At 59.1% G+C, this 219,143-nt stretch carries 234 protein-coding genes, 1 tRNA gene, 1 pseudogene and 1 riboswitch (2 of these 237 running past the window's edge); of the genes and pseudogenes, 121 read left to right on the top strand and 115 right to left on the bottom strand.

Features of this window, described 5'->3' with window-relative positions; translation table 11 throughout:
• On the top strand, positions 1 to 207 hold the final stretch of the coding sequence (gene upp / locus ACR0J4_RS09405) for a uracil phosphoribosyltransferase (RefSeq protein WP_170374268.1). Its footprint begins 426 nt before the window's first position; the window shows 207 of its 633 coding nt (coding positions 427–633); its start codon lies beyond the left edge, outside the window; the stop codon is at positions 205 to 207.
• 6 nt (positions 208 to 213) lie between these two features.
• On the opposite strand, the gene ACR0J4_RS09400 is transcribed toward upp, so the two are convergent.
• Positions 214 to 1,227, bottom strand: a complete 1,014-nt coding sequence (locus ACR0J4_RS09400) for a hypothetical protein (protein WP_170641050.1) — start codon at positions 1,225 to 1,227, stop codon at positions 214 to 216.
• A 138-nt stretch (positions 1,228 to 1,365) separates the two neighbouring features.
• Between ACR0J4_RS09400 and ACR0J4_RS09395 the strand changes: the two genes are divergently transcribed.
• From ACR0J4_RS09395 to ACR0J4_RS09385, 3 genes are all read left to right on the top strand, one after another.
• Entirely contained in the window at positions 1,366 to 2,301 is a 936-nt protein-coding gene (locus ACR0J4_RS09395; RefSeq protein WP_170641391.1) for a DMT family transporter, read from the top strand.
• On the top strand, positions 2,298 to 2,960 hold the full coding sequence (locus ACR0J4_RS09390; RefSeq protein ID WP_170641048.1) for a sulfotransferase family 2 domain-containing protein: 663 nt from the start codon (positions 2,298 to 2,300) through the stop codon (positions 2,958 to 2,960). Before ACR0J4_RS09395 ends, ACR0J4_RS09390 begins: the two co-directional genes overlap by 4 nt.
• Positions 2,961 to 3,122: 162 nt before the next feature.
• Positions 3,123 to 3,908 carry a Hint domain-containing protein gene (locus ACR0J4_RS09385; protein WP_480668418.1) on the top strand — a complete coding sequence of 262 codons (786 nt, stop codon included), beginning with the start codon at positions 3,123 to 3,125 and terminating at the stop codon, positions 3,906 to 3,908.
• Between the two features lie 42 nt (positions 3,909 to 3,950).
• On the opposite strand, the gene ACR0J4_RS09380 is transcribed toward ACR0J4_RS09385, so the two are convergent.
• The 8 genes from ACR0J4_RS09380 to ACR0J4_RS09345 form a co-directional block, all read right to left on the bottom strand.
• Positions 3,951 to 6,152: a 3-hydroxyacyl-CoA dehydrogenase NAD-binding domain-containing protein gene (locus ACR0J4_RS09380; RefSeq protein ID WP_170641046.1), complete on the bottom strand. Its 2,202-nt coding sequence runs from the start codon at positions 6,150 to 6,152 to the stop codon at positions 3,951 to 3,953.
• On the bottom strand, positions 6,145 to 6,627 hold the full coding sequence (locus ACR0J4_RS09375; protein WP_170641044.1) for a cupin domain-containing protein: 483 nt from the start codon (positions 6,625 to 6,627) through the stop codon (positions 6,145 to 6,147). Before ACR0J4_RS09375 ends, ACR0J4_RS09380 begins: the two co-directional genes overlap by 8 nt.
• Positions 6,627 to 7,838, bottom strand: a complete 1,212-nt coding sequence (locus tag ACR0J4_RS09370) for an acetyl-CoA C-acetyltransferase (RefSeq protein WP_170465656.1) — start codon at positions 7,836 to 7,838, stop codon at positions 6,627 to 6,629. The genes ACR0J4_RS09375 and ACR0J4_RS09370 overlap by 1 nt, the downstream gene beginning before the upstream one ends.
• An 11-nt stretch (positions 7,839 to 7,849) precedes the next feature.
• Entirely contained in the window at positions 7,850 to 8,488 is a 639-nt protein-coding gene (locus tag ACR0J4_RS09365) for a glutathione S-transferase family protein (protein ID WP_170641042.1), read from the bottom strand.
• Positions 8,489 to 8,549: 61 nt separating this feature from the next.
• Positions 8,550 to 8,762: a hypothetical protein gene (locus tag ACR0J4_RS09360; RefSeq protein ID WP_170374251.1), complete on the bottom strand. Its 213-nt coding sequence runs from the start codon at positions 8,760 to 8,762 to the stop codon at positions 8,550 to 8,552.
• A 55-nt stretch (positions 8,763 to 8,817) separates the two neighbouring features.
• Entirely contained in the window at positions 8,818 to 10,599 is a 1,782-nt protein-coding gene (locus ACR0J4_RS09355; protein WP_170641040.1) for an acyl-CoA dehydrogenase C-terminal domain-containing protein, read from the bottom strand.
• A gap of 45 nt (positions 10,600 to 10,644) precedes the next feature.
• Positions 10,645 to 11,046: a MerR family transcriptional regulator gene (locus ACR0J4_RS09350; protein WP_170465668.1), complete on the bottom strand. Its 402-nt coding sequence runs from the start codon at positions 11,044 to 11,046 to the stop codon at positions 10,645 to 10,647.
• Between the two features lie 255 nt (positions 11,047 to 11,301).
• Positions 11,302 to 11,670 carry a MerR family transcriptional regulator gene (locus ACR0J4_RS09345; RefSeq protein ID WP_170374244.1) on the bottom strand — a complete coding sequence of 123 codons (369 nt, stop codon included), beginning with the start codon at positions 11,668 to 11,670 and terminating at the stop codon, positions 11,302 to 11,304.
• A gap of 111 nt (positions 11,671 to 11,781) precedes the next feature.
• On the opposite strand from ACR0J4_RS09345, the gene ACR0J4_RS09340 reads away from it, so the two are divergent.
• From ACR0J4_RS09340 to ACR0J4_RS09330, 3 genes are read left to right on the top strand one after another with little or no spacing between them, the layout of a single operon-like run.
• Positions 11,782 to 12,201, top strand: coding sequence for a PaaI family thioesterase (locus ACR0J4_RS09340; protein ID WP_170465671.1), 420 nt, complete (start codon positions 11,782 to 11,784; stop codon positions 12,199 to 12,201).
• 1 nt (position 12,202) lies between these two features.
• Positions 12,203 to 12,715: a PaaI family thioesterase gene (locus ACR0J4_RS09335; protein ID WP_170641038.1), complete on the top strand. Its 513-nt coding sequence runs from the start codon at positions 12,203 to 12,205 to the stop codon at positions 12,713 to 12,715.
• 8 nt (positions 12,716 to 12,723) lie between these two features.
• Positions 12,724 to 14,040, top strand: coding sequence for an MATE family efflux transporter (locus tag ACR0J4_RS09330; protein WP_170641036.1), 1,317 nt, complete (start codon positions 12,724 to 12,726; stop codon positions 14,038 to 14,040).
• On the opposite strand, the gene arsC is transcribed toward ACR0J4_RS09330, so the two are convergent.
• Genes arsC through ACR0J4_RS09310 form a run of 4 tightly spaced genes read right to left on the bottom strand, consistent with a single transcriptional unit; the run spans position 14,037 to position 16,196 of the window.
• Positions 14,037 to 14,378 carry an arsenate reductase (glutaredoxin) gene (arsC, locus tag ACR0J4_RS09325; protein ID WP_170552708.1) on the bottom strand — a complete coding sequence of 114 codons (342 nt, stop codon included), beginning with the start codon at positions 14,376 to 14,378 and terminating at the stop codon, positions 14,037 to 14,039. The two genes, ACR0J4_RS09330 and arsC, sit on opposite strands and share 4 nt — an antisense overlap.
• The gene (locus ACR0J4_RS09320) at positions 14,375 to 15,433 is read right to left on the bottom strand and encodes a quinone-dependent dihydroorotate dehydrogenase (RefSeq protein WP_170641034.1); all 1,059 of its coding nucleotides are present in this window, start codon (positions 15,431 to 15,433) and stop codon (positions 14,375 to 14,377) included. The genes arsC and ACR0J4_RS09320 overlap by 4 nt, the downstream gene beginning before the upstream one ends.
• Positions 15,430 to 15,861, bottom strand: coding sequence for a DUF1330 domain-containing protein (locus ACR0J4_RS09315; protein WP_170641032.1), 432 nt, complete (start codon positions 15,859 to 15,861; stop codon positions 15,430 to 15,432). The genes ACR0J4_RS09320 and ACR0J4_RS09315 overlap by 4 nt, the downstream gene beginning before the upstream one ends.
• Complete coding sequence (locus tag ACR0J4_RS09310) at positions 15,858 to 16,196, bottom strand: DUF952 domain-containing protein (protein WP_170641030.1); 339 nt, start codon at positions 16,194 to 16,196, stop codon at positions 15,858 to 15,860. Before ACR0J4_RS09310 ends, ACR0J4_RS09315 begins: the two co-directional genes overlap by 4 nt.
• A 108-nt stretch (positions 16,197 to 16,304) precedes the next feature.
• Between ACR0J4_RS09310 and ACR0J4_RS09305 the strand changes: the two genes are divergently transcribed.
• The 3 genes from ACR0J4_RS09305 (at position 16,305) to mnmH (ending at position 19,742) form a co-directional block, all read left to right on the top strand.
• The gene (locus ACR0J4_RS09305; RefSeq protein WP_170641028.1) at positions 16,305 to 17,888 is read left to right on the top strand and encodes a bifunctional metallophosphatase/5'-nucleotidase; all 1,584 of its coding nucleotides are present in this window, start codon (positions 16,305 to 16,307) and stop codon (positions 17,886 to 17,888) included.
• 88 nt (positions 17,889 to 17,976) lie between these two features.
• Positions 17,977 to 18,642, top strand: a complete 666-nt coding sequence (locus ACR0J4_RS09300) for an SOS response-associated peptidase (RefSeq protein ID WP_170747380.1) — start codon at positions 17,977 to 17,979, stop codon at positions 18,640 to 18,642.
• Positions 18,643 to 18,689: 47 nt separating this feature from the next.
• The gene (gene mnmH / locus ACR0J4_RS09295) at positions 18,690 to 19,742 is read left to right on the top strand and encodes a tRNA 2-selenouridine(34) synthase MnmH (protein ID WP_170641026.1); all 1,053 of its coding nucleotides are present in this window, start codon (positions 18,690 to 18,692) and stop codon (positions 19,740 to 19,742) included.
• Here the strand turns inward: mnmH and selD are convergent.
• Genes selD through ACR0J4_RS09260 form a run of 7 tightly spaced genes read right to left on the bottom strand, consistent with a single transcriptional unit; the run spans position 19,733 to position 27,816 of the window.
• Positions 19,733 to 21,892 (bottom strand): selenide, water dikinase SelD, encoded by a 2,160-nt coding sequence (selD, locus tag ACR0J4_RS09290; protein WP_170641024.1) that lies wholly within the window; start codon positions 21,890 to 21,892, stop codon positions 19,733 to 19,735. The genes mnmH and selD overlap by 10 nt on opposite strands.
• 5 nt (positions 21,893 to 21,897) lie before the next feature.
• Complete coding sequence (locus ACR0J4_RS09285) at positions 21,898 to 22,284, bottom strand: Na+/H+ antiporter subunit G (RefSeq protein WP_170374220.1); 387 nt, start codon at positions 22,282 to 22,284, stop codon at positions 21,898 to 21,900.
• A gap of 7 nt (positions 22,285 to 22,291) precedes the next feature.
• The gene (locus ACR0J4_RS09280; RefSeq protein WP_152457439.1) at positions 22,292 to 22,561 is read right to left on the bottom strand and encodes a K+/H+ antiporter subunit F; all 270 of its coding nucleotides are present in this window, start codon (positions 22,559 to 22,561) and stop codon (positions 22,292 to 22,294) included.
• Positions 22,558 to 23,055, bottom strand: a complete 498-nt coding sequence (locus ACR0J4_RS09275) for a Na+/H+ antiporter subunit E (RefSeq protein ID WP_170374373.1) — start codon at positions 23,053 to 23,055, stop codon at positions 22,558 to 22,560. Before ACR0J4_RS09275 ends, ACR0J4_RS09280 begins: the two co-directional genes overlap by 4 nt.
• Positions 23,055 to 24,590, bottom strand: coding sequence for a monovalent cation/H+ antiporter subunit D (locus tag ACR0J4_RS09270; protein WP_170641022.1), 1,536 nt, complete (start codon positions 24,588 to 24,590; stop codon positions 23,055 to 23,057). The genes ACR0J4_RS09275 and ACR0J4_RS09270 overlap by 1 nt, the downstream gene beginning before the upstream one ends.
• A complete protein-coding gene (locus tag ACR0J4_RS09265) occupies positions 24,587 to 24,946 on the bottom strand; it encodes a Na+/H+ antiporter subunit C (protein WP_170374216.1) in 360 nt (119 codons plus the stop codon). The genes ACR0J4_RS09270 and ACR0J4_RS09265 overlap by 4 nt, the downstream gene beginning before the upstream one ends.
• The gene (locus ACR0J4_RS09260) at positions 24,946 to 27,816 is read right to left on the bottom strand and encodes a monovalent cation/H+ antiporter subunit A (RefSeq protein WP_170641020.1); all 2,871 of its coding nucleotides are present in this window, start codon (positions 27,814 to 27,816) and stop codon (positions 24,946 to 24,948) included. The genes ACR0J4_RS09265 and ACR0J4_RS09260 overlap by 1 nt, the downstream gene beginning before the upstream one ends.
• A gap of 218 nt (positions 27,817 to 28,034) precedes the next feature.
• On the opposite strand from ACR0J4_RS09260, the gene ACR0J4_RS09255 reads away from it, so the two are divergent.
• Positions 28,035 to 28,505 carry a rhodanese-like domain-containing protein gene (locus ACR0J4_RS09255; protein ID WP_170641018.1) on the top strand — a complete coding sequence of 157 codons (471 nt, stop codon included), beginning with the start codon at positions 28,035 to 28,037 and terminating at the stop codon, positions 28,503 to 28,505.
• A complete protein-coding gene (locus tag ACR0J4_RS09250) occupies positions 28,505 to 29,329 on the top strand; it encodes an alpha/beta fold hydrolase (protein ID WP_170641016.1) in 825 nt (274 codons plus the stop codon). Before ACR0J4_RS09255 ends, ACR0J4_RS09250 begins: the two co-directional genes overlap by 1 nt.
• Here ACR0J4_RS09250 and mdoH read toward each other — a convergent pair whose 3' ends face one another.
• The 13 genes from mdoH to cbiE form a co-directional block, all read right to left on the bottom strand.
• Positions 29,330 to 31,198 carry a glucans biosynthesis glucosyltransferase MdoH gene (gene mdoH / locus ACR0J4_RS09245; protein WP_170641014.1) on the bottom strand — a complete coding sequence of 623 codons (1,869 nt, stop codon included), beginning with the start codon at positions 31,196 to 31,198 and terminating at the stop codon, positions 29,330 to 29,332. It lies immediately after the preceding gene.
• Complete coding sequence (locus tag ACR0J4_RS09240) at positions 31,195 to 32,694, bottom strand: glucan biosynthesis protein G (RefSeq protein ID WP_170641387.1); 1,500 nt, start codon at positions 32,692 to 32,694, stop codon at positions 31,195 to 31,197. Before ACR0J4_RS09240 ends, mdoH begins: the two co-directional genes overlap by 4 nt.
• Entirely contained in the window at positions 32,691 to 33,911 is a 1,221-nt protein-coding gene (locus ACR0J4_RS09235; protein WP_170641012.1) for an OpgC domain-containing protein, read from the bottom strand. Before ACR0J4_RS09235 ends, ACR0J4_RS09240 begins: the two co-directional genes overlap by 4 nt.
• Positions 33,912 to 33,939: 28 nt before the next feature.
• Positions 33,940 to 35,310 carry a tetratricopeptide repeat protein gene (locus ACR0J4_RS09230; protein ID WP_170641010.1) on the bottom strand — a complete coding sequence of 457 codons (1,371 nt, stop codon included), beginning with the start codon at positions 35,308 to 35,310 and terminating at the stop codon, positions 33,940 to 33,942.
• 179 nt (positions 35,311 to 35,489) lie between these two features.
• On the bottom strand, positions 35,490 to 36,674 hold the full coding sequence (locus ACR0J4_RS09225; RefSeq protein WP_170641008.1) for a CoA transferase: 1,185 nt from the start codon (positions 36,672 to 36,674) through the stop codon (positions 35,490 to 35,492).
• Entirely contained in the window at positions 36,661 to 38,280 is a 1,620-nt protein-coding gene (locus ACR0J4_RS09220) for a thiamine pyrophosphate-binding protein (RefSeq protein WP_170641006.1), read from the bottom strand. The genes ACR0J4_RS09225 and ACR0J4_RS09220 overlap by 14 nt, the downstream gene beginning before the upstream one ends.
• Positions 38,281 to 38,361: 81 nt before the next feature.
• The gene (locus ACR0J4_RS09215; protein ID WP_170641004.1) at positions 38,362 to 38,820 is read right to left on the bottom strand and encodes a DUF302 domain-containing protein; all 459 of its coding nucleotides are present in this window, start codon (positions 38,818 to 38,820) and stop codon (positions 38,362 to 38,364) included.
• Between the two features lie 77 nt (positions 38,821 to 38,897).
• A complete protein-coding gene (gene cobF, locus ACR0J4_RS09210) occupies positions 38,898 to 39,641 on the bottom strand; it encodes a precorrin-6A synthase (deacetylating) (RefSeq protein ID WP_170641002.1) in 744 nt (247 codons plus the stop codon).
• Positions 39,634 to 40,362: a uroporphyrinogen-III C-methyltransferase gene (gene cobA / locus ACR0J4_RS09205; RefSeq protein WP_170641000.1), complete on the bottom strand. Its 729-nt coding sequence runs from the start codon at positions 40,360 to 40,362 to the stop codon at positions 39,634 to 39,636. Before cobA ends, cobF begins: the two co-directional genes overlap by 8 nt.
• Positions 40,359 to 41,681 (bottom strand): cobyrinic acid a,c-diamide synthase CobB, encoded by a 1,323-nt coding sequence (locus ACR0J4_RS09200; protein ID WP_170641385.1) that lies wholly within the window; start codon positions 41,679 to 41,681, stop codon positions 40,359 to 40,361. The genes cobA and ACR0J4_RS09200 overlap by 4 nt, the downstream gene beginning before the upstream one ends.
• On the bottom strand, positions 41,668 to 42,462 hold the full coding sequence (gene cobM, locus ACR0J4_RS09195; RefSeq protein ID WP_170640998.1) for a precorrin-4 C(11)-methyltransferase: 795 nt from the start codon (positions 42,460 to 42,462) through the stop codon (positions 41,668 to 41,670). Before cobM ends, ACR0J4_RS09200 begins: the two co-directional genes overlap by 14 nt.
• Positions 42,459 to 42,827 carry a cobalamin biosynthesis protein gene (locus ACR0J4_RS09190; RefSeq protein WP_170640996.1) on the bottom strand — a complete coding sequence of 123 codons (369 nt, stop codon included), beginning with the start codon at positions 42,825 to 42,827 and terminating at the stop codon, positions 42,459 to 42,461. The genes cobM and ACR0J4_RS09190 overlap by 4 nt, the downstream gene beginning before the upstream one ends.
• On the bottom strand, positions 42,824 to 44,023 hold the full coding sequence (gene cbiE, locus ACR0J4_RS09185; RefSeq protein WP_170640994.1) for a precorrin-6y C5,15-methyltransferase (decarboxylating) subunit CbiE: 1,200 nt from the start codon (positions 44,021 to 44,023) through the stop codon (positions 42,824 to 42,826). The genes ACR0J4_RS09190 and cbiE overlap by 4 nt, the downstream gene beginning before the upstream one ends.
• Between cbiE and ACR0J4_RS09180 the strand changes: the two genes are divergently transcribed.
• On the top strand, positions 44,022 to 44,786 hold the full coding sequence (locus tag ACR0J4_RS09180; RefSeq protein WP_170640992.1) for a cobalt-precorrin-6A reductase: 765 nt from the start codon (positions 44,022 to 44,024) through the stop codon (positions 44,784 to 44,786). The genes cbiE and ACR0J4_RS09180 overlap by 2 nt on opposite strands.
• Here ACR0J4_RS09180 and cobJ read toward each other — a convergent pair.
• The 7 genes from cobJ to ACR0J4_RS09145 are packed head-to-tail and all read right to left on the bottom strand — an operon-like array spanning position 44,759 to position 52,729.
• The gene (gene cobJ / locus ACR0J4_RS09175; protein WP_170747378.1) at positions 44,759 to 45,511 is read right to left on the bottom strand and encodes a precorrin-3B C(17)-methyltransferase; all 753 of its coding nucleotides are present in this window, start codon (positions 45,509 to 45,511) and stop codon (positions 44,759 to 44,761) included. The genes ACR0J4_RS09180 and cobJ overlap by 28 nt on opposite strands.
• Complete coding sequence (locus ACR0J4_RS09170; protein ID WP_170640988.1) at positions 45,508 to 46,236, bottom strand: precorrin-2 C(20)-methyltransferase; 729 nt, start codon at positions 46,234 to 46,236, stop codon at positions 45,508 to 45,510. Before ACR0J4_RS09170 ends, cobJ begins: the two co-directional genes overlap by 4 nt.
• On the bottom strand, positions 46,233 to 46,862 hold the full coding sequence (locus tag ACR0J4_RS09165; RefSeq protein ID WP_170640986.1) for a precorrin-8X methylmutase: 630 nt from the start codon (positions 46,860 to 46,862) through the stop codon (positions 46,233 to 46,235). Before ACR0J4_RS09165 ends, ACR0J4_RS09170 begins: the two co-directional genes overlap by 4 nt.
• Positions 46,862 to 48,001, bottom strand: coding sequence for a precorrin-3B synthase (gene cobG / locus ACR0J4_RS09160; protein WP_170640984.1), 1,140 nt, complete (start codon positions 47,999 to 48,001; stop codon positions 46,862 to 46,864). The genes ACR0J4_RS09165 and cobG overlap by 1 nt, the downstream gene beginning before the upstream one ends.
• Positions 47,998 to 51,291, bottom strand: a complete 3,294-nt coding sequence (gene cobN / locus ACR0J4_RS09155; RefSeq protein WP_170640982.1) for a cobaltochelatase subunit CobN — start codon at positions 51,289 to 51,291, stop codon at positions 47,998 to 48,000. The genes cobG and cobN overlap by 4 nt, the downstream gene beginning before the upstream one ends.
• Positions 51,292 to 51,296: 5 nt before the next feature.
• Positions 51,297 to 52,352, bottom strand: a complete 1,056-nt coding sequence (gene cobW / locus ACR0J4_RS09150) for a cobalamin biosynthesis protein CobW (RefSeq protein WP_170640980.1) — start codon at positions 52,350 to 52,352, stop codon at positions 51,297 to 51,299.
• Positions 52,349 to 52,729 (bottom strand): DUF1636 domain-containing protein, encoded by a 381-nt coding sequence (locus tag ACR0J4_RS09145; protein WP_170552796.1) that lies wholly within the window; start codon positions 52,727 to 52,729, stop codon positions 52,349 to 52,351. Before ACR0J4_RS09145 ends, cobW begins: the two co-directional genes overlap by 4 nt.
• An 83-nt stretch (positions 52,730 to 52,812) precedes the next feature.
• A riboswitch (cobalamin riboswitch) is annotated at positions 52,813 to 53,016 on the bottom strand.
• 26 nt (positions 53,017 to 53,042) lie between these two features.
• On the opposite strand from ACR0J4_RS09145, the gene ACR0J4_RS09140 reads away from it, so the two are divergent.
• The 6 genes from ACR0J4_RS09140 (at position 53,043) to ACR0J4_RS09115 (ending at position 58,995) form a co-directional block, all read left to right on the top strand.
• The gene (locus ACR0J4_RS09140; protein WP_480668405.1) at positions 53,043 to 54,113 is read left to right on the top strand and encodes an NAD(P)-dependent oxidoreductase; all 1,071 of its coding nucleotides are present in this window, start codon (positions 53,043 to 53,045) and stop codon (positions 54,111 to 54,113) included.
• Between the two features lie 231 nt (positions 54,114 to 54,344).
• Complete coding sequence (locus ACR0J4_RS09135; RefSeq protein WP_170640978.1) at positions 54,345 to 54,524, top strand: hypothetical protein; 180 nt, start codon at positions 54,345 to 54,347, stop codon at positions 54,522 to 54,524.
• 160 nt (positions 54,525 to 54,684) lie between these two features.
• A complete protein-coding gene (locus ACR0J4_RS09130; protein ID WP_170747377.1) occupies positions 54,685 to 57,078 on the top strand; it encodes a VapE domain-containing protein in 2,394 nt (797 codons plus the stop codon).
• Between the two features lie 926 nt (positions 57,079 to 58,004).
• The gene (locus ACR0J4_RS09125; RefSeq protein ID WP_170640974.1) at positions 58,005 to 58,199 is read left to right on the top strand and encodes a hypothetical protein; all 195 of its coding nucleotides are present in this window, start codon (positions 58,005 to 58,007) and stop codon (positions 58,197 to 58,199) included.
• Positions 58,200 to 58,304: 105 nt separating this feature from the next.
• Complete coding sequence (locus ACR0J4_RS09120; protein ID WP_170640972.1) at positions 58,305 to 58,667, top strand: hypothetical protein; 363 nt, start codon at positions 58,305 to 58,307, stop codon at positions 58,665 to 58,667.
• A 28-nt stretch (positions 58,668 to 58,695) separates the two neighbouring features.
• Positions 58,696 to 58,995: a hypothetical protein gene (locus ACR0J4_RS09115; RefSeq protein ID WP_170640970.1), complete on the top strand. Its 300-nt coding sequence runs from the start codon at positions 58,696 to 58,698 to the stop codon at positions 58,993 to 58,995.
• Positions 58,996 to 59,302: 307 nt separating this feature from the next.
• Here the strand turns inward: ACR0J4_RS09115 and ACR0J4_RS09110 are convergent, their stop codons facing one another.
• Positions 59,303 to 59,698: a thermonuclease family protein gene (locus ACR0J4_RS09110; protein ID WP_170640968.1), complete on the bottom strand. Its 396-nt coding sequence runs from the start codon at positions 59,696 to 59,698 to the stop codon at positions 59,303 to 59,305.
• Between the two features lie 57 nt (positions 59,699 to 59,755).
• Positions 59,756 to 60,673 (bottom strand): RadC family protein, encoded by a 918-nt coding sequence (gene radC, locus ACR0J4_RS09105; RefSeq protein WP_480668401.1) that lies wholly within the window; start codon positions 60,671 to 60,673, stop codon positions 59,756 to 59,758.
• 503 nt (positions 60,674 to 61,176) lie between these two features.
• Between radC and ACR0J4_RS09100 the strand changes: the two genes are divergently transcribed.
• From ACR0J4_RS09100 to ACR0J4_RS09085, 4 genes are all read left to right on the top strand, one after another.
• Positions 61,177 to 61,449, top strand: a complete 273-nt coding sequence (locus tag ACR0J4_RS09100) for a hypothetical protein (RefSeq protein WP_170640963.1) — start codon at positions 61,177 to 61,179, stop codon at positions 61,447 to 61,449.
• Between the two features lie 91 nt (positions 61,450 to 61,540).
• Positions 61,541 to 61,669: a hypothetical protein gene (locus tag ACR0J4_RS09095; protein WP_480668399.1), complete on the top strand. Its 129-nt coding sequence runs from the start codon at positions 61,541 to 61,543 to the stop codon at positions 61,667 to 61,669.
• Entirely contained in the window at positions 61,669 to 62,052 is a 384-nt protein-coding gene (locus tag ACR0J4_RS09090) for a Fic family protein (protein ID WP_170640961.1), read from the top strand. Before ACR0J4_RS09095 ends, ACR0J4_RS09090 begins: the two co-directional genes overlap by 1 nt.
• Before the next feature lie 19 nt (positions 62,053 to 62,071).
• A complete protein-coding gene (locus ACR0J4_RS09085) occupies positions 62,072 to 62,272 on the top strand; it encodes a hypothetical protein (protein ID WP_170640959.1) in 201 nt (66 codons plus the stop codon).
• 91 nt (positions 62,273 to 62,363) lie between these two features.
• Here ACR0J4_RS09085 and ACR0J4_RS09080 read toward each other — a convergent pair whose 3' ends face one another.
• Complete coding sequence (locus ACR0J4_RS09080; protein WP_170640957.1) at positions 62,364 to 63,152, bottom strand: HNH endonuclease signature motif containing protein; 789 nt, start codon at positions 63,150 to 63,152, stop codon at positions 62,364 to 62,366.
• A 322-nt stretch (positions 63,153 to 63,474) separates the two neighbouring features.
• Here ACR0J4_RS09080 and ACR0J4_RS09075 point away from each other — a divergent pair, with 322 nt between their 5' ends.
• Entirely contained in the window at positions 63,475 to 64,392 is a 918-nt protein-coding gene (locus ACR0J4_RS09075) for an HNH endonuclease (RefSeq protein WP_170640955.1), read from the top strand.
• A gap of 354 nt (positions 64,393 to 64,746) precedes the next feature.
• On the opposite strand, the gene ACR0J4_RS09070 is transcribed toward ACR0J4_RS09075, so the two are convergent.
• The 3 genes from ACR0J4_RS09070 to ACR0J4_RS09060 are packed head-to-tail and all read right to left on the bottom strand — an operon-like array spanning position 64,747 to position 65,417.
• Entirely contained in the window at positions 64,747 to 65,085 is a 339-nt protein-coding gene (locus ACR0J4_RS09070) for a hypothetical protein (protein ID WP_170640953.1), read from the bottom strand.
• Positions 65,082 to 65,222, bottom strand: a complete 141-nt coding sequence (locus ACR0J4_RS09065; RefSeq protein WP_170640951.1) for a hypothetical protein — start codon at positions 65,220 to 65,222, stop codon at positions 65,082 to 65,084. The genes ACR0J4_RS09070 and ACR0J4_RS09065 overlap by 4 nt, the downstream gene beginning before the upstream one ends.
• A 57-nt stretch (positions 65,223 to 65,279) precedes the next feature.
• Complete coding sequence (locus tag ACR0J4_RS09060; RefSeq protein ID WP_170640949.1) at positions 65,280 to 65,417, bottom strand: hypothetical protein; 138 nt, start codon at positions 65,415 to 65,417, stop codon at positions 65,280 to 65,282.
• 688 nt (positions 65,418 to 66,105) lie between these two features.
• Between ACR0J4_RS09060 and ACR0J4_RS09055 the strand changes: the two genes are divergently transcribed.
• Genes ACR0J4_RS09055 through ACR0J4_RS09030 form a run of 6 tightly spaced genes read left to right on the top strand, consistent with a single transcriptional unit; the run spans position 66,106 to position 68,454 of the window.
• Positions 66,106 to 66,720 (top strand): hypothetical protein, encoded by a 615-nt coding sequence (locus ACR0J4_RS09055; protein WP_170526807.1) that lies wholly within the window; start codon positions 66,106 to 66,108, stop codon positions 66,718 to 66,720.
• 35 nt (positions 66,721 to 66,755) lie between these two features.
• Positions 66,756 to 66,968: a hypothetical protein gene (locus tag ACR0J4_RS09050; protein WP_170640947.1), complete on the top strand. Its 213-nt coding sequence runs from the start codon at positions 66,756 to 66,758 to the stop codon at positions 66,966 to 66,968.
• Positions 66,965 to 67,306, top strand: coding sequence for a hypothetical protein (locus ACR0J4_RS09045; protein ID WP_170640944.1), 342 nt, complete (start codon positions 66,965 to 66,967; stop codon positions 67,304 to 67,306). The genes ACR0J4_RS09050 and ACR0J4_RS09045 overlap by 4 nt, the downstream gene beginning before the upstream one ends.
• The gene (locus tag ACR0J4_RS09040) at positions 67,303 to 67,668 is read left to right on the top strand and encodes a hypothetical protein (RefSeq protein WP_170640943.1); all 366 of its coding nucleotides are present in this window, start codon (positions 67,303 to 67,305) and stop codon (positions 67,666 to 67,668) included. Before ACR0J4_RS09045 ends, ACR0J4_RS09040 begins: the two co-directional genes overlap by 4 nt.
• Entirely contained in the window at positions 67,665 to 67,916 is a 252-nt protein-coding gene (locus ACR0J4_RS09035; RefSeq protein ID WP_170640941.1) for a hypothetical protein, read from the top strand. The genes ACR0J4_RS09040 and ACR0J4_RS09035 overlap by 4 nt, the downstream gene beginning before the upstream one ends.
• Positions 67,917 to 67,959: 43 nt before the next feature.
• Complete coding sequence (locus ACR0J4_RS09030; protein ID WP_170640939.1) at positions 67,960 to 68,454, top strand: GIY-YIG nuclease family protein; 495 nt, start codon at positions 67,960 to 67,962, stop codon at positions 68,452 to 68,454.
• Positions 68,455 to 68,587: 133 nt separating this feature from the next.
• On the opposite strand, the gene ACR0J4_RS09025 is transcribed toward ACR0J4_RS09030, so the two are convergent.
• Both ACR0J4_RS09025 and ACR0J4_RS09020 read right to left on the bottom strand, forming a co-directional pair.
• Positions 68,588 to 69,382, bottom strand: a complete 795-nt coding sequence (locus ACR0J4_RS09025; protein ID WP_170640937.1) for a site-specific integrase — start codon at positions 69,380 to 69,382, stop codon at positions 68,588 to 68,590.
• 107 nt (positions 69,383 to 69,489) lie between these two features.
• Positions 69,490 to 69,563, bottom strand: a tRNA-Cys gene (locus ACR0J4_RS09020).
• A 221-nt stretch (positions 69,564 to 69,784) separates the two neighbouring features.
• On the opposite strand from ACR0J4_RS09020, the gene ACR0J4_RS09015 reads away from it, so the two are divergent.
• The 3 genes from ACR0J4_RS09015 (at position 69,785) to ACR0J4_RS09005 (ending at position 72,793) form a co-directional block, all read left to right on the top strand.
• Entirely contained in the window at positions 69,785 to 70,438 is a 654-nt protein-coding gene (locus ACR0J4_RS09015; protein WP_170640935.1) for a protein-L-isoaspartate O-methyltransferase family protein, read from the top strand.
• Between the two features lie 94 nt (positions 70,439 to 70,532).
• A complete protein-coding gene (locus ACR0J4_RS09010) occupies positions 70,533 to 71,951 on the top strand; it encodes a TolC family outer membrane protein (protein WP_170465821.1) in 1,419 nt (472 codons plus the stop codon).
• Positions 71,952 to 72,037: 86 nt separating this feature from the next.
• Positions 72,038 to 72,793 carry a hypothetical protein gene (locus tag ACR0J4_RS09005; protein ID WP_480668394.1) on the top strand — a complete coding sequence of 252 codons (756 nt, stop codon included), beginning with the start codon at positions 72,038 to 72,040 and terminating at the stop codon, positions 72,791 to 72,793.
• A gap of 4 nt (positions 72,794 to 72,797) precedes the next feature.
• Here ACR0J4_RS09005 and ACR0J4_RS09000 read toward each other — a convergent pair whose 3' ends face one another.
• Positions 72,798 to 74,255: a cobyric acid synthase gene (locus ACR0J4_RS09000; RefSeq protein ID WP_170552805.1), complete on the bottom strand. Its 1,458-nt coding sequence runs from the start codon at positions 74,253 to 74,255 to the stop codon at positions 72,798 to 72,800.
• Positions 74,256 to 74,315: 60 nt separating this feature from the next.
• Between ACR0J4_RS09000 and ACR0J4_RS08995 the strand changes: the two genes are divergently transcribed.
• A complete protein-coding gene (locus tag ACR0J4_RS08995; RefSeq protein WP_170640931.1) occupies positions 74,316 to 74,885 on the top strand; it encodes a cobalamin biosynthesis protein CobQ in 570 nt (189 codons plus the stop codon).
• Positions 74,886 to 74,952: 67 nt separating this feature from the next.
• On the opposite strand, the gene ACR0J4_RS08990 is transcribed toward ACR0J4_RS08995, so the two are convergent.
• Complete coding sequence (locus ACR0J4_RS08990) at positions 74,953 to 75,273, bottom strand: DUF6280 family protein (RefSeq protein ID WP_108785849.1); 321 nt, start codon at positions 75,271 to 75,273, stop codon at positions 74,953 to 74,955.
• A gap of 218 nt (positions 75,274 to 75,491) precedes the next feature.
• On the opposite strand from ACR0J4_RS08990, the gene efp reads away from it, so the two are divergent.
• Complete coding sequence (efp, locus tag ACR0J4_RS08985; protein WP_170459112.1) at positions 75,492 to 76,055, top strand: elongation factor P; 564 nt, start codon at positions 75,492 to 75,494, stop codon at positions 76,053 to 76,055.
• A 56-nt stretch (positions 76,056 to 76,111) separates the two neighbouring features.
• On the opposite strand, the gene ACR0J4_RS08980 is transcribed toward efp, so the two are convergent.
• From ACR0J4_RS08980 to ACR0J4_RS08970, 3 genes are all read right to left on the bottom strand, one after another.
• Positions 76,112 to 77,047, bottom strand: coding sequence for an ABC transporter transmembrane domain-containing protein (locus tag ACR0J4_RS08980; protein WP_170465832.1), 936 nt, complete (start codon positions 77,045 to 77,047; stop codon positions 76,112 to 76,114).
• A 108-nt stretch (positions 77,048 to 77,155) separates the two neighbouring features.
• Entirely contained in the window at positions 77,156 to 77,893 is a 738-nt protein-coding gene (gene ygfZ, locus ACR0J4_RS08975) for a CAF17-like 4Fe-4S cluster assembly/insertion protein YgfZ (RefSeq protein ID WP_170640928.1), read from the bottom strand.
• Positions 77,894 to 77,982: 89 nt separating this feature from the next.
• Positions 77,983 to 78,810, bottom strand: a complete 828-nt coding sequence (locus ACR0J4_RS08970) for a hypothetical protein (RefSeq protein ID WP_480668391.1) — start codon at positions 78,808 to 78,810, stop codon at positions 77,983 to 77,985.
• 104 nt (positions 78,811 to 78,914) lie between these two features.
• Here ACR0J4_RS08970 and ACR0J4_RS08965 point away from each other — a divergent pair, with 104 nt between their 5' ends.
• The gene (locus tag ACR0J4_RS08965; protein ID WP_170639493.1) at positions 78,915 to 79,685 is read left to right on the top strand and encodes an alpha/beta fold hydrolase; all 771 of its coding nucleotides are present in this window, start codon (positions 78,915 to 78,917) and stop codon (positions 79,683 to 79,685) included.
• Positions 79,686 to 79,698: 13 nt separating this feature from the next.
• On the opposite strand, the gene ACR0J4_RS08960 is transcribed toward ACR0J4_RS08965, so the two are convergent.
• The 5 genes and pseudogenes from ACR0J4_RS08960 to ACR0J4_RS08940 form a co-directional block, all read right to left on the bottom strand.
• Entirely contained in the window at positions 79,699 to 79,980 is a 282-nt protein-coding gene (locus tag ACR0J4_RS08960) for a DUF1496 domain-containing protein (RefSeq protein ID WP_170639494.1), read from the bottom strand.
• Between the two features lie 285 nt (positions 79,981 to 80,265).
• Positions 80,266 to 80,595 (bottom strand): annotated as a pseudogene (locus ACR0J4_RS08955) (DUF7014 domain-containing protein); the annotation flags it as partial.
• Between the two features lie 68 nt (positions 80,596 to 80,663).
• Entirely contained in the window at positions 80,664 to 81,191 is a 528-nt protein-coding gene (locus ACR0J4_RS08950) for an AbiJ-NTD4 domain-containing protein (protein WP_170552821.1), read from the bottom strand.
• Positions 81,192 to 81,203: 12 nt separating this feature from the next.
• Positions 81,204 to 83,162 carry a DNA topoisomerase IV subunit B gene (parE, locus tag ACR0J4_RS08945; protein ID WP_170640924.1) on the bottom strand — a complete coding sequence of 653 codons (1,959 nt, stop codon included), beginning with the start codon at positions 83,160 to 83,162 and terminating at the stop codon, positions 81,204 to 81,206.
• Between the two features lie 111 nt (positions 83,163 to 83,273).
• Positions 83,274 to 83,717 carry an NYN domain-containing protein gene (locus ACR0J4_RS08940; RefSeq protein WP_480668388.1) on the bottom strand — a complete coding sequence of 148 codons (444 nt, stop codon included), beginning with the start codon at positions 83,715 to 83,717 and terminating at the stop codon, positions 83,274 to 83,276.
• 259 nt (positions 83,718 to 83,976) lie between these two features.
• Between ACR0J4_RS08940 and ACR0J4_RS08935 the strand changes: the two genes are divergently transcribed.
• From ACR0J4_RS08935 to ACR0J4_RS08925, 3 genes are all read left to right on the top strand, one after another.
• The gene (locus ACR0J4_RS08935; RefSeq protein WP_170640922.1) at positions 83,977 to 84,585 is read left to right on the top strand and encodes a peroxidase-related enzyme; all 609 of its coding nucleotides are present in this window, start codon (positions 83,977 to 83,979) and stop codon (positions 84,583 to 84,585) included.
• Between the two features lie 123 nt (positions 84,586 to 84,708).
• Positions 84,709 to 85,638, top strand: coding sequence for a polyphosphate kinase 2 (gene ppk2 / locus ACR0J4_RS08930; protein ID WP_170640920.1), 930 nt, complete (start codon positions 84,709 to 84,711; stop codon positions 85,636 to 85,638).
• 137 nt (positions 85,639 to 85,775) lie between these two features.
• Positions 85,776 to 87,140, top strand: a complete 1,365-nt coding sequence (locus ACR0J4_RS08925; protein WP_170641381.1) for an MATE family efflux transporter — start codon at positions 85,776 to 85,778, stop codon at positions 87,138 to 87,140.
• Positions 87,141 to 87,143: 3 nt separating this feature from the next.
• Here the strand turns inward: ACR0J4_RS08925 and ACR0J4_RS08920 are convergent, their stop codons facing one another.
• Together ACR0J4_RS08920 and ACR0J4_RS08915 are read right to left on the bottom strand one after the other, a co-directional pair.
• On the bottom strand, positions 87,144 to 87,545 hold the full coding sequence (locus ACR0J4_RS08920) for a hypothetical protein (RefSeq protein WP_170640918.1): 402 nt from the start codon (positions 87,543 to 87,545) through the stop codon (positions 87,144 to 87,146).
• A 13-nt stretch (positions 87,546 to 87,558) separates the two neighbouring features.
• Positions 87,559 to 88,761: a pyridoxal phosphate-dependent aminotransferase gene (locus ACR0J4_RS08915; protein ID WP_170640916.1), complete on the bottom strand. Its 1,203-nt coding sequence runs from the start codon at positions 88,759 to 88,761 to the stop codon at positions 87,559 to 87,561.
• A gap of 92 nt (positions 88,762 to 88,853) precedes the next feature.
• On the opposite strand from ACR0J4_RS08915, the gene ACR0J4_RS08910 reads away from it, so the two are divergent.
• The 3 genes from ACR0J4_RS08910 to ACR0J4_RS08900 all read left to right on the top strand — a co-directional run bounded on the left by ACR0J4_RS08910 (position 88,854) and on the right by ACR0J4_RS08900 (position 90,077).
• A complete protein-coding gene (locus tag ACR0J4_RS08910; RefSeq protein WP_170459087.1) occupies positions 88,854 to 89,252 on the top strand; it encodes a helix-turn-helix transcriptional regulator in 399 nt (132 codons plus the stop codon).
• On the top strand, positions 89,245 to 89,502 hold the full coding sequence (locus ACR0J4_RS08905; protein WP_170640914.1) for a succinate dehydrogenase assembly factor 2: 258 nt from the start codon (positions 89,245 to 89,247) through the stop codon (positions 89,500 to 89,502). The genes ACR0J4_RS08910 and ACR0J4_RS08905 overlap by 8 nt, the downstream gene beginning before the upstream one ends.
• A 77-nt stretch (positions 89,503 to 89,579) precedes the next feature.
• Entirely contained in the window at positions 89,580 to 90,077 is a 498-nt protein-coding gene (locus tag ACR0J4_RS08900) for a winged helix DNA-binding protein (protein WP_170640912.1), read from the top strand.
• Here ACR0J4_RS08900 and ACR0J4_RS08895 read toward each other — a convergent pair.
• Genes ACR0J4_RS08895 through ACR0J4_RS08885 form a run of 3 tightly spaced genes read right to left on the bottom strand, consistent with a single transcriptional unit; the run spans position 90,071 to position 91,910 of the window.
• Positions 90,071 to 90,784, bottom strand: coding sequence for a DUF1194 domain-containing protein (locus tag ACR0J4_RS08895; RefSeq protein ID WP_170640910.1), 714 nt, complete (start codon positions 90,782 to 90,784; stop codon positions 90,071 to 90,073). The two genes, ACR0J4_RS08900 and ACR0J4_RS08895, sit on opposite strands and share 7 nt — an antisense overlap.
• Positions 90,781 to 91,515 carry a DUF1194 domain-containing protein gene (locus tag ACR0J4_RS08890; protein WP_170640908.1) on the bottom strand — a complete coding sequence of 245 codons (735 nt, stop codon included), beginning with the start codon at positions 91,513 to 91,515 and terminating at the stop codon, positions 90,781 to 90,783. Before ACR0J4_RS08890 ends, ACR0J4_RS08895 begins: the two co-directional genes overlap by 4 nt.
• The gene (locus ACR0J4_RS08885) at positions 91,482 to 91,910 is read right to left on the bottom strand and encodes a VOC family protein (protein WP_170374130.1); all 429 of its coding nucleotides are present in this window, start codon (positions 91,908 to 91,910) and stop codon (positions 91,482 to 91,484) included. Before ACR0J4_RS08885 ends, ACR0J4_RS08890 begins: the two co-directional genes overlap by 34 nt.
• A 177-nt stretch (positions 91,911 to 92,087) precedes the next feature.
• Between ACR0J4_RS08885 and thyX the strand changes: the two genes are divergently transcribed.
• Positions 92,088 to 92,999 (top strand): FAD-dependent thymidylate synthase, encoded by a 912-nt coding sequence (gene thyX, locus ACR0J4_RS08880; RefSeq protein WP_170639505.1) that lies wholly within the window; start codon positions 92,088 to 92,090, stop codon positions 92,997 to 92,999.
• A gap of 58 nt (positions 93,000 to 93,057) precedes the next feature.
• Entirely contained in the window at positions 93,058 to 93,360 is a 303-nt protein-coding gene (locus ACR0J4_RS08875) for a hypothetical protein (RefSeq protein WP_170747374.1), read from the top strand.
• Between the two features lie 87 nt (positions 93,361 to 93,447).
• On the opposite strand, the gene ACR0J4_RS08870 is transcribed toward ACR0J4_RS08875, so the two are convergent.
• The gene (locus tag ACR0J4_RS08870) at positions 93,448 to 93,654 is read right to left on the bottom strand and encodes a cold-shock protein (protein WP_008758035.1); all 207 of its coding nucleotides are present in this window, start codon (positions 93,652 to 93,654) and stop codon (positions 93,448 to 93,450) included.
• A 214-nt stretch (positions 93,655 to 93,868) separates the two neighbouring features.
• Between ACR0J4_RS08870 and ACR0J4_RS08865 the strand changes: the two genes are divergently transcribed.
• Positions 93,869 to 94,186, top strand: coding sequence for an ArsC/Spx/MgsR family protein (locus tag ACR0J4_RS08865; RefSeq protein WP_170552844.1), 318 nt, complete (start codon positions 93,869 to 93,871; stop codon positions 94,184 to 94,186).
• Positions 94,187 to 94,227: 41 nt separating this feature from the next.
• Positions 94,228 to 94,596 carry a hypothetical protein gene (locus tag ACR0J4_RS08860; RefSeq protein ID WP_170459066.1) on the top strand — a complete coding sequence of 123 codons (369 nt, stop codon included), beginning with the start codon at positions 94,228 to 94,230 and terminating at the stop codon, positions 94,594 to 94,596.
• A gap of 1 nt (position 94,597) precedes the next feature.
• Here ACR0J4_RS08860 and ACR0J4_RS08855 read toward each other — a convergent pair whose 3' ends face one another.
• The 5 genes from ACR0J4_RS08855 to thrS all read right to left on the bottom strand — a co-directional run bounded on the left by ACR0J4_RS08855 (position 94,598) and on the right by thrS (position 99,284).
• A complete protein-coding gene (locus tag ACR0J4_RS08855) occupies positions 94,598 to 95,116 on the bottom strand; it encodes a DoxX family protein (RefSeq protein ID WP_170459064.1) in 519 nt (172 codons plus the stop codon).
• Positions 95,113 to 95,874 carry an HvfC/BufC family peptide modification chaperone gene (locus tag ACR0J4_RS08850; RefSeq protein ID WP_170640904.1) on the bottom strand — a complete coding sequence of 254 codons (762 nt, stop codon included), beginning with the start codon at positions 95,872 to 95,874 and terminating at the stop codon, positions 95,113 to 95,115. The genes ACR0J4_RS08855 and ACR0J4_RS08850 overlap by 4 nt, the downstream gene beginning before the upstream one ends.
• Positions 95,871 to 96,728, bottom strand: a complete 858-nt coding sequence (gene bufB / locus ACR0J4_RS08845; RefSeq protein ID WP_170640902.1) for an MNIO family bufferin maturase — start codon at positions 96,726 to 96,728, stop codon at positions 95,871 to 95,873. The genes ACR0J4_RS08850 and bufB overlap by 4 nt, the downstream gene beginning before the upstream one ends.
• A 73-nt stretch (positions 96,729 to 96,801) precedes the next feature.
• Positions 96,802 to 97,104, bottom strand: coding sequence for a BufA1 family periplasmic bufferin-type metallophore (locus ACR0J4_RS08840; protein ID WP_170374122.1), 303 nt, complete (start codon positions 97,102 to 97,104; stop codon positions 96,802 to 96,804).
• A 221-nt stretch (positions 97,105 to 97,325) separates the two neighbouring features.
• Positions 97,326 to 99,284 (bottom strand): threonine--tRNA ligase, encoded by a 1,959-nt coding sequence (gene thrS / locus ACR0J4_RS08835; protein WP_170552862.1) that lies wholly within the window; start codon positions 99,282 to 99,284, stop codon positions 97,326 to 97,328.
• 215 nt (positions 99,285 to 99,499) lie between these two features.
• Between thrS and ACR0J4_RS08830 the strand changes: the two genes are divergently transcribed.
• The 4 genes from ACR0J4_RS08830 (at position 99,500) to ACR0J4_RS08815 (ending at position 102,689) form a co-directional block, all read left to right on the top strand.
• A complete protein-coding gene (locus ACR0J4_RS08830; RefSeq protein ID WP_170374120.1) occupies positions 99,500 to 100,249 on the top strand; it encodes an alpha/beta fold hydrolase in 750 nt (249 codons plus the stop codon).
• Positions 100,249 to 101,241: an alpha/beta fold hydrolase gene (locus ACR0J4_RS08825; RefSeq protein WP_170640900.1), complete on the top strand. Its 993-nt coding sequence runs from the start codon at positions 100,249 to 100,251 to the stop codon at positions 101,239 to 101,241. The genes ACR0J4_RS08830 and ACR0J4_RS08825 overlap by 1 nt, the downstream gene beginning before the upstream one ends.
• Positions 101,242 to 101,281: 40 nt before the next feature.
• On the top strand, positions 101,282 to 101,896 hold the full coding sequence (locus ACR0J4_RS08820; RefSeq protein WP_170641379.1) for a hypothetical protein: 615 nt from the start codon (positions 101,282 to 101,284) through the stop codon (positions 101,894 to 101,896).
• 82 nt (positions 101,897 to 101,978) lie between these two features.
• A complete protein-coding gene (locus tag ACR0J4_RS08815) occupies positions 101,979 to 102,689 on the top strand; it encodes an alpha/beta fold hydrolase (RefSeq protein WP_170640898.1) in 711 nt (236 codons plus the stop codon).
• Here the strand turns inward: ACR0J4_RS08815 and ACR0J4_RS08810 are convergent.
• Together ACR0J4_RS08810 and phaZ are read right to left on the bottom strand one after the other, a co-directional pair.
• Positions 102,686 to 103,240, bottom strand: a complete 555-nt coding sequence (locus ACR0J4_RS08810; RefSeq protein ID WP_480668381.1) for a DUF6151 family protein — start codon at positions 103,238 to 103,240, stop codon at positions 102,686 to 102,688. The two genes, ACR0J4_RS08815 and ACR0J4_RS08810, sit on opposite strands and share 4 nt — an antisense overlap.
• Before the next feature lie 30 nt (positions 103,241 to 103,270).
• On the bottom strand, positions 103,271 to 104,542 hold the full coding sequence (phaZ, locus tag ACR0J4_RS08805) for a polyhydroxyalkanoate depolymerase (protein WP_170640897.1): 1,272 nt from the start codon (positions 104,540 to 104,542) through the stop codon (positions 103,271 to 103,273).
• 111 nt (positions 104,543 to 104,653) lie between these two features.
• On the opposite strand from phaZ, the gene ACR0J4_RS08800 reads away from it, so the two are divergent.
• From ACR0J4_RS08800 to ACR0J4_RS08785, 4 genes are all read left to right on the top strand, one after another.
• A complete protein-coding gene (locus ACR0J4_RS08800; RefSeq protein WP_170640895.1) occupies positions 104,654 to 106,456 on the top strand; it encodes a class I poly(R)-hydroxyalkanoic acid synthase in 1,803 nt (600 codons plus the stop codon).
• Positions 106,457 to 106,587: 131 nt separating this feature from the next.
• Complete coding sequence (locus tag ACR0J4_RS08795; RefSeq protein ID WP_170374114.1) at positions 106,588 to 107,034, top strand: phasin family protein; 447 nt, start codon at positions 106,588 to 106,590, stop codon at positions 107,032 to 107,034.
• Positions 107,035 to 107,168: 134 nt separating this feature from the next.
• Positions 107,169 to 107,717: a polyhydroxyalkanoate synthesis repressor PhaR gene (phaR, locus tag ACR0J4_RS08790; RefSeq protein ID WP_170552879.1), complete on the top strand. Its 549-nt coding sequence runs from the start codon at positions 107,169 to 107,171 to the stop codon at positions 107,715 to 107,717.
• An 11-nt stretch (positions 107,718 to 107,728) separates the two neighbouring features.
• Positions 107,729 to 108,484 (top strand): trypsin-like serine protease, encoded by a 756-nt coding sequence (locus tag ACR0J4_RS08785; protein ID WP_170640892.1) that lies wholly within the window; start codon positions 107,729 to 107,731, stop codon positions 108,482 to 108,484.
• Here the strand turns inward: ACR0J4_RS08785 and ACR0J4_RS08780 are convergent.
• The 7 genes from ACR0J4_RS08780 to ACR0J4_RS08750 all read right to left on the bottom strand — a co-directional run bounded on the left by ACR0J4_RS08780 (position 108,472) and on the right by ACR0J4_RS08750 (position 117,328).
• Positions 108,472 to 109,686: an aminotransferase class I/II-fold pyridoxal phosphate-dependent enzyme gene (locus ACR0J4_RS08780; protein WP_170640890.1), complete on the bottom strand. Its 1,215-nt coding sequence runs from the start codon at positions 109,684 to 109,686 to the stop codon at positions 108,472 to 108,474. The genes ACR0J4_RS08785 and ACR0J4_RS08780 overlap by 13 nt on opposite strands.
• A 116-nt stretch (positions 109,687 to 109,802) precedes the next feature.
• Positions 109,803 to 111,107, bottom strand: a complete 1,305-nt coding sequence (locus ACR0J4_RS08775) for an NAD(P)/FAD-dependent oxidoreductase (protein ID WP_170640888.1) — start codon at positions 111,105 to 111,107, stop codon at positions 109,803 to 109,805.
• A 20-nt stretch (positions 111,108 to 111,127) separates the two neighbouring features.
• Positions 111,128 to 112,486 (bottom strand): glutamine synthetase family protein, encoded by a 1,359-nt coding sequence (locus ACR0J4_RS08770; protein WP_170374109.1) that lies wholly within the window; start codon positions 112,484 to 112,486, stop codon positions 111,128 to 111,130.
• Positions 112,486 to 113,166, bottom strand: coding sequence for a type 1 glutamine amidotransferase (locus ACR0J4_RS08765; protein ID WP_170640886.1), 681 nt, complete (start codon positions 113,164 to 113,166; stop codon positions 112,486 to 112,488). The genes ACR0J4_RS08770 and ACR0J4_RS08765 overlap by 1 nt, the downstream gene beginning before the upstream one ends.
• A 58-nt stretch (positions 113,167 to 113,224) precedes the next feature.
• Positions 113,225 to 114,544 carry a glutamine synthetase family protein gene (locus ACR0J4_RS08760; RefSeq protein WP_170640884.1) on the bottom strand — a complete coding sequence of 440 codons (1,320 nt, stop codon included), beginning with the start codon at positions 114,542 to 114,544 and terminating at the stop codon, positions 113,225 to 113,227.
• A gap of 129 nt (positions 114,545 to 114,673) precedes the next feature.
• Positions 114,674 to 116,860, bottom strand: coding sequence for a xanthine dehydrogenase family protein molybdopterin-binding subunit (locus tag ACR0J4_RS08755; protein WP_170640882.1), 2,187 nt, complete (start codon positions 116,858 to 116,860; stop codon positions 114,674 to 114,676).
• Between the two features lie 3 nt (positions 116,861 to 116,863).
• Entirely contained in the window at positions 116,864 to 117,328 is a 465-nt protein-coding gene (locus tag ACR0J4_RS08750) for a (2Fe-2S)-binding protein (protein WP_170374105.1), read from the bottom strand.
• Between the two features lie 138 nt (positions 117,329 to 117,466).
• Between ACR0J4_RS08750 and ACR0J4_RS08745 the strand changes: the two genes are divergently transcribed.
• The gene (locus ACR0J4_RS08745) at positions 117,467 to 118,078 is read left to right on the top strand and encodes a TetR/AcrR family transcriptional regulator (protein WP_170552903.1); all 612 of its coding nucleotides are present in this window, start codon (positions 117,467 to 117,469) and stop codon (positions 118,076 to 118,078) included.
• Positions 118,079 to 118,110: 32 nt separating this feature from the next.
• Here the strand turns inward: ACR0J4_RS08745 and ACR0J4_RS08740 are convergent, their stop codons facing one another.
• Complete coding sequence (locus tag ACR0J4_RS08740; protein ID WP_170747373.1) at positions 118,111 to 120,123, bottom strand: CocE/NonD family hydrolase; 2,013 nt, start codon at positions 120,121 to 120,123, stop codon at positions 118,111 to 118,113.
• 206 nt (positions 120,124 to 120,329) lie between these two features.
• On the opposite strand from ACR0J4_RS08740, the gene dusA reads away from it, so the two are divergent.
• Genes dusA through ACR0J4_RS08725 form a run of 3 tightly spaced genes read left to right on the top strand, consistent with a single transcriptional unit; the run spans position 120,330 to position 122,964 of the window.
• The gene (gene dusA, locus ACR0J4_RS08735; RefSeq protein WP_480668375.1) at positions 120,330 to 121,322 is read left to right on the top strand and encodes a tRNA dihydrouridine(20/20a) synthase DusA; all 993 of its coding nucleotides are present in this window, start codon (positions 120,330 to 120,332) and stop codon (positions 121,320 to 121,322) included.
• A 38-nt stretch (positions 121,323 to 121,360) separates the two neighbouring features.
• Positions 121,361 to 122,185 carry a sulfite exporter TauE/SafE family protein gene (locus ACR0J4_RS08730; protein WP_170640876.1) on the top strand — a complete coding sequence of 275 codons (825 nt, stop codon included), beginning with the start codon at positions 121,361 to 121,363 and terminating at the stop codon, positions 122,183 to 122,185.
• Positions 122,179 to 122,964 carry a hypothetical protein gene (locus ACR0J4_RS08725; protein WP_170640874.1) on the top strand — a complete coding sequence of 262 codons (786 nt, stop codon included), beginning with the start codon at positions 122,179 to 122,181 and terminating at the stop codon, positions 122,962 to 122,964. Before ACR0J4_RS08730 ends, ACR0J4_RS08725 begins: the two co-directional genes overlap by 7 nt.
• Before the next feature lie 521 nt (positions 122,965 to 123,485).
• Here ACR0J4_RS08725 and ACR0J4_RS08720 read toward each other — a convergent pair.
• Genes ACR0J4_RS08720 through ccmI form a run of 3 tightly spaced genes read right to left on the bottom strand, consistent with a single transcriptional unit; the run spans position 123,486 to position 125,421 of the window.
• Positions 123,486 to 123,716 carry a DUF1289 domain-containing protein gene (locus tag ACR0J4_RS08720; RefSeq protein ID WP_170374099.1) on the bottom strand — a complete coding sequence of 77 codons (231 nt, stop codon included), beginning with the start codon at positions 123,714 to 123,716 and terminating at the stop codon, positions 123,486 to 123,488.
• A 17-nt stretch (positions 123,717 to 123,733) separates the two neighbouring features.
• A complete protein-coding gene (ruvX, locus tag ACR0J4_RS08715) occupies positions 123,734 to 124,198 on the bottom strand; it encodes a Holliday junction resolvase RuvX (protein WP_170374098.1) in 465 nt (154 codons plus the stop codon).
• The gene (gene ccmI, locus ACR0J4_RS08710) at positions 124,195 to 125,421 is read right to left on the bottom strand and encodes a c-type cytochrome biogenesis protein CcmI (RefSeq protein ID WP_170640872.1); all 1,227 of its coding nucleotides are present in this window, start codon (positions 125,419 to 125,421) and stop codon (positions 124,195 to 124,197) included. Before ccmI ends, ruvX begins: the two co-directional genes overlap by 4 nt.
• A 175-nt stretch (positions 125,422 to 125,596) precedes the next feature.
• On the opposite strand from ccmI, the gene ACR0J4_RS08705 reads away from it, so the two are divergent.
• The 4 genes from ACR0J4_RS08705 to ACR0J4_RS08690 all read left to right on the top strand — a co-directional run bounded on the left by ACR0J4_RS08705 (position 125,597) and on the right by ACR0J4_RS08690 (position 130,879).
• Entirely contained in the window at positions 125,597 to 126,841 is a 1,245-nt protein-coding gene (locus ACR0J4_RS08705) for a sarcosine oxidase subunit beta family protein (protein ID WP_170640870.1), read from the top strand.
• A 76-nt stretch (positions 126,842 to 126,917) separates the two neighbouring features.
• The gene (locus tag ACR0J4_RS08700) at positions 126,918 to 127,247 is read left to right on the top strand and encodes a sarcosine oxidase subunit delta (RefSeq protein WP_170374095.1); all 330 of its coding nucleotides are present in this window, start codon (positions 126,918 to 126,920) and stop codon (positions 127,245 to 127,247) included.
• 43 nt (positions 127,248 to 127,290) lie between these two features.
• Positions 127,291 to 130,320, top strand: coding sequence for a sarcosine oxidase subunit alpha family protein (locus ACR0J4_RS08695; RefSeq protein WP_170640868.1), 3,030 nt, complete (start codon positions 127,291 to 127,293; stop codon positions 130,318 to 130,320).
• The gene (locus ACR0J4_RS08690) at positions 130,313 to 130,879 is read left to right on the top strand and encodes a sarcosine oxidase subunit gamma family protein (protein ID WP_170640866.1); all 567 of its coding nucleotides are present in this window, start codon (positions 130,313 to 130,315) and stop codon (positions 130,877 to 130,879) included. The genes ACR0J4_RS08695 and ACR0J4_RS08690 overlap by 8 nt, the downstream gene beginning before the upstream one ends.
• 109 nt (positions 130,880 to 130,988) lie before the next feature.
• Here the strand turns inward: ACR0J4_RS08690 and ACR0J4_RS08685 are convergent, their stop codons facing one another.
• A complete protein-coding gene (locus tag ACR0J4_RS08685; RefSeq protein ID WP_170640864.1) occupies positions 130,989 to 131,750 on the bottom strand; it encodes an FkbM family methyltransferase in 762 nt (253 codons plus the stop codon).
• A 100-nt stretch (positions 131,751 to 131,850) separates the two neighbouring features.
• On the opposite strand from ACR0J4_RS08685, the gene ACR0J4_RS08680 reads away from it, so the two are divergent.
• From ACR0J4_RS08680 to ACR0J4_RS08670, 3 genes are all read left to right on the top strand, one after another.
• The gene (locus ACR0J4_RS08680) at positions 131,851 to 132,450 is read left to right on the top strand and encodes a superoxide dismutase (protein WP_170640862.1); all 600 of its coding nucleotides are present in this window, start codon (positions 131,851 to 131,853) and stop codon (positions 132,448 to 132,450) included.
• Positions 132,451 to 132,635: 185 nt separating this feature from the next.
• Positions 132,636 to 133,421, top strand: a complete 786-nt coding sequence (locus tag ACR0J4_RS08675; protein WP_480563971.1) for an ABC transporter permease subunit — start codon at positions 132,636 to 132,638, stop codon at positions 133,419 to 133,421.
• A gap of 234 nt (positions 133,422 to 133,655) precedes the next feature.
• Entirely contained in the window at positions 133,656 to 134,114 is a 459-nt protein-coding gene (locus tag ACR0J4_RS08670) for a host attachment family protein (RefSeq protein ID WP_170640860.1), read from the top strand.
• Between the two features lie 36 nt (positions 134,115 to 134,150).
• Here ACR0J4_RS08670 and ACR0J4_RS08665 read toward each other — a convergent pair whose 3' ends face one another.
• Positions 134,151 to 134,690: a TIGR00730 family Rossman fold protein gene (locus ACR0J4_RS08665; protein ID WP_170552942.1), complete on the bottom strand. Its 540-nt coding sequence runs from the start codon at positions 134,688 to 134,690 to the stop codon at positions 134,151 to 134,153.
• 126 nt (positions 134,691 to 134,816) lie between these two features.
• Between ACR0J4_RS08665 and ACR0J4_RS08660 the strand changes: the two genes are divergently transcribed.
• From ACR0J4_RS08660 to ACR0J4_RS08650, 3 genes are all read left to right on the top strand, one after another.
• Complete coding sequence (locus tag ACR0J4_RS08660; RefSeq protein ID WP_170640858.1) at positions 134,817 to 136,253, top strand: LysM peptidoglycan-binding domain-containing protein; 1,437 nt, start codon at positions 134,817 to 134,819, stop codon at positions 136,251 to 136,253.
• A gap of 77 nt (positions 136,254 to 136,330) precedes the next feature.
• Positions 136,331 to 138,136, top strand: a complete 1,806-nt coding sequence (locus ACR0J4_RS08655; protein WP_170640856.1) for an ABCB family ABC transporter ATP-binding protein/permease — start codon at positions 136,331 to 136,333, stop codon at positions 138,134 to 138,136.
• 98 nt (positions 138,137 to 138,234) lie between these two features.
• Entirely contained in the window at positions 138,235 to 138,570 is a 336-nt protein-coding gene (locus ACR0J4_RS08650; RefSeq protein WP_170640854.1) for a hypothetical protein, read from the top strand.
• A gap of 43 nt (positions 138,571 to 138,613) precedes the next feature.
• Here ACR0J4_RS08650 and ACR0J4_RS08645 read toward each other — a convergent pair whose 3' ends face one another.
• Together ACR0J4_RS08645 and ACR0J4_RS08640 are read right to left on the bottom strand one after the other, a co-directional pair.
• Positions 138,614 to 142,405 carry an efflux RND transporter permease subunit gene (locus tag ACR0J4_RS08645; protein WP_170640852.1) on the bottom strand — a complete coding sequence of 1,264 codons (3,792 nt, stop codon included), beginning with the start codon at positions 142,403 to 142,405 and terminating at the stop codon, positions 138,614 to 138,616.
• Entirely contained in the window at positions 142,402 to 143,634 is a 1,233-nt protein-coding gene (locus tag ACR0J4_RS08640; RefSeq protein ID WP_170552955.1) for an efflux RND transporter periplasmic adaptor subunit, read from the bottom strand. Before ACR0J4_RS08640 ends, ACR0J4_RS08645 begins: the two co-directional genes overlap by 4 nt.
• A gap of 224 nt (positions 143,635 to 143,858) precedes the next feature.
• On the opposite strand from ACR0J4_RS08640, the gene ACR0J4_RS08635 reads away from it, so the two are divergent.
• The 5 genes from ACR0J4_RS08635 (at position 143,859) to ACR0J4_RS08615 (ending at position 149,258) form a co-directional block, all read left to right on the top strand.
• Positions 143,859 to 144,530 (top strand): hypothetical protein, encoded by a 672-nt coding sequence (locus ACR0J4_RS08635; protein ID WP_170640850.1) that lies wholly within the window; start codon positions 143,859 to 143,861, stop codon positions 144,528 to 144,530.
• Positions 144,531 to 144,572: 42 nt separating this feature from the next.
• A complete protein-coding gene (locus ACR0J4_RS08630; protein WP_170640848.1) occupies positions 144,573 to 145,895 on the top strand; it encodes a PQQ-like beta-propeller repeat protein in 1,323 nt (440 codons plus the stop codon).
• Positions 145,896 to 145,943: 48 nt separating this feature from the next.
• Positions 145,944 to 147,407 (top strand): ribosome biogenesis GTPase Der, encoded by a 1,464-nt coding sequence (der, locus tag ACR0J4_RS08625; RefSeq protein WP_170640846.1) that lies wholly within the window; start codon positions 145,944 to 145,946, stop codon positions 147,405 to 147,407.
• Between the two features lie 162 nt (positions 147,408 to 147,569).
• Positions 147,570 to 148,559, top strand: a complete 990-nt coding sequence (locus tag ACR0J4_RS08620; protein ID WP_170640844.1) for a fatty acid desaturase — start codon at positions 147,570 to 147,572, stop codon at positions 148,557 to 148,559.
• Positions 148,560 to 148,631: 72 nt separating this feature from the next.
• Positions 148,632 to 149,258 (top strand): helix-hairpin-helix domain-containing protein, encoded by a 627-nt coding sequence (locus ACR0J4_RS08615; protein ID WP_170640842.1) that lies wholly within the window; start codon positions 148,632 to 148,634, stop codon positions 149,256 to 149,258.
• A 60-nt stretch (positions 149,259 to 149,318) separates the two neighbouring features.
• Here ACR0J4_RS08615 and serS read toward each other — a convergent pair whose 3' ends face one another.
• Positions 149,319 to 150,611: a serine--tRNA ligase gene (gene serS, locus ACR0J4_RS08610; protein ID WP_170640840.1), complete on the bottom strand. Its 1,293-nt coding sequence runs from the start codon at positions 150,609 to 150,611 to the stop codon at positions 149,319 to 149,321.
• An 88-nt stretch (positions 150,612 to 150,699) separates the two neighbouring features.
• Positions 150,700 to 152,214 carry a mechanosensitive ion channel family protein gene (locus ACR0J4_RS08605; protein WP_480668369.1) on the bottom strand — a complete coding sequence of 505 codons (1,515 nt, stop codon included), beginning with the start codon at positions 152,212 to 152,214 and terminating at the stop codon, positions 150,700 to 150,702.
• Positions 152,215 to 152,559: 345 nt separating this feature from the next.
• Here ACR0J4_RS08605 and yajC point away from each other — a divergent pair, with 345 nt between their 5' ends.
• From yajC to ACR0J4_RS08555, 10 genes are all read left to right on the top strand, one after another.
• Positions 152,560 to 152,847, top strand: coding sequence for a preprotein translocase subunit YajC (gene yajC / locus ACR0J4_RS08600; RefSeq protein WP_155151194.1), 288 nt, complete (start codon positions 152,560 to 152,562; stop codon positions 152,845 to 152,847).
• A gap of 33 nt (positions 152,848 to 152,880) precedes the next feature.
• Positions 152,881 to 154,542, top strand: a complete 1,662-nt coding sequence (gene secD, locus ACR0J4_RS08595; protein ID WP_170552979.1) for a protein translocase subunit SecD — start codon at positions 152,881 to 152,883, stop codon at positions 154,540 to 154,542.
• A gap of 2 nt (positions 154,543 to 154,544) precedes the next feature.
• Positions 154,545 to 155,513 carry a protein translocase subunit SecF gene (gene secF, locus ACR0J4_RS08590; RefSeq protein WP_170552982.1) on the top strand — a complete coding sequence of 323 codons (969 nt, stop codon included), beginning with the start codon at positions 154,545 to 154,547 and terminating at the stop codon, positions 155,511 to 155,513.
• Positions 155,506 to 156,252, top strand: coding sequence for a TSUP family transporter (locus ACR0J4_RS08585; RefSeq protein ID WP_170640836.1), 747 nt, complete (start codon positions 155,506 to 155,508; stop codon positions 156,250 to 156,252). The genes secF and ACR0J4_RS08585 overlap by 8 nt, the downstream gene beginning before the upstream one ends.
• 9 nt (positions 156,253 to 156,261) lie before the next feature.
• Positions 156,262 to 156,615, top strand: coding sequence for an Mth938-like domain-containing protein (locus ACR0J4_RS08580; protein ID WP_170552987.1), 354 nt, complete (start codon positions 156,262 to 156,264; stop codon positions 156,613 to 156,615).
• Positions 156,616 to 156,760: 145 nt separating this feature from the next.
• Complete coding sequence (gene ccmA, locus ACR0J4_RS08575) at positions 156,761 to 157,375, top strand: heme ABC exporter ATP-binding protein CcmA (protein ID WP_170640834.1); 615 nt, start codon at positions 156,761 to 156,763, stop codon at positions 157,373 to 157,375.
• Complete coding sequence (ccmB, locus tag ACR0J4_RS08570; RefSeq protein ID WP_170640832.1) at positions 157,372 to 158,028, top strand: heme exporter protein CcmB; 657 nt, start codon at positions 157,372 to 157,374, stop codon at positions 158,026 to 158,028. The genes ccmA and ccmB overlap by 4 nt, the downstream gene beginning before the upstream one ends.
• Before the next feature lie 61 nt (positions 158,029 to 158,089).
• Entirely contained in the window at positions 158,090 to 158,863 is a 774-nt protein-coding gene (locus ACR0J4_RS08565; protein WP_170640830.1) for a heme ABC transporter permease, read from the top strand.
• Positions 158,860 to 159,018, top strand: coding sequence for a heme exporter protein CcmD (gene ccmD, locus ACR0J4_RS08560; protein ID WP_170374069.1), 159 nt, complete (start codon positions 158,860 to 158,862; stop codon positions 159,016 to 159,018). The genes ACR0J4_RS08565 and ccmD overlap by 4 nt, the downstream gene beginning before the upstream one ends.
• Complete coding sequence (locus ACR0J4_RS08555; RefSeq protein WP_170640828.1) at positions 159,011 to 159,550, top strand: DsbE family thiol:disulfide interchange protein; 540 nt, start codon at positions 159,011 to 159,013, stop codon at positions 159,548 to 159,550. The genes ccmD and ACR0J4_RS08555 overlap by 8 nt, the downstream gene beginning before the upstream one ends.
• Here ACR0J4_RS08555 and ACR0J4_RS08550 read toward each other — a convergent pair.
• Both ACR0J4_RS08550 and acnA read right to left on the bottom strand, forming a co-directional pair.
• Positions 159,547 to 160,248, bottom strand: coding sequence for an SDR family oxidoreductase (locus ACR0J4_RS08550; RefSeq protein WP_170553005.1), 702 nt, complete (start codon positions 160,246 to 160,248; stop codon positions 159,547 to 159,549). The genes ACR0J4_RS08555 and ACR0J4_RS08550 overlap by 4 nt on opposite strands.
• Positions 160,249 to 160,391: 143 nt before the next feature.
• Positions 160,392 to 163,082 (bottom strand): aconitate hydratase AcnA, encoded by a 2,691-nt coding sequence (gene acnA, locus ACR0J4_RS08545; RefSeq protein ID WP_170640826.1) that lies wholly within the window; start codon positions 163,080 to 163,082, stop codon positions 160,392 to 160,394.
• Between the two features lie 222 nt (positions 163,083 to 163,304).
• Between acnA and ACR0J4_RS08540 the strand changes: the two genes are divergently transcribed.
• Entirely contained in the window at positions 163,305 to 164,006 is a 702-nt protein-coding gene (locus ACR0J4_RS08540) for a DUF1223 domain-containing protein (protein WP_170640824.1), read from the top strand.
• On the opposite strand, the gene ACR0J4_RS08535 is transcribed toward ACR0J4_RS08540, so the two are convergent.
• The 4 genes from ACR0J4_RS08535 to purB all read right to left on the bottom strand — a co-directional run bounded on the left by ACR0J4_RS08535 (position 164,007) and on the right by purB (position 168,205).
• On the bottom strand, positions 164,007 to 164,930 hold the full coding sequence (locus ACR0J4_RS08535; protein ID WP_170640822.1) for a lysophospholipid acyltransferase family protein: 924 nt from the start codon (positions 164,928 to 164,930) through the stop codon (positions 164,007 to 164,009).
• Between the two features lie 84 nt (positions 164,931 to 165,014).
• The gene (locus ACR0J4_RS08530) at positions 165,015 to 166,100 is read right to left on the bottom strand and encodes a flagellar motor switch protein FliG (protein ID WP_480668365.1); all 1,086 of its coding nucleotides are present in this window, start codon (positions 166,098 to 166,100) and stop codon (positions 165,015 to 165,017) included.
• 77 nt (positions 166,101 to 166,177) lie between these two features.
• Entirely contained in the window at positions 166,178 to 166,726 is a 549-nt protein-coding gene (locus ACR0J4_RS08525) for a tetratricopeptide repeat protein (protein ID WP_170641373.1), read from the bottom strand.
• Between the two features lie 174 nt (positions 166,727 to 166,900).
• On the bottom strand, positions 166,901 to 168,205 hold the full coding sequence (gene purB / locus ACR0J4_RS08520; protein ID WP_170458892.1) for an adenylosuccinate lyase: 1,305 nt from the start codon (positions 168,203 to 168,205) through the stop codon (positions 166,901 to 166,903).
• A 117-nt stretch (positions 168,206 to 168,322) separates the two neighbouring features.
• Here purB and ACR0J4_RS08515 point away from each other — a divergent pair, with 117 nt between their 5' ends.
• The 4 genes from ACR0J4_RS08515 (at position 168,323) to ACR0J4_RS08500 (ending at position 170,454) form a co-directional block, all read left to right on the top strand.
• Entirely contained in the window at positions 168,323 to 168,751 is a 429-nt protein-coding gene (locus ACR0J4_RS08515; protein ID WP_170640818.1) for a DUF6314 family protein, read from the top strand.
• 72 nt (positions 168,752 to 168,823) lie between these two features.
• On the top strand, positions 168,824 to 169,411 hold the full coding sequence (locus tag ACR0J4_RS08510) for a biotin transporter BioY (RefSeq protein WP_170553029.1): 588 nt from the start codon (positions 168,824 to 168,826) through the stop codon (positions 169,409 to 169,411).
• A 140-nt stretch (positions 169,412 to 169,551) separates the two neighbouring features.
• On the top strand, positions 169,552 to 170,109 hold the full coding sequence (locus ACR0J4_RS08505; RefSeq protein ID WP_170640816.1) for a hypothetical protein: 558 nt from the start codon (positions 169,552 to 169,554) through the stop codon (positions 170,107 to 170,109).
• Positions 170,110 to 170,118: 9 nt separating this feature from the next.
• Positions 170,119 to 170,454 carry a hypothetical protein gene (locus ACR0J4_RS08500; RefSeq protein WP_170553034.1) on the top strand — a complete coding sequence of 112 codons (336 nt, stop codon included), beginning with the start codon at positions 170,119 to 170,121 and terminating at the stop codon, positions 170,452 to 170,454.
• Positions 170,455 to 170,466: 12 nt separating this feature from the next.
• Here the strand turns inward: ACR0J4_RS08500 and ACR0J4_RS08495 are convergent, their stop codons facing one another.
• Complete coding sequence (locus ACR0J4_RS08495) at positions 170,467 to 171,681, bottom strand: bifunctional alpha/beta hydrolase/OsmC family protein (protein ID WP_170553038.1); 1,215 nt, start codon at positions 171,679 to 171,681, stop codon at positions 170,467 to 170,469.
• Between the two features lie 216 nt (positions 171,682 to 171,897).
• Here ACR0J4_RS08495 and ACR0J4_RS08490 point away from each other — a divergent pair, with 216 nt between their 5' ends.
• Positions 171,898 to 172,089, top strand: a complete 192-nt coding sequence (locus ACR0J4_RS08490) for a hypothetical protein (protein ID WP_170553041.1) — start codon at positions 171,898 to 171,900, stop codon at positions 172,087 to 172,089.
• A gap of 4 nt (positions 172,090 to 172,093) precedes the next feature.
• Here the strand turns inward: ACR0J4_RS08490 and dddP are convergent, their stop codons facing one another.
• Entirely contained in the window at positions 172,094 to 173,437 is a 1,344-nt protein-coding gene (gene dddP, locus ACR0J4_RS08485; RefSeq protein ID WP_170553043.1) for a dimethylsulfonioproprionate lyase DddP, read from the bottom strand.
• Positions 173,438 to 173,561: 124 nt separating this feature from the next.
• Between dddP and ACR0J4_RS08480 the strand changes: the two genes are divergently transcribed.
• Positions 173,562 to 174,305, top strand: a complete 744-nt coding sequence (locus tag ACR0J4_RS08480; RefSeq protein WP_170640814.1) for a heme-dependent oxidative N-demethylase family protein — start codon at positions 173,562 to 173,564, stop codon at positions 174,303 to 174,305.
• Between the two features lie 36 nt (positions 174,306 to 174,341).
• Here the strand turns inward: ACR0J4_RS08480 and ACR0J4_RS08475 are convergent, their stop codons facing one another.
• The 5 genes from ACR0J4_RS08475 to ACR0J4_RS08455 all read right to left on the bottom strand — a co-directional run bounded on the left by ACR0J4_RS08475 (position 174,342) and on the right by ACR0J4_RS08455 (position 178,819).
• Positions 174,342 to 175,238, bottom strand: coding sequence for a hypothetical protein (locus ACR0J4_RS08475; protein WP_170640812.1), 897 nt, complete (start codon positions 175,236 to 175,238; stop codon positions 174,342 to 174,344).
• A 199-nt stretch (positions 175,239 to 175,437) separates the two neighbouring features.
• Entirely contained in the window at positions 175,438 to 176,229 is a 792-nt protein-coding gene (locus ACR0J4_RS08470) for a lytic murein transglycosylase (protein WP_170553052.1), read from the bottom strand.
• Positions 176,230 to 176,292: 63 nt separating this feature from the next.
• Complete coding sequence (locus tag ACR0J4_RS08465) at positions 176,293 to 176,937, bottom strand: MSMEG_1061 family FMN-dependent PPOX-type flavoprotein (RefSeq protein WP_170640810.1); 645 nt, start codon at positions 176,935 to 176,937, stop codon at positions 176,293 to 176,295.
• A gap of 103 nt (positions 176,938 to 177,040) precedes the next feature.
• Positions 177,041 to 178,447 carry a type I glutamate--ammonia ligase gene (glnA, locus tag ACR0J4_RS08460; protein ID WP_170747372.1) on the bottom strand — a complete coding sequence of 469 codons (1,407 nt, stop codon included), beginning with the start codon at positions 178,445 to 178,447 and terminating at the stop codon, positions 177,041 to 177,043.
• Between the two features lie 33 nt (positions 178,448 to 178,480).
• Positions 178,481 to 178,819: a P-II family nitrogen regulator gene (locus tag ACR0J4_RS08455; RefSeq protein WP_170325301.1), complete on the bottom strand. Its 339-nt coding sequence runs from the start codon at positions 178,817 to 178,819 to the stop codon at positions 178,481 to 178,483.
• Between the two features lie 169 nt (positions 178,820 to 178,988).
• Here ACR0J4_RS08455 and ACR0J4_RS08450 point away from each other — a divergent pair, with 169 nt between their 5' ends.
• The 3 genes from ACR0J4_RS08450 (at position 178,989) to tig (ending at position 183,581) form a co-directional block, all read left to right on the top strand.
• Positions 178,989 to 180,632 carry an NAD(P)H-hydrate dehydratase gene (locus ACR0J4_RS08450; protein WP_170640808.1) on the top strand — a complete coding sequence of 548 codons (1,644 nt, stop codon included), beginning with the start codon at positions 178,989 to 178,991 and terminating at the stop codon, positions 180,630 to 180,632.
• Positions 180,633 to 180,940: 308 nt separating this feature from the next.
• Positions 180,941 to 182,065, top strand: coding sequence for a porin (locus ACR0J4_RS08445; protein WP_170640806.1), 1,125 nt, complete (start codon positions 180,941 to 180,943; stop codon positions 182,063 to 182,065).
• A gap of 184 nt (positions 182,066 to 182,249) precedes the next feature.
• Positions 182,250 to 183,581, top strand: a complete 1,332-nt coding sequence (tig, locus tag ACR0J4_RS08440; RefSeq protein WP_170641371.1) for a trigger factor — start codon at positions 182,250 to 182,252, stop codon at positions 183,579 to 183,581.
• A 94-nt stretch (positions 183,582 to 183,675) separates the two neighbouring features.
• On the opposite strand, the gene ACR0J4_RS08435 is transcribed toward tig, so the two are convergent.
• The 6 genes from ACR0J4_RS08435 to rpsF form a co-directional block, all read right to left on the bottom strand.
• Entirely contained in the window at positions 183,676 to 184,530 is an 855-nt protein-coding gene (locus tag ACR0J4_RS08435; RefSeq protein ID WP_170553067.1) for an acyl-homoserine-lactone synthase, read from the bottom strand.
• Positions 184,531 to 184,637: 107 nt separating this feature from the next.
• Positions 184,638 to 185,339: an autoinducer binding domain-containing protein gene (locus ACR0J4_RS08430; protein ID WP_170374044.1), complete on the bottom strand. Its 702-nt coding sequence runs from the start codon at positions 185,337 to 185,339 to the stop codon at positions 184,638 to 184,640.
• Between the two features lie 220 nt (positions 185,340 to 185,559).
• Positions 185,560 to 186,045, bottom strand: coding sequence for a transglycosylase SLT domain-containing protein (locus ACR0J4_RS08425; protein WP_170466117.1), 486 nt, complete (start codon positions 186,043 to 186,045; stop codon positions 185,560 to 185,562).
• A gap of 149 nt (positions 186,046 to 186,194) precedes the next feature.
• The gene (gene rplI / locus ACR0J4_RS08420) at positions 186,195 to 186,815 is read right to left on the bottom strand and encodes a 50S ribosomal protein L9 (RefSeq protein WP_170640804.1); all 621 of its coding nucleotides are present in this window, start codon (positions 186,813 to 186,815) and stop codon (positions 186,195 to 186,197) included.
• 12 nt (positions 186,816 to 186,827) lie between these two features.
• Complete coding sequence (rpsR, locus tag ACR0J4_RS08415; RefSeq protein ID WP_005608650.1) at positions 186,828 to 187,055, bottom strand: 30S ribosomal protein S18; 228 nt, start codon at positions 187,053 to 187,055, stop codon at positions 186,828 to 186,830.
• A gap of 27 nt (positions 187,056 to 187,082) precedes the next feature.
• Positions 187,083 to 187,436 (bottom strand): 30S ribosomal protein S6, encoded by a 354-nt coding sequence (rpsF, locus tag ACR0J4_RS08410; RefSeq protein ID WP_068332653.1) that lies wholly within the window; start codon positions 187,434 to 187,436, stop codon positions 187,083 to 187,085.
• Here rpsF and ACR0J4_RS08405 point away from each other — a divergent pair.
• From ACR0J4_RS08405 to ACR0J4_RS08395, 3 genes are all read left to right on the top strand, one after another.
• Entirely contained in the window at positions 187,435 to 187,596 is a 162-nt protein-coding gene (locus tag ACR0J4_RS08405; RefSeq protein ID WP_480668363.1) for a hypothetical protein, read from the top strand. The two genes, rpsF and ACR0J4_RS08405, sit on opposite strands and share 2 nt — an antisense overlap.
• 124 nt (positions 187,597 to 187,720) lie before the next feature.
• A complete protein-coding gene (locus ACR0J4_RS08400) occupies positions 187,721 to 188,239 on the top strand; it encodes a hypothetical protein (protein ID WP_170553073.1) in 519 nt (172 codons plus the stop codon).
• Between the two features lie 130 nt (positions 188,240 to 188,369).
• Positions 188,370 to 188,942 carry a YceI family protein gene (locus ACR0J4_RS08395; protein WP_170374040.1) on the top strand — a complete coding sequence of 191 codons (573 nt, stop codon included), beginning with the start codon at positions 188,370 to 188,372 and terminating at the stop codon, positions 188,940 to 188,942.
• Between the two features lie 60 nt (positions 188,943 to 189,002).
• Here the strand turns inward: ACR0J4_RS08395 and ACR0J4_RS08390 are convergent, their stop codons facing one another.
• The gene (locus ACR0J4_RS08390; protein ID WP_170640802.1) at positions 189,003 to 190,229 is read right to left on the bottom strand and encodes a cytochrome b/b6 domain-containing protein; all 1,227 of its coding nucleotides are present in this window, start codon (positions 190,227 to 190,229) and stop codon (positions 189,003 to 189,005) included.
• A 174-nt stretch (positions 190,230 to 190,403) separates the two neighbouring features.
• On the opposite strand from ACR0J4_RS08390, the gene fabD reads away from it, so the two are divergent.
• From fabD to mltG, 7 genes are all read left to right on the top strand, one after another.
• Positions 190,404 to 191,342: an ACP S-malonyltransferase gene (gene fabD / locus ACR0J4_RS08385; RefSeq protein WP_170640800.1), complete on the top strand. Its 939-nt coding sequence runs from the start codon at positions 190,404 to 190,406 to the stop codon at positions 191,340 to 191,342.
• 42 nt (positions 191,343 to 191,384) lie between these two features.
• Positions 191,385 to 192,122, top strand: a complete 738-nt coding sequence (gene fabG, locus ACR0J4_RS08380; RefSeq protein ID WP_170374037.1) for a 3-oxoacyl-[acyl-carrier-protein] reductase — start codon at positions 191,385 to 191,387, stop codon at positions 192,120 to 192,122.
• Positions 192,123 to 192,331: 209 nt separating this feature from the next.
• The gene (locus ACR0J4_RS08375) at positions 192,332 to 192,565 is read left to right on the top strand and encodes an acyl carrier protein (protein ID WP_008756330.1); all 234 of its coding nucleotides are present in this window, start codon (positions 192,332 to 192,334) and stop codon (positions 192,563 to 192,565) included.
• Between the two features lie 139 nt (positions 192,566 to 192,704).
• Positions 192,705 to 193,244 carry a GNAT family N-acetyltransferase gene (locus ACR0J4_RS08370; protein WP_170374036.1) on the top strand — a complete coding sequence of 180 codons (540 nt, stop codon included), beginning with the start codon at positions 192,705 to 192,707 and terminating at the stop codon, positions 193,242 to 193,244.
• 124 nt (positions 193,245 to 193,368) lie between these two features.
• On the top strand, positions 193,369 to 194,112 hold the full coding sequence (locus tag ACR0J4_RS08365; protein ID WP_170553082.1) for a 1-(5-phosphoribosyl)-5-[(5-phosphoribosylamino)methylideneamino] imidazole-4-carboxamide isomerase: 744 nt from the start codon (positions 193,369 to 193,371) through the stop codon (positions 194,110 to 194,112).
• Positions 194,113 to 194,301: 189 nt separating this feature from the next.
• The gene (fabF, locus tag ACR0J4_RS08360; protein ID WP_170458843.1) at positions 194,302 to 195,567 is read left to right on the top strand and encodes a beta-ketoacyl-ACP synthase II; all 1,266 of its coding nucleotides are present in this window, start codon (positions 194,302 to 194,304) and stop codon (positions 195,565 to 195,567) included.
• Positions 195,568 to 196,725 carry an endolytic transglycosylase MltG gene (mltG, locus tag ACR0J4_RS08355; RefSeq protein WP_170640798.1) on the top strand — a complete coding sequence of 386 codons (1,158 nt, stop codon included), beginning with the start codon at positions 195,568 to 195,570 and terminating at the stop codon, positions 196,723 to 196,725.
• 44 nt (positions 196,726 to 196,769) lie between these two features.
• On the opposite strand, the gene ACR0J4_RS08350 is transcribed toward mltG, so the two are convergent.
• Together ACR0J4_RS08350 and ACR0J4_RS08345 are read right to left on the bottom strand one after the other, a co-directional pair.
• A complete protein-coding gene (locus ACR0J4_RS08350) occupies positions 196,770 to 198,026 on the bottom strand; it encodes a DEAD/DEAH box helicase (RefSeq protein ID WP_170466142.1) in 1,257 nt (418 codons plus the stop codon).
• Between the two features lie 319 nt (positions 198,027 to 198,345).
• Positions 198,346 to 199,851 (bottom strand): peroxidase family protein, encoded by a 1,506-nt coding sequence (locus ACR0J4_RS08345; protein ID WP_170640796.1) that lies wholly within the window; start codon positions 199,849 to 199,851, stop codon positions 198,346 to 198,348.
• A gap of 736 nt (positions 199,852 to 200,587) precedes the next feature.
• Between ACR0J4_RS08345 and ACR0J4_RS08340 the strand changes: the two genes are divergently transcribed.
• Positions 200,588 to 201,889 carry a terminase large subunit domain-containing protein gene (locus ACR0J4_RS08340; RefSeq protein WP_170641369.1) on the top strand — a complete coding sequence of 434 codons (1,302 nt, stop codon included), beginning with the start codon at positions 200,588 to 200,590 and terminating at the stop codon, positions 201,887 to 201,889.
• A gap of 72 nt (positions 201,890 to 201,961) precedes the next feature.
• Here ACR0J4_RS08340 and ACR0J4_RS08335 read toward each other — a convergent pair whose 3' ends face one another.
• Positions 201,962 to 202,216 carry a hypothetical protein gene (locus tag ACR0J4_RS08335; protein WP_170640794.1) on the bottom strand — a complete coding sequence of 85 codons (255 nt, stop codon included), beginning with the start codon at positions 202,214 to 202,216 and terminating at the stop codon, positions 201,962 to 201,964.
• 261 nt (positions 202,217 to 202,477) lie between these two features.
• Entirely contained in the window at positions 202,478 to 203,326 is an 849-nt protein-coding gene (locus ACR0J4_RS08330) for an SDR family NAD(P)-dependent oxidoreductase (RefSeq protein ID WP_170640791.1), read from the bottom strand.
• Between the two features lie 239 nt (positions 203,327 to 203,565).
• On the opposite strand from ACR0J4_RS08330, the gene ACR0J4_RS08325 reads away from it, so the two are divergent.
• From ACR0J4_RS08325 to cysE, 17 genes are all read left to right on the top strand, one after another.
• A complete protein-coding gene (locus ACR0J4_RS08325; RefSeq protein WP_170640789.1) occupies positions 203,566 to 204,714 on the top strand; it encodes a phage portal protein in 1,149 nt (382 codons plus the stop codon).
• On the top strand, positions 204,707 to 204,925 hold the full coding sequence (locus ACR0J4_RS08320; protein ID WP_170458832.1) for a GTA head formation protein, RCAP_rcc01685 family: 219 nt from the start codon (positions 204,707 to 204,709) through the stop codon (positions 204,923 to 204,925). Before ACR0J4_RS08325 ends, ACR0J4_RS08320 begins: the two co-directional genes overlap by 8 nt.
• Positions 204,922 to 205,497, top strand: coding sequence for an HK97 family phage prohead protease (locus tag ACR0J4_RS08315; RefSeq protein ID WP_480668362.1), 576 nt, complete (start codon positions 204,922 to 204,924; stop codon positions 205,495 to 205,497). Before ACR0J4_RS08320 ends, ACR0J4_RS08315 begins: the two co-directional genes overlap by 4 nt.
• A 33-nt stretch (positions 205,498 to 205,530) precedes the next feature.
• Positions 205,531 to 206,709, top strand: a complete 1,179-nt coding sequence (locus ACR0J4_RS08310) for a phage major capsid protein (RefSeq protein WP_170640787.1) — start codon at positions 205,531 to 205,533, stop codon at positions 206,707 to 206,709.
• Between the two features lie 171 nt (positions 206,710 to 206,880).
• The gene (locus tag ACR0J4_RS08305; RefSeq protein WP_170640785.1) at positions 206,881 to 207,480 is read left to right on the top strand and encodes a head-tail connector protein; all 600 of its coding nucleotides are present in this window, start codon (positions 206,881 to 206,883) and stop codon (positions 207,478 to 207,480) included.
• Complete coding sequence (locus tag ACR0J4_RS08300) at positions 207,477 to 207,815, top strand: phage head closure protein (RefSeq protein WP_170640783.1); 339 nt, start codon at positions 207,477 to 207,479, stop codon at positions 207,813 to 207,815. The genes ACR0J4_RS08305 and ACR0J4_RS08300 overlap by 4 nt, the downstream gene beginning before the upstream one ends.
• Positions 207,812 to 208,225, top strand: a complete 414-nt coding sequence (locus ACR0J4_RS08295; RefSeq protein WP_170640781.1) for a DUF3168 domain-containing protein — start codon at positions 207,812 to 207,814, stop codon at positions 208,223 to 208,225. The genes ACR0J4_RS08300 and ACR0J4_RS08295 overlap by 4 nt, the downstream gene beginning before the upstream one ends.
• Positions 208,226 to 208,245: 20 nt before the next feature.
• Positions 208,246 to 208,659, top strand: coding sequence for a phage major tail protein, TP901-1 family (locus tag ACR0J4_RS08290; RefSeq protein ID WP_170640779.1), 414 nt, complete (start codon positions 208,246 to 208,248; stop codon positions 208,657 to 208,659).
• Positions 208,659 to 208,976, top strand: coding sequence for a gene transfer agent family protein (locus tag ACR0J4_RS08285; protein WP_170640777.1), 318 nt, complete (start codon positions 208,659 to 208,661; stop codon positions 208,974 to 208,976). Before ACR0J4_RS08290 ends, ACR0J4_RS08285 begins: the two co-directional genes overlap by 1 nt.
• Positions 208,973 to 209,182 carry a rcc01693 family protein gene (locus tag ACR0J4_RS08280; RefSeq protein ID WP_170458818.1) on the top strand — a complete coding sequence of 70 codons (210 nt, stop codon included), beginning with the start codon at positions 208,973 to 208,975 and terminating at the stop codon, positions 209,180 to 209,182. The genes ACR0J4_RS08285 and ACR0J4_RS08280 overlap by 4 nt, the downstream gene beginning before the upstream one ends.
• Positions 209,169 to 209,831, top strand: coding sequence for a phage tail tape measure protein (locus ACR0J4_RS08275; RefSeq protein ID WP_170640775.1), 663 nt, complete (start codon positions 209,169 to 209,171; stop codon positions 209,829 to 209,831). Before ACR0J4_RS08280 ends, ACR0J4_RS08275 begins: the two co-directional genes overlap by 14 nt.
• Positions 209,832 to 209,843: 12 nt before the next feature.
• Positions 209,844 to 210,476: a DUF2460 domain-containing protein gene (locus ACR0J4_RS08270; RefSeq protein WP_170640772.1), complete on the top strand. Its 633-nt coding sequence runs from the start codon at positions 209,844 to 209,846 to the stop codon at positions 210,474 to 210,476.
• Positions 210,476 to 211,363, top strand: coding sequence for a baseplate hub domain-containing protein (locus tag ACR0J4_RS08265; protein WP_170640770.1), 888 nt, complete (start codon positions 210,476 to 210,478; stop codon positions 211,361 to 211,363). The genes ACR0J4_RS08270 and ACR0J4_RS08265 overlap by 1 nt, the downstream gene beginning before the upstream one ends.
• A complete protein-coding gene (locus tag ACR0J4_RS08260; RefSeq protein ID WP_170640768.1) occupies positions 211,360 to 211,806 on the top strand; it encodes an NlpC/P60 family protein in 447 nt (148 codons plus the stop codon). Before ACR0J4_RS08265 ends, ACR0J4_RS08260 begins: the two co-directional genes overlap by 4 nt.
• The gene (locus tag ACR0J4_RS08255) at positions 211,806 to 215,747 is read left to right on the top strand and encodes a baseplate multidomain protein megatron (RefSeq protein WP_170640766.1); all 3,942 of its coding nucleotides are present in this window, start codon (positions 211,806 to 211,808) and stop codon (positions 215,745 to 215,747) included. Before ACR0J4_RS08260 ends, ACR0J4_RS08255 begins: the two co-directional genes overlap by 1 nt.
• 5 nt (positions 215,748 to 215,752) lie before the next feature.
• Positions 215,753 to 216,049: a DUF7742 family protein gene (locus ACR0J4_RS08250; protein WP_170553133.1), complete on the top strand. Its 297-nt coding sequence runs from the start codon at positions 215,753 to 215,755 to the stop codon at positions 216,047 to 216,049.
• A 131-nt stretch (positions 216,050 to 216,180) separates the two neighbouring features.
• Positions 216,181 to 216,990 (top strand): serine O-acetyltransferase, encoded by an 810-nt coding sequence (cysE, locus tag ACR0J4_RS08245; RefSeq protein ID WP_170640764.1) that lies wholly within the window; start codon positions 216,181 to 216,183, stop codon positions 216,988 to 216,990.
• Positions 216,991 to 217,381: 391 nt separating this feature from the next.
• Here cysE and ACR0J4_RS08240 read toward each other — a convergent pair whose 3' ends face one another.
• The 3 genes in view from ACR0J4_RS08240 to ACR0J4_RS08230 are tightly spaced (at most 1 nt apart) and all read right to left on the bottom strand, a layout consistent with a single transcriptional unit that may run on beyond the window.
• Positions 217,382 to 218,683 carry a pyruvate dehydrogenase complex dihydrolipoamide acetyltransferase gene (locus ACR0J4_RS08240; RefSeq protein ID WP_170640759.1) on the bottom strand — a complete coding sequence of 434 codons (1,302 nt, stop codon included), beginning with the start codon at positions 218,681 to 218,683 and terminating at the stop codon, positions 217,382 to 217,384.
• Position 218,684: 1 nt separating this feature from the next.
• Entirely contained in the window at positions 218,685 to 218,945 is a 261-nt protein-coding gene (locus tag ACR0J4_RS08235; protein WP_170374009.1) for a hypothetical protein, read from the bottom strand.
• Positions 218,945 to 219,143: the 3' portion of a pyruvate dehydrogenase complex E1 component subunit beta gene (locus ACR0J4_RS08230; protein WP_170640758.1), read on the bottom strand. The gene runs 1,175 nt beyond the window's last position; 199 of the gene's 1,374 nt are visible here — the last part of the coding sequence; the start codon falls outside the window, past its right edge; its stop codon occupies positions 218,945 to 218,947. Before ACR0J4_RS08230 ends, ACR0J4_RS08235 begins: the two co-directional genes overlap by 1 nt.

Genomic DNA, 219,143 nt, shown 5'->3' with positions numbered 1-219,143 from the left:
GCAGCGATCGATCTGCTGAAAGAGGCGGGCGCGACCGAGATCCTGTTCCTCTGCCTGTTGGCGGCACCAGAAGGGGTTGCCCGCATGAAAGAGGCCCATCCGGACGTGCATATCGTCACTGCCGCGCTGGATCGTGAGCTGAACTCGAAAGGCTATATAATGCCCGGCCTCGGCGATGCCGGAGACCGTATGTTCGGCACCAAATAAGCCCGATTACTCGCTGCAGATGTTTTGAAGCTGGACCCAATCGCGGTCCGGCAGCACCTGTTCCAGTGTGCGTCCTGCCATCGGGTCGGCCTCGATCAGGCCAAGAACCGTTTCCCCGGTCACATCCCGCGCGTAGGCATATGGGGTCGAGGGCAGGGCGGTCTGTGCAAAAACTGCCAGCAGTGCCTCATCTGTCAGAGACGGACGGGGTTCCGAAAGGACTTGCTCGGTATAGCTGTCGACGATCTCGGGCGTCAGGCCTCCGGTCGTCAGCAGACGAAAGGCCGAGGAGGCGCCGGTTCGGTCCAGAACATCATCCAACGGGTCTTGTGCCGCGATACGGGCGCGCTCGGCGATGACATAGCCAGCGGCCACGGCGGGGTCTTCGTGATCTTCGACCAACGCCCGGTTCAACAAGACCGTCCCGCCCGGCAGGCTGAGGCTGTCCTGCACCCCGGCGGGCAGGATGATGATCTGCCGCACGCCCGTGCGCTTGGCCAGACGATCCAAGGAGGCCTGCGCATCGCGTGAGGCACAGGCCCGCCCCGAAACCCGCTCGATTCGTTTCAGAATCTCGTCGCCGATGTCCTGCCGTTTGACCTCGGGCACGACCGAGACCACGTGGTTTTGCAGGGCCCCGGGCAACCAAAGCAGCAACACCGCCAGCACAGCGGCGACGACGCCTGCGACGCTAAACCAGCGCAACCGACCGGGATGCGGGCGCGCGCGGTCGATGGCGCGTTGCAGCCGGTCGATGGCCTCAAGCATGGTCTTTTCGCTTTCGGCCAGTTCCAGCGTTTCGTCCGGGTCGCCATCAGGGTTGAAAATCGCAGGGAAACTACCCGGATTCTGCCGCTCCAACGCGGCCAGAGACCAGTGCGTCAGCGCCCGGTCATTAAAATCCGAGATCGTCAGGGTCGCCTCACCGATTGAGACCACAACCTCGCGCCGCTGTTCATCGGGCGAGGAGCGCCACAGACCGGTGGCTTCGATCCGCTGATACTGTTTCAGGGCCGTCATCTGGATTGGGCTGCTCGTGTTTTTCTTTTGCCAAAGCATAGCATGTGGAAATCGCGGGGCGCAAACCTGTTGCGCAGGCTTTCAGAAATATGCTGGATGGCACAAGCGCTGTTGCGCGCATCTAACCCGAGGCAGGACATGCAGCCAGGCAAAGAAACGCTCCCCTTTTTGGCCTCAGTGCTGATGGTCTCGGCAATGGCCATTCTTGGTGTGATCGACAACGTGGTGATCCTGCTGGCCGAAACCATCGGGCTGTGGCAGTTCCACCTCAGCCGTGCCGTTTTGATGTTGCCTCTGATCATCGGGCTGTCCCTATTGGGTTTGGGAAGTCTGCGGCCAAAACGGCTGCGATTTGTCTTGCTGCGCAGCGTTCTGATCGCGACGGGCATGCTGTTCTATTTCGCCTCGCTGGCGTTGATGCCGATTGCTCAGGCCCTGGCGGGCTTGTTCACCTCGCCGATGTTCGTGCTGTTGATATCGGCGCTGGGCTTAAAACAGGTCATCGGACCATGGCGCATCGGCGCGGTTCTACTGGGGTTCGTGGGCATCCTGTGTGTGTTGCAACCCAACCCAACTGAGTTCGACGTAAGGACCTTTTTGCCGGTTGTCGGAGGGTTCTTCTACGCGCTCAGCGTGATCGTAACGCGGACTTATTGCTCGGATGAAAGCACAGTCGCCCTTCTGGCCAACAACATGCTTGTTCTGGGCGTTGCCGGGGCCATCGGCTTGATCGTTTTTACCGCCTTTCCCGCGTTCGGACCCGACGGTCCCGAAGGTTTTGTGACCCGTGGTCTGGTCCTCGATATGCGCGCTGCCTTGCCATGGGTCGCAATACAGGCCGTCGGATCAACCGTGGCTGTTTTCATGATGATCAAAGCCTATCAGGTCGGAGAGCCCTCATTCGTTGCCGTGTTCGAATATTCGATCATGATCTTCGGCCCTCTGTTCGCATGGGTTGCCCTTGGACAGACGATAGGAGTGATGCAGATCTTTGGCATCGGCCTGATCGCAACAGCCGGCGCACTTCTGGGCTGGAGAGCTAGGCGCGCGACCCCTGAGCAGGAGGTGGCATGATCATCTCTCACGGCCGCCGTTATGTGTTTGTGCACATGCCCAAGACGGGGGGAACTTCACTGGCCTTGGCGTTGGAGCAGCGGGCCAAGAGGGATGACATCCTGATCGGAGACACGCCCAAGGCCCTGAAACGGCGGCGCCGCGCCAAGGAACTGACCGCGCGGGGGAGGCTGCACAAACACGCGACGCTTGCGGATATCGACGGGGTGTTGCCAGAGGGTGAACTTGAGGCAATGTTTGCCTTCACGCTGGTCCGCAACCCGTGGGATCGCATGGTCAGCTATTACCACTGGCTGCGCTCTCAGAGCTTCGCGCATGAGGCTGTCACCCTGTCGCAGCAATTGGCATTCGAGCCCTTTGTCCTGCATCCAACCATTCGTCGCTCATTTCAGGATCATCCCGCGCGGCGCTACATGACCCGCGCGGATGGGGTTGAACAGTGCCAGTTGTTCATACGGTTGGAGCAGTTCGAGCAGGACGCGCAGCCCCTGTTTCGCCATCTGGGGTTTGAGGTGGAATTGCCCCATCTCAATCCCTCGGACCGGCAGTCGGACTATCGGGCATACTATTCCGACAGGTCCGCCCAATCCGTGGCAGAAGCCTGCGCAGAAGACATCGAGAGATTCGGCTACGCCTTTGACGCAACGTCCGGCTCATAGTTTCCGATTAGTCGATAAACCCACTCCTGCAATGCTTTCTGTCGCGAAAAACCCCTCGTTTTAACCCAAATTAGGCGTAAATACGGCCAAACTAAGACGGAAAACCGCTGCGTCTGCTATCTCTTGAGATGTGAGTATTTGTGCCAAAAGGGGGTTCGGCACGTGTTGGAAGTAGTGAGTTTTTCGGATGTTTCCGAGTATCATGACGATGCGGATCTGCCAGTTGCGCTGGACGCAGTGTCATCGCGCAGAGGGGGGTTCCTGCACGGAACCAAAATCGCGACCACCAGTGGATGGAAGCTGATTGAACGTATCGCCGCTGGTGATCTGGTTCGAACGTTGGATCACGGTTTCAAAGAGGTCCGCAGGGTCTCGACCAGTTGGGTCAATATCCCGGCAGGTGAGAGACGATCAGCCCATCTACCCATCTTTGTGCCTGCGCGGGCGGCCTATAATGGGCGCGCGGTTTGGTTGATGCCGGAACAGGGCGTCGCTCTGGATCGCGGCAAACTGGACCTGACGGATCAAGGTGTAACAGTGTTGCCTGCGCGGGTATTGGACGGGGCCTGTCGGTTGTCCTCGCAATCTCCGGGATCGTCGTTCGAGGTCACGACACTGTTTTTCGATCAGGACGAGGTGATCTATATCGAGGGTGGTTTGCAGGCCTATTGCCCTTCGGGGCGCTTCAGTCGCACGTCTGGTCAGGCAAAAGAGTATGCGGTGGCTGACGAAGACGCTGCCGCTGCGTTGGTCGGAGCGCTTGCTGCAAGTGGTGAGATTTCGGCACTGGCGAACCCATTGGGCGCTTTGCCTGCTCCGATCCCGACGGATCCGATTTTCCCTATCCGCCCTGCGGCGGGTATTCGCAGGCCCGGGCGGCCGGGTCGACCGAATGCACCGGTTCTGTTTCTCCGGCCTGAATGGCAAACCGCTCCGGCTGTTCAGTAAGGAAGACGCAGGCGCAAGGGGAGTTGCGCCTGCGTCGTTGTTTTAGGCGGCTTTGGCGTCCGGGTTGAACCGGCCATAGAAGCTCTGATCTTTTTCAGCCATTTCACGCAGCAGGGGCGGGCAGGCAAAACGCTCTCCGTAAGCCTCGGCCAGTTGATCGCAACGCTCGGCTGCGTAGGGCGTGCCGATAATGTCCAGCCAGCTGAGCGGACCACCGGACCAAGGCGCAAAGCCCCAACCCAGGATCGCGCCCACGTCGCCTTCACGGATGTCTTCCAGAACACCTTCTTCCAGCGCACGGACCGCTTCCAGAACCTGTGCGAACATCAGACGTTCCTGCACTTCGATCAGATCAGGCTGCTCAGCGGCCAGGGGGTACTTGTCCTGCAGGCCCTTCCAATATTCGACGCGCTTGCCCTTTTCGTCATAGTCGAAGAAGCCTGCATTGGCCTTGCGACCCAGACGGCCCTGTTCCTCCATCCAGAAGATCAGATCGTCCGAGGGGCTTTCGGGATAGGCATTGCCCATCGCCGCCTTGGTCGCGCGCGCAATCTTGGCACCCAGATCAATCGAAGTTTCGTCGGTCAGCTGGATCGGTCCCACCGGGAAGCCTAGTTGACGCGCCGCGTTGTCGATTAGGATCGGGCTGACGCCCTCGGTGATCATGCGCGCACCTTCGTTGATATAGGGGATGATGCAGCGGTTGGCGTAGAAGAAGCGCGCATCGTTGACCACGATCGGCGTCTTCCGGATCTGGCGCACATAGTCCAGAGCCTTGGCGACGGCGCGATCACCAGTTTCCTTGCCCTTGATGATCTCGACCAGGAACATCTTCTCAACCGGCGAGAAGAAGTGGATGCCAATGAACTGCTCGGGCCGGACCGAGGCCTTCGCCAGATCGGTGATCGGCAGGGTCGAAGTGTTCGAGGCAAAGATGCAATCCTCGGGGATGATCGCCTCGACCTTTTTGGTCATATCGGCCTTGACGCCGGGGTCTTCGAACACGGCCTCGATGATCAGATCGCAGCCTTTCAGATGCTCCAGATCAGGGGTGGCGGTGATCTGCGCCAGCAGGGCCTCTTTCTTCTCAGCCGTGGCTTTGCCGCGCTTGATGCCCTTGTCCATATAGCTTTCGGAATAGGCCTTGCCCTTGTCGGCGGCAGCCTGATCACGGTCGACCAGAACAACCTCCATCCCGGCCTGCGCCGAGACCAGAGCGATACCCGCACCCATCATGCCAGCGCCCAGAACACCGACCTTTTTCACGCGCTGATCAGCCACATCTTTGGGGCGGACCGCGCCTTTCTCCAACGCTTCCTTGTTCAGGAACAGCGACCGGATCATGGCCGACGAGGAGGGGTTCATCAGAACGTTGGTGAACCAACGGGCCTCGATCTTCAGGGCAGTGTCGAAGTCGACCAGCGCCCCTTCGTAGATTGAGCTCAGCAGAGCCTTGGCCGCCGGGAAGGCGCCTTGGGTCTTGCCATTCACCATCGCGTTGGCGCCGACGAAGGTCATGAAGCCAGCAGGGTGGTAGGGCGCGCCGCCGGGCATTTTGTAACCCTTCGCGTCCCAAGGCTTGACCAGATCGGCGTCCTTGGCGTTCAGAACCCATTCCTTGGCGGCTGCGACCGGATCGTCCGAAACATCGTCGATCAGCTGGGCGCCCTTGGCTTTCTTCGGGTCCATCATCTTGCCTTCCAACAGAACCGGAGCGGCCGCCATCGCACCAACCATACGGCTATAGCGCATGGTGCCGCCGCCGCCGGGGAAGATGCCCAGCAGAATCTCGGGCAGGCCGATCTTTGCCTTGGCATTCGAGGTCATGACACGGTGATGACAGGCCAGCGCGATCTCGGTCCCGATCCCGGCGCATGTGCCGTTGATGGCGCAGGCGATCGGCTTGCCGCCCTTCTTGGTCTTGGGGTCCATACCCGCAAGCTCCATCTTGCGCAGGATGTGGTGGCCGCCCATTACAAAATCGAACAGCGCCTGCGCCGGTTCATCACCGGCCTCCTGACGGATGGTCGCTAACGTGTTCAGGTCCATGCCGCCAGCAAACGAGCCTTCTTTGCCCGAGGTGATAACGATCCCCTTGATCTCATCATCGTTCAGGGCCTGATCGATCAGCTGGCTGACCTCCTGAAAGGCCTCGCGGGTCAGAACGTTCATGGATTTGCCCTGGGCGTCCCAGGTGACAAAAGCGACGCCGTCTGCGTCTTTGGTCAGAGTGAAATCAGTCATTGTCATCTCCAATCTGGTCAGCCGTCAGCGGGCTGCCGTCTTTCCGGGTGAAGGTGTTCCCGTCGTCCTTCACCATCATGTCTAAGTCGCTGTAAATACAGGTCTCTGTCGGGGTCCGTGTGCCCACCACCAGAAAACTCGCGGGCGCGTCGGTTCGATTCACAAGGTGATGGCCGTTGGCCTCACCTGCAGGCCAAGCGGCGCAGTCACCGGGCAGCATCTCATGCTCACCATCGTCATCGATCAGCACGCATTTGCCGCTGAGCATAATGGCAAACTCGTCCTGCTCCATGTGGTAATGGCGCAGCGAGGACAAAGCCTGCGGTTCCAGCCGTACGATGTTAACCCCGAACTGGGTCAGCCCGCCCGCATCTCCGACGCCCTGATTGAAGCGGCCTCCGACCGCCTCGGCCAGTTTGCCGGGATAAGACGAGCCACCCTTGAACGGGATCTGAGAGAGATCCAGCTTGGGCATCAGACCCGCTCGATAATGGTTGCCGCACCCATGCCGGACGCGATGCAGAGCGTGGCCAAACCGGTTTCCTTGTCCTGACGCTCCAGCTCATCCAGCAGCGTGCCGATGATCATCGCACCGGTAGCACCCAGCGGGTGACCCATCGCGATCGAGCCGCCATTGACGTTTACCAGCGCCGGATCGACGTCGAACGCCTGCTGGAAGCGCAGCACGACCGAGGCGAAAGCTTCGTTCACTTCGAACAGATCCAGATCGCTGATCTTCATGCCGTTGTCAGCAAGGATCTTCTCGGTCACCGGAACCGGGCCGGTCAGCATGATGGTCGGGTCGGTGCCGATCTTCGCAGTTGCTTTGATGCGGGCACGTGGCTTGAGGCCGTATTTCTCACCAAATTCCTTGTTGCCGATCAAAACAGCGGCCGAGCCGTCCACAATGCCCGAGCTGTTGCCCGCGTGGTGGATGTGGTTGATCCGCTCCAGATGCGGGTATTTCAGCATCGCTACTTTGTCGAAGCCTGGCATTTGCTCACCCATCATCTGGAAGGACGGGTTCAACGCGCCGAGGCTCTGCATGTCAGTGCCGGGGCGCATATATTCGTCGCGATCCAGAATGGTCAGGCCGTTCTGGTCTTTGATGGTTATGACCGACTTCTCGAACCGGTTGTCTTCCCAAGCCTCTGCCGCGCGTTTCTGAGACTCAACGGCCAGTGCATCGGCATCGTCGCGGCTGAACCCATACTCGGTCGCGATGATGTCGGCTGAGATGCCCTGCGGAACGAAATAGGTGTCCATTGCCAGCGTCGGGTCTACAGCAATCGCGGCACCGTCGCTGCCCATGGCCACGCGGCCCATCATCTCAACACCGCCAGCGATATAAGCTTCGCCTGCGCCGCCTTTGACCTGGTTCGCGGCCAGGTTCACGGCTTCCATGCCCGAGGCGCAGAAGCGGTTGATCGCAAGACCGGGGATCGACTGGTCGAGGTCAGAGGCCAGAACCGCCGAGCGCGCCAGACAGCCGCCTTGCTCCATGACTTGGGTGACGTTGCCCCAAATCACATCCTCAACGGCGTGGCCTTCGAGGTTGTTGCGTTCCTTGATCGCGTTCAGGGTCAAGGCGGACAGGCGCACCGAGGTTACCTCGTGCAGGCTGCCATCCTTACGGCCCTTGCCGCGCGGAGTGCGCAGGGCGTCATAAATGTAAGCTTCGGTCATGGGTCTTCTCCTTAAGCTCGATCCGACGGGTTGTCGGGCATCAGGTCATAGGGGTGTTTCCAGCCGGGCTGCTCGGACAGGCGAGTCAGCCAGGCGTCGATGTTGGGCCAGTCGGCACGGTCAAAGCCGAATGGTTCGGGATAGTAGAGGTATCCGCAGCAGCTGAGATCAGCGTTGGTCACGCCATCACCAACAATCCAGTCGCGGCCCTCAAGGTGGTTGTCCAGAACATCGTAGGCCGCTTTCAGACGGCCTTGGTTGAAGGCAATCACATCGGCATTGCGGTGTTCTTCTGGCAGGAAGTTCATCAGAAACCGCGTCATGCCGGCCATCGAGCTGAGTTTGTGGTTATCCCACAGCACCCAGCGAAGGATCTCGTAATTCTCTTCCCGCGTCTTGCCGCCGAACTTGCCGGATTTTTCGGTTATATAAGCCTGAATCGCACCAGATTGGGAGGTTTTGAAATCACCGTCGATCAGGAAGGGCGCTTCGCCCATTACGTTGACGTCCGAGCGGAACTCGGGGCTGCGGGTGACACCTTTGAAGAAATCGACAAAAACCGGCTCCCACTCGAGGCCGGACATTTCCAGCGCCAGAGCGGCTTTGTATGAATTTCCGCTTTCACCGAAGCAGTGCAGTTTTATGGTCATGCGGTCGCCCCTCCCGTGGCGTTTTTTTGCATTGCCCGCCCAAGCTTTTCGGCCTTGGTGCCTAGCGCTTGCGTGCCTCCAATTCGGAATTGAAGAGACGCAACCGATGGGTCAGGTTGTCTTCGTCGATGACGCTGTTGAAGTTCTCGAACAGAAAAGACAGCGCTTCGCCTTCATCCAACCCGGCCTCGCGGGCGAAGCCGCGGAGTTTGCGATAGCCGTCCTCGGTCATGGCGACGGGGAAGCGGCGGGTCAGGCGAAAGCGTTTGGGCATTCTGTCTCCTCCGAATAGTAGAGCCCGGGCGGTGTCGCCCGAGCCCAGAGTTTGATCAGAAGTTCGCTGCGTCCAGAACCATCACCGTGTCTGCACCGGTCTGAATGCGGGAAAGATGCATCGCTGTCGCGGGCAACCGGCGGGCCATGTAGAACCGGCCGGTGTTGATCTTGGTCTCGTAGAACTCTTTGTCCGAGGCGCCACCGTCCAGCGCGTCTTGCGCGGCCTTGGCCATTTGCGCCCACATCAGGCCCAGGCAGACATGACCGAACATGTGCATGAAGTCGTAAGAACCAGAAAGAGCGTTGTTCGGGTTCTTCATGCCTTCCTGCATGAAGTACATGCCAGCGGCCTGCAGATCCTTGGATGCGGCCTTCAGCGGTTCGATGAAGGCTTTGTCATAAGCTTCGTTCTGGCCCGCGTTTTCCTTGCAGAAGGTTTTGACCATTTCGAAGAACGCCATGACGTGCTTGCCGCCATCCTGCGCCAGCTTACGGCCCACAAGGTCTAGGGCCTGAACGCCGTTTGCACCTTCGTAGATCATGGCGATACGAGCATCGCGGGTGTATTGCGACATACCCCATTCTTCGATGTAGCCATGGCCGCCATAGACCTGCTGGGCCTGAACGGTCATGTCATAGCCTTCGTCGGTCAGGAAACCCTTGATGACCGGTGTCAGCAGCGAAATCAGCCCGTCCGCGTCTTTGTCTTCGGAACGGTGCGCCTTGTCGATCATGGTCGCGCCCCACAGAAGGAACGCTCTTGCGCCTTCGGTAAAGCTTTTCTGATCCATAAGGTTACGACGGATGTCGGGGTGGACGATCAACGGATCGGCGGGGCCGTCCGGGTTCTTTACTCCAGTCACATCGCGGCCCTGTAGGCGATCTTTGGCATATTCCAGGGCGTTTTGATAAGCAGCTTCGGCCTGTGAGACCCCCTGCATACCCACACCCAGACGCGCTTCGTTCATCATGGTGAACATGGCGCGCATGCCTTTATGCTCTTCGCCCAGCAGCCAACCGGTGGCCTCGTCATAGTTCATGACGCAGGTCGAGTTGCCATGGATGCCCATCTTCTCTTCGATCTTGCCGACCGAAACGCCGTTGCGCTCACCCACAGATCCGTCTTCGTTCACGATGAACTTGGGCACGATGAACAGCGACACGCCCTTGATGCCCTCGGGGCCACCTGGGATTTTGGCCAAAACCAAATGGATGATGTTGTCGGCCATGTCGTGATCACCGGCCGAGATAAAGATCTTCTGGCCCGAGATTTTATAGCTGCCGTCGCCCTGAGGTTCCGCTTTGGTGCGCATCAGACCCAGATCGGTACCGCAATGCGGCTCGGTCAGGTTCATGGTGCCGGTCCATTCGCAGCTGATCATGTTCGGCAGGTATTTGTTCTTTTGCTCGTCCGAGCCGTGCGCCAGAATGGCCGAGGCCGCGCCGTGGGTCAGGCCCTGATACATGGTGAACGCCTGGTTCGCGCCCGAGAACATCTCTCCCACGGCCGTTCCAATAACGTAGGGCATGTTCTGGCCGCCATACTCTTCCGGCATGTCGAGGCCAGTCCAGCCGCCTTCTTTCATCTGCTCGAAAGCATCTTTGAAGCCTGTGGGTGTGTAAACGATACCGTTTTCCAAACGGCATCCTTCGGTGTCGCCGACAACATTCAGCGGGTGAAGAACATTGGTGGCGACCTTGCCAGCTTCTTCCAGAACGGCGCCGGTGAACTCGGCCTCTAGTTCGTTGTAACCCGGAATGTCAGATTCCGAGATTTTCAGGACATCATGCAGGATGAACTGAGTGTCTTTTGTTGGCGCGTTGTAGACGGGCATGTGAAGCTCCCTTAATTCATATGTCCGGGTGACTGGCTGGCGAGGTTACTCGGCGGCCTTCTTTTCGGTCTTCATCGAGGCGATGACTTTCTCGCCCCAGCGCAACTGCTCTTTCAGATCGTCGATGGCCTGCGTCAGCTCTTCACGGCGCGATTCCATATCGGCCAGACGTTCGCACGCGATTTCATAGGTGCGCGACATCTGGGTCACCTGCTGGTCGCCCACGTGATACAGGTCCAGAAGCTGGCGAATTTCCTCAAGGCTGAAACCAAACCGCTTGCCGCGCAGAATCAGCTTTAGCCGCGCGCGGTCGCGTTTGGTGAACAGACGCTTCTGACCCTCGCGGATCGGAAAAAGAAGTTCCTTCGCCTCGTAGAACCGCAAGGTGCGGGGCGTGACATCATAGGTCTCGCACATTTCACGGATGGTCATCAGATCTTCGGTCATTCGTTATACTCTCGTCACTGGCGTCGTCCGAATAGAGTTGCGCAGTTGCTGGACGCTTTACAACATGTAGGTGACGTTTACGTAATCCAGACGCTGCGTCATTTCTAAGTTGACGTAACTTCCAGTCGCGTAATGACGGGTTTTGCGAAATTTTCTTTCCCTAGGGGCAAGGGAAATTCGCCCTCAGATTGGTCCGAGGACGCGATTCCAAGATCCATTGCTTGGTCTCACCAGAACCCAGACGGGCAGGGTGTTCTACTTGATGGACTTAGCCGTCTGGTCCCGAAGCTGTTTGAGGGCATCCATCGCCTCGTCAAGCTGGGCGCGCTGCTGGCGCAGCTCTTCCATCTGACGATCTGCCATTTCCACGAAGGTCGCCATCTGAGCTTCGTTGCCTTGATCTTCGTAGATCAACAGCCATTGGCGAATTTCTTCCAATGGAAACCCGAATTTCCGGCCGCGCATGATCAGGGTCATGCGGGCGCATTCTCTGGGGCCATAGTACCGGGATCGCCCTTCACGATCGGGCTGCAAAAGCTCGATATATTCGTAGTAGCGCAGAGTGCGCGGAGTCACGTCGAACTCGGCACACATCTCTTTGAATGACAAACGGTTGTCGGACATTCGGGGTCTCCTCGGCAGCAACCTAGGACGTCATGCGAACAAGCGCAACAGGTGGGCTTGCCCTTTGATCGGATGGCGGCTCATAAAGGGGCAAGACAACAGGATATCACCATGGTCGACAAAGCAAAGCTAGCCCGCCAGTTTATCGAAGCCATTCCGCATGCGCGTGCGATGGGCCTTCATCTTAGCCAGATCGGGGAAGGTGAAGCCGAGATAACAATGCCTTACAACGAAGATCTGATCGGAGATCCGCGCACGGGCGTGATCCACGGTGGCGCGATTTCGACCATCCTGGATACCTGCTGCGGGGCCGCAGTCATGAGCCACCCGTCTTCACCGGGCGGAACAGCGACGATTGATTTGCGCATCGACTATATGCGCGCCGCCACGCCAGGGCAGAGCATCACCGCGCGGGCCAATTGCTATCACATCACCCGAAATGTGGCCTTCGTGCGTGCAACGGCGATGGATGATGATCTTGACCTGCCAGTGGCGACCGCTTCGGGGTCTTTCACGGTTGAGGGGAAGTAACATGGCTCGTTCCCGTCCCGAACCCATGCAAGTGGTCAAACAACGGCGCGACGCCGCCTTGCGCGCTTTGGTCGATGGCGTGCCCTATATCCGGTTCCTCAATATCAGTTTCGACCGGCGCGGGGATGAGCTGACCGGCGTGCTGAACTTTGACGAGAAACTGATCGGCAACCCGTTTCTTCCAGCCCTTCATGGCGGCGTTACCGCGGCGTTTCTTGAGGTCACTGCCGTGATTACGCTGAGCTGGGAGCACATGTTCTCGGACATCGAAAGTGGTGAAATTGATGCCGAGGCGATTGTCACGGATGAATCGATCCGCTTTCCCAAAACCATCGACTTTACGGTAGACTACCTGCGCTCGGGCCTGCCGCGCGACGCCTATGCGCGCGCCTTTGTGAACCGGGCCGGACGGCGTTACGCCTCGGTTCGGGTTGAGGCGTGGCAAGACAACCATGCCAAGCTGTTTGCACAGGCGACGGGGCATTTCCTGATGCCGCAACAGCCACGCGACTAGGGCTGAGCATGCAGGATGCCTCGGCACCCATAACTCACAAAAGGGTGCTGAAGATCGCGGTTCCCATTGTGTTGTCTAACGCGACTGTGCCGATCCTTGGCGCCGTGGATACGGGCGTTGTGGGGCAGATGGGGGCGGCTGCTCCGATTGGCGCGGTGGGCATGGGCGCGGTGATCTTGTCCGCGATCTACTGGATTTTCGGCTTTCTTCGAATGGGCACAACGGGCCTTGCGGCGCAGGCACGCGGGGCCGGAGAGACCGCCGAGATGCGCGCCTTGCTCATTCGCGGGTTGATGCTCGGCGGGGCGGCCGGCCTCGTGTTTATCTTTGCCCAGGTCGCAATCTTCAGTGGCGCATTCTGGCTATCCCCGGCCAGCCCCGAGGTTGAAACACTCGCGCGGTCGTACCTTGAGATTCGGATCTGGGGCGCACCCGCAACCATTGCCCTCTATGCGATCACAGGCTGGCTGATCGCGGTCGAACGGACACGGGGTGTGTTCCTGCTGCAGGTTTGGATGAATGGTCTGAACATCGTGCTGGACCTGTGGTTCGTTCTGGGGCTGGGCTGGGGTGTAGAGGGCGTGGCGATTGCGACCCTGATCGCAGAGTGGACCGGTTTGGCATTGGGTCTGTGGCTTTGCCGGGACGGGTTTGCCGGGAAAATCTGGCGCGACTGGCCACGCATATTCGATGCCACGCGGCTGCGTCGGATGGTGCAGGTGAACGGAGACATCATGATCCGCTCGGTTCTGCTGACTGGCTCTTTCACCACCTTCCTGTTCGTCGGGTCCGATTTGGGAGACGTCAATCTGGCGGCCAATCAAGTGCTGCTACAATTCCTTGAAATAACCGCTTTTGCACTAGACGGATTCGCCTTTTCCGCCGAGGCGCTGGTCGGAGGCGCGGTTGGCGCAAGGGACCGATACCAAGTACGGCGCGCCTCGGTCATGGCGTCTCAATGGGGTGTCGGAGGCGCGGTGCTTCTCAGCGCCGTTTTCTTCTTTGCAGGTCCCGCGCTGATTGATCTGATGTCCACCTCTCCCGAAGTACGCGAGGCGGGACGCACGTTCCTGTTCTGGGCGGCTTTGGCTCCGATCATCGGGGTCGCAAGCTGGATGTTCGACGGTATCTACATCGGAGCGACATGGACCCGCGACATGCGCAATGCGATGCTGCAATCAGTGGCAATCTATGTGGTCGCTTTGTTCATTCTGGTGCCCGCGTTCGGCAACCATGGCCTGTGGGCCGCGCTGATGGTTCTGAACCTTGCGCGCGGCGTGACGATGGGTTGGCGTTATCTGAAGCTTGAAGCTCAGGTGGCCTAGAGCAGGGTGAGCAGATTTTCGGGCGGGCGGCCAATTGCGGCCTTACCGCCCGATATGGCCAGAGGGCGTTCGATCAGGATCGGGTTGTCTGCCATGGCTTGGATCAGCTCCGCATCCGGCGCTTCCTTTGAAAGGCCCAGCTCTTTGAATCGTTTCTCGCCCGTGCGCATCATCTTGATGGCTGGCACGTCCAGCAGGGATTGCACAGCCCGCAATTCGTCGACCGAGGGTGTGTTTTCTAGGTATTTGCGAACCTCGATCTCTGCACCCCGCTCCTCCAGCAAGGCCAATCCCATTCGGGATTTTGAACAACGCGGGTTGTGCCAATATTCGATCACAGCCAATCCTCTCGTTTGCTGCCCACAGCCTGTGCAACGGTGTCAAACCCATCGCGGGTCAATAAGTCATCAAGACCCTGTGCGATATCGGCAGCCAAGGACAGGCCGCCATAAACCATTGCGGTATAAAACTGCACTGCCGACGCGCCTGCGCAGATCTTGGCGTAGGCCTGCTCCGCCGAGCTGACACCGCCCACACCGATCAGAGGGATTCTGCCATCGGTCAGCTGGCTCAACCGGGCCAGAACGCGGGTAGACTTCTCAAACAGAGGGGCACCGGACAGGCCGCCTTTTTCGTCCTTGTGCGGGCTGCGCAGCCCGTCGCGCGACAGGGTTGTGTTGGTTGCTATGACCGCATCCACACCCGTTTCCGAGGCCACTTCGGCGATGTCCTGCAATTCATCCTCGGTCAGGTCAGGTGCAATTTTCAGGAAAATGGGCAGAGGGCGCGGCAGAGCGTCCCGTGTTTCGATCACACCACTCAACAAAGCGCCAAGGGCCGCCTTGCCCTGAAGATCGCGCAGTTTTTCGGTGTTTGGGGAGGAGACATTGACCGTCGCGAAATCCAGATGCGCGGCGCAATGGGCCAGCACTTTGGCAAAGTCGCCGGGCCTGTCATCGCTATCCTTGTTGGCACCGAGGTTCAGGCCGATCACCGCATCCTTAGGACGGTTGGCCAACCGTTCGGCCATAACTTCCATACCCTCATTGTTGAAGCCAAAGCGGTTGATGGCGGCTTTGTCCTCGGTCAGGCGGAACAGGCGGGGTTTCGGGTTGCCGGGTTGCGGGCGCGGGGTCACCGCTCCGACCTCGATGAACCCAAACCCTGCGCGGGAAAGAGGGTCCAGAACTTCTCCGTTCTTGTCGAACCCGGCGGCGAGGCCTACAGGGTTGGGCAGGCGCAGCCCTGCGAGTTCGGTCTGTAGACGCGATGACGTCACCGGCCCCGGCGTTGGGGCCAGACCGGCCTGCAAGGCCTTGATCGACAGACCATGAGCCGCTTCAGGGTCCATACGGTGCAGGGCGGCGAGGCCCAGTTTCTCGGTCAGTTTCATCCGAAAGACGCGCCTCCTTGCGCGGTGCCACAGCGGATCAGGCGGGAGGTTGCGACGGCGGCCTGACGGTGGACCACCGCAGACCGGTAGGTTGGATCTGTTACCATCTCAAGAAACGCGTGAGCGGTAGGATAGCGGGCAATGAACACTTCATCCCAAACCTCGTCCTGCGGTCCGATCAATGTGGTCTGAAACGCCCCACGCCACAGGATCGACGCGCCGATCCTGGCGATGATCGGGGCGGTTTCAGCCCCATAATGGCGATAGGCTTCAGCGCCCGTCAGATCTTTATCTGCCAAAGCATGGCCCACCGGGTAGTCGGCCTTGGCGCGAAACCTGACAAGGTTCAGCATCTCGATAGGTTGATCCCGATCCAATGCCTTGAAGGCTTCGAACTGTTCACGATCGGGATCAATATAGGCGGTCATACCATCTCGCTCGGGAATTGGTGGGTTTGGCCATCGAAGGGCAGGGGGCGGGACCAAAGCACATCGCTGAGCCGGATTTGGCGGTGGAGATGCGGAAACAAGGCCCCACCGCGTGACACTTCCCATTTCAAGTCGTCGCCCATGGCGTCAGCGTTACAGCCAAGCAGTGTCAGACCTTCAACCCCAGCAAAGTGTTTGGCAGCGGTTTCCGCCGCCTGTTCGGCTGTCGAAAAGTGGACGAACCCGTCAGCGATATCAATTGGCGCGCCATCAGTTGCGCCATTTGCCTGCAACGCGGCCCATTCCTCGGCCCGGAATATCTTGTAGATCAGCATGAAGGTCTGATGCCCCGCATAGCCCGTGGAATCAAGCCGGATTTCCCCCTTTGACTCTTCCGCCGCATCAGCGCACGATCCCGAAAAACAATGACAGGGAGTTTCAACATGGTAAGCCGCCTTTTGACGTCGGTCGCGATCCTCGGCCTGAGTGCAGGCATCGCTGCTGCCGACTACAAGCTGACCATTCTGCACACCAACGACATTCACAGCCGGATCGAGTCGATCAACAAATACGATTCCACTTGCGATGCTGAAGATGAAGCCGAAGGGAAGTGTTTTGGCGGTGTGGCGCGTCTGAAAACAGCCGTTGACGCCAAGCGCGCCGAACTGGCGGATGAGAATGTACTTTTGCTGGATGCGGGCGATCCGTTTCAGGGCTCGTTGTTCTACACGACCTACAAAGGTGCCGCCGAGGCCGAGTTCATGGAAGCGATCGGTTATGACGTGATGGCCGTCGGCAACCACGAATTCGATGACGGGCCTGAAGGTCTCGCGGCCTTTATCGATGCGGTCAGCTTTCCGGTGATCTCGGGCAATCTGGACCTGTCGTCTTCGGCTGAGCTGAAGGACAAGGTGCAAAACCACGTGGTGCTTGAGGTGGGTGGCCAGAAGATCGGCATCATCTCGGCCCTGGCCACGGATACTGTGGACACGTCCAGCCCGGGTAAGGACGTCGTTTTTCAGGATGAGGTCGAAAGCCTGAAGGCGGATGTGGCCGCTTTGGAAGCCGAAGGTGTGGACATCATCATCGCGCTGAACCACGTGGGTCTGGCTCAGGATATCAAGATCGCCGAACAGGTGCCCGGCCTTGATCTGGTTGTCGGTGGGCATTCGCACACCTTGCTGTCCAACACGGATGAGGATGCGGCAGGCGCGTACCCGGTGATGGTGGGCGAAGTTCCAGTTGTTCAGGCCTATGCCTATTCGAAATATCTGGGCGAAATCACACTGACATTTGATGACGACGGCAATCTGATTTCGGCAGAAGGTGAGCCGATTCTGTTGGATGCGTCCGTCACACCGGACGAGGGCATCGCGGTCCGAGTTGCGGAAATGGGCGCCCCGATTGAAGAGATGAAGGGCCGCGTTGTCGCCAGCTCAGCTGCAACCATCGAAGGCTCGCGCGATGTCTGCCGTGTGCAAGAATGCGAGATGGGCAATCTGGTTGCAGATGCCATGCTGGCCCGCGTTGCGGATCAGGGCGCTCAGATCGCGATTGCGAATGCGGGTGGTCTGCGTGCCTCGATCGACGAAGGCGAGGTCACCATGGGCGAAGTTCTGACGGTCCTGCCGTTCCAGAACACCCTGTCGACTTTTGAGATCACCGGGCAGGGCGTGATCGACGCGCTGGAAAATGGCGTAAGCCAAGTCGAAGAGGTCAAGGGCCGCTTCCCACAGGTCGCAGGCCTGACCTTCACTTGGGACCCCTCAGCCGCTCCGAACGAGGGACGCATCACCGAGGTGATGGTCGCGGATGGTGACGGTTTTGTTCCGATTGATCCCTCGGCTACATATCTGGTTGTGACCAATAACTACGTGCGCAACGGTGGTGACGGCTACAGCGTCTTCGAAGGTGACGACAAGAATGCCTATGACTTCGGCCCGGATCTCGCGGATGTAACGGCGGAATATTTGGCCGAAAACGCGCCCTACCAGCCTTATCTGGATGGTCGCATCAAGCAGAAATAAGACCTGAAAAGCCGTGCCCGTTTGGGTGCGGCTTTTTCTTTTGGCTGAAATCGCATCCCGCAACGATCCGGGATTGGACGACGGACTGATGTGCGGACGGTTTGCAATCACTTTGCCCAATGACGCGATGGCGCAGCTGTTTGCCGCGCGCCCTGCCAATGCCTTGCCCGAGGTGCCCAACTATAACGTCTGCCCGACCAATCAGGTGCATGTCGTTCGTGCAGGAGACTCTGGTCGTAGGTTGGATGCGCTTCGCTGGGGTTTTCTGCCCCATTGGTACAAGGCCGAAAATGCAGGCCCCTTGTTGATCAACGCACGGGCAGAGACACTGGCCGAAAAACCCGCTTTTCGCGACGCTTGTCGATCGCGGCGCTGCCTGATCGTGGCGACGGGGTTCTATGAATGGACCAAGTCCCAGCAGGGCACGCGCCTGCCGTGGTACATCCACCGCAAGGATGGTGCGCCCATCGCCTTTGCGGGCGTCTGGCAGGATTGGGGGCCGGAAGAGGCGCGGCAATCCACCTGTGCCATCGTGACGACTCAGGCGAACCAGAACCTATCGGCCATTCACCACCGAATGCCTTTGATCTTAGAGCCCGACGATTGGTCGCTTTGGTTAGGAGAGGCGGGCAAAGGTGCCGCGCGGTTGATGCAACCAGGTGCCGAAGAAATGTTGGAGTTTCATCGTGTCGACCCCGCCGTGAACTCCAATCGGGCGTCTGGCCCAGACCTGATCGAAGTCATCGAGGACTAGCTGCGGATGCGTTCCCCTTGCTTGCGACTAAAAGACGGGTGCTTGGTATGGCACTGAAATTCACAGATTTACCGCAGCTCTACGCGCACGGGTTCGATACGGTCATCGACGTCCGCAGCCCGGCAGAATTTGCTGAAGACCACCTGCCGGGGGCGATCAATCTGCCGGTTCTGGACAATGAAGAACGCGCGCGGGTCGGGACGATCTACAAACAGCAGAGCCCTTTTTTGGCGCGAAAACTCGGGGCGGCGCTGGTGTTCCGTAATGCAGCAAACCATATCGAGCATCGCCTCAGCCATCATGAGGGGAACTGGCGGCCCTTGGTCTATTGCTGGCGCGGAGGGCAACGTTCGGGCTCGTTTACATGGATGTTGCAACAGATCGGCTGGCAGGCGGATGTCGTCGATGGAGGTTATCGGACCTATCGTCGGCTGGTGAAGGCCTACCTGTACGACCAGCCGCTACACTTCCAACTGATCGCGCTGGATGGCTACACTGGCACCGCCAAGACCGAGTTGTTGCACCATCTGGATCGCCGCGGCGTGCAAGTGGTTGATCTGGAGGGGCTTGCCAACCATCGTGGCTCACTGCTAGGGGAAAGGCCAGGTGGGCAGCCCAGTCAGAAGGCTTTTGAGTCCGCCCTGTCAGCCGCATTTTGCGCCCTGGACCCATCTCGCCCTGTGGTGGTTGAGGCGGAGTCGTCGAAAGTAGGCGATCGCATCCTGCCACCCAGCGTCTGGACCGCGATGTGCGCCGCGCCGCGTATTCATATAGACGCGCCTTTGTCTGCCCGGTCGGCTTACTTGACTAAGGCGTATGACGACATCTTGTCGGATACCGAGCGCCTTCGGGATCGCTTGTCTCCACTGCGATCTCATCGCGGGCATGAGGTCGTGGACGGGTGGTTGAGCCTTATGTCGTCCGGCGACAAACAGGCTTTGACGCGTGCGCTGATGGAGCAGCACTATGATCCGGCCTACGCCAAATCCCAGCGTCAACATCCGGCAAAGACTTTGGCGCGGATTGAGATCGCGAAGTTGGACGACAAAAGCCTAAAGGGCGCGGCGGATCGCATCAAAAACACGCTGGATCAGCTTTGAAGCTTCAACCCCGGAGTGTCGGTCAAATGCCCGATCCGCGCAGCCGGGTAAACCGCCGCTCGCAGATCCTCTAGCAGTTTGTCGGCGATCTCGGGTGCTACCGCAGCCAGCAGCCCGCCCGCTGTTTGTGGGTCGAACAACAGCGCAGCTTTGCCGCCCATTGGGAGCTCAGGCGCAATAGAACGGTTGTCTGCAAAAAGCGTCGATTGGATTCCGGCGTCGCTCAGTTCGATAACTCCGGGCATCACGGGGACGGCCTCAAGATCAAGCACAGCGCCGCAATTTGATGCCTCACACAGCCCGTTCAAGTGTCCGGCCAAGCCAAACCCGGTGACGTCGGTCATCGCATGGGCCTCTGCCAGAATGCAGGACGCTGCGCCTTGCGGTTGGGTCATCATCTCATAGGCTTGCGCGACCGTTGCGCCCTCGGCCTTTCCGGCCATTTCAGCAGCCATCACAACGCCGCTGCCGATGGGTTTGGTTAGGATCAACACATCGCCGGGCCTGCCGCCTGCCAAGGTGATCGGGTCCTTGGCGCAATGCCCTATCACCGTGAAGCCAATCGTCATCTCATCGCCCATCGAGCTGTGGCCACCGACGATTTCGGCCCCGGCGTCTCGCATAATGTCGCTCGCGGTTTGCATGATCTCAGAAAGTGTCCGTTCCTGCAGGTCAGAGGAAAGGCGTGGCAGGATCAGAGTGGCCGTTGCAGCCTGAGGCGCGGCCCCCATTGCCCAAATGTCCCCCAGTGCGTGGACCGCAGAGATACGGGTCATCAGGACGGGGTCATCGGTGACACTGCGCAGGTGATCCGTGGTCAAGACCTGCCGCGCATTCCCGGTTGTCAGCAAAGCGGCGTCGTCTCCGGGCAGCGCTGTCACGTCTTGACGCAATGGTTCAGGCAGTTCGGCCAGAGCGCTGCGCAACGCGCCGCGCCCGAGTTTCGCCCCACAGCCGCCGCACATTGGTTTGTTTCCAAGCGCTTCGGTCATACCGGCGGCATGGGCGCGCGGGAGGGCGGGGGTCGCCATGGTAGGCAGATTGCGGAACTTATTCATAAAGCCTTGGTCGATATGGTCCTTCCAACGCCACATCAGGGCGCCGCTGAACGACGTGCCCAGACGCTCGGCCAACGCGGACTTGCCGCCCAATGAGATAAGCTTCAGATAGTCCTTCTGCGGCACATAGCGCTGCATGGTCCCAGCCCCCAGCGCCGCGCGCAGGTTGTTGAACAATACTGGCGCCTCGCGCACCGCGTAGACGCCTGCTTTGGGGCGCGGGTTCTCGGTCAGGTGGGCGCAGTCTCCGGCGGCGAAGATGACGGGTTCGCTGGATTGCAGGTGGCCGTTCACGCGGATGAAACCTTCTTGCAGGTCCAGCCCGGTGTGCTGGATCCAGCTATAGGGTCTCGCCCCCGCAGCGCCGGTCACAAACTCGGCAGGGATCTGGCGGCCATCGTCCAGTGCGACATGATCTGCGGCGATCTCTTTTATTGAAACTCCCTCGAGCACGTCGATGCCAAGACCGGCCATAGCCTCGCGGATCGTCGCTGCGGCCTTGGGGCCGGTCGCTGTCAGGGCCGAGGCATTGTCGATCAGCGTGATCCGCGCGGGTCTGCCCTTGGTTTCCAGCGCGTGGGCCATGGCCATCGCCAGCTCGACCCCAGCGACGCCTCCGCCTATCACGGCCACCGAGGCAGGGCCGGTGCTGTCTAGATATGCAGACCAACGCGCGGCAAAGACGCCCAAGGGTTTGGCCGGAACGGCATGGTCTGCAAAACCTGGCAGGGCGGGCATGTCCGAGGTGATCCCGACGTTGACCGAGGCGACATCGAATGCCACCGGAGGCCGTCCCGGCACATGCAAATGGCGCTGGTCAATGTCGAGCCCCTCAACCGCGCCCAGAATGACCCGTGCGCCCGCGAAACGGGCCAGACGGACCAAATCAATGTCCAGATCAGAGCGGGAGTAGTGACCAGCGACAAAGCCGGGCAGCATCCCAGAATAGGGCGCAGTCGGGCCGGGGTTGATCACCGTTACGCGCGCGCCGTGCAGAGGGTTCATCCCCCATTTACGCAGCAGCAAAGCATGGGTGTGACCTCCGCCAATCAAAACCAGATCACGGGTCAGGGGCAGCGGAGGGTTATGCATCAGGCTCAGTTCGTGCTGTGATCAGGGACGTCTTCAACCTGCTCGACCGCGTGGGTGGCCCAAAGCTCGTCCTCGCCCGCATCCGGCAGATCCTGCGGCTTTTCATGACGATGAATGTGCCATTTGGCAATGAACAGGGCCGTGATCGGGGCCGTCAGGAACAAAAACAGCGTGATCAGCAGCTCATGCATCGACAGTTTGCCCTCAAGCAACACGGAATGTGCAATCGAGGCCAGTAGCACGCCGCCCACACCCAGCGTTGTCGCTTTGGTCGGCGCGTGCAGGCGCGACATCGGGTCTTTCAGTTTGATCATCCCAAACGATCCAACGAAGCCGAAGATACCCGACATGATCAGGAAGGCGGCAATCAGCAATTCGACGAGAAATGTCATGTCGCCCTCACTCGATAATGTTGCCGCGCAGCATGAAGCGCGCATAGGCCACGGTTGAAACGAAACCCAGCATGGCGATGATCATGGCAGCCTCGAAAAAGATCTCGGTGCCTTGATCCAAACCGTACAGGATCATCAGCGCGATGGTGTTGATCACCATCGTGTCCAGCGCCAGAACGCGGGTGCCGACACCATCGGCGGTGATGATCCGCCACAGGCACATCATGATGGCGGCTCCGAAGCAGGCGAAGGCGAAGTAGATCGCATAATCAATCATTCGAAAATCTCCTTCAGGCGGCGTTCGTAGCGCTGTTTGATCTGATCGCGCACGGCCTCAGGGTCCGGAGCATCAAGGCAATGGACCAGAAGGTTATGCCCCTGCGCCGACAAATCGCAGCTGACGGTACCCGGCGTCATCGTGATTGTCCCGGCCAGTACGGTGATTGCCTCGGGCGTACGCAGTTCAAGCGGGACGCAGATCCAGTTTGGTTGGCGAGCGTCGTCGCGTTTGAACAGGATGATCCGGGCGACGGTGATATTGGCGATAACGATATCCCACAGGACCACCAGGATGTACTCGGCCACCATGGGCCAGTTGCGCAGTTTGGGGCGGTCGGGCCAGTAAGGTTGGGTGACAAAGGGAATGATGATCCCGAGGATCAAACCAAAAACGAGCGAGTTTAACGACCCGTTATTGGCAAGCAGAACCCAAACCAGTGTCAGCAGAAAGCTCAGGTGCGGGTGCGGGAATATGCGGTGTAGCAGCTTGATCATTCTGCCTCTCCCAATACGGCCGAGATGTAGTCTTCGGGTGTGAACAGTTGCTCGGCGGTTTTGCTGGTGTATTCGAGAGCGGGGCCGGCAAACAAGGTCAGCAGGATCAGACCGCCGACCAGGCCGAAGACCGACGTAAATGCCAGACCTGGGTGTGGTTCCGGGGTGGGTTGCGGCTCGGCGTCTTCCCCCTCGGGCTGAGGGTTATGGTCCGCGTCGTGGCTCTTCCAGAAGATCAAAGTGCCGGCCCGTGCGAGACCCACGATGGTTACAAAGGATCCGATCAGGATGACCGCCCAGACAGAGGTTGCGTCCGGTGCATCCCGGGCCGCATCCAGAACCAGCAGCTTGCCGATAAAGCCGGACAGCGGAGGCATCCCCGCCATTGCAATAGCTCCGACGAAAAACAGCGCTGAAATCAATCCGGTCTGCGCCATTGGCTTCTTGGGCGCGATGGCACCACCGCGGCGTTCCATCACCAGATCAGCGACGAGGAACAACAGGGCCGTCGCAAGCGTCGAGTGGAACACATAGTAGAGCGCGGCTGCACTGGCATCCGGCGTGAACAGCGAAATCGCAATCAGCAGCGTCCCCATCGAGGCGATAGCACAGAAGGCCACCATCCGCGCGATATGTTGCGAGCCGAGGATGCCGATGGCCCCGACGGCAAGGGTAACCAGCGCAGCAGGTTGCAGCCAATTGCCAACCAGCCCTTGCGTTGCTTCAACCTCGGGGCCGAAGGCCAGAGTGTACATCCGGATGATCGAATACGCCCCAACCTTGGTCATGATCGCGAACAAAGCCGCCACGGGTAGGGGCGCGTTGGCGTAGCTGGCCGGTAGCCAGAAATGCAACGGCAGAACGGCGGCCTTGATACAGAACACCAACAACAGCAACACAGCGCCAACCCGCAGCAGCGCGGTATCCTCGGGCGGTATCTCGGCCACCCGGAGCGCAATGTCGGCCATGTTGAGCGTGCCAGTCACACCATAGAGCGTGCCCAGGGCGAACAGGAACAAGGTCGATCCCAGCAGGTTATAGGCCACGTATTGCACACCAGCCTTCAGCCTGACCGCTCCGCCGCCATGGGTCATCAGACCGTAGGAGGCGATCAGCAGGACTTCGAAGAACACAAACAGGTTGAAGGCGTCGCCGGTCAGGAAGGCCCCGCAAACGCCCATAAGCTGGAAGTGGAACAGGGCGTGAAAATGCTTGCCACGCTCGTCCCAACCCGAAGCGATGGCGTAGAGCACAATGGGGAGGGCCAGAAGGGCGGTCAGCAGAACCATCATGGCTGAAAGCCGGTCCAGCACCATGACAATCCCGAAGGGGGCGGGCCAGTTGCCCAGCTCATAGACCTGAATGTCGCCTCCCGCGGCCTGCGTGGTGATGGTCAGGGCGATGCCCAGAAGGGCAACAACCCCCGCGACCGAGAAAATGCGCTGTAGGTCGAGGTGATAGCGCAGGACCATGATGATGAACGGGGCCAGGATCGCAGGAAGAACGATCGGCGCAACGATCCAATGGTTCATGCGTCTTCTCCCGGCGCGTCCACGCTGTCATGCGGGCTCATGTCGATATGGTCATCCTTCGAGGACAGATAGGCCGAGAGCGAGATCATCACGATCACCGCCGTCATCCCAAACGAGATCACGATGGCCGTCAGCACCAGCGCTTGCGGCAGTGGATCGGTATAGGGGACGTCTTCGTATTTGTTCAAAACGGCAGGCGAATTCAGCGCCAGACGTCCGGTTGCGAACAGGAACACGTTCACCGCATAGGTGATCAGCGACAGGCCAAGAATGACCGGGAATGTTCGACGACGCAGGATCAGGAAAATCCCGGCGGCGGTCAGAATACCTACGGCAGAGGCAACGAGCGCTTCCATCAGGCCTGCTCCTTCTCTTGTTCTTCTTCCGGCGGAGAGTCCCGCAACGGGTTGATATCCATCGGGAACTCCTGCGCCATGCCCGGCTGCCATGCAAAGCGGGACAGGCTATCCAGCGCCAGCATCACCGCGCCCAAAACAGCGAGGAAGACACCGGTGTCGAACAACATTGCGGTGGCCCATTCGAATTCTTCCAGCGGTGGCCAGTTGATGTAGCCGAAGTCGCTGGTGAGGAAGGGGCGTTCATTGAACCAGGCGCCGAGACCGGTAGCGGCGGCGATCAGCACGCCCCAGCCGATGGTGCCGTGATAGTAGAACCTTTGCCGTTCGATCGCCCAAGTGTAGCCGCTGGCCATGTATTGCATCAAATAGGCGATGGCGACGATCAGGCCGGCGATAAAGCCGCCTCCGGGCTGGTTATGGCCACGGAAGAAGATGTAGGCACCCACCATCAGGGCAATTGGCATCATCACGCGGGTCACGACCACCATCATCAACGGATGGGAGTCGCCCGATTGCGGCCAATGCGGCTTGCGATTCAGCAGGTAGCCCCGGACATTGCTGCTCAGGACCGCTTCGGTCAGGGCAAAGATGATCAGCGCCGCGATGCCCAGAACGATGATCTCGCCAAAGGTATCAAAGCCCCTGAAGTCCACGAGGATGACGTTCACCACGTTGGTGCCGCCACCACCTTTGTACGAGTTGGCAAGGTGGAATTCGGAAATCGTCGGGAAGGCGAAATCACGCAGCATGATCGCATAGACCAGAGCACCTGTCCCAATCCCGGCCACGACCGAGATCGCGGCATCCCGCCAACGCCGCGCGGCGGTACTGTCCCATGGGGTTTCGGTCGGCAGGAAGTTCAGCGACAGCAGCAACAGGATCATCGTCACCACCTCGACTGAGATCTGCGTCAGTGCCAGATCCGGAGCCGAGAGGTAGTTGAACGCAACCGAAACGATCAGCCCGACAACACCAATCAGAACCAGCGACAACAGGCGGTTACGGTGGAACCACATGATGCCCAGCGTTGCGCCCACCAGACAGATCCAGCCAACGATCGGAATGATCTGCGCAGGCAGCGGCACGCGGGTTTCAACTCCGATCGTCCCGGTGGAATAGGCGTAGTAGCCAAGGCCGACGGTAAAGGCGACAAAGATGATCGCATAGCGGCTGAGGACACCATTGTGCAGCTCATCTGTGATCCATTGGCTGAGCCGCGTAAACGCATTGATAATGGCCTCAAAGATCACTTTGGCCTCAGGCCGGGGCAGGGTGTTCCAAAGCTGCTGCGCGCGTTTGTGTTGCGACATTAGGAACAGACCGCCCAGCGTGGCGACAACGGACATATACAGCGCAGGCGTAAAGCCGTGCCACAGTTTCAGTGAGTAATAGGGCAGCTTCTCGCCACCGATCACGGCGCTGGATACGACGGCCACCAGCGGGCCGACGATGGCCGACGAATAAAGGCCGATCAGTACGACCAGAACGACCATAAAAGCGGGTGCCAGCCACAGCCCGACCGGAGGGTCATGCGGATGGGCCGGGTAATCCTCGCGCTTTGGTCCAAGGAAGACATGGCTGACAAAGCGGAAGGAGTAGGCCGCCGAGAACAGCGCTGCCAGCAGGGCCAGACCCGGCACCAGATAGTGAGAGTTCAGCCATGTGGTGTGGACGGTTTCCTCCAGCATCATCTCTTTTGACAAAAAACCGTTCAGCGGAGGCAGACCAGCCATGGACAAAGCTGCGATGGTGCCAATGGTGAAGGAGATCGGCATCAGATGACGCAAGCCGCCCAGCCGTTTGACATCGCGCGTTCCGGTTTCGTGATCCACGATCCCGGCGGTCATGAACAGCGCGGCTTTGAACGTCGCATGGTTGATGATGTGGAACACCGCGGCCACGGCTGCAAACTTGGTGCCAAAGCCCAGCAGCATGGTGATCAGGCCCAGATGTGACACGGTTGAGAACGCCAGCAGCGCCTTCAGATCGTCCTTAAACAGCGCGATCACCGCGCCCAGCAGCATGGTCACCAAACCGGTTGTTGCGACGATATAGAACCACGCATCGGTGCCGGCCAGAACCGGCCACATCCGTGCCATCAGGAACAGCCCGGCCTTCACCATGGTGGCCGAGTGTAGATAGGCCGAAACCGGCGTCGGGGCGGCCATGGCGTGAGGCAGCCAGAAATGGAACGGGAACTGCGCCGATTTGGTGAAACAGCCCAGCAGGATCAGGATCAGCGCAGGCAGATAGTAGGGCGAGGCCTGGATCAGCTCTTTGTTCTGCAAAATCACGCTGAGGTCATAGGACCCGACGATATTTCCCAAAATCAGCATCCCGGCAATCATCGCCAAGCCACCGCCTCCGGTAACGGCCAGTGCCATGCGGGCGCCTTGTCGGCCTTCGGGCAGGTGTTTCCAATAGCCGATCAGCAGGAATGAGCTTAGTGAGGTCAGCTCCCAGAAAATAAGCAAAAGCAGGATGTTATCGGATAGAACAATCCCAACCATCGCGCCCTGGAACAGCAACAAATAGGTGTAGAACTGCCCCATCGGGTCCTCTCGCGACAGGTAGAACCGCGCATAAAGGATGATCAGTAGACCGATGCCGAGGATTAGCAGGGCAAATAGAAAACCCAGCCCGTCCAGCATGAAATTCGCGTTCAGCCCCAGCCCCGGTATCCAGTCGAACCGCGCTGTCACGACATCGCCGCGCATCACACTGGGGATATGAATCAGCAACCCCATCAGGGCCAGGAAAGTGGTCAACCCTGCGGCCGAGGCGGCTGCATTTCGTCCCGCCCGTATCAGGAGGGCTGGGAAAACAGCTCCGAGGAAGGGAAGGGCCGCGATGAGGAATAGGGACAAGTGCGATACTCCGGTCTGGGCGGTCAATATGACAGATTTTGTAGGATAATTTAATGATTGTCCAAAAATTGCAAGGTTTTGACAGATGTTAAAAGGTGTATATCGAACCTATCTTTATGCGTGATAATGACGCGAACTTGATCCAGCTGCCGGAATTCCCCGGCGCGCGGTTGCAACCCTTGTGATAGAACCAAGCCATGAGTGCAGGAGAACGCCATATGGCAGACGGGAAAAGCCGAACGCGACGGTGGGTATTGATGGGTGGGGCAGGCGCAATTGCCGCAGGATTTGCCATTCGTGAGTACCGTTTGATCCCGCAGGACTACGCAGGCGGCCAGCTGGAAGTGACGCAGGCGCATCAGAAGGCTGTCGCCGGAGATGTGTTGCTGGTGGACATCCGCACACCTCGGGAATGGAGGGCCACAGGCGTCGGACAGGGGGCGCAGCCGCTGGATATGCGTCGCGAGGATTTCATTCCGGCCCTTGTGCAAATGGCGGGCGGCGACATGTCCGCCCCTGTGGCGCTGATCTGCGCGCGTGGGGTCCGTTCGGCACGGTTGAGCAATCAACTGACCGCAGCCGGGTTTACCAATATAATTGACGTGCCTGAGGGTATGTTGGGCTCAGCCGCCGGGCCGGGCTGGGTGCGGGCCGGTCTGCCGGTTGAGACCTTTGTTGAGGGAGCGTGATGAAATACAAATACTGGCTATCTTTCTGTCTGGCCGCAGCGGCGCAACCGGCCTTGGCCGATTGTGGCCCGGATGAAGGCACCTGCGAGATCGCCTCGGGCGCGTATCACATCGAGCTGCCCGAAGCTGACAACCCGCCTCTGGTCGTGTTTCTACATGGTTACGGAGGCAGCGGCTCAGGAACCATGAACAATCGCAGCATGGTCGAGCCTCTGCTGGCGCGCGGCTATGCGGTGATGGCACCGGAGGGGTTGCAGCGGCCGGACCGGGGTGGCATTCAAAGCTGGAACTTCTATCCAGGCTTTGGTGAGCGTGACGAAACGGCCTTTCTTAGCGAAGCGGTGGATGACGCTGCTGAGCGGTTTGGCATTGACGGCGAACGCGTTGTTCTAGGAGGGTTTTCCGCCGGCGGCTTCATGGTGAACTACCTCGCCTGCGACGCGCCTGAGACTTTCTCGGCCTTTGTCCCCGTCTCAGGTGGTTTCTGGCGTCCGCATCCCGAATCCTGCGCTGGGCCGATCCGCATGTTTCACACCCATGGCTGGATCGACAATGTCGTCCCGCTCGAAGGGCGTCTGCTGGGCGGTGGCCGTTTCCATCAAGGCGATATCTTTGCCGGGCTTGAGATCTGGCGCGAAGCAAATGGCTGTGTTGATACTAAGCCCAGCGGGTTCTCGACCACGGGCCAGTTCATGCGGCGCAGCTGGATGGGATGTGCAGAAGGCAGCGCGCTGGAATTCGCGCTGTTCCCTGGCGGTCATACGGTGCCCAGCGGGTGGGCGGATATGATGCTGGATTGGTACGAAGGCTTGCCCGGCGGTTGATTATTCCGCTGGGGTCATGCTGCCCTTGCCCTCGATCAGGCGCTTCAATTCATTGCGATGACGCCGGGCCGAGCGGGTGATGGCGGGCTCAGCAAAATCCTCACGCATGCCGACCAAACGGCGGGCGGTTCCGGCGGATACACCGCTGAGCGCCGACAACGGGATCGCCAGCGCAAGGCTGATTGCTATCGGGGCCAGCCAGACCGAGACCAACCCGGCCAGAATACCAACGCTCAGCGCGACGCCACTGACGGTTTCCAGCGCGTGGCACAGGACTAGCGTACGCAACGAATAGCTACCCCCGTCACGCGCCTGAGGGGACCAGCCCTTCTGGATGCCCAAAGCGGTACGGAACACGGCGATCATTTGCTGCACCATCAGGATCGGCGCGTAGAGGATCGACAGGATGACCTCGAACAGGAACGAGGTGAAGAACCGCCGCCAGCCGCCGAAATCCGAATAACGCACACCGCTGAGGGGTAGGGCGGCAACACCCAGAACCTTGGGCGCCAACAGCATGGCGTACATGACCAGAATGATCAGCACATGGCGTGTCTCAGACATCTCCGGCCATTGTGGGAACAGAGGGTTGTCGGGGCTGAAATAATGCAGGACCGAGGCGTCCTCGCCCTGACCGATCAGCGCCCACATCAGCAACAGCGCAAACCACAGCGGCGACATCAGGTATCCGACCGCTCCATGGAACATGTGAAACCGCGAGACGGACCGGAAACCGCGCGAGCCCAGCAGTTTCAGATGTTGCAGGTTCCCCTGACACCAGCGGCGGTCCCGCATGGCGTGGTCGATAAGGGTGGGTGGTGTTTCTTCGTAAGAGCCGCGAATGCGCGGCAGGAACCGCACGGCCCAACCCGCTCGGCGCAGCAGACCGGCCTCGACAAAGTCGTGGCTCATGATTAGCTTTTCCTGCCCGTTTGACGCTCGGAGCTTGGGCAGTCCGGCACAGGTGGCAAAGGCCTTGGTGCGGATGATGGCATTGTGGCCCCAATAGTTGCCCTCTTGCCCACACCAGCGGGCCAGACCTTCGGCAAAGGCGATACCGTAGACGCCATTGGCGAATTGCTGCATCCGGGCAAAAACCGACTGTGCGCCAATGAGTTGCGGGTAGCTTTGAATCAAGCCCGCACCGGGATCACGCGCCAAAGAATCCGTCAGCCGAGCAATCGCGCGGCCCGTCATCAAACTGTCGGCATCCAGCACCAGCATCGCGTCCCAATCTGCACCCCAGCGGCTGACCCAATCGGCGATATTGCCAACTTTGCGGTCGGTATTCTGTTCGCGACGGCGGTAGTAGAGCTTCAGGTCGGGGGCTAGCGTGGTGCGCAGTGCCTCAATACTGGCTTGCTCTTGCGCGGCGATGTCCGGATCGCGGGTGTCCGAGAGGATGAACATCGCGTATTCATGCTGCCCGCCTCGGGCGCGCAGTTCTTCCAGCATGGTGCGGGCATTGCCCAGCACGAACCACGGCACCTCGTTGTAGGTTGGCATCAGCAGGGCAACGCGCAGTGGTTGCGCGCGGTCTTGTCGGATCGGGCGCTCCTGCCGGGACAGCGAGATCATGCCCAGCAGCACGGTGCAGACCGTGAACGAGATCCAGAAGAAGTTGAACGAGATCAACGTTAGAAGGATGGCTTCGACAAGGTTGATGCCTTCAGATCCGAACCAGTCGCTCATGACCCATAGCAAACCCAGCGTGGCTGCCATTGCTGGCGAAAACGCCAGCGCGCGCCAGAACCCGGCCGATGGGCGGGCACCCGCAGGTACCTGCGCATCACGGAAACCATTGCGGAAATCCTGCGCGGGCATTGTCAGCGGTGCCTCGGGTGGCATGATATGCAGGTCGCGGCTCATGCGGTCCAACGGTACAGCCAGACTTCGGAGGCGGGTTGCTTGCCGACCAGCAATTGCGCGCGAAGCTCCACATGGTCTCGTTCGCCCGGCTGGAACGAGAACGCCAGACGCACACCGCCGGTATCGGGGTTGCGCTGCAACACACCGTCCGAGGTTTCCGCATGAGGCGAATTCGCGAAAATGCTGACTGCCTCCAGATCGTCGAACAGAGGGCTGGGCTCAAAGTCGATCACGGCCAGACGGCCTTCGCCAAAGGTGTTCTCACCCATTGCCGTGTTGATGACCCGTGGCATCGGCGTGCGCTGAGGTTCCTCGCCCCAGATCAGGCGATAGCTCAGGTCAACCTGGCTGCCAGCGGCATAGGGCTCGGCGGGGCGCCAGTAGGCGACGATATTGTCATAGATCTCCTGATCGGCGGGGATCTCGACTAGCGTCACCGTGCCCTTGCCCCAATCGGAGCCGGGCTCGACCCACAGGCTGGGACGCTTATGATAGTTCGCCTCAAGATCCGCGTAGTCCGAGAATTCGCGCTTGCGCTGCATCAGGCCAAAGCCCTGAGGGTTCATGTCCACGAATGATGAGATTTGCAAACGGGTCGGGTTCGCCAAGGGACGCCAGATCACCTCACCTGCGCCGTTGCGGATCAACAGCCCGTCGCTGTCATGAACAGCGGGGCGGAAATCGTCGAAGCGGCTGTGGTTGGTCTGATCGAACAAGAACATCGAGGTGCCGGGCGCGATACCCACATGCGGCAGCTCTTCGCGGGGGAAGAGGGTGGCCTCGATATCCATGATGCAATCGGCACCGGCGGTGACGTTAAAGCGGTATGCACCTGTCACGCTGGGGCTGTCCATCAGCGCGTGGACAACCATGTTGCGCTGACCGGGTTCGGGACGTTCCAGCCAAAAGCGGATGAATTCGGGGAATTCCTCGCCATCCGGGTCGCCGGTTTTCAGGGCCAAACCGCGCGCGGACAGGCCGTAGACCTCATGCAGACCAATGGCGCGGAAATAGCTGGCGCCTTGCCAGACGCAGAACTCATCGGTCTTGCCGGGGCGGTGCATTTCCGTGCGCAGGCGCAGGCCCGAGAACCCAAGCGTTTCGTCGATTGGAAGGGTCGGGACCTCTTCTGCCTTGTCGAACATCTCAAGGTCGAAAGCGACCGGCTTGGCCATCCCCTTCTCGACAGTCGTGACCTTGACCGTGCGCGGGAAATACAGGCCGGGGGTGAAGAAATCGACGTTGAAGGGGGTCTCGGTCTCGTACCACAGGGCGCGGTCCAGCCGGAACCGGATCGAGCGGTATTGCGTATAGGTCAGGTCCTGCCATTCCTGCGGCACCATCTCGCGCTCGGCAAAGGGGCGGCTGGCCAGTTCTCGGGCCAGTTCAACCACGTCGTTGCGGTCGAACGGAACCTCTGACCCCGAGGCAAAGGTGGTCGGCGCCAGAAACAGCGCAGAGGTCGAGGCCAGAAATGCGCGGCGATTCAGATTCATTTCTTTGATTTCCATGGCTGAGATTTGAACCAGGCGGCCAGATAGGCCACCCCGATGATCATGGCAAAGCCAATCATGTTGGCGACAAAGACACTGGCAACATCCCGCTCGGTCTGATCCAGCGCGACCCCGATCAGGCGGGCTGCGGCCATCGAGAACACAAAGACCGCCAGGGATTGCTGCCCCACTTTGGTGATCAGTTTCAGAACCACCTGCCAGATGCGCGCGCCCAGAGAGTGCCCGGTGGCGATCAGACGGTGACCATGCTCACCTGCAACGACCCAGCCCAGATAGGCCAGCGACAGGAAGTGGATGTAGCGGAACAGGCCGAACTCGGTTTTTCCACGCAGTTCTTTCGTCAAAGGCCAAATCTCGCGGATTTGTTCGGCCAGACCAGGGGCTGCTGATTGAACCCACAGGAAAACCTTCCACGACCCGAAGGGCGCGGACACAACCAGAAATGCAATGGCCGCCCAGATCAGTGCTTTTGATACCGGAGGCGCCGGAAGCCAGCCGCGCATAAAGGCGAACCCAGTGAAGAACAGCAGTTGCCAACCGAATGGGTTGAAGAACCATTGACGGTCCGACCACGGCTCAGCCGGAAGGGCCAGCACTCCAGTCTGGGCGACAAGCCAGATCGCGACCGACACAGCCGCCATCAGCCAAAAGCTGACGCGGTAAAGGGCCATGTAGAGCGGCATCATCGCCAGAACGACCAGATACATCGGCAGGATGTCGAAGTAGTTCGGCACATAGGTCAGGGTGAAAATCCCGACCATTTGCGGCAGCGGGTCATTGAAGAAATGCTGCAGGTTCAGCGACGATACGTAGCTTTTTTCAAACAGGCCGGAATTGTCCAGAGCGGCCATGCTCATGGCCACAAAGAAGAACAGACAGATATGCGCCCAGTAGACCTGCCAGATGCGGAACGCCACGCGGGCCGTCCCCATCCACCAGCCTTTGCGCAGGAAGGCGCCGCCAAAGGCGATGGCCGAGGCCATGCCCGAGCAGAACACAAAGATCTCGGTCGCGTCCGAAAACCCGAAACGGGCCGGGATCCATTTGGCCCAAGGATCGTTCGGGATATGGGCGATCAGGATGATGAACATCGCGATGCCGCGATAGAAATCCAGTCGCGGATCGCGCACACGGGCAGTGGGCGCTGCGGCCGAGGCCGCAACAGGCGCAAAATCAGAAGCGGGCGAAACAGTCGCCATACGTTTTCTGTCCTTCTTGGTCTTTTTGTTATTCAGCCGGAACGCTTTGTGCGTCGCCGTTGTCGCGGGCCGCGCTGATCAGGGCGCGGCGCGCGAGTGCGTAATTGTCCTCGCCTCCAGCGCGTTTGGCCCGGCGATCATCCAGAATACGCTCGACAGCATCCAGTCGCCCGGCGCGCAGGCCGGAATCAATTGTGATGCGCTCGAATACATCACGTTGGGCGTGACTGCCACCGGCCAACTGCATGCCCGAGCGGGCGGTCGACAGGAAATCAAACGCCGCGCCGTACAGACCGTCCCCAAATGCCTCAAGCCCTTTGGCGGCGGCTATGCCGGGGTCAGACATGCGGATCGGTGTGTCGCCTTGATTGCGCTGCGCGTCTTTCTGGATGCGCTGCAGCATCTTGCCCGTCGCGTCCGAGCGGTTGTCGCCGGTCAGCGCCAGCAGATAATGCAGGTCGGCGAAAATCAGGCAGCCATCTTCGGTCCGGGCAGCGCTGAGATCAGCCAACTCCTCCCAGCGGTCGCCGACATCAATGCCTTCAAGCTCCATCCGGGACAGTAGCGAGGTTGCGTTCGAGATATCGCGATAATCGTCAGTCTTGTCCTTGCGGATATGCTGGTCATAGAGGTCGATGACCTGATCAACCTGACCCAAATCCAGATGCATCAGCGCCTTGTGCCACCAAACGTGATAGCGGAAGTTGTTGCAATGGGCCCAGGCGTCCTCACGCCCCGCCAGCCAATCCAGGCCGAGCTGAGCATTGCCCGTCATCTCGTGAACATGTGCGACCGCGTGCAGACCCCAGGCATCGTCGGACACCATCCACAGTGCCTGACGACCGGCAATCTCGGCCTTTTCGTAGGATCCGGTCTCTTCCAACGCGAAGGAATGACAGCCCAGTAGATAGCCACGGCCCGCATGATCCGGCTCATAGGCAGGCATGACGCGTTCGATCGAACGCCGCATGCCCTCTGCATCGCCAAGCACAAACCGGGTGGCATGGCTGAGCTTCATTGCCAGCGAGTCGGTCGGATGGGTGCGCAGCACCTCTTCGAATTTCTGCACTGCTTGTGAAGGCAGGTCCGCCAGATAGAGGGACAGGGCCTCAACAAATAGCTGCTCTCGCTTCGAGATGGGCTGGCGTTTCATCGCTTCATTGGCGGCGCTCAGCGCGTCGACGGCTACGGGTAGCATCTCGCGTCGGCCCAGAAGAACCATGAACAGGCCCTTGACCGCGTGGCCCAAAGCGAAGTCGGGCTCAAGCTCCAACACTTTTCCCAGATGCTGAGGGGTAATCGCCGCATGCGCCATGAACCCAAGCAGAACACCGTCCCATGCCTCGACGGCCGCCGGGTGGGTCAGAGTGTTCATCTGTCCAAAAACGTCTTGTTTCATACTTGGGTCCAATCTGGTTGCGGTATTTGACACTGTTCGATTTACCAGAGTCTGCGACGGCCTCGTAACAGTATCGACCCTGCTCTCGAATTGGTGAAATCGCGTGTGTGAAAAAAGTGAAAAAAACCGCCGATTCAAGGGCATGTTTCAGCAAGTTGCTGCCGAAACATGCAAGTGTTTCAATCTTCGAACGGGTTTTCAGCGCTTAAAATATCATCAGTATCGGCCCCAAAGACCGGCGGCGCATGCCGATATGTTACAGGTGTGAGCGACAGGTTGAGTGGATTGCCGATCAGATTCACCTCTCCCGGTTGGGCCTGCATGGCGATCTTCATCTGCCGCGCGGCGACCTGATCGGTGTCAAACACCTGATCCACCGTTTGCACCGGGCCGACGGGTACCTTGCGGGCCTCAAGCTCGGAAATCACGGTCGTCGTCGGATGCTGTTTCATCGCCGGGCGCAGGATCGCGTTCAGCGCGTCACGGTGCTCCAGTCGCGCCGGATTGGTGGCAAAGCGTGCGTCGTTGGCAAGATCCGCGTGGCCGATGAACGCGCAGAATCTACGGAACTGGCTGTCATTTCCAACGGCCAAAATCACGTGACCATCTGCTGTCTCATATACCTCATACGGGACTATATTCGGATGTCCGTTGCCACGCCGTTGAGGCACCTGGCCCGAGGTCAGGTAGTTTGTGCCCTCATTGATCAACCATGAGATCTGGGCATCCACCAAGGCAAGGTCGATCTGTTGCCCTTCACCGGTCTGATCGCGGTGGCGCAAAGCTGCCAGAATGCCAACGGTTGCGTACATGCCGCACATCACATCGGCGATGCCCACGCCCACTTTCATCGGCGCGCCCTCGGGGTCGCCGGTCAGGGACATGATCCCGCCATAGCCCTGCGCCATCAGGTCATAGCCGGGCTTGCTGGAGTTGGGTCCCGTCTGCCCGTAGCCGGAAATCGAGCAATAGACGAGGCCGGGAAGATCCTGCGACAAGCTGTTGTAGTCCAGCCGGTATTTCGCCAGTCCGCCGGGTTTGAAATTCTCGATCAGGATATCAGCATGCGAGGCCAGCCGCTTGATCTCGGCTTGCCCTTCAGGCGTTGCAATGTCGATGGCAACGGATTTCTTGTTCCGGTTGGCCGACATGAAATACGCGCTCAGGTCGGAACGGTTGCCCGCTTCATCCTCAACATACGGCGGGCCCCATTGCCGCGTATCATCCCCACCGGTCGAGGGGTTTTCGATCTTGATGACGCTTGCGCCCAGATCGCCCAGAAGTTGGGTGCAGGTCGGTCCGGCCAGAATGCGCGACAGGTCCAGTACCTTTACGCCTTTGAGCGGCCCACTAGATTCGGCCATCATATCCTCCACGCTCGATCTCGGCAGCGATGACGGTGAAGCGGTCGGCTTTGACCGCCTCATCAAGTGCTGCACGCAGTTCTGCGCGGTTGCGGACCGTGTGTCCATAGCCTCCGAACGCGCGGCCCAGAGCGGCAAAGTCATGGCGGTCAAAATCGACCCCGTTGTTACCCATCTGCCGTTGGCGTTGTTTCAACTCGATCAGGGCGAGGGAGGCGTCGACAAAGACGAGAAAGATCGGGTTGCCGCCCATTTCGGCGGCAGTCGAAAGCTCTCCGGCGACCATCAGGAATCCGGCATCGCCCGAAAAGCTGATCACCGGACGGTTCGGTTCCACCAGTTTCAGCCCGATCGCCATCGGAACAGCGCAGCCCATGGTGCAAAGGGCCGAGGACTGGATCAGCCCGCGTGGCTCCGAACACGCCCACATCTGGCTGAGGAGAATGCGGTGCGCGCCGCTATCCGCCGTTGCCAGAGTATTCGCGGGCAGGGCAGCGCGGGTTTCGGCGATCACGCCAGCCGGGCCCCAGTCGTCATCCTTTGGGAAGGCTTCCGCCAAAGCTGCTTTGACCTTCGCGGGTTCTCCGGCAGGCCATGTGGCGCGGGCGGGGTTGCCTTTGGCGATGGCCTCGAGGGTCTCGCCAGTATCGGCGACAAGGTTTAGCCCGGCCTGATGCATGTAGTGATCATTGACCACGGCCGAGATGTCGATCACGCGCGTTTCCTCGGGGTCCCAGATCTCACGCCAGCCGGGGCGCATTTCGATAGGGTCATAACCCAGGCAGAGAACCAGATCGGCCTGTTCCACCAGCGGGACAAGGTGTTTGTCGGCCAGAGGGGACAAACCGGCACCGCCGAGACACAAGGGATGATCTTCGGGCACTACGCCTTTTGCTTTGTAGGTCGTGACGAAGGGGATGCTGAAATGCTCCAGAAACGCCTGAACCACGCTGCGAGAGTCGTCATAGAGGACGTCCAGCCCGATGATCGCAATCGGACGCTCGGCCTCGGCCACCCAGCGTCGGGCTTTGGATAGGCAATCGCCTTCGGGGGCCACTGCGGCCACTTTGGCCAGACGGCGGCGTTTCGTCGATAAGACGCGGGTATCCGCGACCGAGATCGGGACGTCGATATGCACCGGGCCGGGGCGGGGCTGGTTGGCAAGCGACACCGCCTTGTCGGCGATGATATCCGCGCCCTCAGCGGTGAGGGTAAAGGTCCCTTTGGTGATAGAGCGATAGACTTGGCTGTGATCCATGACCTGATGCGTGTAGGTCAGCGCCTCATCCGCGTCGACGCAGCCGGTCAGAACGATCATCGGGACCCGGTCTTGCAGCGCGTTGGCAACCACGTTGATCCCGTTCATCGCGCCGGGGCCAAGGGTTGCAACCAGTATCGCGGGCGCGCCATCGCGGTGATGGACGGCTTCGGCCATGAACCCGGCAGCGTTCTCGTGTTTGGTCAGATGAAAGGTGATGCCGGCCCGTTCTAGCGCGTCCATCAGCGTCAGAACCTCGCCGCCCGGCATGCCAAACGCATGGCGGCACCCTGCCTCATACAATCGTTGAGCCAGTAGATCCGCCGCGCGGGGAGAGAGGTCCTGCATCAGTCATGCTCCGAGAAAAAGATATGTGACAGCAAATGTCTGACACACCGGCAAGAGGCAAGCGGGTTCACATCAGTGTGACTATTTGACGGCTGTTTCCGCGATGGATTGAAACTTTTGGTCCAGTTCTGCGGCAATATCGGACAGGGCCTGCCCACCTTGATCCGCGTAATGCTCGAACACAAAGCTGGGGGTTTTGTATGACAAACTCGCAGTGCCGTCGTCATTTTCGGTTACATACAGGCGAATCGGCGCCTCGATCATCGCCGCGGTCGAGGTTTCCAACACCCGCACCGCGTAGTCGTTGTTGAACACGCCGATCACACGATTGCCCGGAATGGTGATCCCACGGGCCGCCGCCGCTTTGGTCGGCCCGGCCTGAGTGACAACGATCAGCCCGTGTTCTTTGACGGCGGCCTTGGTGTCGGCCACCAGCGCGTCATAGGATTTCCCCGTGTCATGAACGGCCCATCCCGGCAGGGCCTGATCCGCCAGAGCAGGCGAGGCCAGCAAGTAGACAGCAGCGCAGATTGCTCTCATCAAAGGGTCTCCGTCTTGTTGGTACCCAACTAGAGCAGGTTTCGCCCATCGCTGCATTCACATTTTCGTATGAGTCTTCAGGGTGACCGCTTTTGCAGCAGGTAGATATCCATGATCCAACCATGATCGGCGCGTGCCTGCGCACGGGTGGTCAAAATGGTCTCGGCTACCTCATCCAGCGGGCCGTGGATCAGGATCTCTTCCTTCATGCCGACATAGGCGCCCCACCAGATATCGAACGCCTGCATGTCCAGAGCCTGGAACGAACACTCTCCGTCCAGCATCACGGCAACCTTGGTGGCGTCCGAGGGCCAGCCTTCGTCGCGAATACGACGACCAGTGGTAACAACATAAGGCGCGCCGATATCGTTGATGGGAATGGCATGGGCTGCCGTCAGTGCCTGTAGCGCGGTAATCCCAGGAATCACCCGTTTGCGCGGTTGTGGGTCCAGTCGAGAGGCAATCCGCAGGGAGCTGTCGTAAAGCGAAGGATCACCCCAGATCAACAGGGCGATCTTCGAGGCCTCAGGATGCGCCGCCATCGCTTCTTGCCAGCGCAGTGCAATGGCATCGTGCCACTCATCCACACCTTGCAGATACCCGTTGTCCGAGCGGCGCTTGGGGATATCGAAATACGCGATCTGCGGAGGGGTCTCAGTGACCTTGGCGATGATCTCCTCCCGCAGCCCGGCCAGATCGGCTTTGTTCTCACCCTTGCGCGGGATCAAGATCAGATCCGCCTCGCGGACTGCCTGCGCGCCTTGCAGGGTCACGTGATCGGGATTGCCGGTGCCGATGCCGATCAGGGACAGTTCATACATCCTCGTACTCCGCCAATGGACCATAGAGGATCAGGGCAGGGGCCGTTCCGATCTCGGATTTCAGCGTTTCGGCCAGCGCGCCAATGGTCGAGCAGTGCAGCTTCTGATCCGGTGTGGAAACGGATTCCGCCATCAGTGCGGGCGTGTCCAGCGGCAGGCCGTTTTCATGCAGCGCCTCGACCAGCAGCGGAAAGGTCCGTTTGCCCATAAACACAACGGTGGTCGCCGCAGCATCCGCCAAAGCGGCTAGATTCAGATCGGGGGGCAGCTGCCCGCTGACATCGTGGCCGGTGACAAACTGTACTCGCCGGGCCGTCAACCTGCGGGTCAACGGAATACCGGCAGCGGCAGCGGCAGCGATGGCTGAGGGGATGCCGGGAATGATCTCATAATCGATCCCGGCTTCGCGCAAGGCGACGATCTCTTCCTCAAGCCGCCCAAACATGCCACCATCACCCGATTTCAGCCGAACGACACGCTGTCCGGTCTGCGCGTATTCCACGAGCAGGCGGCTGACATGATCCTGTTTGGGCGAGGGCCGTCCGGCCCGTTTGCCGACGCCCACAAGATCAGCATCCGGTTGCGCGTGGCTCAGAATGGGCCCGCTGCTCAGATCGTCGAACAGAACGGCGTCGGCCTTCTGCATCCGGTCCACGGCCTTCAGGGTCAGCAATTCCGGGTCTCCCGGACCGGACCCGATGAATGACACAAACCCACTCATGCCGAGGCCTCGGCGATGAGGTGAAAGAACGTACCGGTGACATTGCCACGGCGCGATCCGGTCTGCGGGCCTTCATCCCCTTCGGCATCGAACACGCGCGCCAGCGGTGCATCAGGCTGTTCGATGATCGAGGAATAGTGGAACTCATGCCCGCGCAGCGATGCGCCTTGCGCAAACCCTGGCATCGGAGACAGCAGTTCAGCCCGGCGATACCCCAAGTTGAACTTGCGCTTCTGGTACGAGGTCTGCAGCCCCAGCAATCCAGCCATCTGGTGCGGCACGCCCTCTTTGTCGATCAGAACCTCACCAAGGGCCATGTAGCCACCGCATTCCCCATGCACCGGCTTGGTTTCCGCGTGTTTCCGCAAACCGGTCAGGAACGTGTCCGCCGCGGCCAGAGTGCCTGCGTGCAGCTCCGGATACCCACCCGGCAACCAAACCAGATCGGCATCATCTGCGGGGGCTTCATTGGCCAATGGCGAAAACGGCTGGATCTCGGCCCCCGCCGCGCGCCATCCCTCCAACAGATGCGGATAGGTGAACGAAAACGCTGCATCCCGGGCCAGCGCGATTCGTTGCGCCGGAGGCCGCGGCAGCGCGGCTGACGATGGCCCTTTGGGGCCTGAGGAAGCCGCCAGTTTGATTGCCTCAAGGTCCACATGCTCCCGCAGGAACGCAGCATAACCCGCAATGGCACTTTCCAGATCGGGATGCTCAACCGCTTGAATAAGCCCCAGATGGCGTTCCGGCAGAGTCAGGTCTCCGCGACGGGGCAATACGCCCAGAACCGGCAGGCCTGCACGCTCCATACCCAACCGCGTTAACCGCTCATGCCGAGGGCTGGCGCAGCGGTTCAGGATCACTCCGGCAAAAGGCAGGTCGGGTTTGTACATTTTGAACCCAAGCGCGGTGGCCGCTGCTGATTGGGCCTGACCGCCCACGTCCAACACCAGCACAACAGGCCAGCCCATCCGCTGTGCTGTCTCGGCGCTGGATCCATGCCCCAGCTCTCCGGGTTTGGCGACGCCGTCAAACAAGCCCATCGAGCCTTCGGCCACGACGATATCCGCCCCTTCGGCCTGATCCGAGATCGCCCCAAGCAGCCCGTCGCCCATCGCCCAGCTGTCCAGATTGAACGAGGCACGCCCCGCAGCTGCGCGGTGGAAGGCCGGGTCGATATAGTCGGGGCCGCTCTTGAACGGCTGCACGGTGAGGCCATCCTCGGCCAGCGCCCGCAACAGGCCCAGCATCACGGTGGTTTTGCCCGTCCCCGAAGAGGGGGCGGAGATTAGAATGCCCGGAGGGTTAGTCATCACCATGACTCCAGCTCGACCACGGGCTGTCCGCGCTCTGAGGGCGGTAGCGGCGGTCATAGTCTTTTGAATACAGGCAGCTCTCGTCGAACCCTTCACCCGCCAGCGCAGGCCCGACCATGATCAGCGCGGTGCGCGAGATGCTCTCATCCAGCGCGTCTTTGAGGGTGGCCAACGTTGCACGGATGATCCGCTCATCTGGCCAACTGGCCCTGTAGACGACCGCCACGGGACAGTCAGCGCCATAGGCAGGGCTCAGATCGGCAATCACTTTGTCCAAATTGCCGATCGACAAATGAATGGCCAGTGTCGCGCCGGTGCGTGCGAAGTTTTCCAGCGTTTCGCCTTCGGGCATCGAGGACGCACGGCCCGGGGTCCGCGTCAGGACCACCGATTGCGCCAGGCCAGGCAAGGTCAACTCTGTGCCCAAAGACGCCGCAGCCGCCGCGAATGAAGGCACCCCCGGGGTCACGCTGACGGGGATGCCCATCTTCTTCAGACGGCGGACTTGTTCACCCATCGCTGACCAGACCGACAGATCGCCCGAATGCAGGCGTGCTACATCCTGGCCGGCCTTATGCGCCGCATCGATCTCGGCCATGATCTGATCCAGATCCATGGGCGCGGTGTTGATGATCTTCGCGCCTGCGGGACAGTGGCTCAGAATTTCTTCGGGCACCAGAGATCCCGCATAAAGGCAAACGGGGCAGGAGGCGATGATATCGCGCCCACGCAGGGTGAGCAGATCGGCGGCGCCCGGTCCGGCGCCAATGAAATGAACGGTCATGAGTGTCCTCCGATGGCAATGGCGCATGTCGCCAGCCGGTCGTCCGAGATATGTCTGGGTGAAAGAAGCCGCGCGCCATTCCCGGCGGCGGCCAATGCGGATGCTTCGGCCACGCTGCCGGTGCCATAGGTGGCTCGGCTGCGGTTCGAATATGTCAGGGTGCGCTGCCCGGCCAGATCGGCTGCGGCAACGAAATGCAAGGGCAAGGCAAGGCCTTCTGCGAAACTGGCAAGTGCCAGATGACCCTCTTTTCCGGCAACGGTTGCCAAAGCTTGAACTTCATGCGCAGCGGCGACAGCGTTAAAGGCTGCGCGCAGGCTGTCCACTGTTGCGCTCGATGAAAAACCAAGGCCTGCGACGATCATAGCGTCACACTCCACTGCACGACCGGATAGGCCGATTTCCAACCACGACGGGGGCCGAGTGGAGCCGATTGCGCGAGTTCAATCCGCAAAAGGTCTCCGCCCAATTCTTCGTGCCAGCGGGCCAGCAGCGCTTCACTCTCCAACGTGACGGCATTGGCGACCAACCGGGTGCCCGTGCGAAGGGCATCGCGCAGCCAGGCCAGGAGGTCGGCGCTGAGGCCACCGCCGATGAAAACAACATCAGGCAGGGGCAGACCCGGCAGCACATCCGGCGCCGTGCCATGAATGACGTTTAACCGATCTTGCCCCAAAGCGTCGGCATTGCGCCGAATGCGTTCGGCACGATCGGCACGCGGTTCGATGGTTGTGGCCGTCAAGGTCGGATCACACATCAGCCATTCAATGCTGATCGAGCCTGTGCCACCACCGATATCCCACAGATGCTCACCGCGTTGCGGGGCCAACGCCGACAGGGTCAGCGCACGGATGGGGCGTTTGGTAATCTGGCCGTCGGTCTCGAAAATCTCGTCGGGTTTTCCCGAGGCCTTAGGGAAAACGCGCCCCTCGCCCGCAACCTCTAGCCCGACGCAAACTGGGTGATCGAACGTGCCCAGAAGCGCTTCGGTCAACGAGACCGAGCGCGCGCGTTCACGCGGGCCTCCCAGGGCTTCCATCACGTGCAACTGGGTATCGGCGAACTCGGTCTCGGTCAGATAGGTCGCAAGCTCTGCAACGGCCGCACCATTGCGCAACAGGATGATCGCGCGAAGCCCCGGAGACAGGTGGGGTCGCAAACGCGTCAGAGGGGCGGCGTGCAGGCCAAAGGTCTGGGTACTCTCCAACGGCCACCCCAAACGCGCGGCGGCCAGCGAAAAGGTGGATTGGCCAGGTCGGGAGGTCCACTCGGCGGCTTCGAAATTGCGTGCAATCACCGAACCCGCGCCGAACCAGAACGGATCGCCCGAGGCGAGAACCACGGTCGCACGACCCCGAAGCCCGGTCAGGATAGGCAGCCCGTCGGAGAAAGGCACCGGCCATTCGATCCGCTCAGCCCCTGTTTCGGGCACCAGTGACAGGTGCCGAGGCGGGCCCATGATGACCTCGGCCCGATCCAGCACTTGACGGTTTGCAGGCGACAGGCCATCAAGCCCATCTTCACCCAGGCCCAGAACGGTTAGCCACGGAGTATCAGACATGACCAACCCCCTGATCCCCAATGTGCTTATTCTGGGCGGCACGACCGAGGCGAACGCTTTGGCCAAAGCCGTTTCCGAACAGGGGCTTGCGGCGATATACTCCTACGCGGGACGAGTCGAGAATCCGCGCCCGCAACCCTTGCCGGTTCGGGTCGGCGGGTTTGGCGGCGTGCAGGGTCTGGTTGCTTATATCCGCGACAACGGGATCAGCCATGTGATTGACGCGACTCATCCATTCGCCTCGCAAATGAGCCGAAACGCGATTGAGGCCTGCCGTGAGGCGCAAACGCCACTGGCCGCGCTGACGCGACCCGCTTGGCGCGCGCAGCCCGGCGATGACTGGCGACACGTTCCTGATATCCCCGCCGCAGTTGATGCGTTGAACGTCGAGGCGCAGCGCGTGTTCCTTGCAGTTGGTCGGGTGCATCTTGAGGAGTTCTCTGCCCAGCCCCAGCATCACTATTTGCTGCGACTGGTCGATGCGCCCGATGAGTTGCCCTTGCCGAATGCCGACGTGGTTGTCGCCCGCGGCCCTTTTGCCGAGGCTGACGACCGCGCGCTGATGCAAAGTCACGGCACGCAGTTGGTTGTGTCCAAGAACGCAGGCGGCACCGGCGCGCGGGCCAAGCTGGACGCGGCGCGCACGCTGGGCCTGCCAGTGCTGATGATCGACCGTCCGGTCCTGCCGGAGCGGACCGAGCTGTCGACGATTGCACAGGTTCTGGACTGGCTGGCTCATTCCGGGGTGAACCTCGGGGTGTAGACGATCGGCGCGCCGTCGCGCTCAATCACGCGGGTGCGAGATGATCCGACGATGACCACGGTCTGCATATCTGCCATGTCAGGAGTGGCCTCGGCCAGAGTGGAAATCCGGATCGCCTCGTCCTCGCGCGACACTGCACGCGCGAACAGGATCAGGCGTTCCGGCTCACATTCCTCACGCAGGATTTCCAGCGTCTTTACAAAGCCTTCCGGCCGCGATTTCGAGCGCGGATTGTAAAAGGCCATTGAAAAATCCGCCTGCGCCGCCAGACGCAACCGCTTTTCGATCAGGGACCAGGGCTTGAGGTTGTCACTAAGGTTAATGGCGCAGAAATCATGCCCCATCGGTGCACCGGCGCGGGCAGACGCAGCCAGCATCGCAGTGATACCCGGCAGCACGTCAATCTGAATGTTGCGCCATTCTTCCGGGCCGTTCTCCAGCGCCTCGAACACCGCAGCGGCCATCGCAAAGACACCCGGATCACCCGAGGACACGACGACCACGCGTTTCCCCTCGGCCGCCATCTGCAGCGCGTGTTGCGAGCGATCGATCTCAACCCGGTTGTCACTGGCGTGCAGCGTCAGGCCGGGGCGTTCGGCCACGCGCGCGACGTAGGGGATGTAGCCGACCACATCGGTCGCCTCGGCCAGTGCAGCGGAGACTTGGGGCGTGACCAAATCCTCATTGCCCGGCCCGAGGCCCGTGATCTTGACCCAGCCGCTCATGGCCGTCGTCCCTGACCGTGTACCAGGATGATCGAGAAATAGGGGGTGATCCCGTCGCAATTTTCGGACAGTTTGCAGACGCGTTGGTTCGGCATTTGCGCGTATTCCACGATCCACGCGCGGTCATACATCCCAGCGGTCTTGAGCGCGCGCTTCACCTTGTCGATATTGCGCCCGATCTTCATCACGACCAGTGCGTCGGTCTGCGCCATACGCTCGGCCAGAACCTCTTCGGGCAGGGTGGCGGCCAGAACAGTCAGGATATCGTCGCCCCATGTGATCGGATCGCCGGTTGCTGTCCAAGCGCCGGACATGCCGGTAATGGCCGGTACGACCTCGACGGGGGCGATGTCGCGCAAGCGGGTATATAGATGCATGAACGAGCCGTAGAAAAACGGGTCGCCCTCGCAGAGAACAACGACGTCTTCGCCCTTCTCAGCAAGGGTTTTCAGATGCTGCGCGCAGTCCTCGTAGAACGCCGCCAACAACTCATTGTAGCGCGGATCGTTCAGAGGGATCTCGGTTGTGACGGGGTATTCCATCGGGAACTCCACCGCGCCTTCCGGGATCATACCGTTGACGATCTGGCGGGCCTGACCACTGCGGCCCGGCTTTCGGAAAAACGCCACGTGGCGGGCATTGCGCAGCAGGCGGTCGGCCCGCACGCTCATCAGGTCGGGGTCACCGGGGCCGAGGCCAACGCCATATATCTTGCCGGCGCTCATTCGGCGCGGCTCGCGATGGCGTTGATGGCGGCGACGGTGATGGCGCTGCCGCCCAGACGGCCTTTGACGATGCAGGACGGCACCGGTTGCGCCTCCCACAGGGCGTCCTTGGATTCGACCGCGCCGACAAAGCCCACAGGGCAACCGATGATTGCAGCGGGGCGTGGGCAGTCGGAGTCTTCCAGCATGTTCAGCAGGTGAAACAGAGCCGTCGGCGCATTGCCGATAGCGACCACAGCGCCTTCAAGATGCGGGCGCCACAACTCTAGCGCCGCAGCAGAGCGTGTGTTGCTCATCTCTTCAGCCAGAGGGCGCACGCGCTCGTCATGCAGCGTGCAGATCACCTCATTTTCGGCGGGCAGGCGGAATCGGGTCACGCCCTCGCTGACCATGCGCGCGTCACACAGAATTGGCGCGCCGTTTTCCAGCGCGGTACGCGCGGAGGATACAAAACCGGGTGAGAAATGGACGAATTCTTCCAGCCCGACCATGCCAGCCGCGTGGATCATCCGAACGGCGACCTGCTCTTCATCGGCGTCGAATCGGGCCAGATCGGCCTCGGACCGGATGGTTGCAAAGCTCTCCTTGTAGATCGCCGCGCCGTCGGTTTCGTAAGTGTAGGGCATCAGGTGAAGTCCATCGTCATCAGTGTTTCGGGGTCCAGCCCGCGCAGGATTGGCTCATCCCCCGCACGGCCCTGTTTGACAAGATCAAATCGTTCGTTCTGGCCGACTAAAGTCACATCCGCGGGGCCCATACGGGCGCACCCTTTGGAACACCCCGAAACATGAAGTGTGCCGGGTACAAGCGGGGCCAATTCGCGCGCGATATCGCGGGTTTCCGCTTGCGCCTGCGGGCATAACGGAGCACCGGGGCAGGCGTCGGTGGTCATAAGCGGGTCGGTGCCGTCCATGACAAAACCCGGTGCGGGTATCGCCGCCCCGCCTTCCAGCAGGATCAGGCGCCAGGGGGTGACACGCAGGGCAGAGGCGCCACTGTCGCGGATCAGCACGTGCAGTTCATTTGCAGGGAGTTGACCGAAGGTCGCGCCATAGAGGCTGCCCAGATCGCAAGCGCCCGGTTGTAAAGATGAACCGATGGGGCCGGGGTCGCTCCCCTGCCATTCCGCAGGTAGACCAAACGCCGCCACGGCCCGCGCCATGCGTCGGGTGTCTGGCGTGAAGACCTCGGCAAACCAAGTGGCCAGAGCAATCAGGTGATCAATGGCCTCGGCTTCGGAGACGACACGTCCTGTCTGAGCCCCATCTGCGCGCAGGATCAGGTCATCAGCGGAGCGCTCCATCCGTATATCGGCCGAGTCCGCCGCCAGCAAGCGCTCCGGTCCCGTGTCGATGGCAAAGCCGAATTTGGCCGGTAGAGCAGGCAACTCGCTCAGGCGGTCGATCAATTCCTGCGCTAGCCGCGCGGTCAGGTCGCCCGGCTGGTAAAGCGGTGAGACCAGAATGTTGCGCCGAACTTCGATACCTGGCTCCGCGTCCAGCAGCCCAAGCGCGGACAATTCGGACAGCAAAGCCTGGTGTTCCCCTTCCTGCACGCCGCGCAACTGCAGGTTCGCACGGTTGGTCAGGTCGATTGTGCCGTTGCCGAATTGCTGGGCCAGTTCACACAGGCCAAGCGCTTGTGGCGCGGTCAGCCGAGCCAGCCGAGGGCGCACGCGCACCACCAGCCCATCCCCAGACATCATCGGTCGGTGGGCGCCGGGGCACCAACCTTGGACGACTGGTTTTGGGGCGGGGGCGCTCATCCCAACCCCTCCAGATCCGCCCGGATCGAGTTGCGCCGGGTATTCCACAAGCCGGCATCCAGCAGCGCGCGGAACCGGTCCTGCATGGCCTGATGGGCTTGCGGATTGGCTCGCAGCAGGAAGGCATCCACATCTTCATCGCCCAGCGTGGCATCGTGGTAGAGGTCGAACAGATGCGGCGCAACAGTACCCGAAAGATGCGCAAACGAGGCCATATGATCCAGTGTCGCCGCGATCTCGGCCGCGCCCCGGAAGCCGTGCCGCTGCATCCCGGCGATCCAGTCCGGATTGGCAGCGCGGGCGTGGACGACGCGGCTGATCTCTTCCGGCAGGGTGCGGGCGCGCGGGTTCTCGGGGTTGGTGTTGTCCAGATGATACAGCTGCGCGGTGCCACCCGTGGCCTTCTTGGCGGCGGCAAAACCGGCCTCATGCGTGGCGTAGTCGTTGGCTAGCAACAAGTCTGTTTCGGTCAGGTCCTGCAGGTGAACAAAACTGTCGGCATGCGCCACGCGTTGGGTAATGCCCGCCTCATCCTGAACGATGTTCTCGCCCTCCAGCGCGAAGGAGCTGGCCTCAAGCCATGCCTCACCGGCCTGCGCGCGCGCCTCGTCGGTATAGACCTCGGACAGTTGGGTCATGTTGACGCCATAGCTGCCAGGAGCAGGACCAAAGACGCGGGCCGACGGGGCCTGACCGGCATAGGGGTTCCAGTCGGTCGCCTCATCCCGCGCCGCCAACGCGCGGATCGCCTGACCGTAAAGCGCCGAGAGGGTTGGGAAGACGTCCCGAAACAGGCCCGACACACGCAGCGTCACGTCCAAGCGCGGGCGGCTGAGGTCAGTGATCGGCAGCACCTCGATCCCTGAGACCCGCTCGGAGCCTTTATCCCAGACCGGTTTGACGCCCAGAAGGTGCAGCGCCATGGCGAATTCCTCGCCCGCCGTTCGCATGGTGGCCGAGCCCCACAGATCGACGATCAGCCCCTTGGGATAGTCGCCTTCTTCCTGAAGGTGACGGCGGACCAGTTCCTCAGCCAGTTTGACGCCTTGGGTGTAAGCCGCCCGCGTCGGCACTGAGCGGGGGTCGGTAGTGAAAAGGTTACGCCCGGTCGGCAGAACGTCTGAGCGTCCGCGATAGGGGGACCCGGACGGCCCGGCCTCGATCCGCTTCCCGGCCAGCGCGTCGATCAGAGCGCTGCGTTCTGCATGGGCCGAGGGCGCAGGGTCGAAAGTGCCTGACACCTCAGGCGCGCGGCCATAGATATGCAGCCCATCGCCAAACTGGCTTTCTTTGATATCGCAGACAAAGCGGTCGATGCGGGTGATCGCCTCGGCGGTGCAGGTGGCCTGATCGAGGCCCAGATCGCTTTCCAACCCGATGGCCTGTGCCTCGTCGCGGATATCTTCCTGAAGGCGGTCGCGGCGTTTGGGATCCAGCCCGTCGGCATTCGAGAACTCATCGAGTAGAGATTCCAGCCGCACCATGCGATCCGGGGTGCCGCTTTCCTTCATCGGGGGCGGGATATGGCCCAGCGTGACAGCCCCGATCCGACGCTTGGCCTGCGCGGCCTCGCCTGGGTCATTGACGATGAAGGGGTAGATCACTGGCAGGTCGCGGATCAGCGCCTCGGGCCAGCAATTCGCCGACAGAGCTACGGACTTGCCCGGAAGCCACTCCAGAGTGCCATGTGCGCCGATATGGACCAGCGCATCTGCGCCCAGCCCCTTGCGGAGCCACAGATAGAAGGCGACATAGCTGTGGCGAGGGGTGCGAGACAGGTCGTGGTAGTCGTCATCGCGCAGCTCGGGCGTGCCGCGTTCGGGTTGTAGTGCAACCAGCGCGTTGCCGCGACGCAAGGCGGTGAAGTGGAACGCGCCTTCAGTAAAAACCGGGTCGTCTTCGGGCGTACCCCAAACGGTTTGGAGATCGGCGCGCAGTTGCTCGGGCAGGTCAGCTAGGGCTGCCTGGTAATCTTCCAGAGACCATGAAATGCGCGCGTCCAGTAGGGTTTCCGCAATCGGCTCAGCCGGTGCGGTGCTGTAGCCCTCAGCCTGAAGATCGGTCAGGATCGCCTCGGCCGAGGCCAGCGCGTCGAGGCCCACCGCATGCGCCATTTGCCAGTCTTTGCCGGGATAGGTCGACAGCACCAGCGCGGGCACCTGATCCGCCTTGGGCTTGTCATGCAGGGTCAGCCAGCCGGTGACGCGGTCGATAATCGCTTCGATCCGCTCTTGCTCAGCCCGGTGGGCAAAGCGGGAATATTCCAGATGCGGATCGCGCTTGCCAGGTTCCTTGAACGAGGCGATGCCCGCCGAAATGCGCCCGTCCACTTCGGGCAGCACCACATGCATGGCGAGATCGGCGGGGGAGAGGCCTCGTTCCGCCTCGGCCCAAGCCTTGCGGCGGGACGTGGCGAGGGCCATCTGAAATACCGGCACGCCCGCCGCGTCCAAAGGGGATGTACCCGACGAGCCTTTGCCCGAGAAGGAGGTGGCGTTGATGATCGCCGAAGGCTTCAGAGCGACGATGTTGTCACGCAACCATTCAGCGGCAGCAGGAGCCTTGAGCGAGGGGGCGAATAGGCCCACCGCCTCGAACCCGCGACCCCGCAAGCTGCGGATCACGGCGGCAACAGGGGCCGTATCCGCCGAGGTCAGGTAGGCGCGATAGAAGGTGACGACGATACGTTTTGTGTCGCCCGCAAAGGCCGTCTCAACCGGGATCACGCCGCGATCAGGACACCACGCGCCAGATTCGGGCAGGGTCTTGGCCCCCATCACCGGGCCAGCGTAAAGCCCCGCCGCGAGCGCCATCTGCGCCAAGGCGGCCTGTGCCGCGACTTCACCGCCGGTGTCTGAAAGATGGGCCAGACGGCGCAGCGTCGAGACGGGTAAGGTGGAATATTCATCCAGCCGCGTATCCTCACGCCCGTCGGCGGGCAGGACGGCCAGCGCGATCCCCTTGGCCTGCGCAAGTGACAGAACTTGCTGCAGCCCGTAGGCCCAGTAAGGCACGCCGCCAATCAGACGGATCAGAATGCCCTTGGCGCCCTCCAGCGTCTGTTCCACATAGGTGTCGACTGACAAAGGGTGCTTCAACGCCGTCAGGTTCGCCAACCGCATCGTGGGCATACGCCCATCCGGCCCGCCACCGCGATGCCAGCCCGCCGCGAAAGCGCCAAGGTCGCTGTCCGAGAAGGACAGCACCACCAAATCCGCCGGGCTCTGGCCCAGATCGGTTGGGGTTTCTGTTTCTTCTAACCCGTGGCTTTCGCGGAAGACGACGTGCATTGGTCTTACTCAGCGGCCTCGGTGACACCAGCGAGGATATCGCGGATTTCTGCTTCTCTGATGTCGTCATGTTCGGCGATCACCACCATACGCGAGCGGCGGTCTTCACCGGGCTCCCACGGACGGTCATACTGGTGACGCACACGAGCACCCACGGCCTGAACCAGCAGGCGCATAGGCTTGCCTTGAACGGCGGCGTAGCCTTTGACGCGCAGGATGTTCAGCTCAGTCGCCAGACGTTCGATCTTGGCGACCAGTTCGGCAGGATCGGACTGTTCCGGCAGATCAACGATGATACTTTCGAAATCGTCATGCTCGTGATCGTGGTGACCGTCGTGATGCGATGGACGAGCCTCCATGTCATCCTCGGCTGCAGCCTCAAGACCCAGAACGACGCGGACATCCACAGCACCTTCGGCAACCTCAACCACGGGCAGCGGGCGAGGGGCCTCGGCGGCGATGATCTCTTTCGCTTTGGCCACGCCTTCGGGACCGGCCAGATCGGGCTTGGTCAGCAGGATGATGTCGGCGCAAGAAATCTGATCCTCAAACACCTCGGACAAGGGCGTTTCATGGTCGATCGAGTCATCAGCCAGGCGCTGAGCGTCCACGGCGTCGACATTCGGAGCAAAGCGACCGGCCGCGACGGCCTCAGCATCGGCCAACGCGATTACGCCATCGACGGTGATTTTTGAGCGGATATCGGGCCAGTCGAACGCTTTTAGCAGCGGCTTGGGCAGGGCGAGGCCGGAAGTTTCGATCAGTATATGATCGGGACGCGGCTCCAGCGCCATCAGGGCTTCGATAGTCGGGATGAAGTCGTCAGCCACAGTGCAGCAAATGCAGCCATTCGCCAGTTCCATGATGTTTTCCGCTGGGCAATCGGGGATGGCGCAGGATTTCAGAATATCGCCGTCGACGCCAACATCTCCAAATTCGTTGACCACAACGGCCAGACGCTTGCCCTGCGGGTTCTGCATCAGGTGCTTGACGAGAGTTGTTTTGCCCGAGCCCAAGAAGCCAGTGATCACGGTGACGGGGAGTTTTTCCAAGTTGCTCATTTCAGGGCTCCAATCGGTGGAATGCGGGCTGCGCAGTTTTTGCGGAAATGTTCGGGGCGTTCGCGCCATTTGACCAAGCCGTCCTCGGTCGCGAGGTACTTGGTGGCGCCGTCAACGATCACGTCGACATGGTCTGTTTCGTTAAGATGTTCATAAACGAAGGTCCAGCGATCCGGGCCGCCACGCAGCACGATGGAACAGCCTTCGTTGCAGTTCGACAAGCATTCCACGGCTTTCAGGGTAATCCCTTCCGGCAGGTCCGCCTGTTCAAGCGCCTTATGCAACAGGGTGCCGGGGCGTTTCGCATCGTCTTCAACGGGCAGCCCGCGACGACAGGTGGTGCAAACCAGCAATTCGACCGGAGCGGTCTCGGTCATGTCTCTCATCCCCCCAAATCCTCATCGTGGGGGACGGGGTTTCATGCGGGTCCCTTGACCCGACACCGGAACACCCCGTCCGGTTTCATCTTCGGGCGCTGGCAGGTCTCCCGGCTTGCGGATGTCAGAGGCGTCCTCTGTCGGATGTCCCGCCTTCCCGGCTTTGCGCCAGTGGCTTGGGCACCCTCTCCGGTCACGGTCGCGGGGGCGGCTGCGTTTGGCGGAAAACCCGTTGACGCATTCCCTTTTCATCTGTTCTCACAGACACCAACACGAGGCTCATGCGGCACGCACCCGCAGCTTGTCAAGCGCGATGCAGCCCAGACCGCTGCGGCACGTTGAAAAGCGACCTGCCAGCGTCGCTAGGCGGCATGAACATGGCGCTGATGCATGGTCGCATGGCCTCAAATCGCAAACGGAGGCGAAATCCATGAAAGTAGGTTTTATCGGGCTTGGGAATGTGGGTGGCAAGCTGTCGGGGTCATTGCTGCGCAATGGAATCGATCTGACAGTTCATGACCTGAGTTCCGATCTGGTCGAGGCCTTTGTCGCGCAAGGCGCCAAAGCGGCTGAAAACCCGGCCCAGATGATGCGCGATTGCGATGCCGTGATCACCTGCCTACCGTCGCCTGCGGCCTCGGACGCGGTGATGCAAGAGATGCTGCCTGAGGTTGGCCCCGGTAAGATCTGGATGGAGATGTCCACCACCGATGAGGCTGAGGTCAAGCGGTTGGGGGCATTGGTTCTGGAGCGCGGAGGGGCCGCCGTCGATTGCCCTGTTTCGGGTGGCTGTCACCGCGCAGCGACGGGCAATATCTCTATCTTCGCAGGCTGCGATCGCGACACCTTCGAACGCATTCTGCCCTTCCTGACGACCATGGGGCGGCGCGTTCTGCACACCGGAGAGCTCGGCTCAGCCTCGGTTCTGAAGGTGTTGACCAACTATCTGGCAACGGCCAACCTGATCACCTGTGCTGAAGCGTTGGTCACCGCCAAGGCCGCCGGGATGGATTTGAACACCACCTATGAGGCCATTAAGATTTCGTCAGGAACCTCGTTCGTGCACGAAACCGAAAGCCAGGTGATCCTGAACGGCTCGCGCGATATTTCGTTTACGATGGATTTGGTGAAAAAGGACATCGGCCTGTTTCAGGATGTCGCCGACCGCGCCGGTGTTCCGCTGGAAATCAATCCAGTGATGATCAAGATCTTTGAAGACGGCATCGCCCGGTTTGGCGAGCGTGAGCTGTCGCCAAACATCATCAAACGCCTTGAAGAAGCCACCGGCTTGGACATCCGCGCACCGGGTTTTCCTACGGAAATGCAGGACGATGAGCCGGAAGAACCAGGGTACGAGGTTGTGCCTCAGGGCCGTTCCTCGTGAAAACTGATTTCCGGAGCCGGTATTTAGAGGAGGGGATGTGGAGGCGAGTACCGGAATCGAACCGGTGTACACGGATTTGCAATCGACACTTTGCAGGTGTTTGCGGATTTCTTCTCGGTAGAGTTGTTCGATGTCTAGCATGTGGCTAAGTCCTTGTTACCTCTATGACAATTCATATAATTTCACAGAAAGTCATGAGTGTTGAATCAAACGTTTTGATACGTTGATGGCATGAAGCACACACCGATCCGCACCACATCGTGCATACAGAACCAGCGCAAATATGACGTTAAAACTGACCGTCTGACGCGGACTGTGATGGACCGTCGCAAGGCGTTGCATCACGCCGAACAGGCGCTTGCCGATCATCTGCTGAAAGAGAAAAACGCCCGACTGTATAGGGCGGGTTGACCCGCACGGGTCGAACGATCCAGCATACCGAGGCACCACAAGCCATCTCAGGGTGCCTCAAATGAAGTGACCCGGTGCGATCTGCACCGGGCCGCTAACATATCCCCCTGACCTCTCACAGCAGGGACCAAGCAACGATGGACCATGAAAGGACCACGCAATGGATGGCACAAAAGTAACACCCTTTAACACTGGCGATCAAGGTATTCTGGTACCCCAGATAGGGGGCACGCACATTCAGTGGTTACAGGCGGGGTTTTTAGACACCATCCCTGTGATCCCGGCTGGTGCCGCACTGCACGAGACGTCGAAGGTCGACCCGGATGCCCGAGGCAAATGCCCCGGCGACTACTTTGGAGGTGCTTGGGACGGGCTTGGATCGTGGCCCAGCTATGAGATGAACGGTGTAAAGGCCGCGCGGTTAGACGAACTCGGTGCGAACACAGGCTTAAAAATGGGGGGGCGGTGGACCGGCTTGGATGTCGACCTTACCGACCAAGATACCGCACAGGCCATGCTCAATCGTATCCATGAACTCGGTGGTGGTGAATACTTTGTTCGGTGGGGCCAAGTGCCGAAATTCATGGTCCTGTTCCAGATCGCACCCGGCGAAACGATCCGCAGGCGTCAGTACCCGATCCGACGTAATGGCGAGACCCAGCGTATTGAAATCATGGGTGTAACAGCCAAGGGGCGACCTTCTCAGGCCGTTGTAGCAGGTATTCACCCCAAGGGTGCCACATACCAATGGAACCGACCTCTACGTGCCGATTTGATCCATCAGGCGACGGCTGCCCAAATGGACTATCTGGTCAGTGAACTCATGACGATTGCCGAGGGGCACGGCTGGACCAAAGGTCGGGCTTCCAATGTGAACACCAGCAATGACGGCCTGTCGGGTCTGGGTAGCGAGCCGCACGACCCGCGCCTGATCGGGCCTGTGGTCGATCTGATCAGGAACGATGACTTGGAATATGACGACTGGATCGGAATCGCATACGCCATCAAGAACTCCTGCGGTGGTGGCGGCTGGGAAATGTTTGAGCGGTTCAGTGCGCAGGCACCAAAGAACGATCCGGCGTACACCAAGCGGATATGGGACGGTTTCGACGCGGACGGGTATTCCGGGTTCGGCAAACTGGTCTATTGGGCGCGTCAATCAAATGGCGGCGTGCTACCTGGTGATCTGGAATTGCGCGTTAAGCAGGGAATGGTACTCAAGCAGGCCATGCAGGCCGGGATGCCTGAGATTGCCCCACAGGTGCCCGTCCCGCTCGGTACGGTACCGGGGGCGGCTGTTACGGGTGAGGTGTTACCAGCAGACGGTCAGCCCGTGTTGGCCCATCACGGCGATGGGCAATTTCAATTCACTTCGGTCGACGGCAAGCTGGTTGCGAACTACGCGAACGTGCTGGCCACCCTGACCAACAATGACATTTGGCGCGGCGTCTTTGCGTTCGATACGTTCAACAACAAGCGCGTCATTATGCGAGACATGCCGTGGCTCAACGCGACAGCCGGTCAATTCGTGGCAGACGCCCACTATCGCGGCGTCCATGCTTGGATGCAGGCGCATCTGTTCAACAAGATCGGATACGGCGATGTGCTGCGTGCCGTTCAATACGCAGCCGACCGCAACACCTTTGACCCGCTCGCAACCTACCTGAACGGCCTGCAATGGGACGGTGTGCCCCGGATCGGTGCGTGGCTCTGGACTTACTGCGGTGTCGATGCGACGGCGTGCGATCCGGCATATATGCACTACCTTGCCGCAGTGGGCCGCAAATGGCTGATTGCTGCTGTGGCCCGCGCGCTGGAACCCGGCTGTCAGGCTGATAACGCCCTGATCTTTGAAGGTCCGCAGGGTGTGGGTAAATCCAGCGCTCTGGCGGCGTTGTGTCCAAACCGGGATTGGTTCGGGGATTCTTTGCCGGACTTCCATCACAAAGACGCCAAATCCTACTTACAGGGTCGCTGGATCATAGAGATGGCGGAACTGACGCAGGTCCATCGTGGCGAGTTGGAAAACATGCGGTCGTTTCTGACAACCCCGGTCGACATCTTTCGCCCGTCCTACGGCGTTGAGGAAATCATAGTTCCAAGACGGAACGTGTTTGCCGGATCGACCAACCGCGACGACTACCTGCGCGACCCGGCTGGTGAACGTCGTATGTGGATCGTGCAGACAGACGGCAAGTTTGATGTCGAAGGTCTGCGCGGTGTGCGTGATCAGTTATGGGCCGAGGCGGTGCGCGCGTACGGTAACGGTGAACAGTGGCACCTGACATCCGGTGAGGAAACATCTGCACGGCAGATACAGATGGACCGTGTACAGGTCGATCCGTGGCAGGACACGTTGGCGTCGTTACTCGCAAACAGACCTGAGACCAGCTTGCCCGAGTGTTTCGCGCTGATGGGTATTGCCGATAAGGAACGCACGACGGCACAACGCAACCGCATTAAGACAGCGTTAGCGGGTCTCGGTTACGTACGCAAAGGTCGCATCAAAGCGCGTGGAACGTATCGTGACGCCATCAAATACACGCTAAAATAAGTGGGGCACAAACGTGGGGCACGTTTTTGGAAAACCCCGCATATATGTGCAATGATATAAAATTCACTTTTGGGGCATCCACTTCTTACTTAAACGGACGTCCACTTGTACTATTCGGTAGTATCAATAAGTTAACCCTATATTTTTGTGCATAAAGGTGGGTCAAAAACAGGTCGTGCCCCACAGTTGTGCCCCAGCCTGTAGAGGTTAGGCGGAAATTAAATGCCCCATGCCCCAGCAACCAACGAAAGTATGAATACAGCATAGATGATCGGTCTATTATGGGGGCACATATAGGCGGGCTATGACGGACCACTGCGCACCGTGAACGCAACCCACCAGCAACCAACGATCAACGCAGACGCAGCGGTACAATGACCGGCAGGGGCGACGGGCATAGTGTAGCGGCATGGGTCGTGCGGTCCGTAACGGTATCTATGTTTCGCAATAGATGAACGTATGATCACTGCACGCTACGCACCACCCCACCAGCATGACCACCCCACACCTCGGTCACCCTCAGCACGTCTCGACACGTGACGTTGCACGTTGAGCGTTGCGGTTGCTGCGGCTGTGGTGGCTGGGCAGAGCGTAAGCCGGGGGGGATTGTGTGAAACCGTTCAAGGGGGTGCCGTCACCGCACCGGGGTGTTGATTTCTACAGTAACGCCTCAAAATGACCTTGGTAAAAATCAATTCATTGTTCTCGACCTAGATGGGCGTCTTGCAGCTTGCGGATACCCTCAGACAAGGAGCCAATTACACTGGTTAGCTACTCACTAGGCAAATTCGAACGTTAAACCTTCTAGTTGATGTAATCTTTGATATACTGCCGCTGCGCGCGCGCGCGCGCGCGCGCGCGATCGTTGGTCCTGAGCAACGCGCTAAAACTTGGCCCTAGTCGCTCAAGACTCGCAGGTGTCCAGCATGACCCATCTTGCACAGCTCAGTACCCCCCGCCACACCCGCCAACCGACCATTCACAACCGATCCGACAAACGCTACGAAATCACCGGCGGTTTAGTTTACATTTTTTGGTCGCGCCTGACAGAAAATCCATCAACGACATCTCACAGCGATAGATGGAAGTCATTGGCTCGCGAAACCTTCTTGTCTTTTTGAGGTTATGCCAAAAAACCGCTAACTCGCGGTTTTTTTGGCAGAATTTCGAATGCGAATTTTGGGTTTCTTTCCTAGATAACTCTTGAAGGAAAGGAGAACTTAGCAATGAAGATCAAGAAGACAATTCCAGTTTTGAGCGCATGCGGAACACTGTTCATATCCGCTTGTGCGCAACAACCGGGGGCAATAGCGCCGGTTTCAATGGGTGATACCTATGGCGATGTAGCGTGTTCCCGCGCCGCAAGTCTATACAAACAAGAGTCGGCAAAAGTTCCGACACTGGTGGCGGCGCAAAAGAATGCCGTAACGGGTGATGCGTTAGGCGTTTTCTTGATTGGCGTACCTGTCTCAAGCCTTTCAGGTGCCGACCTTGAAGGAGAGATTGCCGCTACAAAAGGGAAGCTAATCGCTTTGGCTGGCCGCCTAGAAGCATGCGGTTCGTCTCCAGCCGCTGTTGCCTGGGGTTGAGTTTCTAAAAGCGATGCGGACCAGATGCATGAAACGAACGATAGCAATCTTTGCACTAACGGCAGTTACGGCATGCGCCGTCGATGAAACAGAGCATTCTCCGACCTATACACCTGTGCCCGCGGCCGCTCCGACGGCTTCCGGCGCAGCATCCCCAGTTCATACCCAAGCGGTTTGGGTGAACCCCATTGATGGGCAGACATATATGCGTACGGGCAGCGAAGATATGTTCATGCACCTTGATACCAACGACATGTATATGCGGGTTGGCTCAACTCATGCGATGAACCTCGAAACCGGCGAAATTAAGTACATGGGCGGCTGGTGATGGAATAACTATTTGTAGTAATCGCGGGAGCGTTGGCGCTCTTTTTCTTGATCTGGCTGTATATCCTGCTGCCCGTAGGCATGGCGGCACGGAGAAATCGTAGACAACTGATTAGGGTTTTTGTCAGTTTTTTGGGGTCACCTATTCTAGCCTGTCTTCTTCTGCTGGCTTTGGGAGATGCAGAATGAGGTACACATTTACTGCCGCTATTCTCGCAGTGGGCTGCATTGCAGCATTGATTGGTCATGTAACGACGCTTAAAAGCAAAGTCGTACATGTCCGCGAAGCCGACACTCGCTCCAGTTCATCACCTACAATATCTAGCTCGCTTTAGTCTTGATTTAGCTGCTGGCGTCTCTAGGTGCCTGTATCGCCCCCCCGAGTACCGGCGACAATCCAGCGCATGTCCTGCAGCAATAACAGCGGCGCTAACGTTTTCTCCATCGGCGTAACATGTCCCGATATAGCGGTCTCCGTTCTTCTCGCCGGTCAGCTCGCATCGTATGGATTTCCCGCGAAGGTAGTTCACCATCCAACGCCTTCCGTCTTGACCGGCCAGTGTGTCCAGCTCAGGGGCATCAACGCCCTGAAACCTAACCGGGGTGCCGTCTACAACGATTGTGTCAGCGTCACGGACGTGTAGGGAACCCGCGTGGGCGGCGGCGGAAACTAAGACCAGCGCAAGAGAAAGAACGCACTTCATCAATCGGACTCTCTGTCAAACATCACAGTTCGCCAGATGCCTAAAGACTTACACGTCTTATAGCAATTCATTCGACCGAAATGAGTATTCTTCTTTTTTTCCAATGATGACATGGTCATGGATCAAAATGCCCATCGTGTCACAAGCGTCCTGAATGCGTTCTGTCATGGTGACATCCGACTTGCTGGGTGTGGGGTCGCCAGATGGGTGGTTGTGGACCAAAATGAGCGAACTTGCGTTGAGTTCCAAAGCACGTTTGACAACCTCGCGCGGATAAACCGGTACATGGTCAACAGTACCTCTTGACTGTTCTTCGTCAGCAATGAGAACGTTCTTGCGATCCAGATACAGGACACGGAACTGCTCAACTTCGCGATGCGCCATAGCAGTGCGGCAGTAAGTGACCAGTGCTTCCCATGATGACACGACGTCCCTTTTCATAACCTGGGCCTGAGCCATCCTGTGCCCGAACGCCTCGACCACGCGGAGATGGTAGTAGACCCAATCGGTTGCACCTTCGACCTGAAGAACACGATGCTTTGACGCAGCAATGACGCCGTTCAAATCACCGAACTCAGCCAAGAGGCGCTTTGCGAGTGGCTTTACGTCGATCCGTTGAATCGCGTTGAACAGTAGTAGCTCCAGCAGTTCGTATTCAGGCATTGGTTCGTGGCCGCCCTTAAGAAAGCGAGTTCTCAATCGCTCTCGGTGCCCCCAATAATGGGGCCGCTTGGCTCCGTCATCTCCCTTTACCAAACCGCCGCCAGCGGCATTTTTTGGCGATAGCCGGTCGCGGTTGACATAGGCTGGCGCATAAGCCGGTTCTAGTGCCGCGTCAGGCGGCGGTGTGCGTGCTTCGAGGTCCTTCAAACCTTGCAACGCATCTTCTGAAAAACCGCCTTGCCCATCGTATTTGACCAACTTTCCGAACTTCTTCTTGTCTCCGGTTAAGACCTTTTTGAGATTTTCAAGCATTTGGCTCTTCATCACTGTATCCGCTTTGGACGCCTACCAGGTGAACTTGCTCAAAGGTTGGTTAAAGGGTGGTAAACGCACGAAAGCAATCTATGTGGGCGCTCGATTTCAAAGCCTGCGCGACTCGCACCACTTGTTGCACGCGATGGTCGAAAACTAGAGTCAGGGCCGTTCCTCAGACCTGGGTTCTTGGTACTGCCTTCGCCAGCTAAAAAAGCGCGTTTACTCGACAGAGCGGTATGACACAGTCACTGCCACTTGCTGCTAGCGAATGTTGACAATCTCTTGTTTGAGGAACTGGCGAGCGGAAACCGCAGGCTCAAGAAACGAGACAATCGTTTGAGCAGCAAAGGCTTTGCCAAAATCGACTGCACAATATTAGTTGTCAACGCAACGGCTTTGTTTGATCAACACGGCCACCGCGCGTTTGATGCTGAACGATTACTAGGGTGGCTAGTGAATAAAACTACACGCGGTCAGAGACTGTGTTAAGGTTGTTGGCGATGTTAGAAACCATCTTCTTTATCTTAGGAGGTGCTTTGGTTCTTGTGATCTTAGCGCCTATTGTACTCGGTCTGATTTGGACTGTAATCGCCGCTTCGTTTTGGCTTTTACATAACCTGTACCTCATTGATGGTGGGGACTCAGATTTAGTACAGGGGCGTTTTCATAATGGGAAATGGGACTCCGATCAGCGTTCGCCGAGGAAGGCGGTGTGTTTGGTTGCGCTTATTGGATTTTTGGCGTTTCTAATTGCTTCGGGCAACCTCTTCTAAAATAGATCAAAATTTTGGTGTCATACCAATCATCGATGCTACCAGTTAAACACAGTTGACGATCCGGTGCGCAACGGATCATCCTAGGCGCATGACCAACGATCAGAAAACACAACCCGAACGCGTGACGAAAAAACCGTCTCGTGAAGAGGTTAAAGCGACGATCAAACGTACGGCCAAAGACATGAAAGACGTGTTGGATCGGCTGGCCGACAAGTAATGATTTACCAGGTCACTTATGACGACATCCTGCTGGCTTATTGTGAAGCGATGCGGGTGCCTGATGCCAAGCCGTACATAAAAAGTGAACACAGCATTCGAAGCGCTATTGCCAGACCGTATGCGTCTTTTGGTGGCAAGAATGTGTATCCAACATTGCATCATAAAGCCGCCGCGCTTTTGCATGGTGTCGCAAAAGCACATGGCTTTCACGACGGCAACAAACGTGCGGCTGTGCTTATCACCATGATTATGATTCGACTGTCGGGATACGATCTGCCGCCTGTTTCAATTGATTTTCTGGACAAGATCGTCGTGCGTCTGGTTGAGGGCAGCATGTCACAGGAAGCTGCCGCGACTTGGTTTCATATTGTTACTGAATAAACGAAAGGTAGGTTGAGTCATGGAAGGTTTAATTGGTGGACTATCCTTCATCCTCTTAGGTGTCTTTATCATCTGGCTCTACATTTTACCGATCACCATGGCAGGACGGCGCAACCGGTCTGGTTTGATTTGGTTTTTAATCGGTCTGGTTGGATCGCCACTGCTGGCAATTCTTTTGCTGTTGGCGTTGGGTAACGCACCTGAACAACCGACGAGTTAGCTTCATTAAACCACTCAAAAAGTTGACATTAATCCGCCCTAGATGTTGCTTATTGTCCGCAATATGGCAGTTGGATGTTACTATTATCGCTTCAATAAGGACGATAGCGTTTCTTTTCGAGAAAGCGCCTGCGGCTTTCAATCAATTCGACTTCGTCCTGAGTCCACTCGGGAAGGTGTGGGGCAATGTCTCTGCGATTGAGTATGCCGTTCAATTCCTCAATAGTGATCACGGTGCGCAATTTTGCCTCAAGATCATTACCGCTAGGGAGCGTCTCTCGACTAGCCGCAGTCGATCTGGGACGGGGTACCGGCACCACTCGACTAGCCGAAGTCGGCGTGGAGCGAGGGGTGAATGCTGGCCCCACTCGCTTCTGCCTTTGAGGGTCGAATGACCGATTCGACACCTCGAATTGCCTATTCTTCGTGGACAAATAAATATCGATTGCTGCCTGCGTTTTAGCCTGTTGGTTTTCGAATTTAGCTTTTCTTCGACTGACCCGCTTTCGTACTTTGTCTGGATTTGCAGCTTTCGAGGTATCCAGCCGCTGACGACGCCTTTCCCGGTTTACGGAAGGTGTAACAATCTCAAGATTTTCGGCTCGGTTATCGCTGGGGTCATGGTTGATATGATCGACTTCGGCTCTTCGATCCACCCAGTGACCTAACGCGCTGGCCGCAATAATCCTGTGAAGTCCCGTCATCGTCGGGCCATCCGGCCCCTCCAGCGGGACAATCATATACGGTTTGCCATCGCGGTTTTCTTGACTAAGGAAATACTCTAACTGACCAGCGTCAAGTTGTTCTAAGACCTCTTCAAGAGGTGGCAGACGCATTTCATGTTCATATCTTTCAATGTAATCACTCTTGTCCACTGTCATACCATTCCAGACTACGCACCGCCATTTGAGGCCACACTATCAATGGTCTCACAACCTACCTAGTTACTCTTGGCGACTCTCTAAATAGTATAAGCCCGTCGATCTGTCGCTTCATGACGGCCGGGAAATGGTCGAAGGGTTCATGCGTTACACTCAACAACCCACGTTGAATCAAGATCAACAAAGGTACTGTCAGACGAATTCGAAACGGTCTCAGCTAGGCCAGTAGAACTGCCCTTTTTGCCCGCGTTGGGCCGAGCACTACCACTGACTAGCTGAAAATCATTGGCTATAACGCGACGCATGCATCTATGTTGACTATATGAAAACACCTGATTTGCTTGAGTTCTTGCGCAGCCGGATGTCTATGGCGGACGTTTATCAGCCGGTCATCATCAAGCAGTTGCTGCTAAAGGATGGCGCTTGCACGAAAGCGGAACTGGCAACGGCTCTCGCTGGGCATGACTTTAGCGTGCAGGAATATTACGAGCGGATAGTTATGCGCTGGCCCAAGATCACTCTGACCAAGCACGGAGTAATCGATTACGAACGCAAGGGTTCGGTTTTTAGGCTGCTGGCTTACCCCGAGCATGCGGGGGATCGAGATCAAGCGATTGCCATTTGCGAAGAGAAGATCACCGGTTGGCTTGAACGAAAGAGACTACGTGAACGTGCTCCGGAAGCTGGAGCGTCAGTACGCTACGAAGTCCTAAAGTCCGCCAATGGTAGATGCCAGCTCTGCGGTATAGCTTCCGAAATCCGACCTATCGATATTGACCACATTGTTCCGCGCTCTAAGGCCAACAAGAATGGCAAAATACGACTCCACGGCAAGTTGATTGATGTGAACGATCCCGAGAATCTCCAGGCGCTTTGCTTTGCCTGCAATCGCGCGAAAAGAGATACTGACGAGACAGATTTTCGTCGTCGCGACAAACTTGTTCGTGACCGAATTCCAAACCTGATCAGAGCAGAAGGGCGAGAGCCGGTTGTAAAGGAACTGACAGGAAATGCGTTGACGAACGCACTATACGACAAACTGATAGAAGAGCATGCTGAGCTGATTTCTGCAAAAGATACTGGCCAAAAACGCGAAGAATTGGTCGATTTGATTGAGGTGATCTTGGCTCTTGGGGACCAGTACGGGTTGAGCAACGGAGAACTCATGCGACTTGTGCAGGACAAACGTGAAAAGAGGGGCGCCTTCAAAAAGGGATACTTCTACCAGCGTGATAGGTAGGTATCCGTATTAGTCTTCCAGCTTCCTCAACACTTGGTCGAAAGTATCTCGTAATGTCAAAATAGAAGTCTGTGGTTGCAAGGTTTACCTCGAGTCGTTTTGCGAACATTGAGAACGTGTAAGTCGCTTCCTCAGCTTGTTGATCATGTTTAAACTGCATGTGTTGAAGCCAGAACAGTGCGAACGTAAAACCTGCCACCCTAAGTGCCGCTGAGGACAGTGTTTCGCTGCTGAAAGTGACATAGGTAAATGCCTGACGTGCTGGTATCCTTGCAGACCGGGATACCCCCTATGCATTGGTTCTAAGCGCCTAATCTCGCCCGGTTTCTAGAATACCAAAGGGGAAATTTAGGCTCAAAGCGGCCAGCATACGGAGCCGCCATCAAGGTGATACTTGACCAGACACAAGCGGCCATCATTCAGCAGTATTGTTGTCCCGACGGTCAATTTGGTGGCGGTCCAAAGGCTGGCACCGAACGGTTTGAATTCAACACCACCTGATCTGATTGAACGCTGTGGCTGCCGCTGTTGTTGGTAGCGCTGCTGTTGTTGCTGGCGCTGTTGCTGACGCCGTTGCTGTCGCAGGTATTCACGTCGCCGTTCAATTCGGCGCTTGCGCCCCCGGCTCTTGGCCTCGGCTGCCACTGGTAGAGCAAAACTAGTAGCTCCAACTAGAAAGGCACGTCTGTTCATTCATCGTCTCCTTTAGCGCTGTCCACCAAGATGAACGCAGCGATACCGATGGCGGCCAACGCGGCCCAGAACATTGGCAGTCCCAAAGCGACGCCAAAGATGAGCAAAGGCACGACGAGTAGCATAGCTTTCAACATCTCACTTTCCTTTGCATCCAGACGCACTGCGGTTTCTGTCGCAACCACTAGGGTTTCTTATGTCCAAGGCCCTGCTGAATTAATCTTCATGTCGCGCCATTTTTCGAGCAACGCGATCTTGTCTTTTAGTTGTTTGATCTGTGTGTGCTGGTTCCACGCGACCACTGCGAGGATGACGATTGCTGCCCAAATCATTTTGTGGCTTCCTTTGTGTCGTCTTTGGTCAAGCCATTGACGTGAACTTCGCTCTGACTTGAAGTACTCAGGGTCGTAAGCAACGTCTCGTTTTCAGTCAATTTGACGAGAGCGCATTCCGCGACATCCATATAGCCTCGACCGAGACTCGAGTTTGTAGCGACAAACACAACGTGCTTTTGTGTGGTTGCAAGCCCGCCTTATAGGCGTTCTTCTTTGCGTCTTCGCGGCATCTTAGGCACTCCAATATCATTGATTGTGCTTTAAATGGGTTTGCCGCGCAGGCTCCACAAACGAATACCTGCCATTTAATTGCGATTTTTTGCCTTCTAACTGTGCCCCACTGGCCCTCTGAGTTCAGGTTCAGCCGGCAAGTTGTGATCAGGCGGCGTCACATCGTGACATTCTAGCCATTCGATAATCGTCAACCATTGGCTCTGAATGCTGGGAGCGTCCCGGTACTCATACAGTTGTTCTAACTTGCATCGCAGGTCGTACGGTATCTGTCTTGGCCATTTTTCCATGCCGTATGTTCTATCTTTGTTTACATGCGGGTCAAGCCTTGCGGTTGGCTACCTGGTACCGTCTGACCCTACGTCACGTTGAATTAGTTTGAATTAGTATTTGACGAATCTCCTATTAGTTGTCAATTAGTTTGCATCACTAATTGGCAATAAGGGGATTAGCCATGACTAAAGCGAGAGAAATTACAAACGCGCTGCGGGCCGCAGCGGTTCAGGCCGCTGAGGCTGCCGGTTATTCGGTTGAGCGCCAGACCGGCGTTGGTCGAGGCCCGAACCAGCGTCTGCTGCTTACCAAAGACGGTCAGACACGGACCGCAGCCCTGCGCACCAGCCGTGACATGTGGGTTGCGTTCGCACCGGATGGCGATGGTGGCTGGAATACACTAGGCGATGTCGATCTGGTCCTGCTGGCCATGGTCGATAACGTCGACACTCAGACAACCGGCACTGTCTGGTTGCTGGATGCGGCGGACCTGTTGCCTCGTTTTAACCTGATGGCTGAGACCATGACGGATCGCGGGCAGGAATTGCAGCCCGGTATGGGCGTCTGGATTCACGCGAACAAATTACCAAAAAGCAATCGCTACGCAGCCGGGTCCGGCATGGTCGAAGGCGTCAAGCCGCTGGTATCCGGTGTTGAACTGATACCCGGATCGACACCGGAATTGAGCCACGCCAGCCCAAATGATGTGTCGCCGCTGGATCAGGCCATTGCGGCTCTGGCGGATGAATTGGGCGTTGAACCGTCTCGGATCAGCATCAGCATCAGTGGGTCGTAAGCCCACCACCTCACACGAAACGAAAGGAACAAGCCTTGTTTACAACAATCGGAAAAGTATTGGCCGTGATCGGTTTCACGGCTGCCCTGCTGCTGACCGGGCTGGGTGTCATCATCTACGTTGACGTGATGGCCCCGCCCGAACTCGCATATGCCGCCATCGGCACGGGCGTGTCGCTGCTGATCGGCTCGACCGTCATCGGTATTCTGGCCGAGATTAGCCAGCGCGTGGAAGGCGGTGCGACATGAAATCCAGATCACACAGATTCACCCGCAAACCGTACGCTTGGATCGTAGACGTTGAGAACATCGGTATCGTGCCGGTGTTCCACAACACCAATTACAAAAAGCAGCGTTACATGCACGTGTCGGATACCAACCGGCACTTTGCGGCTCAGATGGACGCGTTGGAACAGTCCAAGATGGTCGTGTTCCAGATCGACAAGTCGGACACCGATTACACCTGTGTCGGATATGTGGGTGACACAAGCAGCACCGCAAACCTCGCTTACGTGTTCACCGTCGATAACATCCAGATCGACCGGGACACCCTGACCGTTTCTTTTGACGTGGTGGGGAAGGTATGACCGAGCATGGATTCACACGCGCCGGTCGGATGTACAAAAACACTGACGGTAAGGTGGTGGTCGAAGTGAACGCGTCGACCGCACCCGGCATTTACGCATTTGTCACCCACGACGGTACACCCGGCAAAGTCGGTCTAGGTACTGGCGGTGGTGGCGTCGTGGGTCGTCTGGCCACGTATGCGGCGTTTCTCAATCGGCAGCCGAAACCAGATCGACCGAATGAGGTCAAACTTCACCCGTTGATTCACGCCGCGCTGGATACTGGTGAGGTCGCGATATGGGTACAGTACACCGACGACGCGCGCGGGCTGGAAAAGTCCACCACAGCCGCTATCGGCCCCATGCCGTGGGTGCTGCGGTGACCCAGCACCCCGTCACCATCACGCGCCGCATAGGCAGCAACAGAGGCCGTACGCGGCTCTGGATCGAAGGTCAGCACCTTGACGCTGCTGGCCTCAGCCACGGCACCCTGTGGACGCTCACAGCGACCGAGACGGGTCTTGTGATCCAAGCGGACCCGAATGGTAAGCGTCGGATCGCAGGTGGCCAGATCGGCCCATTGTGGACATCGTGGGCCGGTTTGTGCCGTGGCCGTCCGGATCGACCGTAACGGTCACTTACGCACCCGACAGCGGTCGGATAGAGGTAGAACTATGGCACGACTGATCGACAGCATCACTTACAGGGCAGACGGCACGCCGCTGCTGCCGCTCTCCAAAGGCCGCGCGGCGGCTGTGCGCGATGCGTTACGGGCCGCGATGGATGCCGGATTGGTGGACAAACGCCACGGCGGTGTGATCACCAGCCTAGCGGACCTGTGTGCCGATGTGGCAGACGGTGCGGCACTGGATCACGACCAGCACCGCTGGGTCTATCTGCACGCCAGCCAAGACCACCCGGACCTGTGCAAGATCGGATATACCCGCGATCTGTCAAAGCGGCTGAGTCGGTCCACAGACAGCCCGTCCGGCCTGCATCGTGTCGCAGCTTGGCAAGTGGCCAATCTGGACGCAGCGCGCGCCTATGAGGCCGAGGCCGAACGGTTGCTACCTAAGCACACCGGCACGGGTGGCAGCGAATGGTTTGCCGTGTCACCTGCTGACGCGCTGGCCGTGTTGCAGGCCGCGTGGGGCAATCCCGATCAGTAAACAGCCCGTGCGGTCCGGATCGGCTAGGGTATCCGGCAACTTGTCGGAGACCACACGGACCGGGTGTCTTGCAAGTTGCAAGAGACCAAATGCACTGGGTGTCTAACAAGTTGTTAGACACGGCCTGTACCCCTCAGCCGAATAGCATCGCTTCCCATTGCTGGACTATCTCTCGACGCTGTGACAGCCGCTGTGCGCGGTTGTAGGTGCGCGCAACACCACGGGCCGTGGCAGATGCTACATGGTTCAGCAGGCGATCCACATCGGCTTCATTCTCACCCGCTTCGCACAGATGCGTGGCCATGGATCGTCGGATGTCCTGCAGCCGGAACGACAGGGGAATGAAAGCCGACCGAAACCAGCGGCGTTTGAAATGGGCCGTTGTCGCCTTGGTGGCGAACTGATTGGGCATGAGACCACCCAGCACGAACCCCTTTGGACCCAGCGGCACGATGTGGGGCATTCCGTTCTTAGAGGTCGGCAGGTGCATATCCTGACCCCGCAGTCGCGACGGACAGAACCGCATCAGGTCGCTATGTCTCTGGCCCGTCAGGATCAGCAACCGACCGTATTGTGCCCATGCCTGCCCTTGGTACGGCGCGGCCTCATACAAGGCGCGTAGCTGCGCTATGGTCAGCACGTTGTCGCGCGGCTGTTCCTTGCCGCCCATCAGCGTCGGGTGCAGATCGGTCCAACCCAGCGACCGCCCGTATTTCCAAAAGTGGGTCAGGGCGCTGCGATAGCGATTCCTTGTGGCACCGGACCAGCGACTGAGCATGGCCGACATATCAGCAGTCGTGATGGATGACATGTGGTCAGACATGCGCCCAGACAGTACCCGACTCAGTTGGGTGAAGCGTTCCGCACCCGTTTTGATTGTGTCGAGATGTTCGGTCTTATATTGAGTTAGAGCATTGTTGATAAGCATAGGCTTCACCTCAGAATCCGTGTACATGGTCTGATGTGTTGCCCACTGCTCTGTTGCCTCACGCGATTTGCCTTTGTTATCAAGGCTTTCTGTCGCGTCCGCACCTTTGGAGGCGAGTACCGGAATCGAACCGGTGTACACGGATTTGCAATCCGCTGCGTCACCACTCCGCCAACTCGCCTTTTCAAGTAAAATCAAATACTTGCCGTGGTGTGATGGGCGTTTTAGCAGCTTTCATCGGGGGCGTCCAGAGTATTGCCGTCGATTTTGGGCCGCAAATCAATATTTGTGGGCGGCCGGTCTAAACGGATCGTGAACCAGGCTTGCGGCATCTGGGCCGTTGTCGAGACAGGTCGAGTGTGGCACAAGCCATTTATCCAAGGGATTGAAAAGAGAGATCAGATGTCAGATTTCGCAGCCCGGCGCCGCACGATGGTTGATACGCAGGTACGACCCTCGGATGTGACCAAGTTTCCAATCATCGACGCGATGCTTTCCGTTCCGCGTGAGAGCTTTGTGCCAACGGCACAGCGCGAAGCGGCCTATGTCGAAGAGCTGATAGATCTGGGTAACAACCGCTGTATTCTTGAGCCGCGCACTCTGGCTAAGATGTTGGATGCGCTGAATATCTCGAATGACGAAATGGTCCTCGATATCGCGTCGGCCTACGGGTATTCGACCGCAATCGCCGCTCGAATGGCGCAGCTGGTGGTTGGAGTCGAATCCGACGAACATCTTGCCTCTGAGGCGCAAAGCGTGCTGACGGAAGAAAACGTCGATAATGCCGTCATCCATGTAGGTCCTCTTGAAGAAGGGGCTGCCGAGCATGGCCCTTATGACGTGATTATGATACAAGGTGGTGTCGAACATGTGCCCGACGCGGTGCTGGACCAATTGAAGGATCAGGGCCGGATCGCCTGTCTATTTGTGGATGGGCAACTGGGTACGGTCCGTATCGGTCGCAAGGCCGGTGGCGTGGTCAGTTGGCGGGATGCCTTCAACGCCAGTGCGCTGGTTTTGGACGGTTTTTCCCAAGAGTGTGCATTTTCGCTATAGTCCGCTGACTGTTGTTTCCACCACCTTGATTAGTTGAACATAAAGACGCAAACTGCCGGAGAGGCAGCGTAATTTCGATTTGAGAGGATTTGGTATGCGTGGAAAGACAGCGGGAAAGCTGGTCAAAGCGCTTGCAGTGACTGCGGCCATTGCCCTGAGTACTGTTCCTGGACGGGCCGTCTGGGCTGACAATCTGACAGATGCGTTCATCGGAGCGTATAACACCAGCGGTCTGCTGGAACAGAACCGAGCCCTGTTGCGGGCGGCGGATGAAGACGTGGCAATTGCGCTTTCCGCGCTGCGCCCGATCATCAACTGGACGGTTCAGGTCAGTCAAGATTACACCAGAACAAGAACTGACTCCGTTAGAACAAGCACCGACCCGTCGCGCTTTTTCTCGGGCCTGACGCTCAGCCAGCTTCTGTATGATGGCGGGGCTTCGGTGCTGGGCAAGCAGTCCGCACAAGAAACGGTTCTGTCTACGCGCCAGTCGTTGATTGATATCGAACAGCAAGTTCTTTTCCGGGCCGCAACCGCGTATCTGAGCGTCCTGCTGCAAGAGGAAACGGTTCAGATTCGGCAAAACAACGTCGATCTGTCGAGCGAGGAACTTCGGGCCTCGAACGACCGCTTCGAAGTGGGTGAAGTCACGCGTACCGACGTGGCCCTTTCCGAGGCGCAGCTGGCCAGTTCGCGCGCGGATCTTGCGGATGCCAGAGGGGATCTCAGCACCGCTCAGGCCGAGTATGTTAATGCGGTCGGCAAACTGCCGGGGCGTACGGCTGGGCAGCCGGGGCTTCCGAACCTCCCACGCTCGCAATCCGAGGCAATCAGCCTCGCGCAACGCAATCACCCGGCGATTCTATCGGCTCAGCACCAGGTGCGGGCGCTGGATTTGATCGTGCAGCAGCAACGTGCCAACCTTGGGCCCAATGTCAGCCTGAACGCAGATGCGGGTGTGACGCAGCGATATGACAATGATGACTACATCAACGACGCCACGGTTTCGCTGAACTTCAACCAGCCGATCTACGCAGGCGGTCGTCTTGCGGCCAACGTACGTCGCGCGATGGCAACTCGGGATTCGTCGCGGGCCAATCTGCTGAATGTGCAGAAGAACATCACTCAGGGTGTGACAGATGCCTTTGTCCGGTTCCAAACGGCAACGGCCAGCCTGACGGCCTCAACCGAGCGGGTTCGCGCCTCGCAGGTGGCGTTCGACGGGATTCGCGAAGAGGCAACGCTAGGCGCGCGGACCACGCTGGACGTGCTGACCGCTCAGCAAGATCTTCTGGATGCGCAATTGGCCGAGGTCGCCTCGCGCACCGAGCGGTCTTTGGCGGCATACCAGCTGCTGCAGGCGCAAGGTCTTCTGACGGCTGAACGTCTGGGGCTTGCGGTGCAGATCTACGACCCGACGCTGTACTACAATCTGGTCAAAAAGGCTCCGGCGCAGGTTAGCAAGCAAAGCAAAGATCTGGATCGAGTTCTCAAAGCGTTGCGGCGGGACTGATCTATACTACTGGTTGTGACGCCCGACGTGTTTGGCTACACTTGGTCTCAAGAATAGAGCGGTAGAGAACAATGTCGGATAGCGTCATGACCTCAGGTATCGAGGATGTACTGTCGTCGGTAAAACGACTGGTGAGCGAAGACGGTCGCAAAGTGTCGGATGCCGATACTGCGACCGCTCCACGCAAGCCGGGCCGATTGGTCTTGACGGACGCGCTGCGCGTTGGTGACGCGCCAAAATCCGAACCCTTGAAACTGGAACCCAAATACAGTCCCGAGGATTCGGCAAAGCCGATGCTCCTGCGGGCCTGTGATATTGTTCAGCCGGGCGAAGCAGCCAATCACGATGGTGCTGAGGAGGTCGGCGACGAGACCACGTCGGAAAACCTATCTGGCAGCCTGAGTGCCAAGATTGAAGCCCTTGAGGCCGCCATCGCGCGAACCGAGGACCAATGGGAGCCGGACGGAGACAGCGACGACGCGTATTCCGGCACGCCCTCGAAGGCGCTGCATTGGATACCTGCGCCCACCTTTGAAGAAGAGGAAACCGAGGGTGTGGATGCGACTTCAGGCGAGGCGGGTGCCCCAAAAGAAGAGCCGGCGACATTTGTTCGGCATGGGGACACTCCTAAAGTAGACCCAGTGGAAGACGACGCGCCTGGGGAAACGATGGAGGACGAGATCGGGTTGTCTGCGTCCGAGGAGGAGGCCTTGCGTGAGATGATCGCCGAGGTTGTCCGGTCCGAGCTTCAGGGCGCGTTGGGGGAACGCATCACCCGCAATGTCCGCAAGATGGTCCGGCGCGAGATTCACCGCGCGCTGACCGCCAAAGAACTGGAATAATCGCTCAGGCCCGTTGCGGCGTCTGAGCAAGCTCCAGCAGCAGATCCAGATCCATATGCTGTTCAAGATGGTCTGCCAGATCATCCAGCGCCTGTTCTACACCGTCTTCATATGCGGTCTCGGAGCTGACACCCAAACGCGATAGGTATTGCGCGCGGAAGGCATCGGATGAGAAAATCCCGTGCAGATAGCTGCCCAGAATGCGCCCATTGGCACTGGCTGCTCCTTCAGGGCGTCCTTGCACCTCAAGCCAGGCACGGGCGCAATCGGGCCCTTCGGTGCGGCCCATGTGAATCTCGTAGCCGCTGACGGGTTCGCGATTTGGCAGGGCGCAGGCCTCGGTCAGAGTCACGTGTTTCTTGCCCGCCATGACCGTGTCAACGTCCAGCAACCCAAGGCCCTCAACCGAGCCGGGCCGACCATCGACGCCTTCGGGGTCTGAAATCGTCTTTCCCAGCATCTGATATCCGCCACACAGGCCCAGAACGTGACCACCACGGCGCACATGCGCGTAAAGGTCGATATCCCAGCCCTGCTTCCGGAAATAGGTCAGATCACCGATGGTCGATTTGCTGCCGGGCAACAGCACCAGCTCGGCATCACCGGGCAGAGGGCGGCCTGCGGGGATGATCTCGACACTGACGCCGGGCTCAGCCGACAGAGGGTCCAGATCGTCGAAATTGGCCATGCGCTCCAGCTGAGGCACCACAACCTTGCACGCCCCGCCGGTATGAGAGCGGATGTCCATCATATCTTCGGCGGGTAGCTTCCAGGCATCGTGGAACCATGGCACAACACCCAGGCAAGGCCAGCCGGTCCGTGAGGCGATATCATCGCGCCCTTCATCAAACAGAGATACATCGCCTTTGAAGCGGTTGACGGCAAAGCCACGGATCATCGCCAGATCGACCTCGTCCAGAACGGCCTGAGTGCCCACGATTTGCGCAATCACACCGCCCCGGTGGATATCGCCAACCAGCACTACTGGAACCCCGGCGGCGCAGGCGAAACCCATATTGGCGATATCACCTTTGCGCAGGTTGGTCTCAGCCGGGCTACCCGCGCCCTCGATCAGGACCAGATCAGCGTCGCCGCACAGCCGGTCAAAGCTTTCCAGCGCGGCCCCCAGCAGTTTGGATTTGTCCTTGCGATAGTCGCCCGCCTTCATGGTTCCGGCACGCTGGCCATGCACGATGATCTGCGCGCCGGTGTCCGTTTCGGGCTTGAGCAGGATCGGGTTCATATCCGTATGGGTCCGGCGTTTGGCTGCGCGCGCTTGCAGGGCCTGTGCGCGTCCAATTTCGCCTCCGTTTTCTGTCACAGCCGCGTTGTTCGACATGTTCTGGGGCTTGAACGGGGCGACCTTCAAACCGCGCCGCGTGAACGCCCGCGCAAGCCCGGCAACCAGAACCGATTTGCCGACATTGCTGCCGGTGCCTTGAATCATGATGGCGCGAACCATGGGCGTCTCCTATACGTTGGGGGCAAATGACCTGATTTGACGCCAAAGGGAAAGCCCCAGATGAACACACCCGCGCATCTTTTGATCGGCGCAGCCGCCTTTGCGCGGCCTGCACGCGGGCGCATCCTTTGGGCGGCTGTGCTGGGGTCGCTGTTGCCGGACCTGTCGCTGTACCTGATGGCGGGGGTGTCTTTGCATATTCTCAACATCCCGCCACATGTGGTGTTCGACGAACTGTATTTTTCACCGCAATGGCAGACGGTTTTCGCCATCGATAACTCGTTCATCCTGTGGGGGCTGGCACTGGCGCTGGGGCTTTGGCGGGGGTGGCGAGTCCTAACGGTCGCGGCATCGGCAGGGCTATTGCATATAATGATGGATTTCGGGCTGCATGCGGGGGACGGGCGCCCTCACTTCTGGCCACTGAGCGATTGGGTCTTTCACAGCCCGGTCAGCTATTGGGACACGTCGCATCACTCGATTTGGGTTATGCCGGTGTCAATCGCGCTGTGCGTCGGCTCTTATGTTGTGCTTTGGAGCAGGGGGCTTTCGTTGTCCGCAAAGCTCTTCTTCGCGCTGCTGCTGGCGGCCGAGATCTGGGTCGCACGGCAATGGGTTCTGTTCTTCTAGGCAGAGCCAAAGAAAAACGCGCCCCAAAGTCTGGAGGCGCGCTTTTTCGTAGTGAAATCGCCTTGGATCAGGCGGCTTCGGCTTGTTGGGCGGCGTTGCGACGCTCGCTTTCTTCGCGTGACAGGGCGACGGAAGTCCGCACACCACGGCCAACGAAGTCCATCAGTCCGCTGACAACCCGCTCATTCGGGTCAATACCCGCGCAGGACAGCACCTCGCGACCATCGCGCGAGCGGGCCCAGCGGGCGATTTGTTCGGGGCCGTTGCCGTATTTCTTATCATCGGCGATGGCATCATCCAGTGCGGCCAGCACAACAGCCGCGAAAAGTTTACGCGCACGATTGCCTTGCTCATTGTTAAAGGCAGTGCCGTCAACGAAATCTCTCATCTCGTCTTCCTTGTTGTTCTTGCTCTTGCATTTTCGGCGTGACGGTCCTTATGACCTATTAGCTCCGATTCGGATACAGCTAAAATGCATAGTTGCGTTGCGTCATTTGCATGGCTTGCTGCATGTGCAGCACTAGGTGTCGTTGTCTTGTCAGGGATGGTCCTGCCAGATATAGGGACGACAACTGACGCATCAACCGTTTGTGAAGGAATTATGTCATGCCCAAGATCAATGGGAACGAAATTCGCCCCGGCAACGTGCTTGAGCATAATGACGGGCTGTGGGCGGCTGTAAAAGTAGATCACGTAAAGCCCGGTAAAGGCGGTGCTTTTGCGCAGGTCGAACTGCGCAACCTGCGCAACGGCTCGAAGCTGAATGAACGGTTCCGGTCTGCGGACAAGGTCGAACGTGTGCGGCTGGAGCAGAAGGATCAGCAGTTCCTGTACGAATCCGACGGCATGCTGGTCTTCATGGATGCCGAGACCTATGAGCAGATCGAACTGCCTGCCGACCTGCTGGGCGAGCGTCGCCCCTTTCTGCAGGACGGCATGACCATCGTGGTCGAGTTCTACGAATCTGAGGCGCTGAACGCCACGCTGCCCCAAAAGGTCACGTGCCAGATCGTCGAGACTGAGCCGGTTGTCAAAGGCCAGACCGCTGCGAACTCGTTCAAGCCGGCTGTTCTGGACAATGGCGTCAAGGTCATGGTGCCTCCGTTCATCGGTCAGGACGAGATGATTGTGGTGAACACCGAAACCATGGAATATTCCGAGCGCGCCTGATAGCCGCACATTTGTACTCCGAAGAGACCGCGCCAGCCTGCCGCTGCGCGGTCTCTTCATGCGCGGTGGCGATAGCGTGTCGGATCAGGGCCAAACAGCTCTAGCATCAACTCATACTTGATCCGGTTGGCGCTGACTTGCCGGTAAAAGGCGATCAAGAAGGCCGTGGGTCCCTGAATACGGCCGAGGCCACTGGTGGCGGCCACAACGGTCCCCACATCGGTTTTCCCTTCAAGCACCAGCCAGCCGCCTAGCATCAAAATGCCGACCGTTCCCGCGCCGTTGATCACGCTCAGCAAGAACTTGGCTGAGAGCTTCCACAGGAACATTCGTTTGCGGGTTTCATAGATGTCGTCGAACAGGGCATTGATATCTTGCTCGACCGCGTCAAGATCCTCGGTTGTCAGCTGATCGGTCGCACTGCGCAGGATGCGGACGCGTTCGGCCACGAAGACATTCACTTTGCGCTGCGAGACCAGAACGATGATGATCTGCGGCACGATCATCGAAAAGGCGATCAGGCCCAGCCCCGGCTGCGTGGATGAGATATAGCCGATGACACTGATCAACGTGCCGATCTGGACCACCGGGTCCGAGAAGGCGCCGCCTGCGAATTTGCCCAACTCCTCAGCCTCGGCCGAGATTGCGGTGGTCATGGTGCCCTTGCGCACGCTCTCGCCGGTTTCGTTGATGTCTGAGGACCGCCAAAGCAGGCGTTGGCGGATCAAGCGGATCATGTCCTCGCCCAAAGTACCGGCGCGGTAGCCCAGAACCCATTTCAACGCGAGGCTCAACAAGATCACCCCCATCATGCCAAGCCCCAGATAGACCAGGCGTTCTGCCCCGACATCGAGCGAGGTCAGATGGTTGACGATTGCGCGTTGAAACTCCAGCGGGACAGCGGCCAGAGCGGCCACGGCCACGGAGAGCAGAATAAGTAGAATCTGACGCCCGGCGCTTGCGCGCCAAATTGCGGAATAAAGTCTGAGCATGCGGGTATCCGGTTCATTCGAATAGCCGCACTGTGGCAGGGCAGGGACCTGGGTTCAAAGGGTCAGCGTTGAGACCTCTTTGGTCACGTGCCGATTGGGCAACAAGTATCAGTCAGTCAGACGGATCGTGGCAGCGTCGGCCTGCATGTCACCGGTTGCCCGATCAAAGCGCAGATAGGCGATGGCGTGGCCGCCCGATTGCGTGAACAAGGTGCCCACCGGCTTGCCGTTGGCCTCAATCGCGCTGCCTACAGGGGCGGCCCCGTCGATGGCGACGCGACACAGACCTTTGCGCAGTTCGGTCTTGTGTTTCATGCGCGCGGTCACTTCCTGACCAACATAGCAGCCCTTTTTGAAGTCGACGCCTCGCAGCGGTTCGAACCGGGATTCGAGGATATAGCTGTCGGGGTGCAATTCGATGCCGGTTTCAGGGATGCAATGGCGCACGCGAATTGCGTCCCAATCCGTGCCGTCGTCCGTTTCCGATGAGGCCTCATAAGCCCGCCAGCCCAAGTCAGGATGACGCGGGTCAGGCAATGCGCCCTCTGGCGCAGGCCCTGTGCCACGATGCAGGTTCAGATCCGAGACCTCGATCGCCACATCCGCGCGCAGCTTGTACATGCTCAGCCGTTTGATCAGGCCATCCGCCAGCGACTCGGCCACGTCCAACAACACGGCGTCGCCGTCGCGTTTCAGGAAGAAATCGGCCAGGTATTTACCCTGCGGCGTCAATAGGGCGGAATAGACCAGCCCTGCATCCAGCCCGCTGATGTCATTGGTGATCAGGTCCTGCAAAAAGCTCTCGGTATCCGAGCCGGTCAGGCGCAATATGCGGCGGGTTGGCATGGCGTGGTCCTTATCATCTGCCTCGGCCCCGAGATATAGGGAGTTTTGTGGCCGAGACCAGTGGGTTTCGGCGCTTTGCAACGCCTGAACTAGCTGTCCGCCTGCGCCTTGTTTGGACTGTCAGGCGCTGTTTCGGTCGCCTCCTGCGGCGCGTCGGGATGCAGCGTCGTGCGCAGCTCGACAATGGATTTCCCCAATCGGAAGGGCGCGGCAAAGCTGACAAGACACAGCGCCACGATCTGCAGAACAAGGATATGCGCGTTGGCCTGCAGATACTCCCATTCATCTTTCAGCTTGCTGACCTGCTCGATCAGTTCATCGTAGCTTTGGGCAAGGATCAGATAGTCCCCAGCAATTGCGGGGACCTTGCGGCGCATATTGTCGATGGCGGTTTGGGTTTCTTCATCCAGCGATGTGAAGACCAGAAACTGTTCAATATCGAAGGCGTTGGCCTTGGCGGCCATCTCCTCCATCTCGTCCTTGTCTTGTCGTCCGAACAGGAAGTGCAAACCCTGCAGGGGGGCGACCTCATTCGTGACGGCGATGAATAGGGGCAGGTCGGTATTGCTGGCGGTTGAGGCCGACAGAAACTCGACCTTTTCGCACAAGACACCGGTGTCGGGATCATAGGCCGGGTCGCAAAACCGCAACCGGAACCGCGCGGCATCACGGTCAAAAGCCGAGGACGCCGCGTATGCTACATCAATCTGCCGATCCAGCCGCGAGCTGTCGGATGTATAGAGCCCTGCCAGAACGGCCACCAGCGCACCGATCCCGCCGAGGACGACCCAAACCAGATCGGCCAGCTTCCACGCCCTGTGCCCAGCCGGTTTGCGAAACAGAAAGCCCGTTCCGACCGATCCGATCAGGAAGAACAGGATCAGCAGAGGCAATTGGTTTTCGGTCACAAATGTCATGAAACAAGTTTAAGTGGTCCGCCCCCTCACGCAACAGCGATCACGCGCTGTTGTTTCGTCTTTCAGGATGATCATACTGGGCAGAATTAAGCTGGGAGGTTTTGATGACGAAGCATATTGTCTTGATCCACGGCGCGTTCGCCGGCCCTTGGTGTATGGAAGGTTACGCCGGTTTCTTCCGTGACCGCGGTTGGACGGTCCACACCCCGGCGTTGCGGTATCATGATGCGGACCCCAATGCCGAGCCTGATCCGGGCCTGACCGACACCAGCATCATGGACTATGCGGATGATATAGCTGCGTTGGTTGAAGGGCTCGACAGCAAACCCGTGCTACTGGGCCATGCCATTGCGGGGGTCGTGGCGCAACAGGTCGCCGCGCGCGGCCTGGCCAGCGCCATTGTTCTGATTAACCCTAACGCGGCCTGGGGCACTCTGCCCGAGACCGACGACGAACGCGCCGTTCCACGTGCGTTGATGGAGGGTGGGGCCTTCTGGAAGCAGCCGATGCGGGTTGATTTCGATCTCATGGCTCCGTTCGCGCTGAATAAGCTGCCCGAGGCGCAACAACACGCGGTCTTCGATCGGCTTGGCCCGGAAAGCGGGCGCGTGATGTTCGAGATGTTCTTCTGGATGTTCGACGACTATCACGCGATGAAAGTGGACATCGATAAGGTCGACTGCCCCGTGCTGATCGTCTCTGGTACCGAGGACCGAGCCGTGAACCCCAATACCTGCCGCGCGTTGGCGAACCTCTACGGAGACCGTGCGACTTTCATGCCCGCCGAAAACCACGCACATTTCCTGTTCATGGAACCGGGATGGGAGGGGCCAGCCGCGCAGATCGCAAACTGGCTGGACCAAAAGCTTGGGTAGGGCCGCAGGTTCGTTAGTTGTTGGTCGAGAATGTACTCTGCGGCCGCCATTTCAAGGTGCCGTCGCTGTCGCGGTGGCATCGTAACAGGCGCTCCTGCACGGTGGATATCGTGTCGGTGACGGTGTTGTCGCCGACCAGCAGGACAAAGGCGTCTTCGGAATAGGCCAGGCCTTCGTAGTAGCAGAACCGGCTCTCGGCCCCGTCCGGTATGGGCGATGCAAGGCTAAGCGTTTGCTGCGCGGCGGCGGTTGAGGCCAGCAGGGTCAGGGCCAGCCCGAGGGTTAGTGTTTTCATGTCGTCCTCCCGTTCGGAAAATTGTTCGTGGCTAAATTGGGTCTTGGACGCTCGGAACCTCAAAGGTCGCTCTTGGATGACGGGTTTAGGGTAAGTGTGAACGGGATCAACGGGTTAGGCAAGGGGAGTGTTTGTAGGCCGCTTGTGGATATGTCCCATGCTGTCCAACCAATGCTTGATGCAAAGCATCAAGCACGCGCCCGACCCGCCCCCATGGGCGGGCGCGTTCCGCACCCACCCTCGGGCCGGGCGCGATGGTTGCAGTAAAGCGCGAAAGGGAGGCATTTATGGCAGAGATTTCTCTGAGGATGCCAAAAACAGAATGCAAGACGCAGTCATGTTCAGCATAAATTTGACCACCTCGTCCGAGACGGCTGTCGGTGTACTACCTTGCCCATGACCACTTTGTTTGTTCCGTCCAGTTGGTACGCTACTCTCCAACAAAGATCGAAGTGTATTGAACTGGTTCTGCCAAAAGTTTGAAACAAAACCTTGATCAAACATGATTTTTATCAGTGCTTTAGCGGTATCGTTCTTGGCAAATGCCCAACTGTGCTTCACGAAAATGACCTTCATAGTGCTTTCAAAAGACTTGAGGCAATCGTTTAAGGATTCTTTTTTCTGCCTTGTCTTTGATGGTCAAAGGCGCTGAGAAACTCTTGCTGTGCACCGGAGTATTCTGGCTAAGGTAAGAAGCGCAACACAGGTTTCACGATTTCTTTGTGAGTAAACTCTGTATCTTTGCGAATGATTTGCCCGTCGTCGAAACTGTATCCAATCCCGTGTTCAGAAAATCGTTCATTCAACTCCTCTATCGCATCGTCGGCCGCAGATGCGTGATCATTACTCCAATCACGGCAAATCTTGTCAATCACACGAAGACTCAATTCAATTACGTCAATTGCTTGATCGGCATCCGCGGAACTTAAGAAGAATGCCCTCAACTCTTCTCTGAAGTTCTCCTGGTACTGTCTAACCAGTTCTAGTTTTCCATATTCTTTCCGAAGGGTCTGAACGATTAGACGAAAAGCGCCTTTGGTGTTTCCAACCCCATACCGTTCATTGTAATCTCTTTGGGTTCCGATTGCGCTAACCCACAGATAGAGCACTTGAACGCGTAGCTGCTCAGGGATCTCATCGTATGTAAATACGTCCGGAACCTCGCCAAGCGCTCGTCTTCTCCGCTTGGAATAAAGATCAAAAACTGCCATTAAATCAAATTCTCAAACATCCAACTCCGCGACAAAGCGCGCGTTCTCCTGAATGTACTGGAACCGCAGTTCGGGTTTTTTGCCCATCAGGCGCTCGACCAGGTCGCCGGTTTCGCCGGGTTCGTCCTCATCAATCGTGACGCGGATCAGTTTGCGGGATGCCGGGTCCATCGTGGTCTCTTTCAGGTCCTTGGCGTCCATTTCACCCAGACCCTTGAAGCGCGAGACGTCGATCTTGCCTTTGCCACCCAGACCTTTCTCCAGCCATTCATCCCGCTCGGCCTCGTCGAGGCAGTAGACGCGCTTGGCGCCTTGCGTCAGCCGGTAGAGCGGCGGGCAGGCCAGGTACAGGTGGCCCGCGTCGATCATGGGCCGCATCTGGGTGAAGAAGAACGTCATCAGCAGCGAGGCGATATGCGCGCCGTCCACATCCGCGTCGGTCATGATGATGATCTTGTCATAGCGCAGGTCGTCGACGTTGAACTTGGTGCCAAGCCCCACACCCAGCGCTTGGGTCAGGTCGTTGATCTCAGCATTGGTACCCAGTTTCGAACTGGCCGCGCCCAGCACGTTCAGGATTTTGCCGCGCAGAGGCAGCAAGGCCTGTGTTTTGCGGTCGCGGCCCATTTTCGCAGAACCGCCCGCCGAGTCGCCCTCGACGATGAATAACTCGGTGCCATCACGTGTTGAACTTGAGCAATCCACCAGCTTGCCGGGAAGACGAAGTTTCTTAGTGGCGGATTTGCGTTGTGTTTCCTTCTCGGCCCGTCGGCGCAGGCGTTCCTCAGCCCGCAGGATGAGGAAGTCGAGAATCGCGCCGGCGGATTTCGTGTCGGCGGCCAGCCAATTGTCGAAATGGTCGCGAACCGAGTTTTCGACCAGTCGTTGCGCCTCGACCGTGGCAAGGCGGTCTTTGGTCTGGCCGACAAACTCGGGCTCGCTGATAAAGCACGACACCAGCGCGCAGCCGCCGGTGATCAGGTCGTCACGGGTGATTTGACTGGCTTTTTTGTTGTTGATCAGCTCGCCATAGGCCTTGATCCCCTTGAGAACCGCCGCCCAGAATCCGGCCACATGGGTGCCGCCCTCGGGCGTGGGGACAGTGTTACAGTAGGACTGGATGAAGCCGTCGCGTGAGGGCGTCCAGTTGATCGCCCATTCGACCTTGCCCGGCGTTCCGAATTTCTCGTTGAAGTCCACGGTGCCCGCGAAGGGCTGCTCGGCATAGGTGGAGGAGCCGTTCATCGTCTCCTTCAGATAGTCCGACAGGCCGCCGGGGAAGTGGAACGTGGCCTCGGTTGGTGTTTCACCGTCATCAATGGCAGATTTCCAGCGGATTTCGACGCCCGAGAACAGGTAGGCCTTGGAGCGGATGGATTTGAACAGCCGCGCCGGTTTGAACTTGTGATGGCCGAAGATCTCGGCATCTGCGTGGAAGGTCACGGTCGTGCCGCGCCGGTTCGGGGCCGCACCGACCTTTTCGACCGGACCCAGAGGAATGCCGCGCGAGAAGCGTTGTTCAAACAGCGTTTTGTCCCGCGCCACCTGTACGACCATCGAATCAGACAGCGCGTTCACGACCGACGCGCCAACACCGTGCAGACCGCCCGAGGTCTGATAGGCTTTGCCCGAGAATTTACCACCGGCGTGCAGGGTGCATAGGATGACCTCAAGCGCGGATTTATCTGGAAATTTGGGGTGCGGGTCGATCGGAATGCCACGCCCGTTGTCGCGCACCGTCAGGGCGTAGTCTGCGTGCAGCTCGACCTCGATCCGGTTGGCGTGACCAGCGACCGCCTCGTCCATCGAGTTGTCGAGGATCTCGGCGACCATATGGTGCAAAGCGCGCTCATCCGTGCCGCCGATATACATACCAGGGCGTTTTCGGACCGGCTCCAACCCTTCAAGCACCTCGATAGAGGAGGCGTCGTAGGTGGCGGTCGCGCTGGGCGTCAACAGATCGTCGGGCATCGGTGCTGCTCTTGTTTTTGAGTTTCCCCCATTATGGCAGGTGATGTGGGTCGGGGGAAGAGGGACCCGAGGTCTTGTGGGTGGATTGCCCAAATGTCGGCGATTGACATCCTACAAAGACAGCCAAAGCGCCCCATCCCTGTACCCGCCACGCACGGAGTATTCCGGTTGCAAAACCGCGCCAAACTCCTCGGCCCAGTCGCGGAAGCGGTCGTTTGATACGACGATTGCCCCATAATCTTTAGCAACTTGCAACACCAGGGGGTCGGCGGGCGTGCCGCTGGGGGCCACCATGACGTGATCCTCGGGCAGGTTTAGCAGATCGGCAAGGGCGTTGTGGTGCAAGTAGCGGCCCTTGATCTTGTAGCCCACATTGGCGTCGAAGACTACGCCGGGCGTTAGACCCGCGCGGGTCAGTTTCTCGACTACTTCTCGCACCGTTTCTATGCGAGGTTCGCCATCCTTCCAGTGCATGACATTCGATCCGTCGACAACGGCCCAGCTGCGTGGCTTGTGTTTAAGCCACCTTGCCAGGATCAAAAGCGCACTCGCCATGGAACAAGGGGCAGTTAGCAAAAGCCAATCGGTTGAAATCAGAGAGAGCGCGGCAAAGGCAGTAGCGGCGGAGGATAGAAGAAAAGCAAAAATGAGAATACGCACGGTGGCTCTGGCAAGGAATCGCGTCTGGGGTGAAGAATCTGGAGGGAGTTCAACCCTTTTGGCATCTGTTTTCAATAGCGGTTGATTGTTTGCCTCAAATGTAGCCAAGCTGTGTGTGACCTAAAATGTTCAAGGAAAAAGGGGCCTCGTTTCAATGAGCTGGATCAAAACCGTGCCATTTCAGGAAGCGACCGGTAAGCTAAAAAAGTTGTATGACCGGGTGACTGGGCCCGACAATAATGTGGACAACATCATGATGGCGCATTCCCTGCGCCCGCATTCGATGGAAGGCCACATGACGCTGTACAAAAACGTGCTGCACCATTCGGCCAACACGATTCCCAAATGGTTTCTGGAGACGCTTGGCGTTTGGGTCAGTGCGTTGAACACCTGTTCCTATTGCGTCGAGCATCATTTCAACGGTCTGCAACGCCTACTGGCCGATCCGCCAAGGGGTGACGCGATCCGCGCGGCGATTGAGGCGGGCGATCCAGAGGCCGCGCCTTTGAACGCGGCGCAGATCGCAGCGATGCACTATGCGCGCAAGTTGACCGAAGCACCCGGCGCCATGGTCGAGGCCGATGTCACAGCCCTGCGCGACGCCGGGTGGGACGACGGAGAAATCCTCGAGATCAACCAGGTCTGCGCCTATTTCAACTACGCCAACCGGACGGTTCTGGGTTTGGGCTGTTCGACTAAGGGGGATGCGCTGGGGCTGTCGCCCAACAATTCCGACAATCCCGATGATTGGGGGCATCGCTAGGCTGCTCGTCGCGGAACCCCCGGTTTTTGGTCGAAATTCGTTCCAATTTGATCCCAATCAACGCAGGATCTTGCGCTTTCTGCTAGCTCGTTCTCAAGACAAGAACAACAAGAGGACAGCTGAATGGAAACGACCGCCCAGAAGAAACCCGAAGCCGTTAACATCAAGGTAGTGCCCACACCTGCACCCGAACCGGCCGTGCCCAGCGCCGAGAAGATTCGACATGCGTTCGAAAGCGGGAAGTACCCCTATGGTCGCAAGATGGCGCGCAAGGATTACGAGGCGCAGAAGGCCAAGCTGCAGGCCGAATTGCTGAAGGTTCAGCATTGGGCTCAGGATACCGGTCAGCGGTTCGTGTTGTTGTTCGAAGGGCGGGATGCTGCGGGTAAGGGTGGTACGATCAAGCGCTTCATGGAACACCTCAACCCGCGTCAGGCGCGTGTCGTCGCGCTCAACAAGCCGACGTGGGAGGAGAAAGGCCAGTGGTATTACCAGCGCTACATTCAGGAGTTGCCCACCGTTGGCGAAATGGTGTTCTACGACCGCTCCTGGTACAACCGTGCCGGCGTTGAGCGGGTGATGGGCTTTTGCGATCCCAACGAGTATCTGGAGTTCATGCGCCAGACCCCGGACCTGGAGCGGATGTTGGTGCGCTCGGGCATCAACCTCTACAAATACTGGTTCTCGGTCACGCAGGAAGAACAGCAGCGCCGTTTCAAGAGCCGCGAGACCGATCCACTGAAACAGTGGAAGCTGTCGCCCATCGACAAAGCGAGCCTAGACAAGTGGGACGATTATACCGAGGCGAAAGAGGCGATGTTCTTCTACACCGACACCGCTGACGCGCCATGGACCATCGTCAAATCCAACGATAAGAAACGCGCGCGCCTGAACTGCATGCGCCATTTCCTGTCGACGCTGGATTATCCGGACAAAGACGTCTCCATAGTTGAACAGCCTGATCCGCTGATCGTCGGTCAGGCGCATCATGTGATTCACCGCTCGGATCATATTCTGGGAACGGCGCTGCACCCGGACGCCAAATCCAACTAAAACGCAAAGTGGAAAGAAGCCGTTGAGTGCCAACCTGCAACGGCTTCTTCTTTTGGTGGGCATCTATCTAAAGTCTCAAATCGAGTTTTTCTTTTCTGCCTTGATTTTGGGCAGGGCGCGGGCCTATGGCTGGCGAGATGACGAAAGTGATGACATATCCCGCCCATTTCCGGGCGATCGCTGTGCTTGGCCTGCCGCTGGTTGGCGGGCATTTGGCGCAGTTCGCAATTGGCCTGACCGATACGGTGATGCTGGGTTGGTACGGGGTTGAGGCCCTGGCCGCAGTGACACTGGCAAGCAGCTACTACTTTGTGTTGTTCCTGTTTGGGGCCGGATTTGGCTGGGCCGTCATGCCCATGGTGGCGACGGCCGCGGCGGAAGAGGATGAGACCAGCATCCGCCGCTCGACCCGCATGGGCTTGTGGTTGTCACTGCTCTATGCCGCACTGATGATGCCACTGCTATGGTGGTCCTATCCCATCCTGATTGCCCTGAAACAGGAGCCGCAGGTGGCGCAGACCGCCTCGGAATATCTTCGCGTTGCAGGATGGGGGCTGTTTCCTGCGCTGCTGGTGATGGTGCTGAAGTCTTATCTGGCCGCGTTGGAGCGTACTCAGATCGTGTTGTGGATCACCGTGATCGCCGCGGTCGTGAATGGCGTGACGAATTATGTATTGATCTTCGGCAATTGGGGCGCGCCCGAGCTTGGGGTCATGGGGGCAGCGATTGCGTCCGTGGTGACTCAGATCGTATCTCTGGTTGCGGTTGTCCTCTATGCGGTTCGGGTGCTGCCGGAACACAGTCTGTTTCAACGCTTCTGGCGCCCGGATTGGGATATGTTTGGCCGGGTTCTGCGGCTGGGCGTTCCGATTGGCCTGACCACACTTGCCGAAGTAACTCTATTTGCGACCTCAGCGATCATGATGGGGTGGCTGGGGCAGGTGCCGCTAGCGGCGCATGGGATTGCCCTCAACCTCGCTTCTGCGACCTTCATGGTGCATCTGGGCCTGTCAAACGCGGCGACCATTCGCGCGGGCAATGCGTTGGGCCGCCGCGATCGCGCGCATTTGGAGCGTGGCGCGATTGCGGTTACCGGCATGTCTCTGGTCGTGTCTGTCCTGACGATCATACTCTTCCTGACCTGTGCCGAGCCTCTGATCTCATTGTTTATGGAGGCCGACAACGCACAGCGCGGCGAAATTTTGGCGATTGGCACGGGCCTTCTGGCCATGGCAGCCCTGTTTCAGCTGGTCGATGGTGCGCAGGTGATTGCGCTGGGCCTGCTGCGCGGGTTGCAGGATGCAAAAGTTCCGATGATCATGGCAGCCCTCAGCTATTGGGTGATCGGAATCCCGGCCTCGTACTATTTCGGATTCGTGCAGGGCATGGACGGAATCGGCGTCTGGATGGGCCTTGTACTCGGGTTGGCCTTTGCGGCTGTCCTGCTGATGGCACGGTTCTGGATGCGATCTGTCCGCGAGGTGGGCGTACCGGCCGAGTAGCCCTCAGCCGCCTTTTAGCCGGTCCGCTTTCTTGCGCACCAGAACCGAGCGCAGATCGTGCATCGCCATCAAAAGCCGGTCGGTTACCTCTTCAAGCTGTTCCTCCGAGGCTTTGGACTGCGCCCATTGCGTGGTCAGGTTCAGGTAGTCGACGGCCCGGTGAATATCGTCGATATCGCGCTGGGCCAGCAGGGCCTTGCGCGCGTCCATCCAGCGAGCGATCTCGGCCCTGTCAGTCTCTTTCAGGCTGCGTTGACCATGTGGCTTGACCTCTCCGTTGCGGATGTTGATGACCGCGATCTGATCCATCTCGATCCGCTGCTGCCGATTCTCGGTGTCGATCTTGAACACCACGGCCCCGTTTTCTCGGACGCGGAAATAATACTCTGGCAGCTCTGCGGTCATGCGTGGCTCCGGCTTAGGTCAACGAGGCACAGAAACGCTGGATACGCGTGCAGGCCTCGGTCAAGGCCTCATCCGAGGTCGCGTAGCTGACCCGGAAGTTCGGCGACAGGCCAAAGGCTGCACCAAATACGACGGCAACGTCATGTTCTTCTAGCAGAGCGGTTGCAAAAGCCTCATCCGAGTCGATCACAGTGCCTTGCGGCGTGGTCTTGCCAATCAGCCCCGCGATTGAGGGGTAGACGTAAAACGCGCCCTCGGGCGTCGGGCAGGTGATTCCGTCGATGGCGTTCAACATGCCGACGACCAGATCGCGACGGCGTTTGAACGTCTCGTTGTTTGGGGTCAGAAAGTCCTGTGTGCCGTTCAACGCCTCAACCGCCGCCCATTGACTGACCGAGCAAGGGTTCGACGTGGACTGAGACTGGATCTTGCGCATAGCAGCAATGATCTCGACCGGACCGGCGGCATAGCCGATCCGCCAGCCGGTCATCGCATAGGCTTTGGAGACGCCATTGCAGGTCAGCGTGCGATCATAGAGGCCGGGCTCAACCTCGGCAGGGGTGCAGAATTCGAACCCGTCATAGGCGAGGTGTTCATACATATCGTCTGACATGATCCAGACATGCGGATGGCGCATCAGAACGTCGGTCAGCGCTTTCAACTCGGCCCAGCTGTAGCCCGCTCCTGTAGGATTCGAGGGTGAGTTGAAGATGAACCACTTGGTTTTAGGCGTGATCGCAGTTTCAAGCTGTTCGGCTGTCAGCTTGAAGCTGTTCTCCAACGTGGTCTCGACCACAACGGGCGTTCCGCCCGCCAGCAGGACCATATCGGGATAGCTGACCCAATAAGGCGCGGGGATCAGAACCTCATCGCCTTCGTTCATTGTCGCCATCAACGCGTTATAGAGCGTCTGCTTACCGCCCGTTCCGACCGAGATCTGCGCGGGCGTATAGTCCAGCCCGTGATCGCGCTTCATCTTGGCACAGGCCGCCTGTTTCAGCTCTGCAATGCCATCGGGCGCGGTGTATTTTGTCTTGCCCGCAGCGATGGCAGCGACGGCTGCATCCTTGATGTTCTGCGGCGTATCGAAATCCGGCTCACCTGCGCTCAGGGCGATGATATCGCGCCCGGCGGCTTTCAACTCGGCCGCTTTTGCGGTCATCGCGACGGTCGGAGAGGGTTTTACGCGTGACAATGTCGCAGACAGGAAACTCATGAGCGGCCTCGGTTTGTATGTTCAACTTGTCTGTCATAGGGTGCGCCCGATTGACGATCAAGCTGTATGACACACCAGAATTGGAGACCCCGATGAACGACGAAACCGACTGGTACGGACCGGATGCAGCAACGTTCGGAGACAGACTGGCCGGGGCGCGCGAAGCGGCGGGGATGACGCAGTCACAATTGGCACGCCGTCTGGGGGTCAAGAAGGCGACGATCGCGGCCTGGGAAAACGACCTGTCCGAACCGCGCGCCAATCGCTTGTCGATGATGGCGGGCATGATCAATGTCTCGATCATGTGGCTGCTGACCGGGGAAGGCGAGGGCATGGAGGCCCCGGTAGAAGAGGGCGAAGCCAGTCTGGAACTGGCAGGCGCGGTTGCCGAATTGCGTGCCATTCGTGGCGAGATGCGGGCCAGCGCGGAGCGGGCCGCCAGGTTGGAAAAAAAACTGCGTTTGATGCTGGAGCAGGACAAGAATGACTGAAACACGCGAGGTCCGGATCAAACGCCTGCAGATGCGCTCTATGCGGCGGGGGATCAAAGAGATGGATCTGATCCTGTCGGCTTATGCCGAACGCAACCTGAACGCGATGGATGCGGCCGGGCTGGATTTGTATGACGCGCTGCTTAAGGAAAACGATCAGGACCTGTATCAATGGGTCACAGGGCAGGTGAATACGCCCGATCCTTTCGCTGATCTGATCGCGGATATCGCGCAAACGTTTCAAAAATAAAGAAAATCAGACTTAACCGATTTTTCGGAAATTCAGGTCATCGTGTCTGAAACGACACGGCTGGATCGGAGGGTCGGATGAGTATGGAAATGCAGGTCTCTGCGTCGGGGGCCAAAGGCTTCATGACCAGTTATCTTGAGGCGCTCGCTCTGGTCGAGCGTCTGCATCGTCTGTTGTTGGATGTCATCAAGGATGAGTTCGAACGGGTGGGCGTGCTGGAAATCAACGCGGTTCAGGCGCTTTTGCTGTTCAACATCGGCGATCATGAGGTGACAGCGGGCGAATTGAAAAGCCGCGGCTACTATCAAGGCAGCAATGTCAGCTACAACCTCAAGAAACTGGTTGAGATGGGGTATATGCACCACCAACGCTGCGAGATTGACCGGCGCTCGGTCCGCGTCCGCCTGACGCCACAGGGGCGCGAGATTCGTGATATCGTGTCTGAGCTGTTCCTGCGCCATGCCGAAGGACTTCAGAACCGCGGCGTTCTGGGGGTGGAGGGGATCGAGGATATCACCACTTCGCTGCGTCGGGTCGAACGCTATTGGACGGACGAGATTCGTTATATCTACTGATCAGAGGCTTGGGATAGGATGATTCCTTGCAGCTCTCGGATCAGTTTGCGGGTCATGGCGTCCTCATAGGCCTGAAAACCCAGTGCGACCTCGACAAACGCATCAGGGCCAAGGATGACCCAAGCGTTGTAGTAGGCGGACAGCTCTCCAATCTGGACATCCCGTTGGTCGCCGTAGTTGGAGTCGTCGACACCGATCACCAAACCGTTGATGGTAATGCCAGTATCCTGAAGCAGTGCTTTGGCGGCACGTGGATGGAGGCCGAGATTGTGTTTCCCATCTCCGGACAAATCCAGAGTGCGCTTCCAACACTCCGGTTGTTGGCTCAAAAGGTCCGCGCCAAACAGCATCGCATCGCCCACGGCTGTACCTTGCGGCGCGGCGCTGCGGGTCACGTCGCCCAGTCTCGCCGCGATCCTGCCTAGTTCAGATTCGGTGCGGATTTCGGTCCATTTTACAAGCACGCGCTGATGGCCGGGTTCGCTCCACTCGAACACGGCCAGGCGAACGGGATATGCCGGGTTTGCCAAAATGATTTTGCGGATTTCAGGCCGCCGCAACGCAGCAGCCAAACCATCGATCTGCAACCTGTACTCGTGAACGTCGACAGAGCCGGACACATCCAACCCAAGCGCCAGAGCTTGACGGCATTGCGCCGAAACGGATCCTGCTAAAAGGCAAACAACAAGCGCGAGCAACCGGGTCATCTATGGCCTGTTTCTTGCAGAGATCCCAGTTGCAGGCCGCTCAATTCTCGTTCCAGCTTGCGGCGCATAGCGCGTTCAAAGTCTTCAAATCCCTGCGCGATTTCAAGAAAAGCACCTGGTCCGTGCAGGACGTTTTCCTGGAAGAATGGAGCCAGAAACAACTCGCCCTCGAAATCGGCGGCATTGATCACCAACCCGTTCACCGTGACAGCATCGAAAGGGAAATGCTTGTAGGCGATTTTGGGGCCATAACCATCATTGTTCGCCCCGTCTCCGGAGAGATCAATGGTTTGAAACAGGCAGTCCGGACCATCCTTTAGCATGGTGGCCCCGTATGCCAGCGCGTGCCCCATGGCGGTGGCAGACCCAGAATCTGACCGCTCGGACTGGCTGATCCGGGTTGCCGCGGCCAGCAGGTCGCCGTCGTTTTCGATCAACTTCCAGGGCAAGACAACGTGCTGGGTGGATCGGCCGCTCCATTCATAAACGGCCAGCGCGACAGGGGCGGGAGACGAGAAAAAAGCGGCCTGAACCTCGGGCGCGAGCATCGCGGCGGCAAGGCCCTGACGTTGCAGCGCATCCTCGGCCTGATCTACGGAGACCGAGATATCCAGCGCCAGCAAAAGGGCCAACCGGCAGTCTTCGGCCTGCGCGGGGCTGGCCAACGCGGCCAACCCCAGTGCTGTCAGAGTGCGGATCACCAGTGCCCGGTACTCTCCATGCTGCTCCATGGCTCGGCGGGCTCAAGTGCGTCACCGTTCTGCAACAGCTCCACCGAGATGTTGTCGGGCGAGCGAATGAACGCCATCCGACCGTCGCGAGGCGGGCGGTTGATCACGACGCCATTGTCCTGCAGGTGCTGGCAGGTCTCATAGATGTTGTCGACACCATAGGCGAGATGACCGAAATGACGACTGTCACTCGGCAGCGCATCGTCACCGTCCCAGTTATAGGTCAGCTCAAGCGGGCGATCCTCCTGCCCGGGAGGGGCCATGAAGATCAGCGTGAACCGGCCTTGTTCGCTTTCGTGGCGGCGCGTTTCCTTCAGGCCTAGCAGTTCATAGAACGCCATTGATTTCTCAAGATCCTTCACGCGGACCATGGTGTGCAAATATCTCAGCCCCATCTTGGCCTTCCTCCTTTTCTTCGCTTGGTGCGCAGCTTAGCGCGGTTGTGCGAGGTGTCGAGAGGGGCCGGGAACACGATTTCGAACTTCGCGCCGTTTACGGCAGATATCGCGGTTCCAGTGGTGGAGTTGACGATATATAGTGGGCATCGACTCATTCTTGGAAAGGATAATTTCATGCCTCTGTCTGTCGACCAACTGGCCGAGATCGAAGCGCAGCGCGCGCAATCGCATCCAACTCGCCGCGTTGTTGCACCGGGCATGGAAGACCATCTGTACACGGCCCATCAGGTGTTGGACCACGGTTTTGTCCGGGTCATCGACTATATGGGCGACGATGCAGCCATTTGTCAGGCGGCGCGCGTGTCCTACGGCAAGGGCACCAAATCCGTGCAAAATGATGAGGGCCTGATCCGCTATCTGATGCGTCACTGGCATTCGACCCCGTTTGAGATGTGCGAGATCAAGCTGCACGTAAAACTGCCGGTTTTCGTCGCGCGCCAGTGGATTCGCCACCGGACCGCCAATGTGAACGAATACTCGGCGCGCTATTCGATTCTCGACCGTGAGTTCTATATTCCCGCCCCTGACCACGTGGCCGCGCAGTCCGAGGTCAACAACCAGGGTCGAGGGTCCGCCTTGGAAGGGGAAGAGGCCGCGCGTGTACTGGAAATCCTCAAGGCCGACAGCGCCCGCTGTTATGACAATTATGAGGCGATGATCAATCAGGACGGGCAACAAGGTTTGGCGCGTGAACTGGCGCGGATGAACCTGCCTGCAAACATCTATACGCAGTGGTATTGGAAAGTGGACCTGCACAATCTGTTCCACTTCCTGCGTCTGCGCGCTGACCCGCATGCCCAATACGAGATCCGGGTTTATGCCGATATGATGTGCAAGATCGTCGCTGATTGGGTGCCCTTCGCCTATAGGGCGTTCGAGGATTATCGGCTGGGTGCCGTTAACCTCTCGGCCCAAATGGTCGACAGTCTGCGTCGGATGTTGGCAGGTGAGACTGTGACGCAGGAAAACTCGGGCATGACGGCGCGGGAATGGCGTGAGTTCGAGGACGTAATCCGCAAGGATTGATCCTCAGAAGCATATCTTTTGTATATACGTTTTGTCATGAAGCTGTTACATTGGCTTCATGACTTATCTGTTTCGCCTGATCCCATTATGTCTTGTGCTAGCGTCACCGACGCAGGCCAAATCGCCCATAGCCGAAATCCTGTGCGAAGCGACCCCTCGGCTGCAAGAGAAACTGACCCGCCAATTCGGCGCCGAACGTGTGGCAACCGGCATGCGCGGACCCGAGCAGATCATGGAGGTCTGGAGCAGCGACCGCGGCGACTGGACCATGGTCGTTACTTACGCAACAGGAACGTCCTGCATCGTGGCAATGGGCGAAGACTGGCATGTTCGCACCAACGAAAAATCGACACGTGGGTAACGCCGATTTCTAGGGAATATTTGGCTGACGGCCTGAAATTGGCCGTCAGCCTTGATTGGAAACACCCCACATCTGGCGGGGTGGAAGTTACAACGGCTTCAAATCAGCTGCCATCTGGCGGCCGTCACGCCCGTCCTGCAACTCGTACGAGACTTTCTGATTGTCTGCGAGTCCGGTGAGGCCGGATCGTTCTACGGCCGAGATATGAACAAACACATCTTTGCCCCCCTCATCAGGGGCAATAAACCCATAGCCTTTGGTAGTGTTAAACCATTTCACGGTGCCGGTTGGCATGTCCCGTGTCTCCTTCTACTTGCGCATTGTCCCACAAATTGGTGGGGGCTTTGGTCGACTAAATGGCGTATCGGGCTGATTTCTGGGTCAGATACAGTCCTAAACGCACGTTTCGTCTTTTTCAACATTGCACGGTGAAGTAAAAAATCAAGAATTACCGCTGGGAACCAACCAGTTTGTATAAAAAAGTTACAAATGCAGGAGCAGCCCAAAAATGCGCCTATATGGTTTGAAAAACTGCGATACGTGCCGTAAGGCGCTGAAATCGCTGCCAGAAGCGGCCCTTGTGGATGTCAGGGCGGACGGAGTTCCGGCCGAGACCCTTTCGCAAGCTTTTGCCACGTTCGGCGAGGCTTTGCTCAATACACGGTCAACAACCTGGCGTGGATTGGACGATACCGAGCGCGCGCGGCCACCGTTGGAGTTGCTGGCCGATCACCCGACGCTGATGAAACGCCCTCTGATCGAAAAGGACGGAGAGTTGTTTCTGGGCTGGACCGCTGAAACGCGGGCCTCTCTTGGTGTTGCGTAGCCGCGTACCTATCTGCTGATACGAACTGTAAAGGAAGATACATGCGAAACGCTGCCATGATTTTGGGCGTCATCGCCGGTTTGATCGGTATGATTGTTGGGTTTTTCGGATATGGCTATGTCGAAGCCATCAAGCATTTTGGCGATATCGAAGGGATTGCCGAGCAGGTGGATAACCCTGACCTGATACAAGCGGCCTCGATCCTTGCGCCTTTATTGGCAATTGCGGGCGGGGCCATGGCCCATGCGCGGGCGTTGATTGCTGGGATCTTACTCTTGGCCTCGGCTGCAGGGATGTACTACGCGTTTGGCTTCGGCGTTTTCACCATGTTCCCAATCGCTTTTGCCGCAGTGGCCGGGGTGCTCGGGCTCGCCGCGGGAAAACCGGACGAACCCAAGGCTCATTTCTGATTTATTTCAGGCGCAGGATGCGGTCCAGAGACAGCGGGCCTGCGCCATTGATGACCATCACCAGGAACAGGAAGGTCCACATGGTGCGCTGATCGACCAGATCGGGCGCCGCATTGAACAGGCTACCGAGTTTCACGCCATGGCCGGTCACGTCGACAATAGTTTGCACCCAGACAAACCCGATCATTGCGACCGCCGCCAGACGCGTGAACAGACCAACCAGCAGCAGCGCGGGCAGGACGAACTCGGCCACGGTGCCAAGGAAGATCACGATCCGCTGGAAGAACGTCATTTGCGTGACGTCCCAAAGCACGGCTTCGGCGGCTTTCGGAAAAATCTGTCCAAAGGCACCACTGGATGGCGAGAAGATCGACCCATCAATCTTCAGCATCGCCGAATTCCAGTAGTAGACGAGCAATACAGCGATAAACACGAGCCGGGCGAGGGTTGGCGTCAGCCAACCGGACGCATGGTCCACCTTTCCCAAAACGGAGTTGTGGATTGAGATGAGCGCAGTCATGACTCCAGCCTTTCGATAGTCACAGAGGTTATTGCACCGCCTTGCAAAAGCAGTGCCAGAGTGGTTCCAAGATCAAAGTCGGGCGTGTCAGCAGCGGTTTTTTCGAACGCGCTGCCGATGGTGTCGCCCGCTTGCATATGTGCGATCCAGTCTGCGCCGCCTTTTGGCAATAGATGCGGGGCGGGATCATATTCGGGGCGGGTGACCAGAACGTCCTCGGCCTGAGGGACCGGTTTTGGGGCGTCCGCTTCCGAATTGTAGCGCCAGATCGCGTGGATCGGCCAATCCGACCGGATCACCCGCATCGCCGGGGCAAAACTCAGCCGCGCGCGCATCACGTCTTCGGGGGGAACGGCCAGCGCATCGGCGGGCGCAGGTGTGCTGTCTGCCGCGTGGTAGGAGTGGCGCAGGGCAAGTTCCAGCCGCGCCATGTCGGCAAGGTAACCCACATGGGACAGCTGAGGCATTGCGGCGACAAAGGCGGGAAACTCCTCACCATAGAACATCATCAAGGGGGATGTAGGCGGGTGCTGGCGCAGGAAGATGCCGGAAAGGCCGTCCATGTTCTGCGGCCCCAGCAGCTTGGTGATCACGGGAAAGGCCTGCTGCATGGCCTCGGTCAGAGAGACGGCGACATTGTTGCGGTAGACGCTGAACCTCCGGCCGGCGGGTTGGTTTTTGGAGTCCAGCAACCCCTCCGGGACCGGGGTAGAGGCGTCCAGAAGCGCGGCGCGGAACTGGGTTTGCGACACGCTCATGCCGGGATCCGCTCCAGTGCCACTTGGGCGCGCACGGCCTCGTCTCGCAGGACTGGCCAGTCAGGGACATCCGTGTCCCACTCGACCAAGAGCGGCTTGGGCCCCGATCGATCCAGAACATAGTCCAAAAGCGCCCAGACCGGATCAACGACCTCGCGCCCGTGGCTGTCGATCAGCAGAGGTTTGCCGTGGTCGTCTTCATCTTCATCATGACCGCCGAGGTGAATCTCGCCAACCTTTTCAAGCGGATAGGCGTCGATATAGCCCTGAGGTGAGAAGTCCAGATTGGTGGCGGAAACAAAGACGTTGTTCACGTCCAGCAACAGCCCGCATCCGGTTCGGTTCGAAACCTCGCGCAGGAAATCGGGCTCGGACCAGGTGCTTTCGTCAAACGCCAGATAGCTGGAGGGGTTCTCGAGCAGCATTTGCCGTCCGACGACCTCTTGTAGCTGATCGATATGATCGCAGATGCGGGTCAAAGTGGCATCGGTATAGGGCAGGGGCAGAAGGTCGTTCAGGAAGTGGCTGTCATGAGTCGACCAAGCCAGATGCTCAGAGAAGCTGGCCGGGTTCAGCCAGCCGACCAGATGTTTCAATCGCGCCAGATGGTCTGCATCCAGCGGGCCTTCGCCGCCGATGGACAGGCCAACACCGTGGACCGAGATTGGGAATTGTTCTGACAGATGGCGCAGTTGCGCCAGCGGGCGGCCACCATCGCCCATGTAGTTCTCGGCATGGATTTCCAGCCATGCGACGGGCTGTGCGTGTTCAAGGATCTGTGCAAAGTGCTGCGGTTTATACCCAACACCCGGCGCTGCGGGCAGGCGGTTCGACCTGAGTGCGTCGTCCAGCATAAGTCAGTTCCCTATGATCACGTGAAAAGGGGCGGGCGAATTGGCCCGCCCCTTGGATCTTGTATGGCAGATATTATGCCGGCAGGTCGCGGTTAAGTTCTTCCAGCGAACCTTTGCGCGGGGTGCCGTCTGCCTGTGCGGGCAGTTCGATATCGGCGCAGGTGCCTGCATCAACCAGCGTCCAGGCGTTGCCCTGATAGTCAACGGTCGAGGTGCCCGCGCATGTGGTGCCGGGGCCTGCGGCGCAATCGTTCTGACCGGCCAGCGAAACGCCATAGCATTTCTCTTTCGCTTGTGCGGAGGCGGTGGTTGCTGCACCCGAAACGGCGGCTGCGACTGCTGTTGCGATAACCAGGGATTTGGCTGTGTTCGACATCTCGGTAATCCTTTTGATGACTGCGTATGTCTGCTTGTGACAATGACAAAGGTAACGACTAGTGAGCCACAGTTAAATTCACGAGGCCGTGTCTCACAAGCGCGTCAGGCATTGTCATGCCCTCTTGCAGGTTAACAAATTGTTTTTGAATTGAAAAATGGAAAATGTTTCAATCCGGCCCCGATTTCAGGGCCGGATGAGGGGTCAGAAACTGACTTATGTTACAGCAGGTCCGGTGGGGTGGCTGCTTTGGATAGCTCATTTGTTACAGTCTCAAGAGATTGAACCTGCGTCTGTTTTTCGCCCAGGCGGCGGACGCTGACTGTGCGATCATCCACCTCGCGGTGACCTACGGCCAGAATGACCGGAACCTTGCCGACCGAGTGTTCGCGGACCTTGTAGTTGATCTTTTCGTTGCGGATATCCGCCTCGGCCCGGACGCCAGCGGCGCGGAGCGTTTCAACAACCTCGGCCACATAGTCATCCGCGTCCGAGGTGATCGAGGCCACAACGACCTGCCGCGGCGCCAGCCAGAACGGCAGTTTGCCCGCGTGTTCTTCGATCAGAATGCCGATGAACCGTTCGAACGACCCAAGACAAGCCCGGTGCAGCATGTAGGGACGATGCTTAGACCCGTCCGCGCCGATGAAATTCGCATCTAGTCGTTCCGGCAAGTTGGGGTCGACCTGAAGCGTGCCGCATTGCCAGTTCCGGCCGATGGCGTCGGTCAGAGTGAACTCCAGCTTCGGACCGTAGAATGCGCCTTCACCTTCGAGGACTTCATACTCATAGCCAGCGGCCTTGCAGGCATCGCCCAAGGCTTTCTCGACGAAATCCCAGCTTTCATCGCTGCCGATCCGCTTTTCCGGACGGGTGGACAGTTTGATAGTCCAGTCGTGGAAGCCAAGGTCGGCATAGACCTTCGACAGGAAGGCGATGAACTTCGCGGTCTCGGATTCGATCTGATCCTCTGCGCAGAAGATGTGACCGTCGTCCTGAGTGAAGCCGCGCACCCGCATAATCCCGTGCAGCGCGCCCGAGGGCTCATAGCGCGCGCAGGAGCCAAACTCGGCCATACGCAGCGGCAGATCACGATAGGATTTCAGGCCCTGATTGAACACCTGCACGTGGCAAGGGCAGTTCATTGGCTTCAGCGCGTTGATCGCCTTTTCGCGGGCATGCTCTTCGTCGACTTCAACGATGAACATGTTTTCCTGGTACTTGTCCCAGTGGCCCGAGGCCTCCCACAATTTGCGGTCAACGACTTGCGGGGTGTTGACCTCGACATAGCCGTCACGGTCCTGCATCCGGCGCATGTAGTCCTGCAGTGTGGTGTAGATTTTCCAGCCGTTGGGATGCCAGAACACCTGACCCGGAGCCTCTTCCTGCATGTGATACAGGTTCATCTCGCGGCCTAGCTTGCGGTGGTCGCGCTTGGCGGCCTCCTCCAGCATGTTCAGGTGCGCTTTGAGCTTTTCCTTGCCCGTGAACGCTACGCCATAGATGCGCTGCAACATCGCGCGGTCGCTGTCGCCACGCCAATAGGCGCCCGCAATGCTCATCAGCTTGAAGGCGTCGCCCGGCAGTTGACCGGTGTGTTGCAGGTGCGGGCCGCGGCACAGATCCTGCCAGTGGCCGTGCCAGTACATCCGCAGCGGCTCATCACCCGGAATGGCTTCGATCAGCTCGACCTTATAGGGCTCATTGTTTGCCTTGTAGAATTCGATCGCACGGTCACGCTCCCAGACCTCGGTGGTGACGGGGTCGCGCTTGTTGATGATCTCTTTCATCTTTTTCTCGATGAGGCCGAGATCTTCGGGCGTGAATGGCTCTTCGCGGTCAAAGTCATAGTACCAGCCGTTTTCGATAACGGGGCCGATGGTGACTTTGGTCGCGGGCCAGATTTCCTGCACGGCGCGGGCCATGACATGCGCCAGATCGTGGCGGATCAACTCATTGGCCTGCGCTTCATCCTTCATTGTGTGGATGGCGATTTGGGCATCTGCATCGATGGGCCATTGCAGGTCCCAGTGCTGACCATTCACTGTGGCTGAGATGGCCTTTTTCGCCAGCGAAGTTGAGATATCGGAAGCCACCTGCGCGGGCGTGACGCCTGCGTCATAGGAACGTGCATTGCCATCAGGAAAGGTGAGAGAGACGGATTTTGAATCCAGGGCCATATCGGCTCTCCTCGTCGGTTTGGCGCCCACTGAACGCCCGGTTGCGGGTTATTTGCGTCTGGCTGCTTTGGCAGGTGGTGGGGATTGTGTCAAGAGCGGGAGCGAGGGGCCAGCCCCTCGCGCTCCCCGAGGTATTTTTAGCCAGATGAAGGAGGATCACGGAATTGCACTTGGGCGGGGGGCGTGCATGATGTCAGGAAAGCAAAGAGGGCTTCATGGCAGCAACAGATTTTTTGGAAACGGCGCAGGGGCGGCGGTTGGCGTATCACAAGAGCGAAGGGGCCGGTCCGACCATTGTTTTTCTGGGCGGTTTGAAATCGGATATGGAGGGCACCAAGGCCGTTCATCTTGAGGCTTGGTCGAAGGCACGGGGGCAGGCGTTCTTGCGGTTTGACTATTCCGGGCATGGAGAAAGCTCTGAGGCGTTCACAGACGGCTGCATTGGAGATTGGCACGAAGACACGCTGGCAGCGGTGGGTGCCTTGACCGAGGGGCCTTTGGTGGTCGTTGGGTCCTCGATGGGCGGTTGGCAGGCGCTGCTGCTGGCAAAGGCGTTGCCGGAGCGAATTGTTGGCATGGTGACCATCGCGGCAGCCCCGGATTTTACCGAGGACGGCTATTGGGCGTCCTTCTCAGATGCGCAGAAGGCAGCGCTGGAGGAGGTTGGGCATGTGGAATTGCCCTCGGACTATATGGAGCCTTACATCATCACAAAGCGTATGATCGAGGATGGCCGGCAGCGTCTGGTTCTGCGGGACGCGTTGGATCTGCCGTTTCCCGTTCGTTTTTTGCAGGGGACGGCTGATACGGCGGTGTCGACTGAAACAGCCGTACGCCTATTGGAGCATGCGACCGGACCGGATATGCGATTGTTGCTGGTCAAGGATGCGGATCATCGGTTCTCGGACGGGCCGTGCCTTGGCTTGATCGAGAAAGCCGTTCTCGACGTTTTGGGGGATGGGTGATGCGCTGGTTCGGATGGGTGCTGGGGCGAATTATACTGGCGCTGATTATAGTCGGGGGCCTGATTTATTGGTTCGGGCCGCGGGAAGAAGTGAACTTGGATCCCGAATTCGACCCCCGCAAGTTTGGCGAAGGTGTTCAGGTCTATTTTGAAAGCACGGAGTCCGCGTTTGACGATATCGTTCCCGGTGTCGAAAAACGTGTGATCTGGCAGGACGGATTCAAAGAGCAGCGGACACCCTATTCGGTGCTATATGTCCATGGTTTCTCGGCCAGTTCTGAAGAGATCCGCCCCGTGCCAGATAGGGTCGCTGATGCTCTGGGGGCCAATCTGGTATATGCACGCTTGCAAGGACATGGGCGCAGTGGGGCCGCGATGGGCGATGCGACCGCCTCTGGCTGGATGCAGGACATGGCCGAGGGGCTGGCGGCGGCCAAGGCCGTTGGGGAAAAGGTCGTGGTCATTTCGACATCGACCGGCGGCACGCTGGCGGCGGCGGCGGCTTTGAACCCGGCACTCAGCGAAGATGTCGCGGCAATGGTGTTTGTGTCGCCGAATTTCGGAGTGAATTCGACAGGGGCGTTCATACCCGGTCTGCCGTGGGCGCGGGATTGGTTGCCATTGTTGATGGGGCCGGAACGAGATGTATCCGGGCCAGATCCAGAAAAGAACAAGTACTGGACGGCCGTTTATCCGTGGGAGGCTGTGGTGCCGATGACAGTTCTGGTCGAAACGGTCTACGGTCTTGATTTCTCGCAAGCTTTGGTGCCAGCGCTGTTCTGGTTCTCGGATGATGATCAGGTCGTGCGCCCGGACAAGACCCACAAGGTGGCCGAGGCCTGGGGTGCGCCAGCAACGGTTGAGCTTGTCACGATGGGGCCTGAAGATGATCCGATGTCGCATGTGATTGCCGGTCGCCTGATGTCTCCGGACCAGACAGAGCCGACGGTGAATGGGATATTGGCGTGGTTGAAAACGCAGGGGATCGAATGACCCCTCCTTCAAGAGCATAGAGATGCGCAAGCCGGGCAGCATGTGGAGCCTTGAGACGCTGGGTCGTGTGCGTCTGTCCCGGCATTTCTTCATGCGCGATTTCCTGTACTCCGAGATCGGGAATTTCCATCAAAAACAGAACCTGCCTGAGAACCCGGATCTGGCCATCGAAACCGGCAGCGCCTTTTGCCAAACTTTGCTGGACCCGCTGGAGGAGACCTTTGGCCGGGTCGCGGTGCGCTCGGGCTATCGGTCGCCGTCCTTGAATGCCTTTGGCAACGAAAACCGCCTTAACTGTGCGCGCAACGACAATCCGCTGGAGTGTCATATCTGGGATTGGGGGCAGGGCAAGGCGCGGGTCGCTGGGGCATCTATCGTGATCCCCTGGTTTGCGGATCGCTACGCGCAGGGGCGGGACTGGCGTGATTTGGGCTGGTGGATGCATGATCATCTTGACTACTCCGAGATCTGGTTTTTCCCGAAACTCTGCGCATTCAATCTGGTGTGGCGTCCAAAGCCTCAACGCCGGATCGACAGCTATATCGCACCCAAAGGTTGCCTTTTACGACCGGGGGCCGAGCCGGGCGAAACGCTTTCAGCCCGTCAGAAACGCTATGCTGACTTCCCGCCATTCCGAGGAATCGCCTATCCATAAAGATTCACTTGCTGGGCTGATCCAAACCTTCCATCCTGATGAGAAGGAACGACTCGGATAACCGAGCAAAAGGAGGCCCCACTTGATTGAGCCGCTGGTGTTGTTGCCGGGTTTGATGTGTGATGCCCGGCTGTTTCATCCCCAAATTGATGCCTTTTCACGCCGCGGCGCCGTGGTCGTCTCGGCGATCAGCCGGGGGGAACGGATCGAAGAGATCGCCTCGGATTTGCTGGATCAGCTGCCTCATCGGTTCGCGCTGGCCGGGCACGGGCTGGGAGGCGTGGTGGCGTTGGAGCTTGTCCGTCGCGCCCCGGATCGGGTGTCGCGCCTGTGCCTGATCTCAACCGATGCGCAGGCCGACACACCGCAGATCGCGGCCGCGCGGGAGGATCTGATCATCGGCGCGCAGGCTGGTCGGCTTGAGGAGGTGATGCGGCAGGTTGTGGGGTCGGACACTCTGGCGCCGGGAACGCAGCGCATCCCTGTGTTGAATGACCTACTGGCGATGGCACTGGACTTGGGCCCAGAGGTGTTTGTTACCCAGATGCGTGCGCTACAGAGGCGCGCGGATCAGCAGGGCACGCTGCGCCGGATCAAAGCGCCCAGCCTGATCCTGTGTGGAAAACATGACCGGCTGACGCCCGAGCGCAAGCATGCCTTCATGGCGGACATGATCCCAAATGCAGTGATGCACATAATCGACGCGGCTGGATATCTGCCAACGCTGGAAGCGCCCGGGCAGGTGATCGACCTGATGCAAGCATGGCTGGATGAACCCTTGCGCATGGCCTAAGGGTAGAGCGCTGCGCGTTCCTCTTTGCTGATCACTGTCGGTGTCACGGCGGGTTCAAAACTCTCAGGATCAAAGAACGGCGTGTTTTTCCACCCGCCGGATAGTCTTGATTTGATCACGCGCCTAAGCAACCCAATTGCCGCCGGAGCCAGATTTTCGTGCTTTTGCTTGCCGTTGGGCCGAGGCACAAATCCACGAGTCGAGATCGGGCCAAGTCGTGCGCGATCGGCGATGCGCAATGCGATGAACCCCACAAAGGGAAATCTGGCGGTGCGTGGTGTCGTAGCCAAGGATGAGTTGCAGCATTTGGCATACCATCGCAGCATACCCTTCGGGCTTAGTGACATCGCCGCCAAATGTTCGGCGCCGCTGTCAATCGTGGCCTCGTCGGGGGCGATTTGAAACACCTCAACCGGGCCGGGGGCCGGGTCGGGTTGGCCGAAGTAAAGCTGGGCCGCACGGCAGTCGTGGCAAAAACATTCGGCATGGGTACCCAGACGCGCACCATCAGATGTGATGCGGCCTGTCAGTTTCCTGCAGGCGCAAGACAAAGGTGAGGTCAGACTCTGACGCCAAAGCCCTTACGCGACTTTGTTGCTGTTGGCCGCCCGACGACGCAGTTTGCGGCTGTTCTCGTTCATGAAGTCGATGACCAGTGGGCGGATATTGTCGCGCCAGCTGCGGCCAGCGAAGATGCCGTAATGCCCCGCACCGGGTTCGACATGGCTTGCTTTCTTGCTGTCCGGCAGACCGGTACACAGATCAAGCGCGGCGATACATTGTCCGGGGGCCGAGATATCGTCATTCGCGCCTTCAACGGTTTTCACGGCCACATCGGTGATTTTTCCCATATCCACCTTGTGCCCAGCGACGACAAATTCGTTCCGCCCGATCTCGCGGTTTTTGAAAATGCGTTCGACCGTGGAGAGGTAAAACTCGGCTGGCATATCCATGACAGCGAGGTATTCATCGTAGAAGCGGTTATGGGCGTCATGGTCCGAGGCTTCCCCCCGCATAACGCGCTGGATCTGATCCGTGAAGGCTGTGGAGTGGCGTTCGGCATTCATCGACATGAACGAAGCCAGCTGCAACAGGCCGGGATAAACCATCCGACCCACGCCTTTGTATTTGAAACCAACGCGCTGGATCATGGTCTCTTCCAACTGGCCCATCGTGACGCGGCGGCCAAAGTCGGTCACGTCAGTCGGCGTAGCGTCGGGATCGACCGGGCCACCGATCAGTGTCAGGGTGCTGGGTTGGGCCTTTGGTTCGACCTCCGCCAGATAGGCGGTCGCGGCCAGTGTCAGCGGCGCAGGTTGGCACACGGCGACCACATGGGTGTCCGGGCCAAGTTCCTTCATAAAATCGACAAGGTAGAGGGTGTAATCCTCGACATCGAACTTGCCAGCGGACACGGGGATATCGCGCGCATTATGCCAATCGGTGATGTAAACTTCGCAATTGACCAACAGGCTTTTGACGGTCGAGCGCAGCAATGTGGCGTAGTGACCGGACATCGGAGCCACCAAAAGTACCTTGCGAGGTTGCGTTTCGCGCCCGTTTACCTTGAAATGGAGAAGGTCCCCAAAGGGACGCTCCAGAACCGAGGTGACTTCGACCAGATGATCTTTGCCATCTTCACACGTGAACGTCCGGATGCCCCAATCGGGCTTCGCGACCATGCGTTGAAAGGTGCGCTCGGTCACTTCACCCCAGGCGGCCATCCAGCTGAATGCCGGGTTCGGAACCATCGAAAACAGCGGGTAGGAGGCCATCGCATTTGCCGTCGAACCAAGCCATTGGTTCGTATTGCGCATGGTTTCCATCAGATCGTAGGTCATCATGTAGCGCATCGAAGGATCCTCCGGAGTATCAACCTAAGAGTTCGGACCATTCGTCGCTTTGTCGACCAACGTCCGCGACGTTATTCTGCATAGCAGCGAGAGTAGGGGTGAATTGTTAAAATGACAACAAGTGAAGACAATACGGGCCAAGTTACCGAAGAACATATTGAACGCATTAAAGAAAATATGGAGAAGGTTGAGGCTCTCTCCAAGCGCCTGATCGAAGTCATGGCTTCGAAAAAGTCTCATGTCCCGGCATTGGACGGCCCGAATCAAGAGCTTTATGCACGTGCGGCAACGGCCTATTGGGCCGACGCCTTGCAGAATCCTGCCAAACTGCTGGAACAGCAGATCGAATACTGGGGCAAGTCCGTTTTGAACTTTGCCGAGGCTCAGCAGGCCCTGACCACAGGTGAAGTCGATGAAGACGAACCCAAACCCAAGGATAAACGCTTTTCCAACCCGCTTTGGGACACCAACCCCTATTTTCGCTTGATCCGCCAGCAGTACCAGACCAATGCCGAAGCGATCGCGCAGGCGGTGTCGTCGGTTGAGGACCTTGAAGAGAAGGACAAGCAGCGCCTTCAGTATTTCTCGCAGCAGATCATTGACCTGATGGCCCCCACCAATTTTCTGGCAACCAACCCCGATGCCTTGGAGAAAGCTGTCGAAACCGAGGGGCAATCCCTGATCCAAGGGCTTGAGAACCTCGTCTCGGACCTAGAGGCCAATGATGGTGAGCTTGTGGTCAAGCTTGCCGATGACAGTGCTTTCGAGGTTGGGGTCAATATTGCGACCAGCCCCGGTGATGTCGTGTATCGCAACCGTATGATGGAGCTGATCCAATACAAACCGGCAACCGAGACGGTGCATGAAACCCCCATCGTTCTATTCCCGCCATGGATCAACAAATTCTACATTCTCGACCTCAAAACCCAGAACAGCCTGATCAAATGGGTGACCGAGCAGGGGTACACGCTGTTTGTCGTCAGCTGGATAAATCCCGACTCCACCTACGCCGATGTGGGGATGGAAGACTATATTCAGGATGGGTTCCTGACTGCGATCGAGACGGTCAAGAAGATCTGCAAAGTAAAACAGGTCAACGCCGTTGGGTATTGCATTGCGGGCACGACGCTCAGCCTGACCCTGTCACTGCTCAAACAGCGCGGGGACAAATCGGTCAAGTCGGCGACCTTCTTTACGGCTCTGACCGATTTTGGCGATCAAGGAGAATTCACGCCGTTTTTGCAAAACGACTTTGTGGATGGGATCGAGGATCAGGTCGCCAAGGATGGCCTCCTCCGCGCATGGATTCTTGGGCGCACCATGTCATTCCTGCGTTCGCGCGACCTCATCTACACGCCAGCGATCCGCAGCTATATGATGGGCGAGACCCCTCCGGCCTTTGACCTGCTGTATTGGAACGGCGACGGCTCGAACCTTCCGGGGAAGATGGCGGTGCAGTATCTGCGCGGCCTGTGCCAGTACAACGAATTCGTGGGTGACGGCTTCGAGATGCTGGGCCACAAGCTGCATGTCAGGGATGTGGATGTCCCCCTCATGGCTATCACCTGCGAGACGGACCACATCGCCCGCTGGAAAGACTGCTATCGCGGTGTTCAGCAGATGGGGTCCAAGTCCAAAACGTTTGTCGTGTCAGAGTCCGGCCACATCGCCGGGATCGTGAACCCGCCCAGCAAGAAGAAATACGGACACTACACCAACCCTGATCTAAAATTGGATGCCGACGCCTGGTTGAAAGACGCTGACTTTCACGAAGGATCCTGGTGGCCGATGTGGGGCGCTTGGCTGAAGAAACGGTCTGGCAAGCAGGTTCCGGCGCGCGAAACGGGTGATTCGGAGCATCCGAGCCTGTGTCCGGCGCCTGGCAGCTATGTTTTGCTCAAGGCAAATCGCTGATTTCAAAATGAAACTTGATTTTTTCTGCATTGCAGCAAGAAAAAACTTGAAATGCTGCGATGCAGAAATCATATTGTCCTTAAGCCGATGGAAACCGGGGTGGGCCCGGTTCGGTGAAAAGGATTAGGACAATGGCAAAGACCCAAGACTTCACCGCGATCATGAAAGACGTCATGGGCGCGTTTCCGGTAGACACCACCGCAATGGAAGGTGCCTTCAAATCGACCGCAGCGCTGAACGAAAAGCTGTCGGGCGTTGCTCTGGACGCGGCTGAGAAATCGGCTGAAATCTCGAACAAATGGACCAAGGACACCCTGGCCAAGCTGACCGAGATGTCGAAAGCAAAGGCCGAGCCTGCTGACTACGCAAAAGCCGCAACCGACTTCGCAAGCGCGTCGGCCGAAGTTGCTGCTGAAAACCTGGCTGCTTTCGCTGAAATCGCGAAAAAAGTTCAGTCGGAAACCGTTGAGCTGCTGATGGCCGCTGGCAAAGACGCTGCTGAAGAAGCAACCGCAGCTGTCAAGAAAGCGACTTCTGAGGTGACGACTGCTGCCAAGAAAGCCGCAGCTGCCAAGTAAGAACGTCCGCGACGAGCATCTTATCCTCCCTATAGGTGCCATCGCGTTGGGCAGGTCGATTGACCTGCCCTTTCTTTTTGTGCTGCAGTCGCATAACCTCTGCTGCAACGCATCATCCTTGGGGAGGGTACAAGGTGTCGGACAAAGAAAAACCGCTGTTGATCAAGCGCTATGCCAGCCGCCGGCTGTATAACACCGAGACCAGCGACTACGTGACGCTCGAAGATATTGCGGGGTTCATCCGCGACGGGCGCGAAGTTCAGATCATTGATCTGAAGACGGGCGATGACCTGACCCGCCAGTACCTTTTGCAAATCATTGCCGAACATGAAAGCCGGGGCGAGAACGTTCTGCCGGTGAATGTCCTGAACGATCTGGTGCGCAGCTACATGGTGCCGGGTGGGGGCATGATGCCGCAATTCCTACAAAGCTCGTTCGACATGCTGCGCGAAAGCCAAAGCAAGATGATGGAGAACATGAACGCCATGAACCCGATGTCTCAGATGCCGGGTTTTGAGGCGATGCAGGCGCAGCAACAGGCGTTTCTAAAAGCGATGACTGGCGGGTTGTCCGGCAACTGGTCTGGCCCCGACAAAGAGGACGAGTCCGAGCCGAAAGAGGATCTGGACGACATCAAGAAGCAATTGGCCGAGTTGCAGCAGAAGCTTTCGAAACTGAACTAGAGGCATAAGCGATGCGCTGGCTGGTCCTGTGTGTCGCTATTTTGTGGTCGCAAGCCGTTTGGGCCGAAGGGCAGTTCTCTGAAAACTGGTCGGCGGTCTGTCGGTTGGGGACAGATACCGCTGCTGGATGTCAGGATATTCGGGCGCGTGAGATACTCGATGCGTCCGAGGCCCCTTGGCGCGCGATTGGTCGCGTCAACTACGCAGGGCGGGACCAACGATCTCATTGTACGGGCGTTCTGATCTCGGAAAACCATGTGTTGACGGCGGCGCATTGTCTCTACAATCGATCACGCAAACGCTGGATGCCACCTGAGAGTATTCTGTTTGCTGCCGGATACCAGCGGGGCGAGGCTGTCTCGGTTGCGCGGGCCGATGACTATATCTTGCCTGCAGGTCAGGATGTTTCAGCCGGATTTTCCGATCAACCCGACTTGGATTGGGCTATTCTGGTGCTGGACGCTCCGATCGGGGCCGAGGTCGGTTTCGTTAAGCCGGCAAATCAAGAGGTCGAGGCAGGCTTCGTCGCGGGCTATCCGGGGCTGAGGCCACATGTCTTGAGCCAGACAGAGACTTGCCCCATGCGTCCATATGCAGACCAAATGTTGCGTGGAATTTGCCCGGTGATGATGGGGGATTCCGGCGCGCCGCTGTTGGTGAAGACCTCGGACGGGCTGCGGGTTGCTGGTGTCCTGTCCCGCATTGCGCCGACCCCCGAAGGGATCGACGCGTTGTTCGTCTCAGTGCTTGGAGTTCAGGTGCCGTAAGCAGGAACCGGGCCGATCACCTCACCGACCGAGGCCAGCAGGATGTCGGCGATCACGTCCAGTTCCTCGCGCGTCAGGCGCACGGGCAGGCGCACGTCACAGGCTGTCATCAGCATGGCACGCGTTTGCGGAAGCTCGAACTGCTCAGGCAGGAACCGCCAGTTCCAGAAGGCGCGGGCATTGTCCTCGCTCATGCCAAAGACCTGAACCTTGACGCCGCGCGCCTCGGATGCGGCGGAAAAGGCGCGGATTTCACCCTCATCCATGCCGACCAGATTGAACTGAATCGAATCCGGCGCACGACGTTCGGGCGCAAGCGGGGCAGGGACGTCGATACAGTCCGAGCTGTTCAGACGTTCCGCAACATAATCGTGGTTCGCCAGCCCATCACGCACGCGGCGCGCCAGTTCCGGGATCTGGGGGCGGATCACTGCAGCGCTGAGGTTGCTCATCCGCAAATTATAAAGCGGCAGTTTGTTCTGCCAGCGGGCAAAGGCCTGCTCCAACTCGGGCGAGTTGTCGCCATGCGGGGTTTTGTGCTTCTTCCAGTTATGCTCGTAGGCCCCTGACATGATCACGGTGCGGGCCACCAGATCGGCATCGTCGGTGATCAGAATGCCACCTTCGCCGGCGTTGATCATCTTATAGGACTGGAACGAGAAGCAGCCGATCTTGCCGATGGTGCCGATGTTGCGCCCATGCCAAGTGGTGCCCAGCGAGTGCGCGGCATCCTCGATCACCGGGATATCGCGCGCGTCGCACAGCGCCATAATCGCATCCATATCCGAGGTATGGCCGCGCATATGGCTGATGATCACCGCTTGTACATCGTCCAGCTTGGCCTCGAAATCAGCCATGTCGATGCGGTAGTTCGGACCAACTTCGCACAGAACCGGAACGCAATCCGCATGCACGACTGAAGACGGCACAGCAGCGAAGGTAAAGCCTGGGATCAGAACCCGTGCATCCCGCGGCAGGCCCAGCGCCTTCAGCGACAGAAACAGAGCAGCCGAGCAGGACGAAACAGCCAATGCGTATTTCGTGCCTAGCAGCGCGGCGAACTCGGATTCCAGCAAAGCAACCGGCGCGTCTTGCGGCGCGGTGTAACGAAACAGGTCGCCTGACTGCATCAGGGCGTCAATTGCGTCTCGTGCGGCGGCGGGGATGGGTTCGGCGTCATGAACGTTGGGTGGCAGCGTCATATTTGGTTTTCCCGAATTCTAACTTTCACTTTATTAAATCAAGCGTGCCGCCCGTGCCAAGCCCCCAATCGCAAGATCGGCAAAATTTCACCAAATTGTCGTATTGAAAACGGGGGCTAGATCCCCAGCCGATCCCGCATCGCGTACCAGGTCATTGCCAGAACCAGCAGAGGGCTGCGCAGGGCCGGACCGCCGGGAAAGGGCAGGGCCGGGACGCGGGCCATAGTATCGAACCCTTCGGCCTGCCCTTGGATGGCCAATGCCATCAGCTGACCGGCATGTGTTGCGGTGCCGACGCCATGGCCGGAATAGCCGGAGGCGGACAGGATATTCGGCGCGACACGCGTTAGATAAGGCATCCGCCGCATTGTAATCGCCAGAGTACCGCCCCACGCGTAGTCGAGTTTGACGTCCCGCAGATGCGGAAAGATCTCGGTCATCGGTTTGCGCACGGTGGCCGAGATATCCGAAGGGAACCGGTAACCATAGCTTTCGCCTCCGCCAAACAGCAGGCGTCCGTCAGCGCTGAGGCGGAAGTAATTCACCACGAATTTTGTATCTGCAACGGCGACATCCTGCGTCAGCACATGTGCGGCCTCATCCCCAAGCGGCTCCGTCGCGGCGATGAAGTTGTTGATCGGCATCACCCGCGCCGCGACCTGCCGGTTCAGCGTTCCAAGGTATCCGTTGCAAGCCAGAATGACGTGTTGGGCGCGGACATTCCCACCTTCGGTAAGAACAGTGGCCGGGTCGCCTTGTTCGATCCCTGTCACCTCGGTGCCTTCAAAAATACGCACGCCTGCGGCCTCAGCGGCACGGGCCAGGCCGAGCGCATAGTTCAACGGGTGCAGATGCGACGCCCCCATATCCAGATACCCACCCTTGTAAGCGGGTGAGGGGCAGAGGGCTTGGCCTGCCTCTTCATCCAGCAGCTCGATCTGATCGTAGCCGTAGCGGTCCGACAAATGCGCGGCATGGGCGTGCAGATCGCTGCGCTCGGAAGCTGACAGACCTAGGTTGGCGATACCGGGCTTCAGGTCGCAGTCAATTTTGTGTTTTTTAATCAGAGATTTGACCAAGATCTTCGCATCCTCGGCCAGTTCCCAAAGCTTGGCAGCGTCGTCCTGCCCGACGAGCCGCTCCAGATCCTCCTGGTCCATGCGCTGGGCGCTGCCCAACTGGCCGCCATTGCGGCCTGATGCGCCAAACCCAACACGGTTCGCCTCAAGCAGGACAACGTCCATCCCGGCCTCGGCCAGATGCAGCGCAGCGGACAAACCAGTATAGCCGCCACCGACGATGCACACATCGGCGCGCGTTTCGCCCTTGAACTCAGGGAACCGCGCGAGAGGATTGGCTGTCGCGGCATACCAGCTTGCCGGATACTCGGCTTTGCTATCGTTGGAATAGAGAAGGTTCATCCCTGGCGACCCCAAAAGGCTCAGACGTTCAGCAAGAGATGTTCCCGTTCCCACGGAGAGATCACCTGCAGAAACTCTTCATACTCGGCCCGTTTGACGATGCCGTAGACGCGGGCGAATTCGGGGCCCAAAATCTCATGCAACTCAGTGGCTCCGTCAAACAGGTCCAGAGCATTCCCCATCACCTGCGGGATATCGCCTTCGCCCTCGTAGGCGTCACCGTAGAACTGACGGCGCGGACGTTCCTGCTGGACCAGACCCAGATAGCCACAGGCCAGTGACAGCGCGATCCCGAGATACGGGTTGCAGTCCATCCCGGCGATGCGGTTCTCCACGCGTCGCGCCTCAGGGCCCGACAGCGGCACCCGGATACCCGTGGTGCGATTGTCCCGCGCCCATTCCAGATTGATCGGCGCGGCATGGTCTTTCACGTATCGGCGGTACGAGTTCACATAGGGTGCCATCACGGCGAGACCGGCGGGCAGGTGGGTCTGCAGGCCCGCGATGAAGTGATAGAACGCGTCCGTCTCACCGCCTTGCGGTCCGGAGAAGATGTTCTGCCCGGTCTCAATGTCGATGATCGAATGGTGGATGTGCATGGCCGAACCCGGCTCATCCTCAATCGGTTTCGCCATGAAGGTCGCGAAGCAATTGTGGCGCAGCGCGGCCTCGCGGATCAGGCGCTTGAAGTAGAAGACCTCGTCCGCCAGTTTCACCGGATTACCGTGGCGCAGGTTGATCTCAAGCTGGCCTGCGCCGCCTTCCTGAGTGATCCCGTCGATCTCAAACCCCTGATGTTCGGCGAAATCATAGATGTCGTCGATCACCGGGCCGAATTCGTCCACGGCTGTCATGGAATAGGCCTGACGCGCGGCGGCAGGACGGCCCGAGCGGCCCATCATCGGCTCAATCGACTGTGCCGGGTCAACGTTGCGGGCGACCAAAAAGAACTCCATCTCGGGGGCGACCACAGGTTTCCAGCCCTTATCGTGATAGAGCTGCACGACACGCTTCAGCACGTTGCGCGGGCTGTAGGGGATCGGGTTGTCGTCGCGGTCATAGGCGTCGTGGATCACCTGCAACGTCCAGTCGCCGGTCCAAGGCGCAGCCGACGTGGTCGAGAAATCCGGCTTCAGGATCATGTCGCGTTCAATGAATCCGTCCTCACCGGCGGCTTCACCCCAGCCGCCCGTAATCGTCTGGTAGAAGATACTGTCAGGCAGGTGGAAATAGGATTGCCGCGCGAATTTCGATGCGGGAACGGCCTTGCCTCGGGCAATGCCCGGCAGGTCCGAGATGATGCACTCGACCTCATCCAGCCGATGTCCGGCGATGTAGTCCTGTGCGGCCTGCGGTGCTGCGTCTGTCCAATCGGCCATCAGGCCCTCGCTTTCTTCAGAAAATCCGCCATGATCTGCGCGATCCGGGCATTGTGATCCGGTGCTGTTTGTCTGTTCGCTGCGGCTTGCATGAGGTCATCAGGCACCAACCCTTTGCCGCGCGCGCGCATCAGGCCCGAGACGAAATCGTTGGAAAATTCAGGGTGGGCTTGCACGGTCCAGATCTGATCACCATAGCGCAGCATGGCGTTTTGGCAGAAGTCGTTGCTGCCGATCACCTCGGCCCCGTCCGGCACGGCCACGACCTGATCCTGATGCCAGGCGTTCAGCCAGACGTTATCGCCATCGAAGTCATATTCGGTCCGCCCAACCGACCAACCACCTTGGTATTTTTCGACCTTGCCGCCCAGCGCCTGCGCGATGATCTGATGGCCAAAGCACACGCCTACCAGCGGCTTGCCGCTTTGATGAATCTGGCGGATCAGGTCCTCAAGCGGGGGAATCCATGGCAGGTCCTCATAGGCCCCGTAGCGAGAGCCTGTAATCAGCCAGCCATCCGCGTCTTCTGCGCTGTCGGGGAAGATCCCGTCAACGACCGCGAACGTTTTGAATTCAAAGCCATGTCCGTCCAGCAATGCTGGGAACAGAGAGTCATAGTCCCCGAAATCCTGCATGAGCGCATCAGGGGTGTGGCCAGTTTGTAGAATGCCGATTTTCATAAGTCACCGAATTTGATCAAATTCAGAAATACCCGAGAGCGGGCCTTCGGGCAAGGGGTCACACGGCCTCGAGATAGCTTAGCCAGTGTTCGTCTTCGGGGCGGTCTGCAAAACGTGCAATTTCCTGCCGTTTGGTCATCGCCAGATTGCGGATCAATTCCGATGGGAAAAGCCGGGTTATGATCGGGTCACTCTCGAACAGGTCGATGGCGGCGGCCCAGTTGCCAGCAAGCTGAGGCAGACCGTCAATTTCATAAGCATTGCCCGAGATCGGGGCAGGGGGCACCATGCCGTCCTCGATACCGACCAGCGCCGCGCCCAGAACGGCACTCAGCATCAGGTAAGGGTTGATGTCGCCACCAGCCACGCGGTGCTCGATACGTCGGGCCACCGGGGCACCGCCCGGAATACGGATGGCAGCGGTTCTGTTTTCGTAGGCCCAGCTTGCACCGGTGGGCGCATGCGCGCTGGGCACTAGCCGTGCGTATGAATTCCCATGAGGGGCAAAGATCAGAGTGCTGGCGGGCATGGCGGCGAGGCACCCGGCCACTGCTGAGCGCAGCAGGTCGGTGCCCTCGGGCCCGCCATCGTCGAAGATGTTCCGCCCGTCTTGGTCCAGGACCGAGAAATGCACATGCATGCCGTTTCCCGCGTCCTCAGCATAGGGTTTCGTCATGAAGGTCGCGGCAAAGCCGTGTTTGCGGGCCAAACCACGCGTCAACGCTTTGAAAAGCCACGTATCATCGGCGCAGCGCATGGCGTCTTGATGATTGAGGTTGATCTCGAACTGGCCGATCCCGCTTTCGGATATTGCAGTTTGCGCGGGGATGCCCATTGCAGCGCACCCGTCATAGAGGTCGGTGAAGAACGCCTCGAACGCGTCCATTTCAGCGACGGAAAGAACCGCCTCGTCCGTCAGGCGGCGACCAGTGATGGGGTTGAGGGGCGGTAACGGTTGGGGGCCGGACGCGTCAACAAGGGTGAATTCCAACTCGGTCGCCGCAACGACTGACCAGCCGCGCTGCGCGTATCGCGACAGCACGGAGGCTAGCGCATGGCGCGGGTCGCCCGCAAACGGAACGCCGTCGTCGTCATAGAGGCTCATGGGAACCAGGGCGGTCGATGTTTCCAACCATGGCACTGGCACAGCCCCGCGCTCGGTCGGAAGCAGGATGCCATCGGCGTCACCGGTTTCGAACACGAGGGGGCTTCCGTCGATATCCGCGCCCCATAGATCGACATTCAACGCTGAGAACGGCATGCGCACGGCACCCTTGCTCAGCTTGTCGGCATAGGAAGGCGGGACACGTTTGCCACGCATCTGACCGTTCAGGTCGCAGGCGGCAACGCGGAAATTGTGCAAGGCGTTCAGGTCCATTGGGGCGGTAGCTCCTCTCGGTTATCCGAGATGTAGCGAAGCCAAACGGCCTTGTCACGAAATTTGATCAAATTTCAGAGGTGGAAAAAGGCGTCGGCACAAATTGCGCCGACGCCACGTGTTTTAGGATTAGACGAACGTTACGCCGTTTTCCGCCATGGGCAGGGTCGTGACCTTCACGCCCGAAAGAGCGCGAATGGCATTCGCCAGGGCCGGGGCGGACGGCGGTGTGCCCGGCTCGCCCACGCCCGTGGGCGCTTCGGCTGACGGAACTATATGGACGTCAATCGCCTGGATATCACCGATCCGCAGAGGCTCGTAATCCGGGAAGTTGAACTGGTCTACCGCGCCGCTGGTCAGCGTGATCTGGTCGCGCATGACGTGACCAATGCCATAGCCGACACCACCTTCGATCTGTGCTTTGACCACATCGGGGTTCACCGCGATGCCGCAATCAACGGCACAGGTGACTTTTTCGATGCGAACTCCGCTATCCAAATCGCCGGACACCTCGACTACTTCGGCCACATAAGAGCCAAAGGACTTGTGGACCGCGATCCCCTGCGCGCGCCCGGCTGGAGCGTTGCCCCATCCGGCCTTCTCAATCGCCAGATTCAGAACTCCGGCCTTGCGGGCCTGATCTGCGTTGCTGTCATCGCTCAGATGCGCCAGGCGGAACTCGACCGGGTCGCGACCAGCGGCCTCGGCGGCCAGATCCATCATGGTCTCCATCGCATAGCCCGTGTGGGTGTGCCCGACCGAGCGCCACCACAATACAGTCGTCGCTTTCGGTGTATCCGTCAGACCTACGGCCATGCCGGGGATGGCGTAGGGGCTGTCAGAAACCCCTTCGACCGAGCTGTGGTCGATGCCGTCATGCACCAGAACGGCTTCAAACGGCGTACCTTTGATAACCGATTGACCAGCGATCTGATGGTGCCATCCGACGATGTTTCCTTCACCGTCCAGACCGACGCGCACTTTGTGACCAAAGGCAGGTCGGTAGTAACCGCTGCGAATGTCATCTTCACGTGTCCAGACCAGTTTGACTGGGCGAGAGCGGTCGGTGACCACGAAGGCCAGTGCGGCTTCGACCTGATAATCCGCATCAGGTGTTGCGCGGCGGCCAAAGGACCCGCCGGCCAGCATCGTATTGATATGGATCTTTTCGGCCGGAAGCTCGAAGATCTGCTGGTAGGCCATGTGAGGGCCAGTTGGCATCTGCGCGCCATCATGCAGGACAATGTCGCCCTCTGCAGTCTGTTCGATGGTGCAGTTCAGCGGCTCCATCGGCGCATGGGCCAGAAGCGGGAAGTAGAAGGTCCGCTCAACCACCGTGTCGGCGCCGTCGATGGCGGCAGAGACGGCTGTAAAATCAGCCTTGTTGACGTTGTAGGTCGGCTCGGCATCGAGCGCGTCCATGATCTCGGCCTTGATCTGATCCGAGTCGCGGGTTTCAGCGCCCGACATATCCCATTCGACCTCAAGCGCATCACGCGCCTGAATCGCGGCCCAGGTATTTTCCGCGTAGACGGCGACACCCGCTTGATTGGGCAGAACCGCAGCACTGATGTAGCCTTTGACCTCTTCCGAGGCGCTATCGTCAAACCCTAGCGCAATTCCGCCTTTGGATTCGGGGCGTTTGATCATGGCGATCATCTGGTTGGGCAGGTGGACGTCCATGGCATACATGGCCTGACCATTGCCCTTGATCGCCGAATCCTTACGCCGAACGGCTTCGTTTCCGATCAGGCGGAACTCGGAGGGGTCCTTCAGGCGTGGCTCGGCCGGGGCGTCCAGCTGAGCGGCTGCGGCCACGAATTCGGCAATCGGAGCGGACTTGTCGCCGGATTTGACAATGCCTTCTTCGATTGTGATGCCCGATGCGTCGACGCCCCAGCTTTGGGCTGCCGCATTGATGAGCATCTCGCGTGCGGCAGCACCGGCTTGACGGTATTGCAGCCACGAATTCGCCATCGCGGTCGAGCCGCCCGTGCCCTGGAATGGGCCGAACAGCAGGTTGTTGTAGACGTTGGGATCAGAAGGCGCGAATTCGTATTCGATCTGGTCCATCGTCAGGCCGATTTCTTCGGCGATGAGCGTGGGCAGGCCGGTCGCAGGGCCCTGACCCTTCTCAAAGTGCTTGACGATGGCAGTTACGGTGCCATCCGCGTCGATCTTCACGAAGGGGTTGAACTGGGCGGTCTCGGATGAAGCCGCCGCCAGTGCGCCATCTGGACGCGCGCCAACCAGCAGGACGGCACCAGCAGCTGCTGCGCCTTTCAGAAATCCACGGCGAGAGGTGTTGATGGTCATGGATCAGGCCTCCAGAATTTCAGATGCGCGCTGGATACCGGCGCGGATACGTTGATAGGTGGCACAGCGGCAGGCATTGCCGTACATGTATGCGTCGATCTCTTCAGCGCTGGGCTTGGGGTTCTCAGCCAGCAGGCCAACGGCCGACATTACTTGACCCGACTGGCAGTAGCCGCACTGTACCACGTCTAGCTCGACCCAGGCCTGTTGGACAGCTGCGCCGATCTTGTCCTCACCGACGGCTTCGATTGTGGTGATCTCGGCGTCTTCGACGTCTTCGATATAGGTCTGACACGAGCGGACGGGCTCGCCATTCAGATGCACAGTGCAGGCGCCGCAAGACGCGACGCCGCACCCGAATTTGGTTCCGGTGAGCTTCAGCTCATCCCGGATCACCCAGAGCAAGGGCGTGCCGGGTTCGGCGTCGACAGTATGCGTCTCGCCGTTCAGTTTCAGATTGATGGCCATGAGGGGATACTCCGTGTTGGCTTGCTACCTGAGTCGGTAAACTGGCGGGTTTACATGTGGCACAGAAAGTCGCGTCTGTAAACTCCCGCGTTTACCTAGTGTTTGACCCGATGCTGTCAATGGGTCTATAGCAATGACATGAATGAGATCAGCGCGCCCAATGCGTCCAAATATGCACAGATCATCGAAGCTGCCGTGGCCGAATTCCAGGAAAAGGGGTTTGCGGCGGCCAGCATGGATCGTATTTCGCGCCAGGCCGAGGTGTCCAAGCGGACGCTCTATAAGTATTTTGAAAGCAAGGAAAATCTTTTCCGCTCAATCGTGACGGAACTTTCCAGTCGCTTTGCAGAGGTGCTTGAGATCAGGTACGAAAAAGGGCGCGATGTTCGTGAACAACTGACTGAGCTGGCCTGGGCCGAGGGGCGCATTCTGATGCTGCCGGATGTGATGGCGATGTCCCGCATGGTGATCAGCGAAATCCTGCGCAACCCTACCTTGGCTGAACAAGCGCAGGGCAAGCTGGACAAGACGGCCTCGTTCATCGATATGCTGCGGGAAGCCGCCGCAGACGGGCAACTGAAGATCGACGACCCCGAACAGGCTGGGCGCGAATTCATCGGCCTGATCAAGGCGCGGGCGTTCTGGCCGCTGTTGTTCTCAGGCACGGTTCTCAGCCATGAGGAAATGGCGGACACAATCAACAACAGCGTCGAGATGATGATGCGCAGATACGGCCCGGACACCGCGTAGCGTTCAGCGCCACTGGACGGACAAACCCGCCCCTACATACCGTTGCGAGGGATCACGTGATTCCATTCCGTTTTGAAGAACAAAGTGTCTCCGTCCCAGCATTCGACCCTGGCGTTCAGCACGAAATCGGTTGCCGTGGCCGTCTGCCGGGACCAGGTCTTGATACGTGCATCCCAGTCTGCACGCTCAAAGCGGGTTTCCTGGCGCATTGTCGCGATCGCGGATAGGGGATCATCGGGCAGAATGGAGTAGATCCGCTCGGATGTGTCGGAAATCTCGGTCCCTGTTTCGAGCACTTTCTTTGATGACGGTCCCATGACGCCGCCACCGATGAAGACGCGCTCCGTCAGCCTGCCGGTGTGGGCGTCCCGTGTCAGCGTCGTCTCGGCCCCGCCCTGACCTCTAGTCGAGGTCTCGGGCACCGAACCCGGTGCCGGAACCGGAAAGTCCCGAGGGGCCGGCGCATCTGGTGCATTGGTGCGAACGGGCAACGACAAGGCCGAGGAGCCGGGCACGACAGTCGCGCAAACCGGGTTCGGCGCGGGCCACAGGATCGGCCAATAGGCGGTCGCAAGCTGCACCATGATCCGGTGACCGAAAGGAACGTTGTAGCCGATGGCGTGCAACTGGATCGAGATCTCCATCTCTTCTCCGGGCACGACCGTGGTTGGTTTTGTGTCGCTGTCGCGGTGCATCAGGTTGAAGAACCCGCGTGAGATCAGGGTCTGCGAGCCGTCGGGGGCCTCATCAATCAGCAAGGCCGCGACAAAGGCTTGAGGTTGGTCGACACTGACCCGTAGCGCGATTTCAGGTTGGCCCAGAATGTCCAGCGATGACTCCAGCGAGGCACTGCGGAACACCATCGCCCCAGCGGCGTCGATCCGACAATCCAGAGGCAAATCGCCCGGAATACCAAAGGAACACATGACCCCACCGGCCGAGCCGAACGTCTGCGGCGAGGTGATCTGCATTGGCGAGCCTGTTTGCGCCTGTGCGTCCAGCGACCCCGCGTTCAGCCAATAGGTCTCGTTCGACACATTGGGTGAGGGCCAGCTGGGCTCCTCGACCCAGCGCCCGGGGCGGTGCGGTTGCGTTCCAGCGGGGCGCATGCTGTCCATCATGTACAGGTGCAGCGGTGGCTCCTCCTCGATCCCGGTGTCGATCCCCTTCAGCCAATAGTCCCAGAACCGCAGCACCTCGGCGATGAAATCGACCTGAGGGGTGGGCTTGCCCTCATGCGGGTAGAGATGAGACCACGGGCCCATCATCACCTTGACCGGCACGTTCAGGTGTTCCGAGATCCGGAACGGCGTGTCGCGATAAAGATCGGCCCAGCCGCCGAAATAGTAGACGGGCACGTTGATTGCGTCATAGTCCTCGCAGATCGAGCCGCGTCGCCACATCTCGTCATGGGTCTGATGTTCCAGCCACATGGCGGGCCAGAACTCCATCGCCTCAAGCCGTTCCCGCCAGAGGTCGCGCCACTTGTCCTCACCCACGATTTCAGGGTCGGGCGGGAAGGCATTCAGCAATTGCATGATCGAGCCCCACCAGAAATTGTCGCCAGCCAGCACGCCTCCGTAGAAATGGATGTCCTCGCGCCAGCGGTCGTCGCAGCCCATCACCGGCGCGATGGCTTTCAGCGCAGGGGGGCGTTTGGCTGCAACCTGAAACGAGTTGTAGGCCCCCCAGCTCTTGCCAAACATGCCGACATTGCCGTCGCACCACGGCTGTTCGGCCAGCCATGCGATGACATCAACCCCGTCCTGGGTTTCCTGGTGCGAGTATTCATCCTCGGCCAGCCCACCGCTATCGCCGTTGCCGCGAATATCCACCCGGATTGAGGCATAGCCCGCCTCGGCAAAGCGCGGATGCATGGTTTCATCGCGAAGGCGCGTGCGGTCTCGGCGACGATAAGGGATGTATTCCAACAGGCAGGGTACCGGATTCTCGTGCGCATTGGGCGGCAACCACAGACGCGCGGCTAATTGCGTGCCGTCGGGCATCGGAATCCAGATGGTTTCGATCACCTCTACGCTATTCATTGCCGGGTCCTTCCTGTTGTTTTGGCTTGTGTTTCTCTCAAGCACCTGTGTCGCGTCGCCGCGTTTGGTCGTATGAAACGCACAACCCGTTCAGCGCGCAAGCGAATAGGAGGCTTCGGGCCGCAAAATGTGACTCAAGTTTGCCGTTCCGCTGTGATAGCCACACGCAGGCACAGACCGGGATTTGTCAGGTGACAGAGAATAACGTGAAGAACTTGGACCGAGCAGCGCGCTTAAGCGTGGCGCCCATGATGGATTGGACCGACCGTCATTGCCGATTTCTGCATCGTCTGCTGAGTGAGCAGGTGTTGCTTTACACCGAGATGGTTACCGCGCCCGCGCTGGTGCGCGGTGGGGCGTTGTATCTGTTGGACTATAGCCCGCAGGAACATCCCGTTGCGCTGCAGCTTGGCGGTTCGGACCCCGAGGAACTGGCGCATGCGGCCCGGCTAGGGGCCGAGGCCGGGTATGATGAGATCAACCTGAATTGTGGCTGCCCCTCGGACCGGGTGCAATCGGGCACGTTTGGGGCTGTGTTGATGAAAGACCCTGCGCGGGTTGCCGATTGCGTGGCCGCCATGCGTGAGGCTGTTTCGGTCGATGTGACCGTCAAATGCCGGATTGGCGTGGATGATCAGGAACCGCGCGACGTGCTGCCGGACTTTCTGGACAAGATACAGCAGGCTGGGTGCCGACGGGTGACGATCCACGCGCGCAAGGCGTGGCTGCAGGGGCTCAGCCCGAAAGAGAACCGCGATATCCCTCCACTGGACTATGACCTCGTTCATCAGATGAAGGCCGATTTCGCGGATCTCCACATCTCGATCAATGGCGGCATCACCTCGTTGGACGAGGCGCATACGCATCTAGAGGCCGGGCTGGACGGGGTGATGATTGGACGGGCGGCCTATCATCAGCCTTCTGACATCCTCTCTGAAGCGGATATGCGAATTTACCAGAGCGGCAACGCTCGGGACCCGATCGACGTGGCTCGTCAAATGGTGCCCTATATCGAGCAGCACCTTGTCAACGGAGGGCGTTTGCACCAGATCACGCGGCATATGCTCGGCCTCTTTGCCGGTCGCCCCGGCGCACGGGCCTGGCGGCGCGCGCTGTCGGAAGGGGCGGTGCGGGATGGGGCAGGGCCCGAAGTGATGCTGAAGGCCCTCGATCACGTGGCGCCTCTGGCCGAGGTTTGAACGAATGAAGCCCGGTCTATGACCGGTTTGGGGGAAAGATGCCCGAGACGATGTTGCTGGCCCAGATGCTGGGCCTTTTGCTTGTAATTGGCGCACTTGCGGGCGTTCTGGCGGGGCTGCTTGGCGTTGGCGGAGGCATCGTGCTTGTGCCCGCGTTTTTCTATGCGTTCCAAACGCTTGGATATGGTGGGCCGCAGTTGATGCAGCTGTGTCTGGCGACCTCGCTGGCGACGATCATCGTAACCTCGATCCGGTCGGTGCTGGCCCACAACAAGAAGGGCGCCGTGGATTGGCAGATCCTGCGTGGATGGGGGGCGGGTATTGTCGTGGGGGCGATTATTGGCGTGCTGGTCGCCTCGGCCCTGCGGACAGAGGCCCTGCAGGCGCTGTTCGGCGTTTTGGGCATGGTGATTGGTGCGTATCTGGGTTTTGGCCGTTCGGAATGGCGCTTGGGGGATGCGATGCCCAAGGGGATCAAGCGCGCGGTTCTTTCCCCATCCGTAGGCTTCCTGTCGGTACTTATGGGAATCGGTGGTGGCAGTTTCGGCGTCCCCCTCATGAGCCTCTACAACACGCCCATCCACCGGGCCGTGGCAACTGCTGCAGGGTTCGGAGTGATCATTGCCGTGCCATCTGTATTGGGTTTTCTCTTTCTGGAGATTGCCCCTGAACACAGGCCTCCGCTGACGATCGGGGCCGTGAACCTGGTGGCCTTCGGGATAGTAGTCGCGATGACGATGATCACCGCCCCGTGGGGCGTTAAACTCGCTCATGCGATGGACCCGAAGCCGCTCAAGAGGGTCTTTGCACTGTTCCTAACACTGGTCGCGTTGAACATGCTGCGGAAGGCGTTGGGATGGTAGAGGATTTCTGGGCGAAGGGTTGGGTCAAATTTCCGTTCGACCCGGCTCTGGCGGAATGGGTTGAGCAGGTTCTGCCCGCCGCTCTGCAGTCGGTCACGGCCCCTGAACATGCCGAATGGCTGGATTGCGAGGGCACATGGTTTGTTGGTGTCGACGCCTTGCCCAATGATGAACTGGGCAAAGTAGGGGCGTCAAATCCGCTGTCCGGGTTGGCTTTGGATTTCATCTCCGCGCATCTGGGCGCACTGCCGCTGCATCCCGGGCAGGTGTCGATCATCTATCCGGGCTATCCTCGCCCTCGGAAGGGTGAAAGCGAGGCCGCCGGGCGCTACAGGCACAATCGCGACGCGGCCCATGTGGATGGGTTGCGACCTATGGGTCCGGATCGCCGCCGTCGCGTGGATGAACCGCATGCGTGGATTTTGGGCATTCCCCTGTCGGAAGCCAGCCCCGATGCCTCGCCGATGGTGTTGTGGGAAGGTAGTCATATCCCAATGGGCGAGGCCTTTAGAGCGGCTTTTGCGGATCAGTCCCAGACCGATCTGAGCAAGGTCGACATCACCGATATCTATCAAGCGACCCGCCGCGAGGTGTTCGAGACCTGCCCAAGGATCGAATTGCCTGCCAAACCTGGCGAAGCCTATCTGCTGCACCGCCATTGCCTTCACGGAGTCGCGCCATGGCCAGATGGGGCGACCGCCGGGCCTGATGGACGGATGATTGCCTATTTCCGCCCCGAATGCGCCAACGGCGTCGCGGAATGGATTGAAACACGCTGATGTCTCGTGAGGGAAACGGTTCCCCCGAATTACCCCAGCGGACCACGCCCACATCTGCCCGTTTCGCAACTTGTGGGCTTCAAAACCCGACCTGTCACGAAAAATGACGTAGGGTCACTTTGCGATAAGTTTATTGATTGCTGAGTCAATGAATATACAACGGAAGGCGTTTTCTTCGTCGTTCCGGCTGAAAACTCTTTAGCCAGACCGTGCCGCTGCGGGTCGCCACTCACTCACGGAACCGGCTTTCGCCTCGCATTTTTCGAGGCGTGCGTCCGGCCCGCAGCAGGCACACTTAATTGATTGGTTCTTAATGTCTTTCAAAAGCTTTCTACGACGCTTTTCCAAGCTGCAAGATCACGCGCAACCCGTGACTGTCGATACCAAGATGGAACGGCCTGCAAAACATCCAAGAACCAGCCGGTCCGAATACTCAGACCTGTTCAAGGCTGAACTCGCGACCCGACAACAGGGCAGGTGTGACAAATCAAAGGATGAAACCAGCCCGGTGGACTGAGCGGTCAGCTTTTCAGGCGGGCCGAACGCCCGCCGCGCCGTTTGGCAAGGCGTGGTTTGCGGGCGGGCAGAGCCTCCATGATTTCGGCGCGTTCGCTGCTGTCCATGCGGGACCAACGCGCGATCTCATCAAGGGTGCGGTAACAGCCGGTGCAAATCTGTTCTGTCGGGTGGACAACACAGATTCGTACACAGGGGCTTTCGACCTCATCGCGCTGCCAAACCATGTTCGTCATTCGTGGTCTCCGACCCGTTACAAAAAGCGCAGCCTGTCCAGCGCTCCCTGCAAGATATACCCTGCTGCAACGTGATCAATAACCTGTCCGCGACGTTTTCGTGTCGTATCCGCCTCTAAAAGTGCCTTTTCTGCCGCAACTGTGCTCAGACGCTCGTCCCAAAAGCCGATGGGGCAGTCGGTCAGACGGGTTAAGTTGCGGGCAAAGGCACGGGTAGATTGGCAACGGGGGCCTTCGGAACCGTCCATGTTTTTTGGTAGCCCGAGGATGACGCCGCCTATCTCGCGATCCTTGATCAACTCAAGCAAGCGCGCGGAATCGACGGTGAATTTCTTGCGGCGCACGGTCTCCAGAGGGCTGGCCACCCCGCGCATCCGGTCCGAGACCGCCACGCCGATGGTCTTTTCACCCAGATCCAGCCCCATAAGCGCCGTCATCGGCGACAGGGAAGCGGCGAAACCCTCAAAATCGTCATGGATCATTGGGCAATACCGGCTTGCAGGGCGGCTGCGTCGATCATCTCAAGCGCCTCGGGGTTGTCGGCAAAGAGGATCTCGGCTTCGTCGCGAATATCTATTGCACGCTGGGCCTGACCCAAAACGCCAAGCGCCGCGATCAGGCGCGCCCAGTCCTGAGGAGGACCGCCCTCAGTCGCCAGGCGATCAGACAGACGGTCAACCATGCCTTGGATCATCTCTTGCCGTTCTTCCGGGGTCATCTCGGCTGCGGCGGCGACATCGTCCTGACTTGGGCCGGGCTGCCCCAATGAGCTGGGGTCTGGGCCGTTGAAAACCCCCGCGCGAAAGGCAAGCTCATCCAATTGGGCGCGAATGGCATCACCCCAGGGTGCGCCCGCTGGCGCATCCCGCGCGGTGTCGACCCAGACACGATAGGCGAGGTCGGGACGTCCGGTCTGGGCCAGCATCTGCCCCCAGTAGTAGCGCGCCGGGCCGTGTCGGGGATCACGTTCAAGCGCGGCGGCCAGAACTTGCTCGGCCTCGGGCGAGATGTAGCCGCCTGCTGCAAGGATCATCTTTTCCGCCAGATCCGAGTAATCATCGGCTGTTGCCGCCTGACCCGAAAGTTCAATAACGCGTTGCTGCGCGGCATAAGCAGCCTTGAAGTTCCCAGCATTGGCTTCGTGCTGTGTCAGCAGGATATGCCCTTGCAGGTCGTTCGGCCGGGCCGCCACTGTGTCGCGCAATTGCTGGAGTAGCGTTGCATAGCTTTCTTCCAGTTGTCGCGGCTGTGGCGAGGTGGCGAGGGCTTCGGCTGCTTCCTGCGCCGGGCGGTTCGACCGGACCTCCTCGGCCAGTGCCAGTCGCGCGGTCAGGGGTTGGTCGGGCAGGCCGACGGCACCGGTTCGACTGTACATCGCCAGCGCGCCGCCGATCACGACCAGCAACACGATCGCGATGGCGAGGACGGAAACCCTGCGCGACGGGCCCGAACCCACCCGATCGCCCTGCATCTGGGCGTCCGCGGCCAAAATGCGGCGTGAAATCTCGGTGCGGACCCTTTCGGCATCGGCTTCGCCAATGACACCACGGGCCAGATCACGGTCCACACCGGCCAGTTGTTCGCGGTAGACGCGCAGATCGTAGGCCGCGGTTGGCTCGTCCGCGCGGCGGCCGCGCAAAAGCGTGTAGCCGAGGAACCCTGCGACCAGCAGCGCGATCAGACATGAAATGACCCAGAACGTCATGCTCTCTCCTGAAATTCTGCCCTGACTTAGACCTGCGGGCCGCCTAAAAAAAGGGACAAATGGCCGCGAATGTGCCACATGTCGCAATAGTGCTATATTGCGGCGTTGACCGGCGTGGATATACCCGGTCGACGCGGCATACCTGCGCCAATCACCGAACCGGATGGATTCGCTTATGAAACACTATTCAGCCTTTGCTGTCGCGCGCGAAGCGTTGCGCTATCACACCGGATGGGAGCGCGCATGGCGCTCGCCTGAGCCGAAGAAAAAATACGACGTGATCATCGTCGGTGCCGGGGGGCATGGTCTGGCGACCGCCTACTACCTTGGTAAAAACTACGGCATCCAGAACGTCGCCATCATCGAAAAAGGATGGCTGGGCGGCGGGAACACGGGCCGGAACACGACCATCATCCGGTCGAACTACCTGCAGGATCCTTCGGCGGCGCTCTATGAAAAGGCGCGGGGCCTCTATGAGAACCTGAGTCAGGACCTGAACTATAACATCATGTTCAGCCCGCGGGGCGTGATCATGCTGGCGCAGACCCAGCACGAAATTCGCGGCTATCAGCGCACCGCGCATGCCAACGCGCTGCAGGGTGTTCAAACCGAATGGATCGGGCCCGAACGCGTGAAAGAGCTGGTGCCGATCATCAATCTGCATGGTCCGCGCTATCCGGTTCTGGGTGGCCTTTGGCAGGAACGCGGCGGCACCGCGCGCCACGATGCGGTGGCATGGGGCTATGCGCGCGCCTGTTCGGCCATGGGCATGGACATCATTCAGAAATGCGAAGTCACCGGCGTTCGCTCGGACAATGGTCGCGTGGTCGGCGTTGATACCACCAAAGGTGCGATCGACTGCGACAAGCTGGGGATCGTGGTTGCGGGCCATTCCGGTCAGCTGGCCGAAATGGCGGGCTTCCGCTTGCCGCTGGAAGCCGTTGCGCTGCAGGCCCTGGTGTCCGAGCCGATCAAGCCCTGCATGGACGTGGTCGTGATGGCCAACACTGTTCACGGTTACATGTCGCAGTCGGACAAAGGCGAGATGGTGATTGGCGGCGGTACCGACGGGTTCAACAACTTCACCCAGCGCGGCAGCTTCCATCACATCGAGGAAACCGTCCGCGCATTGGTCGAGACCTTCCCGATGATCTCGCGCCTGAAAATGCTGCGCCAGTGGGGCGGGATTGTGGATATGACCGGCGACCGGTCTCCGATCCTGTCGAAGACACCGCTTCAGGGCTGTTTCATCAATGCAGGTTGGGGAACCGGTGGCTTCAAGGCCATTCCGGGCTCGGGCTGGGGTATGGCACAGCTTATGGCGACAGGTCATTCACCACTGACCGAGGCCTTCTCGATGGACCGCTTCAAAGAGGGCCGCTTCATCGACGAAAGCGTCGCCGCCGGGGTGGCTCACTAAGGGCGCTGCCCGAGGTGGCCACAACACAGAATTCTGGTCGGCCCGAGTGCCGACCAACCGAGAAAAGGATGACCATATGCTGATCCTGAATTGCCCCTATTGCGGCGTCGATGCCGAAGAAACTGAACTGGCCGCTGGCGGCGAAGCGCATCTGAAGCGCTTTGGCCCCGGCTCGTCGGATGATGAATTCCACGACTACCTGTTCATGCGTGAGAACCCAAAAGGCGTTCATTTCGAACGTTGGCGCCACGCAAATGGCTGTGGCAAGTGGTTCCACGCGGCGCGCTGCACTAACACTCTTGAGGTGTTCGGCACATATCCGGCTCAGACCACCGAGCCACCGCAAGAGATCAAGGACGCGATCACAGCCAAGCGTCCCGGCTGGACGTGGAGAGAGTTTAAATGATCCGCCCAGCCAACCTTAATTCCGCCTGCGAAAGGTCCGCAACATGAGCACCCGTCTCGCAAATCAAGGCCGGCTGATTGACCGGTCGAAACAGGTTACCTTTACCTTCAACGGCACCTCGATGCAGGGCTACGAAGGCGATACCCTTGCATCTGCCCTGCTGGCCAATGACCAGATGATGATGGGCCGGTCGTTCAAATACCACCGTCCACGCGGCGTCGTCGCCAGTGGTGCGGAAGAGCCGAACGCTCTGGTCGGTCTGGGCGAAGGCAACCGGTTCGAACCGAACCAGCGCGCCACCACGACCGAGCTGTTCAACGGTCTGACATCCGTTTCGCAGAACCACTGGCCGAACCTCGAGTTCGACATTGGTTCGATCAACACCCATCTGTCGCGTTTCCTCCCGGCGGGCTTCTATTACAAGATGTTCATCCATCCGAAGCCGTTCTGGAAACACGTCTACGAGCCGTTCATCCGTCAGTCCGCCGGTCTGGGCAAAGCGCCCGACAAGGACAACCGTGACGCAGACACTTATGAGCATTTCTATCACTTCACCGATGTACTGGTGATCGGTGGCGGTGTTGCCGGTCTGCAGGCGGCCAAAACGGCTGCTCAATCCGGTGCCAAGGTCATGCTGATCGAGCAGACTGCGCATTGGGGCGGTCGTGCTCCGGTTGATGGCGGCACGATTGACGGTGAGCCTGTGGATAAGTTCGTGGAACAATTAGTTTCTGAACTCGAAACAATGGACAACGTCATCCTGCGCAATCGCTGCATGGGGGCAGGGGTCTATGACCACGGTTACGTACTGGGTTACGAGCGCCTGACGGACCACACTCCGGGCGTGCAAGGCCCTCGTCACCGCCTATGGCGCATCCGTGCCAAACAGGTTGTCACAGCAACCGGCGCGATTGAGCGTCCGCTGTCTTTCGCGGGCAACGATGTTCCGGGTGTCATGCTGGCCTCGGCCATGCGCGACTACGTCGTGAATTGGGGCGTGACCCCCGGCGACCGCGTGATCGTTGCGACGAACAATGACGACGCCTATCGCACCGCGATTGCCCTCAAGAAAGCCGGTGTGGATGTTCTGCGCGTGGTCGATGCCCGCGCAAGCGCCGGACCTCTGGCGGAAGAGGCGCGTCAGCTGGGCATCCGTGTCGATCCCGGCAAGGCCATCGCCAAGGTCAAGGGCGGCAAGCGCGTCAAAAAAGTTGCGCTGTGCAACCAGGAAGGCATCGGTGGTGCGCGGGAAGAGGTCGAATGCGATGCAGTCGCCATGTCGGGCGGCTGGTCTCCGGTTGTTCACATGTGGTCGCATTGCGGCGGCAAGCTGATCTGGGATGAGGCGAACGCCCATTTCCGCCCCGACCCCGAGCGTCCTCCGCTGGGTGCAGACGGTGAGGGCTTCGTGATCGCCGCGGGTTCGTCCAACGGTCCGCTGGCTCTCGGTGACGTTCTGACCGACGCGGATGTCGCAGGCAAAGCAGCGGCGAAGGCGACCGGTTACAAGGCAAAACGCACCAAGGCTCCTATGGGTGAAACTACGGCTGAGGCTCCGATGGCTGCTGTCTGGTTGATGCCTGCGAATGCGGACATCCAGCTGCGCATGAAGTCGTGGTTGGACTTCCAGAACGACGTTAAGGTCTCGGATGTTCAGCTGGCTGCGCGCGAAGGTTATGAAAGCGTTGAACACACCAAGCGTTACACCACGCTGGGTATGGCGACCGATCAGGGTAAGTTGAGCAACATCAACGGCTTGGCGATCCTTGCGGATGCACTAGCTTCCGAGATTCCGAAGGTCGGTACCACGACGTTCCGTCCGCCCTATACGCCTATCTCGCTGGCGTCGATCGGTGGTGAAGCACGTGGCGAGGTGTTCCAACCGATCCGCCAGACCCCGATGCACAACTGGCACGACCAGAACGGTGCAGACTGGGAGCCGGTCGGCCATTGGCGTCGGACCTATGCCTATGTCCGTCCCGGTGAATCAGTGCATGACGCGGTGAATCGTGAGGTGAAGAACACCCGCGAAAACCTCGGCCTGCTGGACGCCTCGACACTAGGCAAACTGATCGTCAAAGGCCCCGATGCTGGCAAGTTCCTGGACATGATGTACACCAACATGATGTCCACGCTGAAGGTTGGCAAATGCCGCTATGGCCTGATGTGCTCGGAGAACGGCTTCCTGATCGACGACGGTGTTGTTGCCCGCATCGACGAAGATACATGGCTGTGCCACACCACCACCGGCGGTGCCGAGCGTATCCATGGTCACATGGAAGAATGGCTGCAGACCGAGTGGTGGGACTGGAAAGTCTATGTCGCCAACGTGACCGAGCAATACGCTCAGGTCGCGGTGGTTGGCCCCAACGCCCGCAAGGTGCTGGAGAAGCTGAACGCCCAAGCCGGTGGCGGCATGGACGTATCGAAAGAAGCGCTGCCCTTCATGGAATGGCGTGACGGCAAGATCGGCGCGTTCGACGCGCGGGCCTACCGCATCTCGTTCTCGGGTGAACTGTCCTATGAAATCGCGGTTCCCGCTTCTCAGGGTCAGGCGTTCTGGGATGCTCTGATCGACGCGGGCAAAGAGTTCGGCGTTATGCCGTATGGCACCGAATGCCTGCACATCCTGCGGGCCGAGAAGGGCTTTATCATGATCGGGGACGAGACAGACGGCACCGTGATCCCGCAGGATCTGGGGCTGCATTGGGCGCTGTCCAAGAAGAAAGAGGATTACCTCGGCAAACGCGCCCATTCGCGGACCCATATGGCCGATTCAGAGCGTTGGAAACTGGTCGGTCTGGAGACTGTGGATGGATCGGTTCTGCCGGACGGTGCCTATGCGGTCGGCGAGGGCGTCAATGCCAACGGTCAGCGCAACATGATCGGGCGTGTGACCTCGACCTATTACTCGTCCAATCTGGACAAAGGCATCGCGATGGGTCTGATCAAGCACGGTCCTGACCGCATGGGCGAGATTGTCGAGTTCCCGGGAACCGATGGCAAAACCTACAAAGCCAAGATCGTCGATCCGATCTTCTACGACAAGGACGGGGAGAAGCAGAATGTCTGAGCCCATCAGCGCACTGAACCACGCCAGCTATGACGGCATCGCCAAAGTGGCCGAGGTCGGCCTGCAGGGCATGATCACCCTGCGCGGTGATCTGTCCGATAAGGTGCTTGCCAAGGCGGTCAAGGATGCAACCGGGCAGAAAATGCCCGGTCAGCGTGAGGCTCTGGTCGATGGCGATACCGGCGTATGCTGGATGTCCACCGATGAGCTGCTGGTGCTTGTGCCCTATGCCGAGGTCGAGGCCAAACTGGCCGCGATGACCAACGCGCTTGGCGGTACGCATGCGTTGGCCGTCAACGTCTCGGACGCCCGTGCGGTGTTCACAGTCTCGGGCAGCAACGCGCGTGAAGTTCTGGGCAAGGTTGCTCCGGTCGATCTGTCGCCTGCTGCTTTCCAGCCCGGTCAAATCCGCCGGTCACGTCTGGCTCAGGTGGCTGGTGCCTTCTGGATGGACGACGCCGAGACCCTGCGCATTGTCTGCTTCCGTTCGGCAGCTGACTATGTGTTCAAACTGCTCAAGGTTGCGGCGCAGCCGGGCGGTGAGGTCGGGGTTTACTAACGACCCGACGACTAATGTCAAAAAAGGCTCCGGTTTTGGCCGGAACCTTTTGCGTTCTGACTTTGGAAATACCAGCTAAGAGTGATCCGAGGTTCTAACGGCGATCGTTTCAATCATGCAAAAGGATCGTTTGATAGCGATTGAGCGACGTGGGTTCCAATAGCGCCTGCACCGTCACCGGCTGCCTATTTTCGTCGCACAGATGGCTATAGAAGCGTAGGCTGTCCAGCAGGCCTTCCATACGGGAACGCCTGTCTGCCTCTTCCAAAAGCGGCGCATGCAAGGACAGAAACAGGGCGGGACGTTTCTGTTTCAGCCAGTCCACAAGCGTGGGCAGGACAAAGAACTCCGCCCCTTCGATATCCATTTTCACCAGCGAGACCCGGCTTAAATCCTGGGTGGTCTGGAACTGATCCCATGCGATTGTCAAAGCATCAGTTCCATGCGCCGCGTCATGCAAGAGGGAACTGGTGGAATCGCCCGGCTCTCCTCGGGTTGAGGCCATGCGGGCCACTCCGAACTGATCCGACAGAGCGACCCCAAAGGCCGAGACATTGCGGATATCGTTCAGGTCCAGGTTCCAGGCAAGATGACGAAAGGCGGTCGGGTCGGGTTCAAAACAATACACATGGTGGGCTTTGCGCGCACCATAGAGAACCGTCGGCCCGATCCACGCGCCAATATCCAGATAGTCGTTTTCCGGGGACAGGAACTGATCGAGAACGGCGAAGGTCTCAGGCTCCCAATCTCCGGCCGAGGCTTTACGCCAGAATTTCGAATGGTAGGGATCCAGCCGGAACGCCTGACCATTCAGGTTCCCAGCATAGTATCCGCGGGCGCGGTAAAACATCTTGCGCGCCTGTGTCAGCATCGCGGACCTCCGGGTTTTATTGTCTCGCCCCTTGACCTGCGGCGGTTGCCAAAGCATTTAACCGTTGGGAACCGCAACTTTTATTTTACAGGGGGCCGACATGGCTTTTGAACTTCCTGATCTTCCTTATGCACATGACGCGCTGGCAGCCAAGGGCATGTCCGCCGAAACGCTGGAATATCACCACGACCTGCACCACAAAGCCTATGTCGACAACGGCAACAAGCTGATCGCCGGCACCGAGTGGGACGGCAAGTCGATGGAAGAGATCATCGTAGGTACCTATGACGCAAACGCCGTCGCTCAGAACGGTATCTTCAACAACATCAGCCAGCTGTGGAACCACAACCAGTTCTGGGAGATGATGGGCCCCGGCGAAAGCGCGATGCCTGGCGAGCTTGAAAAAGCGCTGACCGAAAGCTTCGGCTCGGTCGACGAGTTCAAGTCGCAGTTCAGCGCGGCTGGCGCTGGTCAGTTCGGCTCGGGCTGGGCATGGCTGGTCAAGAACGCAGACGGCTCGCTGGCCGTGATCAAAACCGAAAACGGCGTGAACCCGCTGTGCTTTGGTCAGACCGCTCTGCTGGGTTGCGACGTGTGGGAGCATTCCTACTACATCGACTTCCGCAACAAGCGTCCGGCTTACCTGTCGAACTTCCTCGACAACCTGGTGAACTGGGAAAACGTCGCATCGCGGATGTGATCTGAGAGTCCCGTTTGGGCACAAAGGCCTGCTGGCGGAGACGCTGGCAGGCCTTTTTCATTGGCATAGTTTTTATGTGGCGCGGTTGGTTAATCCGCGCAGCAAACCTTGCGGGACCACCTCAACCGTGACAGTCCTGCTGAAACCAACTGGCAAACCGCCATTTTGACGATTGGACCTCAAGCTTGCGTGGAAACCATCTCCTCGATCACGCGATTCTTCTGGCGGGCGTTGCCTTGATGTGCGGGCCGGTCTGCCTGCTGCTTTGGCAGTTGCTCACGGCCCTTGATCTGCCCGAGCTTTGGGTCTTGGTTCAGCGGGTCTGGCGTGGTGGCCTCAGCAGCGCTGGCATTGGGGCAGGGGCGATGATGTGGAATTCGCTGGTACTGGCCCTTGGCGTTGCCATCTTGAAAAGCGTGATGTCGATGATGGCCGCTTATGCGCTGGTTTTCTTTCGACTGCCTTGCAGCGGGTTGATCTACGGCGTGATCCTGATCGCGATGTTCTTTCCGATCGAGACCCGGATCCTGCCGACCTTCGCCGTTGCCAGTGATCTTGGGCTGCTCAATTCCTACGCCGGGATGATCCTGCCGATCACGGCCAGCGGGCTCGGCGTGCTGGTCTTTCGCCAATACATGCGCCAGATCCCTAATGAGGTGATGGAGGCCGCCCAGATGGACGGCGCCGGACCGCTGCGTGTTCTGGTCGATATTGTAATCCCTCTGTCTTTGCCGATGATCGCGGCGGTATTCGCGATCCTGTTTGTTCTGGGGTGGAACCAGTATGTCTGGCCGATCATGATCACCACCACGAGTCAGGACCATGACACCTTGGTGCGCGGCATGGCCTATTCGGGCTTTGGTGGCACCGCGGGTATGGTTCTGGCGCTTTTGGCGCTGCTGCCACCAGCTATTGTCGTGATCGGGCTGCAGCGATGGCTGATGCGGGGTCTGACCGCAGGCATCCACTAGGTCCGCGATCTGCTCGAACATGAAGCGCAGGTGAAAACTTGCCGATACGTCAAGTTTCGGTATGAGACGGGATTGTACCGGGTCCGCCAGTGCTTAAGTAAATAGCGCGGAGGGAGAGAACCGCACTCATTGGAAGCACAAGCAAACACCGCGCCAGAACGCTCTGGCCGCGAAGCAAAGAACTTGTGCCCAATACATGAGGGATAGCCATGGAAACCACTACGGGAGAGCATAATGGCTGCACTTGAACAGGGAACCTGGGTTGTTATCGCGGATGGGGAAAAGGCACTGTTCGTCGAGAACATCACCGATGCCGAAGACCCCAATCTGGTTGTTGTTTCGGTTGAGGAGCAAGAATCTCACGACCGCCCCACTGACAGGGCCGGTCGGCGGTCTGATCCGGGGCCGAACCAGAAATCGGCGGTTGAGGAGCCGGACTGGAAATCCCATGCGAAATCGCTGTTCGTGCAGGACCTTGCCAATCTTCTGAACCGCAAGGGTTTAAAAGGCAAATTCCGAAGGCTTGTTCTGGTGGCCAGCCCACATGTTCTGGGGCTGCTGCGGCGCAGGCTTCATAGTGAGGTGCTGGCCAAAGTTGTGGCCGAGGTGGACAAAACCCTGACCAACCACCCGCTTCACAAGGTCGAACAGGTGCTGAAACAGCGCCTTCGCCCTGCGCCACGTTTAGCGTGAATGAAAACGGGCGGCTTCGTCCGCCCACAAAACGGCCTACCGCAAAGCGGTGATGGCCGCGTCCGCGTCCTCGACCCACGTCACGAAACTTGACAGAGACTGATCGGCAAAGCCCTGTTCGATCACCTGTTTCAGCAGGTCGCGGAGCTTATCCCAGTAGCCCCCCACATTCACCACCACAATCGGCTTATCATGCAGGCCCAACTGCCGCCATGTCAGCGCCTCAAACAGCTCGTCCAGTGATCCCGGCCCTCCGGGCAGCACCACGACGGCATCCGCATTCATGATCATGACTTTCTTGCGCTCGTGCATCGTCTCAGTGATCACGTAATGCGTCAGGTCGCTTTTGCCGACTTCGCGCTGGACCAGATGCACCGGGATAACGCCGAAGGTTTCGCCACCGGCAGATTGCGTGGCGCGCGCAACTTCCCCCATCAGACCCACATCTCCGGCCCCGTAAACGAGCCGCCAGCCTTCCTGCGCCAGCGCTGCTCCCAACTGCTTGGCGGCGTCAGAATAGGCGGGATTGTTGCCATTGCGTGACCCGCAATACACACAGACGGATTTCTGGGACATGACAGGTGCGCTCCGGGCTTGTTTCAGACGTTTTGACCCCTGATAGCGAGATTGATAGGTTGGCTCAACTGTCCGCCGGAACGCGAGTCACTCACATCAGTTTCGCGGCGGAATGAAAGGGAAAGAATGAACGGCACATCGGGAAGCGGAAGCTCGGGCAGCTTCATCTGGGGGCTGCTTGTCGGCCTTGTGGCAATTCTTGCGGCCGGTGGTCTGTATTTGTCGGGTGTGTTTTCAAGCAGCCCCGAACCCGTACAGGAAAAGGTTGAGGTTGCAGAGGAAACTCCAGCGCCGGAGGTTGCACCCGAAGAAGAGGCCTCGCAGGAGCCCGCACCCGAGTCAGAGGAGGCTACCGCCGAGGCTGAGGAACCTGCCGCAGAAGAACCCGAAGCCCAGCCCGAAGAAGTTGCAGTTGAGGCTACCCCTTCGACACCTCCGGCGTTGGACCAGATTTTCGTGTCGCCGGACGGTAGCGCGTTGCTGTCGGGTGAGGCAGAGCCGGGCAGTGACGTTGATGTGGTGCTGAACGGCGAGATCGTGCATCAGTTTTCGGTCGATGAGACGGGCGAGTTCGCCGAATTCGTTGCGGTCCCATACAGCGATGATCCACGTGGCCTTGTTTTGCAGTCTACCGATGGGGATGAAACCGTTCGATCTGACGACTATCTGATAGCAGCCCTGCCAGAACCCGCCCCCGAGGAGCCAGCGCCAACGGTTGAGGAAACGTCCTCGGAACCGGAAGTTGCTGAAGATCCCGAGCCTGAGGCGGAAGATACGACTGTGGCAAATGTTGAGCCTGAGCAGTCGACGGAAACCGCAGACGCGGGTACCGAAGCCGCGGACGCCGGTACGGAAACTGCAGACGCGGGTGCGGAAGCCGAGAACACCAGTACAGAAATTGCAGATGCCGGTTCCGAAACCCAGAACACTGGTGCGGATACAGAAGAGGCCGTTGTTGAGGCTGAATCGACCTCGGAAGAAGCAACCGAAACCCCTGCTGAAAGCCAACAGGTTGCCATCCTGCGTTCAGGCGAGGATGGGGTAGAGTTGGTGCAATCCCCGTCCGAAGAGAACTCCGCGCCCCAGCAGGTTGAGCTGGACACAATCGGCTATTCAGACACCGGCGATGTGCAACTGACGGGCCGTCTTAAAGAAGGGTCGGCTGTACGGATATACCTCAACAACCGTCTGGTGGCGGATGTGACCCCGCAACAGAATGGAAACTGGCGAGGTGACCTCGAGGGGATCGACCCCGGCGTTTACACCCTGCGAGTGGACGAGGTGCATTCCGACGGCACAGTCCTCAGCCGGGTTGAAACCCCTTTCAAACGTGAGCCCGTCGAGGTGTTGCAGGCGGCAGAGGCGCAGACCTCGGAACAACCGCAGGAAACCCCTGCACCGATACGGTCGGTCACGGTTCAGGCGGGCGACACCCTGTGGGCCATCTCGCGTGAGCGTTTCGGAGACGGCGTGTTGTATGTCCGCCTGTTCGACGCTAACCGCGAACTGATCCGCGACCCGGACCTGATTTTCCCGGGGCAGGTGTTCACCATTCCTGAATAAGCTCAGGCTCTGGCCTTTCTCGGGCCGGGGCCCATATTGCACTTCACACTAGGCAGGTAATGCGACGTATGCCCCCCATGACATCGGACGAATTGGCCGGAATTGACGAGCGCCGCTCTGGCTGGCGGACGATCCGCAAGGTCGCGCCCTATATGTGGCCTGATGATGAGCCATGGGTAAAGCGCCGCGTTGTGATTGCCATGGCGATGCTGGTGTTGGCCAAGCTGATCGCCGTCTATACGCCGATCCTTTACAAAGGCGCGGTGGATGGTTTGGCGGGCGAGGGCGTGCCTCCCTTGGCCCTTGGCGCGGTGGGGCTGACGGTGGCCTATGGTGTCGCCCGGATGATGACCGTGGGCTTTCAGCAATTGCGCGATGCAGCCTTTGCCCCCGTTGGCCAACGGGCCTTGCGAGCGCTCGCGTTGGAGACTTTTCAGCATATCCACCAACTGTCCATGCGCTATCACGTTGGACGCCGGACCGGCGGCCTCAGCCGGATCATCGAGCGCGGGGTCAAGGGTGTCGAGTTCCTATTGCGGTTCCTGCTGTTCTCCATCGGGCCACTGATCTTGGAGCTGCTGCTGGTCGCCATCATCCTGATGTGGCTGTTCGATGTCTGGTATCTGGTCGTCGTGGCCGTCACCATCGCGCTCTACATCTGGTTCACCTTTGCCGTCACTGAATGGCGCGTGAAGCTGCGCCGCGAGATGAATGATCAGGATACCGAGGCGAACCAACGCGCCATCGACAGCCTGCTGAATTTTGAAACCGTCAAGTATTTCAACGCCGAACAGCGTGAAGCGAACCGGTATGACGTGTCGATGAAGGCCTATGCCGGGGCGGCTTTGAAGACCGCCTATTCGCTGGCCTTCCTGAATTTCGGGCAGTCCTTCCTGATCACCTGTGGCCTGATCGGAGTGATGGTTCTGGCGGCAATCGGGGTTCAGAACGGCACGCTCACGGTTGGCGATTTCGTCATGGTGAATGCCTACATGATCCAGATCACCGTACCTTTGAACTTTCTGGGCACCGTGTATCGCGAGATCCGGCAGGCGCTGGTCGATATGGGCCAGATGTTCGACCTGCTGGAACAACCTGCAGAGGTGAAAGACAAGCCCGACGCCCCGGACCTGAAGGTCAATGGTGGCGAGGTGACCCTCCAGGATGTGCGCTTTGGCTATGACCCGGAGCGCGAGATCCTCAAAGGAGTGTCGCTGTCGGTGCCTGCGGGGCAGACCGTAGCCATTGTGGGCGCGACGGGGTCCGGGAAATCCACCATCGGGCGGTTGTTGTTTCGGTTCTACGACGTGACCGGCGGGGCGTTGAAGATTGATGGTCAGGACGTGCGGGATGTGCGTCAGACCAGTCTGCACGCCGCCATCGGCGTCGTGCCGCAGGATACGGTGCTGTTCAACGACACCATCCGCTACAACATTGCCTATGGCCGCGACGGCGCAACGCAAGCCGATGTGGAAGAGGCCGCGCGCGCAGCACAAATCCATGATTTCATCGCCTCTCTACCCGAAGGATATGACACCAAGGTGGGTGAGCGTGGGCTCAAGCTGTCAGGCGGAGAAAAGCAGCGTGTGGGCATCGCGCGGACGCTGCTCAAGAACCCGCCCATTCTGCTGCTGGATGAGGCGACCTCGGCCCTCGACACCGATACTGAGCAGGAGATCAAGGATGCTCTTGCCCGTGCGGGTGAAGGGCGGACCGTGATCACCATCGCGCACCGTCTGAGCACGATTGCCGAGGCCGACCAGATAGTGGTTCTGGAAAGCGGTGAGATCATCGAGCAGGGCACCCATGATGCGCTATTGGCGCGCGAAGGTCGCTACGCCCAATTGTGGAGCCGCCAGCAGGCCGACACACAGGCTGCCTGAGATTTTCTGTTTGACGCGACTCGTCCACTGGTTGAAACCCCAACTAGCGCAGTATCGCGCCAGGTTTGGTTTTGCCATCGAACAGGAAAGAGCAAAGAATGAAGAAAATCGTCGCAATCTTGACACTCGGTTTGACACTCGCGGCTTCTGCCGCGTCCGCCGAAGATCTGGAGTTTCTGCTGGTCAATGAAACCAGCGCGGATCTGGTCGAATTCAATGTCTCCCCAGCGTCATCCGGCAGTTGGGAGGGGAACCTTTTGCAGGGGGGATACCTTGCACCAGACTATGAGATCGATGTGTTGATCGCGGATGGGCTTGTGACCTGCGTCTACGACATTCGCGGCGTGTTCGATGACGGCAGCGCGGTTGAGGATTTCGACCTCGACCTGTGTGACTTGGGCGAATACGCGTTCTCGGAACAGAAAGACGTTTGAAGAAACAAAAATGGCGGGCCATCGGCTCGCCATTTTTTGTTGGTTACTCGGCTGCTTTTAGCGGTGACCCGGGCGGGATGGTCGGGTGATCCTCTTCCGTCCCTGTAGCCTGCTCGGTCCGAGGCGCAGGCTGCTCGTCCCAGACGATCTCGGTCGCTTGAGCGGCCCGTGCGCTTTGGCCGATAGCCATGTCCTGCGCGATCTGGCTGGACCGGCCTGCTGTGACCCGCGCCAGAATTTTGCCCAGCCAGATGGCGTAGGTTGTGACCCAGACCCGCAGGGCCAGCATCGATGGCGTCACAATCAGGGTCAGCACGGTGGCGATGCCGAGGCCAAAGACCACAGCGGTGGCCAGTTGTTTCCACCACAGTGCCGTGGGGCTGTCGATCGTGTAGCCGCCGTTGATGAAGTCAAGCGACAGGCCAAACATCATCGGCGTCAGACCGGCCATTGTGGTCAGCGTTGTCAGCAGAACGGGGCGAATCCGGGCCTCAGCTGTGCGCACAATCGCGTCGATCCGCGGCATGTAGCGGCTGTATTCCTGATAGGTGTCGATCAGAACGATGTTGTTGTTCACAACAATCCCTGCCAAAGCAACGATCCCCGTACCGGTCATGATGATCGAGAAGGGTTGCTCCATCACCAGCATCCCGATCAGAACGCCGGTTGTGGACAGAACAACCGCCAGCAAAACCAGAACCGAGTTGTAGAAGCTGTTGAACTGCGCCAGCAGGATCACGAACATCAGCCCCAAAGCCGCCAGAAACGCGCTGGACAGGAAGGCCTGGCTTTCGGCCTGTTCTTCCTGATCACCGGTCCACTCCCATGTGATCGAAGGGTCGAACGGGTTGGAACTCAGCCATTCGGTCAGGACGGCGATACGTTCATTGGGATTGATCGGCGCGATGCTGGCCTCGCCATTCTCAACGGAGGTGCGCAGCTCTTCAGTTGTCTCAGCCCCGGTCAGTTGCACCAGATCGTACTGCTTGCCATTGGGCGCAGTGATCGCGGCTGAGGACGGCTCAGCCCCATCCGCAACCGCACGTAGAACGGCCAAGCGCTTTTCACCACCGTCGGGTCCGGCGACCACTGCTTTGCTCAGGCCAGCTTCGACATCGGCTTTGACGTCATAATAGCGTTCCTGATCAACACGGTTGATTTCGGCCAGTTTGGCGACCGGCTGACGGGTGACGAAGTTGGAAAGAGGCACAAGGCCGTCCGCCGTGCGCACCTTCAGCGTGTCCAGCGTGGAAAGGACACGATCCTCTTCGGGTAGGCGGACGCGGATCTCGATCTCTTCATCGGTGGTGTCGGGGCGCATCTCGCCAAGAAGGATACCGCGTGTGACCAGCTGCACCATGGCCCCGACAGTGGCCACATCGGCGCCAAATCGGCCTGCCTTGGCGACGTCAACGTCGATCTGCCAGTCGATGCCGGGAAGGGGCAGGGTGTCTTCTATCTTGATCAGGCCGGGGGTCGTGTCGAAAACCTCTCGGGCGGCGACAGTGGCGGCAGTTAGCGGCTCCCACCCGTCGCCCTTGATCCGCAGATGCACGGGCTTGGCCGAGGCGGGGCCTTGCTCCAGCGCCAGAATCTCAACCTCGAAACCGGGCAGCTCGGCCAGCTGGGTGTTCAGTTCTTCCAGAACATAGTCGCCATCATATTCGGGGGCGATGAAATGCCGGTCAAACAGCCCACCCAGAATGGGCTCCGAGACGTTGGGGCGGTCTTCCCATGGGATGATTTCGAACTGGACGCGTCCGACCGTGTCGGCTGGGTCTTGCGCGCCGCCATTGTTCTGCGTCAGCCCACCTTCGCCCGCAAACGAGAAGACGTTGATCACGGCCGGGTGCGCGGCAATCACCTGTTCGGCGGCCAGCACCATGGCGTCTTTTTCCATCAACGAAAGGTTGCCCCGCGCGCGGACGTAAGCCGTGGCCTGTTCCGGCTCGCTTTCGACGAAGAACTCGACGCCTCGGTTGTTTTCGCCGAATACCGAAATCACCGTCATCACAGCCATGATAACTGCTGCGATCGAGACGATCGGCATTACCGGATTGCCCACGAGGAACTTGATGACATAGCCGAAGGGCGTGTGTTCCTTGGCCGTGTGAACCTTGGTGTCGGGTTTGCGCTCGATCCGGGCCGCGCCTAGCGTGACCGATCCGGCGAAAGCTCCAAGGATCATCAGAACGGCCCCGAGGAGAGAGCCGCCGCCCTCGACCAGATAGGAGGGGTTAAGGACCTGCATCGCGCCGAGGAAGACCAGATAGAAGGACGGGGGTACCAGAACGGCGCGCAGCCACCATGGCGTACGACCACGCAACCAGTCAGAGGCACGGTCGAAAATTCGGCTCAACCGGCCCGAGACGCCGCCCATAACTGGCAGGTAGATCAGGGCCACGATCAGCGACGCGGAGAGAACAAAGATCAGCGTAACCGGTAGCATGCCCATGAACTCACCCGGAATACCGGGCCAGAACAGCATCGGCAGGAAGGCACAGAGGGTCGTTGCCGTGGAGGAGACGATGGGCCAGAACATGCGCTGCGCCGCCTCGACATAGGCATGCATCGGGCCGACGCCCTCTTTGATGCGCTTGTCGGCATATTCGACCACAACGATCGCGCCATCCACCAGCATACCGACGGCCAGGATCAGACCGAACATCACGATGTTCGAAATGCTGACCCCCATGACCGCAAGAAAGGCAAAGCAAAGCAGGAACGAGGTCGGAATCGCAAAGCCCACTAATAGCGCCGCCCGCGACCCCAGAGAGGCCAGAACCACGATCATCACCAGCGCAATCGCCGTCAGGACCGAGCCCTCCAACTGGCTGACCATGGACCCAACGATCCGGCTTTGGTCGTTCGAGGTGCCTACGTCCACCGCCGCCTGCAATTCGGCGGGCCATTTGGTTTGCGCTTCGGCGATTGTCGCTTTGACCTGCTCGACCGTGTCGATCAGGTTGAAGCCCTTGCGCTTGACCACCTGCAACGCCACGGTTGGCACATTGTCGAACCGGGCCGTGCCCTCGCGGTCCTCAAACGTGTAGTTGATTTCGGCCAGCTCACCCAGAGTGACCACGCGGTCGCCGTTGACTTTGATTGGCAGGCCATACACGTCCTGCGCGGTTTTGAAGGACGAGGGGATTTTGACCGAAAAGGCCCCTTGCGCGCTGTCTACTTCGCCAGCTGCGATCAACTGGTTGTTGTTCTGCACAACCGTGATCAGCTCATTGGCGGTGACGTTGTAGGCCTCAAGCCGCAGAGGGTCGATGATGACCTCAAGTAGCTCATCCCGGTTGCCTGCGATCCCGGCTTCAAGCACGGAATCAAGCGCTTCGATGTCGTCTTGCAGGTCCTTGGCGATGCGCGCCATGGTCCGTTCAGGCACCGCGCCGGTCAGGTTGACGATGACGATGGGGAATTCGGAGAAGTTCAGCTCGCTCAGCGAATATTGCTCAGCGCCGTCCGGGAACTCGGCCTGCGCGCTGTTCATCGCGTCGCGGACGTCTGCGGTGATCGCGGTCTTGTCCCAGCCGAATTCGAACTCAAGAAACAGGCCCGCATAGCCCTCAGCGGCGGTGGCGGTCATCTCTTTGAGACCGTCCAGATCTGCTAGCTCGGTCTCCATCGGTTTGACCAGCAGATTCTCGGAATCCTCGGCCGAGATTCCGGGGAAGACGACCGATACGAACAGGGCAGGGACTTCGATATCCGGCTCGCCCTCTTTCGGTAGATTGACATAGGCGAACCCGCCGATGACCAGCGAAATAAGAATGAAAGCCAGAACCATGCGGGCCCGGTCAGCGGCCCAGCTGACGATACCCGTCATTGCGTGACCTCCTGATAGGTCGGGTTCACGGTGACGCCTTTGACGACGAACTCCTGCCCCACCACGATGATATCAGTGGTCTCCGGCAGACCGTCGATCCAGACGCCCTCTGCCGTATCGCGCAGCACGCGAACAGGCATGAAATCGACCACATCGCCCGCGCCGACGGTGCGCACGCCCAACTGTCCTTCGTTGCTGAGGGTCAGGGCCGATTGCGGCAACAGATGCGCCTTGGCCCCTTCGGCCGAGATACGGATGGTCGCTGTCTGGCCATCGCGAATAGTCAGGTCTTCATTCGGAACGGTGATCTCGACCTCAAAGGTACGAGTGGTTTCATCTGCCGAGCGGCTGAGGAAGGTCACACGGCCTTCGACCTGACGACCGGTGACCAGCTGCGCCGAGGCTAGCGCCCCGACTTGAACACGGTTAACTTCGGTCTCGGGCACGAAGCCAACAAGCTTGATCGGGTCCAGCTGGATGATCGTGGCGCAGAGCGTCCCGGGTTGCATCAGGCTGCCCAATTCGGCGGTGTCGCTTTCCAGCAGGCCCTGAAACGGGGCCTCGATCGTCAGCCGATCCATTTCACGTTGGGCAGCTTCAACCTCGGCAGCGGCGGATTCGATTCCGGCGCGGGTGGCTTCCAACCCGGCTTCAGCCGATTTGATACCTGCCTCGGCGCTGCTCATCGCGGCCTCGGAGGAGACGCGGCGGGTTTCCGAGCCAAAGCCCGTCTCTGACAGTTTGCGGGCGGCTTTCAGGTTGATGTCGGCCTCGGCCACAAGGGCATGTGCTTCTTCCAGACGCGCCTCGGCCTCGGGGATGCGGCTTTCGGCCTCAAGCTTGCCTGCCTTCGCTTCGGCCAGGCTGGCGGGGCGGGTGCCGGGATCAAGCTCACACAGCAGATCGCCCGCCTCAACAAAGGCACCTCGGCGCTTGGGTTCCGAGATCACGGTCGAGGTCGTCTCAGCCAGCACTTCGACCTGGCGGTTAGCCTTTGTCTGGCCACGCAGCAGGACGGCGCTATCAATCTCGCGCGCGACCGAGCGCAGGGCGACAACGCGCACAGCATTTTCATTGGCTAGCGAAACCACCGCCTCTTCGGTCTCTGATGGGGCGCTTTCCTCTACGTCACCTCTGCCTGCAAAGGCGAACAGCGCGTCACGCTCAAAAACAAGGAAATACAGCGCGACAATCACCAAGGCGGCATTGATGAATGAAATCAGACGCATAAAGCTGGTCTCCTTAAAAAATTCACCGGCTTAGACCGGAATAGTATAGTGAAAGATGGGCGTCGGTTTGTGTATTTTCTACGCTAAACTGATTAGTTCGGTTTATTTTTTTTGGCAAGGGCACACGCAGTCAGCGGAATTGTGCAAAATCCGGCCCTTGGCTTGGCCGTGGTGCCGGGGTATGACATGGCCCACCAAGACAGGATTACAGCCCGGGGGCAGGTATGAGCGATACCGACAGTTTCATTGATGAGGTCACGGAAGAGGTGCGCCGCGACCGGCTGTATCTGCTTTTGCGGCGTTGGGGCTGGGTCGGTGTTGTTGCCGTCGTGCTGATCGTCGGTGGGGCTGCATTCAACGAATACCGCAAGGCGCGGGACACGTCGCAGGCCCAGAAGCTAGGCGATGACATTCTGACCGCGCTTGCGGAAAACGATACGGCAGCGCGTGTCGCTGGCCTGGAGCAGGTGGACGTACTGACGCCGGGTGGTGAGGCTGTGCGCAACATGCTTCTGTCCGCCTCACAGCTCGATGCCGATTCCCGGCAGGACGCGGTCGACAGTCTGAATATTGTGGCCGTTCAGGGCGATCTGCCCGAGATTTATCGTGCCATTGCAAGCTTCAAGGCGCTGCTGCTTCAATCCGACACAATGCCCGCTGCAGATCGGCGACAACAGTTCGAGGCTTTGGCCGCACCCGGCGCCCCGCTGCGTCTTCTGGCCCAAGAGCAACTGGCCCTGATCGACATCGCCGAGGGTGATACAGATGCCGCGCTGGAGCGTCTGCAGGCATTGCGTCAGGACGCAGAGGTCAGCGTGGATCTGCAACAACGCGCGGCGCAATTGATTGTTGCACTGGGCGCTGAGCCCGAGCCATTGGTCGCTCAGCAGGGCTGATCGGGCGGAACACAGGTTAATGACAGGCGAGTTCGGATTAAAATGGTAACAAGACTTTTCTCTCGCGTGGGACTGCCGATTGCGGCACTGGCCCTGACCGCTCTGGCCGCTTGTGAAGAACCCGAACAGATCTTGCCTGGCGAGCGTGAGGATATCCGACCCGCCTCAGACCTTGAAACGGTCGCTAAAAGCGGCTCGCAACCTATTAGCCTGCCATCGCAGAGTGCAAATGCAAGCTGGCCCCAAAGCCCTGGCACGCCAGCCTTCCGGACGTCCAATGCTTCGTTGCGTACGACACCTCAACGTATTTGGTCGGCCTCGATTGGGGATGGCGATTCCCGCAAACAACGAATTACGGCTGACCCGGTTGTCGCGGGGGGGCTGGTCTACACGCTTGACGCGGGGGCGACGGTTTCAGCGGTGACACCGCAGGGACAGGTCGCCTGGAGCACCAATCTGATTCCAGCAACCGACGGAGACGCGGATGCCACGGGCGGTGGTATGGCCTATTCGGGTGGCATTCTCTATGTCTCCTCCGGTTTTGGCCGTCTAACAGCGCTGGATGCCAAGACAGGCGCGATCCGTTGGCAGAAACGCCTAAACGCAACCGGCAGCGGCGCGCCTTTGGTGAGTAACGGACTGCTGTATCTTGTCGCCGGAGATGAAACCGGTTGGACCGTTGACACCAAGGATGGCCGCATTCAATGGCAGATCGAAGGCACCCCTAGCGTTGGCAACGTTCTGGGCGCACCTGCGCCGGTTGTGACCTCGGACCTAGCTGTCTTTGCCTTTGGTTCGGGTGATATCGCCGCAACATTCAAGCGGGGCGGGATCAGCCGTTGGAATGCCTCGGTGGCGGGGGGGCGCCGTGGACGCGCGACTGCGCGGATCGTCGACGTGACAGGTAGCCCAATGGTAGTGGGCGACACCATCTTCATCGGTAACCACTCTGGCCGCACCGTTGCATTTGACGCGGGAACAGGTGAGCGCCGCTGGACTGCAGATGAAGGTGCTGTCGATACGGTCTGGCCAGCAGGCAACAGCATCTTCCTGATCAGCGACCGTAGCCAGCTGGTCCGCTTGAACAGCGCCGATGGTTCGGTGATCTGGGCGCAGGACCTGCCAGGCTTTGTCAAAGACAAGCCAAACCGTCGCGGTCCGATCGTCGCCCATTATGGCCCGATCCTGGCCGGAGGGCGCATTGTGATCGCCTCAAATGACGGGTTCCTGCGGTTCTTCAACCCAGTGAACGGGGCGATTGTGCATCAGGTCGAAGTTCCCGGAGGCGCGACCACGGCACCTGTCGTGGCCGGACAAACACTTTACGTCGTGTCGACCAAAGGTGATCTACACGCTTTCCGTTGACCAAAAGATGCGCTAAAGGGCGCGTCTGAGTCTTGAAAGTTGAGTATCATGTCGCTGACCCTCGCCATCGTGGGCCGCCCGAACGTGGGCAAATCCACACTGTTCAACCGCCTTGTGGGCAAACGTTTGGCCTTGGTCGACGACCAGCCCGGCGTGACGCGCGACCTGCGCGAGGGTGAAGGACGGCTGGGCGATCTGCGGTTTACTGTAATCGACACGGCAGGCCTTGAGGACGCAACCGATGATAGCCTTCAAGGCCGCATGCGCCGCCTGACCGAGCGCGCGGTGGATATGGCAGATGTCTGCCTGTTCATGATCGACGCGCGCACCGGCCTGACCCCGACCGACGAGATGTTTGCCGAGATCCTGCGTAAACGCTCCAAACAGGTAATTTTGGCTGCCAACAAGGCCGAAGGGTCGGCTGCTGATGCCGGTGTTCTTGAAGCCTATAACCTTGGCCTTGGCGAACCTGTCCGCCTTTCCGGCGAGCATGGCGAGGGTATGACCGACCTTTACGCCCAGCTGATGCCTCTGGCAGATGCGGCTGAGGAAGAGGCCGAAGACGACGCCCCCGTGGTCGACATTGAGCTGGATGAGGATGGAGAGGGGGAAACCCCTCTAATCACCGCAGCGAAGCCGTTGCAGGTTGCCGTCGTGGGCCGCCCGAATGCAGGTAAATCCACCCTGATCAATAAAATCATGGGTGAAGACCGCCTTCTGACCGGTCCCGAAGCCGGGATCACCCGTGACGCGATCAGTCTTCGGGTCGATTGGGCCGATCCGGATGGCGAAAGCACTCCGATGCGGATATTCGACACTGCGGGCATGCGCAAAAAGGCCAAGGTTCAAGAGAAGCTCGAAAAGCTCTCGGTCTCTGATGGACTGCGTGCGGTGAAATTCGCCGAAGTGGTTGTCGTCCTGCTGGATGCGGCCATTCCGTTCGAGCAGCAAGACCTGCGCATCGCCGATCTGGCCGAGCGTGAAGGCCGTGCGGTCGTCGTCGCCGTCAACAAATGGGACGTTGAGGAAAACAAGCAGGAGAAGCTGCGCGACCTCAAAGAGTCCTTCGACCGACTGCTGCCGCAACTTCGGGGCGCGCCGCTGATCACCGTTTCGGCCAAAACGGGCCGGGGTTTGGAACGTCTGCGCGCCGCCATCTTGCGTGCGCATGACATCTGGAACCGCCGCGTGCCCACAGCCGCGCTGAACCGCTGGCTGACCGCCATGCTCGAGCAGCACCCGCCGCCAGCCCCGCAAGGTCGCCGCATCAAGCTGCGCTACATGACCCAGGCAAAGACACGGCCGCCGGGCTTTGTCGTGATGTGCTCACATCCCGACAAGATGCCGGCCAGCTATACCCGCTATTTGGTCAACGGCCTGCGTGAGGATTTTGACATGCCCGGTACGCCGATCCGTCTGACGCTGCGTGGGCAGGGTGACAAGAACCCCTATAAAGGGCGGCGCAAGAAAAACGCCGGTGCCTTGGCCAAACACCTCAAGGGACGCGCGTAACTGCGCCAATTTTCAGCATTTTCAGCGCAAGGGCGTGACAGCGCCCTTTCTGCACGCTAGCATTCAGGAGCGTGCATTTGTTTCCTGTGCGCGGCCCGTCTTTCGGCGGGTCTGAATTCCTTTTGCTTCTCATTTAACCGGGCCATCGTGGGAGAGGGCTTGATGAATCTCAGAGACTACACGCGGCAATACGCGGTTCAGGACAACAGGCTTGCAGCCCTGAGCTATTTCGGAACCTTCGCCGTCTATTTCGCCTCGCTCGCCTTGGCGATCATAAATGTGAACCACTGGTATGTCATGGTCCCAGCCGGGATCGTCTTCGCGTTTTCCGCTGTGCGCCTTTACGTGCTGCAACATGATTGCGGCCATCATTCCCTGTTCGAAACGCGCCAGCAGAATGAATGGGCCGGACACGGGTTATCACCTTTCACCTTTGCTCCTTTTGAGGTGATGAAGCAGAACCACAATCTGCATCACGCAGGGATCGGCAACCTCGAGCATCGCGAAACCGGTGAAATCCACACAATGACCCTGCGGGAATGGAACGAGGCGGACTGGCTCAAACGTCTTGTCTATCGCCTGTACCGCAACCCGTTCATTCTGGTGCCGGTCGGTGCTTTGTTCACCTATTTCATACGCTACCGTTGGCCCAAAAACACGGTGCGGTTTGGTGTTAAGGGTGTTGTGCTGCACAACCTCTCAATCGTCGTTTTTCTTGGATTGCTGTACCTGATCGCCGGGTCGACCGGTATTCTGGTCTGGCTTGTGTTCTCACTGCTGGGTGGGATGCTGGGCGTATTCCTTGTCTACCTGCAGCATAATTTTGAGGACACATATTGGGATCGTCGCCCGGAGCTGGATCCGCAGATCGCGGCGCTTCAGGGCTCGTCTGCGCTGGATTTCGGTTGGTGGTTCGACAATGCGGTGGCCTGCATCACCTTGCACGATATTCACCATTTCAACGCTCGCATTCCGTCCTACCGATTGCGTGAGTGCCACTACAACCTGCCGCCCGAATACACCCCGCGTCGGATCAAGTTTCCCGAAGCCGTGGCCGCGTTAAATCTAAAACTGTGGGACGAAGACGCCAAGCGACTGGTGCCTTTTCCGAAAAAAGGGCAGACTGCTGACTTGGCCCATGGATCGTCATAGGCGCAGCTCCGCTTGAAGAATGTATATCCTGTGTATATACAGGTGACCAGGGAGATAGAGAAAGGACCCAGAATGACCGCATTGACCGAGATAAAAGGCGTTGGCGATACTCTCGCTAAAGGTTTGGCGGATAACGGTCTCAAGACCGCCGAAGCCGTTGCGAAAGCGAAACCGGAAGATCTCGTCAAGGTCCCCCGCGTCGGTGTGGCGCGCGCAGCGGTCCTGATTGCCGCTGCGAAAGAGGCGACCGCTGCGAAACCGGCGGCTGCCAAACCAGCCCCGCGTCGCGCGGCCGCTCGCAAACCAGCTGCCCGCAAGCCCGCTCCGCGTAAACCGGCGGCCCGACGCCCCGCTGCGCGCAAGACAGTTGTCGCCGCCGCTGCCGAGAAGCGCGCCGCCGAAGCTGCACGCAAAGCCGCCGAGGAAAAAGCCGCTGCAGAAGCCGCAGAGGCGAAGGCCAAGAAGAAAGCCAAGGCAAAAGCCAAGGCTGAGAAAGCTGCGAAAAAGCGGGCCGAGATGGAGGCCGCGTTCTCAAAGGCCAAGGATAAGGTTAAAGCCAAGTCCAAGAAGGGGAAGAAATCCAAGAAGGACGACAAGTCCAAGAAGGCCGACAAGAAGAAAGATACAGGCAAAAAGGACGCCAAGAAGTCGGACAAAAAATCTGACAAGAAGAAGGATAAGAAAAAGGCGAAGAAGTAACTCTTCCTCGCCCTTTCATGTGTTTCGAACCGGCACCGTGCAACGCGGATGCCGGTTTTCTTATGCCAATGTACCGTCCAGCTGTAGCGTCAGCTTGCCACCCAGATAGGGGGCAAGGACATCGGGCAGGCTGACCGTGCCGTCTGCGTTCTGACCGTTTTCCAGCACGGCGATTAGGCAGCGACCCACCGCAAGGCCAGAGCCGTTCAGCGTGTGGACATATTCTGGTTTGCCACCGCCTTCGGGCCGGAAACGCGCATTCATGCGGCGGGCCTGAAAATCGGCGCAGGTCGAGACCGAGCTGATCTCGCGATAGGTGTCCTGACCGGGAAGCCATGCCTCGATGTCAAAGGTACGGCGGGCGCCAAAGCCCATGTCGCCGGTACACAGGATCACGGTGCGGTAGGGCACGCCCAGTTTTTCCAGAATGCCCTCGGCGCAGCGCACCATGCGTTTTTGTTCGTCATCCGACGTCTCGGGATGGGTGATCGAGACCATCTCGACCTTTTCGAACTGGTGCTGGCGCAGCATTCCGCGGGTGTCTTTGCCCGCCGAACCGGCCTCGGACCGGAAGCAGAGCGAATGCGCGGTGTAACGGCGGGGCAGGTAGCTTTCCTCGATCAGCGTGTCATTGACGATGTTGGTCAGCGAAACCTCGGAGGTCGGGATCAACCACCAGCCTTCGCGGGTCTGATAGCTGTCCTCGCCGAATTTCGGCAGCTGGCCGGTGCCCTGCATCATTTCGGACAGAACCAGAACCGGGCCGTTAACTTCGGTCAGACCGTTTTCGTTGATATGCGTATCCAGCATGAACTGGGCCAGTGCACGGTGGATACGCGCGACGCCTCCGGACAACAACACAAAGCGTGAGCCAGAGAGCTTGGCGGCGGTTTCGAAATCCATGCCGTTTTGAACGGCCTCAATCTCAAAATGCTCTTTCGGAGCAAAGTCCAGTTCGCGCGGGGTACCCCAACGGCTCACCTCGACATTGTCGTTCTCGTCGGCGCCCTCTGGCACATCGTCGGCGGGCAGGTTGGCAATACGGATCAGCTGGTCTGTCAGCAGAGCGTCCAGATCCTTGGCCTCGGTCTGCATCCGGGCGATTTCGGCCTTCTTTTCGGCGACCAGCGCGCGCAGACGCTCAAATTCGGCCTCATCACCGCGGGCTTTGGCCGCGCCGACCTCTTTGCTAGCCTTGTTCTGTTCGGCCTGCGCCGTTTCAGCAGCCAAAATCTTGGCGCGGCGGCTTTCGTCCAGCCGCAGCAGGTCTGACGACACCGGCGCGTCCCCACGGCGCGCGAGTGCGGCGTCGAATGCGGCTGGGTTTTCGCGAATGGCGCGGATGTCGTGCATAGTTCAGATCCTTGAATGCAGTGAATCACTGCGACTGCTTATGCACCATATATCTCGGAGGGTGTAGCGCTGGTTAACCAAACTGCACCTAACTGTCCGGTTCCTCGTCGTGATGAGCCAGATGTCCGTCCCATTCCCCTGTCGGGATCTTTGGTTCGGGCGGATCCGCGATGTAGGAGGGGGTCATGATCTGCACGTTATTCTCGTTGAATACGGCCACAATGTTGCGATGCAGGTCCGAGCGGATCTTGGGAATGATACTGCCCCGCGTAGTGTATCCGTTGATCTGATAGTTGATCGCGTAGTCGGCCAGCGCGGTCCACAGGACAAAGGGTTCAGGCTTGGACTTGATCCCCTTGGTGCGATTGGCGGCCTCGATCAGCATTGCCTCGATCTTTTCGGGGGGTTCTTCATAGCCGATGCCAACGGTTGTATGCAGCAACAGCCCGCTGCCATCTGTTTTCTTCGAGAAATTCACCACGTCCGAATTCATCAGCTGCGCGTTGGGGATTGAGATCAACTCGTTCTTGATGGATTTCAGATGAGTTTCCATCAGCTTGATCTGCACCACGTCACCGATGTGGTCTCCGATCTGAATACGGTCCCCGATCGAGGTCGAGCGGCGATAGATCACGAACAGCCCGGCCAGCATGTTCGACACGACCGAGTTCGCGCCTAACGACAGCATCGCACCGACCAGAATGGTCAGGCCCTGAAACGCCGCCGAATCCGAGCCTGGAATGTAGGGAACGGCAAAGACCAGTGCGATCAGGATCACGACAACTCGGGCGATGTTGAAGGTCGGGTTAACCCAATGCTTCTCAAAATCGCCCATATCGAACGATCCCGCTTCGACCGCGTCGAAGAAGACCCGCATGCCCTTGATAATATACATAGTTACCCATGCGATCAGGCCAAGCATGATCATGTTCGGGATATAGCTGAGGATGCCTTGGAAGATCAGAAGGACCGGCTCGGTCAGATAGGTCAGCAGCAATTGCGCGAAATACCGGGTTTCGGCAAAGGCCAGTAGGACAAAAGACAGGTAGTAGTAGAAACCCAGGAAGAAAATCACCAAAAGGACGAAATTAAGCCCGTAGCGCACCAAGGCTGCAATGGCCTCGGCTTGAACGCTCTTGGCCGTGGCGGTTTCCACGTCCTTCAGGTAGCGCTTCACGAATCTCAGTGTCCGCCGCCGGATTCTGCGGTGCAGCCAAAAGATCACAACCACAAAGACAACAAAGCCCAAGGTCCAAGCTGCGGCTTCGATAGCGCCTGAAACCCGCGCCTGTTCAGTTCGGTTCAAACGGTAGGCCTCAATAGCCTGTTTGATTGCATTGCCGTGCAGAACGCTGACAACGCTGAGTTCCATCTGGTCCAATTCTGCATCGGCTTCGGTGACGATCGAAACCCGTTCACCATCAACCAGAACCCAGGTGCCGAACTCGGTTTCCTCAAAGCTGATAGTCACCTCGGACGCGTCCGACGCTTCGGCGATTTCTATGATCTTGTCTTGAACTTCTTCGGCACGCTCGGGGGCGGGTAGTGCGCTTGAGCCTCGAACCTGAAACAGAACGTCCCCGTCTATTATAACTGGGGCCATAAAAGTTTCCGATTCTGCAGCTTCTGGCGCAGGCGCATCGGTCGGTGACTCTTGTGCCTGGACAGGTTGGCTAAGCCAAAGGGCTGCCGCCATTGCAGTGAGAAAATAACGTAGCAAATGGAAGGGTTTGAATTGCCGTGCCATGTGTCCCCCTTGTTTGGAACTATACCCGGTTTAAACAGTGTTCCTAGGACATATCTGCAACGTTTTGACGGTTCTTATGGTGGCAGGTGTGCGTTCAGGTGGGTCACGCTGCCGCCATTGCTTGCAAACACGCATATCAGCGCATAGGTTCCCGCCAAATTTGCGGAACGGTGCCGCAGGTCAAAGAAAAAGGAATATCCCATGGAAGGTGGCGCAATCGCCCAGTTTCTCCCGCTGATCCTGATCTTCGCGATCATGTATTTCCTGCTGATCCGTCCGCAGCAAAAGAAGATGAAAGAACACCAGGCCATGGTCGAAGCCGTGCGCCGTGGCGATCAGGTCGTCACACAGGGTGGTCTGATCGGCAAGGTGTCGAAGGTCAAGGAAGGCGACAACGAGATCGAGGTCGAGATCGCCGAGGGCGTTAAGGTTCGTGTGGTCAAATCGACCATCGCTCAGGTTCTGAATAAAACCGAACCTGCGAAGTAACTTCGCCTTACAATTCCTTGAAAAGGCAGGGTTATGCTGCAAATTGATACCTGGAAGCGGGTTCTGATCTGGCTGGTCTGTGTGACCGGCCTGCTCTTGGCTCTGCCGAATGCGTTCTACACGCGGGTCGAACAATCCAACGACGCTAAAGCTGCGATAGAGCTTGGCGCGGATACGCCCGAAAATCAGGCCGAGGCGGCGCAGTGGCCGAACTGGCTGCCGTCCTCCTTGGTCAATCTTGGCCTCGATCTGCGGGGCGGTGCGCATCTGTTGGCCGAGGTCAAGGTCGAGGATGTCTACGAATCCCGCATGGAAGCGATGTGGCCCGAAATCCGCGACGCCCTGCGGGATGAGCGTTCCACCGTTGGCACGATCCGCCGTCAGGACTCGAACCCCGATCAGATTCGCGTCCGCATCAGCCAGCCCGAGGGGATGTCTCGTGCATTGGAAACCGTTCGCGGCCTGGCCCGTCAGGTTCAGACGCTGACAGGTGTCGGTGCGACCGATATCGAAGCCTTTGCCGATGGCGACACAATCGTCGTGCAGCTGTCCGAAGCGGAGAAGCTGGCCTCGGACGATCGCACCGTGCGTCAATCGCTAGAGATCGTGCGCCGCCGGATCGATGAGGTCGGTACGCGTGAACCCACGATTCAACGTCAAGGTGCAGACCGCATCCTGATTCAGGTTCCCGGAATCGGAAGTGCAGGCGAGCTGAAAGAGATCATCGGTACCACGGCGCAGCTGACTTTCAACCCGGTTGTCGGTCGTGGCACTGACCCGGATGCCGCTGCAGGTATCGGTGAAGAAGTGGTGCCGTCGATTGACGAAACCGGTGTATACTACACGCTTGAATCCTCTCCGGTCGTCACAGGTGAAGAACTGGTTGATGCGCAGCCCTCGTTCGATCAGAACGGCCGTCCTGCGGTCAGCTTCCGGTTCAATACTTCCGGAGCGCGGAAATTCGGTGACTACACGCTGGAAAATATCGGCGCACCTTTCGCGATCGTACTGGATGATGAGGTGATCTCGGCCCCCGTGATCCAGAGCCACATTCCCGGCGGCTCAGGCATCATCACCGGCAATTTCACGGTCGAGGAAAGCACCAACCTTGCCATCCTGCTACGGGCAGGCGCCTTGCCTGCCGAGCTGGAGTTCCTAGAAGAACGTACCATCGGCCCTGAATTGGGTCAGGACAGCATCGACGCTGGTAAAGTCGCCACTATGGTAGCCTTTGCCGCGGTGCTGGTGTTCATGGCGCTCAGCTACGGTTTGTTTGGTCTCTTTGCCAATATTGCCTTGATCATCAACGTGGGCCTTTTGTTCGGTCTACTTTCGCTGATCGGCGCGACGCTGACCCTGCCGGGTATCGCGGGTATTGTTCTGACTGTCGGTATGGCCGTGGACGCTAACGTGCTGATTTTCGAACGTATCCGAGAGGAACTGAAATCCGCCAAAGGCCCCGCGCGTGCGATTGAGTTGGGCTATGAAAAAGCCCTTTCGGCCATCGCGGATGCCAACGTGACCACCTTCATCACGGCGGTAATCCTGTTTGCCATGGGCAGCGGCCCGGTCCGCGGGTTCGCCATCACTCTGGGCCTGGGAATCCTGACCTCGGTCTTCACCGCGATCTTCGTGACGCGCCTGATGGTCGTCATGTGGTTCGAGCGCCGCCGTCCGAAAAAGATCGAGGTTTGATCATGAGACTGAAACTCGTACCCCAAAGCACCTCGTTCGATTTCTTCAGCCGCTGGAAGCTTTGGCTGGGCATTTCGGCCCTCATGATGGTTGTGGCCTTCGCCTCATTCATGCTGCAGGGCTTGAATTTCGGCATCGACTTCCGGGGCGGCACAACGATCCGCACCGAAAGCACGCAGCCGATTGATGTGGGCGTCTACCGTGACGCGATTGCTCCGCTGGAGCTGGGCGATGTCTCGATCACCGAGATTTTTGATCCGACCTTCGGACCGGAAGACAACGTTGCAATGATCCGCATTCAGGCACAGGCAGATGCGGAAGCTGTCGAAGCCTCGACCATCACAGCCGTTGAGGGTGCGTTGCAGGCCGTAATCCCCGATATCGAATTCGTATCGGTGGAGTCGGTTGGCCCGAAAGTCTCGGGCGAATTGATCCAGACAGCCGTGATCGCAATCGTTTTGGCCATCGGCGCAGTGCTCGTTTATATCTGGCTGCGGTTCGAATGGCAGTTCGCCCTTGGCGCAGTCGCGGCGCTTGTGCATGACGTAATCCTGACCATCGGCATCTTCTCAGAGCTTCAAATCCGCTTTGATCTGGCAATCATCGCGGCGCTTCTGACCATCGTGGGCTACTCGCTGAACGACACGGTGGTCGTGTTCGACCGCGTGCGTGAGAACCTGCGAAAGTATAAGAAGAAAGACCTCAAAGAGGTTCTCAACATCTCGATCAACGAAACCCTCAGCCGGACGGTGATGACCTCGGTCACGACCCTGCTGGCGCTGATCTCGCTCTATGTGCTGGGCGGTGATGTGATCCGTGGCTTTGTCTTTGCGATGATCTGGGGTGTGATCGTGGGGACATATTCGTCGGTCTTCGTGGCCTCGACCATCCTGCTGTGGCTGGGCGTCAAGCGTGACTGGTCCAAGCCATCAAACAATGCGGGCAACCAATTTGCCAACGTAGATGCCTGAGTTCTTCGGCCAGTCCCCACAGGGTCTGGCCGTTGTCTTATTTGCAGCCTTTCTTGGGGGCGTCGTTCGCGGTTTCTCGGGGTTTGGCACCGCTTTGGTTTTCCTGCCTATCGCCACCCCATATCTCGGCCCGTTCGGAGCGCTGATCGGCCTGACGATCATGGATATCTTTGGCCCCTTGCCAAATCTGCGCCGGGCATGGGGTGCAGTCAACAAGGGCGATCTGATGCGCCTCCTGCTGGGCTGCGCAGTGGTTCTTCCGCTGGGGCTATGGGTGTTGACGCAGGTCGCGCCCGAGGTTTTCCGCTATGCGGTCAGCGGTCTGGCCCTTGCGATGTTGGCCATTCTGATCCTCGGTCTGCGCTATCACGGTCATGTCAGCCGCATGATGGTCACAGGTATCGGCGGAGCCGCCGGGTTCCTTGGTGGCGTAGCCGGGCTCCCTGGTCCGGCCGTCATCCTGTTCTACATGTCGCGCCCACTGCCGGTGGATGTCATTCGCGCGACGATCCTGCTGTTTCTGTTCGGCTTCGACTTCCTGCTTCTCGGTTACCTGACCGGTATGGCGCAGGTCACCCTCGCCGCTGCTGGGCTGGGGCTTCTTCTGGCGCTACCTAACCTGCTGGGCAATTGGCTTGGCGGGTGGCTTTTCCGACCAGACCGAGAACGCCTCTACCGCGCGGCCGCCTATATGGTGATTGCCCTGGCGGCCTTGTCCGGCCTGCCGCTTTGGGGGTAAACACAACGCATGCGATTGAATGAGATCAACTACACCAACGCCGAACCCGTTGACGGGTACGGCCCCGGCTTTTTCCGGATCGGAGGGCGCGTTCATCAAGGCGCCGCGCTGATCGGCCCGACGGGAACGCAGGCGTGGGGCGGATACTCAGACGACGAGCCACTGCGCGAACTGTCCGAGGTCGTCGATGTCCTGTTCATAGGAACCGGAGCAGAGCTTGCCCACATCCCACCCGAGCTGCGCCAAACTCTCGAATCTGCGGGGATCGGAGTCGAGATCATGAACTCCCCCGCCGCCTGCCGTACCTACAACGTCCTGCTATCCGAAGGTCGCCGCATTGCGCTCGCTCTGATCCCCGTCTGACGGGATCCCCTTCATCTGGCCCAAAATATCTCGGGGAGCGCGAGGGGCTGGCCCCTCGCATCCGAACCCATCCAAGCGCACTGCCCTAGCTCCCTGCGTCAAATCCAACCTTTTGCCTGCGTCCCCAATCGGATAAGCGAGTCTCATGACTCTAACCGTTTTCGATCTGACCATCACCCGTGGTGGCGTGCCCGTGCTCGAGGGGGTGAGCTTCAAACTCACCCCCGGTCAGGCGCTCATTTTGCGCGGGCCGAACGGAATAGGAAAAACAACGCTGCTCCGCACTCTGGCAGGGCTACAGCCTGCTTTGGCGGGAAAGATCGAAGGTGCCGAGGACCAGATCGCCTACGCCTCGCATTCCGATGGTTTGAAGCCAACCCTGACGGTTGTCGAAAATCTTGCCTTCTGGGCGTCCGTCTTTGGGACCCATGACATCCAGCCAGCACTAGACGCCTTTGCGCTGAATGACCTGTCCGACCGCCATGCGGGCAACTTGTCGGCCGGGCAAAAGCGCAGGCTGGGCCTTGCACGGATGCTGGTTACGGGGCGGCCGATCTGGATGCTGGACGAACCAACCGTCTCACTCGACAAAAACGCCGTTCAGATGTTCGCTGACGCTGTGCGCGGGCATCTGGGGCAGGGCGGCTCGGCCCTGATTGCAACCCATATCGACCTCGGCCTCGACGGAGAGGTTCTGGACGTCGGCCCCTACAAAGCCAAACCGCAACCCATCGATGACTTCGACGGAGGCTTCCTGTGATCGCCCTATTGTTGCGCGACCTGAAGCTGGCCTTTCGCGCAGGCGGAGGCTTTGGTCTCGGCCTGGCCTTCTTCCTGATCGTAACGGTTCTGGTGCCTTTTGCTGTCGGTCCACAATCGTCGCTGCTCTCGACCATCGCGCCGGGAATTCTGTGGCTGGGTGCCTTGCTCGCCTGCCTGCTGTCCCTCGACCGACTTCTGGCTCTGGATTGGGAGGACGGCTCGCTGGACCTTCTGGCTACCGCGCCTCTGCCGCTTGAGACTGTGGTCTCGATTAAAGCGCTAGCGCATTGGATCACCACCGGTTTGCCTCTGGTTCTGGCGGCACCGTTTCTGGGCGTCTTGCTGAACCTTCCCACGCCGGGGTTCTTCTGGCTGGTGATCTCGCTCCTGCTAGGAACGCCCGCCATGAGCGTCATAGGCACCTTCGGCGCAGCCCTGATTGTCGGTTTGAAGCGCGGCGGCCTGCTGTTGTCACTACTGGTTCTACCGCTCTACGTCCCAACCCTGATCTTCGGCGCAGAAGTCGCCCGCCGGGGTGCTGTCGGGATGGAGACCCAAACCCCGCTTTTGATGCTGGCGGGGATCACGATGGCCACGATCGCTCTGCTTCCATTCGCCAGCGCAGCGGTCCTGCGCATCAATCTGCGGTGAAGCGCCACAACTTTGAGCAAGGTCAATTGAGAATGAAGCCGAGTCGGACTAAATAACGGCCATGTCTATCGCAGCCAAAGCCAACGCCCTCTGGGAATATGCCAACCCGCGCAAGTTTCTTGCCACCAGCGAGCGTGTCTTGCCCTTTTTCTGGATCACCTCCGCGGTTTGCATCGTGGTAGGGCTGGTCTGGGGCTTCTTCTTCACCCCCGATGACTTCCGACAGGGCTCGACGGTTAAGATCATCTACCTGCACGTCCCATCGGCCCTTATGGCGATTAATTGCTGGCTGATGATGCTGGTGACCTCGCTCATATGGCTGGTCCGCCGCCATCACGTCAGCGCTTTGGCCGCGCGCGCCGCCGCACCTGTGGGCATCGTGATGACCCTGATCGCACTGGCGACCGGAGCGATTTGGGGCCAGCCGATGTGGGGCACATGGTGGGCCTGGGATCCGCGCCTGACTTCGTTCCTGATCTTGTTCCTATTTTATCTCGGTTACGTCGCCCTGTGGGAGGCGATCGAGGACCCGGACACCGCCGCAGACCTGACTTCGGTCCTGTGTCTTGTGGGGTCGGTCTTCGCGATTCTCAGCCGTTATGCGGTAAACTTCTGGAACCAGGGGCTGCACCAGGGCGCCTCGGTCATGCGGGCCGGAGCGGTCACGGGAACGGACACCGAAGAGAAGGTTAGCAACGTGTTCTTCTATCCATTGCTGACCTGCATCATTGGCTTCGTTTTGCTGTTCATTGCATTGGTTCTGTATCGCACCGGCACCGAAATCCGTGCGCGTCGGGTCAAAGCGCTGCTGGCACGGGAAAAGGTGGGCGCATGATGCCTGATCTTGGAAAATACGCGGACGCTGTCTTGTCGTCCTACGCTGCTTCGATCCTGCTGCTCGTGGCGCTGGTCGTCTTTAGCGTGATCCGGGGACGCAAAGTGCGGGCCGAGATGGAGAAAATCGAACAAAGGATGTCGCGCAATGGCTAAGATTTCGCCTTTGATGGTCGCGCCGCCGCTGATCTTCGGTGCTTTTGCTGTTCTGGCCGGGATTGGCATGTTCCGAGACGACCCCAATGCCCTACCATCCGCCCGCGAAGGGCAACCCGCCCCTCCGGTCGTCCTGACCGAGTTTCCGGGCAAAACGCCTTTCGACGACGCGACCCTGCGGGACGGGCAGGTCAAGCTGGTCAACTACTGGGCCAGCTGGTGTGCCCCCTGTCGCGCAGAGCATCCAAACCTTGAGGCGCTGTCGAACGAAGGCATCCCGGTCTACGGCGTCAACTACAAGGACAAGTTGGACAATGCCGAAAGCTTTCTGACTGAACTGGGCGATCCCTATACCGGAATCGGTCGCGATGAGCAGGGCCGCATGGCTTTGGATTGGGGGCTTTACGGCGTTCCCGAAACCTATGTGATCGACGGGGATGGCACCGTGATCCTGCGGTTCGCCGGGCCGATCACCCAACGTGTGATCGAAAGCACGATCCGCCCGGCGCTTGAAAAAGCAGCTGGTGGTTAGAGCCTGTAGCCACCGGTCACAGCCAAGGTCTCACCCGTGATGAATGCGGCGTCCTCTGACGCCAAGAACCGTACGGCCTTCGCGATATCCTCGGGCCTCCCAATTCGCCCGATGGCTGTGTTCTCGACGAACAAGGCGGTCAAGTCTTCGGGGCGCGGGTCTTCGGGGATGTTAATCGCCCCCGGTGCCACAGCATTGACCCGAATACCCTGAGGCCCAAGTTCCTTTGCTACCCCGCGTGTCCAAAGGTTCAGGGCTGCCTTGCTTGCCCCATAAATCACAGCGTCTTTCGGCGGCAAAACAGCGTTCATCGAGGAAATGCTGACAATCGCCGCGCCCGGTTTCAAATGGGGCATGGCAGCCGCCAGCAAAGCAGCAGGGGTCAGCAGATTCAAATCCAAAATGGCGCGATGATCTTCCTGGTCAAAAATCTCTTTCGGAGTGGACCTGACCAAACCCGCATTGTTCACGATCACGTCCAGCCGACCGAATCGTTCGACAACGTGGCGTATGACTGCCTCAGGCTGTCCGTCCTGCGTCAGATCGGACCGTATCGGTTGCAAACCTTCCTCTTCCAACACCGGATCGGGCTCAGTGGACAGCCATGTGAAAGCAACTCGATGATCGCGCCGTAGGTCTTCCACGATGGCGCGCCCGATCCCCCGCGCGCCGCCGGTTACCAAAGCCACTTTCTCCATACCAACCTCCTGCGCACGGTTGATAGTCCACATAGGACACAATCAACTTCTTCTGTTCACAAATACCTCGGAGCGCGAGGCAGAGCCTCGCATAAAAAAGGACGCCGGTCGGCGTCCTCTTCAGTCTTTGGATCAACACCGCGTCAACCCGCCTTCGCGAGATTGCGCAGCACATAGTGCAGAACACCGCCGTTCTCGATGTATTCGATCTCAGGGGCTGTATCTATGCGGCATTTCAGGGTGATGGTCTTCTCGGTCCCGTCGCCATAGGTGATGGTGCAGGGCACCTCCTGCAGCGGCTCAATCGTGTCCAGACCGTGGATCGAGACCGTCTCATCACCCTTCAGCCCAAGTGTATTGCGCGTGTCTCCGCCTGTGAACTCAAACGGAATCACGCCCATGCCCACGAGGTTTGAACGGTGGATGCGCTCAAAACTCTCTGCAATCACGGCTTTGATACCCAGCAGAGCGGTCCCCTTCGCGGCCCAATCGCGGGACGAGCCCGCGCCATATTGCTCACCTCCGAAAACGACCAGAGGGGTGCCATTCGCCTGATACGCCATCGACGCGTCGTAGATCGAGGTCTGCGCGCCATCCGGCCCCTTGGTGTAGCCACCTTCGACCCCGTCCAACATCTCGTTCTTGATGCGGATATTGGCGAAGGTGCCGCGCATCATGACCTCATGGTTGCCCCGGCGCGAGCCGTAGGAGTTGAACTCACGCGGCTGCACCTGACGTTCCATCAGGTACTGACCGGCGGGCGAGGTCGTGGCAAACGATCCAGCGGGCGAGATATGGTCGGTCGTGACCATATCGCCGAGGATCGCCAGCACCTTGGCCCCCTCGATGTTCGAGATCGTGCCCGGCTCAGCCCCCATGCCCTGAAAATAGGGCGGGTTCTGGATATAGGTCGAGGTCGGCGGCCAGTCATAGGTTTCCTGCTGCGGAACCTCGACCTCACGCCATTTCTCATCCCCTTTGAAAACGTCGGCATATTTCGACTGGAACGCCTCGCGGGTGACGGTTGCTTCGACCAACTCCGCGATTTCGCTCTGGCTGGGCCAGATGTCCTTCATAAAGACGTCATTGCCGTCCCGATCCTGACCGATGGGTTCGGAGGTCAGGTCAATATCCATGGTGCCTGCCAGCGCATAGACAACGACCAGAGGCGGCGAGGCCAGATAGTTGGCGCGCACATCCGGCGAGATCCGCCCTTCGAAGTTACGGTTGCCCGAGAGAACCGAGGTGGCGACAAGATCGCCTTCGGAAATAGCTTCGCTGATTTCTCGCTGGATCGGACCCGAGTTACCGATACAGGTGGTGCAGCCATAGCCCACAAGGTTGAACCCGATCTTGTCCAGATCGTCTTGAAGACCCGCGGCCTCAAGATAGGCGGAAACCACCTGCGACCCTGGCGCGAGCGAGGTCTTCACCCATGGCTTTCGGTCCAGACCCAGCGCGGCGGCCTTGCGGGCTACAAGACCCGCTCCGATCATCACATAGGGGTTCGAGGTGTTGGTGCAGGAGGTGATCGAGGCGATCACGACCTTGCCCGATTCCATACCGTAGTTCTCGCCTTTGACTTCGACCTGCTTGCCCATTGGGCGTTTGAAGGTGTTCTCCATCTCGTTCAGGAAGGCCGCTTTCGCTTCCGTCAGCGCCACATAGTCCTGCGGACGTTTCGGCCCCGAGATGGCAGGAACGATGGTGCCCATATCCAGCGACAGGGTATCGGTATAGATCGGTGCGTAGGTCTCATCACGCCACAGTCCGTTTTCCTTTGCATAGGCTTCGACCAGCGCAAGACGGTCTTCGTCGCGCCCGGTATTGCGCATGTAACGCAGGGTTTCCCCGTCGATCGGGAAGAAGCCGCAGGTCGCGCCATATTCGGGGGCCATGTTGGCGATCGTGGCACGGTCCGCCAAAGGAAGACGATCTAGACCTTCGCCGTAGAATTCGACGAATTTACCAACCACGCCCTTTTCACGCAGCATCTCGACGACTTTCAGCACGAGGTCAGTACCAGTAGTGCCCTCGACCATCGCGCCTGTCAGTTCAAAACCCACAACCTCGGGGATCAGCATCGAGATCGGCTGGCCGAGCATCGCGGCCTCAGCCTCAATCCCGCCGACGCCCCATCCCAGAACGGCCATGCCGTTGACCATGGTGGTGTGGCTGTCTGTACCGACAAGGGTGTCGGGATAGGCGACCTCATCCCCGTTCTGATCGGTATCGGTCCAGACGGTCTGGGCCAGATATTCCAGGTTCACCTGATGGCAGATGCCGGTGCCGGGCGGAACGACGCGGAAATTGTTGAACGCGTTCTGACCCCATTTCAGGAACTGGTAGCGCTCCATGTTGCGTTCGTATTCGCGGTCTACGTTCATCTGGAACGCGCGCGGGTTGCCGAATTCGTCGATCATGACCGAGTGGTCGATGACCAGATCCACCGGATTCAGCGGATTGATCTTTTGCGCATCACCCCCCAGAGCTTTGATTCCGTCGCGCATCGCCGCCAGATCAACCACGGCAGGCACACCGGTGAAATCCTGCATCAGCACGCGGGCAGGGCGATAGGCGATCTCGCGCGGGTTCTTACCTTCGTTTTCACCCCATTCCGCAAAGGCCTTGATGTCGTCGACCGAGACAGAGAACCCGTCATCCTCGAAGCGAAGCATGTTTTCCAGCACCACTTTCAGCGCGGCGGGCAGCTTGGAGAAATCCCCTAGACCGGCCTCCTGAGCGGCGGGGATGGAGTAGTAGGAAATGGTTTTGCCATTCACGCTCAGCCTGCGGCGTGTTTTGGCGGTATCCTGTCCGGTCTTGATAGGCATCCTGTGGCCTCCCTCTCAAATAACTTGGAAAATGGGATTCGCTGCGGTTTATCTTGATCACGTTTGTCCGGGGTTCAAGCGTCAGTTACTGACAAGATGAAAATGTATACTGTGGTATGCAAATTCAAGGGCAGGGAACCGCCTCGTCTCAAGAAACCTTGATTGGAGCTTGAAGAGCAAAACGTTTATCCGTTTTGCATGATTTTCAAGCCGAGGGAATTCATGTTCAAATCCGCCCTAGCAGCCACCATTCTATCCGTCTGTGCCGCCTTTTCAGTATCGGCGCAAGAGGATCCGGTTGTGATCGAGTTGTTCACCTCGCAAGGCTGTTCGTCCTGCCCCCCGGCGGATCGGCTTTTGCACGAGCTGATTAAGCGCGACGACGTGATCGGGTTGGCGCTGCATGTGGACTATTGGGATTACATCGGCTGGAAGGACGAATACGCCATTCCTGATCATACGTCCCGGCAACGGGCCTATGCCCGCAATGGTGGCCGGTCGATGATCTACACGCCACAGATGGTGATCAACGGACAGCATGATGTGGTTGGTGCGAAGGCGCAGGAATTGGATCGGCTGATCAAGGCGCATCTGATCGCCGCGCCCACAGCCGAAGTTGAAGCCGAGCGTTCGGGGCAAGAGGTGACGGTGCGCGTGACGCCGATCGACTTGCCAGCTGGGGATACCTACGACGTGCGGATCGTCCAGTACACGCCGCTGCGTCATGCCTCGATCCGGCGTGGAGAGCTCGCGGGCCATGATCTCGACTATGCCAATGTGGTGGAAAGCTGGCAGATGGCCGGGCGCTGGGATGGGGGCAACGAGCAGGCGTTTTCAGCGCAGTTGGATTCGGACCTGCCAGCGGTTGTTCTGGTGCAGCGGGCAGGTCACGGGCCAATCATCGCGGCCGCGCATGTGAAGTGATCAGGGCATGTCTTCGGGCTGAACACCAAGTCCGTTCCAGGCCTTCCAGCGGCGGTGAATCCAGAACCATTGACCCATATGCTGGCGCACCATCTGCTCCAAATCATCATTGATATATTGGGTCATGGTCTTGGGATCGGAATGCGGCACCGGGTCGTGCATCGCGATTTCGAAATCCAGACCATTGGGTTGGCGAACCGCGTAGCAGGGGATCATGACCGCGTCGAACTTCATCGCGAGTTCGGCGTTCAGAACGGATGTGACGGCGGGCTTGCCAAAGAACATCAACTCCTCGCCGCCGTGAACATGCAGGTCAGAGACGATGGCGATCATTTCACCGCCTTTGAGGGAGCGCACCATCTCAACCATCCCGCGCCGACCCTGTTCGAACATGGGTGAGCCGGTTTTGTAGAAGGCTTCGACGTAGGCCTCGTTGAAATAGGGGTTGGCCATGCGACGGTAGAGGCAGCCTAGCGGGCGCCCGCTGCGGGCTTGCAGCGCGATCCGCGTTGCGAGGTAGTGGCCGAAATGCGCGGCGATGATCATGACCGGTCGCCCTTCGGCGGCGGCAGCATCAAAAGCGGCGACACCAGGGCCGGAAAGCTTGGCGTTGCGTTGGCGCGCCGTGAACCCTTCGGGTGAGAAATGTTCCATCAAGGCCCGACCTGCATTGTCCGAGACCTCGGCAGAGATACGGTTAATGTCACGTTCTGACAGTTCGGGGCAGGTGAGCTTCAGGTTGCCTCGGACCCGTTTGCGAAACCCCACCAGCGGGGCCAATCCGCGTACCAAGGTCCCCATTGCAGCGATGCGGGTTCCATAGGGCAGCAACCGCATGCCACCGATCACGCCTTTCAGGAACAGACTGGCGACATAGTATTTCCCAAGCTCAAACCGGCTGAGCTCTGACTTTTCGACAGGCATGGAGGTGTCTCACGGCGTGTTGCGTTTTGCTGGGTCAGACATACAGGCCCGGCTCGGCAAGCTCAAGCACTCTGCCGGTTGAGGTCAGTCTTCGTCTTCTTCCGGCTCGACCAATGTCAGCGTGCCATCGTCTACCAAGGCGCGAATTGCGCCTACGATCTCGGTCATGGCCTCTTCGGCCTCGGACTGTTTGACGCGCCCGCGTTCAGCCATTTCGTCGCGCAGATTGTCGGCCATACGGGAAGAGATGCTGGACAGGATGAACTCGACTGACGCCTTGTCTTTATCGGCAGCGGCCCCCGCCAACGCGGTGACAAGGCTGGCTTGTTCGACCCCGCGCAGAATGGCGTGCACATCGCGCGCGGCGATACGGGCCGGGATATGCGCGAAAGTGAAGATGGATTGACGCACAATGTCTGCGAATTCAGCGTCCTCTTCGTTCAGGGCCGTCAGCAACCCATCACGGGTCGAGGCCGCCGACTGGTTCAGGATCGCCCCAACGCGCGCACCGGGGCCATCGGAAAACGCCTGCGACGGGCGTTGATCCAGTTGAGCAGCCAGCGACCAGCCGATCCGTTCCACCGCTTCAGGGGTCACATTGGCCGTTTTGGAGATAGCATAGGTGATGCGTCGCGCAATGGGGCCGGGCAGGTGCCCCAGCAATTGCGCGGCTTTGGCCGTGTCGAGCTTGGACAGCATCACGGCGGCCACCTCGGTGCTTTCTGCCTGTGCCATCTGGGCCAGATCTTCGGCCGAAATCTCTCGCAGTCGTTGCCATGGATCGCCGATCTGACGAACTCCGGCGATCTTGCGGAGTCTCGCTGCTGTGGCCGGGGCAATCTTGCCGTTCACCGCATCCAGCGCCCCCGCAAGGCCATGGGGGAAAGACAGGCCAACGCTATCCAGCGCATCGCCGAACTCCTGCGCCACGGCATCCAGCGTCACACGGTCCACAAGACCCATCTGACCCAGTTGATGCGTGAGTGTTTCCTGCAATTCGTCGGGCAGTTCCTCAAGTGGAATATCCGCCCCTTCATTCAGCAACAGACGCACCACGATAGCGGCCTTTTGACGATTGCTGAGTGTGCGTGGGACGACGCGGGGCGCGTCGTCCGCCTGACCTGCGCCCGAGGGCTGAGCCCCCGGGGCCACCTGAACCAAAGTATTCATGTCCTGCATCTGCCTGCGGTGCCAAAGTTCTGTTCCACAGGCAGGTTAGCGGGAATCAGGTAAAGAAAGGTTGAACCTCAGTAGTTATAGGTCAGCCCGGTCTTGATGGCCTCGCGCAGAGACGCCTCGGCCCAGGTGCCTTCGCCGCCACGGGCCTTGATTTCGCGCCATTGGGCGATGGCCAGATCGGTTTTCCCTTCGACCACAAAACCCTGAGCCATGTAGCTGCGCGCCAGAAGGTTATCGGGGTTTGTTGCGATGGCCTGCTCGTAATAGGCATTCGCCAGCTCAATGTTGCCCATCTTGCGGTGCGTGAATCCCCAGTAGGTCAGAACGCGGTCATCACTTTGATCGCTCATGACGCGCAGGATGTTCTGGGCGTTTTCCAACTGACCATCATAGGCCAGCTCACGCACGGCCTCATAGAGGTCCTCATCGGTGAAATTCGTAGCACTCGGTTTGACGCAGCGCCCGCGGTCTTCGCTCCAGACCCGACCGAACAGGCATTTCTTGGTCGTGTTGGTGGGCTTGGGGGGATTGGCACCGCCGCCACCGGCCGCGTGGGCAGCGATGGGGGAAAAGGCGAAAGAGGTCAGTGCAATCGCGGATGCAAGAAGAATGCGCATAGTTTTAACTCCGTGGTCAGGTCTGCTCATTGAAATCATAGTGTGATCTTCAAAAAAGCTAACACCGGAGCTTTTCGATTTATTCACAAAGCAGACAGAATTTTTGTTCACGAAGTGCGTGATGATGCAAAAAGCGCCCGGTTGATGAGGGGCCGGGCGCTTTTCTAGGATGGTTTATTCGCCGAAGACACGCTCGAAAATCGTGTCGACATGCTTGGTGTGGTAGCCCAGATCGAATTTCTCTTCGATCTCTTCCACGCTGAGGGCGGCGGTGACCTCGGCATCACCCAGAAGTTCGGTTTTGAAGTCCTTGCCTTCTTCCCAAACCTTCATCGCGTTACGCTGAACCAGACGGTAGGCATCCTCGCGGCTGACACCGGCTTGGGTGAGGGCCAGCAGCACGCGCTGGCTCATGACCAAACCACGGAACTTGTTCATGTTGGCCAGCATGTTTTCCGGGTAAACGACCAGCTTGTCGACCACGCTGGTCAGGCGCGACAGTGCGAAATCCAGAGTAACGGTGGTATCAGGGCCAATATTCCGCTCGACCGACGAATGCGAGATGTCACGCTCATGCCACAGGGCCACGTTCTCCATCGCGGGTACGACGGCCATGCGGACAAGACGGGCCAGACCGGTCAGGTTTTCGGTCAGAACCGGGTTGCGCTTGTGGGGCATCGCCGAGGAGCCCTTTTGGCCCTTCGAGAAGAACTCTTCGGCCTCAAGAACCTCGGTCCGCTGCATGTGACGGATTTCGATGGCGATGTTCTCGATGCTGCTGGCGATGACGCCCAGAGTGGCAAAGAAGGCCGCGTGGCGATCACGCGGGATGACCTGAGTGCTGATCGGCTCGGGCACCAGACCCAACTGGTCGCACACATGCTCTTCGACGCGCGGGTCGATATTGGCGAAGGTGCCAACCGCGCCGCTGATCGCGCCGGTGGCGATTTCGGCGCGCGCGTCACGCATACGAGACAGGTTGCGGTCCATCTCGGCATAGAAACGGGCAAAGGTTAGGCCCATCGTTGTCGGCTCGGCGTGGATGCCGTGGCTGCGGCCGATGCGAACCGTGTCTTTGTGTTCGATGGCGCGGCGTTTCAGGGCTGCCAGCAGGCCTTCGAGGTCTGCGATCAGAATATCGGCGGCGCGGGTCAGCTGTACATTGAAGCAGGTGTCCAGAACGTCTGAGCTAGTCATGCCCTGATGAACAAAGCGGGCTTCTTCGCTGCCCACATGCTCGGCCAGGTGAGTCAGGAAGGCGATGACGTCGTGCTTGGTGACGGCCTCGATTTCATCAATGCGAGCCACGTCGAATTCCACGTCCTTGGCTTTCCACACCGCGTCGGCGTTTTCACGCGGGATCACGCCCAGATCAGCCATGGCTTCGCAGGCATGCGCCTCGATCTCGTACCAGATGCGGAACTTGGTTTCGGGCGACCAGATGGCAACCATCTCGGGGCGGGAATAACGGGGAATCATTGGCAGCAGGACCTTATTGTGATTTGGCAGAGAGCGTTGCGGCGGGGTTTAACGCCGCAGGCGTATGGGAACAAGGCATGAGTGCCCGATTGCGGCGATCTGGCCGGGATATTGAAAATGACGACTGCACCGACAACATTGTCCGATTTCGAAGGGCGCTGGCGCCTGACGCGCACGATCCACGATGCGCGGGCCGGGCAGGTCGTGCAGGCTGAGGGAGAGGCCCAGCTGCTGCGATCCGAGGACGGGCTGATCTACACCGAAGAGGTGACGCTCAGCATCCCCGGCCAGCCTCCGATGAAAGGAACCCGCAAGTATTTATGGCGCGACGGTGGACATCGCGTGTTGATCCATTTCGACGACGGGCGGTTTTTCCATGCCTTGACGCTGGGCGAGCAAAACGCGTCGGACCACCATGATTGTGCGCCTGACAGTTACGATGCGGTCTATGATTTCCACGACTGGCCCCGCTGGTCGGTGCAATGGACGGTGAATGGGCCGCGAAAATCCTACGAAATGACCACAGACTATGCTGCGGTAGCGTAATCATGTTGCAGTTTGAGCGCTGACAAGGCATTGCTGGTGCAGAAATCTTGGTCCGAATTGGGAGAAGTTAAGATGAATGTAAACGTTCTGGCCAATGCGTTTGGCCCGCGTGAAGGGACGGCGCTGCTTGTAAAGCAGGTTGTACTGGTCGTTCTGGGCATCGTGGCCCTGGCGGTTGCCGCGAAAATCAAAGTGCCGATGTGGCCTGTTCCGATCACCATGGGCACCTTTGCCGTCCTGACCATCGGCACCGCCTATGGCGCGCGTCTGGGTCTGATCACCATGCTGGGCTATCTGCTGGTCGGCGCGCTGGGCTTTGACGTATTCGCAGGTTCCTCGGCCGAGAAATTCGGTCTGACCTACATGATGGGCGGCACCGGCGGCTACCTTGTCGGTTACCTGATGGCGACCGTTCTGCTGGGCGCTCTGGCCGCGCGGGGCTGGGACCGCTCGGTTACCAAACTGGCACTGGCGCTTTTGCTGGCCAACGTTCTGATCTACGTACCGGGCCTGCTGTGGCTGGGTCAGCTCTACGGTTGGGACAAGCCGATCCTGGAATGGGGTCTGACACCGTTCCTGCTGGGCGATGCAATCAAGCTGGGTCTTGCAGCCCTGCTGATCCCCGCCGTCTGGAAACTGGTTGGAGACGCGCGCAGCTAAGCGCCTGAGCCTGCTGAAATTCTAACCCGCGCCCCGAGATCCGAGGCGCGGGTTTTTTCTTTTCCAGGCAAGGCGGTGCTGGACAAGAGCGACCGTGGCGGGCCAATCTGCGGTCAGTGAAATAATTAGGCAATTGAGATATGCGTATTCGTTTAAAGACGGCTCTGGCGGCCTGCGCGGCCCTTTGGGTCGGGGCGGCTGTGCCAGCTGCCGCAGATACTCCGGTGACTTATACCGACGCCGGGCGTGCGCTCTTCAGCTTTGCGGTGCCGGATTTCTGGGTGCTGCGTACAGGCGGGCCACGCGACATTGAAGACACGGAGCTGGGCGACCCCCGCGCGGTGGCGCGTGTGATGGGTTTTAAGCCGGTCACGGATGACTCGGTCTGGATGGGCTTTGTCTCGCCGGCCGGAGTGTCCAGTATTCAGGACGGTTTGCGGTATCTGGATGATATCGACAAGTTTCTGGTGAATGATCCAACGGTCAGCAGCACCAGCGACACTCGGATTGCAGGGCTGCCCGCCAAGGTGATCCGGGGCACCGGCACGCGAGACGGAGGGGTGAGTTTCACTGCCACCATTATTGATCTGCCCCGTGGGCGCGTTGCGATTGCCGTGACGATCCTGCGGAACGGGGCCGATCCTGCCTATGTGGATGATCTGAACGCCGTGTTCGCGTCGTTCCGGTCTTTGCAATAGGGGGCTCAGATGACACGTAAACTGATGAAGCGATCCGTTCTTGTGTTGGGTCTAGGGATTTCAAGCCTGACTCTGGCGGCCTGTAATGGCGTCAGCGTGGGGGTAGGCGTCGGATATGGTTATGATCCCTTCTACGACTCGATGCTGTGGAACGATTACTATCACGACGTGGATGTGGATATCGATATCGACCGTCCGGACAGGCCGGACCGACCGCCGGTCAATAGACCTCCGGCACGTCCGACGCCGCCGATCGCGAAGCCTCCGGCGCGCCCACGGCCTCCGGTTGCGCGGCCGCCAGCAGCACGGCCTCCGATCCATCGGCCCGCGCCTCGTCGGGGCTGAGAATCGTCAGGCTCAGGGGAGGAGTTCGGTCGTGATATGTGCCGAACCCTCCAACGTGCGATGCACCGGGCATTTGTCGGCGATTTCCAGAAGACGGTCGCGCTGGGCCTGATCCAGAGGCCCCTCAAGCCGAATCTTGCGGCGGAACAGATCGACCTTGGCGTCCCCGTTAAGCCCAGCATCCTGCGCGTGGACCTTATTGTGACACACATCGACCGACACGCTGGTCAGCGGCCACTTCTTGCGCCGCGCATACATGCGGATCGTCATCGACGTACACGCCCCAAGCCCAGACGAGACAAAGCCGTAGGGCGACATGCCCCGATCCGTGCCACCGTATGAGGCGGGCTCATCCGCGACGACGTGATGGCGCGGCCCGGCCTGGATATCCTGCAGGAAGCCATTGGGATCGGCCTCGGTCACTCGGACAACACCTTCGGGTGCACCTGGAGGCGGCGCTGGCGGGCGGAGGTCGATATAGCGCGACACCCATGCAGAAATGACGTCAGCGGCATATTCGGCATCGCTTGCCCGCGTGATAAGGTGATCGGCATTGTCGAGGGTCACGAAGCTTTTAGGGTGTTTGGCCGCCAGAAACAGGGCGCTGGCATTGTCGATGCTCACCGTTTCATCCCGCGGCGCGTGCAAGATCAAAAGTGCGGCCTTGAGGTCGGCAACTGAGGGGTTCAGCGCAGCCTCCGAAATATCATCGACAAAGGCCTTGCCGATGCGGAAGGGGCGACCGCCCAGAGAAACCTCGGCGCTTCCTTCTTGTTCGATCTCGGGCAGAGCCTGTTCGAAATGGTGCGAGACGTGTCCCGGATCGGCTGGTGCCCCAAGCGTTACCACCGCCTTGACCGAAGGAATGCCCGCCCGCGCGCGCAGAACCGCAGCGCCCCCCAGCGAATGCCCGATCAGCAATGCAGGGGCCATGTCTCGGCCCACAAGGTAGTGCGCGGCCGCGATCAGGTCTTCGACATTCGAGGTGAAGGTTGTATTTGCGAACTCGCCCTCGGAATGGCCCAGTCCTGTGAAATCAAAACGCAAAACGGCAATGCCCATTGCCGCCAAACGGGCCGAGATCCGACGCGCGGCAGGAATGTCCTTTGAGCAGGTGAAGCAATGCGCAAACAGAGCGGTCGCCAGGACGGGTCCTTCCGGCAGGTCGAGTCGCGCGGCCAGACGGCCGCCGTCGTGACCGGCAAAAGTGATGCGTTCGGTGGGCATGGCAGTTCCTTGGATTTCGGTATGGGATCAATAGTGTGCAGTTGTGCCGGATGTCTCAACCCCATTGTAGGAAGCGTCACGGGAAGGTGAGCAAAAACCAGTGAATATTTCGGTATTCACGAAATGTGATGATACACACATCAAATATTCGTTTTCATAATTGATCTCTTCCCCCCATCTTGCAGCTGTCACACCAAGCAAGACAAGGAGACCGAGATGACACATACGGCATGCACCCCGCGCCAGCCTAACCTCCGCGCTGATCTGCTGATCCTTATCGCGCTCAGCGGGGTATTGGGCTTTTCACTGGGTCAGAATTGGGAAAGGGCGACCCCGACCAGTGTCGAAGCCGCCCTTCCATCCGAGGATTGGCACGGGAATGTCCGGCGCTCGACCTGGCCGGACTGAGTGCTTACTCCAGGCCCATCAAGCGGGCATCAAACGGGTATTTGGTCAGGTTCTCATAGCCGTCTTCGGTGATCAGAACCTGATCTTCCAGCTTGATCGAAAAGTCCCCGCCGACCTCACCAACAGCGGCCTCGACGCACAGGACCATGCCAGGTTCGAGCGCGTAGTCATAAGCGCCCGCGACCGCTTTGTCCGGATAAGCGACCAGAGGCCATTCATCGCACAAGCCGACTCCATGCATCAGGCAGCCGTATTTCTGGGCCTGGAACTTGTCATCCAGCTTGTGTGCATTGGCGGTAAGTTCAGGGATCATGACGCCGGGTTTCAGCATCTCCATGTTGGTCATGATATGCTCATGCGCGTGCTGCATGGCGTAAATCATGTCCGGGCGCGGCTTCTGGTCACCGATCCACCATGTGCGTGAGATATCGATGCAGATCCCGTATGAACCGACCAGATCGGTATCAAAAGCGATGATCTCGTTCTGTTGCGTGATGCGTGGGCCGCACTCCTGGAACCACGGATTGGTGCGCTGACCCGAAGCCAGCAGGCGGGTTTCAATCCACTCGCCACCGCGACGGATGTTCTCGGCGTGTAAAACCGCCCAGATGTCATCTTCCGAGGTCTTGCCGTTCCCCACATTGGCGCGGGCGAATTTCTCCATCTCGGCCACGGCTGTTTCGCAGGCGTGGCTGGCGCAGCGCATGGCCAGAATCTCATCCGGACCTTTGATGGCCCGGGTTTTCTCGGTCAGCTCTTCGCCTTCCATCACCTCGAATCCCTGCGCCTCAAGCGCGCGCAGACCGTGCAGCATGATCTTGTCGACGGCCAGACGCTTGTTGCCGCCGCTATGTTCCTCGATCAGGATCCGCACCTCGTTCGAGAACACATCCGCTGCGACATCCACCTTGTCGCCTCGGTCGAAATAAAACAGGTCCGCGCCAGAGCGCTGTTCGCGCACCAGCGGGTTGAATTCGGACAGGAAGGGTGAGTTCTTGTAGTCCCAGATCACCATATACCCGTCAGCGCACAGCAGAACGGCGCGGAATGGGTTGTGGGTGTTCCACAGCTGCATGTTCGTGCTGTCGGTTGCATAGCGGATGTTGAGCGGGTCAAAAATCAGAAGCCCGCCATAACCGCGATCCACGATGGCTTGGGTCAGACGCTTCCAGCGATGCTCGCGCATACGCTCAAGGTTGGGCAGGGCCAGCCCGGCTGCGGCCCATTCCTCAAAGGCAAGCTGGGTGGGTCCGATTTCGATTCGGTCATTGTCATTCGGCGTACCATCGCCGAGCGTTGCGCCTCGGGTCGGGTCAATTTTGCGCGTGTCGCGGTAATGCTGGTTCATGACTGGCCTCTGCTGGTTCACCCGAGAGGTATCAAACTTCTGTCTGGGGTGTCCCAGAAGAATACGACGGATTCTTGGTCGCTTTTTTGCCGACAGTCGGTCAGGCTAATGATAAGTGGATGGCATGGTTGCCATTTTACAGTCTAGTATCCCGTACGACCCTAGCCAAACCCGTGCCTTGCCAGGCATTCAGCCCACCGATATGCCGGAATGGTTGCATCAGGACGATGCCTTCGCTGCGCAGATGGCGCACCGCGCTACCTTGTTGAAAAACCAGCGGGACGATGTTCTGTCCCTGTCCACCGAGGCGGAGCCAGCCGCACAGGAGTTGTTACAGCTTGTGCTGCGTCAAACCTACCCAGAGGCGACTGACTGCGCTTTGCGCCCGGACGGTATTCGTGTGCCGATTGATTTTGCAAACCCGTTGGATACGCTGTGCAATCTGGTGCAAGAGGATTTCTGCATCCTCCAGAAGCACGGGGATGAGCATGTTCTGACCGGTGCGATCTTGTGCTTTCCAGCAAGTTGGCTTTTGCGCGAAAAGTTCATGCGGCCGTTGGTTGGAATTCATGTGCCCGTGGACAGCTATGATGACAATATTGCCCGTCGCGTGCAGCGTCTGTTTGACGGGATACAGCCGGGCCGACCGCTCTGGCGGTTCAATGCCCTCTGGTATGACGACCCCGAGTTGCACCAGCCCCGTAGCGCCAGCGATCGGCGTGCAATCCGAGATCATGGTCGCGCCCCATATTTGCGTAGCGAACGTCAGACCCTTCTGCGCCTGCCGGAAACGCGCGCAGTGGTGTTTTCGATCCATACCTATGTTTTGGCCGCAAACCAGATGCCAGAAATGGAAAACCCCGCCTGACGGCGGGGCCTCCAAGGAGGGTCTTCGGTAGTTGGGTTACATGCCGAGCGCGGTGGCGACATCGGCAAAGGCGTTGCTGGCGTTCAGCGCCACGATGGCAAAGGTAAAGACCAGAACCTGAGTGTTCAGGCGGAAATCCTCACCCCGGATCAGGTTGACCGCGGCCATCGACACAGCAATCGGAGCGGACATGCTGGCGACGACACCCGTCAGGCACCAGCTGCTCAGACGCAGGGCGTCGCTGGGGCGGTCGGACGTGTCCTCTTGCGGATCAGGTGTCGCTTGCGCCACCGGGTCATCTTCGGTTCGAAAGGCGATGCTCAGCAATTGCTCATCGGTCAGTTGGATGGGGCGGGGGGCAGGTTTGGCAATCTCGGGCTCTTCGGGTTCCGGATAGTTCAACCCTGCAAACTGTCCGCTGACCGACTGAAAGATCTGTTTGCGATTTCTGGGTTTGGTCGGCGCGAGCGTGTCAAAGGCGCTCATGAACTGCTCGACTGTCAGAACCGTATGAGGCGACAGCCACTCCACCCGCTGGGATGAGCAGATGTCGACCATGCGATACAAGATAACCACCAGCATCAACTCCGAGATTTCGGAATCATCCAGCAAGGGGGACACTGGGGAGATGTTGATAACCAAACGGTTGCGAGGACGCGATGCAGACGGCCTGACCAGGGTCTTCAGGCCGGCAGCACGGTCCAGACGCTCATGCCGGTCGTCGGGCTGCAGCTCCTCGGTCTCGAGCGTCAATCGCACGAGATACTGGCTGCAGACGATGCTGGCCTCTGTGTTGCTCAGCAGGGCCTTGCGCTCAACGAGGTGGCCGTAATCTTCCAGAGTTGCGGCGACAATAGTTCCGAAACGCTCGACCGCGCCGTCGGTGTCGCCTGCAAACTGCAAGCCGCCATGATAGCTGTGCTTTTTGGTCACTGCGCATTCCTTTGCCGCAAGTCGTCTTGGGCAGCATTCTAAAGCGCGATGTGGGGCAGAATTTGACGAAATTACAAAAAAATCGAAATTCAGATGGATTGACTACGCTTTGGAAACCAAGCGATTGAGGCTTTTTCCGTGCAACTATGGCGATATTGTGGCTGAACTGTGAGGGGTGCGCGGCGGGATCGCGGCCAGGCTATCCATCGATTCGGGCGGCCATTATCGCGATAGATTGCTGGTAGACCGAGGCGGCGTTCCACTGCTGGATAACCTTGAAATTGGGTTGCCCCGGCTGGTAGCCGCGACCGGGTTTCCAGCCTTTCTTGCGCAGGAAATTGGCGGTTGAGGCCAGCGCGTCCGTCATGTTGTAGAAGTCGACACGCCGGTCCCCAGTGGCATCGACACCATAGGTCAGCGCGTTGCCGGGTAGAAACTGAGTATGGCCCAACTCGCCATGTTTTGCCCCTTTTGTCGCCATGGTAATACTGCCTTGATCGACCAGCTTCAGTGCCCCAATTGCGTGAGGAATGAAGAACTCGGATCGGCGACAATCATAGGCCAGAGTGGTTATTGCTGACACAACCTGACTGTCGCCCATAAAACCCCCAAAGCCGGTTTCCATACCGTGAATGGCAATCAGAACCCCTGCTGGAACTCCATATTGGCGTTCCAACGCGGCATAGAATTCCGGGTTTCTTGCCTTACGTTTGCGTCCCTGCGCAACGATGGTATCGGCCCCGCGCACGCGCATGAATTTATCCAGCGAGTATTTGAAGCTTTTCTGGTTGCGATCCGCGGCAATGGTTCCGGTCGCATATTGCGTCTGTGCTAGGGCTTGCAGACCCTTCTTCTTTACCCCGGATTTCTTGGCCTGCTTGGCAAAATCAGCTTTCCAGGCCTCGAACCCGGCACTGGTGTTCCCACAGGGGGCCGCGAGACCAAGCGTCGGTGCAGACAGGGCGAGCGTCAGGGTTAGAATGCGCAACATCAGGTCAATTCCCTCATACAATATGCATTAAGGCTAAACGCCAGCCCTTGCTTCGCAAAGGGTTTAATACAGGTCCAACTCGCCTGCTTGCTTGAGGTCTTCGAACCATTCATCGGGGGTTTTATCGATCTTGGCGTGTTTGACCATCATCGCGTTCATATTCGGCAGGTCTGAGGAGTCAGGCCAGTTCTCCGGCTGCCAGAGGTTGGAGCGGATGACGCATTTGGGGCAGTGGGCAAAGGCGGTTTCGACATGGACCAGCAGCGCCAGCTTGGGCGCTTTGCCTTTGATGGCCATGGTCCTCAAGAGCGTTTCATCGGCACAGATACGCGCCATACCGCGAAGGCGCAGCGTCTCCATCTTGCCGGGGACGAAGAAGATCACACTGACGCGTGGGTCTTTCAGAACGTTGTGAAAGGTATCGACGCGTTTGTTGCCGGGTCGGTCAGGGATAGCGAGCATTTTATCCGAGATGACATGCACGAAGCCTTCGGGATCGCCACGCGGCGAGATATCGAGATACCCGTCCGGGTTGGCTGATGCTATCAGGCAGAATGTGGACCTGTCGATGAAGTCCCGGCACATCTGATCCAGAGCCGACAGTTCCTTTGCGATGATCTGAGGCAATGGCGCGCCGGTGATGCGTTCCAGCTGTTCCGCCGAGGTCACATATTCGGTGAATTGCGCGAACGGGTCATCGGGTGACATGCGCTCTCTCCCAACCTGTTTTGACTGTCAGTTTGAAAGATCACGCCAGATGAGACAAGGGCGCCCGAATGGACGCCCTTGGAATGGTAGGTCTGCAACCGGCTTAGCAGCTGTAGTACATGCCGTATTCTACCGGGTGCGGTGTGTGCTCGTAGGTTTCGACCTCTTCCATCTTCAGTGCGATGTAGCCGTCGATCTGGTCTTTGGTGAACACGTCGCCCTGCAGCAGGAAGTCGTGATCGGATGCCAGAGCTTCCAGAGCCTCACGCAGCGAGCCGCAAACGGTCGGGATGTCGGCCAGTTCTTCAGCAGGCAGATCGTACAGGTTCTTGTCCATGGCTTCGCCCGGATCGATCTTGTTCTTGATGCCGTCCAGACCAGCCATCAGCAGTGCGGCAAACGCCAGGTAGGGGTTCGCAGATGGATCCGGGAAACGGGCCTCAACGCGCTTGGCTTTCGGGCTCTCGGTCCACGGAATACGGACACAACCCGAACGGTTACGAGCCGAGTAGGCGCGCAGAACAGGTGCTTCGAAGCCCGGGATCAGACGCTTGTAGCTGTTGGTCGAAGGGTTGGTGAAGGCGTTCAGGGTTTTCGCGTGCTTCAAAACACCGCCAATGAAGTACAGTGCTTCGTCCGACAGGTCGGCGTATTTGTCGCCAGCGAACAGAGGCTTGCCGTCTTTCCAGATCGACATGTTCACGTGCATGCCGGTGCCGTTGTCACCTGCGATAGGCTTCGGCATGAAGGTGGCCGATTTGCCGTAGGCATGTGCAACGTTGTGGATGACGTATTTGTACTTCTGCAACTCGTCAGCTTGCTTGGTCAGGCTGTCAAAGATCAGGCCCAGCTCGTGCTGACAGGACGCAACCTCGTGGTGGTGCTTGTCCACTTTCATGCCCAGACGCTTCATAGTCGACAGCATTTCCGAACGCAGGTCTTGTGCTTCGTCAACTGGGTTCACGGGGAAGTAGCCGCCCTTGACGCCCGGACGATGGCCCATGTTGCCCATCTCGTACTCGGTGTCAGTATTCCACGACGCATCAGTTGCATCAACTTCGTATGATACCTTATTGATACTGTTTGAGAAACGGACGTCATCGAACAGGAAGAATTCGGCTTCGGGGCCCATGTAGGCGACATCACCGATACCCGAGGATTTCAGGTATGCTTCAGCTTTCTGAGCGGTGCCGCGAGGATCACGCTCATAGGCTTCGCCGGTGTCGGGCTCAACAATCGAGCAGTGCAAGCAGATGGTCTTTTCCGCATAGAACGGGTCGACATAGGCGCTTTCGGTGTCGGGCATCAGTTTCATGTCCGACGCTTCGATCGACTTCCAGCCCGCAATGGACGAACCGTCGAACATGAAGCCTTCTTCCAGGAAGTCTTCATCGACCTGGTCGGCCATGATGGTCACGTGCTGAAGCTTGCCGCGCGGGTCGGTGAAACGGATGTCGACGTACTCTGCGCCTTCTTCCTTGATCAGCTGAAGAACTGCGTCCTTGCTCATTCTCTTGATTCCTCTGGGTTGAAGATGTGTGTGTTACAGGGCTTCCGAACCGGTCTCGCCGGTACGGATGCGAATGGCTTGCTCGACAGGTGAGACAAAGATCTTGCCGTCACCGATCTTGTCGGTTTTCGCGGCCGAGACGATGGCTTCGATCGCGGCGTCAACCTGATCGTCGTCGAGTACGACCTCAACTTTTACTTTGGGCAGAAAGTCGACGACATATTCCGCGCCGCGATACAGCTCGGTGTGACCTTTCTGGCGGCCAAAGCCTTTGACTTCGATCACGCTGAGACCCTGGACGCCAACGTCCTGCAGTGCCTCTTTCACTTCGTCCAGTTTGAACGGCTTGATGATCGCTTCGATCTTTTTCATTCCGGCTCACCTTGCATGGTTGTCTGAGGTGCAGTGATCACGTCTAAAGGGATGCAGCAATCCGATTGCGCGCTTCGGCGTGATCTGGTGCATTGAAAAAAGGCGCATGGTCAAATTTTGATCGGTTTGCACAAAAAGTAATCGAAATTGAATCGCGTGAGGATTTGAGATGGTTGATTTGCTGACGGCTGCGCAGATGGGTGCGCTGGAACGGGCGGCTATCGACTCGGGCGAGGTGACCGGGCTGGAGCTGATGGAGCGCGCCGGTCAGGGCGTTGTGGACGCGATCTTCGAGGAATGGCCGGAGCTGAGGGATCGAGGGGCCAGCCCCTCGAGCTCCCCGGGAAATTTAGAGCCAGATGAAGAGGATCCCTTGCGTGCCTTGGTTCTGTGCGGACCCGGGAACAATGGCGGCGATGGGTTTGTGGTCGCGCGGCTGCTTCGACAGCTGGGGTGGGCGGTTGAGGTGGTCTTGTTTGGCGACCCGTCAAAACTGCCTGAGGACGCGCGGACGAACTATGAGCGGTGGGGTGGACCAACACGCGCGGCGGCGGATTTGGGGGGCGAGGATTTGCACTACCCGGATGTGTCGATTGATGCGCTGTTTGGGACAGGGTTGGCGCGGCCAATCGACGATGCTGCGCTTTGGGAACGCCTTTGGTCGCATGATGATGCAGCAGATGCCTGGGCTTTGCGGCGACAGGGGCGCGGTACAGAAATCGTGCCGCCGCGGACGGTTGCGATTGATCTGCCCTCGGGGCTTTGTTCAGACTCAGGAATGGTTTTGGGGGGTGCGTTTCCGGCACATGGCCGGCGCTGTGCCCGCTCGGCCCTGACGGTCACGTTTCATTCGCGCAAACTTGGGCATGTGCTGGAGGATGGGGCGTCCTATTGCGGGAAGCTGGTCGTCAAGGATATCGGGCTTAAGGGTGAGCCGAGCGCGCCCGAGGTGGTGACGGCGGTTCAGCAGCCGTCTGGCGAGGAGTTAGGGAAGGGAGCGCCAGGCCACAAATACGCGCATGGGCATGCTTTGATTCTGACGGGTGGGTTTGGAAAAACCGGAGCCGCGCGACTTTCGGGACGGGGGGCGTTACGGATTGGGGCAGGTTTGGTGACACTGGGTGTGCCGCCCTCAGCGCAGGTGGAGGTGGCCTCTCAGATCACGGCCCTTATGATGAAGCGGGTCGAAGTGGGCGACGACCTGCGCGACATTCTAAAGGATCATCGACTTAACGCTTTGTGTCTTGGCCCTGGACTGGGCGTCGAGCGGGCGGTGGATCTAGTACCTGTTGCCCTCGCGGCGAAGCGCGCGACGGTGTTGGACGCGGACTCGCTGACGGCATTTGCCGAAGACCCCTCGGCCTTGTTCGCTCAGCTGCGTGAGGCGTGTGTTCTGACGCCTCACGGCGGCGAGTTTGCGCGGCTGTTTCCTGATATTGCCGAGAAGCTCTCGGCCCGATCGACCCGAGGTCCTGCCTTTTCTAAGGTGGATGCAACGCGTGAGGCTGCAAAGCGTGCGGGCTGTGTGGTGCTGTTCAAAGGGCCAGATACGGTGATCGCCGCCCCGGACGGGCGGTGTTCGGTTCATTCGGCGCAGTATGAGCGCGCGGCCCCTTGGCTGGCGACGGCCGGGTCCGGGGATGTGTTAGCCGGTTTCATCACCGGATTATTGGCTCGGGGGTTCGACGCGATGGGCGCGGCGGAGACGGCGGCGTGGCTTCACGTGGAATGCGCGCGCCAGTTCGGTCCCGGATTAATCGCTGAAGATCTGCCTGAGGCCTTGCCTGATGTTTTTAAGTGTATGAATATGTAAGTGCGTCTTGCGCGACCGGGATGCGAAAATCACATCTGATCGCGCGTTCGTTACAGGAATTTCCCTGTGCGCATAGCGGCTATTTGCTGCGCTCATGAGAAGCTGTCAGATTTTTCTTGGGGGCAGCCCGTTGTTTTTGCGGGAAGGCAGTTAGATGATTGAATTAAAACAACTTATCTTGATTGCGCCAAGGTATTCTGTTGCGGATTCGTCACCTTCTTTCAGCGTAGGGCGCGTCCCATTGGAACGGCTCGGTGTGGTGAGCATGTGAGCAAGACCTAATAACAAACCCTTTCAAGGTGAGTGACATGACCCTTAACCTGAAAACCTCGTCTGTTGCGGCGCTTTTGGCGGCGACCACGGCCATTCCAGCTGCGGCTGAGCTGAAATACGAAAACAATAGCGGCGGATATGTAGAGCTCTACGGACAGTTCAACCCGGCGCTGATCTCAGTTGACGACGGACAAGACACCGAGACACGTTTGCTGGACAACGACCTGTCCAACAGCCGTGTCGGCTTGCGCCTTATGCAGCCTTACGGTGACAACGAGTTTACGTTTCGGCTCGAAACCGGACTAGGACTGCCAAACTCGAGCGAATGGAACCAGCTGGGTACGGATTTCAGCGGTTGGACGCGGGAAGATATCCGTCACGTGGATTTCGCTCTGAAGGGCGGCTACGGCAAGTTCTCGGCGGGGCAGGGCAGCATGGCTTCAGACGGGGCGGCTGAGACGGACCTGTCTTATGTTGGAACGGCGCTCTATTCGTTCACCAACGATGAAAACTCGGGCTTCTTCTATCGCGGAACCGATGGGGTACTCAGCGACATTACGGTCGGTGACTCCAGCAGCAACTTTGACGGTGGCCGCCGGACGCGCGTGAGGTACGATACGACTGACTTCAACGGGTTCAGTGCAGCTGTCGCCTATGGTGAAAACGCGCTCTCGAGCAGCGACGATGACACGTATTACGACTTTGCGATCGCGTATAACAACACCTTTGCCGGTGGCGTCGAGTTTGCTGCCAGCGTGGCCTATGCAGTGCGAGACTTCGACAATGTATCGGGAGAGCGCAAGGATACCATAGGATCTGCCTCGGTTCTGCTGCCCAGCGGGTTCAGCTTCACGGCTGCTGCAGGGTCGCGGGACGACACCGCAAGTGGCGCATCGGATCCAAGCTTCTGGTACGCAAAAATTGCCTACGAGGGCGACTGGGTGGCCTGGGGTAAAACCGGTGTGGGCATCGACTACTACAATGGGTCAGATTTCAACAATGATGGGTCGGACACCAAAGCATGGGGTATCGCTGTCGTGCAGCGGATCGACTCGATCAACACGGATGCCTACCTGAAATACCGCAACCACGATTTCGAAGATGGGACGTCGTTCGACAAGAACGAAGCTTGGGTCTTGGGCGCGCGCTGGCAGTTCTGATCAGCGATAGATGTTTCAAAAAACGCTCCGGTTCCAGCTGGGGCGTTTTTTTGCTGTTGAATAGGGTAAAACCGGGGTGATCCGGGCATTGCCCCCTTGCACGTGGACGGCTGGGCAAATAGAAGGCGTCAAATTTGCCCGGCGCGCCGTTTTGCGCGCCCCGAATCCTATGGGGACTACCATAATGCAGGTTACCGAGACGCTGAACGAAGGTCTGAAACGCGGCTACAACATCGTTGTGACCGCAGCCGAGCTGGACGACAAGGTCAACGAGAAACTGACCGAAGCGCAGCCCGAAGTCGAGATGAAGGGTTTCCGCAAAGGCAAGGTGCCGATGGCGCTGCTGAAAAAGCAGTTTGGCCAGCGTCTGCTGGGCGAAGCCATGCAGGAGACCATCGACGGTGCGATGAACAAGCACTTTGAAGACAGCGGCGACCGCCCTGCGCTGCAGCCCGAGGTCAAGATGACCAACGAGGACTGGAAAGAAGGCGACGATGTCGAGGTCGCAATGTCCTATGAGGCGCTGCCTGAAATCCCCGAGGTCGACCTGAAATCGGTTGAGCTGGAAAAGCTGGTTGTCAAAGCGGACGACGCAGCCGTTGAAGAAGCGCTGAACAACTTGGCCGAAACCGCGCAGGACTTCAAAGCGCGCCGTAAGGGTTCGAAAGCCAAGGACGGCGACCAGATCGTGTTCGACTTTGTCGGCAAGGTTGATGGCGAAGAATTCGAAGGTGGCTCGGCCGAAGACTACCCGCTGGTTCTGGGCTCCAACAGCTTCATCCCTGGTTTCGAAGAGCAACTGGTTGGTGTGAAAGCCGAGGAAGAAAAAGACGTCAACGTTACCTTCCCCGAGGAATACGGTGCCGAGCATCTGGCCGGTAAAGACGCTGTCTTCACCTGTACCATCAAAGAAGTGAAAGAGCCGGTTGCAGCCGAGATCAACGACGAGCTGGCAACCAAATTCGGTGCCGAGGATCTGGAAGCTTTGAAGGGCCAGATCTCCGAGCGTCTGGAAGCCGAATATGTTGGTGCCGCACGCGCTGTCATGAAGCGTGGTCTGCTCGACGCGCTGGACACCAAAGTGTCGTTCGACCTGCCTCCGTCGCTGGTTGAAGCCGAAGCCAAGCAAATCGCACACCAGCTGTTCCACGAGGAAAACCCGGATGTGGAAGGCCACGACCACGGCGAGATCGAGCCTTCGGATGAGCACAACAAACTGGCTGAACGCCGCGTGCGTCTGGGTCTGCTGCTGGCCGAGCTGGGTCAGAAGGCCGAGGTTGAAGTCACCGACGCCGAGATGACCCAAGCGATCATGAACCAGGCGCGTCAGTACCCGGGGCAAGAGCGTCAGTTCTTTGAGTTCGTTCAGCAGAACGCACAGATGCAGCAGCAGCTGCGCGCGCCGATCTTCGAAGACAAGGTCGTCGACTACGTGTTCGAACTGGCTCAGGTGTCTGACAAAGAAGTCAGCAAGGACGACCTGCAAAAAGCCGTTGAGGCACTGGAAGAGGAATAATCCTCTTCCCCCCTTTCGGGGCGCCAAAATAGAAGCGGAGCCGCCTGATCAGGGCGACTCCGCTAGGGTGGCTTTGTACTATGAGGTGAGGGGGTCAGGCCTCATGAGCAAAAGCACGGGGGGTATGTAGCAGAGCAGTCTTCTGCTCTGGCGTGAAGGTGTTGGAGAGCGTCTCGATGAGCCTCAGAACATCTTGCCGTTCGGCCTCGGTTCGCGCTGCGTTCATCTGCTCCACAAAGTATTTCTCAAGCTCTGTGAGCGGCTTGTGGTCGCGATTTGCAGGGTTCTGATCAACCAGATTCTTGCTGTTGAACAGCTCGAGCGCCTTGTCTTCTTCCAGGAAGACATCGGTTTTGATGCCTGCAAAGTCCCGAATGGCGTCGATACGTTCATCGGTGCAATCCAGAAGGGCGGCAAGGGCCGAGACTTTGCCCATCGGCACGGTTTTACCCACATAGTCATAGGGCGCACAGTTCGACCGTTTCAGCACCCGATCCATGATCGGGTCAATCACAGTGATGATGTCCTGAATACCGGCGTTCTTCGCATATTCCAGCGAACCGATCATCAGCTCACAGGTTGCGTAAGATACCGAGTTCTTATCTTTGCCGCGATTCAGCCGTTGGGTGTCGACGCAGAAGCGGGTGGATTCCCACATTGTCGCGCTGCGGATCGGAGGTTCGCCGTCAAGGATGGCCGAGAAAACGTCCGACAACATGTGCGGTCCGGTGGTCTGCAGGGCACGCACGGCTGCGACGACATTCCCCCCGTCGTCGAGTCCGATTACGTATGCAGGATCAAGATGATCGAATTCATCGATTTCTTTGCCGTCTTCGATTTTGACGTCCCAGCCCAAGCGCTCGCTGAAAACGCGCGCGCGCAGTTCAAACATTTCGTCAAGGACGTCGCTGAATTGGTGTCTGTTCAGCCCATCTACTACGATGATCATGGTTTCCCCCTTCGAGTGGTTGTTCGGTAAACCGATCGTTACTCGTTTGAAGAGAGATTTCTATTGGGGGTTTCCCGTATTTTGACCGAATTGTGTGATTTTTGTGTTTATCCCGGGGTGATAAGCCCGATCGCGATCGCCCGCCCAACGGCCTGAGGCGTCGTCAAAGCGCTGAGTTTTTCGCGGCTGGAGCGCAGATGAACCTCAACCGTGCGGTGCGAGATCGACAGAATGTCGCCGATATCTTGCTGAGATTTCCCTGCCGCGACCCATTGCAGGATCTCGGCCTCGCGGGTCGAGAGGTTCGGGTGATAAAGCGCACCTGTCAGCTCATCCGAGGTCACCACGTTGTCATGGATATGCACGGCCATGGACTGCAGATCGCTGATCACATGGGTATACAGCTTGCGCCATTCTTCTTTGGAGCAATCCCGCGTCGCGCTCAGGAACCCAATATCTCCGTAAGGGCCGCGAACCGGTATAGTAACGCCTTGATTGGACAAGCCAAAATCATGTGCGTCGCGGAAAACGCGTTGGAAGTCGGGGCTGCGTTCCAGGCGGCTCCAATCAACGGGGGCGATGCTGCGTTTTGCCATGTGAAGTGTCGGGTCAATCATGACCAGACCCTGCTTTTGATAGTGCTCGTTCCAGGCATCATCATAGGTCACGAAGCCAGCAACTTTACCCGCAGCAGGGTTCATACCAGCGTAGGCGGCGTGATCCATATCGTGTTTTTCGCACACCTGCTTCAGAAACTCGGTGTACCGAGTTTCCGAGTCCGGCAGAGTGCTCAGATCAACGATCTCCATCTTTCGCCTACGACCTGCGGCTTATCTTGAAGTCCGGTGGTGAGGCCAGACTTGCAATTTACCTAGAGTGGAACCCAACTTACCTCACGGCAATCAGGACATCACATAATTCAAAACATGACAAGTCAATGCAGGAAATGTCTAAGCTTTTGGCGTGTTGTTTCAGGCTATAGAGCATTTTTGTCACTATTTTGCCCAAACTGCTAACAGCGCACAGGGCCTAGGGTGCGGGTCGTAGCCCTGTTTCGACAAGCATGCCGCGCGCCTTTGCTTCGGGGTAAAACCCTTTGGCGTAAAGGAAAATCGCGCGTTGTTGATCTCCGTCCGCCAGCATCCAAGCACCTTTCAGGTACTTGCCTGCATATTCAAGATTTGTGTCTGCATCCAGCAAACCTTGGGCATTTCCCTTGTATCCCATCGAACGTGCGGTAGCGGGTAAGATCTGCAAAAGCCCGTAATACGGCCGGTTTACAGCCCATGGCCGGTGCGTGCTTTCGCGGATCGCAAGTTTGTGGACCAGCTCTCGGGGGAGTTCGTAGTGATCGGCCCATTTGTTGATAGAGGCCCTCAGCTCGGGCGTTTCGTTGGGGTAGAGCGGCGGATCGAAGGGATCGGGGTCACCGCGTGAAACCTCGGCACCGCTGCACGCGGCGAGGGCAGACAGGGCAAGGAAAGCGATGATGCTGCGACGAGAGAATAGGGCCATCAAACTACTCCGAACTTCAGGCGGCGATCATATGGATCACGGGTCTTGTCGCAACCTTAGCTTTAAAATTTGGCTGAATTTTGCTGGTTCCGATACGAAAAAGGGCCGCGCGAGTGGCGCAGCCCTTCAATCTTGTTGCGTCAGCCAGATCAGGCTTTGGCTTCGTCTTCGTCAGCCGGAGCGGCCTCGGGCGCCAGATCTTCGTCTTCCGACGCGGCCGAGCCGATGTCGTCAAACAGTTCGGCGATTTCGAATTCAGCAGCGGCTTCTTCTTCAGCAGCCAGTTCCTGAATCGATTTGCCCGATGCCTGCAGCTCGGCTTCTTCTTCCGAACGAGCAACGTTCATCTTGATCTCGACTTCAACCTCGGGGTGCAGGCGAACTGCAACCGCGTGCAGGCCCAGTTCTTTGATCGGAGCGACCAGAACGACTTGTTTCTTGTCGACGGTGAAGCCTGCTTCGGTCGCAGCGTCTGCGGCGTCACGCGGGGTGACCGAGCCGTACAGAGCGCCAGCATCCGATGCCGAGCGAATCACGATGAACTGCTGACCGTCCAGCTTTTCAGCCAGCGCTTCAGCTTCTTTTTTGGTTTCCAGGTTGCGCGCTTCCAGCTGTGCTTTCTGGGCTTCGAACGACGCGATGTTGGCGTTCGATGCGCTCAGGGCTTTGCCTTGGGGCAGCAGGAAGTTGCGGGCGTAGCCGGGCTTGACGTCGACGACGTCGCCCATTTGACCCAGTTTCGCAACGCGTTCCAGAAGGATAACTTGCATGTCAGTCTCTCCTTACTTCACAGCGTAGGGCAGCAGGGCGAGGAAGCGGGCGCGCTTGATAGCACGGGCCAGTTCACGCTGCTTTTTCGCCGAAACGGCGGTGATGCGCGAAGGTACGATCTTGCCACGCTCAGAGATGTAGCGCTGCAGCAGACGGGTGTCTTTGTAGTCGATTTTCGGCGCGTTCTCACCCGAGAACGGGCAGACCTTGCGGCGGCGGAAAAATGGTTTTGCGGCCATGGTTTGTGTCCTTTCGTCAGGCGTTGATCAGCGGCGCTCGCGGCGGCCTTCGCGCTCATCGCGCTTCTGCATCTGGACCGAGGGGCCCTCGGCATGCTCGTCGACCTTGATGGTCAGAACGCGCATAACGTCATCATGCAGGCGCATCAGGCGTTCCATTTCCTGAACCGCACCCGAGGGGGCATCGGTTTTCAGGAAGGCGTAGTGGCCTTTGCGGTTCTTGTTGATCTTGTAAGCCATCGTCTTGACGCCCCAGTACTCGCTTTCGACGACGTTGCCGCCGTTGTCAGCCAGAACGGTGCCGAAATGTTCGACAAGGCTTTCTGCCTGCGCGTTGGACAGATCCTGACGCGCGATCATTACATGCTCATACAGTGGCATGTGCACTCCTGTTTATATCAAGGCGCATTTCAAAGGCGGGGCCATCTGGTCCTTCGCGACCCTGCCACGAGAGGCTGCGCGATTCATATCTCCTGCGAAGGATGGCTTCGTATACACGTTTGAGCGGGCGGGGCAAGCCCTGCCACATATGCCTCTGTGAAGTCGCCCAATTTCCACTGCTGCGCCCAATTCCTGACGCTTTTCGCCCCGAAGTTGATAAGCAACCCGGAAATAACCGGATAGCACAGACTTACGACGGTAACCTTAATAAGGGTATGGATGTTATGACCGCGATTCAGACAAATACGCTCGACAATAAAGCGACGGGTACGAGCTTTGAGCATTCCGTTCCGGTCATGATCACGTTCAAAGCGAACTGGCAAGCACGGCTGGTTCTGGCGCGCGCCGTCGGAGCCTTCCTGATCGTTTCCGCCTTTTCGATGTGGCTGATGCCCGGTTCGATGTTGGGAGCCGAGGTTTGGCCGATCAAAATGGTGGCCTCGATGGTGTTTTTGATCGTTGGCGTAAGCCTGTTGACGATCGAAGTGATGGACAGCCGCCCGGATGCCTATTTTGATCCGATCCGCCGCGAGGTACGCGTGCTGCAGAAGAATGAAAACGGACGCCCTCAGACCGTTCTGCGTCGCAGCTATGACAGCCTGGGTGGTGCAAAGTTCGAGGATGACGAGGTGCAGTTGTTCGATGTTGACGGCAGCCTGCTGATGAAACTGCCACTGCAATCGGCGGATGTCAGCCGAGCACTGAAAGGGCAACTCAGCCAAAGTGTAACAATTTTCGCCTGAGATTTATTCTGTTCAACCAAGCACAGAAATTGTGAATCAAAAAGACTTGTGTGCTGCCCTTGGGCAGCACATTTTTGTTTCCGAGCAAACGCACTATGTTTGCGAATAGTCCACAAACCCGGAGACAGTCATGAAATCCACCCTCCTTGCTGCCGCGCTTGCCCTCACGGCAACCACTGCTTTCGCCAGCGCCGAAAAATACGTTCTGGACTCTAGCCATAGCCAGGTGCTTTTCAGCTACGATCACCTTGGTTTCTCGACCACTTACGGCATGTTCTCGGGCTTTGAAGGCGAGATCATGTTCGATCAGGAAGATCCTGCCGCGTCGAGCGTTTCGGTCTCCATGCCGGTTCTAGAGATGTTCACAGGCTGGAAGCCGCGTGAAGATCACTTCATGACCGAGGATTTCTTTGGCGCCGCCGAAGGGGACCTGATTACGTTCACCTCGACCTCGATCGAAGTGACCGGCGAAAACACCGCAAACATCACCGGTGACCTGACCATGAACGGCGTTACCAAATCGGTCGTTCTGGATGCCAAGTTGAACAAGGCTGACAACCACCCGATGGCAAACAAGCCTTGGGCTGGCTTCGACGCAACTACGACGCTGGTGCGCAGCGAGTTCGACCTGGGTCAGTTCGCGCCCTTCGTGAGCGATGAAGTTCAGGTGCAGATCTCTGTCGAGGCTCAGAAAGCCGAGTAAATCTGTGCTGATCCTTTGGATCACAACCGCCGGGGGCCAAAACCCCCGGCGTTTTCTTTTTTATTCAGAACGTTTCGCCGTCAGGTCAACGGAGACCGTAACGTTGAAGCCCAGAGACTCCTCGGTCGGTTGGGATGTGCCCACATCGAACGCCATGCGGTTCAGCACCAATGTGCCGGACATGGTTGCCGTGTTGTCCTCGAGTTGCAGGGAGAAAGGTAGTACGATGTCCACCGATTTGTCTCGGATGGTCAGGGGGCCTCGGGCCTCGTAGCCTGAATCTGTTTTGAACAGGTCAGCTTTGAACTGGGCCGTTGGGAATTGCGCGCTGTCGAAGAAATCAGCGCCCATGGCTTGGCCCGTGACCGTCCCTAGGCTGAGCGACGCGATGGCGATGGTCACATCCACCGATCCCGCAGGGCCCGGTTGGGCGGGGTCCTCAAACGCGATTGCGGCCGTCCATTCGCCGAAGCTGCCGGTGACGGGGCTGCCCAACTGCGAGATTGTAATCGACAATGTGCCTTCTTCGACGTTCCAGTCGGATTGCACATCGCCAAGCTCGGCCGCGTCCACGGCGCCTTTTGCGTGATCCTCGAACACTCCGATGGACCAGCCACCGACCAGAACGGCACCCCAGATGGCCAGGGCTGCAAATGCAGGTACGGGTGAGTGGTGCTGGGCCGGAGGCTCGGGCGCAGCAGCGCGTCCGGGTAGCATCCGCCGCAGGGTGCTGTCCTTGTCCACGACATGATGTTTCAGCGCGCCCGCGATGTGCAGCGCCAGCGACCCGGCAAGAACCCAGATGAACAGCCAATGCAGGTTTGCCGTCACCTCGGACAAATAGAGGGATTTGGGCACGAAAGGCAGGTTTTGGCCGAAGGGCCACCAGATGGGCGCAAAGCCTTCGGTCGCGGCGTGGTGTATCCAGCCGGTCAAGGGCACCAGAACAAGCGAAGCGTAGAGCATCCAGTGAACGGTTTCGGCTGCGAAAGCCTCGGGCTTATTGTCGGCATTCAGCAGGCCGGGTTTGGTTTGGGTCAGCGCCCAGAGGATACGCGCCAGCGCCACGAAGAACACGGTGACCCCGATCGTTTTATGCAGGGAAAACAGCGTTGCGGCCCGCGCGATATCGGATTCGCTGGTCGGGATGTTCGGGTCGTAGATGGCATGCGCCAAATCATTGGCAAACCAGCCCAAAGGCAGGGCGGTCAGGATCAGCAGGGCGGTCAACCAGTGGAAAGTCTTGGTCACGCTGCCATAGGTGGAAAAGTTATTGGTCGAGGGCATCTCTCGCACGCTCCGGATTCGATTGGCTGTCTTGAACCTAAAGCCAGAAGGATTCGGCACAAGCCCGACCCGCGCACAGATATGGTGCCCGAATGCAGAGCGCAGGCCCTACTTGTGCCGCGTCCTCACACGGTTTACACCCCGCCGCAACCTAACGTCATCCAAGAGGTTGCAATGACACGCGCGTTCGTTTTCCCAGGGCAGGGTGCCCAGACCATCGGCATGGGCAAGGCTCTGGCCGAGGCATACCCGGCAGCTCAGGCTATCTTTGACGAGGTGGACGACGCGCTTGGCGAAAAGCTGAGCCAGTTGATCTGGGAAGGTGAAATTGCCGATCTGACCCTGACACAGAACGCACAACCGGCGCTGATGGCGACCTCGATGGCGGCGATGCGCGCGCTTGAGGCCGAAGGCGTTTCGGTCACCGATGCTGCCTTTGTGGCCGGGCATTCATTGGGTGAGTATTCCGCGCTGGCTGCGGCTGGTGCGTTGACGGTGGCTGATACCGCTCGCCTGTTGCGGACCCGTGGGCAAGCCATGCAAAGCGCCGTTCCGGTGGGCGAAGGTGCGATGGCCGCGATCTTGGGGCTGGACCTTGAGGCCGTGCGCGAAGTTGCCGAAGAAGCTGCGCAGGGTGAGGTTTGTCAGGCGGCCAATGACAACGATCCGACTCAGGTTGTGGTGTCCGGCGCAAAAGCTGCCGTGGAACGCGCGGCTGAGATTGCCAAGGAAAAGGGCGCAAAGCGTGCAGTTATGCTGCCAGTCAGCGCTCCGTTCCATTGCGCGCTGATGCAACCCGCCGCGGATGTGATGGCCGAGGCACTGGCCGCGGTTGAGATCAAGGCGCCGGCCGTTCCGCTGATCGCCAATGTGCGGGCCGAGGCGGTCACAGATCCGGGTGTGATCCGCCAATTGCTGGTCGAGCAGGTCACAGGCTCGGTCCGGTGGCGGGAAAGTGTGCAATATATGGCAGCGCAAGGTGTCACCGAGACATGGGAAATTGGCGCCGGCAAGGCTCTGTCTGGTATGATCCGCAAGATTGACCGGGCAATTGCGGGCAAGGCCGTCGGCACGCCCGAGGATGTTCAAAAGGTCGTACAGGCCGAATCGTAAGCATAGAACGCGGCCTTCGGGGCGCCTCACGAGGGAAATAGAATGTTTGATTTGACAGGTAAGAACGCGCTGATCACTGGTGCTTCGGGTGGTATCGGAGGCGATATCGCACGGGCTCTGCACGGCGCGGGTGCCTCGGTCGGTCTGTCCGGCACGCGGGTTGAACCGCTGCAGAAACTGGCTGACGAACTGGGCGAACGCGCCCACGTGCTGCCGTGCAACCTGAGCGACTCCGAAGCCGTCGAGGCCCTGCCGAAGCAGGCAGCTGAAGCGATGGGTTCGGTCGATATCCTGGTCAACAACGCGGGTATCACACGTGACAACCTGTTCATGCGCATGTCCGACGAGGAATGGCAGAGCGTGATTGACGTCAACATGACCTCGACCATGAAGCTGTGCAAAGGCGTGATCCGGGGCATGATGAAGGCGCGCTGGGGTCGGATCGTTAATGTCTCATCCGTGGTTGCGGCGATCGGCAATCCGGGGCAGGCGAACTACGCGGCCTCAAAGGCGGGGATGATCGGGTTCTCGAAAGCGCTGGCCCATGAGGTTGCGACGCGCGGAATTACCGTGAACGCAGTGGCCCCTGGCTTTATCACGACGGCGATGACGGAAAAGCTGACGGACGAGCAGAAAAAAGGTTTGTTGCTGAAAGTTCCGGCCGGTCGCATGGGTGACCCTGAGGAAATTGCGGCAGCCGTTCTGTACCTGTCCAGCCCCGAGGCCGGATACGTGACCGGAACAACCTTGCATGTGAACGGCGGCATGGCCATGTTGTGACCGCAACCAAGGCGGTGCGAAAGCGTTTGCCTTGCGCGTCGACTATGCTATAGGCGGCGCATCCATGCTGGGGCCGGTCGTTTTGGTCGGCCCTCGACTTTCCCGGACAGCCGGGAGCCAAACCGCCCGGAACGGGCAAAACAAGTCCATCCCGAGCGGGCAAGGGCAGAACCGGGCGGATCGCCCTGAAGAAAGAATGAGGAATAGACATGAGCGACGTCGCAGATCGCGTGAAGAAGATCGTTGTTGAACACCTGGGTGTTGAAGAAGACAAAGTAGCGGAAAACGCTTCGTTCATCGACGACCTGGGCGCAGACAGCCTGGACACCGTTGAACTGGTCATGGCCTTCGAAGAAGAGTTCGGCATCGAGATTCCCGATGACGCAGCCGAGACCATCCAGACCTTTGGCGACGCCGTCAAATTCATCAGCGAAGCGTCCTAAGCGTATCGTACTGATAGAAAAGCGGCGCTTCCGGGCAACGGAGGCGCCGCTTTTTTGTGCCTGCGTTAAATTCAGGGTTGCACGAGGCGATTTCGATTCGCACTGTTTCCACTGAGGCACAATTCAAGGTGGGCAGGACATGATAAGATCCACCCCGATGATAAATACGGCGCGTCTGACACTCTGTGCGATGCGCCCTGAGGATTTTGAACGGTTCGCCGAGATCTGGCGTGACCCTTGTGTAACGCGCCATATCGGTGGCACCCCGCGGTCGCGCGGTGAGGCCTGGGACTCGTTTCTGCGCAATGCAGGGCATTGGCAGATGGCCGGGTTCGGGCAATGGGGCGTACTGCAGCAATCGAATCGCAAGCTGATCGGTCAGGCCGGTTTCTTCTATGGAAACCGTGCGATGGGCGAGGATTTTGACACTTATCCCGAAGCCGGTTGGGTTCTGGCCCCCGAAGCTCAGGGGCTGGGTCTGGGATATGAGGCCGCTCAGGCCGCCCATGATTGGTTTGATCGGATCATGCCGGGCCGATTGGTGGCTATGGTAAACGCAGCCAACGCTTCGTCGCAGAAGCTGGCGAAAAAGTTGGGCTATGTCGTGATGCGCGAGGCCGAGTACAACGGCACCCCTGTTCATCTGCTTCGTCGCAACGGTCCTCCGGCGCGGGCGTAATACCGCCAACACGCCGCTATGCCGCAAACAGCGCAAACAATGCCGATCCTGGTCGCAGCAGGCTCGGATGTGAGCGTGTATGTTACAATGAGACTTTAGGGCGCTTGAGCGGAGGAGAAAGCTCATGAGAATTTACCCCACAATGGAACTTCAGAACGGTCGCTGCGTCACCTTGGACAAAGGGCGTCTGGAGGATGCGATGATCTGGCATGTGAACCCGGTCGAAACCGCGCGGGGTTGGGCCGAGGCCGGGGCTGAGTGGATGCATCTGACTGACTTCGATGCCGTAGAAGGCCGTGATACCAACCATGAACTGGTGGAAGAGATCATTCGGTCGGCCGAGATCCCCGTGCAATTGGCTGGGGGTATGCGCACGCGTGAGCAGGTCGAATACTGGATCGACAAGGGCGCAGGCCGCGTTGTGATCGGGACGCTTGCGGCGCGGGACCCCCATTTGGTGAAAGAGCTGGCCAAGCTCTACCCGGATCAGATCGTTCTTGCGGTCGATGTCTGGCAGGGGTTTGTCATGACCGACGGTTGGCGCAGCCAAAGCGCGTTCACACCCGAGGCATTCATTGACGCCTTCGAAGGTACGCCTTTCGCAGCCATCGTCGTGACCGATATCGACAGTGACATGGAAGATGTCGAAGCGCAGCTGGGCCTGATCTCTGGCGTGGCGCAGCATTCTCGGACGCCGGTCATTGCCAGCGGCGTAGTTCGTACTGCGGACGATATCTCTCGCCTGTCCTACATCCCCAACATTGCAGGCGCGATTGTCGGCAGAGCATTGTTCCGGAAAACAGTCGATCTGTCCGACGCTCTGGGCGTAGCAGCTGGCGCGCATGAGCCAGTGGCGCAGTTCCAGTAACGGTACCGAAAATGAAACTCTCTCGCCCTGCGATGTCAGCGGGGCGAGGGGGATTGGCAGGCGCAGGATCGCCCAAAATCAAGCTGAAACCGCAAGATGCAGACGGGGAATGTAGCGTGGCCCTTGCCCCCGCACCCCGGGCCGGGGTATGAGCGGTTCGCATAACAGTAAGCAGGCAAGAGGCACTTCATGCGCAGAGTCGTCGTAACCGGTCTGGGGTTGGTCACTCCTTTGGCCAGCGGAGTCGAGGAAACCTGGTCGCGTCTGCTGGACGGAGAGTCCGGCGCAGGGCCAATAACACATTTCGATGCCGAGGCAAGCGGGGTCACCACGACCTATGCCTGCGAGGTGCCGCGTGGGGACGGAACAAACGGAACGTTCAACCCCGATGACTGGATGCCTCCGAAAGAACAGCGCAAGATCGAAGACTTCATCCTGTACTCGATCGCCGCAGCGGAGATGGCGTGCAAGGATGCGGGCTGGACCCCTGAGGGTGAGGAAGATCGCCTGCGCACTGGCGTTTTGATCGGCTCGGGCATTGGTGGGCTGGGCTCGATTGCGGATACGGCCAATCTGATCCGTGACAAGGGTCCGCGCCGCGTGTCGCCCTTCTTTATTCCCGGCGCACTGATCAACCTGGCGTCCGGTCAGGTGTCGATCCGGTTTGGGTTCAAGGGACCGAACCACTCGGTCGTGACTGCGTGTTCGACTGGTGCCCATGCGATTGGGGACGCCAGCCGCATCATCCGCGCAGGCGACGCCGATGTCATGGTGGCCGGTGGCGGTGAGGGCTGCATCTGCGAGATCGGCATCGCGGGTTTCAACGCCTGTAAGGCGTTGTCGACTAAGTATGCAGACGATCCGAAGAAAGCCAGCCGCCCCTACGACGTTGACCGCGATGGTTTTGTCATGGGTGAAGGCGCAGGCATCGTCATTCTGGAAGAATACGAACACGCCAAAGCACGTGGCGCGAAGATCTATGCCGAGGTTCTGGGCTACGGAATGTCGGGCGACGCGTATCACATCACCGCACCGTCGGAAGATGGCGACGGGGCTGAGCGTTCGATGAAAGCCGCTCTGCGCAGCGCTGGGCTGGAGCCGAAAGATCTGGATTACATCAACGCGCATGGCACCTCGACCATGGCGGATACAATCGAATTGGGTGCTGTTGAGCGTCTGTTGGGTGACCATGCAGCGAATGCCACCATGACTTCGACCAAGTCTGCCACCGGCCACTTGCTGGGGGCTGCGGGCGCGATTGAGGCGATCTTTTCGATCCTTGCGATCCGCGATCAGGTGGCTCCTCCAACTATCAACCTCGACAATCCGGCGGTTGAAACGCCGATTGATCTGGCTCCGAACGAAAAACGAGAGCGAGAGATCAACGTGGCCCTGTCGAACTCGTTCGGGTTCGGCGGCACCAATGCCAGCGTGATCTTCGGAAAGGCCAGTTAAATGTGGCGGGCCATTGCATCGAACGCGCTGACCATCCTGGTGGTCGGCCTGTTTCTGGTGGGCGGTCTGATCCTTTGGGGCCAGACCCAGTATCAGTCAGAAGGCCCGCTGAAAACCGCGATCTGCCTGCGGGTGGAAAGCGGTTCGAACATGACGCGGGTCAGCCGCGAGCTTGAGGATCAGGGCGCGATCACCAACGCCACGATCTTTCGCATGGCCGCCGACTACACCGACCGGGCGCAGCAGTTGAAAGCAGGCAGCTTTTTGGTGCGTGAAGGCGCGTCGATGGAGCAGATCATCTACGAGATCACCAGCAGTGGCGCGAGCACCTGCGGCTCGGAGATCGAATATCGCATCGGCGTGACCCGCGCCCAGACACGCGTGCGCGAATTAAACCCAGCCACGCTGGAATTCGACGAAATCGCCGAGTTTGACATGGCCGAGGAAGAAACCCCGGCGGCCTATCAGGCGAAGCGCCAAGAGGCAGACACACGCTATCGTGTTTCACTCGCAGAAGGCGTGACCTCATGGCAGGTGGTTGAGGCATTGAAGAGTTTTGAAGCGCTGAGCGGTGAGATTTCCGAAATCCCCGCAGAAGGCTCGCTTGCGCCAGACAGCTACGATGTCGCTGCCGGTCAGGACCGCAACGACATCCTGAAAGCGATGCAGGACAAACAACAGCTTCGGATCAATGCTGCCTGGGAAAACCGCCAAGAGGGTTTGCCGCTGGAAAGCCCTGAGGAAATGCTGATCCTTGCCTCGATCATCGAAAAAGAAACGGGCGTTCCCGGAGAGCGGGGCCAGGTCGCCAGCGTCTTCGTGAACCGTCTGAATCAGGGCATGCGCCTGCAGACAGACCCGACGGTTATCTACGGCGTCACCAAGGGGCAGGGAACGTTGGGACGTGGCCTAAGGCGCAGCGAGCTGAACCGGCCAACACCTTGGAACACCTATCAGATCGACGGGCTGCCACCGACCCCGATCGCCAACCCCGGTCTGGCGAGTCTCGAAGCAGCCGTTGCGCCCGACAACACGAACTACGTTTTCTTTGTTGCGGATGGCACCGGAGGTCACGCCTTTGCCGAGACGCTGCAGGAACATAACCGCAATGTCGCGAAATGGCGCGAGATTGAGGCCGAACGAAACTCGGGCAACTAAGCCAAAACGAAAAACAGCGCCGCTTTCGGCGCTGTTTTTTTAGGTCAGGCTGCGGGTTTGCGACGAGGGCGCCGGCGCTTGTTTTGCCCGGGTTTCGCACCTCCGTTCGCCGGTCTCGGCTTGAAACGCCGGTTGTTCTGGCGACGCCCGCCGCGTTCAGCTTCAACAGGTTCGGGCTGTGTGCCGCTGGCGACCGGGATGTCGATCTTCATCAGTCTTTGGATTTGACGCAGCAGGTCGACCTCTTCCGCCGAGCAGAAGGCAATTGCCTCACCCTCGCGACCGGCGCGCGCGGTGCGGCCAATGCGGTGGACATAGTTGTCGGGCACCTCAGGCAGGTCGTAGTTGATCACATAGGCGACGCCGGGAATGTCGATCCCACGCGCGGCGACATCTGTTGCGACCAGCACGTTGATTTCACCGGCACGGAAGGCCTTGATGGCGCGGTCACGCTGTCCCTGGCTTTTGTTGCCGTGGATCGAGGCGGCGTTGTAGCCATCGGCGACCAACCCCTTCATCAGCTTCTCGGCCCCGTGTTTGGTGCGCGAGAAGACAAGGGTCAGCGCGTCGGTGTCCTGCGACAGGATCTCACGCAGTTTGCCGGGCTTCTCGGGTTTAGTGACGAAGTGAACCGACTGCGTGATCTTGTCCGCCGCTTTACCCGGAGGCGAGACCTGCACCCGCTGGGGATTGGTGAGATAGGCGCGGCTGATCTCCTCCATCTGCTTCGGCATCGTGGCCGAGAACAGCATGGTCTGACGCGGTGTGCCTAGAGCAGGCGCGATTTTGCGCAGCGCGTGGATGAAGCCAAGATCCAGCATCTGGTCGGCTTCGTCCAGAACAAGGTGGCGAACCGACCCAAGGTCGACGGCCTTCCGCTCCATCAGGTCGATTAGACGCCCTGGCGTGGCCACCAGAATATCTGTGCCGCGGCCCAGAAAGGCGATCTGTTTGTTGATGGACTGACCACCCACAACAGTTGCCACGCGCAGTTTGGTCTTGCCGGTTAGAACGCGCAGGCTGTCGGCAATCTGGTTCACAAGCTCGCGCGTTGGCGCGAGGATCAGAGCCTTGGCCGTTTTGGGCGCAGGTTTGCCGGGTTGGTTTAGCAGGTGATCAATCAAAGGCAGGCCAAAGGCCAGCGTTTTGCCGGTACCGGTCTGCGCCAGCCCCAGAATATCATGCCCGTTTAGAGCCAGCGGGATCGCCTGGTTCTGGATTGGCGTGGGCTGTGAGAAATTCGCACTTTTCAGTGCATCGTTGAGCGCTGGTGCAAGGCCCAGCATATCGAAGTCGAACAATATTTATCCTTTGCCGCCCGCAGCATTCGCCAACGGGCAAGTCGTGATGGGCCGCATTCGCGACCGATAGGGTCAAGCGGGACCTCGGGACAGGCAGGCGAATCCTGCTCTATCTGGTCGTCGCGTTAAGAACCCTGCGTGATGGGGAACTGGAAAAATCTGTGGCGCTGTGGGGCAGATGGTGCCCGCCGAGGCTCACGCGTCAGCGCTGGTCAGAGGCACATGATGCGTGGCAACTGAATTGTCAAGGCTTGTCAGTGATAGTTCCTTGGTCTTGGGAAAACCCTGATCCGGCTTATCGGATCAGGGCAGGGTAAGTTTAGGTGCGAAGATCCCCCGCATGGGCGATGCTATCGCGATTGGCTTCAACGAATTTCAGCATATGCCCCATCGAATACGTTCCGTCGTCATCTGCGCCAAGTTCTTTCCACGGCTTAAAGTCATGGGTCGAGCAGACAAGGCTTTCCGGGTCAAGATACAGAAGCCGCAGCAACACCGTCGCGACGATCGTGCCGCCCACCGGCCCAAGTCGACCGCCATGACCTTCGGCCTCTTGCAGACAGTAATACCACAGCGGTGTTTTAGTGACGCCGTGGTCTGACAGCTCAGGCGGAGCCGCAAGTTCGGGCACATGCATCTTACGCGCCATTTGTTGACCTGAGGCAAGCTCCAACGTGAGGCGGTCGCGCAGCAGGTTGCGCAAAGGAAGTTTGCGGTTCTGATCCTCGGTCATTGTGGCGCCGCCGATATCGGCCGTGCCGCTGATGAAGGGGAGCGCGAAAATGGATTGCGCCATTTTGCGCCCAATGGGACGCGCACGCTTGCCTGCAGTTTGACCGGGATAGTCGAACAATTTCTCGAAATGAATGTTCAGGTCTGACGACCGGAAGGAGAACTCGGGCCGTCCTAACTGGAACAGGTCGAAATCCAGATTGTCATGATTGAGTTGGTATTTGGATTGCACTGTTGCGTGTCCGAAGCGGTAAGCAGCGCCGGAGAATTCTATCGGCATAACCGGAGAGTCATCTTTGAAAGGCTTTGGAAGTGTCCCGCCTTCGAGATGATCGCGCACATGTTTTAGAGTGTGGGCGTCGACGAATGCCTGAAGCAAATCATGGGCTACGAGATATTGATAGTGCAGCCGACAAATACGGCGTGCAACCTGGAAAGGCTCCTCGCTTTTCTTGAAGGTATGCATGGCTGCCGCTGAGATGCCGGACAAGGCTTTGCGCGCCATGCCACTGTCTGCCTCCAAGGCTGTCATGACGATGTTGTGTAAGCAGATAAAAGCGCCCTGCAATTGCGAAACGATTTGGTTTTCGTCGTTACGAGGATCGCCAATCAGCGCTGTACCTTGCTTGGTTCGGGCAAGATCGAGATGATTGTCAGCGTTGCCAAAAAGAAGGAAACCGTGATGGTCCGGGTGATAAAGGTGCGGCGATGCTTCGGGGCCATCACCGTAAACGCAATCGAGGTCCAGTGTCGGGGTGCGGATATTGCGAATGGTGGCTGGATCAATAACTGTCCCAATGGCTGAGGTCGCGTCCAGCGTTACATCGTGGTCAACGAATTGACCGAAGAAAGTCATGCCGGCGGCGACGTCATGCCCCTGTGGGTCATTGGTATCTTTCATTGAGTCGACCGCTGCATCAAACGCGGCGAGGACATCAGCGGTATCAAAGGACTCACCGCCTGGGGCGATACCTGAGAGAGGGTTGCGATGCCCAATTCGTCCAAACGTATCCGGCAGCGGTGGGCGTGGGGTATCCGCGCATTCTTTTACCAGCGTTTCATATCGGCTAAGCCCATGGGGTTGGCGTGACATAACTACTCCAAAAAATAAACAACTTCGTTCTAGGTTGAATCATGCTCACAAAATGATGGGCATAATGGTCAAAATAGCACAAATGAGGATATGAATCCTTCTTTTTCTCAAAACCGGAAACGAAATTGAGGAATAAGTCTGTGTTTAATCTGGGTATGCAGGCTGTATTTGGGGGTATTTTCTTTCGAAAAGGTGGTTCGCGCAGGACAACGCTCGCGGAGGGTTATAAAAAGTTTAATAAACAGAACGGCTTAGGTGTTGCGGCCCGTTGCGCCCCAACTTGACACTGCGCACTTATTCTCCTATAAGTTGTGCCATGCTAGAAGAAGTGGGCAACGGCCCCGGGGCAACCCGGCGGCCGTTTTTTCGTTTCTCTCGTGCGGAGAAAACTCACGCATGAGGTCACAGGCAAACATGACTTTGATTACCCCGGAAGAACGGATTTCCCAAACGGCTGACTTGTTGCAGTCGCTCGAGAGGTCCATTCGCGATCTGCGCCATGCAGCGGAAGAATTGCACCAGCAGATCGGAGCCGGGGAGGATGCAGACCTTGCCGGAACAGGCAAGCAACTCGGCCAGCTAGAGGGGCTGATCCGCAGTTGTCAGAAAGTGGAGACAAGCTTTGTCGAACAACATCACAGACAAGCCGGAATTGCCCAAGGGGGATACGCACTCGACCTTGACCGGGCTCGGTTTGAGGTCGGGTGCAGGCTGGCTCGCCTCCGCACCTGTTGCGGTGCAGGACAGATTTCTGAGTGAGATCGGGGAGGGGGGGCTTTGTGCCCTCCCTTTCCTGTTCGAGTTCTGGGCGCTGCCGCATCAGCTTCCGCCCGATGGCGACTGGCGGTCCTGGGTGATCATGGGCGGGCGCGGGGCTGGTAAGACGCGCGCGGGCTCTGAATGGGTGCGGTCGATGGTCGAAGGGCCCAAGCCTTTGGACAAGGGCGCGGCGTCTCGTGTGGCGTTGGTGGGTGAGACCTTTGATCAAGTGCGCGATGTGATGATTTTCGGCGATAGCGGGATTTTGCAATGCTCCCCGCCCGATCGACGGCCCACGTGGAAGGCTTCGGAGCGCAAGTTGATCTGGCCCAACGGGGCCGAGGCGCAGGCGTTTTCAGCGCATGATCCCGAGGGGTTGCGCGGCCCTCAGTTCGATGCCGCCTGGGTGGATGAGTTGGCCAAATGGAAGAAGGCCGGTGAGACCTGGGATATGCTGCAATTTGCCTTGCGTTTGGGGGATCAGCCTCGGGTTTGCGTGACGACCACACCGCGCAATGTGAAGGTTCTGAAAGAGTTGCTGGCGTCTCCATCCACCGTTCAAACCCACGCGCCGACCGAGGCGAACCGGGCCAATCTGGCCGCGTCCTTCCTCGAGGAGGTGCGCGCGCGCTACGCAGGTACGCGGCTGGGGCGGCAGGAGTTGGACGGGGTGCTGTTGTCGGATGCCGAGGGGGCGTTGTGGACGGGTTCGATGTTGGAAGCAGCACGTTGCGCGCATCTGCCCGAACTGGACCGGGTGGTCGTAGCGCTGGACCCGGCGGTAACGGCGGAATCGGATGCGGATGCCTGTGGGATCGTGGTCGCGGGCGCACAACTACAAGGTCCGCCGGAGGAGTGGCGCGCCTATGTGCTGGCCGACCGGACGGTGCAGGGCGTCGGCCCGGCGGGCTGGACGCAGGCGGCGATTGACGCGATGGATGAATTTGGGGCCGAGCGGTTGGTGGCCGAGGTCAATCAGGGCGGGCAACTGGTCGAGGAAGTCGTGCGGCAGGTGGACCCTCTGGTCCCGTTCCGCGCTGTGCGAGCCTCTCGCGGTAAGGTCGCGAGGGCCGAGCCTGTGGCGGCTCTGTACGAGCAAGGGCGGGTGAGCCATGTGGCCGGGCTGGACGCGCTGGAAGAGCAGATGTGCCAGATGACCGCGCGCGGGTTCGAGGGGCAGGGCTCACCCGACCGCGTCGACGCTTTGGTCTGGGCGCTGCATGAGTTGGTTGTGAGACCGGCGGGAGTGTATCGGCGTCCAAGGGTGCGGAGTTTGTGAACTCTAAGAAGTTTGCTTGCCATCAATCACATTTTGCATAGCGGACTGATCCCTTGTTGGAAGCACTCAGGCTCAGGACATCGGCTTCCCTTGGCTCCAACTATCCTCATATTCACCGAGCAATCGGGACAACGCCAACAGCGAAGAAAACAGCCTTGCATAGACATCCGGTGACATCATTGTTTTGTAGTCATCAAGCACCTGCACAAGATTGACTACACTTGACGCAAACGCCTCGTAGACGTGTTTGTCAGCAGCGGTAGGTTCGTTTGTCCAGATATCGTGCGCATCGTAGTAGATGGACGGGATAGGGTCATTTTCATTCATTGTGTTGCCTCTTGCACTCGAAGCGCACGTGGGGGGCAAGTGAGACGCAAACAACATCTCTGGCATGAATTCAAAAGACTTTGGCTGCGACTGAAAAGGAATTTGGTTCAAAGTTCAACGAGCGGCTAATTCTTACAATTGGCCATGTTGGGTTCAGAGCAGGGCTCACGCGACCGGGTCGACGCGCTGGTCTGGGCGCCGCATGAGTTGGTTGTGGGGTCTGCGAGGGCGTATCGGCGGCCTCGGGCGTGGTGCCTTTATTTATTGCTCACCAGTTTTCTCGAATTTAGCAAATGCTTCTGCGTAATCGGGGTGCCAGCGAGAGAGTGGAGGGCGGTTTTCGGTAATGTCTTGAATAGCCCATTGTGCTCGACGTCGGTCGCGTGTCTCGTCGACATCGTTGTCCGGGCAAAGGATATAAAAATCACCGTTGGCCATTCGACTGAACAAGTGATCAACTGTTTGTTCACTGGTCCAAGCCGCGGGCGGTTTTTCCGGGAGGAAAGACGCAATCATACCAGTGTATGTAAAACCTGGCACAAACAAGTGAACAGAAATTGGCGCTCCGGCTTCTCGCAACTCATGAGCCAATTGTTCGCTGAGCACTTTGACCGCGGCCTTGGTGACATTATAGCCGGGGTTGCCCGGCGGTGTTGTAATACCCTGTTTCGAGCCGGTATTTATGACTAAAGCAGGGCGGTTCGCTTCGACCATGCGAGGCATAAAGGCCTGCACACCTCGTAGAACGCCGAAAAAATTCACCTGCAAAAGCCGCTGCCAGTTTTCCATTTCCGACCAAGCGGTTGTCGGCAGACTAATCCCCGCGTTGTTCATCAAAGCAGCAATTGGACCGATCTCAAATGCGAGATCGGCAAGTCTGTTTACCTCTTCATCTGATGTTACATCAGTCGGTATGCCTTCAATAGGTGCGTTAGCGGAGGCCAATTGACGTGCTTCTTGAACTGTTGCGTCAAGTTGTGCTCCGGGTAGATCTGCCAGAACGACGCCCAAACCCGCGTGCGCAAACCGTAGTGCCGCAGCGCGCCCGACCCCACGTGCTGCCCCGGTAACAACCGCGACGCCACCATTTTTCACTGCCTCGTTGAACATATTGCTTTCCTTCCCGATCCATAAAGCTGCGCAAATTTGAAATGGTCATCCAAAAGTAACAAAGGTTGCCTCAATAGAGTATCAGGCTCGTCACCAATTCTGTCTACTACTCAGGCCACAGATGATTTTGGGTGCTTGTGTTGCTCTCCCTCCGCGCGCTCCATTCCCAAGCTTTAAACTTCTTTCCGTAATAACTCCTTTCAACAAGCCGGACACAACGGCGGCAGAAAGGAGCACAGATGGTATTCGATTTCTTGCGTCGTGGAGCGCCCGAGGCGAAGGCGAGCGCGGCTGGCCCCGTGGTGGCTTGGCAGACGGGCGGGCGCGTGGCGTGGAGCCCTCGGGATGCGGTGTCGCTGACGCGGACGGGATTTTCGGGGAACCCGGTGGGGTTTCGATCCGTCAAGCTGATTGCCGAGGCGGCGGCGGCTCTGCCTCTGGTATTGCAGGATCAGGCGCAGCGGTTTGATACGCATCCGATCCTGTCGCTGATGCGCCGTCCAAATGCGGCGCAGGGGCGGGCGGAATTGATGGAAGCCTTGTTCGGGCAGTTGCTGCTGTCGGGCAATGCCTATGTTGAGGCGGTGCAGACAGACGAGAGCTTGCCGGTTGAACTGCATGTCTTGCGCTCGGACCGGATGAGCGTGGTGCCGGGCGCGGATGGGTGGCCCAAGGCGTATGACTATGCGGTCGGTGGCAAGAAGCACCGATTTGCGGCGGAAAACATCTGTCATATCAAGTCGTTCCACCCTCAGGATGATCATTATGGGTTCTCGCCGATGCAGGCGGCGGCGATGGCGATTGATGTGCATAACAGCGCGTCGAGGTGGTCAAAATCGCTGCTGGATAATGCGGCGCGGCCTTCTGGGGCGCTGGTGTGGAAGGGCGACGGCCATGGGGTGATGGCCGAGGATCAGTTCCGGCGTTTGTCCGATGAGATTGAGCAGAACTATCGCGGGGCGCGCAATGCAGGCCGCCCGATGGTTCTGGAAGGGGGGCTGGATTGGAAACCAATGGGGTTCTCTCCCTCCGATATGGAGTTTCAGAAGACCAAAGAAGCCGCTGCCCGCGAGATCGCGCTGGCCTTTGGGGTCCCGCCAATGCTGCTGGGGATCCAGGGGGACGCGACCTATTCGAACTATCAGGAAGCCAACCGGGCGTTTTATCGCCTGACCGTGCTGCCTCTGGTGACGCGGGTGGCGGCGGCGGTGTCAGAATGGCTGGTAGGCTTTACCGGCGAGGATCTGATGCTGAAACCCGATCTGGATCAGGTGCCTGCGCTGTCGGCGGAACGCGATGCGCAATGGGTGCGGGTCAACGGGGCCGATTTCCTGAGCGATGCCGAAAAGCGGGCCTTGCTGGGCTTGCCGGAGCGTGCGGATGTCTGACGGGTATCCTCCGTTCGAATGCGCGCCGGGCCTGCGTCTGGCCGCGCATGAACGGGTGGCCGAGATCCAGCATGCGCATCTGTGCAGGCGACTGGATCAGATCGAAGAGATGATGGAGCGGCTGGAGCGCCGGTTGTGGCTGACGGTCTATGGCGTGGTCGCGGTGATCCTGGCGCAGGCGTTTCAATCCATCTTGGTGGTAACGCCATGAGTTCAGTAGGTTACATGGAGAAGTTCATGGATTTAGAGCATAAATTCGCCCGGTTCGGTGACGGGTTGTCGGTCACCGACGACGCTGTGATCGAAGGCTATGCCAGCCTGTTCGGGCAGGTCGATCAGGGCAGCGATGTGGTGCAGCGCGGGGCGTATCGCGGCTCGCTCGACGGGCTGGCAAAGGCTGGGCAGCGGGTCAAGATGCTGTGGCAGCACGATCCGGCGCAGCCCATCGGTGTCTGGGACGAGGTCCTCGAGGACGACCGTGGCCTTTGGGTCAAAGGACATCTGCTGGAGGCCACACAAAAGGGCCGTGAGGCGGCGGAACTGATCCGGGCGGGCGCGATGGATGGCCTGTCGATCGGTTATCGTACCAAGCGGGCCGTGAAGAATGACAAGGGCCAGCGGGTCCTGACTGAACTGGAGCTTTGGGAAGTGTCCTTGGTGACGTTCCCGATGCTGCCCAGTGCGCGGGTGGCGGCGAAGGGCGTGGACCCTGAGGCCGAGAACACCTGGCGCAGTATTGCCGAGGTGTTCGACGACGCCCGGCAGGAGCTGGCGCGGACCTAGCGCGCCTCAATCCCACACAAAAAGGAAGTGCTGATGAGCAAGACCGAAACCCCGGCCTTGACCGGAGAGGGTGCGCCCCTGGTTCAGGAGGTGAAGCAGGCGATGGCTGGCTTCGTGAATGAATTCAAGGGCCTCAAGGCTGAAGTTAAAACCCAACTGCAACAGACAGAAGAGCGACTGACCATGCTGGATCGTAAATCAACCATCGCGGCACGCCCGCATCTTGCGGCCTCGATCGAGGACGGCGCACCACATCAGAAGGCTTTCGACGCCTATGTGCGTTCGGGCGAGGATGACGGGCTGCGCGGGCTGGAGATGGAGTCGAAATCTCTGTCGAGCGCGGTGAACAGCGATGGCGGTTATCTGGTTGATCCGCAGACCGCAGAGACGATCAAGTCGGTTCTGAACTCGACCGCTTCGATCCGCTCGATTGCGTCGGTGGTGAATGTTGAGGCGAACTCGTTCGACGTGCTGATCGACCACACCGATGTGGGTGCGGGTTGGGCCGATGAGGCCTCGGCCACCACTGAGACCGCGACGCCGTCCATCGACCGCATCTCGATCCCGCTGCACGAGCTGAGCGCGCTGCCCAAGGCCTCGCAACGTCTGCTGGATGATAGTGCCTTTGATGTCGAGGGTTGGCTGGCTGGCCGTATCGCCGACAAATTCGCCCGCGCCGAGGCGGCCGCGTTTATCGGGGGTGACGGGGCGGACAAGCCCAAGGGTATTCTTGACCACCCGGCTGTCGAAAATGACGTCTGGGCCTGGGGCAATCTGGGCTACGTTGCGACCGGCACGGCGGGTGGCGTCGATGCGGACGCGATCGTGGATGTGGTCTATGCGCTGGGCGCGCAGTACCGCGTGAACGGCACCTTCGTGATGAACTCGAAAACCGCTGGTCTGATCCGCAAGCTTAAGGATAGCGATGGACGCTTCCTGTGGTCCGATGGTCTGGCCGCAGGTGAGCCTGCGCGTCTGATGGGCTATCCCGTGCTGATCGCCGAGGACATGCCGGACGCGTCGACTGACAGCTTCTCGATTGCCTTTGGCGATTTCCAGGCAGGTTACACCATTGCTGAGCGCCCCGATCTGCGCGTCCTTCGCGACCCGTTCAGCGCCAAGCCGCATGTTCTGTTCTACGCGACCAAACGTGTGGGTGGTGATGTGAGCGATTTTGCTGCGATCAAACTGGTGAAATTCGGCACCGCCTAAAGCGGGCTGAATCCGGGGGGCTTTATGGCCCTTCGGGCGGCGGGCGCGGGCCGGGGTGAGATCCCCCGCGTTGTCTAGCTGCTCCCCTCCGTCCGAGCAACGTGGGGCGGCGCGTGCCCGTCATTTTCAAGGATACGGCCCCGGAGGGGTCCGAGATTGCGGAGTGAATGGATGATGTTGATCGAAGAAACCGCTATCGCGGATGCGGCTCTGCCGGTGGATCAGTTCAAGGCCCATCTGCGGCTGGGCACGGGGTTCGCCGAGGGTGATACGCAGGATGAGGTTCTGACCGGTTTTCTGCGTGCAGCGATTGCAGCGATCGAGGCGCGCACTGGCAAGGTGCTGATCGAGCGGGAGTTTTCGTGGAGCCTGAACGGCTGGCGCGATCCGGAAAGCGAAACTCTGCCGGTGGCCCCGGTGGTTTCAGTTGGTGCTGTGACGCTGACGGATGCGCTGGGCGCTGAGACCGTGGCGGACAGTGCGACGTATCGGTTGGAGCGGGATGCGCAGCGCCCTCGGGTGCGAGCGGCGGGGTCTTGTTTGCCGAAAATCCAGTCCGGCGGATCGGTAAAGATCGCCTTCACGGCGGGCATGGCCGCAGATTGGGGCGGATTGCCCGCCGATCTGGGGCAGGCGGTTTTGCTGTTGGCGGCGCACTACTACGAGTATCGCGACGAAACAGCCTTGGGCGCTGGGTGCATGCCCTTCGGTGTGACCAGCCTGATCCAACGCTATCGCATGGTGCGCTTCGGCGCTGGGGTGATGCAATGAACGCGCCTCGATTGAACCGCAAGCTGGAGCTGGAGGCGCCGGTTCGCACCGCTGACGGGGCTGGGGGCTATACCGAAACCTGGGCCGCTTTGGGCTCGCTCTGGGCCGAGGTGACGGCGCGTAGCGGGGCGGAGCGTGCGGTCGGTGGGGCTTCGGTCTCGCGCGTTGGCTACCGGATCGTCGTGCGAGGCGCGCCCGAGGGGTCGAGCATGCGGCCCGCTCCGGAACAGCGGTTCCGCGAAGGTGGCCGCCGGTTCGTGATCCGCGCGGTCGCCGAGCGCGACCCGCGCGGCCAGTACCTGACCTGTTTTGCAGATGAAGAGGTGGCGGCATGAGCTATGGCGTTTCAGCCGCTTTGCAGGCGGCAGTGTTTCAACAGCTTTCAGGCGACGCGCAGGTCAGCACGTTGTCGGGCGGGGCGATCTATGACGCGGTGCCTGCCGGGACCATGCCGCAAACCTACGTGACTTTGGGCCCGGAAGAGGTGCGAGAGGCCTCGGACCGCGCAACCGCGGGGGCTGTGCATCGCTTCACGGTCTCGGTGGTGTCCGAGGCGGCAGGCTTTGGCGCGGCCAAGACGCTGGCCGGCGCGGTTTGTGACGCACTGGAAGGTGCGGCGCTGAGTTTGGACCGGGGCCATCTGGTGGGGCTGTGGTTCGAGCGCGCCAACGCCCGACGCACGGGAACTGGCGGCGCGATCCGCCAGATCGACCTGAGATTCCGCGCCCGCGTGGAAGACGACTAAGCAATCAACGGAGAAAGCATATGGCTGCCCAGAACGGAAAAGACCTGTTGGTCAAAGTGGATATGAACGGCACGGGCCTGTTCGAAACCATCGCGGGCCTGCGCGCCACGCGGATCAGTTTCAACGCAGAAAGCGTCGATGTCACCAGCTTGGAAAGCCAGGGCGGATGGCGCGAGCTGCTGTCAGGGGCGGGGGTCAAATCGGCCTCGATCTCGGGCTCGGGGGTGTTCAAGGACGAAGGCACGGATGAGCGGGCGCGTCAGCTGTTCTTTGACGGCGAGACGCCCGGTTTTCAGGTGATCATCCCCGATTTCGGCATCGTCCAAGGCCCGTTTCAGGTCAGCAGCATCGAATATGCGGGCTCGCATAACGGTGAGGCGACCTATGAGATGAGCATGGCAAGCGCTGGTGCCTTGAGCTTCACGGCGCTCTGATGACCAATCCGTGGACGGGCGAGGTGGCACTGACCATCGATGGGGAGCAGCGGGTGCTCAAGCTGACATTGGGTGCCTTGGCGGAATTGGAACAGGAACTGGGGGCCGGATCTCTGGTCGAATTGGTGCAGCGCTTTGAGGGTGGCGGGTATTCCAGCGGTGACGTGCTGGCGCTGTTGGTCGCAGGTCTACGCGGCGGCGGCGCGCCGGTCACCCGCGATGACCTGCTGCATGCCGAAATTGCAGGTGGACCGATGGCAGGGACCAAAGCGGCGGCCGAATTGCTGGCCCGCGCCTTCATGGTGCCAGAGCAGTGAGCGGGTTCGACTGGCCCGCGCTGATGCGGGCCGGGATTCTCGGGCTGCGGCTGACGCCGGATCAGTTCTGGCGTCTGACCCCGGCCGAGTTGCGGCTGATGCTGGGGCAGGGCGCGGGGATGCCTGCGATGAACCGGAAGGGCCTCGATGCTTTGCTGGCGGCCTATCCGGACAAGGAACAAGGAGAGCGTGATGACGGATCGTGAAGGTTTTGACGACCTGCAGGAGCGGGGAGAGTCGCTGGGTGACGCGCTGGGCGATGCGGCGAGTATGGCGGCGGCGTTTGATGGTCACTTGCAGCGGGTCAGGGCCGCGTTTGAAGAGACCGGTAAGGATGTGGCGACGCTGGAGCGTGGTATGTCCGGTGGGTTGCGCAAGGCGTTTGACGGTGTGGTGTTGGACGGGATGAACCTGTCTGACGCGCTGGATGTGTTGAAGAACTCGATGATCCGCACGGCCTATTCAGCGGCGATCAAGCCCGTGACGGATCATTTCGGGGGGATGCTGGCCAATGGGGTTGGCAGTCTGGTGCAGGGCATTCTGCCTTTTGCGGATGGCGGCAGCTTCAGCCAGGGCCGGGTGATGCCCTTTGCCAATGGCGGCGTGGTCTGTAGCCCGACGATGTTCCCGATGCGCGGCGGCACGGGTCTGATGGGCGAGGCTGGCCCTGAGGCGATCATGCCTCTGGCACGCGGCGCGGACGGAAAGCTGGGCGTTCGGACGCAGGGCGGCGGGCGTGCCGTGAACGTGGTGATGAATATCTCCACGCCCGACGTGCAGGGGTTCCGCCGGTCGCAAGGCCAGATCGCGGCGCAGATGAGCCGCGCTTTGGGCCGTGGCAATCGCAACAGATAAGGGGAGCAGAAGATGAATTTCCACGAGGTGAGATTTCCCGCGAGCTTAAGCTTTGGCTCGGTTGGCGGTCCGGAACGGCGTACGGATATCGTGACGCTCGCCAACGGGTTTGAAGAACGCAACACGCCTTGGGCCCACTCGCGCAGGCGCTATGATGCCGGACTGGGAATGCGGTCGCTGGATGACATCGAAACGATGATCTCCTTCTTCGAGGCGCGTCGGGGCCAGATGTACGGGTTCCGCTGGAAGGATTGGTCGGACTACAAGTCCGGCTCGGCCACGGTCGGCGTCGATCACGGCGATCAGGTTATCGCGCGTGGTGACGGAGAGCGTACTGACTTCCAGCTGGTGAAGACCTACAGCTCGGGCGGGGTCAGCTATGTGCGACCGATCACCAAACCCGTCCTCGGTACGGTGCGTTTGGGTCTGGACCAGGATGCCATGCGTGAAGGTGTCGACTATGAGGTCGATCTGGCCCGTGGGGTGGTCTCATTCGTGGCCCCTCCGCCCGAACAGGTCGAGATCACGGCGGGCTTCGAATTTGACGTGCCGGTGCGTTTTGACACCGACAAGATCCAGACCAGCGTGGCCAACTTTCAGGCCGGGGATGTGCCAAACGTCCCCGTGGTCGAGGTGCGCGTCTGATGAGCAGGGATACTCAGGCATTGCAGGCCCATCTGCAAAGCGGTCTGACCACGGTGTGCCGCTGCTGGGCGATTACCCGCAAGGACGGTCAGGTCTTCGGCTTCACCGATCACGATATGGAGCTGCGGTTCGATGGGCTGACCTTTCGGGCCAGCACCGGCCTGACCGCAGCCGCTATCGAACAGGCCACCGGGCTGTCGATTGATAATTCCGAGGCGATGGGCGCGCTTTCCGATGCCTCGGTCCGTGAGGATGATATTGAGGCCGGTCGCTTTGACGGGGCCGAGGTACGTGCCTGGCTGGTCAATTGGGCCGCGCCCGAGCAGCGTGTGCTGCAGTTTCGCGGCTCGATTGGTGAGCTACGGCGTGCGGGCGGAGCCTTTCACGCAGAGCTGCGCGGGCTGACCGATCTGCTGAACCGCCCTCTGGGACGGATCTATCAAAAGCCCTGCACAGCCGTCTTGGGGGATTCCGCGTGCCGATTTGCCGTAGGCCAGCCCGGCTATCAGATCGAGGCTGAAGTCTCCGGTTTTGACGGAGGCACGTCGTTGCGGCTGCGTGGTGGGAACTCCTCTGACGAAGCTTGGTTTGAACGGGGACGTTTGGATGTGACCTCGGGCACAGCAAATGGGCTATGGGGGTCGATCAAGCAGGACCGTCGGACGGAAGATGGGCGCGAGATCAACCTGTGGGCCAGCATCGGTGGTGGATTGGCCGTTGGAGACCGGGTGCGCCTGACCGCTGGCTGCGACAAGCGAATGGAGACCTGCCGGTTGAAATTCAACAATTTTCTGAACTTTCAGGGCTTTCCGGATCTTCCGGGTGAAGACTGGGTGATGGCAGTGCCAAAGAAAGGTAACGCGAATACAGGCGGTAGCAGACGATGACGAAAAGCAAGCAAGAGATCGTGGACACTGCAAGCGCATGGCTTGGCACGCCTTATGTGCATCAGGCCTCGGTTCGCGGGGCGGGAACGGATTGTCTGGGCCTGCTGCGCGGTGTCTGGCGCGAGGTGATCGGGCACGAACCCGAGGCGGTTCCCGTCTACAGCATGGACTGGTCCGAACCGCAGGGTGAAGAACGCATGTGGGCAGCTGCGCGCAGGCACCTGAGCGAAAAGCCCTCAGCTGAAATGGCCGCCGGAGATGTGCTGCTTTTCCGGATGCGGGACAGCGGTGTTGCTAAACATCTGGGTATTGTCAGCAGCATCGGCGAGGTGCCGCGCTTCATCCATGCCTATTCCGGACATGGCGTTGTTGAAAACGCCCTGAGCGACCCCTGGCGCCGCCGGGTGGTCGCCTGTTTTGAATTCCCGTTGGAGGCTCGCTGATGGCTACTATTCTTCTTTCCGCAGCAGGCGCTGCGCTGGGCGGCTCGATCGGTGGCACAGTGGCCGGTCTGTCCACTGCCATAGTCGGCCGGGCAGTCGGGGCCACGCTGGGCCGCGTTATCGACCAACGCATGATGAGCCAATCGGTCATGGGCAGCGGCAGCGAAGTGGTCGAGACCGGCCGCATGGACCGTTTCCGCCTGACCGAAACGGCCGAGGGGGCCCCTGTGGCCACGGTCTTTGGCCGTATGCGCGTAGGTGGTCAGGTGATCTGGGCCTCGGACTTTCTGGAGACCCGGACCACTAGCACGCAATCCTCAGGCGGGGGCGGCAAGGGTTCGCCGAAACCGCCCAAGGTGACGACGACGACCTACAGCTACTCGATCTCTCTGGCGATTGCGGTCGGTGCGGGCGAGATCGCTGATGTGACACGCGTCTGGGCCGATGGTGAGGAGCAAGAACGCGCGAGCCTGAACATCCGTGTCTATCAGGGGACACAGGATCAACTCCCCGATCCCCTGATCGAGGCCGTCGAGGGCACCGGCAATGTCCCGGCCTATCGCGGTACGGCCTATGTGGTGATCGAGGATTTCCAGCTCGCGTCCTTTGGCAACCGGGTGCCTCAGTTCTCGTTCGAAGTGGTGCGTCCTGCACAGCCCGAGATGCCGGATCATGTGTCCGCACTGGGCCAAATCGTCAAGGGCGTAGCCCTGATGCCGGGCACTGGCGAATATACACTGGCCAGCACTCAGGTGAACTATTCGCAAGGACGCGGGCGCAGTTGGGCGGCCAATGTCAACTCGGCCTCGGGTGAGGCGGACCTGATAACCTCGACCAAAGCACTGGCACGAGAGCTGCCGGGCTGCGAAGCGGCATCCCTGATTGTGTCGTGGTTCGGAAATGACCTGCGCTGCGGAGACTGTCAGATCACGCCCAAGGTCGTTCGCGATGACTTAGATGGCGTGAATATGCCGTGGGTCGTGTCGGGCCTGCGGCGCAAGACGTCCCAAATGGTCCAGCATCAGGATGACCGGCCTGTTTATGGTGGCACCCCAACGGATGGCGCGGTTGTGCAGGCGATCCAGCATCTGAAGGAGGGCGGCAAGGATGTGATGTTCTACCCGTTCATCCTGATGGATCAATTGCAGCAGAACGGCTTGCCCGACCCCTGGTCGGACGGAGAGCAGCCGCATCTGCCCTGGCGTGGACGGATCACGCTGGACGTGGCTCCGGGGCGCGACGGGTCGCCGGATCAGACAGCCGCCGCCGACGCGCAGGTGGCCGCGTTTTTCGGGGCGGCTCAGGTCAGCGACTTTGGCATCAGCGCGGGGCAGGTGACCTATTCCGGCCCGAAGGAGTGGGGGCTGCGTCGGTTTATCCTTCACTATGCCACCCTCTGCCAGATTGCAGGTGGCGTAAGTTCCTTTTGCATCAGTTCCGAAATGCGCGGCCTGACGCAAATTCGCGGAGAAAACGGCTTTCCTGCCGTAGAACAACTGTGCCAGCTGGCTGCGGACGTGCGCCAAATTCTCGGGCCGGATACCAAGATCGGCTACGCAGCGGATTGGAGCGAATACTTCGGCTATCAACCTTCGGGGACAGGAGACAGGTTCTTTCACCTCGACCCCCTTTGGGCGGATGACAATATCGACTTCGTCGGTATCGATAACTACATGCCTCTGTCCGATTGGCGCGATGGTGAAGACCATCAGGATGCCGATGCCGGGTCGATCTACAATCTGGATTACCTGCGCGCCAATGTCGAAGGTGGCGAGGGCTATGACTGGTACTACGCCTCACCCGAGGAGGCTGAGGCGCAAATTCGCACTCCGATCGAAGATAGCACCCATGATGAGCCGTGGATCTGGCGTTACAAGGACCTGCGGAACTGGTGGTCGAACTGGCATCACGAACGGATTGGCGGCGTGCGCCAGAATGATCCGACCGAGTGGGTGCCGGGGTCCAAGCCGATCTGGTTCACGGAGCTGGGCTGCGCGGCCGTGGATAAAGGCACCAACCAGCCGAACAAGTTTCTCGACCCCAAATCCTCGGAATCGAGCCTGCCGCCGCATTCCAACGGCCTCAGGGATGACTTCATTCAGGTGCAATATCTGACGGCAACGCTGGGCTACTGGTCCGAGCCGCAGAACAACCCGGTATCCGAGATCTATGACGGCCCGATGCTGGACCTCTCCAACGCCTATGTCTGGGCCTGGGATGCGCGCCCTTACCCCACCTTTCCGAACCTGCGAAGCCAATGGGACGACGGCGAAAACTACGCCCGAGGGCATTGGCTGAACGGTCGATCCGGCGCGCGCACGCTGGCCTCGGTAGTGACCGAGATCTGCCATGGGGCGGGGGTTACGGACATTGATGTCTCGCAGCTTTACGGCGTGGTCCGGGGCTATGCGGTCGAGGATGTCTCGGACGCACGTTCGGCGTTGCAGCCGTTGATGCTGCGCTATGGGTTTGACGCGATTGAACGGGACGGTGTTCTGCGGTTCCAGACACGTGATGACTTTGGTGCTGTGACGCTGGATCCGGATCATCTGGCTGTCAGCTCCGATCTCGACGGCACCGTAGAATACCGCCGCGAGGCCGAGGCCGAGATGACCGGACGTGTCCGCCTGCGCTTTGTTAAATCGGATGCCGATCACGATCTGGTCGCGGAAGAGGCCGTGCTGCCCGACGCGCAGACCCATGCGGTTGCGGTCAATGAGATGCCCCTGTCCATGACCCGTGCCGAGGGTCGCCAGACCGTCGAACGCTGGCTCAGCGAGGCGCGTGTGTCCCGCGACACCGCCCGGTTTGCCTTGCCCCCGTCCATGCTGCATCTGGGGGCTGGAGACGTGGTTCGCCTGTCTGAACAGGAGGGCAGTGCGCTCTACCGTATCGACCGGTTGGAGAAAGCCGATCTGCAACTGGCCGAGGCGGTGCGGATAGAACGTGGCGTCTACACGGCTAACGGATTGCAGGACGATCCGGTTGCGATCCGGCCCTTCGTCGCCCCTGTGCCGGTGGTGCCGGTGTTCATGGACCTGCCGCTGTTGACGGGGGCAGAGGCTCCGCACGCGCCGTATCTCGCTGTCTCGGCCGATCCTTGGCCCGGTAGCGTCGCCGTCCATGCCTCGGCCAGAGATGAGGACTATGCGCTGCGTGATGTCATTTCAGACCAGGCGGTGATGGGCTTTACGGAAACGCCGCTGCATCGCGCCTCAGCCGGGATCTGGGATGAGGGCGCGCCTCTGCGGGTCAAGCTGATCGACGGCCTTCTGGAGTCCCGTCCGCGCACATCCTTGCTGAATGGGGCCAATTTGGCGGCCATCGGTGACGGAACACCGGGCAATTGGGAGGTGTTTCAATTCTCTGACGCCGCCCTGCAAGAGCCGGGGGGCTATGCCTTGTCCGGACGTCTACGCGGCCAGTTGGGAACGGACGCCCTGATGCCAGACGTCTGGCCCGAAGGGTCAACCTTTGTCCTGTTGGATGAGCGTGTGGCGCAGACCAGCCTGTTGCCGAGCGAACGGCGTGTGGCCCGACATTTTCGGATCGGCCCGGCCTCGCGCGGGTATGACGACCCATCCTACGAATATCTGGTTGAGGCTTTCGACGGGAATGGCCTGCGCCCCTACGCGCCGGTACATGTGTCTGTGCAGACCGCGTCGGACGGGGATACGTTCAGTTGGATCAGGCGCACGCGGATCGAAGGGGATGACTGGGCGGGGCTGGATGTCCCACTGGGCGAGGAAAGCGAGTCCTACCTCATCCGTGTCCGGGCCAACGGTGCCTTAGTCCGCGAAGAGATCGTGGCCGAGCCGCGCTGGGCCTATACCGCAACCGCGAAGTCAGCCGATGGTTTGATAGGTGGATATGCGGTCGAGATCGCGCAAATCTCGGCCACATACGGCGCCGGTCCGGCGGCGCGCATTCAGGTCGCGTAAGACCTGTGCGCCCCGTCCTCCACGGAGATGTCAGCGCTGCGGCACGGGCCTTGTTGGCCGTGCCGCAGCGCAGCCGCCGAACACTCTGTATCAAGATGGTGGCAGAGGCGGAACTGGCCGACCGCCATGTCCAGCGCACTGGGCGACTGCATCCGGTTTACGGTAACGGATCCCTAATGACAGTGGCCCGCACGCGGGTGCTGGCGGATGAACCGAACTTTGATGATCCGCACTATTGCCAGTGTTTTGAGATGGTTTTGCGTCAGCTGATACGATTTCAGACCCTGCGAGCGCTGGGCTGACTGTCTTAATTGCCAAGAGGTGCAAGCCCCCTCTTGGAACACATTCATTTTGGTTAAGTTACAGATCACGGGTTTGCGTTTGGCGTTTTTACCACTAAATGGCATGCTAGGCGCAGCAAAGGATCAAAGCCATGTTTGAAAAGCGCAGCCACGTGACCCCCGTTGACCCGGTCTGGAACCGGATCACGACCGAGGCCCATACCGCCGTTGAACAAGAGCCGCTGATGGGCGGGCTGGTGCACGCTTGTATTCTGCATCACCGCAGCCTTGAGCGGGCATTGTCGTACCGAGTGGCGGCCAAGCTGTGTTCGAACGAGATGTCGATGATGGTCCTGCGTGAGATCGTGGACGAGGCCTACGCCGACGACCCAAGCTTGATTGAGGCCGCGCGCGCCGACCTGATGGCCGTCTATGAGCGCGATCCAGCTTGCCACCGTCTACTGCAGCCGATCCTTTATTTCAAAGGTTATCAGGCGATGCAGGCATATCGTGTGGCACACTGGTTATGGTGCAAAGGACGGCATGATTTGGCCTATTTCTTCCAGATGCGGTCGTCTGAGATTTTCGGCATCGACATTCACCCCGCCGCCAAGATTGGCAAAGGGATCATGATCGACCACGCCCATTCCATCGTGATCGGTGAGACTGCTGTGGTTGGTGACAATGTCTCGATGCTTCATTCTGTGACTTTGGGCGGAACCGGCAAGGAAGAAGAGCAGCGCCACCCAAAGATCGGTGATGGAGTTCTGATTGGTGCCGGGGCCAAGGTTCTTGGCAACATTGAGGTCGGCCACTGCAGCCGGATCGCCGCCGGATCGGTGGTGCTACAAGAGGTTCCCGCCTGCAAGACAGTTGCCGGCATCCCGGCCAAAATCGTTGGCGAGGCGGGGTGCGATCAGCCCTCAATCTCGATGGACCACATGCTGGGCAAGGACCAGTAAACCTCAGTTCGAGCGGTTGTTCTTTCGGTTCAACCGCTCTTGCCGTCTTTGCTCCCGCCGTTCCTTGCGCTCATCGATGCGTTGCTGTCGCTCAGCCTTTTGCTGGGCGATCACGGCGGGATCACTGGATTTGAACCTGGAGTTTTCGCCCGGATAGCTGTTGGGTTTTGCGGATGCCGTGTTAGCCGCAGTTGCGGACGCGGCAACTACAAGCAATATCTTAGTAAAATTAAAAAAGCGCATGGGCCACCTTTGGTTTTCAAAACCGTCTGGTTCAAAGGTGGGAGAGCGCAGTTGCGGAAGCAACCTTTGGGGCTATCACGCATGCTCACATCGTGGCCGTGATCGTGAGAGCACCCGCCGAGGTCGGACCCCGGCGGGTAGAGTTTTTTCAGGCCAGCATGACCATCGGATTTTCCAGGTTTTCGACGATGGCTTGCAGCAATTGTGCCCCAAGCGCGCCGTCGATGACCCGGTGATCCACCGACATCGTGACGGACATCACGGTAGCGACCGTCAGCTCTCCGTCTTCGCCTACAACCGGTTTCTTCAGGCCGGTGCCGACCGCAAGAATACCTGCATGCGGTGGGTTCACGATGGCGTCGAAATTGTCGATGCCGAACATGCCGAGGTTTGAAACCGCGAATGTGCCGCCCTGGTATTCATGCGGGGCCAGCTTGCGTTCGCGGGCGCGACCGGCGAGGTCCTTCATCTCGGTCGACAGGGCAGACAGAGACTTGGTGTCGGCATCCTGCAGGACCGGAGTGAACAGACCGCCTTCGATCGCAACCGCAACGGCCACATCAGACGGTTTCAACTGCAGCACGCGGTCGCCCGCCCAGACTGCGTTGCATTCGGGGACCTGCTGCAGCGCGTTGGCGACGGCTTTGATGATGAAGTCGTTGACGCTGAGCTTCACGCCACGGCCTTCCAGCTGCTTGTTCAACTGGCTGCGGAACTTAAGGAGCGCGTCCAGTTTAATATCGCGGCGCAGGTAGAAATGCGGGATGGTCTGCTTGGCTTCGGACAGGCGCGCGGCAATGGTCTTGCGCATGCCGTCGAGCTTGATTTCCTCGTAATCGCGAGTTTCGTACATCTTGGCGACGGCATCTGCCGATGGGCCAGCCGGTGCCGCCGCTGCGGGCGTGGCTGCTGCGGCAGGGGCCGGGGCTGCTGCTGGCGCTGCAGTTGCGCTTTCCACATCGGCTTTGACGATGCGACCATGTGGGCCGGAGCCGGTGATCTGTGCCAGATCAAGGCCCTTTTGCGCTGCGATGCGACGGGCCAGCGGTGAGGCGAAGATGCGACCACCATCGGCTTTGGCCGGTGCAGCCGGAGCGGGGGCGGGCGCCTCGGATGCCGCTGGCGCGGCGACCTCGTTGCCCGCGGCGGCTGCAGGTGCAGCCGCTGGGGCCGCCGCAGGTGCAGTACCAATATCATCGGCGCTTTCGCCATCTTCCAGCAGGACTGCGATGGCAGTGTTGACCTTGACCCCTTCGGATCCCTCCGGGATTAGAATCTTACCGATGGTGCCTTCGTCAACAGCCTCGAACTCCATCGTGGCTTTATCGGTTTCGATCTCGGCTAGCAGGTCGCCGGAGGAGACGGTGTCGCCCTCTTTGACCAGCCATTTGGCAAGGGTGCCTTCCTCCATGGTCGGAGACAGGGCGGGCATTAGGATTTCGGTGGGCATTTCAGCGCTCCTCAATCAGAGTAATTTGGTCAAAGGGCGCCTTGGGGCGCCCGGTGCCGCGTGCGAGCGTCGCAATCGCAGCCTCGATTTTTTCTTTGTTCTCCGCCATCCAGACATAGGCAGTCTGGTGCGAGGGGCGCGCGCCTATCAACCGCATATCCGCCGCCAGTCGCTCGGGCACAAGCGCCCGTACGATGCGGTTGTCGATGTCAATCTCGACACGGTAGCATTCGGTTGCTGGATCGCGGCCCCTGATCTCCATTACCGGTAGGTCACCTGTTTGACTGCAGCGATCACCTCATCCGTGGTGATAAGGGCCAGCTTTTCGAGGTTCGCGGCATAGGGCATCGGAACATCCTTGCCGGTGCAGTTGATGACCGGCGCGTCGAGATAGTCGAACGCCTCTTGCATCACGACCGAGCTGATGTAGCTGCCGACCGAGCCTTGGGGCCAGCCTTCT

The sequence above is a fragment of the Ruegeria sp. B10 genome, from assembly GCF_056539825.1.
This window is presented reverse-complemented; position numbering and strand designations above follow the sequence as displayed.

Excerpts from the sequence above, each read along its gene's own strand:
- ACR0J4_RS09400 (WP_170641050.1), bottom strand. The coding sequence starts at position 1,227 with ATGACGGCCCTGAAACAGTATCAGCGGATCGAAGCCACCGGTCTGTGG.
- ACR0J4_RS09395 (WP_170641391.1), top strand. The coding sequence starts at position 1,366 with ATGCAGCCAGGCAAAGAAACGCTCCCCTTTTTGGCCTCAGTGCTGATG.
- ACR0J4_RS09390 (WP_170641048.1), top strand. The coding sequence starts at position 2,298 with ATGATCATCTCTCACGGCCGCCGTTATGTGTTTGTGCACATGCCCAAG.
- ACR0J4_RS09380 (WP_170641046.1), bottom strand. The coding sequence starts at position 6,152 with ATGACTGATTTCACTCTGACCAAAGACGCAGACGGCGTCGCTTTTGTC.
- ACR0J4_RS09375 (WP_170641044.1), bottom strand. The coding sequence starts at position 6,627 with ATGCCCAAGCTGGATCTCTCTCAGATCCCGTTCAAGGGTGGCTCGTCT.
- ACR0J4_RS09370 (WP_170465656.1), bottom strand. The coding sequence starts at position 7,838 with ATGACCGAAGCTTACATTTATGACGCCCTGCGCACTCCGCGCGGCAAG.
- ACR0J4_RS09365 (WP_170641042.1), bottom strand. The coding sequence starts at position 8,488 with ATGACCATAAAACTGCACTGCTTCGGTGAAAGCGGAAATTCATACAAA.
- ACR0J4_RS09360 (WP_170374251.1), bottom strand. The coding sequence starts at position 8,762 with ATGCCCAAACGCTTTCGCCTGACCCGCCGCTTCCCCGTCGCCATGACC.
- ACR0J4_RS09355 (WP_170641040.1), bottom strand. The coding sequence starts at position 10,599 with ATGCCCGTCTACAACGCGCCAACAAAAGACACTCAGTTCATCCTGCAT.
- ACR0J4_RS09350 (WP_170465668.1), bottom strand. The coding sequence starts at position 11,046 with ATGACCGAAGATCTGATGACCATCCGTGAAATGTGCGAGACCTATGAT.
- ACR0J4_RS09345 (WP_170374244.1), bottom strand. The coding sequence starts at position 11,670 with ATGTCCGACAACCGTTTGTCATTCAAAGAGATGTGTGCCGAGTTCGAC.
- ACR0J4_RS09340 (WP_170465671.1), top strand. The coding sequence starts at position 11,782 with ATGGTCGACAAAGCAAAGCTAGCCCGCCAGTTTATCGAAGCCATTCCG.
- ACR0J4_RS09335 (WP_170641038.1), top strand. The coding sequence starts at position 12,203 with ATGGCTCGTTCCCGTCCCGAACCCATGCAAGTGGTCAAACAACGGCGC.
- ACR0J4_RS09330 (WP_170641036.1), top strand. The coding sequence starts at position 12,724 with ATGCAGGATGCCTCGGCACCCATAACTCACAAAAGGGTGCTGAAGATC.
- ACR0J4_RS09320 (WP_170641034.1), bottom strand. The coding sequence starts at position 15,433 with ATGAAACTGACCGAGAAACTGGGCCTCGCCGCCCTGCACCGTATGGAC.
- ACR0J4_RS09315 (WP_170641032.1), bottom strand. The coding sequence starts at position 15,861 with ATGACCGCCTATATTGATCCCGATCGTGAACAGTTCGAAGCCTTCAAG.
- ACR0J4_RS09310 (WP_170641030.1), bottom strand. The coding sequence starts at position 16,196 with ATGCTGATCTACAAGATATTCCGGGCCGAGGAATGGGCCGCGTTGCAG.
- ACR0J4_RS09305 (WP_170641028.1), top strand. The coding sequence starts at position 16,305 with ATGGTAAGCCGCCTTTTGACGTCGGTCGCGATCCTCGGCCTGAGTGCA.
- ACR0J4_RS09300 (WP_170747380.1), top strand. The coding sequence starts at position 17,977 with ATGTGCGGACGGTTTGCAATCACTTTGCCCAATGACGCGATGGCGCAG.
- mnmH (WP_170641026.1), top strand. The coding sequence starts at position 18,690 with ATGGCACTGAAATTCACAGATTTACCGCAGCTCTACGCGCACGGGTTC.
- selD (WP_170641024.1), bottom strand. The coding sequence starts at position 21,892 with ATGCATAACCCTCCGCTGCCCCTGACCCGTGATCTGGTTTTGATTGGC.
- ACR0J4_RS09285 (WP_170374220.1), bottom strand. The coding sequence starts at position 22,284 with ATGACATTTCTCGTCGAATTGCTGATTGCCGCCTTCCTGATCATGTCG.
- ACR0J4_RS09280 (WP_152457439.1), bottom strand. The coding sequence starts at position 22,561 with ATGATTGATTATGCGATCTACTTCGCCTTCGCCTGCTTCGGAGCCGCC.
- ACR0J4_RS09270 (WP_170641022.1), bottom strand. The coding sequence starts at position 24,590 with ATGAACCATTGGATCGTTGCGCCGATCGTTCTTCCTGCGATCCTGGCC.
- ACR0J4_RS09265 (WP_170374216.1), bottom strand. The coding sequence starts at position 24,946 with ATGGAAGCGCTCGTTGCCTCTGCCGTAGGTATTCTGACCGCCGCCGGG.
- ACR0J4_RS09255 (WP_170641018.1), top strand. The coding sequence starts at position 28,035 with ATGGCAGACGGGAAAAGCCGAACGCGACGGTGGGTATTGATGGGTGGG.
- ACR0J4_RS09250 (WP_170641016.1), top strand. The coding sequence starts at position 28,505 with ATGAAATACAAATACTGGCTATCTTTCTGTCTGGCCGCAGCGGCGCAA.
- mdoH (WP_170641014.1), bottom strand. The coding sequence starts at position 31,198 with ATGAGCCGCGACCTGCATATCATGCCACCCGAGGCACCGCTGACAATG.
- ACR0J4_RS09240 (WP_170641387.1), bottom strand. The coding sequence starts at position 32,694 with ATGAATCTGAATCGCCGCGCATTTCTGGCCTCGACCTCTGCGCTGTTT.
- ACR0J4_RS09235 (WP_170641012.1), bottom strand. The coding sequence starts at position 33,911 with ATGGCGACTGTTTCGCCCGCTTCTGATTTTGCGCCTGTTGCGGCCTCG.
- ACR0J4_RS09230 (WP_170641010.1), bottom strand. The coding sequence starts at position 35,310 with ATGAAACAAGACGTTTTTGGACAGATGAACACTCTGACCCACCCGGCG.
- ACR0J4_RS09225 (WP_170641008.1), bottom strand. The coding sequence starts at position 36,674 with ATGGCCGAATCTAGTGGGCCGCTCAAAGGCGTAAAGGTACTGGACCTG.
- ACR0J4_RS09220 (WP_170641006.1), bottom strand. The coding sequence starts at position 38,280 with ATGCAGGACCTCTCTCCCCGCGCGGCGGATCTACTGGCTCAACGATTG.
- ACR0J4_RS09215 (WP_170641004.1), bottom strand. The coding sequence starts at position 38,820 with ATGAGAGCAATCTGCGCTGCTGTCTACTTGCTGGCCTCGCCTGCTCTG.
- cobF (WP_170641002.1), bottom strand. The coding sequence starts at position 39,641 with ATGTATGAACTGTCCCTGATCGGCATCGGCACCGGCAATCCCGATCAC.
- cobA (WP_170641000.1), bottom strand. The coding sequence starts at position 40,362 with ATGAGTGGGTTTGTGTCATTCATCGGGTCCGGTCCGGGAGACCCGGAA.
- ACR0J4_RS09200 (WP_170641385.1), bottom strand. The coding sequence starts at position 41,681 with ATGGTGATGACTAACCCTCCGGGCATTCTAATCTCCGCCCCCTCTTCG.
- cobM (WP_170640998.1), bottom strand. The coding sequence starts at position 42,462 with ATGACCGTTCATTTCATTGGCGCCGGACCGGGCGCCGCCGATCTGCTC.
- ACR0J4_RS09190 (WP_170640996.1), bottom strand. The coding sequence starts at position 42,827 with ATGATCGTCGCAGGCCTTGGTTTTTCATCGAGCGCAACAGTGGACAGC.
- ACR0J4_RS09180 (WP_170640992.1), top strand. The coding sequence starts at position 44,022 with ATGACCAACCCCCTGATCCCCAATGTGCTTATTCTGGGCGGCACGACC.
- cbiE (WP_170640994.1), bottom strand. The coding sequence starts at position 44,023 with ATGTCTGATACTCCGTGGCTAACCGTTCTGGGCCTGGGTGAAGATGGG.
- cobJ (WP_170747378.1), bottom strand. The coding sequence starts at position 45,511 with ATGAGCGGCTGGGTCAAGATCACGGGCCTCGGGCCGGGCAATGAGGAT.
- ACR0J4_RS09170 (WP_170640988.1), bottom strand. The coding sequence starts at position 46,236 with ATGAGCGCCGGCAAGATATATGGCGTTGGCCTCGGCCCCGGTGACCCC.
- ACR0J4_RS09165 (WP_170640986.1), bottom strand. The coding sequence starts at position 46,862 with ATGCCCTACACTTACGAAACCGACGGCGCGGCGATCTACAAGGAGAGC.
- cobG (WP_170640984.1), bottom strand. The coding sequence starts at position 48,001 with ATGAGCGCCCCCGCCCCAAAACCAGTCGTCCAAGGTTGGTGCCCCGGC.
- cobN (WP_170640982.1), bottom strand. The coding sequence starts at position 51,291 with ATGCACGTCGTCTTCCGCGAAAGCCACGGGTTAGAAGAAACAGAAACC.
- cobW (WP_170640980.1), bottom strand. The coding sequence starts at position 52,352 with ATGAGCAACTTGGAAAAACTCCCCGTCACCGTGATCACTGGCTTCTTG.
- ACR0J4_RS09145 (WP_170552796.1), bottom strand. The coding sequence starts at position 52,729 with ATGACCGAGACCGCTCCGGTCGAATTGCTGGTTTGCACCACCTGTCGT.
- ACR0J4_RS09140 (WP_480668405.1), top strand. The coding sequence starts at position 53,043 with ATGCAGCCCAGACCGCTGCGGCACGTTGAAAAGCGACCTGCCAGCGTC.
- ACR0J4_RS09135 (WP_170640978.1), top strand. The coding sequence starts at position 54,345 with ATGAAGCACACACCGATCCGCACCACATCGTGCATACAGAACCAGCGC.
- ACR0J4_RS09130 (WP_170747377.1), top strand. The coding sequence starts at position 54,685 with ATGGATGGCACAAAAGTAACACCCTTTAACACTGGCGATCAAGGTATT.
- ACR0J4_RS09125 (WP_170640974.1), top strand. The coding sequence starts at position 58,005 with ATGACCCATCTTGCACAGCTCAGTACCCCCCGCCACACCCGCCAACCG.
- ACR0J4_RS09120 (WP_170640972.1), top strand. The coding sequence starts at position 58,305 with ATGAAGATCAAGAAGACAATTCCAGTTTTGAGCGCATGCGGAACACTG.
- ACR0J4_RS09115 (WP_170640970.1), top strand. The coding sequence starts at position 58,696 with ATGAAACGAACGATAGCAATCTTTGCACTAACGGCAGTTACGGCATGC.
- ACR0J4_RS09110 (WP_170640968.1), bottom strand. The coding sequence starts at position 59,698 with ATGAAGTGCGTTCTTTCTCTTGCGCTGGTCTTAGTTTCCGCCGCCGCC.
- radC (WP_480668401.1), bottom strand. The coding sequence starts at position 60,673 with ATGCTTGAAAATCTCAAAAAGGTCTTAACCGGAGACAAGAAGAAGTTC.
- ACR0J4_RS09100 (WP_170640963.1), top strand. The coding sequence starts at position 61,177 with ATGTTAGAAACCATCTTCTTTATCTTAGGAGGTGCTTTGGTTCTTGTG.
- ACR0J4_RS09095 (WP_480668399.1), top strand. The coding sequence starts at position 61,541 with ATGACCAACGATCAGAAAACACAACCCGAACGCGTGACGAAAAAACCG.
- ACR0J4_RS09090 (WP_170640961.1), top strand. The coding sequence starts at position 61,669 with ATGATTTACCAGGTCACTTATGACGACATCCTGCTGGCTTATTGTGAA.
- ACR0J4_RS09085 (WP_170640959.1), top strand. The coding sequence starts at position 62,072 with ATGGAAGGTTTAATTGGTGGACTATCCTTCATCCTCTTAGGTGTCTTT.
- ACR0J4_RS09080 (WP_170640957.1), bottom strand. The coding sequence starts at position 63,152 with ATGACAGTGGACAAGAGTGATTACATTGAAAGATATGAACATGAAATG.
- ACR0J4_RS09075 (WP_170640955.1), top strand. The coding sequence starts at position 63,475 with ATGAAAACACCTGATTTGCTTGAGTTCTTGCGCAGCCGGATGTCTATG.
- ACR0J4_RS09070 (WP_170640953.1), bottom strand. The coding sequence starts at position 65,085 with ATGAACAGACGTGCCTTTCTAGTTGGAGCTACTAGTTTTGCTCTACCA.
- ACR0J4_RS09065 (WP_170640951.1), bottom strand. The coding sequence starts at position 65,222 with ATGTTGAAAGCTATGCTACTCGTCGTGCCTTTGCTCATCTTTGGCGTC.
- ACR0J4_RS09060 (WP_170640949.1), bottom strand. The coding sequence starts at position 65,417 with ATGATTTGGGCAGCAATCGTCATCCTCGCAGTGGTCGCGTGGAACCAG.
- ACR0J4_RS09055 (WP_170526807.1), top strand. The coding sequence starts at position 66,106 with ATGACTAAAGCGAGAGAAATTACAAACGCGCTGCGGGCCGCAGCGGTT.
- ACR0J4_RS09045 (WP_170640944.1), top strand. The coding sequence starts at position 66,965 with ATGAAATCCAGATCACACAGATTCACCCGCAAACCGTACGCTTGGATC.
- ACR0J4_RS09040 (WP_170640943.1), top strand. The coding sequence starts at position 67,303 with ATGACCGAGCATGGATTCACACGCGCCGGTCGGATGTACAAAAACACT.
- ACR0J4_RS09030 (WP_170640939.1), top strand. The coding sequence starts at position 67,960 with ATGGCACGACTGATCGACAGCATCACTTACAGGGCAGACGGCACGCCG.
- ACR0J4_RS09025 (WP_170640937.1), bottom strand. The coding sequence starts at position 69,382 with ATGCTTATCAACAATGCTCTAACTCAATATAAGACCGAACATCTCGAC.
- ACR0J4_RS09015 (WP_170640935.1), top strand. The coding sequence starts at position 69,785 with ATGTCAGATTTCGCAGCCCGGCGCCGCACGATGGTTGATACGCAGGTA.
- ACR0J4_RS09010 (WP_170465821.1), top strand. The coding sequence starts at position 70,533 with ATGCGTGGAAAGACAGCGGGAAAGCTGGTCAAAGCGCTTGCAGTGACT.
- ACR0J4_RS09005 (WP_480668394.1), top strand. The coding sequence starts at position 72,038 with ATGACCTCAGGTATCGAGGATGTACTGTCGTCGGTAAAACGACTGGTG.
- ACR0J4_RS09000 (WP_170552805.1), bottom strand. The coding sequence starts at position 74,255 with ATGGTTCGCGCCATCATGATTCAAGGCACCGGCAGCAATGTCGGCAAA.
- ACR0J4_RS08995 (WP_170640931.1), top strand. The coding sequence starts at position 74,316 with ATGAACACACCCGCGCATCTTTTGATCGGCGCAGCCGCCTTTGCGCGG.
- ACR0J4_RS08990 (WP_108785849.1), bottom strand. The coding sequence starts at position 75,273 with ATGAGAGATTTCGTTGACGGCACTGCCTTTAACAATGAGCAAGGCAAT.
- efp (WP_170459112.1), top strand. The coding sequence starts at position 75,492 with ATGCCCAAGATCAATGGGAACGAAATTCGCCCCGGCAACGTGCTTGAG.
- ACR0J4_RS08980 (WP_170465832.1), bottom strand. The coding sequence starts at position 77,047 with ATGCTCAGACTTTATTCCGCAATTTGGCGCGCAAGCGCCGGGCGTCAG.
- ygfZ (WP_170640928.1), bottom strand. The coding sequence starts at position 77,893 with ATGCCAACCCGCCGCATATTGCGCCTGACCGGCTCGGATACCGAGAGC.
- ACR0J4_RS08970 (WP_480668391.1), bottom strand. The coding sequence starts at position 78,810 with ATGACATTTGTGACCGAAAACCAATTGCCTCTGCTGATCCTGTTCTTC.
- ACR0J4_RS08965 (WP_170639493.1), top strand. The coding sequence starts at position 78,915 with ATGACGAAGCATATTGTCTTGATCCACGGCGCGTTCGCCGGCCCTTGG.
- ACR0J4_RS08960 (WP_170639494.1), bottom strand. The coding sequence starts at position 79,980 with ATGAAAACACTAACCCTCGGGCTGGCCCTGACCCTGCTGGCCTCAACC.
- ACR0J4_RS08950 (WP_170552821.1), bottom strand. The coding sequence starts at position 81,191 with ATGGCAGTTTTTGATCTTTATTCCAAGCGGAGAAGACGAGCGCTTGGC.
- parE (WP_170640924.1), bottom strand. The coding sequence starts at position 83,162 with ATGCCCGACGATCTGTTGACGCCCAGCGCGACCGCCACCTACGACGCC.
- ACR0J4_RS08940 (WP_480668388.1), bottom strand. The coding sequence starts at position 83,717 with ATGGCGAGTGCGCTTTTGATCCTGGCAAGGTGGCTTAAACACAAGCCA.
- ACR0J4_RS08935 (WP_170640922.1), top strand. The coding sequence starts at position 83,977 with ATGAGCTGGATCAAAACCGTGCCATTTCAGGAAGCGACCGGTAAGCTA.
- ppk2 (WP_170640920.1), top strand. The coding sequence starts at position 84,709 with ATGGAAACGACCGCCCAGAAGAAACCCGAAGCCGTTAACATCAAGGTA.
- ACR0J4_RS08925 (WP_170641381.1), top strand. The coding sequence starts at position 85,776 with ATGACGAAAGTGATGACATATCCCGCCCATTTCCGGGCGATCGCTGTG.
- ACR0J4_RS08920 (WP_170640918.1), bottom strand. The coding sequence starts at position 87,545 with ATGACCGCAGAGCTGCCAGAGTATTATTTCCGCGTCCGAGAAAACGGG.
- ACR0J4_RS08915 (WP_170640916.1), bottom strand. The coding sequence starts at position 88,761 with ATGAGTTTCCTGTCTGCGACATTGTCACGCGTAAAACCCTCTCCGACC.
- ACR0J4_RS08910 (WP_170459087.1), top strand. The coding sequence starts at position 88,854 with ATGAACGACGAAACCGACTGGTACGGACCGGATGCAGCAACGTTCGGA.
- ACR0J4_RS08905 (WP_170640914.1), top strand. The coding sequence starts at position 89,245 with ATGACTGAAACACGCGAGGTCCGGATCAAACGCCTGCAGATGCGCTCT.
- ACR0J4_RS08900 (WP_170640912.1), top strand. The coding sequence starts at position 89,580 with ATGAGTATGGAAATGCAGGTCTCTGCGTCGGGGGCCAAAGGCTTCATG.
- ACR0J4_RS08895 (WP_170640910.1), bottom strand. The coding sequence starts at position 90,784 with ATGACCCGGTTGCTCGCGCTTGTTGTTTGCCTTTTAGCAGGATCCGTT.
- ACR0J4_RS08890 (WP_170640908.1), bottom strand. The coding sequence starts at position 91,515 with ATGGAGCAGCATGGAGAGTACCGGGCACTGGTGATCCGCACTCTGACA.
- ACR0J4_RS08885 (WP_170374130.1), bottom strand. The coding sequence starts at position 91,910 with ATGGGGCTGAGATATTTGCACACCATGGTCCGCGTGAAGGATCTTGAG.
- thyX (WP_170639505.1), top strand. The coding sequence starts at position 92,088 with ATGCCTCTGTCTGTCGACCAACTGGCCGAGATCGAAGCGCAGCGCGCG.
- ACR0J4_RS08875 (WP_170747374.1), top strand. The coding sequence starts at position 93,058 with ATGACTTATCTGTTTCGCCTGATCCCATTATGTCTTGTGCTAGCGTCA.
- ACR0J4_RS08870 (WP_008758035.1), bottom strand. The coding sequence starts at position 93,654 with ATGCCAACCGGCACCGTGAAATGGTTTAACACTACCAAAGGCTATGGG.
- ACR0J4_RS08865 (WP_170552844.1), top strand. The coding sequence starts at position 93,869 with ATGCGCCTATATGGTTTGAAAAACTGCGATACGTGCCGTAAGGCGCTG.
- ACR0J4_RS08860 (WP_170459066.1), top strand. The coding sequence starts at position 94,228 with ATGCGAAACGCTGCCATGATTTTGGGCGTCATCGCCGGTTTGATCGGT.
- ACR0J4_RS08855 (WP_170459064.1), bottom strand. The coding sequence starts at position 95,116 with ATGACTGCGCTCATCTCAATCCACAACTCCGTTTTGGGAAAGGTGGAC.
- ACR0J4_RS08850 (WP_170640904.1), bottom strand. The coding sequence starts at position 95,874 with ATGAGCGTGTCGCAAACCCAGTTCCGCGCCGCGCTTCTGGACGCCTCT.
- bufB (WP_170640902.1), bottom strand. The coding sequence starts at position 96,728 with ATGCTGGACGACGCACTCAGGTCGAACCGCCTGCCCGCAGCGCCGGGT.
- ACR0J4_RS08840 (WP_170374122.1), bottom strand. The coding sequence starts at position 97,104 with ATGTCGAACACAGCCAAATCCCTGGTTATCGCAACAGCAGTCGCAGCC.
- thrS (WP_170552862.1), bottom strand. The coding sequence starts at position 99,284 with ATGGCCCTGGATTCAAAATCCGTCTCTCTCACCTTTCCTGATGGCAAT.
- ACR0J4_RS08830 (WP_170374120.1), top strand. The coding sequence starts at position 99,500 with ATGGCAGCAACAGATTTTTTGGAAACGGCGCAGGGGCGGCGGTTGGCG.
- ACR0J4_RS08825 (WP_170640900.1), top strand. The coding sequence starts at position 100,249 with ATGCGCTGGTTCGGATGGGTGCTGGGGCGAATTATACTGGCGCTGATT.
- ACR0J4_RS08820 (WP_170641379.1), top strand. The coding sequence starts at position 101,282 with ATGTGGAGCCTTGAGACGCTGGGTCGTGTGCGTCTGTCCCGGCATTTC.
- phaZ (WP_170640897.1), bottom strand. The coding sequence starts at position 104,542 with ATGCGCTACATGATGACCTACGATCTGATGGAAACCATGCGCAATACG.
- ACR0J4_RS08800 (WP_170640895.1), top strand. The coding sequence starts at position 104,654 with ATGACAACAAGTGAAGACAATACGGGCCAAGTTACCGAAGAACATATT.
- ACR0J4_RS08795 (WP_170374114.1), top strand. The coding sequence starts at position 106,588 with ATGGCAAAGACCCAAGACTTCACCGCGATCATGAAAGACGTCATGGGC.
- ACR0J4_RS08785 (WP_170640892.1), top strand. The coding sequence starts at position 107,729 with ATGCGCTGGCTGGTCCTGTGTGTCGCTATTTTGTGGTCGCAAGCCGTT.
- ACR0J4_RS08780 (WP_170640890.1), bottom strand. The coding sequence starts at position 109,686 with ATGACGCTGCCACCCAACGTTCATGACGCCGAACCCATCCCCGCCGCC.
- ACR0J4_RS08775 (WP_170640888.1), bottom strand. The coding sequence starts at position 111,107 with ATGAACCTTCTCTATTCCAACGATAGCAAAGCCGAGTATCCGGCAAGC.
- ACR0J4_RS08770 (WP_170374109.1), bottom strand. The coding sequence starts at position 112,486 with ATGGCCGATTGGACAGACGCAGCACCGCAGGCCGCACAGGACTACATC.
- ACR0J4_RS08765 (WP_170640886.1), bottom strand. The coding sequence starts at position 113,166 with ATGAAAATCGGCATTCTACAAACTGGCCACACCCCTGATGCGCTCATG.
- ACR0J4_RS08760 (WP_170640884.1), bottom strand. The coding sequence starts at position 114,544 with ATGGACCTGAACGCCTTGCACAATTTCCGCGTTGCCGCCTGCGACCTG.
- ACR0J4_RS08755 (WP_170640882.1), bottom strand. The coding sequence starts at position 116,860 with ATGACCATCAACACCTCTCGCCGTGGATTTCTGAAAGGCGCAGCAGCT.
- ACR0J4_RS08750 (WP_170374105.1), bottom strand. The coding sequence starts at position 117,328 with ATGGCCATCAATCTGAAACTGAACGGCGAGACGCATACTGTCGACGCC.
- ACR0J4_RS08745 (WP_170552903.1), top strand. The coding sequence starts at position 117,467 with ATGAATGAGATCAGCGCGCCCAATGCGTCCAAATATGCACAGATCATC.
- ACR0J4_RS08740 (WP_170747373.1), bottom strand. The coding sequence starts at position 120,123 with ATGAATAGCGTAGAGGTGATCGAAACCATCTGGATTCCGATGCCCGAC.
- ACR0J4_RS08730 (WP_170640876.1), top strand. The coding sequence starts at position 121,361 with ATGCCCGAGACGATGTTGCTGGCCCAGATGCTGGGCCTTTTGCTTGTA.
- ACR0J4_RS08725 (WP_170640874.1), top strand. The coding sequence starts at position 122,179 with ATGGTAGAGGATTTCTGGGCGAAGGGTTGGGTCAAATTTCCGTTCGAC.
- ACR0J4_RS08720 (WP_170374099.1), bottom strand. The coding sequence starts at position 123,716 with ATGACGAACATGGTTTGGCAGCGCGATGAGGTCGAAAGCCCCTGTGTA.
- ruvX (WP_170374098.1), bottom strand. The coding sequence starts at position 124,198 with ATGATCCATGACGATTTTGAGGGTTTCGCCGCTTCCCTGTCGCCGATG.
- ccmI (WP_170640872.1), bottom strand. The coding sequence starts at position 125,421 with ATGACGTTCTGGGTCATTTCATGTCTGATCGCGCTGCTGGTCGCAGGG.
- ACR0J4_RS08705 (WP_170640870.1), top strand. The coding sequence starts at position 125,597 with ATGAAACACTATTCAGCCTTTGCTGTCGCGCGCGAAGCGTTGCGCTAT.
- ACR0J4_RS08700 (WP_170374095.1), top strand. The coding sequence starts at position 126,918 with ATGCTGATCCTGAATTGCCCCTATTGCGGCGTCGATGCCGAAGAAACT.
- ACR0J4_RS08695 (WP_170640868.1), top strand. The coding sequence starts at position 127,291 with ATGAGCACCCGTCTCGCAAATCAAGGCCGGCTGATTGACCGGTCGAAA.
- ACR0J4_RS08690 (WP_170640866.1), top strand. The coding sequence starts at position 130,313 with ATGTCTGAGCCCATCAGCGCACTGAACCACGCCAGCTATGACGGCATC.
- ACR0J4_RS08685 (WP_170640864.1), bottom strand. The coding sequence starts at position 131,750 with ATGCTGACACAGGCGCGCAAGATGTTTTACCGCGCCCGCGGATACTAT.
- ACR0J4_RS08680 (WP_170640862.1), top strand. The coding sequence starts at position 131,851 with ATGGCTTTTGAACTTCCTGATCTTCCTTATGCACATGACGCGCTGGCA.
- ACR0J4_RS08670 (WP_170640860.1), top strand. The coding sequence starts at position 133,656 with ATGGCTGCACTTGAACAGGGAACCTGGGTTGTTATCGCGGATGGGGAA.
- ACR0J4_RS08665 (WP_170552942.1), bottom strand. The coding sequence starts at position 134,690 with ATGTCCCAGAAATCCGTCTGTGTGTATTGCGGGTCACGCAATGGCAAC.
- ACR0J4_RS08660 (WP_170640858.1), top strand. The coding sequence starts at position 134,817 with ATGAACGGCACATCGGGAAGCGGAAGCTCGGGCAGCTTCATCTGGGGG.
- ACR0J4_RS08655 (WP_170640856.1), top strand. The coding sequence starts at position 136,331 with ATGACATCGGACGAATTGGCCGGAATTGACGAGCGCCGCTCTGGCTGG.
- ACR0J4_RS08650 (WP_170640854.1), top strand. The coding sequence starts at position 138,235 with ATGAAGAAAATCGTCGCAATCTTGACACTCGGTTTGACACTCGCGGCT.
- ACR0J4_RS08645 (WP_170640852.1), bottom strand. The coding sequence starts at position 142,405 with ATGACGGGTATCGTCAGCTGGGCCGCTGACCGGGCCCGCATGGTTCTG.
- ACR0J4_RS08640 (WP_170552955.1), bottom strand. The coding sequence starts at position 143,634 with ATGCGTCTGATTTCATTCATCAATGCCGCCTTGGTGATTGTCGCGCTG.
- ACR0J4_RS08635 (WP_170640850.1), top strand. The coding sequence starts at position 143,859 with ATGAGCGATACCGACAGTTTCATTGATGAGGTCACGGAAGAGGTGCGC.
- ACR0J4_RS08630 (WP_170640848.1), top strand. The coding sequence starts at position 144,573 with ATGGTAACAAGACTTTTCTCTCGCGTGGGACTGCCGATTGCGGCACTG.
- der (WP_170640846.1), top strand. The coding sequence starts at position 145,944 with ATGTCGCTGACCCTCGCCATCGTGGGCCGCCCGAACGTGGGCAAATCC.
- ACR0J4_RS08620 (WP_170640844.1), top strand. The coding sequence starts at position 147,570 with ATGAATCTCAGAGACTACACGCGGCAATACGCGGTTCAGGACAACAGG.
- ACR0J4_RS08615 (WP_170640842.1), top strand. The coding sequence starts at position 148,632 with ATGACCGCATTGACCGAGATAAAAGGCGTTGGCGATACTCTCGCTAAA.
- serS (WP_170640840.1), bottom strand. The coding sequence starts at position 150,611 with ATGCACGACATCCGCGCCATTCGCGAAAACCCAGCCGCATTCGACGCC.
- ACR0J4_RS08605 (WP_480668369.1), bottom strand. The coding sequence starts at position 152,214 with ATGGCCCCAGTTATAATAGACGGGGACGTTCTGTTTCAGGTTCGAGGC.
- yajC (WP_155151194.1), top strand. The coding sequence starts at position 152,560 with ATGGAAGGTGGCGCAATCGCCCAGTTTCTCCCGCTGATCCTGATCTTC.
- secD (WP_170552979.1), top strand. The coding sequence starts at position 152,881 with ATGCTGCAAATTGATACCTGGAAGCGGGTTCTGATCTGGCTGGTCTGT.
- secF (WP_170552982.1), top strand. The coding sequence starts at position 154,545 with ATGAGACTGAAACTCGTACCCCAAAGCACCTCGTTCGATTTCTTCAGC.
- ACR0J4_RS08585 (WP_170640836.1), top strand. The coding sequence starts at position 155,506 with ATGCCTGAGTTCTTCGGCCAGTCCCCACAGGGTCTGGCCGTTGTCTTA.
- ACR0J4_RS08580 (WP_170552987.1), top strand. The coding sequence starts at position 156,262 with ATGCGATTGAATGAGATCAACTACACCAACGCCGAACCCGTTGACGGG.
- ccmA (WP_170640834.1), top strand. The coding sequence starts at position 156,761 with ATGACTCTAACCGTTTTCGATCTGACCATCACCCGTGGTGGCGTGCCC.
- ACR0J4_RS08565 (WP_170640830.1), top strand. The coding sequence starts at position 158,090 with ATGTCTATCGCAGCCAAAGCCAACGCCCTCTGGGAATATGCCAACCCG.
- ccmD (WP_170374069.1), top strand. The coding sequence starts at position 158,860 with ATGATGCCTGATCTTGGAAAATACGCGGACGCTGTCTTGTCGTCCTAC.
- ACR0J4_RS08555 (WP_170640828.1), top strand. The coding sequence starts at position 159,011 with ATGGCTAAGATTTCGCCTTTGATGGTCGCGCCGCCGCTGATCTTCGGT.
- ACR0J4_RS08550 (WP_170553005.1), bottom strand. The coding sequence starts at position 160,248 with ATGGAGAAAGTGGCTTTGGTAACCGGCGGCGCGCGGGGGATCGGGCGC.
- acnA (WP_170640826.1), bottom strand. The coding sequence starts at position 163,082 with ATGCCTATCAAGACCGGACAGGATACCGCCAAAACACGCCGCAGGCTG.
- ACR0J4_RS08540 (WP_170640824.1), top strand. The coding sequence starts at position 163,305 with ATGTTCAAATCCGCCCTAGCAGCCACCATTCTATCCGTCTGTGCCGCC.
- ACR0J4_RS08535 (WP_170640822.1), bottom strand. The coding sequence starts at position 164,930 with ATGCCTGTCGAAAAGTCAGAGCTCAGCCGGTTTGAGCTTGGGAAATAC.
- ACR0J4_RS08530 (WP_480668365.1), bottom strand. The coding sequence starts at position 166,100 with ATGAATACTTTGGTTCAGGTGGCCCCGGGGGCTCAGCCCTCGGGCGCA.
- ACR0J4_RS08525 (WP_170641373.1), bottom strand. The coding sequence starts at position 166,726 with ATGCGCATTCTTCTTGCATCCGCGATTGCACTGACCTCTTTCGCCTTT.
- purB (WP_170458892.1), bottom strand. The coding sequence starts at position 168,205 with ATGATTCCCCGTTATTCCCGCCCCGAGATGGTTGCCATCTGGTCGCCC.
- ACR0J4_RS08515 (WP_170640818.1), top strand. The coding sequence starts at position 168,323 with ATGACGACTGCACCGACAACATTGTCCGATTTCGAAGGGCGCTGGCGC.
- ACR0J4_RS08510 (WP_170553029.1), top strand. The coding sequence starts at position 168,824 with ATGAATGTAAACGTTCTGGCCAATGCGTTTGGCCCGCGTGAAGGGACG.
- ACR0J4_RS08505 (WP_170640816.1), top strand. The coding sequence starts at position 169,552 with ATGCGTATTCGTTTAAAGACGGCTCTGGCGGCCTGCGCGGCCCTTTGG.
- ACR0J4_RS08500 (WP_170553034.1), top strand. The coding sequence starts at position 170,119 with ATGACACGTAAACTGATGAAGCGATCCGTTCTTGTGTTGGGTCTAGGG.
- ACR0J4_RS08495 (WP_170553038.1), bottom strand. The coding sequence starts at position 171,681 with ATGCCCACCGAACGCATCACTTTTGCCGGTCACGACGGCGGCCGTCTG.
- ACR0J4_RS08490 (WP_170553041.1), top strand. The coding sequence starts at position 171,898 with ATGACACATACGGCATGCACCCCGCGCCAGCCTAACCTCCGCGCTGAT.
- dddP (WP_170553043.1), bottom strand. The coding sequence starts at position 173,437 with ATGAACCAGCATTACCGCGACACGCGCAAAATTGACCCGACCCGAGGC.
- ACR0J4_RS08480 (WP_170640814.1), top strand. The coding sequence starts at position 173,562 with ATGGTTGCCATTTTACAGTCTAGTATCCCGTACGACCCTAGCCAAACC.
- ACR0J4_RS08470 (WP_170553052.1), bottom strand. The coding sequence starts at position 176,229 with ATGTTGCGCATTCTAACCCTGACGCTCGCCCTGTCTGCACCGACGCTT.
- ACR0J4_RS08465 (WP_170640810.1), bottom strand. The coding sequence starts at position 176,937 with ATGTCACCCGATGACCCGTTCGCGCAATTCACCGAATATGTGACCTCG.
- glnA (WP_170747372.1), bottom strand. The coding sequence starts at position 178,447 with ATGAGCAAGGACGCAGTTCTTCAGCTGATCAAGGAAGAAGGCGCAGAG.
- ACR0J4_RS08455 (WP_170325301.1), bottom strand. The coding sequence starts at position 178,819 with ATGAAAAAGATCGAAGCGATCATCAAGCCGTTCAAACTGGACGAAGTG.
- ACR0J4_RS08450 (WP_170640808.1), top strand. The coding sequence starts at position 178,989 with ATGGTTGATTTGCTGACGGCTGCGCAGATGGGTGCGCTGGAACGGGCG.
- ACR0J4_RS08445 (WP_170640806.1), top strand. The coding sequence starts at position 180,941 with ATGACCCTTAACCTGAAAACCTCGTCTGTTGCGGCGCTTTTGGCGGCG.
- tig (WP_170641371.1), top strand. The coding sequence starts at position 182,250 with ATGCAGGTTACCGAGACGCTGAACGAAGGTCTGAAACGCGGCTACAAC.
- ACR0J4_RS08435 (WP_170553067.1), bottom strand. The coding sequence starts at position 184,530 with ATGATCATCGTAGTAGATGGGCTGAACAGACACCAATTCAGCGACGTC.
- ACR0J4_RS08430 (WP_170374044.1), bottom strand. The coding sequence starts at position 185,339 with ATGGAGATCGTTGATCTGAGCACTCTGCCGGACTCGGAAACTCGGTAC.
- ACR0J4_RS08425 (WP_170466117.1), bottom strand. The coding sequence starts at position 186,045 with ATGGCCCTATTCTCTCGTCGCAGCATCATCGCTTTCCTTGCCCTGTCT.
- rplI (WP_170640804.1), bottom strand. The coding sequence starts at position 186,815 with ATGCAAGTTATCCTTCTGGAACGCGTTGCGAAACTGGGTCAAATGGGC.
- rpsR (WP_005608650.1), bottom strand. The coding sequence starts at position 187,055 with ATGGCCGCAAAACCATTTTTCCGCCGCCGCAAGGTCTGCCCGTTCTCG.
- ACR0J4_RS08405 (WP_480668363.1), top strand. The coding sequence starts at position 187,435 with ATGTGCACTCCTGTTTATATCAAGGCGCATTTCAAAGGCGGGGCCATC.
- rpsF (WP_068332653.1), bottom strand. The coding sequence starts at position 187,436 with ATGCCACTGTATGAGCATGTAATGATCGCGCGTCAGGATCTGTCCAAC.
- ACR0J4_RS08400 (WP_170553073.1), top strand. The coding sequence starts at position 187,721 with ATGACCGCGATTCAGACAAATACGCTCGACAATAAAGCGACGGGTACG.
- ACR0J4_RS08395 (WP_170374040.1), top strand. The coding sequence starts at position 188,370 with ATGAAATCCACCCTCCTTGCTGCCGCGCTTGCCCTCACGGCAACCACT.
- ACR0J4_RS08390 (WP_170640802.1), bottom strand. The coding sequence starts at position 190,229 with ATGCCCTCGACCAATAACTTTTCCACCTATGGCAGCGTGACCAAGACT.
- fabD (WP_170640800.1), top strand. The coding sequence starts at position 190,404 with ATGACACGCGCGTTCGTTTTCCCAGGGCAGGGTGCCCAGACCATCGGC.
- fabG (WP_170374037.1), top strand. The coding sequence starts at position 191,385 with ATGTTTGATTTGACAGGTAAGAACGCGCTGATCACTGGTGCTTCGGGT.
- ACR0J4_RS08375 (WP_008756330.1), top strand. The coding sequence starts at position 192,332 with ATGAGCGACGTCGCAGATCGCGTGAAGAAGATCGTTGTTGAACACCTG.
- ACR0J4_RS08370 (WP_170374036.1), top strand. The coding sequence starts at position 192,705 with ATGATAAGATCCACCCCGATGATAAATACGGCGCGTCTGACACTCTGT.
- ACR0J4_RS08365 (WP_170553082.1), top strand. The coding sequence starts at position 193,369 with ATGAGAATTTACCCCACAATGGAACTTCAGAACGGTCGCTGCGTCACC.
- fabF (WP_170458843.1), top strand. The coding sequence starts at position 194,302 with ATGCGCAGAGTCGTCGTAACCGGTCTGGGGTTGGTCACTCCTTTGGCC.
- mltG (WP_170640798.1), top strand. The coding sequence starts at position 195,568 with ATGTGGCGGGCCATTGCATCGAACGCGCTGACCATCCTGGTGGTCGGC.
- ACR0J4_RS08345 (WP_170640796.1), bottom strand. The coding sequence starts at position 199,851 with ATGTCACGCCAACCCCATGGGCTTAGCCGATATGAAACGCTGGTAAAA.
- ACR0J4_RS08335 (WP_170640794.1), bottom strand. The coding sequence starts at position 202,216 with ATGAATGAAAATGACCCTATCCCGTCCATCTACTACGATGCGCACGAT.
- ACR0J4_RS08330 (WP_170640791.1), bottom strand. The coding sequence starts at position 203,326 with ATGTTCAACGAGGCAGTGAAAAATGGTGGCGTCGCGGTTGTTACCGGG.
- ACR0J4_RS08325 (WP_170640789.1), top strand. The coding sequence starts at position 203,566 with ATGGTATTCGATTTCTTGCGTCGTGGAGCGCCCGAGGCGAAGGCGAGC.
- ACR0J4_RS08320 (WP_170458832.1), top strand. The coding sequence starts at position 204,707 with ATGTCTGACGGGTATCCTCCGTTCGAATGCGCGCCGGGCCTGCGTCTG.
- ACR0J4_RS08315 (WP_480668362.1), top strand. The coding sequence starts at position 204,922 with ATGAGTTCAGTAGGTTACATGGAGAAGTTCATGGATTTAGAGCATAAA.
- ACR0J4_RS08310 (WP_170640787.1), top strand. The coding sequence starts at position 205,531 with ATGAGCAAGACCGAAACCCCGGCCTTGACCGGAGAGGGTGCGCCCCTG.
- ACR0J4_RS08305 (WP_170640785.1), top strand. The coding sequence starts at position 206,881 with ATGATGTTGATCGAAGAAACCGCTATCGCGGATGCGGCTCTGCCGGTG.
- ACR0J4_RS08300 (WP_170640783.1), top strand. The coding sequence starts at position 207,477 with ATGAACGCGCCTCGATTGAACCGCAAGCTGGAGCTGGAGGCGCCGGTT.
- ACR0J4_RS08295 (WP_170640781.1), top strand. The coding sequence starts at position 207,812 with ATGAGCTATGGCGTTTCAGCCGCTTTGCAGGCGGCAGTGTTTCAACAG.
- ACR0J4_RS08290 (WP_170640779.1), top strand. The coding sequence starts at position 208,246 with ATGGCTGCCCAGAACGGAAAAGACCTGTTGGTCAAAGTGGATATGAAC.
- ACR0J4_RS08285 (WP_170640777.1), top strand. The coding sequence starts at position 208,659 with ATGACCAATCCGTGGACGGGCGAGGTGGCACTGACCATCGATGGGGAG.
- ACR0J4_RS08275 (WP_170640775.1), top strand. The coding sequence starts at position 209,169 with ATGACGGATCGTGAAGGTTTTGACGACCTGCAGGAGCGGGGAGAGTCG.
- ACR0J4_RS08270 (WP_170640772.1), top strand. The coding sequence starts at position 209,844 with ATGAATTTCCACGAGGTGAGATTTCCCGCGAGCTTAAGCTTTGGCTCG.
- ACR0J4_RS08265 (WP_170640770.1), top strand. The coding sequence starts at position 210,476 with ATGAGCAGGGATACTCAGGCATTGCAGGCCCATCTGCAAAGCGGTCTG.
- ACR0J4_RS08260 (WP_170640768.1), top strand. The coding sequence starts at position 211,360 with ATGACGAAAAGCAAGCAAGAGATCGTGGACACTGCAAGCGCATGGCTT.
- ACR0J4_RS08255 (WP_170640766.1), top strand. The coding sequence starts at position 211,806 with ATGGCTACTATTCTTCTTTCCGCAGCAGGCGCTGCGCTGGGCGGCTCG.
- cysE (WP_170640764.1), top strand. The coding sequence starts at position 216,181 with ATGTTTGAAAAGCGCAGCCACGTGACCCCCGTTGACCCGGTCTGGAAC.
- ACR0J4_RS08240 (WP_170640759.1), bottom strand. The coding sequence starts at position 218,683 with ATGCCCACCGAAATCCTAATGCCCGCCCTGTCTCCGACCATGGAGGAA.
- ACR0J4_RS08235 (WP_170374009.1), bottom strand. The coding sequence starts at position 218,945 with ATGGAGATCAGGGGCCGCGATCCAGCAACCGAATGCTACCGTGTCGAG.